We start from the raw sequence: 218,676 nt of genomic DNA on the forward strand, positions 1-218,676 counted from the left end.
CCCGCCGAAATCGAGGCCGGTGAACTGGCGGAACATCTCGTCGTGATTGCCCGGGATATAGACCACCCGCGTCCCCCGCCGCGCGCGCTTCATGATGCGCCAGACGATATCGTTGTGCGCCGAGGGCCAGTAGAACTTCTTCTTGAGCCGCCAGCCATCGATGATGTCGCCGACGAGGTACATCGTCTCGCTGTCGACATTGTCGAGGAAGTCTATCAGCAGCTCGGCATTGCAGCCGCGGGTGCCCAAGTGGACGTCGCTGATCCAGACGGTGCGGTAGCGGCGGCGGGCGTTGCCTTCCGGCTCGGGTACCCGAGGGGCATGGAGCGGGAAGCTTGCGACATTGTCGCCGAGAAGGTCGGTGAGGTCGGCACTGGTCATGCGGGAGGCCCTTCGCGTGTCGTGTCTCGCTGGGCCTCCCTTGACAGGGAAATGTTACACGCGACTCACAGAGCCGTGACGGTTCCAAGTCATTGCATAGGGACGAATCCGGGGAGCGCGTGCACCCGCGCGATCCATGCGGTGACGTGGGGATAGTCGCCGAGCGTGAAGCCGCCCTCGTCGGCCACGTGGGTGTAGGCGAACAGCGCAATGTCGGCGAGGGTCACGGCATCGCCGCAGAAGAAGGCGCGGTGCGCGAGGTGATCGTCCATCAGCGCGAGAGCCGCATCGCCGCCTGCGCGCTTGGCGGGGAGCGCCCGGCGCTGGTCGTCCGAAAGGTTCGTCTCGCCCACGATACTCACCCAGAAGCGCAGCGTCGCTATGTTGGGCTCGTGGTTATACTGCTCGAAGAACATCCAGCGCAGCATATCGGCCTGCGCGAAGCGGTCTGCCGGGATCAGCGCCGAGCCGTGGGCGAGATACCAGCAGGCGGCGTTGCTTTCGGGAAGGAAAAGCGCGCCCTCGCCCTTGCCGATCTGGAGCACCGGAATACGCCCGTTGGCGTTGACCTTCGCGAGGAACTCCGGCGTCCGCGTCTCGCCCTTGGTGATGTCATACCCCCGCACCTCGAGTGGCAGGCCGAGCAAAGCGGCGGTGAGCTTGATCTTGTAGCAGTTCCCGCTGCGGGGGTCTTCGTGGAGGGTCAGGGGGGCCATGGGGTGCTCCGGTGGTTGTGCGTGGCGATCACCTGTTGCTTCGGCCTCGCGCGCGTGACAATTGGCCGGATTGCCATTCACAACAAGGATTCTGCCAATGTGCGCAGATGCACCGGCCGGGCCGATGGTCGTCGCCCTCGCCTTCGAGGGCGCGCCGATGTTCGAGCTCAGCTTGCCGGCCGAGATTTTCGGGCTGCGGCGGCCCGAGTTCGGGGCGGAGTGGTACCGCTTTGCCCTCGCCTCGATCGACGGCGCGCCGATCCGCACCTCGCAGGGGTGGAGCCTGTCGGTCGATGGCGGGCTATCGCTGTTCGAAGCGGCGGACCTGATTGTCATCCCCGGCTGGAAACCGTCCGAGCCCGCCGTCCCCGAGCCCCTGCGCGCCGCCCTGCTTGCCGCCCATGCGCGCGGGGTGCGGTTCGCCTCGATCTGCTCGGGCGCCTTCATGCTGGCCGAGCTCGGCCTGCTCGACGGGCGGCGCGCGACCACGCACTGGCTCCACGCCCCGCGGCTGGCGCAGCGCTATCCGCGGGTCACCGTCGCCTCGGATATTCTCTATGCCGATAGCGGCGATGTGCTGACCTCGGCCGGCTCGGCGGCAGGGATCGACCTCCTGCTCCACATCGTGCGGCAGGACTACGGCGTCGCGCGCGCCAATGCCGTGGCCAAGCGGCTGGTGCTCCCCGCCCAGCGCGAGGGTGACCAGCGCCAGTTCGACGATTCGCTGCGGCCGCCGCAGCAGACCGACCCGCTGGCGGCGCTGATGGCGCAGATCATGGCGCGCCCGGCGGAGGATTGGACGGTCAGCCGCCTCGCCGGGGAAGCGGGGATGAGCCTGCGGACGCTGGCGCGTGCTTTTGCCGGCCGCGCGGGCTGTGCGCCGGGCACCTATGTGCTGCGCGCCAGAATCGCCCGTGCGCGCGAGCTGCTCGAGACGACGGTGCTGCCGGTCGAGCGGATCGCGGAGCTTTCGGGCTTCGGTTCGGCGACGAGCCTCCAGCAGAACTTCCGCCGCCAGCTCGGGTGTTCGCCCACCGCCTACCGGCGTAATTTCGCGCCCGTCAGCGCCACCGCGGCCTAGCCGCCCGCGACTTCGAGCACGATCTTGCCGACGTGCTCGCCCTTTTCCATCCGCGCGTGGGCAGCGGCAGCCTCGGCGAGGGGGAAGGTCGTGTCCATCACCGGCGCAAGCTCCCCGTCGGCAAACATCGGCCAGGCATTGTCGGCGATCTCGTCGGCAAGCGCGGCCTTGAAGGCGTCCGAGCGCGGGCGCAGCGTCGATCCGGTCAGCGTCAGGCGCTTCATCATCACCAGCGCCATGTTGATCTCGGCACGGGTGCCGCCCAGCACCGCGATGGTGACGTGGCGGCCATCCTCGGCAAGGCACTTGAGGTTGCGCGCGACATAATCGCCCGAAACCATGTCGAGCACGATGTTGACGCCCTTGCCCTCAGTATGGGCCATGACCGCCTCGACATAGTCGGTGTCGCGGTAGTTGATCGCCACATCCGCGCCGATGCGGGTCGCCGCGGCGCACTTGGCGGTATCGCCGCAGGTGACGATCACCTTCATTCCGAAGGCCTTAGCGAGCAGGATCGCGGTGGTGCCGATGCCGCTCGTACCGCCGTGGACCAGCACGGTCTCGCCATCGCGGGCAAGGCCGCGCTCGAACAGATTGTGCCACACGGTGAAGAGTGTCTCGGGGAGCGCAGCGGCTTCGGACAGCATCATGCCCTCGGGCACGGGCAGGCAGTGCTGCCAGTGCGCGGCGCAATATTCGGCATAGCCCCCGCCCGGGGTGAGCGCCGCGACATATTGCCCGATCATCTCGCGCGGGACTTCATTGCCGACCGCGACGATCTCGCCCGAAACCTCGAGCCCCAGTAGCGGCGAGGCCCCCGGCGGCGGCGGATAGAGCCCGGCACGCTGGAGGCAATCGGGGCGGTTGACCCCGGCATAGGCGACCTTGATCAGCACATCGTCCGGACGCAGCCGCGGCAGGGGCGACGTCTGGATCCGCAGAACCTCGGGACCGCCGGGCGCATCGAAGCCAATGCATTGCATCACCTCGGGGAGGTCCGAGCCGTTGCCTGCCACCATTGTAAGAGCCCCCGAATGCCGCCGATTAACCAACTTCCTCTGGCGAATAACCGTCTCGCCGATTGACAGCAAGCCGCTTGGGGCGGATGCTGCAAGGCAATGGAAGAACCCGACCGCCCCCGGCCGAGCGGAGACGCAGCGAGTCGCCTCGCACTCGAGGATCTCGGCCCCTATTCGCAGGCAGAACTGGGGGAGCGGATCGCGCTGCTGGAAGCGGAGATCGCGCGGGTGAAATCCCACCGCGACAAGGCCGCCGCCCACCGCGCCGCAGCCGATGCCCTGTTCGGCGGGAAAGGCGGGGGATGATCCGCCCGCACACCTTCTCCGTAGTTGTCGCAGGGGATTCGCAATTCCTGTGCGTCCACCCATATAGTCCGCAAATGGCTCTCTCCGTCCGCTCGCCACGGGCATCCACCCGCTGAAAAGGCCTCTCCCATGCCCAGCTTCGCCCAGAACCTCGAACGCACGCTGCACAATGCGCTCGGCAACGCGTCGGAACGCAGGCATGAATATGCCACGCTCGAACACCTGCTGCTGGCGCTGATCGACGATGAAGATGCCGCCGCCGTGATGGCCGCCTGCGGGGTTGACCTGGCCGAACTCGGCGAGGTGGTGAAGCAGTATCTCGATCAGGAATACCAGAGCCTCAAGACCGAGGATGGCGCCGATCCGCAGCCCACGGCAGGCTTCCAGCGGGTGATCCAGCGCGCGATCCTCCACGTCCAGTCCTCGGGCAAGGACACCGTCACCGGCGCCAACGTGCTGGTCGCGCTGTTCTCCGAGCGCGATTCCTACGCGGTCTACTTCCTCCAGCAGCAGGACATGAGCCGTCTGGATGCGGTGAGCTACATCAGCCACGGCATCGGCAAGGGCGGCCGCCAGATCGAGCCCAAGACCCCGCAGGGCACCGACAAGGCCGAGGAATCGGCGCAGACCAAGGATCAGGGCGGCAACAAGAAGGAAACCGCGCTCGACCAGTTCACCGTCAACCTCAACGCCAAGGCGGAGAACGGCAAGATCGACCCGCTGATCGGCCGCGGGCCGGAGGTCGACCGGACGATCCAGATCCTGTGCCGCCGCTCGAAGAACAACCCGCTCTACGTGGGCGATCCCGGCGTCGGCAAGACCGCGATTGCCGAGGGCCTCGCGCGCAAGATCGTCGAGGGCGACGTGCCCGAAGTGCTCGCCGAAGCGGTGATCTATTCGCTCGACATGGGCGCGCTGCTCGCCGGCACCCGCTATCGCGGCGATTTCGAGGAACGCCTCAAGCAGGTCGTCTCCGAACTCGAGGGCATGCCCCACGCGGTGCTGTTCATCGACGAGATCCACACCGTGATCGGCGCGGGCGCGACCAGCGGCGGGGCGATGGACGCCTCGAACCTGCTGAAGCCGGCACTGTCGTCGGGCGCGATCCGCTGCATCGGCTCGACCACCTACAAGGAGTTCCGCAACCACTTCGAAAAGGACCGCGCCCTGCTGCGCCGGTTCCAGAAGATCGACGTGAACGAGCCGACCATCGAGGACACGGTCAAGATCCTCAAGGGTCTGCGCACCGCCTTCGAGGATCACCACAAGGTCAAGTACACCCCCGACGCGATCAAGACCGCAGTCGAGCTGTCGGCGCGTTACATCAATGACCGCAAGCTGCCGGACAAGGCGATCGACGTGATCGACGAGGTCGGCGCGATGCAGATGCTGGTGCCGCCGAGCCGTCGCAAGAAGACGATCACCGCGAAGGAAATCGAGCAGGTGATCGCGACGATGGCGCGCATCCCCCCCAAGTCGGTCAGCAAGGACGACAAGAAGGCGCTCGAGAACCTCGAACGCGATCTCAAGCACGTGGTGTTCGGGCAGGACGAGGCGATCACCCGCCTCGCCACCGCCATGAAGCTGAGCCGCGCGGGGCTTCGCGATCCGGACAAGCCGATCGGCTCGTTCCTGTTCAGCGGCCCGACTGGCGTCGGCAAGACCGAAGTCGCGCGCCAGCTCGCCAACATCATGGGGATCGAGCTCAAGCGCTTCGACATGTCGGAATATATGGAGCGCCACTCGGTCAGCCGCCTCATCGGCGCGCCTCCGGGCTATGTCGGCTACGATCAGGGCGGCCTGCTCACCGATGCCGTCGACCAGAACCCGCATTGCGTGCTGCTGCTGGACGAAATCGAGAAGGCCCACCCCGATCTCTACAATATTCTGTTGCAGGTGATGGATAACGGCCGCCTGACCGACCACCACGGCAAGACGGTCGATTTCCGCAATGTGGTCCTGATCATGACCACCAACGCGGGCGCGGCCGACATGGCGCGGCAGGGCATCGGCTTCGGCGACGTGTCGAAGGAGGACGCGGGCGACGAGGCGGTGAAGAAGATGTTCACCCCCGAATTCCGCAACCGCCTCGATGCAATCGTGCCCTTCGCCTATCTCGGCAAGAGCATCGTCGCGCGCGTGGTCGACAAGTTCATCCTCCAGCTCGAACTGCAGCTGGCCGAACAGAACGTCCACATCCAGTTCGACAGCGACGCCCGCGCGTGGCTGGCGGACAAGGGCTACGACAAGCTCTACGGCGCCCGCCCGATGGCCCGCCTGATCCAGGAAAAGATCAAGCAGCCGCTCGCGGAAGAACTGCTGTTCGGCAAGCTGGCCGAGGGCGGCGAGGTGCATGTCACGGTGAAGGACGGCAAACCCGCCTTCGAAATGACCCCGGCCCCGCCCAAGGTGAAGCCCGCCAAGAAGGCAGGCGCCAAGAAAAAGGGCGCGGCGGCGAAGAAGCCCGAGACCGAAACCGACGAGGGCTGATGCGCTTGCGCGTCGGATTGACGACACTGGCAGCGGCGGGGGTGCTGCTCGGCACCTCCGCCGCTCCCGCATTGGCGCAACCCGCCGACCTCACGCCCGAAGCCATGGCCAGGCATCTCGCCGAGGTCGGAACTTGGCGTTTCTGGACGCGCGACATGGGGGAAAACGGACCGGTCTGCACAGAAGTCTGGCGGTTCGATGCAGACGGAGCCGCAACATTCGAAAGCGGCGAGGAACGCGTGACCAAGCGCTGGCGCACCGCCGAGAGCGACGGCGACCGCTGGCTCTACACCACCGCCATCACCACCAACGGCAAGCCCGATTGCATGGGCAGCACCAGCGACCCGGCCGAATTCCCGCGCGAGGAGACGGGGTTCGTCGTCCTGTTCTTCAACAATGGCAATGCCGTCCTCTGCGACCCTCCCGGCACCATCGAAGGCCCGGATGGCAAGCCGGCGCGGGTGTGGACCGACGAGGGGTGCTGGGGACGGCTCGCACCGCTGAAACAGGGCTGATCTTGCAGTCCCACCCCCAGCCCCTCCCGCAAGCGAGAGGGGGGTTAGAGGCACGACCCGGTTCCCCTCCCGCTTGCGGGAGGGGTTAGGGGTGGGCACGAAGCGGAACCTAATCCGGCCAAGCACCGTATCTCTCCCATGACCGCCCCGCCCTTCTCCTGGATCCGGCCCGAGCCCTGGGGCATCCACATCGTCCCCGCCGATGCCTGGGTCGATCCCTCGCGGCCCGTGGCGCGGGCGCTGGTGACGCATGGCCACGCCGACCACGCGCGCGGGGGGCACGGGGTGACGGTCGCCACCCCCGCAACCCTCGCGATCATGGAATTGCGCTACCAGACCCGCGACGGCGCCTCCCCGGCCGAATATGGCGAGACGCTCGACATCGGCGGCGGCGTGACGGCGACCTACCTGCCTGCGGGCCACGTGCTCGGGAGCGCGCAAATCCTGCTCGAACACGCGGGCGAGCGGGTGATCATCACCGGCGACTACAAGCGCGCCCCCGATCCGACTTGCGCGCCTTTCGCGGTCACCCCTTGCGACATCTTCATCACCGAGGCGACCTTCGGCCTGCCGGTCTTCACTCATCCGCCCATCGCCGAGGAGATCGCCAAGCTGCTCGAGGCGCGCCGCGAAAATCCCGATTCCAGCATCCTCGTGGGCGCCTATGCGCTCGGCAAGGCGCAGCGGGTGATCGCGGAATTGCGCGCGGCGGGGCACACGGAGACGATCTGGCTCCACGGCGCGATGGAGGCGATGTGCCGGCTGTATGAGGAACACGGGGTGGCGCTCGGCGACCTGCGCCTCGTCAGCGATGCGAAGAAAGAGGATATGCGCGGCGGCATCATCCTAGCCCCGCCCTCGGCGCTCAATGATCGCTGGAGCCGCCGTCTGCCCGATCCCGTCACCGCGATGGCGAGCGGATGGATGCGGGTGCGCCAGCGTGCCCGCCAGCGCGGGGTCGAGCTGCCGCTGGTCATCTCCGACCATGCCGACTGGAACGAGCTCACCCGCACCATCGCCGAGGTGAACCCGCAGGAGACCTGGATCACCCACGGCCGCGAGGAAGCGCTGCTGCGCTGGTGTGAGCTATCCCAACGCCGCGCCCGCGCGCTGGCGCTGGTGGGATACGAGGACGAGGATGACTAGCATCCCCGCCCCCGCACCGGATTTACTTGATCGCGGTCAGATCGGCGTCGATCTTGGCGAGCAGCTCGTCGGTGATCATGCCCTGCGAGAAGGGCGCGACGGTGCGCAGGCTCAGTTCCTTGAACTGCTCGTAGGCCGGGTGCTGGTCGATGCCCGGCAGATACTTGTCGAGCACGGCCTTGGCACGCGCGTCGGCGACCAGCGCCTGGATCGGGGTGTCGATCGAGAAGGCGGCGGCGGGCGCGGGGGCGTCCTGCGCGACGACGACGGCAGGCGCGGTCACGCCGGCAAGGGCAAGACCGAGAGCAGCAAGCGGAGCAAACTTCATAGGGCGGTTTCCTTGTTGGCGACGGGGCGGGCGTCACCACTGACACCCGTGTCAGCAACGCCATCTAGCGTATCCGTATGGCTGCGCAATGAATGTGTGGGGTGCGGGTGATGGAGGAATTCGCCGCCCTGCTCGATGCGCTGGTGTATACGACGAGCCGCAACCGCAAGCTTGCGCTGATCGTCGCCTATCTGCGCGCAAGCCCCGATACCGACCGCGGCTGGGCGCTCGCCGCGCTGACCGACGGGCTGGATTTTCCGGCGGTGAAGTCCTCGACCATTCGCAACCTGATGATGGAGCGGGTCGATCCGGTGCTGTGGGCGCTGAGCCGCGATTTCGTGGGCGACACGGCCGAGACCGCGAGCCTCTTGTGGCCGGAGCCCGAGGACGCCGAGCGGCACCCCGATCTTCCGCTGGTCGAAGTGGTCGAGCGCCTCTCCGCCCTCACCCGCGCGAGCGCCCCGAAGGAGCTCCCCGCGCTGTTCGACCGGCTCGATGCCAAGGGCCGCTATGCCCTGATCAAACTCGCGACGGGCGGGATGCGCGTCGGGGTCTCGGCGCGGCTCGCCAAGACTGCTTTCGCGATGGCCTTCGATGTGGCGGTCGAGGAGGTCGAGGAATACTGGCACGCCCTCACCCCCCCCTATGCCGAACTCTTCGCCTGGGCCGCGGACGGTGGCGCGCCGCCCGACCTCGCCCATACCCCGCGCTTCCGGCCCTTCATGCTCGCCCACCCGCTCGAGGACGGCGTGGTCGACCTTGCCGACTACGCCGCCGAGTGGAAGTGGGACGGGATCCGTGTGCAGCTTGTCAGGGCGGGCGGCGAAACGCGGGTCTATTCGCGCTCGGGCGACGATATTTCCGCGACCTTCCCCGAACTGCTCGATGTGCTGCCGATCGACGCGGTGCTCGATGGCGAATTGCTGGTGCGCGGCTCGGCCCAAGGGGGCGAAGCGGGAGGCGCGGCGAGTTTCAATGCGCTCCAGCAACGGCTCGGGAGGAAGACCGTCTCCAAGGCGATGCTGCGCGATTACCCCGCCTTCGTGCGGCTTTATGACGTGCTGCTGCTCGAAGGGCAGGACTGGCGCGAGGCCCCGTGGAAGTCGCGCCGCGCGACTTTGGAAGCGCTGATGCCGCGCCTGCCGGAGAGCCATTTCGATCTCTCGCAACTGGTCGAGGCGGCAGACTTCGCCGCCCTCGCCGCGATCCGCGACACAGCGCGCGACGAGGCGATCGAGGGCCTGATGCTCAAGCACCGCGAGAGCCCCTATGTCGCGGGCCGCAAGGTCGCCCTCTGGTACAAATGGAAGCGCGATCCGCTGCTGGTCGACTGCGTGCTGATGTATGCCCAGCGCGGCAGCGGCAAGCGCTCGAGCTTCTACAGCGACTACACCTTCGGCTGCTGGGACGGCGATCCCGATGCGGGCGCCGAGCTGCTCCCCGTCGGCAAGGCCTATTCGGGCTTCACCGACGAGGAGCTGAAGAAGCTCGACCGTTTCGTGCGGCAGAACACGCTGAACAAGTTCGGCCCCGTGCGCGAGGTGAAGCGCGAGCTAGTGTTCGAGGTCGCCTTCGATTCGGTCCACACCAGCAAGCGCCACAAGAGCGGCCTCGCCATGCGCTTCCCCCGCATCCACCGCATCCGCTGGGACAAGCCCGCGCACGAGGCCGACCGGATCGAGGGGTTGCGGGCGCTGGTGAAGGACTGATCCTGCCTTCGTCATTGCGAGCCGCAGGCGAAGCAATCCATGGCCTGCCCCTTCCACGTGATGCGAGGGCAGACCATGGATTGCTTCGCCTGCGGCTCCTCGCAATGACGAGTGGGGAGGCGAGGGGGATTGACGTGGAGCTTCGCCAGGCGCAAATGAGTTTCAAATAGCAACTGGAGAGATGCCATGTCCTACGCCACCGCCGCGCTTGCCACCTATGCCAATATGCTCGGCACGCTCGATCACCTCGTCACCAAGGCCGAGGCCCACGAGAAGGGCGAGACGCTGCTGCAATCGCGGCTCGCGGAGGACATGTTCCCGCTGGCGACGCAGATCCGGTTCACCATCGATCAGGTGCGGGTCGCGCTCGACCGGCTCGGAAATCTCGGGCTGGCCGCCGACGACAGCGACATCACCACCTTTGCCGAGGCCCATGCCCGCATCGCCGCCGTGCGCGAGCTGGTCGCGAACACCGATCCTGCGACCTGGCCGGCGAGCGGCGACACGGTCGAGTTCACCCTCCCCAACGGCATGGCCTTCGTCATGCAAGCGCACGAATATTGCCGCGACTGGGCGACCCCGCAGTTCTATTTCCACCTGATGGCCGCCTATGCGATCCTGCGCGCCGAGGGGCTGGCTATCGGCAAGATCGATTATGTCGGCTACATGATGCGCTACATGAAGCAGCCCACACCCGCCGCCTGATGCACCGATACGACCCCGCGCGCCAACGCCTAGCGCTCGGGCTGGCCGCGCTCGCGGGGCTGGTGGATGCGACGGGGTTCGTGGTGGCGGGGGGCTATTTCACCTCCTTCATGTCGGGCAACACCACCCGGCTAGGGGTGGAGCTGGCGCAGACCCCCGCCCTCGCCCTGGCCCCGCTGGGGCTGATCGCGGCGTTTCTGGCAGGCGTGATCGGCGGCGCGCTGATCGGGCGGCGCGCCGAGGGACGGCGCAAGCGGGTCTTGCTGGGCATCGTGGCGCTGCTGCTGGCTTGCGGCGCGGGGCTGCTCGCGGCCGGGCTCTCCATTCCCTTCCTCGCCGCCTCGGCATTGGCGATGGGCCTCGCCAACAATGTCTTCGCGAAAGCCGGCGAGGTGACGGTCGGCGTCACCTACATGACCGGGGCGCTGGTGCGTTACGGGCAGGGGATCGCCGCAAGGCTGGCGGGCGAGCCACTCGAATCGACGCGGGGCTACGGCCTGTTGTGGAGCGCTCTAGCGCTGGGCGCGGTGGCGGGCGGCGTGCTGTCCGGCATCGCCCCGGTGCTGTCGGCGGGGAGTGCCTGTGTCGTCGCGCTGGCCCTGTGGATCGCAGCCCTGCGCGTCGAGCGCTAAAGTTCGACGTGTAAAACCTTCGTCCGCGAAGTTGCGCCGCGCAACAACCTGACCCGCGAGGGCGCCAGCCCGAGCGCCCGCGCCACCACCTCCTGCACTGCCTGATTGGCCGCGCCCTTGTCGGCAGGGGCGCGGACCTTCACCAGCACGGCATCGGGAGCGAGCGTCACGCTCTCCTCGCGCGCGCCGGGGGTGACCTTCACCGTCAGACGCCTGTCTGCGCCGATCCTCTCCCGCAGCACCTCTGCATCCGGCAGCTGCGCCGGCGGGCGAGCCATTACCTGAGCGCGGCCGCGACCGCCTCGGCGTGGTGCTTCGCGTTCTCGGCATAGTGCGCGGTGCCGATCCGCATGCCCATGATCGCGGCGTCATCGAGATCGCGCATCTTGCGCGCCGGGCGCCCGCCCCACAGCTCGCGCGGCTCCATCACCTTGCCCTCGGTCAGCATCGCGCCCGCCGCCAGCATCGCGTCCGACCCGATCACCGCCTTGTTCATCACGATCGCCCCGAGGCCGACGAAGCCGCGGTCGTGGATGATGCAGCCGTGGACCATCGCCATGTGGCCGATCAGCACGTCATCGCCGATGATCAGCGGCGAGCCGTCGGGGTCGCCCGGGCGCGGCGGGTCGCAGTGGAGCACGGAGCCGTCCTGCACATTGCTGCGCTTGCCGATCACGATCCGCGACACATCCGCGCGCAGCACGCAATTGTACCAGACCGAGCTGCCCTCGCCGATCTCGACATCGCCGATGATCGTGCAGCCGGGCGCGATGAAGGCGCTGTCGTGAATGCGCGGCGTCTTGCCGTGGATGGGGACGATGTTCACGCCCGGTCGGTGTGTCATGGGGCTCTCGCTTACAGGTTCTTCCAGAGAAGATAGGGCAGGATCGAGGCGTAGTCATCGCGCCACACGGTGTCGGCGGGCTTGCCGAGCGGGCGCCACTTGCCGTCCTGTGTGAGCGCCGCGATCCGCGCCGGATCGCGCGACAGCGCCACCCAGTTCGACGGGGTGAGCCCGTCCGTCTGCGAATCGTCCGCCCTCAGCACAGCGGTAAGCTTGTCCTCGCGGGCGAGCGCGGAGAGCACCGGCTCGAGGGTGATGAAGCGGTTGCTGATATGGATCAGCAGCACCCCATCGGGCGCGAGCGAGCGGAAATAGACCTTCTGCGCCTCGGCGGTCATCAGGTGCAGCGGGATCGCGTCGGACGAGAAAGCATCGACCACCAGCATGTCGAAACTGTCGGCGGGGAGCTTCTCCAGCTTCAGGCGCGCATCGCCGATGATCGTCGGCGCGTCCGGGGTGCAGCGCTTCATGAAGGTGAACTGGCCGCGCGTCGAATATTCGAGCACCGCCGGATCGATCTCGAAGAAGGTCCAGGCCTGTCCCGGCTTGGCATAGCAGGCGAGCGTGCCGACCCCGAGGCCGACCACGCCGATGCGCGCCTTGCCGCCATAGAGCCGCTCGGCCGAAGACAGGGCCAGGCCGACCCCCGATTGCGCGCCGTAATAGGTGGTGGCCTTGGTCTCCTGCGCGGGATCGAGATGCTGGACGCCGTGCAGCGTCGTGCCGTGGATCAGGCGGCGCAGCCCGTCGGAGGTGTTGCGCACGGTGTAGATGCCGAAATAGCTGCGGCTGCGCGCGCCTTCCCAGCTGGTCTGCGCCTGGGCGAGCGCGCCGAGCGCCGCGATCAGCGCCGCGCAGGCGGTCACGAAGGCCCAGCGCCGCGCGGCGAGCAGCACCGCCGCCACGATCAGCCCGGCGAATATCGCCATGCTGACGAGGCTCCACTCGGGACTTACCAGCGTCGCCTCGCGGATGCGGAGCGCGCCGACGAAGACCGCAAAGAGCAGCACCGCGATGCCCATGCGCACGGTGTCGGGCCGGGTGAAGATGCGCCCCAGCCACCCGCTCCACGCCGAAAGCGGCAGCAGCGCAGCGGCGGCGAGGATCAGCAGCGGGTGCTCCCACGTCCAGTCGAACACCAGCGGCGCGATCAGGGCGGTGAACAGCCCGCCGAGCACGCCGCCCGCCGACATCACAAGGTAGAACTGGGTCAGCCGCGCAGGCTCGGGCCGCGCTTCATAAAGCCGCGCGTGGAGCGTCACCGCGGCGACGAACAGCAGCAGCAGGCTCGCCGCGACCGCCAGCAGGCTCGGGCGCGAGGAGCCGAGCATCGCCAGCGCCCCCGCTCCCGCCAGCACCACGGGCGAGGCTGCACTCAGCCATCCGGCGATGCGGCGCTTCTCGGCAAAGGCGATCGAGAAGGACAGGAGGTACAGCCCGAGCGGGATCACCCACAGGAGCGGCATCGCGAAGATATCGGTGGTAAGGTGCGTGGTGGTCGAAAGCATCAGCCCCGAGGGCACGGCCGACAGCGCGAGCCACAGCAGGATGCGCTTTGCATCGGGCGCGGGTTCGGCCGGGGCGGCTTCCGGAGCAGCAGCCATGACGGCAGGCGCGGGCGCCTTGCGGCGGGCGAAGGCGGCAAGGGCCACCAGCACCACCAGCACCGCATATCCCGCCGCCCAGCCGCGGCTCTGCGCGCCGATCGGCAGCAGCGGCTCGACCAGCAACGGATAGGCGAGCAGCCCCGCAAAGCTCCCGAGGTTGGAGGCGGCGTAGAGCGGATAGGGATCGCCCGCCTTGGGGTGCGAGGCGAACCATTGCTGCATCAGCGGGGCCTGCGCCGAGACGACGAAGAACAGCGGGCCGATGGTCAGCAGAAACAGGTAAGGCACCCACAGCGCCTCGCTCCCCGCAGCCGGCGGCTCGATATTGGGGAGCGCGATCGGCAGGGTGAAGGCCGCGGCGACCAGCAGCGTCAGGTGGATCAGCGCCGCCCGCCCCACGGCGAGGCGCGAAAGAGCATGGGCATAGGCATAGCCGCCCAGCAGCAGCGCCTGATAGACCAGCATCGCGCTGTTCCAGACGTTGGGCGCCCCGCCCAGCCGCGGCAGCGCCATGCGCGCGACCAGCGGCTGCACCAGAAACAGCAGGAAACTTCCCGTGAGGATCGTCAGCGCGAACAGCCAGCGCTGCGGCGATCCTCCCGCACCGCCCGACGTGTCGTCACTCATGCCCCGGCCCCCGTTGCCTGTTCCCATTGCGCGCGTGTGATCGCGTACTGGATTTCGCGATTGTGCTCGGGTGGCATTGCCGGGTCTGTGAAATCAAGGTCGGGCCGCCGCACCATGCCCAGTTTCTCCATCAGCAGCCACGAGCCGCGGTTGGCGGGCGTGGTGATGGCGACGATCTGCGGCACATCGAAGGTGCCGAAACCCCAGTCGACCACCGCGCGCATCGCCTCGTACGCGTAGCCCATCCGCCAGCGATCCTCGCGCACCAGCCAGCCGATCTCGTGATCCTGCGGATTGGGCGCGAGCGAGTGAGCGACATGGCGCAGCCCGCAATGGCCGACGATCTCTCCGCTCGCACGCTCGACCATCAGCATGAAGCCGAAGCCATGCGCGGCGAAGCTGGCGCGCGAGGCTTGGTGCTTGGCGGCGATCACCGCGCGCGGCTGCACCCCGCCGAGAAATTCCATCACCGCCGGAGTGTTGAGCAGGGTCATGTGCGGATCGAGATCGTCCACGCCGATTTGGCGCAGGATCAACCGCTCGGTGGTAATGACGGTCGCCGTCATGACGCCCGCCAGTTCGCGCGGGTGATCGCATGGACGATGATGCGCGGATTGGCGGGGTCGAAATCGGCGCTGTCGAAATCGAGATCCTCGCGCCGCTCCATGCCCAGCCGCAGCATCAGGCCCCAGCTGGCGGTGTTGTTCTGCACGGTGAGCGCGATCACCTCCTCCGCGCCGAAACGGTCAAAGGCGAGATCGAGCGCGGCGGTGGCGGCCTCTTTGGCATAGCCCTGCCCCCAGGCATCCTCGCGCAGCCGCCAGCCGACCTCCATCATCCCTTGCGGCCCGCCCGCCTGGTTGGAGCGCTTGAGCCCGCAGAAGCCGAGCAGCGCGCCATCTTCGCGGCGTTCGACCACCCAGAAGGTGTGGCCGTGCTCGGCCTGATAGCTCTCGACCCGCGCACGGGCGGCGGTGCGGGTGGCCTCGTCCGCCACGCCGCCGAGCCAGCGCATCACGGGCTGCGTGTTGGTGACCTCCCAGAAGATGTCCCAATCCGCATCGCGCCAGTCACGCAGGGTCAGACGGGGGGTATCGTGGCGGAATTCGGACATGCGGGGGCTTCCATCGACCACACGGTGGTGGGGTTGTCTTCGGGGGGATAGTCGGGATCGACATAGCCGAGCTCGGGCCGCGCGGTGAAGCCGAGACGCTGCATCATGCGGGTGGAAGCCGCGTTGGAATCGCTGGTCTGCGAATAGAGCACCGGCAGCGCGAGCACTTCGAAGGCATGGGCGATCACCGCCCGCGCCGCCTCGCTGGCATAGCCCTGCCCCCAATGGGCCTCGGCGAAGGTCCAGCCGATCTCGCGCTGGCCTTGCAGCACCGCAGGCGCCGCGGGGGAGCGCAGGTGGAACAGGCCGACGCGGCCAACGCGGGTGTCGCTGTCGCGCAGCCACACCGTCCAGCGCTGGTGCCCGCCCTTGTGGAACGCCTCGATATCGTCGGCGAGGCTCTCCGCCACCGCCTCGGGCGCGCGCACTCCGGCGAGATGGCGCATCACGGCTTCGGTGTTCATCTGTGCGAGCACCCACGGCAGATCCTCCGCCACCGGCGGGCGCAGGATCAGGCGGTCGGTTGCAAGCGTGCTCTCGTCAGCCATTCAGCAGGCGGGCGACATGGGCAGCATGGTAGGTAAGGACACCGCTGCACCCGGCGCGCTTGAAGGCGATCAGCTTCTCCAGCACCAGCGCATCGCGGTCGCCGATCCCGGCAGCCTGCGCGGCCTCGATCATCGCGTACTCGCCGGACACCTGATAGGCGAAGACCGGCACGTCGAAGCGCTGCTTCACGCGGTAAATGATGTCGAGATAGGCGAGGCCCGGCTTCACCATCACCGAATCCGCGCCCTCCGCGATGTCGAGCGCGACTTCGCGCATCGCCTCGTCGGCGTTGGCGGGGTCCATTTGGTAGGCCTTCTTGTCACCCTTGAGCAGCCCGCCCGAGCCAACCGCATCGCGGAACGGGCCGTAGAAGGCGCTCGCATATTTGGCGGCATAGGACATGATCTGGACGTTGGGGTGCCCGTTCATCTCGAGCGCCATGCGGATCGCCTTGATCCGGCCGTCCATCATGTCGGAGGGCGCGATGATGTCCGCCCCCGCATTCGCCTGGTTCACCGCCTGGTCGACCAGCACGGCGACGGTCTCGTCGTTCACGACATAGCCGGTTTCATCGATCAGCCCGTCCTGCCCGTGGCTGGTGTAGGGATCGAGCGCCACGTCGGTGAGCACGCCGATATCGTGGCCGCAGGCGTCCTTGATGGCGCGGATCGCCTGGCACATCAGGTTGTCAGGGTTGTGCGCCTCGGCCCCGTCATCGCTGCGCAGGTCATGCGGCGTGTTGGGGAACAGCGCGACCACCGGAATGCCAAGGTCCACCGCCTCCTTCGCGCGCGCCACGATGCCATCGACCGACCAGCGCGAGACGCCCGGCAGCGTCTTGATCGGCTCCTCCACGCCCTTGCCCGCCGTCACGAACAGCGGCCAGATCAGGTCCGCCGGGGTGACGAGGTTCTCGCGGTGCAGCGCGCGGCTCCAGCCGTGGGCACGTGTGCGGCGCAGGCGGGTGTTGGGATAGCTTCCGGTCATGGCTGCGAGACTTACGCCCAATCGCCGCTTTACGACAAGTGATCGTTACAGCTTGCGCTTCGGCGCGGCAGCGGCGGGCGCGGGCTTGCGGGCGGTATCGACCTTCTGGATCTCGCGCACCGGAGCCTTGGTCTCGTTCGGCAGCGGGGCGAGATCCTGCAGCGCCGCGCCCACCTCGACCTCCTTCAGCTTGATCAGCTGGCGCTGGAAGTCGATCAGCTCGGTGCCCGAAAGCAGCGCGCGGCTGACGAACTGGACGGTGGCCGGATTGATCACCTGCCCGCCGCGATACATCTCGTAATGGAGATGCGGCCCGGTCGAGAGGCCGGTCGATCCGACATAGCCGATCACCTGCCCGCGCCGCACCTGCATTCCGGCGCGCACCGCCATCTGGCTCATGTGGCAATAGCGGGTCGAGAGGCCGCCGCCGTGCTCCAGCCGCACCGCGATGCCGCAACCGGCAGCGCGGCCCGCGCTGGTCACGCGGCCATCGCTGACCGCGACGATCGGCGTGCCGTAGCTCGCCTTGAAGTCCATCCCCGCGTGCATCCGCATGTAGCCGAGGATCGGGTGGCGGCGCATCCCGAAGTTCGAGGTGATCGGCCCCGGCACCGGCGCCAGCAGCCCGCGGCGCTGTTCGCCCACACCCGAAGCCTCGTAGAACCGCCCGTCCGAGCCCCAGCGCATCAGCTGCGTGCGCGCCCGGCCGTTGCGGTCGACCCCGGCGTAGAGCAGCTGCCCCGCCTGCCGCTCGCCCGTCGCCGCGCGGCGATAGGCGAGTATGATGTCGAACTCGTCCGAGGGGCGCAGCTCGCGCTCCATGTCGATCTGCGCGTCGAGCGCTTTCAGATATTCCTGCACCGCGCTCGCCGGGACGCCCGCCTGCCGCATCGAGCGGTAGAGGCTGGTGCCGACCACGCCGCGCACCCGCAGCGGGGTCTCGTCGACGCGGATGACATTGCGTTGCAGCGCCAGCGGGCCGGAGGGGATCACCGGCGTGCCATCGGGATTGACCTCGCCCACGCCCGGGCGGGCCAGCGCCAGTTCGAGATCGAAACGCGCGCGGAAGGAAAGGCTGTCGAGCGGGCGCGGCTGGCCCGGCGCGGTGCGGCGGCCGAGGACGAGGTCCATCTGCGTGCCCGACTGGATATCGCCCACCGCGACCGCCTGCCCGACCAGCGCCGCGGCGCGGTCGATATCGTCGCCCGCCACGCCCGCACGCCGCAGCATCGAGGCGAAGCTGTCACCCGGTGCGAGGGTGACGACCATCTGGATCTGCGGCCGCTCGGGCGCGCTCTTGAGCGGGATCACCGCCGCCGTCGGCCCCATGCGCCGGCCGCTGTCGGCCCCGAGCGCGAGCGGCAGGATCATCTGGCTGCGCATCTCGCTCGTCACATCCTCGCTCTGCGGCATCGCGGGGCGGGCTTCGAGGGGGGTGAGATCGGGCCAGAAGGCCAGCGCCACCGCGCCCAGCCCCACCATCGTCCCCAACCCGCGCAGCCAGCGGCGGCTGCCGATGTCCTCGGCAAGGTCAGGGGCGATATCGAGCCTGTCGAACCAGCGCGAGGCGTCAAGACGCCAGGCCTCGTAGCGCTCTCCATAGCCCGCCAGCCGCGCCATCAGGCGGCGCTTCAGGCGCTGGGAGGCGGTCGGCCCGGCGAGCTTCTTCGAATTGCGCAGATAGGGCAGCAGCTCGCGCGCGGTCTCGTGATCGATCGGGGCCTGCACGACGACCAGCGCACGGCTCTCGCCGGCGGACGCGCTGTCGCCGGGCGAGCCTTCCGGCTCCTCGCCGGGATCGCCTGCGTCATTCACTTTGCGCGCGTGATCCAACATCCCTGCCCCGTGGCGATGCCCTGTCGGGGCAATCATGGCGCAGCCCGCAGGCACGCCCCAAGGCCCTGTCTTGTCGCATTTTGATGCCAGAACAAAGTAAATCCGGCGTTAACCAGCGACGAGTTGCTGCCCCTGTGCGATAAGGTGTTGTGCGTAGATGCCCCGGAGCCTGCCGCATGGCCTTGCCCCCCACCGGCAAGCCTGACAGAACCGCCCGGTCGTGACCTTCCCCCCACCTTCCAAGCCCGGCGACGACAGCCGCGTCCGCGCCGTGCTCGGCCCGACCAACACGGGCAAGACGCATCTCGCGATCGAGCGGATGTGCGGGCACTCCTCGGGCATGATGGGCTTCCCGCTGCGCCTGCTGGCGCGCGAGGTCTATGACCGGGTGCGGGCGTTGAAGGGCGACAAGCAGGTCGCCCTCATCACCGGCGAGGAACGGATCGAGCCGCCCGACGCCCGCTATTTCCTCTGCACCGCCGAGGCCATGCCGCGAAGCACCGGCGAAGTCGCCTTCGTCGCGCTGGACGAGGCGCAATTGGGTGCGGACCCCGAACGCGGGCACATCTTCACCGACCGGCTGCTCCATGCGCGCGGCCGCGAGGAGACGATGATCCTCGGCAGCGCCACTCTGGAGCCGATGGTCAAGGCGCTGATCCCCAAGGCCGAGATCACCAGCCGCCCGCGCTTTTCCACCCTCAGCCATGCGGGCGTGTGCAAGCTGTCGCGCCTGCCCAAGCGCTCGGCGGTGGTCGCCTTCAGCGTCGAGCAGGTCTACGCGATGGCGGAAGCGCTGCGGCGCTTCCGCGGCGGGGCGGCGGTGGTGATGGGCGCGCTCTCGCCCGAGACCCGCAACAAGCAGGTCGCAATGTTCCAGGCGGGCGAGGTCGATTACATCGTCGCCACCGACGCGATCGGCATGGGGCTCAACCTCGACCTCGATCATGTCGCCTTCGCCAGCCTCTCCAAATATGACGGCCGCCGGAAGCGCCGCCTCACCCCGTCCGAGATGGCGCAGATCGCGGGCCGCGCGGGGCGGCACCAGCGCGACGGCACCTTCGGCACGCTCTCTGGCACCGGCAAGGGGGACGGCGAGCCGCTCCAGTTCACCGACGAGGAAGTCTACGCGATCGAGGAGCACAAGTTCGCGCCCCTCACCCACCTGTTCTGGCGCGAGGCCGATCCGCGCTTCGATTCGCTGCCGGCCCTGATCGCCGATCTCGAAGCGCGCCCGCAAAACGCGGTGCTGAAGGCCGCGCCCGAGGCGATCGACATGGCGGTGCTGCGGCGGCTCGCAGGGGATTCCATCGCCGACTCTGTGCGCGGCGCAGGCTCGGTGCGACGCTTCTGGGAGGCCTGTTCGCTCCCCGACTTCCGCAATCTCGGGGTCGAACAGCACGCCCGCTTCGTCGCGCGCTTGTGGGACGACCTGCGCGGAGGGTATCTCGGCGCGGATTTCGTCGCCGCGCGCATCGCCGAGCTTGACCGGATGCAGGGCGACATCGACACGCTCCAGGGCCGGATTGCGGCGATTCGCAGCTGGGCCTACATCTGCCAGCGCCCCGACTGGGTGCTGGCGCGCGACGAAATGGCCGCGCGGGCGCGCGCGGTCGAGGCGAAGCTCTCGGATGCGCTGCACGCGCGGCTGACCGAGCGTTTCGTGAACCGAAGGACGACTCTCTTGATGAAATCGCTGGGGCAGGATGCGAGTGCGCTGCCCGTCACCCTTGAACCCGATGGCCACCTGACGGTGGAGGGCGAGAGCATCGGGAGGCTCGAAGGCTTCCGCTTCCATGTCGACCCCTCGGCCGGCGTCGCCGACCGGCGTATGCTGCTGGCGGCGGGCGAGAAGGCTCTGCCCGCGCTGCTCGCCGAACGCGCCGAGTGGCTGCTGTCGCAGGGCGTCGCCGAGCTGGAGATCAGCGGCGGCGCGATCCGCTGGCAGGGGCGCGCTCTCGCCGAGATCAGCTTCCCCGGCCATCCGGGCGCGGGCAATTTCGGCACCCCGCGCCTGACGCTGACCCGCGATGTCGCGCTGCTGCCCGATGCGGCGAAGGCGAAGCTCGAGGCGGGGTTGGCGACATGGCTCGAAAAGCAGCTCGAACCGCTCGAACCGCTGCGCAAGCTTGCCGAGGCCGCGCGCGATCCCAATGCCGGGTCGCAGGCGCGCGCGCTGGTCATCACCCTGATAGAGGCGCGCGGCGTGATCAGCCGCGAGGAAGCGGGGCTCGAAAACCTGCCCAAGGAGATGCGCCCCTATCTGAGGAAGCTCGGCGTGACCTTCGGTGCGCTCGACATCTTCGATGCCCCGCTCCTGAAGCCCGCCCCACGGCGGCTGCTCCACGCGCTGGGGCTCGACACCCGCGCGGTGCAGGAAACGATGCAGCCGGTGCTCGCCGAGGGCAGCTGGGCCAAGGGGCGGCTGCCCGCGGGCTACCGCTATGCCGGGTCGCAGGCGATCCGCGTCGACCTCGCGGAGAAGATCTTCCGCGCCGCCTTCGAATCGCGCGGCGCGGTGGTCGCGGCGCACCCGAAGGAGCGCAACCGCCCGTTCCGCGTCGATCTGGCGCTGGCGGTGTCGGTCGGGCTCGAACCCGACAATGCCCGCCGCCTGCTCGGCAGCGCGGGCTTCCGGGTCGAGCGCGCACGTCCGCTGCCCGAAGGCGCGCAGGGTGCTCCCGCTCCCGACCGCTGGTACTGGCGCCCGCGCCGTCCCGAGGAGCGCGAGGCGCGCCGCGAAGCCAAGCGCGGCGGCGAGCGTCGTCCGGACCGCAAGGGCAAGCCCGAGCGCGGGAATGCCCCGCGCGGCGAGAAGCGCGAGGATCGGCCTCAGGGCGAATCCCGGAACGAACGGCGTGACGAGCGGCGGAGCAAGCCCGGTGGCAAGCCCCCGCGTGACGGCTCCCAGCGCGGCTCAGGCCGGCCGCAGACCCCCTCCAGACCCCCGGTCGACACCGGTCCGGCCCGTGCCGGCGGGGCCTTCGACAAGCTGGCGGACCTGCTCAAGGGATGAGTGCAAGGGGTGCGACGATCCGGATCGACCGTCTGCTGGTCTATCTCCGCTTCGCCCGCACCCGCTCCGCCGCCGACGCGCTGATTGCCAACCACGCGGTGCGCTGCAACCGCCAGCACGTGCTGCGCGGCTCGCACGGCGTGCGGGTGGGCGATGTGCTGACGCTTGCCCTCGGCAGCAATGTCAGGGTGATCGAGATCCTCGCCCTCCCCGACCGCCGCGGCCCGGCCCCGCAGGCGCTTTCCCATTATCGCGAGGTTGACGGCACAGGACTTGACCCTAAAGGGCAAAACACCATAGGCGCGTCGCGCGTGTCGGGCGCTACGCCCGGTGATCCCGAAGACTCCTCGTGAAAGAGCCGCAATGACTTACGTCGTCACCGAAGACTGCATCAAGTGCAAGTACACCGACTGTGTGGAAGTGTGCCCGGTCGACTGTTTCTACGAAGGCGAGAACATGCTGGTGATCAATCCCAGCGAGTGCATCGATTGCGGCGTGTGCGAACCGGAATGCCCGGCCGAGGCGATTCTTCCCGATACCGAGGACGGTCTGGAAAAGTGGCTCGAGCTCAACACGCAGTATTCCGCCGTGTGGCCCAACATCACCAGCCAGAAGGCGCCGCCCGAGGATGCCGACGCGCACAAGGGCGAAAAGGGCAAGTTCGAGAAGTACTTCAGCGAAGCACCCGGCGACGGCGACTGATTTTTGCAGCAATCCTTTGCAGGAGCTGGCGTCCGTCAGCCCTTGTAAATCGGCGACTCGCAATTTTGTTGCAGGCGTGCTATATAATGCATCGACCGCGCCGGGCCCCTGGCCCGCGCAGGCGTTGAAACCAGAAAGGCCCGACACCAGCAACCCCCTAACCGGACGTGTCCACCCGGCGCTCGCCCCGTGAGGGGTAGGGTCGCGCCGCCGGGTCTCTCGTCCGCCCTCCCCGTTGCCAGGTCGGCCGATTGAAAGGAACGTGCATGGCGAGCACCGCGAACGCATTCACCGTCGGCGATTATGTTGTCTACCCCAAGCACGGCGTGGGCCGGGTGGTTGAACTCCAGAAGGAGGAAATCGCCGGGATGCAGCTGGAACTCTATGTCCTGCGTTTCGAGAAAGAGCGCATGACTCTCCGCGTGCCGGTCAACAAGGTCGAAGCCATCGGGATGCGCAAGCTTTCGTCGGACAAGACGCTCAAGCAGGCGATGGAAACCCTCAAGGGCAAGCCCAAGGTGAAGCGCACCATGTGGTCGCGCCGCGCGCAGGAATACGAAGCCAAGATCAACTCGGGCGACCTCGTCTCGATCGCCGAAGTGACCCGCGACCTGTTCCGCCCCGAAGACCAGCCCGAGCAGTCCTATTCGGAACGCCAGATCTTCGAAGCGGCCTCGAGCCGCCTCGCCCGCGAACTGGCGGCGATGGAAGAGACCGACGAGCCCACCGCGCTCGGCAAGATCCTCGACGTGCTGCGCGAACACGCCCCGCAGTACTACGAAAGCGCCGAGGAAGCGTAAGCGCCTCCTCGCTGCAAGCGTACATCAAGGGCTGCCCCGCGGGGCGGCCCTTTTTGTTTGCGGGGCGGCGCAGGCCCTCCCCTAACCCCTCCCGCAAGCGGGAGGGGGACTGAGAAGCACTGATCCACCCCTCCCGCCTGCGGGAGGGGAGCGAGACTTGGTCGCGCAGCGGCCTAGTCGCAGCTGGGTGGGCCCGCGCAACGCCAGCTGCCACCCCCCTTGCACCCCAACCAATGGTGTATTACATCGGCAATACGCTATCGGGAGAGATACGAAGATGACCCACGCCCTCCGCCGCTACCTCACACCCGGTACGCTGGCCGCCATCGCCATGACGCTTGGCGCCTGCGACGGCGGCGATATCGAGATCAACGGCCAGAAAGGCGTGCCGCTCTCCGAGATCGAGATCGCCGGCCCTCCGCCCGCCAACGTGATGCTCGCCTCGGGCGACACCGTGATCCTCACCGAGGGCGATACCTTCGCGATCAAGGTTGAGGGGCAGGACACCGATTCCCTGCGCTTCGTGCGCGACAAGGACGTGATCGGCATCAGCCGCGAGAACGGCTGGAACGGCAACTCCACCGCCACGATCCGCATCACCATGCCCCCGCCCAAGGACATCGTGATCGGCGGCAGCGGCACCATCAAGGCCCAGGGCCTCGCCAGCACCGCCAACATCAATATCGGCGGAAGCGGCACGGTCGAGTTCGGCAAGGCCGCGAGCGAGAAGCTCGGCATCAACATCGGCGGCAGCGGAACGGTGCTGGGCGGCTCGGGCACGACCAAGGAGCTCGAGATCCTGATCGGCGGGAGCGGCAAGATCGATCTGCCCGCGCTCAAGGCCGACAAGGCCGAAGTCACGGTCGGCGGCAGCGGCGATGTTGCCTTCGCCTCGGACGGCACGGTCGAAGCCAATATCGGCGGCGCGGGCGACATCAACGTGACCGGCACCGCCAAGTGCACCGTCAACGCCTTCGGTTCGGGCACGCTCAACTGCGCGCCGGCCGCCGGCGGCGCGGGCGGGGCGATCCCCGCACCTGCGGCGAAACCCGCCGAATAGCGTTTGCCTTATCGCACAATGCGGGTGAGACTGTGCGGGTGATGAACCCGCTCCGTCTCCTCGCGCTTGTCTCCGCCGCGCTCGCCTTGCAGGGTTGCCTCGCCAAGGCGGCGGTCAATGTCGTGACGCTGCCGGTCCGCGCGGTGAGCGCCGGGGTGGATGCGGCGACCACCAGCCAGTCCGAAGCCGACGAGAAGCGCGGGCGGGAAATCCGCAAGCGCGAAGAGCGGATCGGCAAGCTCGAGCGCGAATACAACCGGCAACTGGAGCGTTGCCGGATTGGCGATGACGAGGCGTGCGACGAAGCCCAGGCGCTCAAGGCCGAATGGGAAGCGCTGATCGGCGAGGAACCCGAAGCCTAGGCCGCCGCCCGCCGCAGCCGGTCATTGATCGCGCGGCCCACGCCCTCCTCTGGCACCGGAGCGACCGCGATGCGCGGCTGCGGCGCGCGGGCGGCTTCGTGCAGGCAGGCGTAGAGGTTCGCAGCGGCCTCGGTGAGGTCACCGCTGGCTGACAGCGTGCAATCACCCGCGATACTGCCGAAGCCGATCAGGAACTCGCCCGCCTCCGCACCCTCCGCATTCAGCCGCACCGGCTTTCCGGGGGCATAGTGGCTGGCGAGCTGGCCCGGAGCCTCGATGCTCCCGCCCTCTGCCCTCACCCCGATCTGGAGCGGCCCGGGGCGCAGCTCCTCCACGCTCCCGTCGGCGCGTACTGCGACGATGGTCGACTCCACCCCCGCGCTCGTCGGCCCGCCATCGAGCACCATGTCGATCCGCCCGTCGAGCGAGGCCAGGACATGGGCAGGCGTGGTGGGGCTGATGAAGCCCGAACGGTTGGCGGAAGGCGCGGCGAGGGGGAAGTCGCAGCGCTCCAGCAGCGCACGCATGGCGGGGTGGGCGGGCGCGCGCAGGGCCACGGTCGACAGACCGGCGGTCACAGCCGGAGCCAGCCCGCTATCGGCCCGGCGCGGCAGCACCAGCGTCAGCGGGCCGGGCCAATGCGCCTCGGCCAGCGCGCGGGCCACGGGCGAGAACTCGGCATAAAGCTCAGCCTGCTCCACCCCGCTCACGTGGACGATCAGCGGATTGAAGTCCGGCCGGCCCTTCGCGGCATAGATCTTCGCCACCGCATCGGCAGAGTCGGCCCGCGCCGCAAGCCCGTAGACCGTCTCGGTCGGCACCGCGACAAGCCCGCCCGATTCGAGGATTCGCGCCGCCTCGGCGATCCCCGCGGCATTCGCCAGCCGCACTTCCGTAACGTTCTTGCCGCTCATGCCCGGGCGCTATATTCGATTCGCCGCCCTGCCAAGTGCAGGCGCAATTTCCATTCGCAAGGACGCCCCTGAAGTGACCCCCTTTACCCCGCCGACCGCCGACCAGCTGCTCGCCATCCGCGTCAACGCCGGCATCGATGAACTGGCCCAGACCGAGCGCTTCGCCCATGCCGAACCCGATCTGGTCGAGGCTATCGTCGAGGGTGTCGGCCAGTTCGCGGCAGGCGAATTCGCGCCGCTGAACCGCAAGGGCGATCTCGAGGGCGCCAAGCTCGAAAACGGCGTGGTGCGCCTGCCCGAAGGCTTCGAGGATGCCTACCGCGCCTATGTCGAGCAGGGCTGGAACGCGATCGCTTCCCCGCAGGCGCATGGCGGTCAGGGCCTGCCCTTCACCCTCGCCTGCAATGTGCTCGAAAACCTCGGCGCGGCGAACATGGCCTTCACCCTGCTGCCGATGCTGAGCGTCGGCGCGATCGAGGCGCTGGAGCACCACGGATCGCCCGCCCAGCAGGCGAAATATCTCCCCAAGCTGGTGAGCGGCGAGTGGTCGGGCACCATGAACCTCACCGAACCCGCAGCCGGCAGCGATGTCGGCGCGCTGCGCGCCACCGCCGAGCCGATCGAATTCGGCGAGCATGCGCGCAAGTTCCGCATCACCGGCCAGAAGATCTACATCACCTGGGGCGAGCACGAACTCGCGTCGAACATCATCCATCTGGTACTGGCCCGCCTGCCCGATGCGCCCGAGCGGTCGCGCGGCATCTCGCTGTTCGTGGTGCCCAAGTATCACGTCAACGCCGACGGCAGCCTCGGCCCGAAGAACGATCTCCGCTGCGTCAGCCTCGAACACAAGCTCGGCATCAATGCCTCGCCGACCTGCGTGATGAGCTATGGCGACAATGGCGAATGCATCGGCGAGCTGGTGGGTGAGCCCAACCGCGGTCTCGCGGCGATGTTCACGATGATGAACAACGCGCGCATCAATGTCGGCAACCAGGGTGCGCAGATCGCCGAGCGGGCGACGCAGCAGGCGCTCGCCTATGCGCGTGACCGGGTGCAGTCCGCCCGCGCGGGTTCGCCCGACAAGACCCCGGTGGCGATCATCGAGCACCCCGACGTGCGCCGCATGATCCTGCGCATGAAGGCCCTGACCGAAGGCGTGCGCGCGCTGCTCTACTACTGCGCCGGGCAGGTCGATCGCGGCAATCTGGGTGACGAAGCGGCCAAGACCCGCTCGGAGATCCTCGTCCCGCTGCTCAAGGCATGGGGCACGGACGTCGGCGTCGAGGTCGCGGGTCTGGGCATCCAGGTGCACGGCGGCATGGGCTTCGTCGAGGAGACCGGCGCGGCTCAGCACTGGCGCGATTCGCGCATCGCCCCGATCTATGAAGGCACCAACGGCATCCAGGCCGCCGATCTCGTCACCCGCAAGCTCGGGCTCGACGGGGGCGATGCGCTTGTGGACCTGTTCGAGACCATCGCGCGCGAGGCGGCGGACGAATACACTCTCGCCGCGCTTGCGATGGACTGCGCCAATGTCGCACGGTGGATGCGTGACGACGCCAGCCTCGACGATCGCCTCGCCGGCAGCGTCCCCTTCTGCACCATGTGCGCGGTTGCGGTTGCAGGATGGCAGCTGGTTAAGCAAGCCAAGGCGGTGGCAGCGGGTGCAGCGCCCGAACTGGCCAGGACCAAGCCGGTGACGGTGCGCTTCTTCCTCGAACGCATCGTGCCCGAGGCCAACGGCCTCAAGGGCGCGGCGCTTTCGGGTGCGGACCTGCTCTATTCGATCTCCACCGAAGCGCTGGTCGCCTGAGATGGACGGCGAGGCGCTGGAGCGGATCGCCGCCGCGCTCGAGCGGCTCGCCCCTCCGCCCCCGGCCCCGACCGACTGGATCTCTGCCCCCGCCTATGTGTGGGAGGGCGAACGCGCGCGGGCTGTCCCGGTGCTTGATGCGCTGCCGCTCGGAAATCTGCATGGAATCGAGGCCCAGAAAGTTGCGCTGCGCAACAATTGCGCCCGTCTGGCAAGCGGCGCGGCGGCGCATGACGCGCTGCTGTGGGGTGCGCGCGGCATGGGCAAATCGGCGCTGGTGCGTGCGAGCGTCGCCGATGTGCAGAGGGAGACGGGTGGCATCGCCCTCGTCCAGCTTGCGCCGGGCACCTTGCCGACCTTCCCCGCACTCATCGCCGAACTGGCGGGGCAGAACCGCGCGTTTCTGCTCTTCATCGACGATCTCGGCTTCGGCGCCGACGGGCGAGCGGAGATGCTCGCGCTGCGCAGCCTGCTCGACGGCGGGGTCGCCCCGCGTCCGGCGCATATCCGCCTCGTGGTCACCGCCAACCGCCGCGCTATCGTCGAGCGGGAGGATACCTCCACCGCGATCCACGAACGCGACGAGCGCGACGATGCTTTGGCGCTCGCCGACCGTTTCGGGCTGACGCTGGGCTTCCACCCGGCGGACAAGGAGACCTACCTTGCGATCCTCGCAGGGATCCTCGCCCCGCTCGGCCTTGCCTTCAACGCCGAGGAGGCGATGGCCTTCGCGATCCAGCGCGGCAACCGCTCGGGCCGCACCGCGCTGCAATTCGCGACGGAACTGGCCGGGCGCGCGGGAATCGCGCTTTAGTTGATCACCTCGCCCGCCTGCCGGCGCAGGTAATCCGCCTCGAACTTCGCGCGCGGATCGGTCAGCTCGCGTGGCTGGAGCGAAGCGCCGGTCAGCCGCGCAATCGCCGCCGCGGGCGCGGCCGAGGGCGAGCGGACGCGCCAGATAATCCCGGCGGTATCGTCCGACACCAGCAGCGAGCCGTCTCCGGCCCATTCCACCCAGGTCGGGCGGCCGCGGGTCGTCCCGTCGCTCTTGAGAAAGCCGGTCAGCACCGGCTTGGGCTTGCCGACCGGATTGCCGCGATCGTCGAAGTCGACGAAGATCACGTCATAGCCCGAGGGCGGCTTGCGGTTCCACGAGCCGTGACGGGCGATGAAGGCGCCGCCGCTGAAGCCCGGGCCCATGCGGTCGCCGCCCTTGCTGAACACCATGCCGAGCGCCGCCACGTGCGGCCCGAGCGCGTATTCGGGGTTGCGGACATATTCCATCAGGAAGCGCGGCATCGGCGCATCCACGCGGCGGTCGCGGTTGGTGCGGTAATAGACCCAGGGCCAGCCATATTGCGCGCCGACGGGCACGTTGGTGAGGTAATCAGGCACCAGATCGCTGCCGAGCATGTCGCGCTCGTTCACGGTGGTCCACAGCTCGCCGCTCCAGGGCGAGAAATCGAGCCCGTTGGGATTGCGCAGGCCCGCGCCAAACTGCCGCGCGCGGCCCTTGGCGAGGTCGTATTCCCAGATCAGCGCGCGGCCTTCCTCGGCCTTCATCCCGTTCTCGCCGATATTGCTGACCGAGCCGACCGCGACATAGAGCTGCGCGCCATCGGGCGAGAGCTCGAGGTTGCGCATCCAGTGCCCGCCGCCGGGCGCGAGGTCCATCAGCTTGCGCGGCGCGCCGGTCACCTTGTCGCTGCCCAGCGCATAGGGATAGGCGTTCACGGCATTGTGGTTGGCGACGAACAGCGTGCCGTCCTTCCACGCCATGCCCGAGGGCGAATCGAGCCCTTCGAGGATCACCTGCTTCACTTCGGCCGTGCCGTCGCCATCGGCATCGCGCAGCAGGACGATCTGGTTCGGAGACTGGCCGGTCGCGCCCGCCTTGCTCAGCAGCTTTTCTGCGACCCAGCCCTTGATCGCGTCCATGATCCCGCCACCTTCGTTCTCGACCTTGGGCGCGCGGGTGAGGGCGACGAGAATGTCGCCATTGGGCAGTGCGAACAGCGTGCGCGGATGCTCCAGCCCCTCGGCGAAGCGGACGACTTCGAGACCCTCGGCAGGCGTCGGCGCCTCGCCCGGCTTCCAGCCCACGGGCTCGGCGACCTGCACCGTCGGGAAGGTCTGCGCGTCGCCCTTCTGGAGCACGGGATCGGTGCCCGCGACCTCCTCGACCGAGAGATCGGCGACATCGCCGCGGCTCAGATACCAGAAGGCACCCCCGGCGATCACGACAAAGACGACGAGAGCGATTGCGATTTTTCTGAGAATGGCCATGTGGCACGGGATAAAGCCGCAGCCTGCCCGCGGCAACCGTCAAGCGATGAAAGGCCCTTTGCGCCGTGTACGATTTCAAGCCCGAAACCCCGCTCGCCCCGGAAGAGCTTTACCGCGAGCTGCTGGCTGCGGCCGGTGCCCTGACCGATGGCGAGCCCGATGCGGTCGCCAACATGGCCAATGTCGCGGCGCTGCTGTGGGAGTTCCTGCCCGATCTCAACTGGGCGGGGTTCTACCGGGTTGCACCGGCCAAGAGCGGAGGAGCGGACGAGCTGGTGCTCGGGCCCTTCGTGGGGCGCCCGGCCTGCATCCGCATCCCCTTCGGCAAGGGCGTGTGCGGTGCGGCCGCCGAAAGTCGCGCCACGCAACTTGTGACCGATGTCCACGCCTTCCCCGGCCACATCGCCTGCGACGCCGCCAGCGCGAGCGAGCTGGTGGTGCCGGTGCTGCGCGATGGCGCGGTGATCGCGGTGATCGATCTCGACAGCCCCACCCCCGCCCGCTTCACCGAGGCCGACGCCAAGGGGATCGAGGCGCTCGCCGCGCTGCTCTCCGAGCGCATCTGATCTTTCCCGAAACGGGACAGGGAGCACACCCCGCTTGGGCGCTCGGGGCCAGCGATGGTAAGCTTTTGCTAACCATCAGCTGACTTCGGCTGATTCAGGGGGATTTGCCCATGTCCAAGCGCTTTCAGACCCTTCCTCTCGTCGCCCTCGCGCTTGCCTTGCCGGCGGCCGCACAGGCGCAGAACTATGCCGACCTGCCGCCGCTCACTCCGATGAGCGAGACTCAGGTGCAGCAACTGCCCGCCGATATGCGCAGCGCGCCCGCGCCTGCCCCGGTGACCGCGATCCGCCCGACCGAGACCGTGACCGTGGTCGACGGGGTCGAGACCATCACTCGCACCCGCTACATCAACGCTCCGGGCGCCATGCCCCCGCCGGCGCCGAACCACGCCCAGCCCCCCTATTACCCCGCGCAGGCCTATGGGCCGGGCTATGGCTATAGCTACGGCTACGCCGCCCCCGCGGTGTTCGAGCGCGAACAGTGGATCGATGAATGCCGCCGCCGCACCCACGGGCAGAACCGCGACAACACCGGCCTGATCATCGGCGGCCTCCTCGGCGCGATCGCCGGGGGCGTGGCGGGCTACGAGATCGCCGGCGCAGATGACCGCGTGCTCGGCTCGGTCCTCGGAGTCGGGGGTGGCGGGCTGATCGGCGGCATGCTCGGCAGCCTGTTCGATGGCGACAAGAAGAAGAACCTCTACGACTGCCAGGCAGCGCTCGACAGCTACCTGTCGACCTACGGCGCCCCCGGCCAGCGCGTCGCCAGCCGCGAAATTCCCGCGCCCGCCTATGGCTATGGCTACGGCTATCCGGCCGCCTATTCCTACGGCTACGCCTATGCGCCGCCGCAGCAGGTGGTGCTGGTGCCGGTGCGCACCGAGGTGCAGCAGCAGGTCGTGGTGCGCGAGACCGTGCGTGAGGAAACCTACACCGTCCCCGGCGCCACCCGCGTGATCACCGAACCGGTGCCGCGCCCCTCGCCCAAGATGATCAAGCAGCGCTAAGTCGAAAAAGTACCCTGGGGGGCAAACGTGAAAGCCCCGCAAGCTCAGGCGAACTTGCGGGGCTTTTTTTGGTCTGTCAGAGAGTTATGTTAGCGGCATGGCGCTGATCCGGTCGCCGAAGGTGAACGCAAGCGCGAACGCGCGCCCGCAGCGACGCGCCCGCAGGGCGTGTGAGCGAGGATCTCGCACGCCGGATGGCGTGCGGCAAAAAAGGGTCAGATCTCTCCGCCCGTCAGCCGCTGGCACACCAGATCGAGCTGGTCGAGAGTCGTGTAGCGGATCGTGATCGTCCCCTTACGCGGATCGACTTCGGGCTTGATCCGCACGCTCAGCCCGAGAAACTCCTCAAGGTGCTGCTGCACGGCGAGAATGTCGGCGTTCTCCGCGCTCAGGTAGGGCGGCTGGGCAGGCTCTTCGGGGCGCTTCGAGGCCTTGCGGGTCAGCGTCTCGATATCCCGCACCGAAAGCCCCTCGGCCACGGCGATCTCGGCGAGTTCGCGGGCATCCGTCCGCCCGATCAGCGCACGGGCGTGACCGATGGAAAGCTTGCCCTCCTGGATCAGATCGAGCACCGGATCGGGCAGCGTCACCAGCCGCATCATGTTGGCGACGTGGCTGCGCGACTTCTCGACCATCTTGGCGATGTCGACCTGGATCATCCCCTCCTCTTCCGAGAGACGGTGATATGCGCGCGCTTCCTCGACCGGATTGAGGTCCTCGCGCTGGAGGTTCTCGATCAGCGCGAGCGCCATGACTTCGCGGTCGGTGAGGTTGCGCACGAGCGCGGGGATCTCGTGCAGCCGCGCCTTCTGCGCCGCGCGCCACCGGCGTTCGCCAGCAACCAGCTGATAACCCTCGCCATTCGGGTGCGGGCGGACGATGATCGGCTGAATCACGCCGCGCGAGGCGATCGACGCGGCCAGCTCGTCGAGCGCGGCCTCGTCGAAATATTTGCGCGGGTTACCCGGCAGCGGCTTGATCGCCGCCAGCGCGACATTGCGCAGCGGCGAGGCGCCGGCGGCGGGAGCTTCGGCCGGTGCATCCTCGCGCCGCACCAGCGGCTCCTCGCGCCGGGTCTCGCCAAGCAGCGCGCCCAGCCCCCGACCAAGTCGCCGCGGCTTGTCATCCCCGCGCGAAGTTCCTGCAATATCAGCGGTTTGGGCAGGATTATCGTTCATGCGGCCTGTCTTTCTGCGGGAAATCGACCGATCAGCTCGCGCGCCAGCGACATGTAGGCGCGGCTGCCGGTGCAGTGCTGGTCATAGATCAGCGCGGGGAGCCCGTGGCTCGGCGCCTCGGAAAGGCGGACGTTGCGCGGGATCACGGTTTCGAACACCAGATTGCCGAGGCAATCCCGCACGTCGTCTGACACCTGATCGGTCAGGCGGTTACGGCGGTCATACATGGTCAGCGCGACGCCGATGATCCCCAGATCGGGGTTGAAGCGCTGCTGCACCTGGTCGACGGTCTGGAGCAGCTGGCTCAGCCCTTCCAGCGCAAAGAATTCGCACTGGAGCGGCACCAGCAGCGTATCGGCGGCGCACAGGGCATTCAGCGTCAACAGCCCGAGCGAGGGCGGGCAGTCGATGAAGCAGATGTCGTGCCCCGTGTGGTCCTTCAGCGCCTTGTCGAGGCGGTGCGTGCGGCCCTCGACCGCCACCAGCTCGACCTCGGCCCCCGACAGGTCGACCGTCGCCGGTACCAGATCGAGGCGCGGAATGCTCGAGGGAACGATCGCCTGATCGAGCGCGATCTCGTCCACCAGCAGGTCATAACTCGACACTTCGCGCGCCGAGGAATGGACGCCCAGCCCGGTCGAGGCATTGCCCTGCGGATCGAGGTCGATCAGCAGCGTGCGCCAGCCGGTCGCCGCCATCGCGGTGGCGATGTTGATCGCGGTGGTGGTCTTGCCCACGCCGCCCTTCTGGTTGGCAATCGCGATGGTCAGCATAGGTGTTCCCGTCCTTCCCGGGCGCGGATTGCGCTGAATCCGCACCAGTTCGCGTGTCAGGCCTTCACGATGATCCCCGCCTCGGGATCGGTCAAGGAATGTTTCACGTGAAACATTGCCCGAATCGAAGGCTTCAATGTCTCCAATTCCTGCGCCGCCGAGCGTCCCTTGGGCAAGACATAGGCCGTGGCCCTTGTGGAGAAGGGTGCGGATAGCTCGAGAAGTTTGGGGAGCGGTGCGAAGGCCCGTGCCGAAATGGCGCGGGCGGGGAACGGCGTGACCCGTTCAAGGCGCTGCCCCTCGACCCGGCACTTGTGCAAGCCGAGCGCCGCGATGGCGCGCTTGAGGAACTCGACGCGGCGCGCGCGCGATTCGACCAGCACCATGGGCATGTTCGGACACAGCGCCGCGATCACCAGCCCCGGGAACCCCGGCCCGCTGCCCAGATCGAGCCAAGGCCCTCCCGCATTCGGCCCCAATGTTTCACGTGAAACATTTTCGAGGAGCTGCGCGGAGTCTGCAATGTGCCGCTGCCACAGGTGCGGCTCGGTGGCTTTGGCGATCAGGTTCTGCTGCTGGTTCTCCTCCAGCACGAGCGCCGCGAAGGCGTCGAGCCGTGCCATCCCCGCATCGTCGGTCAGCCCGGCGACATAGGCGCGTGCTTCCTCTTCGGTGACAATCATGCCGCAATCCTGCGCCGCGCGTGGACGAGCAGCGCCGAGAGCGCCGCGGGGGTCACGCCCGGCACCCGTCCCGCCGCCGCAAGCGTCCCCGGCGCGGCCTTGGTCAGGCGCTCGACCATCTCGTTCGAGAGACCCGGCACCTCGCCATAAGGGAAGTCCGCAGGCAGCGGCAGCGCCTCGCTCGCGCGCAGATCGCGCAGCTCGGCGTCCTGCCGCGCGAGATAGGGCGCATAGGCTGCATCCTCGGCCATCTCCTCGGCGAGGAGCGAATCGAGCGCGGTCACCTCACCCAGCCACGGCGCAAGCGCTCCGGGGGTCACCCCGTCATAGCGCAGCCACTCGGCGAGCGACTTCTCCCCGTGGTCGCGGCGAACGGGCAGGCCGAGATCGGCGAGTTCCCGCGCGTGGACCTTCTCCGAATGTTTCACGTGAAACATTTCGCGCACTTTCTCGCGGCGCTCCCACCAGCGGCGGCGTTCCTCACCGATGCAGCCCGCTTCGATCCCGAGGCCCGTCAACCGCGTCGCTGCGTTGTTAGCGCGCAGCCGCAGGCGATACTCGGCGCGGGCAGTGAGCATCCGGTAGGGCTCGGACACGCCCTGGAGCGTAAGGTCATCGACCATCACCGCGATATAGGAGTTCGCCCGGTCGAGCGCGGGCGCCTGCTTGCCCAAGGCCGCCGCAGCCGCTTCCAGCCCTGCAACCAGCCCCTGCGCCGCCGCTTCCTCGTAACCGGTCGTCCCGTTGATCTGCCCCGCGCAATAGAGCCCGGGGATCGCGCGCACCTGCAAGTCCGGCGTCAGTGCGCGCGGGTCGATGTGGTCGTACTCCACCGCATAGCCCGGCTGCACGATGACCGCGCGCTCGCAGCCCGGCATGGTGCGCACCACCAGCTCCTGCACGTCCACGGGCAGCGAGGTGCTGATGCCGTTGGGATAGACAAGGTGCGTATCCAGCCCCTCGGGCTCGAGAAACACCTGATGCCCCTCGCGGTCACCGAAGCGGTGGATCTTGTCCTCGATCGAGGGGCAATAGCGCGGCCCCGCCGCCGCAATCGCCCCGGAGAACAGCGGCGAGCGGTGAAGGTTGGCGCGGATCGCATCATGCCCCGCCTGGGTCGTGCGGGTGATCGCGCAGAACACCTGCGGGTTGATGCGGCGTTCGGTGAGCGGGGACATGGTCCAGCTCTCGCCATCCGAGGGCTGCTCCTCGAGCACCGCCCAGTCGATGGTGCGACCGTCGATCCGTGGCGGCGTCCCGGTCTTGAGCCGCGCCATCGGCAGATCGGCCCCACGCAGCTGTTCGGCCAGGCGGCGCGCAGCGTTCTCGCCGATGCGGCCGCCTTCGAAGCGCTCCTCACCGCGGAACAGGATGCCGCCGAGGAAGGTGCCGGTGCACAGGACGACGCGGGGGGCACCGAGAACGGTGCCGTCAGCCAGCTCCAGACCCGCGACCCGTCCGCTGTCCAGCTTCAGCGCAGCAGCCTCGCCCTGTACCAGCGTGAGGTTCGCCTGTGCGCGCACCATCGCCTGCACCGCCGCCTTGAAGCGCACCCGGTCGGCCTGCACGCGCGGCCCCCAGACGGCACTGCCCTTGGAGCGGTTGAGCATCCGGTAATGGATCGCCCCGGCATCCGCCGCGCGGCCGATCACGCCGTCGAGCGCGTCGACCTCGCGCACCAGGTGCCCCTTGCCCAAGCCCCCGATCGCCGGATTGCAGCTCATGGCGCCGATGGCGTCGAGGTCGAACGAGACCAGCGCCGTGCGCGCACCCATGCGGGCCGCCGCGCAGGCAGCCTCCACCCCGGCGTGACCGCCGCCGATGACGAGGACATCGAAGCTTTGCATGATGGGGCGCAGATAGGGCGCGGGGGGCGAATCGTCAAAGCGGATTCGCTTGAGGCGCGTTCGGAGCAGAATGTTTCACGTGAAACATTGGCGGCGATTTTGGGGCTCAATGTTTCACGTGAAACATTTTCCGCCAAATCGGCGCTTCACTTCCCGATGCAGAAGCGTCCGAACAGGGTGTCGAGCATATCCTCGGTCGTCGCGCGGCCGATCAGCCGGTCGAAGGCGAGGCGGGCTCGGCGCAGTTCCTCGGCGACCAGCAGCGGATCGGAAAGCGACTTCGCCGCCTCCAGCGCCCCGGCCGCCTCGGAGAGCCGCGCGTGCTGGCGGGCGTTGAGTGCCGCTTCGCCGGGTTTCGGGAGAGCGGCACGGGCAGCCTCGACCAAGGCCGACTTGAGCGGCGCCACACCCTCGCCCGTCTCCGCCGACAGCGTCACGCCGGACGCCTTGGGCGCAAACCCGGCGCGGTCGGCCTGAGCGGCAATCTCCCACGCGCCCACTGGCCCCTCGCCCTCCGGCCCCAGCCACAGGACGAGATCAGCGCGCGCCAGCTCGGCCTCGGCGCGGGCGATGCCGATGGCTTCTATGGCATCCGCCTCGGCCTGGGCCCGCAGGCCCGCGGTGTCGACAAAGGTGAACGGCACCCCTCCGATGGCTACGGAGCGCTCGATCACGTCGCGGGTCGTGCCGGCGATGGGCGAGGTGATCGCCGCCTCGCTCTCGACCAGCGCATTGAACAAGGTGGACTTGCCCGCGTTGGGCGGCCCGGCCAGCACCACGCGAAAGCCCTCCCCCAAGCGCTCGGAGCGCGGGCGGGCGAGCCATTCGGCAAGCTCTGCGGCAAGCGCGGCAATGTTCCACGTGAAACATTCGGGCAGATCGGCGGAGTCCTCCTCGTCGGAGAAATCGAGCACGCCCTCCACTTCCGCCGAGAAGCCCAGCACCCGCTCGCGCCAGCCTTCGATCTGCCGAGAGAGCGCCCCGCCCGCATTGGCGATGGCAGCGGCGCGCTGAAGCTCGGTTTCAGCGGCTAGGAGATCGCCCAGCCCCTCGGCCTCGGCGAGGTCGATGCGGCCATTGGCGAAGGCGCGGCGGGTGAATTCGCCCGGCTCGGCGCGCCTTGTACCGCGAAGCGAAGCGAGCGCGCCCTCGACCGCCGCGATCACCGCGCGGCCTCCGTGGCAGTGGAACTCGGCGAGGTCTTCTCCGGTCGCCGTGTTCGGCCCCGGGAACCACAGCACCAGCGCCTCGTCGAGCACCTGATCGTCAGCCCCGCGCAGTCGCGCCAGCGAGGCACGGCGCGGCTCGGGCACCCTCCCTGTCAGCGCCAGCATGGCCTCCCGCGCCGCCGGGCCGGAGACGCGGATGACCCCCACGCCCGCCGGCGGCGCGCCGCTGGAGAGCGCAAAGATCGTGTCGGCCGCGCTCACCGGATCAGTCGGACTTCTTCGACCCCGTCGCGGCCTTCATCGAGCCTTCCACGAAGTTCTGGAACAGCTTCAGCCCCATCTGCCCCATCGGCGCGAGCGCGCTGGCATATTCGGCCATCTGCGCGGGATTGGAGACGCCCTTCATCGCCTTGGTGATGTTCTCGACATAAACCGTGTTGGCCGCCGACACATCAGGCAGGCCCAGGAAGCTGCGGGCCTCCTCCGGGGTGCAATCGACTTCGATGGTGATCTTCATGAGCGGTTCTCCTCCCTCCCCCTCATTTGGGCTTGGCACGCGGCCAAGGCAAGAGATAGACCTGCGGGCAACCCCCTAGCGAGAGAGAGAGACCCTGCATGAGCCTCAATGCCACCATCCCCACGCTCGAAGGTGACGCGAGCTTCGGCGCCTATGTCGCGAGCCCCGAGAGCACCCCGCGCGGAGCGATCATCGTCATTCAGGAGATCTTCGGGGTAAACCCCGGCATCCGCCAGAAGTGCGACAAGCTGGCGGCGGAAGGCTATCTCGCGGTGGCGCCCGACCTGTTCTGGCGGATCGAGAGCGGGATCGAGCTCGACCCCGATGTGGAGCCCGAATTCCAGCGCGCGCTCGGCCTGTTCGGCGAGTTCGACCAGGACGCGGGCATCCGCGATATCGAGGCGACCATCCACCACATCCGCCGGACGCTGGGCGTGGCGAAGGTCGGCTGCGTCGGATACTGCCTCGGCGGGCGGCTCGCCTATATGACGGCAGCGCGCACGGATATCGACGCCAGCGTCGGATACTACGGCGTCGGCATCGACGGGCTGCTCGGCGAAAAGCACGCGATCGCCCATCCGCTGATGCTCCACATCCCGACCAATGACGGCTTTGTTCCACGTGAAACACAGGAAGCGATGCACGCGGGGCTGGACGATCACCCCAAGGTGACGCTGCACGATTACGAAGGCCTCGACCACGGCTTCGCGACCGAGCACGGCAAGCGCCGGCACGAAGAGGCCGCGACGCTGGCTGACGGGCGCACGGCGGCCTTCTTCGCGGAGCATCTGGGGTGAGGCGCGCCGCCGTCTCGCTGGCCTTCGCACTGGTCTCGGCCCCGCTCAGCGCGCAGGCAGACCCGCCGCAGCCCTTCCTTGCCGAGGGCGAAACGGTCGAAGTGCAGCTGACGGCGGACCTCAATGCCGATGGGAACCCCGATCTCGCCTATGTTGCGGCCAGGGAGGACCACCGCGAGCTGCGGGTCGTGCTGAGCTATGTGAACGAGACCGATTTCGGGGAACAGGCCCCGGAGGTGCTCGTGCTCGATCCCTACCCGCTCGGCGATGCTCAGCTGTCGGTCACCGGCGGCACCAGGGGTAAGGTGCTGGTGTTCGAGGAGCTCACCGGCGGCACCACCGCAGTCGCCTCCACCCACCGCTTCCGCTGGGACGACAAGCTCGGCGGGATGCGGCTGATCGGGCTCGATGCGACACTCTACAGCCGCACCTATGCCCATGATGGCAAGGAGGTGAGCTGGAACCTGATGACGGGCGACTTCGTCACCCGCAGGCTAAAGCTCGGCAGCCCGAGCGGGGATGCGGCCTACACCAAGCTGCCCGAAACCCGCACGAAGAAGCCGAGTCCGCCCGTGAAACTGGAGGATTCGCCCAGCGGGGATGATCTGCTCGAATGGCCGGGCGCGAAATAGGAGAGGGATTGATGGGACAGGGACACGCGGGGCTCGCGAAGTGGCACGAGTACATGACAGGCGGCGCCGATCCGGCGGTGCTTTCGGATCTGCTGGCCGATGACGCAGTATTCCACTCGCCCGTTGTCCACACGCCGCAGGCGGGCAAGGCGAGCGTCATGGCCTACCTCGTCGCCGCCAGTCACACGTTGGGGAATGACAGCTTCCACTATGTCCGCGAGCTGGTCGACGGGGACGAGGTGATGCTCGAATTCGTCACCGTGATGGAGGGGATCACCGTCAACGGGGTCGACATCATCCGCTTCAACGAGGCCGGAAAGATCAGCGATTTCAAGGTGATGGTGAGACCCCTGAAGGCCATTAACAAGGTCTGGGAGATGATGGCAGCGCAGCTTCAGGCCGCAAAGGCACAGCCGGCGGCGTAGTCTTCGCGGCCGGCTCCATGATCGGCAGGATCAGCTCCGGCCCGAGGAATTCGAGGATCGCGTGCTGCACCAGCGGCGGCACGTTCCCGCCCGCCGCGTCGGTGATCTGCGCCAGCATGCGCGGGATATTCCGCCCGTCGAAATAGCGCATCCGCCAGCTCGCGAAGGCGGCATCGTCCACGCAGCGCTCGTCGAGCACCTCGACGCCGAAATGGCGCGGATCGCGGCGGATGTTCTCGAACGTGGCGACGAGCTTCCACGTCTTGCCCTCGAGCACCTGGAAAATGCGGTCCTCGATCTGGATCAGGAAGCCGCAAAGCCCCCGCGCCTCGTTGCTGACGCGGGCCTGGTAGACGAGACGGAACATCTCGACCCGGTCGAGACCGGGTGAAGCGGTGCTGCGATAGATGAGTCTGCGCATGGTCGTTTCCCCTTGTGGTCAAGGGAAAGACATAGCGCAGGCGGCCCTGAAGCGGCCTAGCGCGGGCCTAGGGGTTTGCCCCTAGGCGCTGAAGGGGGTCTGGCGGGGGTCTGGCGGCAGGCAGGGTGCCCTGCCCGCCTGGATAGCCTAGTTCAGCACCGCGAAGTTCACGATCATCTTGCGAACCTCGGGGTCGAGCCCCTCGGGCAGATCGCGCTCGAGCATGTCGCGGCGGTTGGCGATGCTCTCGGCGATCAGCACGCGCTTCATCGCCCAGTCGGGACAAGTGCGCGCGCCGATTGCGCGGCGGTCGAGCACCGAGACGCCCGAATGGCGCGGGTCGGCGGTGATGGTTTCCATCAGCGCCGAAACCTCGCCCTCCTCGCCCTCGAGCAGCTGGAGGAAGTTGCGGCCGTTGAACAGCAGCAGTCCCGTGATGCCGCGGGCCGGATTGTTGCGCGCGCTCGCGGCGAGGATGGCGTCCACCTCCTCGCGCGGCAGGGTCGGCGCGGTGCTGATGTAAAGGTACTGGCTGAGCACTGTTTCCCGTCCTTCAGACCTGTTCCCCGGGCCGACCCCATGACCCGATTTGCAGGGTAACCTATTGATTCATCGTAGCGAAGAAGTCTTCGTTGGTCTTGGAATCCTTCATCTTGTCGAGCAGGAATTCCATCGCGTCTACGGTGCCCATCTGCATCAGGATGCGGCGCAGCACCCACATCTTCGACAGATTGTCCTTCTGGACGAGCAGCTCTTCCTTGCGAGTGCCGGACTTGCCGACATCGAGCGCGGGGAAGATGCGCTTGTCGGAAACCTTGCGGTCGAGCACGATTTCCGAGTTGCCGGTGCCCTTGAACTCTTCGAAGATGACTTCGTCCATGCGGCTGCCGGTGTCGATCAGCGCGGTGGCGATGATCGAAAGGCTGCCGCCTTCCTCGATGTTGCGCGCGGCGCCGAAAAAGCGCTTGGGGCGCTGGAGCGCGTTGGCATCGACACCGCCGGTCAGCACCTTGCCCGAGCTGGGCACCACGGTGTTGTAGGCACGGCCGAGGCGCGTGATCGAGTCGAGCAGGATCACCACGTCATGCTTGTGCTCGACGAGGCGCTTGGCTTTTTCGATCACCATTTCAGCGACTTGCACGTGGCGGTTGGCCGGCTCGTCGAAGGTCGAGGAGATCACCTCGCCCTTCACGCTGCGCTGCATGTCGGTGACTTCCTCGGGGCGTTCGTCGACCAGCAGGACGATCAGGAACACTTCCGGGTGGTTGTCGGTGATCGCCTTGGCGATGTTCTGCAGCAGCACGGTCTTACCCGTGCGCGGCGGGGCGACGATCAGCGCGCGCTGGCCCTTGCCCTGCGGCGCGATGATGTCGATCACCCGTGCGCTCTTGTCCTTCACCGTCGGATCAAGCGTGTCGAGCGTCAGCTTCTGGTCGGGATAGAGCGGGGTCAGGTTGTCGAAATTGGTGCGCAGGCGAACCGCGTCGGGATCGTCGAAGTTCACCTTGGCGAGGCTGGTCAGCGCAAAGTAGCGCTCGCCATCGCGCGGCGCGCGGATCTCGCCTTCGACGGTGTCGCCGGTGCGCAGGCCCCAGCGGCGGACCTGGTTGGGCGAGACGTAAATATCGTCCGGACCGGCGAGGTAGTTCGCCTCGGGGCTGCGCAGGAAGCCGAAGCCGTCCTGCAGCACCTCGATGGTGCCGATCCCCATGATCTTCTCTTCGTATTCCTCGTCCTCGGCGAGCTCGCGCAGGATCGAGAAGAGCAGGTCCTGACGGCGCATGGTCGAGGCGCCCTCGACGCCGAGCTCTTCCGCCATCGCGACCAGTTCGGCCGGGGTCTTTCTTTTCAAGTCTTTGAGATGCATTGGATATTTCCGAAAGTCAGGAGTGGCCGGACGGTCAGTACCGTGGATCACGGCGCCCCGGTGAAATCAGGGGCTGGGCTTGGAGAAAGCAGACCTTGTGCGAAGCGTATCGCCGCTGCGCGTACCGGATGGGTGCGCCCGAGATAAGAGCGCTGCGGGCCGAGGTCAATCGGCGATTGAAACAGAGGCAAGCGGGGGTCAAACAGGGGTCTGGCCCCCGTCTGGCACCCCTCTAGAACGGCTTGAGATAGACCAGGAACACGATCAGCACCAGCAGCAGCCCCGGCACCTCGCCGATCATGCGCAGCTGCTTCTCGGTCAGCGGACGCTCCCCGCGCGCCATCTTCTTGGTCTGGCCGACGAGCCAGCCGTGATAGCCGGTCATCGCCAGCACCAGCGTCAGCTTGGCGTGGAGCCAGCCCGAGGTGAACCACCCGCCGCCATAGGCAAGGCTCAGCCCCAGCACCCAGACGATGATCAGCGAGGGCGTGAGGATGATGTTGCGCAGCTTGCCCATCCGGTTCGCCCACTTGGCCTCGCCCTCCGAGCCCGGCGCGTGGTCGAGCATGTAGATGCACTGGCGCGGCAGCATGAACAGCCCCGCCATCCAGAACACCATGAAGATCACGTGTCCCGATTTGAGGAACAGGTAGATCGACGAAAGCAGCTCCTGCATTCCCTTAGCCTCTCAACGCGGCAAGAAGTTCCTCGACATGGGCAATCGGCGTGAACTGGCCGATCCCGTGGCCGAGGTTGAACACGTGCGGACGATCCTCGAAGGCGGCGATGATCGTCTTGACCCGCGCCGGCAGCGCCGGGCCGCCCGCCTCGACCAGCAGCGGATCGAGATTGCCCTGCACCGGCATGCCTTCGGGCAGGCTGGCGTGCGCCCACGCCGGATCGAGCGTCTCGTCGAGCCCGACCGCATCCACCCCCGTCTCGCGGGCATAGGCAGGCAGCTTCGCCCCCGCGCCCTTGGGGAAGCCGATCACCGGCGTATCGGGGTGCGACTCTTTCAGCTTCGCGGTGATCGCGGCGTTGGGGGCGATCACCCACTTCTCGAACTGGTCGGGGGCAAGGCTGCCCGCCCAGCTGTCGAACAGCTGCACCGCTTCCGCGCCCGCATCGATCTGGCCGCGCAGATAGGTGACCGAGACCTCGACGATGGCATCGATGATCGCCTGGAGATGCGCCGGATCGCGATAGGCCAGCAGCCGCGCCGGGCCCTGATCCTTGGAGCCTTCGCCCGCGATCATGTAGGTCGCGACCGTCCAGGGGCTCCCCGCAAAGCCGAGCATGGTCACTTCGGGGCCAATCATAGCGCGGGTGCGGCGCACTGTTTCATACACCGGCTCGAACCGTTCAAAGGCCGGGGTGAAGGAGTCCAGCTCCACCTCCAGCAGCGTCGGCGCAAGGTGCGGGCCTTCGCCAGCGGCAAAGGTCAGCCCCTGCCCCATCGCGTGCGGCACGATCAGGATGTCGGAGAACAGGATTGCGCCATCAAAGCCGAAGCGCCGGATCGGCTGCACGGTGATTTCCGCGGCTGCCTCGCTGTCGTAAACCAGCTCGAGGAAGCCGCCCTTCTCGGCGCGAAGTTCACGATATTCAGGGAGATAGCGCCCGGCTTGGCGCATGAGCCACACGGGAGCACGGTCCTGACGGACACCTTTGAGCGTATCGAGAAGCGGACCGGGCATAGGGTTCCTTAGAGCAAATCAATTCAATTTATAAAAGGAATGATGGAGTCTGTTGGCCCTGTGGAAAGCGGGAATTACCGGCCTCTGCCGGACCGTTCCCACATTGTGCACCTGACTCATCCCCCCAGCGAATCCGCACGGATTGGACGTCAAGCCAGCTTTATCCTCGTTCTTCACAGCCTGTCGACAAAACTTGTCCCGTGTGGGCAAATAGCCCGAGGAAAAGGCCGGAAGCGGGCATGAAAAATGCTCCCCAGCTTGTCCGGCAGCCCCTCCCGTGGTTTATGCGGCGATCTGTCCACAGGGCCCGCGCGACCACCCGCATGAACCGACTCAACCTCCATCTTGTATCGGATTCGACCGGCGAGACGCTGGAGATGATCGCCAAGGCCGCGCTCGCGCAGTTCGACAACCCATCGGTGAACCGCCATTTCTGGCCGATGGTGCGCTCGCTCCAGCATCTCGACCGGATCGTGCCCGATCTCGCCGCGCATCCGGGTCTCGTGTTCTACACGCTGGTGAACCCCGAGACGAGGAAGCGGCTGGAAGAGCATTGCCGCATTCTCGGCCTGCCTGCGGTGCCGGTGCTCGACCAGGTGACCGCCGCGCTCGAAGCGCAGCTCGGGCAGGCAGCGCAGGGGCGTCCGGGTCGCCAGCACATGATGGACGAGACCTATTTCAAGCGGGTCGAGGCGATCCAGTACACCATCGCGCATGATGACGGCATCGGGCACGAGGAGTGGGAGCAGGCCGATATCGTGCTGGTCGGCGTCTCGCGCTCGTCGAAGACCCCGACCAGCATCTACCTCGCCAATCGCGGCTACAAGGTCGCCAATATTCCGCTGGTGGTGGAAAGCCCGCCGCCGCAGACGCTTTACCGCTTGCGGCATCCGCTGGTGGTCGGCCTGACGACCTCGCCGGAGCGGTTGATCCAGATTCGCCGCAACCGTCTGCTCTCTCTGAACGAGGCGACCGAGACGGCTTACGTGGATAATGACCGCGTGAAGGCCGAGCTGCAATTCGCGCGGCGGATGTTCGGCGACAATGGCTGGCCGGTGATCGACGTCACCCGCCGCTCGATCGAGGAAACCGCGGCGGCGATCATCCGGCTGGCGCAGGAACGCGACCGCAAGCCGGCGAGCGAGGGCGGGACGGGGAAGCCGATATGACGCTGATTCTGGCGAGCAAGAGCGCCTCGCGCCGGGCGATGCTCGATGCGGCGGGTGTGGCTTATCTCTCGGTCCCCGCCGATATCGACGAGCGGGCGGTCGAGGCTGGGCTCGAAGGGGCCGCGCCGTCGGAGGTGGCCGAGGCGCTGGCGGTCGCCAAGGCGGCAGCGGTGGCGGCGTTGCACACCGGCGCGCTGGTGCTCGGGAGCGACTCGCTGGTGGTGTGCAAGGGCCGCCGCTTCGACAAGCCGAAGAGTCGCGAGGAGGCAGGGGAGCATCTGCGGTTCTTTTCGGGCGCGGTGATGGAGCTCCATTCCGCCGCCGCGCTGGTCCGCGATGGCGGGTGCGAGTGGAGCCACACAAGCCTCGCCCGGCTCCATGTGCGCGATCTTTCGGACGAATTTATCGAGCATTATCTGGGGCTTGAATGGCCCGCCATCGGCCACACCGTCGGTGCCTTCCGGATCGAGGGACCAGGGGTGCAGCTCTTCGAGGCGATCGAGGGCGACCAGTTCACCGTGCTCGGGATGCCGCTGCTGCCCCTGCTCGGCGCGCTGCGCGACGAGGGGGTCTTGCTGGCATGACCCGTCCTTATGCCGAGGTGATCGGCGATCCCATCGCGCAGTCGAAGTCCCCGAGAATCCACGGTTTCTGGCTCGAAAAGCTGGGGATTGCAGCGGACTATCGCGCCTTTCATGTCACCCCCGAGCAGCTCCCCGACTACATCGCCGCGCGCCGCGCCGATCCGCTGTGGCGCGGGTGCAATGTCACCATGCCGCACAAGCAGGCGGTGATGCCGCTTATCGATGGAATCGGCTCGCCAGCGACCGAAATCGGTGCGGTGAACACGGTCTACCCGGGGTCTGGCGGGGGTCTGAGCGGTACCAACACCGATGCGAGCGGGTTTCTGGAGCCATTGAAGCGCGATCTGGAAAAGACCCACTATTTCCGCATGGCCCGCATCCTCGGCACCGGCGGCGCGGCGCGGGCGATCATCGCCGCGCTGGCGGGGCACGGCTTCACGCTGGTCGTTGCCGGCCGCGATCCAGCCAAGGCGCGCGCGCTGCTCGATGAACTCGCGCCAAAGGGCGAGCACCATGCCATCGATCTTGCCCACTTCGCCGACCCCACCGATTTTCCTTTCGACGACCGCGAGGGGTGCCTCGATCTCGTGGTGAATGCCTCCAGCCTCGGCATGGCGGGCCAGCCCCCCCTGCCCTTCGATTGGAGCCACGCGCCCCCCGGCGCCATCGCCTACGACATCGTCACCGCCCCGCTCGATACGCCCTTCCTGCAAGCCGCGCGGGCCAGGGGCCATCGCACAATCGACGGGCTTTCAATGCTGATCGGGCAGGCCGCGGTCGCTTTCGAGAAGTTCTTCGGTGAGGCCCCCCCGCGCGAGCACGATGCCGAACTGCGAGCTATCCTGACCCAATGACCACACCCACAATCATCGGCCTCACCGGCAGCATCGGCATGGGCAAATCGACCGTCGCGGCGATGTTCGCCGAGGCCGGGATTCCCGTATTCGATGCCGATGCCGAGGTGCGCGCGATGCAGGGGCCTGGCGGCGCGCTCGTCCCCGCCATCGAAGCCGCTTTCCCCGGATCGACCGGCCCGCAGGGTGTCGACCGCGAACGGCTCGGCGCGCAGGTCTTCGCCGACAAGGAGGCGCTGGCGCGACTCGAAGCGATCGTCCACCCCGCCGTTGCCGCCAAGCGCGCCGCCTTCCTCGACGCCAACCGCGACAAGCGGGCAGTGGTGTTCGACATCCCGCTCCTGTTCGAGCGCGGCGGGCACGAGTCGGTCGACCTCATCGTCGTCGTCTCCGCGCCCGAGCACGTCCAGCGAGAACGCGTGCTCGCCCGTCCCGGCATGACGCCCGAGAAATTCGCGCATATTTTCAATCTGCAACTGCACGACACCCACAAGCGTGACCGCGCGCACCACGTGATCGACACCGGCACCAGCCTCGCCGAGACCCGCGCGCAGGTCGAAGCGCTGATTGCTTCGATCTGAACAAAAGCACCCCTTGCAAGTCCCCCAACTTGGGCAGATAGTCCGGCAAATGCGTGAGGTCATCTTCGACACCGAGACCACCGGGCTCGACCCCAAGACCGGGGACCGCATGGTGGAAATCGGCTGCGTCGAAATGGTCGGCCGGGTTGAGACGGGCCGCACCTTCCACGCCTATTTCAACCCGGACCGCGACATGCCGATCGAGGCCGAGCGCGTTCACGGCCTCAGCGCCGCCTTCCTCGCCACCAAGCCGCGGTTTGCCGAAAGCGTCGACGAGCTGCTCGACTTCTTGGGCGATTCCAACCTCGTCGCGCACAATGCCGGGTTCGACTTCGGCTTCCTCAACAACGAGCTGGAACTCGCGGGCCGCGAACCGATCAGCCTCGACCGCATGGTCGATACTGTCGCCATCGCGCGCAAGAAGCACCCCGGCGCCAAGCTCAGCCTCGATGCGCTGTGCACCCGCTACGGGATCGACCGCAGCCACCGCGTCAAGCACGGCGCGCTGCTCGATGCCGAACTGCTGGCGCAGGTCTATGTCGAGCTGACCGGCGGCCGCCAGATCGGGCTCGGCCTTGCCGATGATGCCGCGGCCGGCACCCCGGCCCTCACCGAACTCACCCCCAACGCGCCCTGGCACCGTCCCGCAGCGGACAAGCCCCGGCGCGAACCCCGCCCCCATGTTGCCAGCCCGGAGGAGCTGGAACGCCACGCCGCGTTCATCGCGGACATCAAGGGCGCGATCTGGACGAGTTGAAGCCCGGCGCGCCGATACCACATCTTTGGGATCCTCATCAGCGACGGGAGGACTACGCTTCATGGATATTCGGATTTCCGGCCACCAGATGGACACCGGCAGCGCGCTTCAGACGCACGCCGCCGACCGGCTCGGCGCGATCGTCGACAAGTATTTCGACCGCGCGCTCTCCAGCCACGTGACCTTCGGCAAGGCCCCCGCGGGCGCCTTTACCTGCGATATCATCACCCATGTGATGCAGGGCTTGATCCTCAAGGCGCAAGGCACCGCGCATGACGTGCATGTCGCCTTCGACAATGCGGTCGACAAGATCGAGAAGCAGCTGCGCCGCTACAAGCGCCGCCTGACCGACCGCCACGAACAGGCCGATCACGCCCGCGGCGAGGAAGAGGCCGCCTACACCATCTTCGCGGTCGAGGAGGACGAGGAGGAAGAAGTCGTCGCCGATGCCCCGCTGGTGATCGCCGAAACCCGCGTCGACATCCCCACCGCCAGCGTTGCCGACGCGGTGATGATGCTCGACCTCAGGAACACCGGCGCGCTGTTCTTCAAAAACGCTGGCACCGGACGGCATAATATGGTCTACAGGCGCGCCGATGGCTCGATCGGATGGGTCGAGCCGAAATAGGATCGGGAACGGCCTTGCCGTAAGGGCAAAGGCCGGTTCTCCCAAGGTCCAGGCGGCGGTAGCAGGAGGGGCTCCGCCCCGGACCGGCGGGCCCACACGGGGCATCACCGGGCCGGTCTTCGCCACAAGAGGCGCTACTTTCGGGATCAGTTTTGCAATGGACGTCAACCTCGCACTTTCTCCGCAAGCCATCGCCTTCGCCCGGCTCGACACCAAGCCCAAGGTGCTGGCGCGCATCGCCCAGCTGCTGAGCACGGCCTACGGGATCGACGAGAGCGAGGTGCTGGAAAACCTCGAGGCGCGCGAGGCGCTCGGCAGCACCGGCTTCGGGCGCGGCGTGGCGATTCCGCATTGCCGCAGCAAGGACATCCGCCGCCCCTCGCTGGCGCTGATCCGGCTGGAGACCCCGATCGATTTCGCCGCCGCCGATGCGCGGCCCGTGTCGCTGGTGTGCGGCCTGGTCTCGCCCGAGAATGCCGGGGCGACCCACCTCCACGCGCTCGCCGCGATCTCGCGCCTGACGCGCGAGGAGACGACGCTGCAGATGCTCGCCGATGCGCCGGACACCGAAGCGGTCTATGCGCTGCTGACCAACCAGTTCCTGCGCGACGCGGCCTGATCCCGAACCCGTCCCATGCCCGCCAGTGACGATGTCTTCGCCGCCAGCGGTGCCGAACAGCATTACCGGGCACTGGAGCGGCTCTATGCCTCGGCCCCCGTCAACGCCAAGTTCGCGTCGAAGCTGCACATCGTCGGCGAGGGCCGCGCGCAGCTGACCTTCACGGTCACGCCCGAGGATTACCACGCGGCCGGCGCGGCGCACGGGACGATCTATTTCAAGATGCTCGACGATGCGGCCTTCTATGCCTGCAATTCGCTGGTGACCGACCGCTTCCTGCTGACCACCAGCTTCAACCTGTTCTTCTCCAAGCCGGTGCGCGCCGGGCGGGTCACCGCCGAGGGCCGCTGGGTGAGCGGCCGTCGCCGCGTCTTCGTCGCCGAGGCGCGGCTGGTCGACGCGGAGGGCGATGAGATCGGCCGCGGCACCGGCACCTTCATGAAGAGCCGGATCCCGCTTTCCAGCCTGCCCGGCTACGGCGCGGACGGCCCCTCGGGGCTCTGACGATGGACGGACGGCTGCCTGCGCATCTCGAAGCGGGCGCGATCATGCGGCTCGCCGAGACCGAGGGTGGCTTTGCCACGGTGCTCGCAAAGGGCGAGCGCGATGCCGGGACGATCCTGCTTGTAACCCTGTGTCGAGGTAAAGGCGCTGTCCTGTACGAAAGGATGCCCCAGCTCGACGGATCGCGTAAGTTTCTTGCGGCAAAGCGGGAAAATACTGAGAATCCAACGGAATTTTCCGAGTATCTGGCCCGCAGACGCGCCCAGGACAGCGATATATGGTTAATCGAGGTGGATATCGTGGATGCGGAACGGTTCGTCGCACGGCTCGACGAATTGATTTGACGTAAGCGTCAAGCATAGCCAGAGGCCCGCTCCAATTCCTCGCGCAGGCTGGCAGGGCGGCAATTCGGCCGATCGTCCAGCACGCAGACGGGGAGCGGCCGGCAGGCTTTCAGGACCCCCACATCGTCATTGATTGGATCAAGGTTCCCGCCTGCGCCTGTGCGCGCTCACCGCCGAATTTGTAGAGTTCATGAGTCGCAAGACTGCCACGATTGCTGCGATCGCCTCCCTTGCGGTCGCAACCACGATGTTCCCGAGCGGCCGGAATGCCGCAGCGCTGGCCCAGGCCGCGCAAGAACAGCTCACCGCTCCCGCCCCGGTCGCAGCGCCCGAGCTGGTTCCCGAAACCATCGAATATGTCGCGCGCGAAGTGGTCCAGCCGCTCCCCGCGCCCGCGCGCGCTGACGCGCCGGTGCTGACCGAAGCGGGATCGCTCCACGAGCTGGTCCGCATGATCGATACCGACGCGCCGATGAGCGCCGAGCTGCGCTGCCTTGCCGGTGCGGTCTATTTCGAGGCCCGCGGCGAAGAGCTGGCCGGCCAGCTCGCGGTTGCGCAGGTGATCGTCAACCGCACCGAAGACGGACGTTTCCCGCGCTCGTACTGCGGCGTCGTCGCCCAGCCCGGACAGTTCTCCTTCATGCGCGGCAGCCGCATGCCGCGCGTGCCCGAAGGCACCGCCGCATGGGACCGCGCGGTCGCCGTCGCCCAGATCGCCGACAAGGGCCTGTGGGAATCGGAAGCCGAAGGCGCGGTGTTCTTCCACGCCAGCCGCGTCCGCCCCGGCTGGAGCCGCACCAAGACGCGCCTCGCCCAGATCGACACGCATATTTTTTATCGGTGATCCTCGCTCACACGCCCTACGGGCGAGTGACCCGCCTACGGCGCTTCAGCTTCGGTTCCGCTGCGGGCGGGCGTTCGCCCTTGCGGCCCTGCGGGCCGATGCCCTTCATACCATCAAGGTCTCGCTGGGTTCGGCGCGAAGCGCCGCAAGCCCGAACGGGCGCCCGCAGCCGCTCGCGCGTAGCGCGAAATAGCGGCGAGGATTAAGACTTAAGCCGCACCCAGACCGGAGTGTGGTCGCTCGCCTTCTCGCGCCCACGATAGGCCTTGTCGACGCCGCAGGCTTCCATCCGGTCGGCGCATTCGGGCGAGAGCAGGATGTGATCGATCCGGAAGCCGTGATCGCGCTGCCACGCGCCGGCCTGATAGTCCCAATAGGTCCACACCCCCCCGCGCGGATTGTGGGTGCGGATCGCGTCGGTCCAGCCATCGGCGAGCAGGCGCGCATAGGCCGCGCGGCTCTCGGGCTGCATCAGCGCGTCGTCCTGCATCGCCTTGACCGACCAGACGTCGTCGTCATGCGGGATGACGTTGAAATCGCCCAGCACCACCGCCGGGATCTCCTGCGCCCACAGCTGCGCCATGCGTGCGCGCAGCCGTGCCATCCATGCGAGCTTGTAGGTGAACTTCGGACCCGGGTGCGGATTGCCGTTGGGGAGGTAGAGGCAGGCGATGCGGATGCCGTTGACGTCGGCTTCGAGGTAACGCGCCTGCTCCTCGTCACCCTCGTTGGGGCCGGGAATGCCCAGCCCGCGCTGCACTTCGGCGAGGTGATAGCCCGCCCGCGCATCGGCGAGGATCGCGACTCCGTTGAAGCTCTTCTGCCCGTGCCAGATCGCCGAATAGCCGATCGCCTCGAAATCGGCGGCGGGGAAGCCGTCGTCCTGCGTCTTGATCTCCTGCAGGCAGGCGACCGCGGGGCGGGTTTCCTCGAGCCATTCGATGAGCCGCGGCCCGCGCGCCTTGATGCCGTTGATGTTGAAGGTGGCGATTTTCATGTGGTCTCCTCGCAATGACGAAGCGGGAGATCAACCTAAATCCCGAAGCTCGCCCCGCAGCCGCAGCCGGCGGCAGCCTGCGGATTCTCGACCTTGAAGGCCGCGCCGCCGAGCGATTCGACGAAATCCACCGTGCTCCCCGCGATCAGATCGAGGCTGACCGGATCGACCACCAGCTTCACGCCGTCGGTCTCCGACACCGAATCGTCCGCATCCGGCGCATCGGCGAGGTCGAACTTGTACTGGAAGCCCGAACAGCCCCCGCCCTCGACTGCCAGCCGCAGGATCGCAGGCCGCGACTGCTTGCTCGCGATGAAGGCGACCCGCTTGGCGGCGGAGGGGGTGAGGATCAGGGGCTCGGCGCTCATGGCTTTAATCTAGGGTGCCGCGCCGCGATCCTCAAGCGTCAGGCAACCGTGATGTAGTGACGCAGCGCCTCGGCCTCGTGCTGCACTTCGTCCATCTTGTGCTTTACGAGGTCGCCGATCGAGATGAAGCCGATCAGCGCGCCGTTCTCGACCACCGGGAAGTGGCGGAAGCGGCGGCGGGTCATCATCGACAGCGCGTCGTCCACCGTGGTCGCCGGTTCGACCGTGATCGCAGGCGAGGTCATGATCTCTTCGACCGCTACGTCGAGGCAGTCCTTCCCCCGGTCGGCGAGGCGGTAGATCACGTCGCGCTCCGAAACGATGCCGACCACCCGCCCGTCACGCAGCACCGGCAGCGCGCCGATGCGCTTCGTCGCGAGTGTCTGGACGACCTCGGACACGGGGGTGGTGCAGTCGCAGGCGATGATTTCCGCGGATTCGCGCTGGGCGATGATGCGGGCAATGGTCATGGCGAGTCTCCCTCTCTCTGCCGGACGAGGAAAGTGCCATGCATCGGACGAAAAAGCGAATCTCGCGATTGCACCCGACGCGCAGGGCCTTGCAGCTTTCGCGCGTTGCATTGGCTGCGCCCGCGCGCCATGTCGGAGGGCATGACCCGCAAGTCCCCGCTCGACGATCCCGCCAACGCCGCCCACGCCTGGGCGCGCTACCGCCAGATCATGAAATGGCTGCTCGCCGCGACCACGCTGACGGTCGCCATCGCGATGGGGCTGCTGTTTGCCTATAACGGCATGATCTCGGTCCACTTCTACATCGCGGTGGCGCTGGGCATCAGCCTGACGATGCTGCTGGGCGGCGCGCTGATGGGGCTGGTGTTTCTCTCCAACGGCACGGGCCACGACGAATCGGTCGACAACCAGATGCCCGAACGCGACGAGCTATGGAGCCCGAAGGAGGACTGAGGTCGCTCGTTTGGAGAAGGTTACGCAGCTTCGCTACGGGTGTTTCACGCAGAGATCGCAGAGAAGAAAAGGGAGACGCGGAGGGGTTGCTCTGTGCCGAAGGCACCTTCTTCCCCATCGACTTTGCCGCTGGCCGCAACGTCCGATGATCAGCGCGGCTTCGCCGCAGGCGCGACATCTCCGCGCCTCTGCTTCCTCTGCGCCTCTGCGTGAAACCCGCGGCAACGCCGCGTAATCTTCAATCCCGCGCCGTAAGCCGGAATTCCTCGACCGGCACCCCGCCGATCAGGTGTTCCTGGATGATCCGCTCCAGCGCCTTGGGTCCGCAGGAGTGGTACCACACCCCGTCTGGCCACACGACCGCGATGGGTCCTGCGGCGCAGATCTGGAGGCAATCGGCCTTGGTGCGCTGCACCCCGCCGCCGGCCCCGCGCTTGCTGTCTTCGGTCCGCTGCGGGCCGACCAGCCCCAGCTCCTTCATCCGCGACTTGAGGTAGCCCCATGCCTCCTCGCCTTCCGCGCGCGAGCAGCACTTCTGCTTGTCCGACACAGCGCACAGCATGATGTGGCGGGTGATCGCGGTGCCCTCGCCCGGATTGCCGTAATGCTTGGCGAGCGAGTGGCGCGCGGATTCGAGTTCCTTGCGGCTCACTTTGCGCCGTCCTGCTTGAGCCAGCGGTCGAGCCACGCGAAGACCGTGTTGTGCCATTGTAGCGAGTTCTTCGCGCCGAGCACCCAGTGGTTCTCGTCGGGGAAAACGAGGAGCTGCGAGGGGATGCCGCGTTCCTGCAAGGCGGTGAAGCTCATCAGGCCCTGCGAGTAAGGCACGCGGAAATCCTGCTGGCCGGTGATGACCAGCATCGGCGTCTTCCACTTGTCGACGTGGTTGGCGGGGTTCCACTTCTCGTAGATGTCCTTCGCCGCTTCGTAGGTGCCGCCGTTGTCCCACCGCGGGAACCACAGTTCCTCGGTCGAATAGTACATCGAACGGTTGTCGAAGATGCCGTCGTGCTGGACGATGCACTTGAAGCGGTCGGGCCAGTTGCCCGCGATCCAGTTGACCATGTAGCCGCCGTAGCTTGCCCCCATCGCGCAGGCGCGGGTGCCGTCGATCTGGGTGTCGAGCTTCAGCGCGGCCTCGAAGCCCTTCTGGAGGTCTTCGAGCGGCCATCCGCCCCAGTTCCGGTTGATCGCATCGGTGAAGGCCTGCCCGTATCCGGTCGACCCGTGGAAATCGACCGAGATCACGGCGTAGCCCTGCGAGGCGGTGACGCGCGGGTTCCAGCGGTTCGACCAGCTGTCGTTGAAGCTGCCCTGCGGCCCGCCGTGGATGTAGAGCAGCGCGGGGATTGGGCCGGTCTGGTCGGCAAGCCGCGTGATCTGGCCCCCCACCGTATCGCCATTCGCGCCGGTGAAACTGAAGCGGCGGGTGACGATGTTGGCCATCTGGCCCATGCGGGTGGTGGCGATATCGGTCAGCGGCCGCGCCTGACCCATCCCGTCCGAGAGGAACAGCTCCGCCGGAGCCCCGAGCGAATCGCGGGTGAACAGCGCCCCGCCCTTGGGCAGCGGCACGAGATTGGCGATATGCGCCTCGTTCCCCGCCATCAGATTGAGCTCGGTGACCTTGCCGGTGGCGATGTCGATCCGGAAGGCGGGGACATCGAGCACCTTTTCGGCCGTCGCGATCAGGTGCTTGCCGTCCGCCGCCCAGGTGAGGCTGCCGAAGGAGAGGTCGACCCCCTCGGTCAGGTTGCGCACCTGCCCGGTCTTGAGGTCCATCAGCCGCACCGAAAGCCGGTCAGCCTCGTAGGTCGGCCGCTCCATGGCGAGCCAGGCGAGATACTTGCCGTCGGGCGAGATGGTCGGGGTGTTGTCGGTCGCCTTGTTGGCGGCGGTCAGCAGTTCGGGCGCCGCGCCGTCGAGCTTTGCGCGGTAGATGTCGAGGTTGGTCGAGCCGGGCTCGTTCCCGTCAGACAGACGCGCGGTGAAGTAGAGCGCGGCGCCATCGGGCGCGAAGGCGATTTCCTCACCGCCGCCGAAGGGCATGGTGGGCGTGTCGGCGGTGATGCCGGTGGCGGGGTCCTTCCCGTCTGCCGGAACACCCTCGCCCGTGGCGATGCCGCCTGCCAGCGGGTAGACGAAGATGCGGTTGTGGAGGCCCGGGGTCGCCCAGCGGTCCCAGTGGCGCACGAAGCCGCGGTCGCCTTCATACAGGCGGCCGGTGCCGGGGCCGGGGAGGTAGGAGGCCTTGGCGTCGGCGCAGCCGAAGCTCGGGCACTCGCGCGGTACTTCGCCCCACACCGCGATCGCCGCGCCGTTGGGAGCAAGCTTGAAGCCCGCAATGTCGCGCGTCGTGGCGGCGGTGACGAGCGTGAGGCCGCTGGCGGTGCCATCCGCCGCAAGGCTGACGCGCCACACGCGGCTGAGCGCGGGGGCGGCGCTGTCGGTGTTCTCGGAGCTGAGGAAATAGAGCGCGCCATCGGAGCCGAAAGCGAGGTCCGAGGCCTTGAGCGGCAGCTTGAGCGCCACCGGAGTCGCGCCGGGCTTTGCCAGATCGATCAGGTAGTGCTGCGGCGAGCGCTTCAATGTCGCCGGATCGGTGACGGTCACGCTGTAGACCGCCAGCGTGCCCTCGCGGTTGACCGCAGGCGCGCCGAGGCGGGGGAGCGTGACAAGATCGGTCGCGCTCATCGGCGGGGCGGTGACGCCGGGAATTGTGGTCGTGTCCTGCGCCGCGAGCGGGGCGGCAAGGAAGGCGAAGGCGGCGGCGCTCAGCGCGCCGAAAGCTGTGGGATGACGCATGGGCGCGGGATTACTCCCCCCGCCCCGCCATTGCCAGAACTTAGCGGCGCTTGCCGACGATCCGTGCGATTTCCGCCTGTACGAGGCTTTCCACCATCGCCGGGAGGTTCGCTTCGAGCCATTCGGCCAGCATCGGGCGCAGCAGCTCGCGGGTCAGGCCTTCGAGCGAGGTTTCCCCCGAACGCACGATCTGCGGACGCGCGGGCGGCTCGGCCAGCATCGCGAGCGCGGCGAGGTTTTCCTGCATCGCGCCCATCACGGTATCGGCAATAAGCGGGGTTTCATCCGCACGCGCCATCGGCATTGCGGGGTTTTGGGTCGGATTCTCGGTCGCGGCCTCGACCGGCATTTCCATCTCGGACAGGTCGAGCACTTCCTCGGCATCGCGGACCTTGTGGGTGCGCACCAGCGGGGCAGGCTCGGCGGCGTCATCCTCGGACACCAGCATCCGCCGCCGCCGCGCCTCGAGCGCTCCGGCCCGGTTGTCGCGCGCGATCACTTTCTTGATCGATTCAAGGATTTCCTCGACCGAGGCTTCGTTTTCCTGCGCCATTCCCGTGCCCTGTTGTCCGTACCCGACCCGACCTGTCCCGAATCGGGAACGGAATCACTCGCCGGGCAGCAATTGCGGGCCGATTGTCGCGGTGGCGGGGGGGATGTCAACGGTTCTGGTCGATTTCGAAGCAGGTTCGGGATCGCGGTCCCAGTCGTTGATCTTCTTGCGCACCCGCTCGGCATTGATCGTGGGATCGTAGAGCGGCCCGCCGACATCGAGGTTGAGATCGCGCGCCTCGGCCTTGCCCATCAGCGCGAGCAGGTTGAAGCCCGCGACATAGGCGTTGCGCCGCGCGGTCACGAGCTGCGCGCGGGCCTGCACCAGTTCCTGCTCGGCGTTCAGAACGTCGAGGATCTGGCGGTTGCCGATCGAGTTCTCGGCGCGCACGCCTTCAAGGCTGAGTTCGGCGGCTTCGACCGCGGCCTGCGCGCTCTTGATCACGGCGTTGGCGGCCTGCCAGTTGGCATAGGTCGAGCGGGTTTCGGCGATCACCTGGCGCTCCGCCGCGATCACATCTTCCAGCGCGGCGCTCTCGCGCGCCCCGGCCTGGCGCTGGCGCGCGGCGGGAAGCCCGCCCTGAAACAGCGGAATGGTGATGCGCACACCGGCGTTGGCTGTCTTCTCGCTCTGCGCGAACTGCGCGGCGACCGGGCCGCCAAGGGTGCCGAAGAAGTCGCTGTATTCGCCGTTCACGAACAGGCCGACCGTCGGCAGGCGGCCTGCTCCGGCCACCTTGGTGTCGTATCCCGCAGCCTCGGCGCGCTGCTTGGCGGCATCGAGGTTGGGGTTGTTCTCGAGCGCGCTGACGATCGCCTCGCCCACGGTGTCCGGCAGGCCGGGGAGCGGCGGCGGGGCCTGAAGCTCGCCCGGCGCCTGTCCGACAAGGCGGATATAGGTCTCGCGCGCGGTGATGAGGTTGGCCTGCGCGGCCTGAAGATCACCCTCGGCCACCGCCAGACGCGAGCGCGACTGGGCGACGTCGGTGATGGTCAGATCGCCGATCTGGAAGCGATCGCTGGTCGCCTCGAGGTTGGTGCGCAGCACGTCGACGTTGTTGGTCGCCAGCGCCACCAGCGCTTCGGTCCGCAGCACGTCCATATAGGCGGCGACGACCTGGCTGAAGATTGCGCTCTCGGTGTTGCGCAGGTCCGCCTGCCCGGCCTCGACCCGCTCGCGCGCGGCGCGGATCCCGTTGCGGATCGATCCGCCCGAGTAGACCGGCACCAGCAGCTGCGGCGAAATGCTGAGATTGCGCTCGGGCGCGGTGAAGGCGTTGGCCGATTGCTGGATGAACTCGATATGGGTCGCGGTGACGTTGACCGAGGGGCGGCCCTGCGCACGGCTGATCGCCACGCCTTCATCCGTGGCGCGCTGGTTGTCGCGCGCCGCCTCAAGCGTCGGGTTGGTGTTGTAGGCAGCCGCCAGCGCCTCGCGCAGGGTATCGGCATGGGCGGGCGCAGCCAGCGCGGTCAGCGCCAGCAGGCTCGCCGATGCGGCCAGCTTGAGCGAGGTGGGGCGAGCTGTCACGCGAAGGTCCAGCGCTTGGGCGCGGCGAAGGCGGCGAGCACGGGGATGCCGAGATCCTCGACCGGCTGGAGGTTGACCTGCCCGGCGATCTTGCGGCCCGCGGCAAGGCGCGTGACCTGGCGCAGCACGAGGCCGGTGACGATCCGCCCGTCATCGGCGAGCGCCGCTGCAAGGCCATCGGGCAGCAGCTCGATCGCGCCGTCGATCACGACGAGGTCATATTCCCCTGCGCCGTTAAGCGCGGCCGCATCGGCGGCGGAGACTTCGGTCACGCTCGCCACCAGCGGGGCAAGCAGCGCGGCGAGGTAGCCCGTGCCGCCGCTCACCACCAGCACGCGGTCGGCAGGGGCAGGCGCGGCTTCGAGCAGCAGCTTGCCGTAGAACAGCGGTGCGGCGAGGTGGCCCTCGGCCCCGAGCGAAACCGCGCGGTCGATATAGGCCTGCGCGACCTTTTCGGCGGGCAGGAAGTCCTCGCGCGGCACGGCGAGCATGCGGGCGAGGACATATTCCTCGTTCACGCCGCTGGTGCGCAGCTGGCTGTCGATCATCGCGCGGCGGGCGATCCGGGTGTCAGGCAGGGTCGTGGTCATGGTGCTCATCGTCTCTTGGGTAACTGTATTGGATGCATAATACAGTCCGTCAACCCTCTCCTTAAACGCAGCGCTGCGTGCTTCCAAGGCTTTTGCCCATGATCCGCGCCGGCAAGGCCTGACGATTTTACGCCTTTGACCACGCCCGAGCTGGGGCTTAGGGGAGCGCCAAACCCTGTGGGGTTCAATTCGACTTAGTGAGGGATGGCTTCGATGAGTGACATGACGACGGGCAGCGGTGAGGTGCGGATCGAGACCGATTCGCTCGGCGAGGTGGCGGTTCCGGCCAACATGCACTGGGGCGCGCAGACCCAGCGCTCGATCGTCAACTTCCCCATCGGCGGCGAGAAGATGCCCCCCGCCCTCGTCCGCGCGCTGGGCGTGCAGAAGCTCTCGGCGGCCAAGGCGAACATGAAGCTCGGCGTGCTCGATGCCGGAATCGGCGAGGCGATTGTCCAGGCCGCGCGCGAGGTGATCGACGGGACGCTGGCCGACCAGTTCCCGCTGGTGGTGTGGCAGACCGGCTCGGGCACCCAGTCGAACATGAACGCCAACGAGGTGATCGCGAGCCGCGCGAACGAGATCCTTACCGGCAAGAAGGGCGGCAAGACCCCCGTCCATCCCAACGACCACTGCAACATGGGCCAGTCATCGAACGACACCTTCCCCACCGCGATGCACATCGCCGCGGCGAGCGAGGCGCTCGATCACCTGCTGCCCGCGCTCAAGAAGCTCCACGGCGCGCTCGATGCCAAGGCGAAGGAATTCGCCGATATCGTCAAGATCGGCCGCACCCACTTGCAGGATGCGACCCCGATGACGCTGGGGCAGGAGTTCTCGGGCTACGCGCAGCAGGTCGCCTATGGCATCGCCCGCGTCGAGGCGGCGCTCCCCCGCGTGCTCGAACTGGCGCAGGGCGGCACCGCCGTGGGCACCGGGATCAACGCCAAAGTCGGCTTCGACACCGCCTTTGCCGCCGAAGTCGCCGCCGAGACCGGCCATGCGTTCGTCACCGCGCCCAACAAGTTCGAAGCGCTCGCCGCGCATGACGCGATGGTGGAGATCTCGGGCGCGCTTAACGTGCTCGCGGTCAGCCTGATGAAGATCGCCAACGACATCCGCCTGCTGGGCTCCGGCCCGCGCTCGGGCCTCGGCGAGCTGTCGCTCCCCGCCAACGAGCCTGGTTCCTCGATCATGCCGGGCAAGGTCAACCCGACCCAGTGCGAGGCGATGACGATGGTCTGCGCGCAGGTGATGGGCAACAATGTCGCGGTGACGGTGGCTGGATCGCACGGGCATCTCGAGCTCAACGTCTTCAAGCCCGTCATTATCTACAACGTGCTCCAGTCGATGAAGCTGATCGGAGACGCGAGCCATGCCTTCACCGACAATTGCGTCGTCGGGATCGAGGCGAACACCACCCGCATCACTCAGCTCCTCAACGAAAGCCTGATGCTGGTGACCGCGCTCAACCCCCACATCGGCTACGACAACGCGGCGAAGATCGCCAAGAAGGCCCATGCCGAAGGGACCACTCTGAAGGCCGCCGCGCTTGAGCTGGGCCTCCTGACGGAGGAGCAGTTCGCACAGTGGGTTGTGCCCTCGGACATGATCAAACCCCGCGATTGAGGTTTTGCGGCCACCTTCGGTGGCGCATACCCCCCGCCCCGCCTCCCCACCCGGCCACCATAACATAGTGGTACTATTGGTGGCCGGGTGGGGAGGCGGGGCGGGGGGTATGCATCGCGCGCTAGCGCGATCGCGAACAACCCTCGTCGATCCTGAACGGCTGTTCATCGTTCGACCAAGAGGAGTCACCGCCCGACAACACGCGCCCCGCCCGGTAGCCATTGCCGGGCGGCGGCGGTATTGCTGATCGCCGAAATGACGATCAATCCCCATAGCGAGGCTGCCCCGGGCGAGCCCACCGCGACCGTGTCGTTCCGCACGGTGCTGTTCTCGATGGTGGTGCTGTGGGCGACCTATTTCGTCCTCACCACCTTCCGATCCCTCGTGATGGACTTCGGCCTCCAGTTCGAGCTCGGCTGGCGGCGGCTGGTCGTCACCGGCGCGGGCGTGCTGCTGACGCTGGTGCTGTGGTTGCTGCTGCGGCTATTCGATGCCCGTGCGCTGTGGATCAAGATCTCCGCTGCGATCGCGCTCGCGCTGCCGGTCGCGCTCGCCATCGGGCAGGTCAACTACCTCGTCTTCAAGGACATGTCCTCGGCGATGGAGCAGGCCTATGCCCAGAAGAACAACATCAACCTGCGCCGCGACGAGAGCGGCAACCTGCTGGTCGATGTGCCGGTGCAGCCGGGCGAGAGCGCCGCACCCGGTGCGCCGGGGGGCACGCGCTCGGTGATCATCGAGCCGGCCGAGACCTACACCGATTTCTGGCGCAAGCTGCTCGACGTGGCGCTGGGCCGCTACTTCCTGCTGCTCGCCTGGGCCTCGACCTATTTCGCCCTGCTCGCAGGCGTGCAGGCGCGCGCGTCGCAGCGGCGCGAGGAGCAGTTCCGCTCGGCCGCCAAGGCCGCCGAGCTGCGCTCGCTGCGCTATCAGGTGAACCCGCATTTCCTGTTCAACACCCTGAATTCGCTCTCCGCGCTGGTGATGACCGGCAAGACCGACAGCGCCGAAATGATGATCCAGACGATCAGCCGCTTCTACCGCCACTCGCTCGCCACCGAGCCGACTGCGGATGTCAGCTTGCGTGACGAGTTCGATCTCCAGAAGCTCTATCTCGATATCGAGGCGGTGCGCTTCCCCACGCGGCTGGTGACGGTGTTCGACCTGCCGGGCGATCTGGAAGAATGCCGCGTGCCGGGGATGATCCTGCAGCCGCTGGTCGAGAATTCGGTCAAATACGCCGTCTCCCCCGTGTCTCGCCCTGTCACCATCACCCTCGCCGCGCGCGAGGAGTTCGACCGGCTGGTGATCACCGTCGGCGACGATGGCCCGGGCGTGCCGCAGGGCACCACCCACGGCTTCGGCATCGGCCTCGCCAATGTCCGCGACCGGCTGGAGGCCCGTTTCGGCCCCGACATCGGCTTCTCCTCCGCCCCCGTGCCGGGCGGATACTGCACCGAAATCCGTATCCCCCTGTCGAGACCCCGCCATGCCTGAGACCGACATCGAAACCACCGCGCTGCGCACCCTGATCGTCGATGACGAGCCGCTCGCCGTCGAACGCGTGCAGGTGATCTGCGCCGAAATCCCCGCCGTCCGCGTGGTCGGCACCGCCAGCGACGGCGCCGCCGCGCTGCGCCTTGCCGAGAAGCTCGAGCCCGATCTGGTGCTGCTCGACATGACCATGCCCGAACTTGACGGCCTCGGCGTCGCGCGCCACTTCGCCGCGCAGCCGCAGGCGCCGGTTGTGATCTTCGTCACCGCGCATGATCATTTCGCAGTCGAGGCCTTCGATCTCGAAGCGGTCGACTATGTGCTGAAGCCCGTCTCGGCCGACCGGCTGGAGCGCGCGATCGAACGCGCGGTCGCCCGCCGCGGCCAGCGCCGGCAGAAGGCGGGCCGCTATCTCGACGAGCTGTGGGTGCCGCACCGCTCCGAGCTGCTGCGCATCGCGGTGAGCGAGGTCCACCAGATCGACGCCGAGCGCGATTACGTGCGCCTGCACGTGGGCGGCGGTGCGGAGGGTGGGCGGTCGTATCTGCTGCTCCAGACCATCGCGGGCCTCGAAGAGCGGCTCGATCCCGAACAGTTCATCCGCATCCACCGCTCGACCATCCTGCGCCGCGACCACATTCGCGGCCTGCGCCACGATGGCCTCGGCGTCTGGTCGGCAGAGCTGGTGAACGGCGAGGCGCTCCGCATCGGCCGAACCTATCTCGCCCGCGTCAAGGCGATGGCCGGTAGGTGATTTGCGCTAACCGCTGACCTTCTGCACCGCCTCCCCACCTGGCCACCATACCGCAATGGTATTCTTGGTGGCCGGGTGGGGAGGCGGGGCGGGAGGTCTGCGTTTCGCGCCAGCGAAACCGCTAAACAAGGACTCGCGGGAGGTCTGCGCCACCGAAGGAGGCCGCCAGAAAAAACGGCCCGAACCCCAGGGACTGGAGGGGTTCGGGCCGTCGGCCCCGCGCGTTGAGGTAGGCGCGGGGCAAGCGTGCGCGCGATTCAGCCGCCGCGCGCTTCGCCATTCGTGAGGGCCGCGATCTGCTGCTTCGCATCGGCGCGGGCCTGGGCGAGGCAGTTGCGGGCTTCCTGATCCATGATGCGGGTGCCGGTCTGGAAGTTGGTCTTGCGGCAGACCGAGCGCACGGCCTTCTCGACGCGCTTGTCGAGCGTGCGCTGGCCGGCGGCGGTGCCGAGGTCGAGATCGGCGACGGGGACCGAAATGATCATCCGGTCGATCGGGCCGCGGGCCTCGGTGCCGGCGAAAGCGGGGGTGATGGCCGCACCGGCCAGACCGGTGGCAGCAAGAGCATGGACGAGAGTCTTCGCAAGGGGGTTCATGGCAATTCCTCCAATATTGCAGGAGCTTGCGATCGGGCGGGGGCCGATCCGGGGGATACCGTGTGTCCTGCTGAAACCCGGGATACGCCCCTCTCCCGGGGCCTGCATCACAAGGTCGATCAACCCTCGTCCGGCCGTCGACCGGCGAAGCGGCTGCATGACCAATGGCGCGAAACGCGGGACAAATGGCGGTTTCCAATCGACGGGCGCAGCGCCATATTGCGGCGATGGGTCTGGCCACCGCGATCATCTTCCTGCTGGGAATCGCCAATTTCGCGATCAACGGCGCGGTGTTCGCGGGCGGCCACCCGCTGTTTGCCCGGCTGCCCGCCGCCAGCCAGACCCTCGGCCGCCGCGCCGCGCTGGTGAGCGAGTTCGCGGTGCTGTTCTTCGCGCTGCTGCTCTCGGTGAAGGGCTGGCCGGGCTATGCCTGGGCCTACGCAGTCTACACCGGGGTCAATGCGGCTGCGGCATGGCTTATTCTGAACGGCAAGGTATAGGCGCAGTCCATGCCCACCCGCCTGTTCCACATCAGCGATGTCCACTTCGGCGTCGAGGATCGCACCGCGCTGGCTGCCCTGGCGGATGCCGTCGCGCTCGAGAAGCCTGCCGCCGTGGTGTGCACCGGCGATCTCACCCAGCGCGCCAAGCATTCCGAATATGCCGCCGCGCGTGACTGGTTTGCCTCGCTAGGCGTGCCGGTGGTGCTCGAGCCGGGCAATCACGATATGCCCTATTACAACCCGTGGGAGCGCTTCACCGATCCCTTCCGCCGTTACAACGCGCTGCGCGCCGCGGTGGCGGACGGGTTCGAGAGCCCCGATGTGGTGCTCGTGCCGCTGCGGACGACGGTGCGCGCGCAGACCCGCTTCCCGTGGAGCGACGGGGTGGTGAAGCCTGCCGCGCTGCGTCCGGCGGTCGAAGCGATTGCCGCGCTCAAGGACGCAGGCGATCCGCGCACGATCATCGTGCTCGCGCATCACCCGCTGCTGGGGGATGAGGGCAAGGGCGCAAACCCCACCATCGGCGGCGACGCCGCCTTCGCGCAGCTGGCCGCGGCTGGGGCCGATGCGGTGATCTCGGGCCATGTCCATGTGCCCTTCGACCAGCACCGCACCAGCGGCGGGCACGCGATGCGGATGATCGGCACCGGCACGCTCTCGACCAGGCTGCGGCATGATTCGCCCGCGTGCTGGCGGGTGATCGACTGCGAGCCGGGCGGCGTGATCGACACGCATCTGCGGCTGATCGGGGTGACGGCCACGCCTGCGTCGTGATGCCCCGGTAACCCTACGGGGGTCCGGTTTAACCTTTTCTCTATTGTCGGCGTTAGGGGTTTGTTCGGGATACTGGCCCGGCAGGCACGGAAAGAGCGTGCGCTAGCGGGCCCTCTCCTGCCCTGCCCTGTTCAACCGGTGCGCGCCCTGGGCGCGTGCCCGCCTTGTGGGGGAATGGCGATGGATCTGATCAAGTCCGTGACCTTCGGCGCGATCCTCTCGGCGGCGATCGCCCTGGTGATCGGCTCGCAAGGGACAAGTGCCGGCCCGCTCGCGATCCACCTCGTGGATGTCGCCGATGCGCGGTTCTTCTGGTCGTGGCCGGTGTTCTTCTCCGGCACCGGCCTGTGCTTCGGAATGCTGTTGCTGCAACGCTGAGGCTCCATCTGGTCGGGGCGCGTTGCCAAAGCAAAAGGGCGGCCCCCGCAAGGGAGCCGCCCTTTTCTGTATCCCTTTCGGGAAGCGCTTAGCGCTTCGAGAACTGGAAGCTGCGGCGGGCCTTGGCCTTGCCGTACTTCTTGCGCTCGACCACGCGGCTGTCGCGGGTGAGGAAGCCGGCCGCCTTGACGGTGCTGCGCAGCTCGGGCTCGTACTTGCTGAGAGCCTGGGCGATGCCGTGCTTCACGGCGCCCGCCTGGCCCGACAGACCGCCGCCGCGCACGGTGGCGATGACGTCGTACTGGCCGGTGCGGTCGGTGATGGTGAAGGGCTGGTTGATCACGAGACGCAGGGTCGGACGTGCGAAGTACACTTCCTGATCGCGGCCGTTGACGATGATCTTGCCGGTGCCGGGCTTGACCCACACGCGGGCCACGGCGTCCTTGCGGCGGCCGGTCGCGTAGGAACGGCCCTGCGCATCGACTTCGCGGTCACGCAGCGGAGCGGTGACGCGGGCGATTTCGGCAGCGTCGCCCTGCGGGGCGTTGCCGGCGATGTCCTTCAGATCGGCGAGATCCGAGACGGTGGTGGTTTCATCAGCCATTATGCGGCCACCTTGTTCTTGCGGTTCATGGAAGCGACGTCGAGCACCTGCGGCTTCTGGCCGTCATGCGGGTGTTCGGTGCCGGCATAGAGGTGCAGCGCCTTCATCTGCTTGCGGCCGAGGGGACCGCGCGGAATCATGCGTTCCACGGCCTTTTCGAGCACGCGCTCGGGGAAACGGCCGCCCAGCACCTTGGCGGGGGTGGTTTCCTTGATGCCGCCGGGGTGGCCGGTGTGCTTGTAATAGACCTTGTCGCCCATCTTGTTGCCGGTGAACTTCACCTTGTCGACGTTGATGACGATCACGTGATCGCCGCAATCGACGTGCGGGGTGTAGCTCGGCTTGGTCTTGCCGCGCAGGATGTTGGCGATGATCGAGGCAAGACGACCCACGACGAGACCGTCGGCGTCGATGATGTGCCAGTTCTTTTCGACCTCGGCCGGTTTGATCGACCGGGTCTGCTTGGTGAGCGCCTTCATGGCATGTGTCCTTGGTTCGAAACTGTCTTGCCGAAGAGTGTCCGGGAAGAATCACCCCCCTTGGCCGCAGCCCGGGAGGAGAAGTGGCGCGCAGATGTCCTCGGGGCCTCGCGAAGTCAAGCAAAAGCGCCGTTTTCGGATGCGGTAAAATAATACCGCTAGCCTGGAACGCTCCCCGCAAGCCATGCAAAAGTCGCCGGATGGGCGGCGTCGGCGTACCAGCCGAGGATCGCGGGCGTATCGTAGGGGTGGAGCTCGCCGAGGCGCTCGACCACGTCATCGAGCCGTTCGGATGTGGTCTTGAACAGCACCGCGACTTCGGAACCGGTGGCGCGCGCGCCTTCCCAGACGAAGCGGCTCTCGATCGGCCCAAGGATGTTGGCGCAGGCGATCAGGCGGTCATCGAGCAGCGCATCGGCTGCGGCGCGGGCGCTCTCGGCGTCGGGAAAGGGGCACCAGACCAGCGCCGCGCCCGACATCAGGCGGGCTTCCGCGCGGAGCCGAGGCTATGCCCAAGAGAATGCATCGCCCAGACCGTCGCCACCACGGTCAGCGCGCCGACCAGCTGGTGCGAGGCCGCGATCCACAGCGAGACGCCGCTCATCACCGTCGCGATGCCGAGCAGCACCATTGTCCCGAAGGCGGAATGCACGGCGATGCTCGCCATCCGGTCGCTCTTGCGCACCTGCCGCGCCAGCCACACCAGCGCCGCCACCGCGACCCAGGCCCACCAGCGATGCATGAAGTGGATCAGGAAGGGATCGTGGCTCATGGTCCACAGCGTGCCGCGCGACCAATCGATCTCGGGCACCAGACGCCCGTTCATCAGCGGCCAGTCATTCGCGGCGAGCCCCGCATCGAGCCCCGCCACCCACGCGCCGAGCATCAGCTGGACGAACAGCACCCCGCCGACGACCGCCGCGCCTGCCGTCAGCCGCGCCGGGCGGGCATCGGGATCGGCGGCGAGCTTGAGAAGGTCGCGCGCGGTCCACACCAGCCCCGCGAGCAGGAACAGCGCGGTCAGCAGGTGCGCCGAGAGGCGGAAGTGGCTCACGCTCGTCAGGTCCGTGCCGACGCCCGAGGCCACCATGTACCACCCGAGCGCGCCCTGCCCGCAGATCAGCGCGAACATCGCCGCCAGCCGCCAGCCATAGCCCGCCGGGATCATGCGGCGCGCGGCGAAGACCAGCAGCGGCAGCAGGTACGCCATGCCGATCAGCCGGCCGAGGATGCGGTGGAACCATTCCCAGAAGAAGATGAACTTGAACGCCGCCAGATCCATCCCCGCCGGACCGCTTTCGACGCGGAACTGGCTGGTTGTCTGGTACTTGGCGAACTCCGCCTGCCACTGCGCTTCGGTCAGCGGCGGGAGGATGCCGCTGACGACATTCCATTCGGTGATCGAAAGCCCGCTCTCCGTCAGCCGCGTGATCCCGCCGACGACGACGATCATCACAACGAGCACGGCGACGGCCTGGAGCCAGCGGGCAATCGCCAGCGGGCGGGCGCGGGAATCGGGAGCGGACCGGAACAGGTTCGACGTTTCGTCCGGCAAGGGGGCAGAGGTGGCCATGACGCCCGCTCTTTGTGCCCGCCCGGTCGGGAGCGCAAGCCTGTTTGCCGCAAAGCCCTGTGCGACAAGCGCAAGTCGGGCTTGAAAGATGTAACAACATTACATATGTGCCGTCCCAGCATGACCCCCGATGCCCTTCCTTCCGCGAGTCGCCGCTCGCTTCGCCGGCGACTCGACCAGCTCGGCATCGCGCTGGCGGGCCTGTGCGCGGTGCATTGCCTGCTGACGCTGGTGGTGATTTCGGCGCTGGGCCTCGGCGGGCACTTCCTGCTGAACGAGAACATCCACCGCATCGGCCTGATCGTCGCGCTCGGCGTGGCGACCTTCGCAATCGGCTGGGGCGCGCTGCGCCACGGGCGGATCCTGCCCTTCGCGATCGCCGCCGGGGGCCTCGCGCTGATGGGTGTCGCGCTGCTGGTGCCGCACGGGACCAACGAATTTCTGCTGACGCTGGCCGGCGTCGCCATCGTTTCGGTCGCCCATTGGCTGAACCTGCGCGCCGCGCACTGATCAAAACGCGCGGGTTGCCTGACGGGCGCGAGGGACTATGTCACCGCGCATGACCAAGAGCATCACCTTGAACGGCGCTCCCCACCGCTCGTCCGCTGCGACCATTGCCGATCTGGTGCGCGAGCTGGAACTCGCCCCCGAGAAGGTCGCCGTGGAGCGCAATGGCGAAATCGTCCCCCGCTCGACCCTCGCAGAGGCGGCGCTGAACGAGGGTGATACGCTGGAAATCGTGCACTTCGTCGGCGGGGGCTGAGACATGGGGGCGCTGCTGGGCGCGGTTCTGCTGTGGCTCGGCGCCGGTCTGGGCGCGCTCGCCTTCATGGCCGAGACCTGCACGGGCAACTCACCGGATTCGCTCGCCGTCGCGCCCCTTGTGCTGGTGCTGAACCTGCTGGGTTTCGCGGCGCTCGGCTGGTCGTCCCGCCTGTGGGTGGTAGGCCTTGTAGCGGCGGTTCCGGCGCTGGCGGCGCTGCACTATTCTTTCCAGACCGTCATGCTCGCCGGCGGCGTGCCGGCCTGCGACCTGATCACGGGCGAATCCGGCTGGGAACAGACCCCCGATCACGCCGGCCTCGCCATGCTGTGGGTTGCCACGGCGCTTTCATTCTGGCTTGGCCTTGCCGGAGCATTGTGGCGCGGCACTCGTCGCCGGGCCGATAAGGACATTCTGACGTGACCATGACCTCTACGCCCGACACCTGGACCGTCGCGGGCCGCACCTTCACCTCGCGGCTGATCGTCGGCACGGGCAAGTACAAGAGCTTCGAGCAGAACGCCGCCGCGGTGGAAGCCAGCGGGGCGGAGATCGTCACGGTCGCTGTGCGGCGCGTCAATGTCAGCGATCCCAAGGCGCCGATGCTGACCGACTTCATCGACCCCAAGACAATCACCTACCTCCCCAACACCGCCGGCTGCTTCACCGGCGAGGAGGCCGTGCGGACTCTCCGCCTGGCGCGCGAGGCGGGGGGCTGGGACCTCGTAAAGCTCGAAGTGCTGGGCGAGGCGCGCACGCTCTACCCCGACATGCGCGAGACCCTGAAGGCGACCGAGGTGCTGGCCAAGGAAGGCTTCCTCCCCATGGTCTACTGCGCCGACGATCCGATTGCGGCCAAGCAGTTGGAAGACGCGGGCGCGGTGGCGATCATGCCTTTGGGCGCGCCAATCGGCTCGGGCCTCGGTATCCAGAACCGCGTGACCATCCGCCTGATTGTCGAGGGTGCCAAGGTGCCGGTGCTGGTCGACGCGGGCGTGGGAACGGCCTCGGATGCGGCGGTCGGCATGGAGCTCGGCTGCGACGGCATCCTCATGAACACCGCCATCGCCGAGGCGAAAGACCCGATCCGCATGGCCCGCGCGATGAAGCTGGCGGTCGAAGCCGGACGCGAGGCCTATCTCGCCGGCCGCATGGCGCGGCGGATGTATGCTGACCCGAGCTCGCCTTTGGCGGGGTTGATCTAACCCACCGAGCGTAGGGCGCTGTAACGGCTGCGCAGCAGCCGCAAGGCCGAACGGCCGCCCGCAGCGACGCGCCCGCAGGGCGTGTGAGCGAGGATTTCGCATCGCGGATGCGATGCGGAACACAAGAACTCCGTAAAAACCACCTAACACTAAATTAACCATGCCGTGCGACGTTCTCCTCGTCCGAAGGAGACGCATGCCATGATGATGCCGATTGCCGAGATGCGGGAATTCGCCGGGTTCGCCCCTTGTGAGCAGCGCTACATCAAGCGCAGCCTCGACATCGGCCTCGCCCGCACCGACGCCTTCCGTCGCTGGGGCCGCTCCGAGGCGGAGAACGTCGCGATCCGCCGGCAATATGTCGCCTATCAGGATCTGAAAGCCCTGCGCGCGCTGATCCCGCAGGACGACACGCCGGGCGAGGTCGAGCGCTTTATCGGCAAGCTCGTGCGCCTTGCCGCCTTCGATCTCGAGCAGGAGCGCATCGCCAGCTTCTCGGCTTTCCGCTTCCTCTACAAACGCCTGCTCGGCGCAAGCGCACGGCCCTATCTGCCCGCCGCCTTCTGCGCCGCGAGCGCCCTGCCCTCGATCCGCCCCGAGCGCCGCAAGCTGCTGCTGCAATCGCTCTCCGAAGCCGCCGCCACCGCGCCCGGCTGGTCGGAGCGCGAGCCGGTGTTCCTGCCCGAATATGTGGACGACTTCGAAGCGGCCTAATACTTGAGGGGGATGGAGACTCCCTCCCCCTATCACCCCCCGGTCAAGCGCTCGCTGAGCATAGCGGGCCACCAGACCTCGATCAGCCTCGAACCGCTGTTCTGGGAGATGCTCAAGGCCGCCGCCGCGCGCGAGGGGCTGGCCATCGCCGCCCTCGTCGCCCGCATCGATGCCGAGCGGATCAAATCGCCCACCCCGCCGGGCCTCGCCAGCGCGATCCGGGTGTGGCTGGTGGTGAACGACGCGCCGCAGAATGTTTCACGTGAAACATCGAAATGACCCCGGGCTAGCGGGGGTCTGGAGGGGGTCTGGCGGGGGTTTAGCAGGGGTCTGGTGCCCGTCAGGACCGCGCGATGTCCCCGCTAGAGGCCCCCAGTCCCGGCCTTCGTCATTGCGAGGCCGAAGGCCGCGGCAGTCCATCGACCGATCACTTGCGGCAAGCTCACGCCATGGATTGCTTCGTCGCTAGGCTTCTCGCAACGACGAGGCATTGTGCATCAGTCGTCCACCCGCTCGATATCTGCGCCCACCAGCTGGAGCTTTTCCTCGAGCCGCTCGTAGCCGCGGTCGAGGTGATACAACCGCCGCACGGTGGTCTCGCCCTCGGCGGCGAGGGCGGCGATCACGAGGCTCATCGAGGCGCGCAGGTCGGTCGCCATCATTTCGGCGCCGGTCAGGCGGTCGACGCCCTTGACGATCGCGGTGCGGCCTTCGGTGGTGATGTCCGCCCCCATGCGCGCCAGTTCCGGCACGTGCATGAAGCGGTTCTCGAAGATCGTTTCCTTGAGCACGCTCGCCCCTTCCGCCTTGCACAGCAGCGCCATCAGCTGCGCCTGCATGTCGGTGGCAAGGCCCGGATAGGGCGCGGTGGTGAGGTTGGTCGCCTTCAGCGGCCCGCTCGCGCCGACGGTGACGCTCTTGGCGTCCCACGAGACGTCGCAGCCGATCGCTTGCAGCGCATGGATGGTCGCCATCATCTCGTCCGCGCGCGCGCCTTCCAGACGCACTTCGCCGCCGGTGATCGCCGCGGCGCAGGCATAGGAGCCCGCCTCGATGCGATCGGGCATGACGCGGTAGGTCGCGCCGTGCAGGCGCTTGACGCCGTGGATCGTGAGGTTCGAGGTGCCGATCCCCTCGATCTCCGCGCCCATCGCCACCAGCATGTTGCACAGATCGACGATTTCCGGCTCGCGCGCGGCGTTGAACAGCCGGCTGGTGCCGTTCGCCAGCACGGCGGCCATCAGCGCATTCTCGGTCGCGCCGACGGAGACGACGGGGAAATCGAAGTCCCCGCCCGGCATCCCGCCATCGGGCTGCGTCGCGCGGACATAGCCCGCGGCGAGCTCGATCTTCGCGCCGAAGGCTTCCAATGCCTTGAGGTGCAGGTCGATCGGGCGGTTGCCGATGGCGCAGCCGCCGGGCATCGAGACGGTCGCCTCGCCCGCACGCGCCAGCATCGGCCCGAGCACGAGGATCGACGCGCGCATTTTGCGGACGAGATCATAGGGCGCGACGGTGGAGGTGATGCGGGTCGCCTCCATGCTCATCACCCGCCCGAAATCCTCGGGGCGCGTGCCCTGGATCACGGTGGTGACGCCGAACTGGTTCATCAGGTGCTGGAAACCGTCGATATCCGCGAGGCGCGGCAGGTTGCGCAGCGTCAGCGGCTCCTCGGTCAGCAGCGCGCACGGGATCAGCGTGAGCGCGGCGTTCTTCGCGCCGGAAATGGGGATGGTTCCCTGGAGGCGGTTGCCGCCCTTGATGATCAGCTTGTCCATGCCCCCTGCCTTAGCGAAAAGTGACTTTGGCGCAACTCGCAGGCGACAGCGCCGATCAAAGATTGACCTTCCCCGCGCGGCGCGGCACGGGAAAAGAAAAGACCAGCAGGGCGCGCGACTTTCCGATCCTTTCCAGCGAGAGCACCGAATGTCTCCCAAGCCGATCCGTAAGGCCGTTTTTCCCGTTGCCGGTCTTGGCACCCGTTTCCTCCCCGCGACCAAGGTGGTCCCCAAGGAACTGCTGCCGGTGGTGGACCGCCCGCTGATCCAGTACGCGGTGGACGAGGCGCGCGAGGCGGGGATCGAGCAGATGATCTTCGTCACCGGACGCGGGAAGACCGGGATCGTCGAGCATTTCGACATCGCCTTCGAACTCGAACAGACCATGACCGAGCGCGGCAAGGATCTGAGCGTGCTCGATCCCACCCGCGCGACGCCGGGCGATGTGATCGCGGTGCGCCAGCAGGTGCCCTTGGGCCTCGGCCATGCGATCTGGTGCGCGCGCGCGATCGTGGGTGACGAGCCCTTCGCGATCTTCCTGCCTGACGAGCTGATGGTGGCGAAGCCCGGGGGCACGGGCTGCATGAAGCAGATGGTCGATGCCTATAACCAGGTCGGCGGGAACCTCATTTCGGTGCTCGAAGTGCCGATGGCGCAGGTTTCAAGCTACGGCGTGATCGATCCGGGCGCGGAGATTGGCGCGCTGACCGAGGTGAAGGGACTGGTCGAGAAGCCGCCCGTCGCCGAGGCGCCCTCGAACAAGATCGTCTCGGGCCGCTACATCCTCCAGCCCGAGGTGATGCGGGTGCTGGAAAACCAGGGCAAGGGCGCGGGCGGGGAGATCCAGCTGACCGACGCGATGGCGAAGATGATCGGCACCCAGCCGTTCCACGCCGTGACCTTCGACGGCCACCGCTACGATTGCGGCAGCAAGGTCGGCTTTGTCGAGGCGACGCTGGCAATCGCGCTGCAACGCCCCGACATGGCCGAGGAAGTGCGCGCGATTGCGCTGGATTTGCTGAAGTAACAGGGAAATCCGTTCGCCCTGAGCCTGTCGAAGGGCGGTGCTTCGACAAGCTCATGACGAACGGGTTTGAGGGTTACTCCGCCGCTTCCCCCGTCGGCGCGTCGTCCGCGTCATTGTCGCGCGGCTTGGCGAGTTTCGCGGGCTTGGGCGCAGCGGGTGCCGGCGCGGGCTTTTCGGCTTCCGCCTCGGCCGCGCCCTTGACCAGACCGCCGAGCGAGGAGCCGTCGAGCCCCAGCTCCTTCATCAGCCCGTCGAGCACCGGCGCCTGCGCGCGGTAGGCGAGCGCGGCGGCGACCGCATCGCTCGCAAGGTTGCCCGAACCCGAGCCGCCGCCCGAGCCACCGTCCGCGCCGCCATCGTTGGCCGCGCGGCCGCCATTGGTGAGCCCGTCGACCTGCACGATCTTGATCGAATCGATCGCTTCCATCGGCTTGGCGCTCTCGCGGATGACCTCGGGCAGCACCTTGAGCAGCGCCATCTTGGTCTGGAGGCTGATCTGGTCGCTCGAGAGGATGTTGGCCGCCTCGTTGATCGCGCGCTGGCCCGCCGCTTCGACCTCGAAGCGCACCGCGGCGGCTTCCGCGCGCAGCTTTTCGGCCTCGGCCTCGCCCTGCGCTTCGAGCTTCAGCGCCTCGGCACGGTTGGCGGCGGCGTCCTTTTCCGCCTCGGCCTGCACCTTCACGCCGATCGCGTCGCGCTCGGCCTGCTTGGCGGCCTCGATCAGTTCGATGGTCTTCTGCCGCTCGGCAATCTCGCGTTCGCGCGCGGTGGCGACGCGTTCCTCGGCTTCGACCGCCTTGGCGCGGGCCTCATCGGCCTGCGCCTTGGCCTGGCTTTCCTCGCGGCTCTTGTTCTGCACCGCGATCTGCTGTTCCTGCCGCGCGATCTCGAGCGCGCGCTGCTGGACGATGCGCGCTTCCTCGACGAGGCGGTCGGCCTCGATCTGCTGGGCATCGACCTGCTTCTTGGCCTCGATCCGCGCCGCTTCCGCCTCGCGGTTGCGCTCGGCCTGCTCGCGGGCGATTTCGGCTGCCTGCGCCGCGCGCCGCACCTCGACCTCGCGCTCCTGTTCGAGGCGGGCATATTCCTGGTCGCGGCTGATCTCGAAGCTCTTCTTGCTGGCTTCGAGGTTCTTGCTCTCGATCTGGACGCGGGTTTCCTGCTCGATGTCGTTACGCAGCTTCTTGCGCGCCTCGATCTGCTCGGTGAGCTTGGTCAGACCCTCGGCGTCAAAGGCGTTGTTGGCATTGAAGTGCTCGATGCTGGTCTGGTCGAGGCCGGTCAGCGAGACCGACTCCAGCTCGAGACCGTTCATCGCGAGGTCGTTGGAGGAGACCTGCTGCACCTTCTGCACGAAGTCCGCGCGCTGTTCGTGCAGCTCGTTCATCGTCATCCCCGCCGCGACCGAACGCAGCGCGTCGACGAACTTGCCCTCGACGAGGTCCTTCAGCAGGTCGGGCTGCATCGTGCGCTGGCCGAGCGTCTGGGCCGCCATCGCGATCGCCGCGGCATCGGGGCGGACGCGGACGTAGAATTCGGCCTTCACGTCGATCCGCAGCCGGTCGAGCGTGATCAGCGCCTCGGTGTCACGCCGCACGACGCTGAGGACGAGGGTGTTCATGTTCACCGGCATCGCCTCGTGGAACACCGGGAAGACCAGCGCGCCGCCGTTCATCACCACCTTCTCGCCGCCCATGCCGGTGCGCACGAATGCGGTTTCCTTCGAGGCGCGGCGGTAGAGCCGGATCAGGAAGGCGAGGAACACGACGACAAACAGCACCGTCCCGACGCCGACGGCGCCGTAGGTGATCAGGCTCGCGGTGCTGTCCGCTGCCCCGGTGGTGGCGAGTTCGCCGCCCGTGGTGGTGGTCGTCAAAGACATGTGCGTTCCCCTTTAAGAATCGAGCCCGAGCAACGGGCTTTCGTAGCGCACGCCGTAGAAGGTTGGCCCTTCGCGGCGCACCAGCAGGACGGTGTCGCCCGTCCGCAATTCGGTTGTGGTGTCATGGGGTTCGACCATGACGAAATGGGCCTGCCCGTGAACGTCGATCACCCGCGCGCGGGCGGGCGAGCCGGGGCGCGCGGTGCCGATCTGGATCTCGGCATCGCGCCGCACGAGATCGTCGAGTTCGATCGCGGTGGTCTCGTCCTTGGGGATCACCGCGCCCAGCGGCCGCATGGCGAGGCTGTTGAGCGGCAGCGCGGCGCCGCCGGCGAACAGCGCGGCCCATCCGGCCGAAAGCGGTGCGCCGAGCATTCCGGCGATCACGCTCTGGCCGATCAGGCCGACCGCGGCGAAGACCAGCATCAGGCTGGCGAGCCAGATCATCAACGGCACCCGCCCGAGCCCGAGCAGCGACAGCAGCGCATCGCCCATTCCGCCCAGTTCGAGGCCGCCATCGGCGTCGAAATCGGCAGCCCCGTCGATCACATCGCCGAGGCCCGTAACCTGGACGAGCGCCATCACCCCCAGCCCCGCCAGCGCGAGGACAAAGGGCAGATTATGGGCGGCAAGCAGGCTCACGCGGCCCCCCGCAGATCATCGAGGCGAAACAGACATCCCATGCCCCGAAATCTAGGACAAAGCGCGGTGGGGTAACAGGAAAATCGGACAGGCGGCTGCCGATTTTCCCCCCGCTTTCTCAGGCAGGCGTCACCCGCAGCGGCAGGGTCTTGAGACCGCCGACAAAGGTGCTGCTGGCGCGCTTGGCCTCGCCTGCCGGCTCCACCGCCGCCACCCGGTCGAGGATAGCCTCGAACAGGATCTTCATCTCCAGCCGCGCCAGATGCAGGCCGAGGCACTGGTGCGCCCCCGCCCCGAAAGCGAGGTGGCGGTTGGGCGAGCGCGCGGCGTCGAACCGGCGCGGATCGGGGAACTGCGCGGGGTCATGATTGGCGGCGACGTAGTTGATCATCAGCCAGTCGCCCGCCTTGATCTGCTGCCCGCCCAGCTCGCAATCCTCGGCCGCGGTGCGCATGAAGTGCTGCACGGGGCTGGTCCAGCGGATCGCCTCCTCGACGATGCCGGGGAGCAGCGAGCGGTCGGCGCGCACGCGGGCATATTGCTCGGGATCGCGGGCGAGCGCCTGCATCGCGCCTGCGGTGCTCGCCGAGGTGGTGTCATGCCCGGCGGTGGCGACGATGATGTAGTATCCCGCCATGTCGCGCGGGGGGAGCGGCTGGCCATCGACCAGCGCATTGGCGATGACGCTGGCGACGTCTTCGGTGGGGTTGCGGCGGCGATCCTCCGCAATCCCTGCGAAGTAATCCTCGAAGGTCTTCACCGCGCCCGCGACGATCTGCACCACCTGTTCGGGGGTCATGTTCTCCATGCCGCTGCCCGAGAGGTCCTTGTCCTGCCCGCCGAACAGCTGCTGGGTGAGCATCTGCATCCGGAACTCGTCCTCCGGCGGCACCCCGAGGATCTGCATCACCACGCGCAAGGGATAGGGGCCGGAGACTTCCTTCACGAAGTCGACCTCGCCCCCTTGCTCAAGCATCCGGTCGACCGTGCGGGCGGCGAGCGCGCGCAGTTCGTCCTCCAGCCTGGCGAGGTTCCTCGGCATGAACCATTCCTGGGTCAGCTTGCGGTACTTGGGATGGATCGGCGCGTCGAACACCACCAGCGAATCGACCAGCATGTTCGAGCCCGTCGCCGCGCGGCTGAACTCGATCGCCTGGTTGAAGCTAAAGACGACGGGGCGCGGGTTGTTGAGGAAGGCGGCGTTGTCCTTCGATATCCGCATCACGTCGTCATAGCGGGTGACGAGCCAGAAGGGATCGAACAGCCCGGGCGTGTCGGGCTGCACCTTCGCCACGGGCGTGGTCGCGCGGATATGGTCGAAGGTGTCGAGCAGCCCGTCCCACTGGGCATAGCCGTGCGGGTCGATCACCGCGCGGGCGAGGTCGCCCGCCAGCACCGCCTCCCCGCTCACTCCGCAGCTTCCTTCGCCTTGGCCGCATACTCATCCCGCAGCTCGCGCTTGTAGAGCTTGCCGTTGGCCTCGCGCGGGAGATCGGGGCGGAAATCGAACAGCTTGGGCATCTTGATCTTGGAGAGGCTGGGGCTGAGGAATTCGCGCAGCTCCGCTTCCAGTGCCTCGCCCGCGTGCGCCATGTCCTTGGGCTGCACCACCGCGACCACCTTTTCGCCGAGGTCGGGGCAGGGCGCGCCGATCACCGCGGCGTCCATCACCTTCTCGTGGGTGACGAGCAGGTTCTCGATCTCTTGCGGGTAGATGTTGACGCCCCCGCTGATGATCATGTGGCTCTTGCGGTCGGTCAGGAACAGGAAGCCGTCGCTATCCAGATGCCCGATGTCGCCCAGCGTCATCCAGCCCTTGGGGTGCATCGCCTCGCGGGTCTTGTCGGGATCGTTGTGATAGGTGGGGAGCAGGGCGTTCTCGAAATAGATCAGCCCGTCCTCGCCGGGGCCGACTTCCTCGCCATCCGGCCCGCAGATGTGGAGCGTGCCGTAGATCGCCTTGCCGACGCTGCCGGGGTGGGTGAGCCAGTCCGCCGAGCGGATCATGGTCATGCCGATGCTCTCGCTGCCGGCGTAGTATTCGTTCACGATGGGGCCCCACCATGCGATCATCTCCTGCTTGATCGGCACGGGGCAGGGCGCGGCGGCGTGGAGCGCGCGCTGGTGGCTGGAGAGGTCGTATTTCGTGCGCACCGCGGGATCGAGCTTGAGGAAGCGCACGAAGTGGGTCGGCACCCACTGGCTGTCGGTCACCTTGTACTTCTCGATCGCGGCGAGCGCCTCTTCGGGATCGAATTTCTCCATCATCACCACCGTCCCGCCGAGCCGGTGGACGACCGAGCACCAGCCGATCGGGGCGGCATGGTAGAGCGGGGCAGGGGAGAGGTAGATCATCGAGCCGTCGGTCGGCATTCCGGCGCCCATTACCGCAAGGCCGACCAGCGGCACGGCGGCCTGCGGATCGGGGTCGGCGGGCGGGGCGGGGCGGATGCCCTTGGGGCGGCCGGTGGTGCCCGAGGAATAGAGCATCACCATCCCGGCGCTCTGGTCGGGAATCGGCGTCGAAGTCTGCGCGGCGAGCGCAGCGGCGAAATCTTCCGCGTCCCCGCTGTCCATCACCAGCACGCTGAGGCCCGGGCATTCCTTGCGGATATCGCCGAGCATCCCGGCGAAATAGACGCTGGTGATCAGCAGGCTCGCCTGCGCGTCGCGGATGATATAGGCCGCCTCGGGCGCGGTCAGGCGCGAAGAGATCGGCACCAGCATCGTGCCCGCGCGCTGGGAGCCCCAGATCAGGGTGAAATACTCGATCCGGTTTTCGAGCAGCACCGCGAAGGCATCGCCCGCGCCGATCCCGTGGGCTCGCAGCAGATGCGCGAAGCGGTTCGATTCCGCCTCCATCTCGCCATAGGTGATCTGCTTGCCCGATCCGGTCATGATGACTGCCGGATGATCAGGGCGGGTCGCGGCGTGCGCGATCGGGTGCATCGACATTATCTCTCTCCCCAACGGCAGCACCACAAAGGGGGGGCGGAGCTGCCAGCGTTCTCTCTCGCGAGAAAATCTAGCGGGCGCGGGAACGCTCGCAAGGGAAAAGAGTATGTGAAGTGCTACTCAATAGGCGCGCCACGCGGTGGCGGGGTGGCCAAGACAAGAAAAAAGGCGGCGGGATAACCCGCCGCCCATGTTCGGACACCCTCTCCAATGTCCGGCCCGTTTACACGGGCAATCTCGAAAGGCCTTCCTGCCTGGGGGCTTACTCGCCGCCCTGACCGTCGAGGCGCGCATCGCGGGCGTAGGCCAGCTGTGCTTCGCTCTCCACCATATACGGAATCGGATTGACTGCAAGACCCTCGACGCGAACTTCGTAATGAAGGTGCGGGCCGGTCGAACGGCCGGTCGAACCGACGTAGCCGATCAGGTCGCCCTTCTTCACGGTGTCGCCCGCGGCAACCGCGAGACGCGAGAGGTGGCCGTAGCGGGTCTGCATCGCGGCGCCATGCTCGAGGCTGATGAACAGGCCGTAGCTCGAGAACCAGTCCGCGCGGCTCACGACACCATCGGCGGTGGCGTAGACCGGGGTGCCGGTCGGCGCGGCGAGATCGATGCCCTGATGCTGGCGGCGGCCGCCGAGCACGGGGTGGGTCCGCATCCCGAAGCCGCTGGTGAGCGATGCGCCTTCGAGCGGCATGCGCGAGGGCACCGAGATGCCGCGGGTCGGGACGGGCGAGGAATAGGCGGTCACGACTTCGCTGCCGGCGGCCGGACCCGAGGTCGGCGAGGTGCGCTCGATGGCGGTCCAGCTGGCAAAGAGCGACTTGAAGCGGGCATCGCCGTTGTCGACGATGTCGGGCTGGCCTTCGCGCAGCGGCGCGGTGACGTCGGCAGCAGCGGTGGTGGTGGTCGTGGTCGAGGCGGCGGAATTGGCGGTGTTGGCGAAGGCCGGCGAAGCGGCGGAAACCAGGACAGCGACGCAGCCCGTTGCAGCGAGCTTGATCACCTGACGCACGTTGAAGTTCATAACTGACCCGGTCCCGATTGCGGCCCTGCCGTTTGGCGCGGTGCCGTAGGAATATTCGAGCACGTCTGATGCGCGCCTTCGTTGGAGTGTGGTTATCCGGGTGAGTCGTTAATACGCAATCGTTGCGTAGAAACCGCGCGACAAACCGGCTGCAAGACGCGCCGAGTCGTTGAACGGTGGCTTAACGTGCCCCCTGAAATGCCGTTTTACGAGGCTCTGCCAAAGGGATTCGGGTTCGGTCTGCGCCGTTTCGGCACAGCGCAAAAAGTGCTTGGTGCCCATCGCGACGTGGCGGATTTCGTCGTCAAGTATCCTTGTGAGGATTTTTGCGCCGTTGGCATCGCCGCTCGCCGCGACGCGTTCCAGCGTCATCGGCGTTACGTCCAGCCCGCGCGCTTCGAGCACCATCGGCACCACGGCGAGCCGCGCGGCGACATCGTGGCGGGTGGCGAAGGCGGCCTCCCACAGCCCGGCGTGGGCGGGCAGGGCGCCGTAATGGCTGCCGAGCGTTTCGAGCTTCCGCGCCAGCAGCGCGAAGTGCATCGCCTCGTCCGCCGCGACCGCCAGAAAGTCGCTGACGAACTCCGGCCCCATCTCCGCCCCGAATCGCCCCGCCATGTCGAGCGCGAGGTCGATCGCGACGAACTCGATATGGGCAAGGCTGTGCCACAGGGCGATTCGCGCCCGCTCGCTCCCGCCACGCCCACGCTTGGGCATCTGATTCGGAGGGAGCAGCTCGGGCCGCTCCGGCCAGGCCGGCTGGTCGGGCATGGCGGCGTCGAATTCCCACGCCAGCCGCCCCGCCCGCCAGTCGCGCGCGAGCTGGCGGGTGGCGAAGCACTTGGCCCGCGGCTCGGGGGTGAGCAGCGCGGCGCGGATGGCGCGGGCGACGGTTGTCATGGGTGCGTCAAAGCGCCTTGGCCGCCGCCAGCACTTCCTCTGCGTGGCCGGCGACCTTCACCTTGTCCCAGATCTGCGCGATCTTGCCGTCCGGGCCAACCAGATAGGTCGCGCGGACCATGCCCATGTAGGTCTTGCCGTACATCTGCTTCTCCGCCCACACGCCGAGCGCGTCCGAGAGGCCGCCCTCTTCGGCGTCGGTCGCCAGCGGCGCGGTGAGGCCGTGCTTGGCGATGAACTTGGCGTGCTTCTTGGCCGGGTCCTTGGAAACGCCGAGCAGCTTCGTGCCCGCCGCCTCGAACTGGTCCTTGAGCGCCGAGAAATCCTTGTTCTCGGTGGTGCAGCCCGGGGTGTCGTCCTTGGGGTAGAAGAAGATCACCAGTTTGGAGCCGGCGAAGTCCGAGGGCTTCACGCTGCCGCCCTCGGGGGTTTCCATGGCGATATCGGGGATGGCGTCGCCGACGCCGGGGAAGTTGCTCATGCGGGGTTCTCCTGTTCGGTTTCGAGAATGTCTGTGCCCAGAATTTGTTTCCACGCCGCGGCGACCGTCCCGCGCGCTGCGGCAAAGGCGGCGAGCAGGTCGGCGTAGGAATCGCAGCCGCAGGCCCGCGCCAGCGCCCGCGCGCCCGAGGGCGGGGGTTCGCGTCCATCGGGGGCGAGCAGGCGTCCGGCGACGAGCATCCGGCTCATCAATGCATGGGGCTGGGCAAGGTCGGCGGGCACCAGCCCTGCCGCTGCCAGCCCTTGGATCGCGATTTCGAGATCGGGCGAGAGCGCGCCCGGCGCGGCCTCGGCCAGCGCGCGACCATCGGCGGTTTCGCCCTTCAGTTGCAGGTAATGGACGAGGAACTCGATATCGACCAGCCCCCCGCGCGCGAGCTTGGCATCGACCGGACCGCCGGGCTGCTTGTGCTTCGCCATCTCGGCGCGCATCGCCAGCACCGCATCGCGCAGCGCCTCGCGGTCGCGGGGGGCGTGAAGCACCTCGGCGAGCACCGCTTCCAGTTCGGCGCGCGCCCGGGGCGAACCATAGAGCACCCGCGCGCGGGCGAGCGCCATGTGCTCCCACGTCCACGCCGCCTCGCGCTGGTATTTGCCAAAAGCCTCGCAGGAGACCGCCAGCGGCCCCTGATTGCCCTGCGGGCGAAGCCTTGTGTCGACCTCGTAGAGCGCCCCCTGCGCGGTCGGCACCGAGAGCGCGGCGCTGACCCGGCTGGCGAGGCGGTTGTAGTAGATCGTGCCCCCCAGCGGCCGCGCGCCATCGGACTGAGCGGCGAAATCGCCGGTGAAAAGGTAGACGATGTCGAGGTCGCTCGCATGGGTGAGCGCGCCGCCGCCCAGCCGCCCGAGGCCGAGGATCAGCAGCTCGCTCGCCGCAATGCGCCCGTGCTTGGCGGCAAATTCCTCGACGGTCGCCTCGGTCGCCAGCTGGAGCGCGGCCTCGGCGGTGCGCGAGAGGGCGCGGGCGATGTCGAGCGGGTCTGCCAGCCCCTCGATCAGCTGGATGCCGAGCGCGAAGCGGATCTCGCCGGTGACGATGCGGATCGCATCGAGCAGCGCCTCGTAATCATCGCGGATCGCCGCCCCGTGCATCCTCACCATGATCGCGCTCACATCGCCCGGCAGGTCGAGCGCGTCGCGGTCGACCAGCGTGTCGAGCAGCTCGGGTTTCCGCGCCAGCTCGTCCGACAGCACGGGGGCGAGGGTGAGCGCGGCGACAAGGCGCGCGATGAGGTCGGGGCGCGCGGCGAGCAGGCGGAAGGTCGTGATGGCAGACGGCACGCTCTCGACGATCCGCTCCCAGCGGGTGATCGCGCGCATCGGATCGTCGCTCTTGGCGATGGCCTCGAGCAGCAGCGGGGCGAGGCGGTCCCATGCCTCCACCGCCTGCGGGCTGCGGATCGCGGCAAAGCGCCCGTCGCGCCAGGTCTCGACCCGTTCGGCCAGCACTTCGGGCTCGGCAAAGCCCCATGCCGCGAGTTGCCCCGCGAGCGCGCTGGCGGGCATGGCGACCGCGACGGCAGTGGTATCGGTGCGGCCGATCAGTTCCTCGTAGATGCGTCCCGTGCGTTCGGTGAGTTCGGTCAGCTCCGCCACCAGCGCCGCCCCGTCGGCAAGGCCATCGAGCCGCGCGACATTGTCGAGCGCCTCGCCTTCGGGCAGCGCGTGGGTCTGGCGGTCGTGGACCATTTGCAAGCGATGCTCGATCGCGCGCAGGCGGTCATAGCCCTCGCCGAGGATCACGGCGTTCTCCGGGGCGATCCACCCCGCGCTTGCCAGCGCATCGAGCGCCGCGCGGGTGCCGCGCACGCGCAGCGAGGCGTCACGCCCGCCGTGGATCAGCTGGTGGGTCTGGGCGTAGAATTCGATCTCGCGGATGCCCCCGCGCCCGCGCTTCACGTCGAACCCGGGGCCGGGAGCGGCGGGCCCTTCGTGGCTGTCGCGGATGCGGTGGGTGAGCGCGCTGATCTCCTCGATCGCGCCGAAATCGAGCTGCGAGCGCCAGACGAAGGAGAGGATCGCGGCGAGGAAGTCCTCGCCTGCCGCAACGTCCCCCGCCGCCGCGCGGGCGCGGATGAAGGCGGCGCGCTCCCAGGCGAGGGCCTGCCCCTGATAATGGGTCAGCGCTGCGCCGACCGGCACAGCGAGGGGGCTAACCTCGCTCGCGGGCCTGAGGCGCAGATCGACGCGCAGGGCGTAACCTTCCGCCGTGTTGGCCGAGAGCAGCGCCACCACCCGCCGGGCATAGCGCTGCGCCGCCTCGCCCGGATCGTCGGAAGACCGGCGCGGCAGGTGGTCGCGGTCGAACAGCAGGATCGGGTCGATGTCCGAGGAATAGTTGAGCTCGCCAGCCCCCTGCTTGCCGAGGGCGAGGGCGATCATCCCGTCGGCGCTGTCCTCTCCGGTACGTTCGGCAATCGCGGTGCGGATCGCGCGGTCCAATGCGCGGTCGGCGAAGGCGGTGAGTTCGCCCACCACGCGGGCGAGCGGGAAGGCCCCTGCCAGATCGCCCACCGCCAGCGCCGCCGCCAGCGCCAGCCGCTCGCGCCGCAGCGCCAGTTCGGCGTCCGGCTCCTCCCCCCGCGCCCGCGCCCATGCCAGCGCGGCCTCGCCCTCGCCCGCTTCGAGCAGCGCGGCAAGCTCTGGTTGGCGATCGAGCGCGCGCGCCAGAAAGGGCGCATGGGTGCGGGCGCGGTGGAGCGCGCCTTGCCAGTCGGGGGTGAAGCTCTCTCCCATCGCGGGCCTCTCTGGCCCCCCGTGGCTTTGCCCGCAAGGGGTGTGCTTGCGCAGCCATCGCGGCTCTGCGAAGGGGAACGCGCACTTCTGGAGAGCCTGCCATGACCATCCGCCTGTCCGCCTTCGGAGCCCTCGTCGCAGGCGCGCTCGCGCTCGCTGCCTGCGAGGGGATGCCCGCGCCCGGCGATGCGAGCGCGGCGCTCGATATCCCCGAGATCGCCCCTGCGCCGATTTCCGAAGCGACCATGAAGGACGTCACCCGCACGCTTTCGAGCGATGCCTTCGAGGGCCGCGCGCCGGGCTCGGCGGGCGAGGAAAAGACCATCGCCTACCTCTCGGAGCGCTTCAAGGCGGCGGGATTGCAGCCCGGCAACAAGGGCTCGTGGGTGCAGGACGTCCCGCTGGTCGAGATCACCGGCAAGAACTACGCCCCGCTCGCCGTCACCGGAAAGGGCGCGCCGCTGAGCTTCGCCTATGGCAAGGACTGGGTCGGCGCGACCTATCGCGAACAGCTCAAGACCACCCTCAAGGACAGCGAGCTTGTGTTCGTCGGCTACGGCATCAACGCGCCGGAAAAGGGCTGGAACGACTACGCGGGCCTCGACGTGAAGGGCAAGACGGTGGTGATCCTTGTCAATGATCCCGACTGGCAGACCGCCGGGCTGGAAGGCCCCTTCAACGGCAAGGCGATGACCTATTACGGCCGCTGGACCTACAAGTTCGAGGAGGCCGGGCGTCAGGGTGCCGCGGGCGCGCTGATCGTCCACCAGACCGCGCCTGCCGCCTATGGCTGGAACGTGGTGCAATCCTCGTGGAGCGGCCCGCAGGCCTATGCCCAGCGCGGACCCGATGCCGAGCCGCTGACCGAGGTCAACGGGTGGATCAGCGAGAGCGCCGCGCGCCAGATGCTCAAGGCCGCAGGGCAGGATCTGGACGCGCTGACCAAGGCGGCGCAGACCAAGGGCTTTAAGGCGGTGCCGCTCGGCCTCACGCTCGGCACCAGCTTCGACAACGACGTGCGCAGCTTCATGTCGCACAACGTGATCGGGATTCTGCCGGGCACCGAGAAGCCGGACGAATACGTGCTCCACACCGCGCACTGGGATCACCTCGGGCGCTGCACCCCGGCTCCTGACGGCGACGACATCTGCAACGGCGCGATCGACAATGCCACCGGCACGGCCGCTCTGGTTGCTCTCGCGGAGGCCAACGCCAAGACGGGGGCGCCGCGCCGCACGATGGTGTTCCTGGCGGTGACGGCGGAGGAATCGGGGCTTCTGGGGGCGACCTATTACGCCCAGAACCCGGTCTTCCCGCTATCGCAGACCGTCGGCGGCGTGAACATGGACGCGCTGTCGCTGGCAGGCCCGGCGAAGGACGTGACCGTGATCGGCCTCGGCAAGTCGCAGCTCGACATCTTCCTCGAAGCCGCACTGAAGGCCGATGGCCGCGTGGCGACACCGGATGCCAAGCCCGAGGCGGGGTACTACTACCGCTCCGACCACTTCGCCTTTGCCAAGCTGGGCGTGCCGATGGTCTATTTCGAAGGCGGCGAGGATCTGGTGCAAGGCGGGCGCGAGGCCGGGGCTGCGGCGGCGGCAGACTACACCGAAAAGCGCTATCACGGCCCCAAGGACGAGTTCGACGAGAGCTGGGACTGGTCGGGCGTGATGACCGACCTCCAGCTCTACTACCGCCTCGGCCGGATGATGGCGACGAGCACCAGCTGGCCCAACTGGAACGACGGGGACGAGTTCCGCGGCATCCGCGATGAAAGCTGCAAGGCTTCGGAAAAGGGCTGCTGAGCGCATCATGGCGATGATCATGCCGCCCGAATGGGCCCCGCAGGACTGGATCTGGATCGGCTTCCCGCACCTCGCCGAGGAGTGGCCCGGCTGGCTCGAACCCGCGCAGGAGCAGATGGCCGACTTCGCCTCTGCCGTGGCGGAGAGCGGGCAAGCGGTGCGCCTGCTGGTGCGCGATGAAGCCAACGAGGCGCGGGCGCGCTCGCTCGTCAGCAGCAAGGTCACGCTCGAACGGCGGGTCTATGGCGACGTCTGGCTGCGCGACACCGGCCCGCTGGTGGTCCACGAGGCCGACGGCACCCGCAGCGCACGGCGCTTCGGTTTCAACGGCTGGGGCGGCAAGTACCTCATGCCGGGCGATATGGAGATCGGCGCCGAACTGGCGCGCGATGCCGGGCTGGCGATCACCGCGACCCCGATGATCCTCGAAGGCGGGGCGGTCGATGGCGACGGCACCGGGCTGGTCGCGACGACCGAGCAGTGCCTCCTCAACCCCAACCGCAACCCGCATCTGGGCCGCGCGGAGATCGAAGCGGAACTGGCAGCGCAGCTGGGCTTCACCCGCGTGCTGTGGCTCGGCGATGGCCTGATCAACGACCACACCGACGGCCATGTCGACAATCTCGCGCGCTTCGTCGCCCCGAACCGCCTCGTGGTGCCCGAGGCCACCGGCAAGGACGATCCCAACGCCGCGATCTACGCCGATGCCGCCGCACGTGCGGCTGACGCGGGCGTGGAGGTGGTGCGCATCCCCTCCCCCGGGCGGATCGAGCGCGATGGCAGGATCGAGCCCGCGAGTTACGTCAACTTCGCGATCACCTCGCACCTCGTGGTGGTGCCGACCTTCTGCTCGCCCCACGATGCCGAGGGCGTCGCCGCCATCGCCGCGCTGTTCCCGGATCGTGACACCATCGGCCTCCCGGGCGAGGCTGTGCTCGCCGGCGGCGGCGGGTTCCACTGCGCCAGCCAGCAGATGCCCGCCTGAGGGGTGGAGTTAACGCTTCATTAGGGATTTGGAGCGAGAGTGCTGTTCATGGCCCGCGCTCTCGCTCTTCCGCTTGCTGTTGCCGACCGCTTCGATGCGGTGGAATTCGCGCGGCAGATGATCGTGCTCGGCTGTGCGCTCTCGCTGATCCTCGCCGGACGCGCGCTGCCTTTCTGAGTCCCTTCGCGTAACCGGACGCCGGTAAAACGCGAAAGCATCCCCGACACACTTGTGCGAGGATGAACCCATGACCTTCAGCCGCCCCCTGTTTCTCACGCTCGGCGTCGTTGCCGTGCTTGGTGCCGCCACGCTCGGCCTGTCGCAGGGCGCGCCCTCGGCTGCGACCGCCGCCAAGGCGCCCGCCATCGCTGCGACCGGAGAGCCGGTGCTGCTCGAGCTGTTCACCAGCCAGGGCTGCTCCTCCTGCCCGCCCGCCGACGCGCTGGCTGAGAAGCTCGCCGCCAACCCCGATCTCGTCGTGATCTCCCGCAACGTGACCTATTGGGACCGTCTGGGGTGGAAGGACACGCTGGGTCAGGAAAGCAACACCGCGCTCCAGCAGACCTATGCGCGCCGCGGGCTTGCGGGGCAGAACGGGGTCTACACCCCGCAGCTGGTGGTCGATGGCAGCTTCGGCGCGGTCGGCTCGCACGCCGATGATGTCGCTGACGGGATCAAGCAGTACGGCAGCCAGGGCGACGCCGCGATCCGCGTCGCGCCGGGGGCGGCGGGAGGCTTTGCAGTCAATCTTACCGGCACCGGGCAGGGCAAGGCCGAGCTGGTGCTGCTCGCCGTGACCCGCAAGGTCGAAGTCGGCATCGGCAGCGGCGAGAACGGCGGGCGCAAGGTCGCCTACGTCAATGTCCTGCGCTCGGAGCGCAAGGTCGGCGACTGGAGCGGGGGCAAGGCGAGCATCGCCATCGCCCCGCAGACGCTCAAGGTGCCGGGCGCGGACCGCTATGCGGTGGTGCTGCGGCAGCCAGGCGGCGGGCAGGTGCTGGCCGCGCGCTGGGTGAGCTAGGAGCATCGCGCGAAAAAGCGGGAACCGGTTTTTCGCCTAAGGCGGTGCGACCGAAAACTAGACCAGCCGCAGCAGCGCCCCCAGCGCCGCGCCGCCCAGCACCACGGCGACGATCGTGCGCCACAGCCCGTCGCCGATCCGGTGCGAGACCCGCGCGCCCAAGGCATTGCCGAGGATCACCGTCGGCAGCAGCAGCACCGCGAAGAGCAGCAGCTCCGCCTGCAGGATGCCGAGCCATGTCGCGCTCGCCAGCCCGGTGCTCGCGGCGATGGTGAAGACCAGCTGCATCGAGGCCTTGGCGGTGGCGCGCGGCAGCGTCCGCCCGGCATAATAGGGCACGACCGCCGGCCCGGGCATCCCGGCATAGCCCGTCATCAGCCCGGCGAGCATGCCGACGAGACCCGTCACCCCGTGCCCCGGCACCCCGGCGCCGCGCTTGGGCAGCAGGATGATCGCGAAAGCGCCGAGCGCGGTGAGGGCGATGGCGAGCCGGGCGACGTCCTTCGCGGTGACCGACAGCGCCCACAGGCCCAGCGGGGTCGTCAGCACCACCAGCGCACCGATCACCCAGGCGGTCGGCTCGGTATCGCGCACGAGACTGCGGATCTCGCTCGCCCCGATCATCAGCGAGAGCGCATTGGCAAGCAGCACCGCCTCGACCGGCGGAAGCGCGAGGGCGAGCACCGGCACCAGCAGGATCGCCATGCCGAAGCTCGCGATCCCGCGCACGAAGGCGGAGCCGAAGGCCGCCGCCAGCGCGACGCCAATCTGGAGCGCGGTGAAACCCCCCGGCAGTTCCACTAGGGCGCGGTGCGCTGGAAGATCAGCGTCACCGTCACTGCATGGAAGGCGGCGATGGCGAGGTTGCTCAGCACCACCGGATTGGCGAGCGTGCCGACGGTGAAGGGGGTCATCAGCTTGTAGGCGATCTGCACCAGCAGCAGCGCGGCCACCATCGCCGGCACCGGCTTCCACAGCAGCGCTGCCGATCCCGCCAGAATCGCGAGATACACCGCCAGCACGATGCCGCGGGCAGGCGAGGGCGGGCCATAGGCCGCCTCCACCCACCCCGCGTTGCCGATGATGCTCCCCGTCACCGGCACCAGCACGGCGATGTTAAGCAGCAGCGAGAGGGTGATCATCATCGGCATGGCAAGCGCTGCATTACGCGAGGTCGGGCGGGGTGCCTTCGCTCTTGAGCATCGCGATCGCCTCGGCGAGCGGCATTACCTTCTGGTGCTCGGCGCCCAGCGTGCGCACCGCGACGGTGCCTTCCTCGGCCTCGCGCTTGCCGACCACCAGCAGGTGCGGAACCTTGGCGAGCGAGTGTTCGCGCACCTTGTAGTTGATCTTCTCGTTGCGGGTGTCGGTCTCGACCCGGATGCCCGCCGCGCGCAGCTGGGCGGCGACGTCTTCGGCATAGGGATCGGCGTCCGAGACGATGGTCGCCACCACCGCCTGCACCGGCGCGAGCCATGCGGGGAGCTTGCCGGCGAAGTGCTCGATCAGGATGCCGATGAAGCGTTCGTAGCTCCCGAAGATCGCGCGGTGGAGCATCACCGGGCGGTGCTTTTCGCCATCCTCGCCGATGTAATGCGCATCGAGCCGCTCGGGCAGCACGCGGTCGGACTGGATCGTGCCGACCTGCCAGGTGCGCCCGATCGCGTCGGTGAGGTGCCATTCGAGCTTGGGGGCATAGAACGCGCCCTCGCCGGGGAGTTCTTCCCATTCGAGGCCGTTGGCCGCGACCGCATCGCGCAGTTCCTGCTCGGCCTTGTCCCAATCGGCGTCGCTGCCGAAGCGCTTTTCGGGGCGCAGCGCGAGCTTGATGTCATAGGTGAACCCGAAGTCGCGGTAGACCGAATCGGCCAGCGCGATGAAGGCCTGCACTTCGGAGACCACCTGGCCCTCGGTGCAGAAGATATGCGCGTCGTCCTGCGTGAACTGGCGCACGCGCATCAGCCCGTGGAGCGCGCCGTGCGGCTCGTTGCGGTGGCAGCAGCCCATTTCGCCGAGGCGGATGGGGAGGTCGCGGTAGGAGGTGATCCCCTGCTTGAAGACCATCACGTGCGCCGGGCAGTTCATCGGCTTGATTGCCATCCACGCGGCATCATCGGCGACCTTGGGCGAGGCGACACCGCTCTCCTCGTCGACATCGGGGACGATGTCGGGGACCGCGAACATGTTCTGCGCATACTTCCCCCAGTGGCCCGACTGCGTCCACTGGCGCACGTCCATCAGCTGCGGGGTCTTGATCTCGCGGTAGCCCGCGCCGTCCATCTTGCGGCGCATATAGCTCTCGAGCTCGCGCCAGATGCGGTAGCCCTTGGGGTGCCAAAAGACGCTCCCGTGGGCCTCTTCCTGCAAGTGGAACAGGTCCATCTCGCGCCCCAGCTTGCGGTGGTCGCGCTTGGCGGCTTCCTCCAGCCGCGTGAGGTGCGCCTGCAGCTGCTTCTTGTTGAGCCAGCCAGTGCCGTAGATGCGGGTGAGCTGCGCATTGTTCTGGTCACCGCGCCAATAGGCCCCGGCGACGCGCATCAGCTTGAAGGCATCGGGATCGAGCTTGCCGGTCGAGGGCAGGTGCGGGCCGCGGCACATGTCGAGCCAGTCGTTGCCGCTCCAGTAGACGGTGAGTTCCTCGCCCTCGGGCAGTTCCTTGGCCCATTCGGCCTTGAAGGTCTCTCCCTCGCCCGCCCACTTGGCAATCAGGTCCTCGCGGCTCCACACCTCGCGGCGCAGCGGCTTGTCGGCGCGGATGATGCGGCGCATCTCCTCCTCGATGAGGGGAAGATCGTCCATGCCGAAGGGTTCGCGGCTCTCGGGGGCCTTCACGTCATAGTAGAAGCCGTCGTCGGTCGCCGGGCCGAAGGTGATCTGCGTGCCGGGGAAGAGCGACTGCACCGCCTCGGCGAGCACGTGGGCGTAATCGTGGCGGGCGAGTTCGAGCGCATCGGCCTCGTCGCGGCTGGTGACCAGCGCGAGCTGGGCGTCGCCATCGAAGGGGCGGGTCAGGTCGCGCAGCTCGCCATCGACGCGCGCGGCAATTGCAGCCTTGGCGAGGCCTGGGCCGATCGCCGCGGCAATATCCGCCGGGGTCGAACCCTGCGGCACTTCTCGCACCGAGCCATCGGGCAGGCTGATCTTGAGCAGTTCGGTCATCGTCGCACATCCGTCTCGTTTGGGCGCGCCTTAGGGCAAAGGGGAACGCACCGGAAGAGCGGTGTTGCGTCAGTTACCGGAAGGGGGAGAACACCGCGCCGCCCCGATCCGGGCGGCGGATGCTCGGGCCTAACCCGCGCGCCGCCGCCCCCGGATGGTAGTCCGGGTGGTCGTGGTCGCGGTGGTGGTCAGCAGCTTGGCCATGCGAGGGATATAGGCGAGCGGGGGTTAAAAGTCACCTGCCGGAGTGATGGAAAGCCTCCTTGACATCTGCGGCGACTCTAATGTAAAGCGACCTTGTCATTATGAAAAAGGAGCTTTCCATGTCCCGCATCCAAGAAGCGCTCTGCCTTGCTGCCGCGCTGATCGCGATCGCCGTGCTGGCGATTTTCGACGTGATCCCCGCGCAGGTCGCGCAATATGCCCCCTTGGCGATGGTGCCGTGGCTGATCCGCCGTCCCGCCTGCGCCCCGCGGAAGGCGTGAGCCATGCGCGCGCGCATGTCCCCCGCGATGCGGCGCTACCTCAAGCGCCTGACGATCTGCATGGCGATCTATGTCGTGCTGATCTTCACCGCGGGTTGGCTGTTCCGCCACGCCCCGCCTGCGGGCGTGCTCGCCTATCCGGTCGCGGTGCTACCCGCGCTGCCGATTCTTGCCACGTTCTGGACGATCTTCCGCCTGCTGGCCGAGGAGACCGACGAATACCTGCGCATGATGCTGGTGCGTCAGTCACTCTTCGCGACCGCTTTCTGCCTCAGCATCATGACAGTGTGGGAGTTTCTGCAGAATTACGACGTCGTTCCGCCGGGCAATGGCGGATTCGGCGCGGCGTTCTTCTGGTTCGTGGGCCTCGGTCTGGGCGGGATGTGGAACGCCTTCGTCAACCGGGCGGATTGTGCCGAGGATGACGATGAGGCGGAGGCGGCGGAATGAACAACCGCCTTCGCGTTCTGCGCGCCGAACACGGGTGGAGCCAGCAGGACCTCGCCGACCGGCTGGGCGTCTCGCGTCAGAGCGTCAACGCGATCGAGAAGGGCCGCTACGACCCTTCCCTCCCCCTCGCCTTCAGCATCGCCGACGTGTTCGGCCTGCCGATCGAGGCGATCTTCCTGAGGGACTAGACCGCCAGCTTGCCCGAGCCCTTGTCGGTGCTGATCCGCTTCGTGCCCGCCAGCTGGGTCGAGCGCTGCTTCACGCCCGCGATGAAGCGGTACTCGGTCGTCACGCGGGCGGGGGTGAGTTCGACCGCCATGTAGCCGCGCTGCGCGGTGTTGGCCCATTTGAGCTGCGGGTTCTCCGCCACCAGCGCCGCCGCGAGGGTATCGGGCTGGACGAAGGTGAGGTAGCTTTCGTAGCCCGGCGAGCTCACCGAATGGCCGCCGAACTCGACGCCGACCGCCGCACCGTCCTGCGACAGCTCGAAGGCCCAGGCGTTGTGGGTGTCGCCCGCCAGCACGACGAGGTTCGCGTCGGCGTTCAGCGCCGCCTTGAACACCCGCTCGCGCGCGGCGGGGTAGCCGTCCCACGCGTCCATGTTGGAGGGCAGGCCCGCCTCGCTCGCGGCAGCGGCGGCTTCGAGCCGTCCGCGGATGAAATCGGGCAGGCCGCTGCCTGCCTGGCGCATCAGGTCCTTCGGCGTCTTGAGATTGCCGATCAGCACTTGCTGCGCGAGCACCTGCCAATGGGTGCCGGCACGGGTCGAGGCTGCGAGTGCTTCGGCCAGCCACGTTTCCTGCGCCGCGCCGAGCAGCTGGCGGTCCTTGTCGGCCCAAGCGCCGTCGCGGAACTTCGCCAGAGTCTCGGCAAGCGCCTGCGGGTCCTTGATCCCCGCCATCACCTTTTCGAGGCTGAACTGCTCGTCGCGGCCTTCCAGCCGGGTGTCGATCCGGAACAGCGTGGCAAGGTCGCCCACCTGATAGGTCGAATAGGGCGTGTCGGGCACCGGCATCCATTCGCGGTAGGCCTGCTTGGCGGCGGCCTTGCGCACCTGCCAGTCACCCTCGGTATCGCTCTGGTGGTTCTGCGCGCCGTTCTTCCACGAATCATTGGCGCTCTCGTGATCATCCCACACCGCGATCATCGGCAGCACCTGGTGGAGCCGCTGGAGATCGGGATCGGCGCGGTAGGTGGCGTAGCGCAGGCGGTAATCGGTCAGCGCGACGATCTCGGTCGAAGGCTCGAGCACGCGGTCGGGGTGGGCCTGCCCGGCGGTGGGATAGGTGCCGAGGCCGTATTCGTAGATGTAGTCGCCCAGATGCACCGCGAGGTCGACGTCGTTCGCCTCGACCGCATGGCCATAGGCGTTGAACCAGCCGAAGCCGAAATTGGCGCAGGAGAACACCGCCATCCGGAACTTGGCCGAGGGGCCCTGCGGCAGAGTGCGGGTGCGGCCCGTGGGCGAGGCGGTGCCGTCGGGCGCGAGGAAGCGGAAGAAGTACCAGCGATCGGGCGAAAGGCCGGTGGCGAGGCCCTTGGCGCACCAGTCGCGGCTCGCCGAGGCGGTGACGCTGCCTTCGGCGACCGGCCTGGCGAAGCTCTCGCTCTCGCTCACCTGCCAGGTCAGCGCGGTTTCCTTGTCGGCGACATAGCGCGTCCACAGCAGCACCGAATTGGCCGCCGGCTCGCCGCTCGCGACATTATGGGTGAAGCCCGTCCCGAAGCTGCGCGCGGCGGCCGGTGCGGCGGCGAGCGCGGCGCCGGCTCCGGCGAGGGTGAACAGGCTGCGGCGGGTGAGGGCAGCAGGCGAGGCGGCCGGCTGGGCGGCGTCGGTATCGGTCTTGAACATGGGGCGCGCTTATTCCTCTCCCGTTGCGCTGCTGTGACAGTCGCTGATGCGACCGCCGTATGACAATCGCGGCGGCGACAATGGTTGCGTTTCGCCCCTCGCGCAAGGCATGGTTGGGAGCATGAGCACGATCCTGCATCACAAGCTTTACGACGGCCGCCGCGTCGCCTTCCGCTATACCCACGGAGAGGGGCCGTGCCTCGTCTTCCTGCCCGGCTACATGTCCGACATGAGCGGCGGGAAGGCGACTGCGCTCTTCGCCGAGGCGCAGGCGAAGGGTCGCGCCTGCCTGCTGCTCGATTACTCCGGCTGCGGGCAGAGCGAGGGTGACTTTGCCGAGGGGATGCTGTCCAGCTGGCGCGACGAGGTGCTGGCGCTGGTCGAAAGCTATGTCTCCGGGCCGGTGCTGATCGCGGGCTCGTCCATGGGCGGGTGGTTGATGCTGCTCGTCGCCGAGCACATGAAGCACCGCCTCGCCGGGCTGGTCGGGATCGCCCCCGCGCCCGATTTCACCCGCTGGGGCTACACCGATAGCCAGCGCGCGGCGCTGCTCGCGGGGGAGACGATCTACGAGCCCAATCCCTATGGCCCCGAGCCCACACCGACCCACGCGAAGTTCTTCGCCGATGCCGAATGCCACCTCAGGCTCGAGAGCATGATCGACCTCGCCTGCCCCGTGCGCCTCATTCACGGCAAGCAGGACGCCGATGTGCCGTGGGAGATTTCACTGCGCCTGAAGGCCGCGCTCCGGTCGGCTGACGTTCAGGTGACGCTGGTAGAGGACGGCGACCACCGCCTGTCGCGCGAGAGCGACATCGCCACCCTCAAGGCCATCGTGGCCGAATTCTACGGATAGCGCCCTCTTGTCGATCCTCCTCGCCCTCGCCCTGCAAGTCGGCCCCAACCCCACCGGAGGCGCGCTACAGGGCGACGATCTGGTGCGCGACCGTCCGGCGCGCACCGCTCCGTCCGAGAGCCCGCAGGCCGAGGAGGCCCCGCTCAATCCCACCAGCGCATGGCTCGCCGGGTGCCTCGCCCAGATCGAGGAAGACCCGGCCCGCGCCAACAGCATGGCGCAGATCCGCCGGACCGAGACGACGGGGGCCGACCGCGTGCTCGCCAACCATTGCCTCGGCACGGCAGCCTCGGAGCTGGGGCTGTGGAGCGATGCTCGCGCAGCCTTCGTCGCGGCGCGTGACGAGACGCCCGAGGCCGAGCCCCGCGCCCGTGCGCGCTTTGCCGCGCTGGCCGGAAATGCCGCGCTGGCGGGCGGGGATGCGGCAGGCGCGCTGGAACTGCTGACGCTTGCCGAGGCAGACGCCCGCACCGCCAAGGCCGCGCTGCTCGAAGCCATCGCCGCGAGCGACCGCGCCCGCGCGCTGGTGGCACTGGGGCGGGGTGACGAGGCGCTCGCCGCGCTGGAGAATTCCACTGCCCTCGCCCCCGAACGCGCTGAGGGCTGGCTGCTCAAGGCGACCCTGCTGCGGCGGATGGAGAAGCTCGCCGAGGCCCAGACCGCGATCGAACGCGCCGCCGGCCTCGCCCCCGCCAACCCCGCCGTCGGCCTCGAAGCCGGGGTCATCGCAGTGCTCGGCGGGCGCGACGACGCGGCGCGGGCGAGCTGGCAATCGGTGATCGACCTTGCGCCGGGCACGCCTGAAGCGGCGACCGCCACGGACTATCTTGCGCAGCTCGGGCAAGCGGGCGACAACGCCGCCGCGCCCCCGCCGCCGCAGGAGACCCCGCAGTCATGACCCGTTTCTCCGTCCTCGATCTTGTGCCGGTGCGCGAGGGCGGGACGCTGTCCGAAGCCTTCGCCGCCACCGCCGACCTCGCCCGCGCGGCCGAGCGCTTCGGCTGCGACCGGTTCTGGGTGGCCGAGCATCACGCGATGGACGGGATCGCGGGCGGGGCCACGTCGGTCGTGCTCGCCCATATCGGCAACGCCACCAGCTCCATCCGCATCGGATCGGGCGGGATCATGCTGCCCAACCACACCCCGTTCCAGATCGCCGAGCAGTTCGGCACGCTCGACGCGCTGTTCCCGGGGCGAATCGACTTGGGACTCGGCCGTGCGCCGGGGGCGGGGCCGGAACTGCAGCGGGCGCTGAGGAAGAACCTCCACCAGGCCGCGGAATACTTCCCGCAGGACGTGGTCGAACTGCGCGCGCTGCTGACGGGGGACTTCGACCTGCCGATCACCGCCACCCCGGGCCGCGGCGCGCAGGTGGAGCTGTGGATGCTGGGGTCGAGCCTGTTCGGCGCGCAGCTCGCCGCCAAGCTGGGCCTGCCCTATGCCTTCGCCGCGCATTTCGCGCCCGACCACCTTGATGCCGCGCTGGCGGTCTATCGCCGCGACTTCCAGCCCTCCGAGGCGCTGGACAAGCCCCACGTGATGGTCGCGATGAACGTCTTTGCAGCCGAGACCGAGGCCGAGGCACGGCTGCTCGCCTCGAGCCAGCAGCAGAGCTTCGTGCGGCTGCGCACCGGCCAGCCGGGCAAGCTCCCCCCGCCGGTCGAGCGCTACACCGACACGCTCCCCGCTTCGGCGCAGGCGATGCTCGCGCATATCGGTCAGGCCGCCGCTGTCGGCACGCCGGCGCAGGTGCGCGAGGGGATCGCCGCCTTCGTGGCGCGCACCGGCGCTGACGAGATCATGCTGTGCGGAGCGACCTATGACCCCGAGGCGCGCATCCGCAGCCTCGAGCTGACCATGGACGCCTGCCAGACCGTCGCAGCGGCGTAGCATTAGGCGATCATCGTGCTTGCACCGCGAGGCGAAAAGCCTGTATCGCGCAAGACACGATAACAACAATCCGGAACAATAATGTTGCGCGCCATAGCGCAGTCCGGAACGCAGGATGAGCAGGAGCCGACTATGGGGTCCAAGACCGTCGCCGCCGACGCGCCGCGGGGCAATGCCCGCGCGCTGACCAAAGCCCTTCGCCTCCAGCTCGAAGCCTCACTGCTCCCCGGAGAGGCCCCGGCCGACAAGGCCGTGCTCGGGGAAGCGGCCGAATGGCTGATCGCCGCCGCCGCCACCCGCGCGCCGGGCGAGGCCATCGTCCAGCTCGAATCCGCCACCCGCGAAAAGCGTCACCTGCGCATCGCCATCGTCAATGACGACCAGCCCTTCCTCGTCGATTCGGTCGCGGCGACCATTGCGGCGCAGGGCCTCGGCATCGACCGTCTGCTGCACCCGGTGGTGCCGGTCGAGCGCGATGCTGGCGGCGCGATGACCGGCCTCGGCAAGGGCGGCGCGCACGAATCGCTGATCTATATCGAGACCCCGCGCGTCGATGCCCGCCAGCGGCGCGAGCTGCTCGAAGCGCTTCAGACCACGCTCGGCGATGTCCATGCTGCCGTGGCAGACTGGCCCGCGATGCAGGCCGCGATCCATGCCGATGCCGGCACGGTCGCCGCGATCGACGGCGAGGCGGGCGCATTGCTCGGCTGGCTCGGCGGCGGGATGCTGACCCAGCTCGGCCACCTGACCCGCCGCCGCGACGGCACCAGCGAAGCCCGGCTCGGCATCTGCCGCGCCTCGGCGCAGGACCTGCTCGCCGAGATTTCCTATGAACGCGCCTTCGAATGGTTCGACCGGCACGAGGCCGCGGGAACCCCGCGCGCGATGCTGGCGATCAAGTCCAACGTCCAGTCGCGCGTCCACCGCGCCAGCCCGCTCGACCTGTTCATCGTGCCGGTGCGCGAGGGTGGCCGGATCACCGCGCTCTCGATTCACGCGGGCCTTTGGACCAGCGCGGCGATGAATGCGCGGCCCGCCGAGGTGCCGGTGCTGCGCGCGATGGTGAGCGACCTGACTGCCCGCCTCCACTTCGACCCCGCCGGGCACAACGGCAAGGCGCTGGTGCATGCTTTCACCTCGCTGCCCAACGATCTCCTCACCGCCTTCGAGCCCGAGCGTGTGGCCCAGCTCGTCACCGCCAAGATGGCGCTGATCGACCGCCCGCGCCCGCGCGTCATCACCGTGCCCGCGACGCTCGAACGCCACGTCTTCGCCTTCGTGTGGCTGCCGCGCGACCACATGAGCACGGATGTGCGCCTCCAGATTCAGGCGATGCTGCTGGCGAACCCCGGCGCGGCGCTGCTCGACTGGAGCCTCGAGGTCGAAAGCTCGACCCTCGCGCTGCTGCGCTTCCTGATCGACGTGCGCGCTTGTGCGAGCCTGCCCGATGACGCCGCGATCGAGGCGCAGCTAGCCGACCTGCTGCGCGGCTGGAACGAGGCGGTCGCGACCCATCTCGCCGACACCGAGGAGGAAGGCCGCGCAGCGACGCTGGCGAGCCGCTATGCCGCCGCCTTCCCGACCGGCTACCGCCTCGCCTATGGCCCGCAGGAAGCCGCGCGCGACATCGCCAAGCTGCGCGCGCTGGTGATGAACGAGGGCGACGGTACGATCGCCAAGGCGCCCGAGCGCGCGGTGCGGCTCTATCGCCTGCCCGCCGACGGGCGCGATACGCTGCGGCTCAAGGTCTATCTCCACCGCGGCGCGCTGGCGCTGTCGGATGCGGTGCCCGCCTTCGAGAATTTCGGCTTCCGCGTGGTCGCCGAGGTGCCGACCTATCTGACCGATCCCACGCTCGGCTCGATCCACGACTTCATCCTCACCCTGCCCGCCGGGCGCGAGGCCGGCGCGCTTCTGGAACGCGCGGGGCTGATCGAGGATGCGCTCGCCGACGTGCTCAACGGCGCGGCGGAGGATGATCCTTTCAACCGCCTGATCCCTGCCGCGGGCCTGCTCCCGCGCGAGGCCAACTGGCTGCGCGCGATCTACCGCTATCTGCGCCAGACGGGGGTGAGCTACACGATCTACACCGTCGTCGACGCGCTCGCCGCCGCGCCGCAGGTGACCGCGGCGATGATCGCGCTGTTCGAGGCGCGTCACAATCCCGCTTTCGAAGGTGACCGCGACGAAGCCGTCGCCACCGCGCAGGGGGCCTTCACCCGCGGGCTCGCCAAGGTCACCGCGATCAACGACGACCGCCTGCTGCGGCTCTACCGCGCGGTGGTCGATGCGGTGCTGCGCACCAACGCCTTCGCCCCGGCGCAGGCCGAGGCGCTGGCCTTCAAGCTCGATTCGCACCGTGTGTCCGGCCTGCCCAAGCCGCTGCCGTGGCGCGAGATCTTCGTCTATTCGCGCCGGGTCGAGGGCATCCACCTGCGCTCGGGCGCGGTGGCGCGCGGGGGCCTGCGCTGGTCCGACCGTCGCGACGACTTCCGCACCGAAATCCTCGGGCTGATGAAGGCGCAGCGCGTCAAGAACGCGGTGATCGTGCCGTCGGGGGCCAAGGGCGGGTTCTATCCCAAGCAGCTTCCCTCGCCCGCAATCGACCGCGAGGGCTGGGCCGCCGAGGGCCGCGCCGCCTATGAGATCTTCATCCGCACGCTGCTTTCGGTCACCGACAATATCGTCGAGGGCCAGGTGGTGCACCCCGGCTGCGTCACCGTGCTCGACGGCGAGGACCCCTATTTCGTGGTCGCCGCCGACAAGGGCACCGCGACCTTCTCCGACATCGCCAACGGCATCGCGCAGAGCCGCGACTTCTGGCTCGACGACGCCTTCGCCAGCGGCGGCTCGAACGGGTACGACCACAAGGCGATGGGCATCACCGCGCGCGGCGCATGGCTCTCCGTCCAGCGCCACTTCCGCGAGATGGGCATCGACGTGCAGGGCGATCCCGTCACCGTCGTGGGCTGCGGCGACATGTCGGGCGACGTGTTCGGCAACGGGATGCTGCTCTCCAAGGCGCTCAAGCTGGTCGCCGCCTTCGATCACCGCCACATCTTCATCGACCCCACCCCCGATCCGGCCGCGAGCTGGAAGGAGCGCGCGCGGATGTTCGCCCTGCCGCGTTCGAGCTGGGACGATTACGACAAGAGCCTGATTTCCAAGGGCGGCGGGGTGTTCCCGCGCTCGGCCAAGTCGATCAAGCTGTCGAAGCAGGCACGCGCCGCGCTCGGCATCGATGTGAAGGAGATCGAGCCCGAGGCGCTGATCACCGCGATCCTGCGCGCACCTGTCGACCTGCTGTGGTTCGGCGGCATCGGCACCTATGTGAAGGCTCCGCAGGAAAACAACGTCGCGGTCGGCGATGCGGCCAATGACGGGCTGCGGGTCGACGCCACCGAAGTCCGCGCGCGGGTGATCGGCGAGGGTGCGAACCTCGGCGTCACGCAGGCCGGGCGCATCGCCTTCGCCATGAACGGCGGGCGCATCAACACCGACTTCATCGACAACTCGGCCGGGGTCGACTGCTCGGACAACGAGGTCAACATCAAGATCGCGCTGGCCGCCGCGACCAAGAGCGGCAAGCTCTCCGAGAAGAAGCGCAACGCCCTGCTTGCCAGCATGACCGACGAGGTCGTCGAACTGGTGCTCGAGGACAACCGCCTGCAGGCGCTCGCCCTGTCGATCGCCGAAAGCGGCGGGCCGGGCGCGACGGCGGCCTATGTGCGCCTGATCGAGCGGCTCGAGGAGATCGGCGATTTCGACCGCCGCACCGAGGGCGTCGCCGATGGCGAGACCCTGATCCGCCGCGCCGCCGACGGGCGCGGGCTGATGCGGCCCGAACTGGCGGTGCTGCTGTCCTCGGCCAAGCTCGCGATCCAGGCGGCGCTCGAAGCGAGCGCGCTGCCCGATGATCCGGTGCTCGAACCGCTGCTGATCGCGCGTTTCCCGGCACCGATGCGCAAGACCTTTGCCGAAGAGATCCGCACCCACCGTCTGCGGCGCGAGATGATCGCGACCAGCCTGTCGAACCGCATCGTCAACCGGCTCGGCATGGTCCATCCCTTTGAACTTGCCGAGGAAGAGGGCGTGGGCCTCGCCGAGGTTGCCGCCGCCTTCGTGGTAGCCGAGCGTCTGTTCGGCCTCGAACCGCTGTGGCGCGAGCTCGAAGCGGCCGCGATGCCCGAAACCGCGCGCCTCGCGCTGTTCGACCGACTCGCGGCGGCGGTCGGCAACCTCATGTCCGACGTGCTGCGCACGGCATCGGGCAAGGTCGCGGCCGGCCAGATGATCGGCGAGCTGGGCGAGGGGGTTACCGCGCTGGTCGCAGGCCGCGAGGAGCTGCTGACCGACGAGCCGCGTGCCCGCTCCAAGGCGCTGCGTGACAGCTTCGTCGCTCTCGGCGCGCCCGAGGGGCTGGCGGCCAAGGTCGCCAACCTGTTCGATTTCGACGGGGCGGTGGGCCTCGCGCAGGCCGCGCTCGCCGGCGGGATCGAGCCGCGCTTGCTGACCCATGCCTTCACCGACATCGGCACCGCGCTCGGCCTCGACTGGGCGCAGGGCACGGCGGCGCATATGAGCCCGTCTGACGTGTGGGAGCGCCTGCTGGTCTCGGGCCTCGCGCGCGATTTCCAGCAGATGCGGATCGAGTTCCTGCGGCGCCAGATCGCCTCCAAGGCAGGCAAGGCCGACCCGCGCGGCGCGGTGGCCGAGTGGGCGGCGCGCAATGCCTCGGGCGTGGCGCAGTTCCGCGCCATGATCGCTCGTGCCCAGGCCCGCCCGCCCGTCGGCGCGGCGATGCTGGCCCAGATCGCGAGTCAGGCGCGGAATCTGCTCGAGCGGTAGCACTCTCGCTTCAGCCAGCTTGACCCTCCGGCATTTTGCGCCACATCAAGGCCCGCATAACGCCGGAGGGGCACAGGCAGACAATGGCATCCACCAATCAGCACGCAGACGTCGTCATCGTCGGCACCGGCCACGGCGGCGCGCAGGCGGCGATCGCTCTGCGCCAGCACGGGCACGAAGGCTCGATCCTGATGATCGGGCGCGACGATGCGCCGCCCTACGAACGCCCGCCGCTCTCGAAGGAGTATCTCGCGGGAGATAAAGGCTTCGAGCGGATCATGATCCGCCCCGAGAAGTTCTGGGCCGAGAAGGAGATCGCCCTCCGTCTCGGCGCGGCGGTAACCGCGATCGACCCGCACGCCCACCGCCTGACGCTGTCGGACGGGGGGCAGGTCACCTATCGCAAGCTGATCTGGTCGGGCGGCGGCGATCCGCGCCGCCTGCCGGTGCCCGGCGCGGTGTTGCCGGGCGTGTTCTACGTCCGCGACAAATCCGATGCCGACGCGATGATGCGCGCGCTCGAAGCAGGCGCGAAGCGCGCGGTGGTGATCGGCGGCGGCTATATCGGTCTGGAAGCGGCGGCCGTACTGAGGAAGCTCGGCTGCGAGGTCGTGCTGGTCGAGATGCTCGATCGCCTGCTCGCGCGGGTGGCGGGCGAGGAATTGTCGACCTTCTACGCCGAGGAGCACCGCCGGCAGGGCGTCGACGTGCGGCTTTCGACCGGCGTCCATTCGGTGCTGGGAGAGGGCAAGGTCACCGGCGTCCGGCTCGACACCGGCGAGGAGGTGCCCTGCGACATGGTGGTGGTGGGCATCGGGATCGTCCCCGCGGTCGCGCCGCTGATCGCGGCAGGGGCGGCAGGCTCCAACGGGGTCGATGTCGACTTCTGCTGTCGCACCACGCTCGACGATGTCTACGCGATCGGCGACTGCGCGGCCCACGCCAACGCCTTTGCCGACAACGCCGTGATCCGCCTGGAATCGGTCCAGAACGCGCATGACATGGCGAACACGGTCGCGAAGGCGATCATGGGCGAGAAGGAGCCCTATCACGCGCTGCCGTGGTTCTGGTCGAACCAGTATGACCTGAAGCTCCAGACGGCGGGGCTGAGCCTCGGCTTCGACCAGACGGTGCTGCGCGGCGATCCGGCAAGCCGCAAGTTCACCGTCGTCTATCTCAAGGGCGGGGTGCCGATCGCCTTCGACTGCGTGGGGACGATGAAGGACTACGTGCAGGCGCGCAAGCTGCTCGAGAACGGCTGCGGCCGGATCGACCCGGCGCAACTCGCCGACCCCGAGGTGGCGCTCAAGGACTTGCTGTAAGCCGCGCGAGCGCCCACTGCGCCGCATCGGCGATCACCGGGTCGGGGTCGCCGGTTAACGCCGCAACCCGCGGGATCAGGCGCGCGTTACCGCTGTTGCCGGCCGCATAGAGGCAGTTCCGCACGAAGCGGTCGCGACCGATGCGCTTGATCGGGGAGCCCGAGAACAGCGCGCGGAAGCCCGCATCGTTCAGAGCAAGCAGCTCCTCCAGCCGCGGGGCGACCAGTTCGGCGCGGGGGAGGAACTCGGCGATGGCCTGCGCGGCGCTGGCGAACTTGTTCCACGGGCACACCGCGAGGCAATCGTCGCAGCCGTAGATGCGGTTGCCCAGCAGGGGGCGCAGATCTTCGGGAACTTCGCCCTTGTGCTCTATGGTCAAGTAGGAAATGCAGCGCCGCGCATCGAGCCGGTAAGGCGCGGGGAAGGCGTCGGTCGGGCAGGCTTCCATACAGGCGCGGCAGCTCCCGCACTGGTCGCGGTGAGGTTCCGCCGCCGCCAGATCGAGCGTCGTGTAGATCGCGCCGAGGAACAGCCAGCTGCCGTGGGTCGGGCTGACGAGGTTGGTGTGCTTGCCCTGCCACCCGATCCCCGCCGCCTCGCCCAAGGGCTTTTCCATCACCGGCGCGGTGTCGACAAAGACCTTTACGCCCGCCTCCGGCACCTCGGCCACCAGCCAGCGGGCGAGCGCCTTGAGGCGCTTCTTCACCACGTCGTGATAGTCCTTGCCTTGCGCATAGACCGAGATCCGCGCGTGGGCATCCGAGCCCTCCAGCGCCAGCGGATCATGCGCGGGGGCATAGCTCATGCCGAGCGCGATGACGCTCTTCGCCTCGGGCCACAGACCCTGGGGCGAGCGGCGGTGATCGAGCCGCGTCTCCATCCACGCCATCGACCCGTGATGCCCCTCGCCGAGCCACTGCTCGAGACGCTCCGCCCGCAGCGGATTCTCGCCCGCGCCGGTAAACCCGCAGACGGCAAAGCCCAGCGCCCGCGCCTCGGCGGCGATCCGCGCTTCGAGGCCAGTTGTCACCGGGGCATTTACCATATCTGGAGAGGCTCCCGTTTAATCCTGCCCGCTAACCGCGTATGCCATGGATATGGCGGTAAGCGATCAGATGCGGGCGGGCAATCAGGGGGAAGGCTTCAGCGCCATTCCTTCCGATGCGCGGCCCCTGGCAATCGAGGCGCGCGGGCTGGTCAAGAGCTTCGACGGCACGCGCGCGGTGGACGGGGTGGACATTTCGGTCCCCGAGGGCGCGATCTACGGGATCCTCGGGCCCAACGGCGCAGGGAAAACCACGACGCTCAGGATGCTGCTCGGCATCATCGATCCGGACGAGGGCGTGCGCCGCGTGTTCGGGCATGACCGGCCGCACGATATCGGCCGGCTGATCGGATACCTGCCCGAAGAGCGCGGCCTTTACCCCGCGATGAAATGCATCGAGGCGATCGCCTTCATGGGCGCGCTGCGGGGCCTGCCGCTCAAGGAAGGCCGCGCCCGCGCGGTCGAGCTGCTCGAACGCCACGGCCTCACCCATGCCGCCGACCGCCAGATCCGCCAGCTTTCCAAGGGCATGGCGCAGACCGTCCAGCTGCTCGGCACGCTGGTCCACAAGCCGCGGCTGGTGGTGCTCGACGAGCCCTTCTCGGGGCTAGACGCGATCAACCAGGGCAAGCTCGAACAGATGATCCGCGCGCTCGCCGATGACGGCGTCACCGTGATCTTCTCGACCCACGTGATCCACCATGCCGAGCGGCTTTGCGAAGGCGTCGCGATCATCGCCGGGGGCAAGGTGCCCTATGCCGGCAGTGTCGAAGCCGCGCGTGACCGCATCCCGGCGCAGGTGCGCCTCGAAACCCGCGCGCGCGAGGGCGGGTGGCTGTCGTTCCTGCCGCCCGAGACCCGCCGCAACGGCGACTTCTTCCACTTCCCGCTGCCCGAAAGCGGGATCGAACCGCTGCTCAAGGGCCTGATCGAAGGCGAGGCGGGCATCCTCTCGCTCTCGATCGAGCGCGCAGGCCTGCACGATGCCTTCGTCGCTATCGCGGGCGAGGCGGCCGCGCGCCAGCTGCAGGCCGACAACGAGGGAGACCGGGCATGAGCGAGTTCCTGCGTCCGCGCCTCTCGGCGATGGAGGCCGCCTGGGTGATCGCCCGGCGCGATTTCGTGGCGGTGCTGTTCAGCCGTGCCTTCCTGTTTTTCCTGCTCGGGCCGCTCTTCCCCGTGATCGTCGGCGGGCTCGCCGGCAGCATCGGCGGCGAGGTGCAGCGCGATGCGGTGAGCGTCGAGGTGGGTCTCGCCATGAGCCCTGCCGACAACGCCGCGATGACCGCCGCCGCCGGCCGCCTGACGGACCAGCTCGGCCCGGCGCTGCCGCTGCTGCGTCCCGTTCCCGAGGCCGAAGGCGATAGCGCCTTCGACGCGCGCGAATTCATGGAAGCGCGCCGCGGCAACTACGCCGCGATCGTCACCGGCACGCTCGCTGCGCCGAAGCTGGTCGGCACCGAGGGCCAGATCGCGCGCTGGCAGGGCCCGGTCGGCCTTGTCGCGGGCCACGCGATGGAGGCCGAGCCGACCGCCTTCCCGGGCGTTGCCACCGAAGCCGTCGCCACCTCGGCCGCATCGGAGCGTTCGACCCGCGTCCAGACCGCGCAGATCGCGCAGATGCTGCTGTTCCTGCTGACGATGCTGCTGGCGGGCATGGTGCTCTCCAACCTCGTCGAGGAGAAGGCCAACAAGATCATCGAGATCCTCGCCGCGGCGATCCCGATGGACGCGGTGTTCATGGGCAAGCTGTTTGCGATGCTCGCCGTCTCCTTCGTCGGTATCGCGGTGTGGGGTCTTGCCGCCTTCGGGCTGTGGAGCCTCGGCGGGGACGCGATCACGCAGGTGACCGGGTTCGATCCCGCGCGCCTGCCTGCCCCTGCGGTGGGCTGGCCGCTGTTCGTGGCGCTGGGCATCATCTACTTCGCGATGGCCTATCTGCTGCTCGGCGCGCTGTTCCTCACCATCGGTTCGATGGCGACCTCGGTGCGCGAGGTGCAGACCCTGTCGATGCCCGTCACCATGCTCCAGCTGATGGTGTTCTTCCTTGCTGCCTACACCATCAAGCAGCCCGGATCGGCGCTGGAGATGGCTGCAATCGCCTTCCCGCTGTCCTCGCCCTTCGCGATGCTGGCGCGTGCGGCGATGGAGCCGGAGCTGTGGACCCATGCGCTCGCCATCGCATGGCAGGCGGGGGCCGTGCTGCTGCTGGTCAAGGGCGGCTCGCTGCTGTTCCGCAAGCGGGTGATGAAGTCGGGCGGGGCCGGGCGCGAAAAGGTGAAGAAGGGCCTTCGCGCGAACGCGTAATCAGTCTCGATTCGCAACCCGCTATTGACATGGCTGTCAGTTGAGGCAGATTGCGACTCGGATCGGAGCGGCCGGATGATGATGTCGCCCGACGGGAGAGACATCATGGCCACGATCGCCCCCACCCAGCCCGCAATCCAGCGCCCGCAGGTGCGGCGCGAGCCTTCCTCCTACGAAGCGCTCCAGGCCCACTTCGCGGAGCACCCCGAAGCGCGGCTCCAGCACACCCATCCGTGGGACGTCAGCCGCTCGGACATCTATTTCGAGGACAAGTGGCAGCCGATCTTTGCCGAGATGCGCAAGGCCGGCCAGCTGCACTGGATCCCGGAAAGCCCCTTCGGCCCCTATTGGGCGGTGGTCGGCCACAAGGCGATCCAGCACATCGAGGCCCTGCCGGAAATCTTCTCGTCGAGCTGGGAACACGGCGGGATCACCATCCTCAACCGCCTCTCCGACGAGGAGCTGGCCGATGCCAATATCGAGCGGCGCGAGCTGCCGATGTTCATCGCGATGGATCGCCCGCAGCACACCGGCCAGCGCCGCACCGTCGCCCCCAAGTTCACGCCGTCTGCCGTCACCGACATGGAGGCGGAGATCCGCCAGCGTACCGGCGAGCTTCTGGACTCGCTGCCGCGCGGAAAGGTGTTCGACTGGGTCGATACGGTCTCGATCGAGCTCACCACCGGCATGCTCGCGATCCTTTTCGGCTTCCCCTGGGAAGACCGCCGCTTGCTGACCTTCTGGTCGGACTGGTCGGGTGATACCGAACTGGGCGCGGTGCGCGAGCTTGACGAGCTGCGCTGGGGCATCCTCCAGGAGATGGCGGCCTATTTCCAGTCGCTGTGGATCGAGCGCACGATGGACAAGGAGCCGGGCAACGATCTGATCTCGATGATGATCCACTCGCCCGCGATGAACCAGATGCGGCCCGAGGAATTCATGGGCAATCTGGTGCTGCTGATCGTCGGCGGCAACGATACCACCCGCAACACCATGAGCGGGATCATCCACGCGCTCGACAAGTTCCCCGACCAGCGCAAGCTCTATGAGGAAAACCCCGAGCTGATCCCCAATGCGGTGCAGGAAATCCTGCGCATGCAGGTGCCGCTCGCGCACATGCGCCGCACCTGCACCGAGGATACCGAGGTGTTCGGCCAGACCATCAAGGCGGGCGACAAGGTGGTGCTGTGGTACATCAGCGCCAATCGCGATGACGAGGTGTTCGAGAACCCCGACAAGCTCGACATCACCCGCGAGAACGCGCGGCGCCATCTCTCCTTCGGCTACGGCATCCACCGCTGCGTCGGCGCGCGGCTGGCGGAATTGCAGCTGCGGGTGCTGCTCGAGGAAATGCACAAGCGCCGGATGCGGGTGCATGTCGCGGGCGATGTCGAGCGGGTGCGCGCGAACTTCGTCCACGGCTTCCGCAAGCTCGAGGTCGAAGTCACGACTTTCTGAAGGGGGTGAAACCTGCGGGGCGTTTTCGACGTAAAAGGGGAGCGGGCAGCGTGCCCGCACCCACGGAGAACCCCATGCGCCTGCCCTTCCTCAACCGCCGCCGCCTGCTCGCCGCGAGTGCAGCGATAGGCGGAATGCTGCCCTTCGTGAGCGCCTGCGGCGCCTCGCCCGCCGAGGCGAAGTCCTATCCCAAAGGCCGCCCCGACGCCGAGTGGAAGAAGCTGCTCACCCGCGACCAGTATTACGTGCTGCGCGAGGCCGGGACCGAGCGCGCCTTCACTTCGCCGCTCAACAAGGAGCACCGCAAGGGCACCTTCGTGTGCGCCGCGTGCAGCAACCAGCTCTATTCCTCGGCCACCAAGTTCGACAGCGGCACCGGCTGGCCGAGCTTCTGGCAGGCGATCGACAAGGGCGCGGTCGGCACGTCGACCGACTACCTGATCGGCTATCCCCGCACCGAGGTCCACTGCGCCGATTGCGGCGGCCATCTCGGGCATATCTTCGGGGACGGCCCCCAGCCCACCGGCAAGCGCCACTGCATCAACGGCGTCGCGCTGAAGTTCGTGCCCGCCTAGGCGCCCGCGGGCGGAACGGCCTCTTCTAGCAGCGCCGGGGCCTGGAGCAGCGCCGCCAGCCGCGCGAAATCGCCGAGGGTGAAGGTGTCGTCGAACACCACGCCATAGTGCTGGTCGCGCCGCCAGCGCACCTTCGCCCGCACCTCGCGCGGCTTGCCCCCCAGATCGGGCATGGCGATCCGCACCGTCTGGTCGATCGCCAGCATCCGGTCGCAGGTGAGGCGTGCGCCCTGCTGCGAGAGGTTCTCGACCACCGCCTCGAAGCTGCCGCTGAGGGTGTTCACGGCGACCGGGAAGCACAGCCCCAGCCGCAGCCCGCGCTTGGGATACTCGCTCGATTCGTTGACGAGCCTCTCGACCTCGACCGCCTGGCCGAAGGTGAAGCCCGCCTCGTTGCCGCGCTGCCAGATCTTGACGATCTCGTAGATGGCCCCCGCCGGCATGTGCAGCGCGAAATCCTCGCAGCCGGGCAGGGCGTGGAAGGTGCGCACGCTCACGCCGGTTTCGGACACATCACGGATAACGCAGACGAATTCGCCCTGCGCCGACACCAGCTTGGCCGCCCTGATAAGCAGGGTGAAACGGGGTGCGGCGCGCTGGTCCGCGCCGGGCGGTTCGGGCGTCGGCTCGAGACGAGCCGGATTCGAGGCAACATCCATGGTCTGTGTCCCAACCCGACAGCCCCTGGTCCTGGCACTGGCGAGACGCATGGAGACGGTCCTGCCCCACGCTTCACCTCGGGCGTAACCCGCAAGGCGTTAAGGGGTGGATAACAAAGGGGCCCGCTGGGCCTAAGTTAATTGACGAAGGTCGCACCTTTCGCGGGGCGGGGCGCAGGTGATGTACGGGCGGCGGGACTCGAACCCGCACGAGCAAAGCTCAGGGGATTTTAAGTCCCCGGCGTCTACCATTCCGCCACGCCCGCATGGTGCGGCCCTTGCCACAAATCGCTGCCACAAGGCCAGAGCCAGCGCGTGCGCGTGCCGGGGCGCTTGCCAGACCCCCTGCAAAGCCCCATCTGCCCAAGGTTGGCAATTCAAGCGGGGCACTCCGGTCGATGGCGGGCGAAGCATCAGACGCGCATTCGGTGGTCGCGACCATCCAGCCGGCGATCACGCTGCTCGGCCTCGGCATCGGCGCGGCCCTCGCCAGCCGCGCGCTGCGGCTGAACCCGATCGTCGGCTATCTCGGGCTCGGGCTGGGGCTTGCGAGCCTCGGCATGGCCAAGGACTTCAGCGGGCCGCTGGTCGCCGCGATGGCCGAAGCGGGGGTGATGTTCCTGCTGTTCAACCTCGGCCTGCACTTCTCGCTCGGGCGGATCAGGGCCGAGGCGGGCAACATCTTCGGCTTCGGCAGCTTGCAGATGATCGTCGCGGGCGGAGGCTTTGCCGCGCTGTTCTGGGCGCTGGGCCTGCCGCCGGCCTTCGCGGTGATCGCGGGCTTCGGCATGGGCCTGTCCTCCACCGCGGTCGTCATCGGCCTGATCCGCGAGCGCGGGCAGGAGGACTGCCCCGTGGGCCGCGCGGCGCAATCGATCCTGATCTTCCAGGACATCGCCGCGATCCTCCTCCTCGTCACTGCCGGCGCGCTGGCGAGCGGGGGTGCGCTCGCCCCCGCGCTCGGCCTTGCCGGCGCCAAGGCGCTTGCCGCCTTCGGCATCGCGGTGCTGTTCGCGCGGTTCCTGACCGAGCCGCTGTTCGGCCTTATCGCCCGCGCCGGCACGACCGAGGTCTATACCGGCACCGCCCTGTTCATCGCACTCGCCGCCGGGTGGGCGACGGGGATGGCGGGCCTCTCGCTGACGCTGGGCGCCTTCCTCGGCGGAATGGCGGTGGCGGATTCGCGCTACCGCATCCTTGTTCAGACCGAGATCGACGCCTTCCGCGGGCTGTTCATGAGCTTCTTCTTCATCTCGGTCGGCCTCAGCATCGACCCGGCCGGACTGGTGGCGGACTGGCAGCTGGTGGTCGCGCTGACCGCGGGGGTGATTGCGCTCAAATGCGCCTTCAACGTCGTCGCCGCGATGCTCAACCGCTGGTCGGTGCCGGGATCGATCCAGCTCGGCTTCCTGCTCGGGCAGGGGAGCGAGTTCACGCTGGTGCTGCTGGCGCTGCCCGCGGTGGCCGGGCTGGCCGACAGCCGGCTGGTCTCGGCGATGGTCACCGCCATCGCGATCAGCCTCGCGGTGACGCCTTTTGTATCCAATTTGGGCCGCAAGCTCGCCGGACGCCTGCGCCAGGGCCCGCCCGATGCCAAGATGGCGGGCGACGATGCACCCGTGGCGATCATCGGCATGACCCCCGCCGGCCGCGCGCTCGCCGATGCGCTGGCCTTCAACGATATCGACTATCTCGCGCTCGAGTCCGATCACGACCGCTTCCAGATGGCGCTCGCCGATGGCTACCACGTCCACCGCGCCAACCCCGCCGATCCGCGCAGCTGGGAAGCGATCGGGATCGAGCGGCGGCAGGTTCTGGTGATCGCGACCGGCGTGACCGACGTCTCGCGCGAGGTCACCCCGCTGGTGCAGGAGCGGATGCCGGGCCTCACCCGCATCATCACCGTGCCCGGGTCCGAGGAGATCGACGACATGGCGGCGCTGGGCATGGTGCCGGTCGACATGAGCCTCAGCGGCGGAACGGAGCGCCTGACCGATCTGGTCTTCGCGGCGTTGGGTGTCGAGCGCGCGCTGCCGGTGCCAAGCCTCGCCCACGATGAGCCCATGCCGCGCGCGGCGTAATTTGTTTTTCGCTCGCCCCTCCGGGCGAGCGTCCTCGGTGCGTTTCGATCCCTGCGGGATCGAGCACCTGCGGGCGGCCGTTCGGCCTTGCGGCCCGTCCGTTGGCGGGCCGGACCAGCGCGAGGCTCACGGTACAGCTCTGATTTCGGTCGCGCTAGCGACCGCGAGCGCACGCGCGCGAGCCGCAGGCGCCCCGCAGCGTAGCGGAGGGAACAGCGCCGAGGACGCACCGGCGGAGGCCGGTGCGGAACGCAAGAACGCGCGCCCGTAGCGACGCGCCCGAAGGGCGTGTGAGCGCGGACGTCGCGCGCCGGAGGGCGCGCGGAACGCAAAGGCGCCGTGAGAGCGGGGTTGATGGGATGCGCCGAACACCCGTAACCGGCGCAACCCGCCCTCTCTCTACTTGTTCAGACGCTCGCGGATTTCCTTGCCGGCCTTGAAATAGGGCACGCGCTTTTCGGGCACGTCCACCGTTTCGCCGGTACGCGGGTTGCGACCGCTCCGCGCCTCGCGCTCGCGGGTCGAAAACGCGCCGAAGCCGCGCAATTCGACCCGGCCACCCTCGGCCAGCCGCTGGGCAATCTCGTCGAAGAAGATGTCGACCACCTGCTCGATCTCGTCGGCCCGGAGGTCTGGGTTATCCTTGTGCAGTTCCTGCAACAGCTCGGATCTGATCATACCGATCTCCCGACGCACACGCCCGACCCGAAAGCCGCCATGCTACGCCGTTTTGCGGGTTACCCCGTCGTTTATATTACTCGCCTCCGACCCGTGAGGCGGCCCCTTTAATCGCAGGGACGGTGCAGATGCAATCCCGTCACCGGCAATTGCATACAAAGTGTCACAAAGCGGGAAATTGCGCAACCTGCACTAATATAAGTCGTATCCCTGTCAGGACACGAGGGCGAGGTCCGCCGGATCGAGGCCGAGCCGCGCCATGCGGCTGCGGATTTCGGGCCATTCCTCGCGCAGGAAGGCTTCGCGTTCGGCCGCGCGCAGGCGTTCGGCGGCGCCGCGCACGACATACATGCCCACGCCGCGCTGCACCTCGACGAGCCCGTCGTTCTGGAACTGCTGATAGGCCTTGGCGACGGTGAGCGGGTTCGCCCCCTGCTCGGCGGCGAGCGCGCGCACCGAGGGGAGCATTGCGCCCTCCGGATAGACCCCGTCGATGATCGCCGCCGCGATCTGGTCGCGCAGCTTGAGATAGACGGGACGGTTGGGGTGCGCGGTCATAGGTGCGTCAGTGCCATAATACAGCCATGCGGTCAATTTTATTTGCGTGCCCGCCTCCGCGGGCACGTCCTCGGCGAGTCTCCGTCACTTCGCGCCGGATCGCCTGCGGCTCGCGCGCGTGCGCTCGCGGCCCGTCCGGTGGCGGGCCGGTGTCCTGCGTGACAAGCCTCTTGGTGTTTGGTCACGCCCGGGGCGGGGACCCGGGTGAGGCATTCCATTGCCCGTTCACGCAACAAAAGCTTCACATGCGCGCCAGAGGCTCTAGGGTGCGCCCCCATTGCGGCGGAGTGGTGAGGCCCGCCTTTAACCATTCGATGGGGATCGAATAGATGAAAGACATTTCGCTGTGGGCGGAGGCCGACTGGATTGCGGCCATCGCCGTGGTGGTGCTGATCGTGTTTCTGGCGATCGGCAGCAAGATCGCGGTCCAGAAGGACCCTGAATTCGCGGGCCACCCCAAGGGCCTCTACATGCTCTTCTTCGCCGAGATGTGGGAGCGTTTCTCCTACTACGGCATGCGCGCCATTCTGGTGTTCTACCTCGCCCAGCACTGGGATTTCACCGAGGGCAAATCGAACCTCATCCTCGGGGCCTATGCCTCGCTGGTCTACATCACTCCCGTGCTCGGCGGATGGCTGGCGGACCGCTATCTCGGCCAGCGCAAGGCAGTGCTGTTCGGCGGCCTGCTGCTCGCGATCGGCCATTCGCTGATGGCGGTCGAGGGCACCGGCGGGCAGAACGATCCGACGATCAACGTGTTCTGGGCCGCGCTCGCCTTCATCATCGTCGGCTCGGGCTTCCTCAAGGCGAACATCTCGGTGATGGTCGGCCAGCTCTACGGTCTGACCGACACCCGCCGCGACGGGGCCTATACGATCTTTTACATGGGCATCAACGTGGGCGCGGCGATCGGGACGATCCTCGTCGCCTATCTCGGCCAGACGGTCGGCTGGGGCTTCGGCTTCGGTCTGGCCGGCATCGGGATGCTCGCGGGCCTGATCGTCTTCGTGCTCGGCAAGGCGACGCTGAACGGCGCGGGCGAAGCACCCCGCCCGATCGGCAAGGGGCTGGAATTCGGCCTCTACGGCATCGGGATCGCCTCGGTCGCGGTGATCTGGGGCCTGATCCAGTACCAGGACGTGATCCAGACCCTGCTGATCATCTCGGGCCTGGCGCTGCTCGGCTACGTACTGTTCGAGAGCTTCAAGCTGCCCAAGGAACCGCGCGAGCGCATGTTCGCGATCCTTTTCCTGATCAGCCTCAACCCGCTGTTCTGGGGCCTGTTCGAACAGGCGGGCGGTTCGATGAACCAGTTCACCGACAAGTTCGTCGACCGCAGCGGCGTGCCGGCGGGCATCTTCCAGTCGATCAACCCGATCTACATCATCCTGCTCGCCCCGCTGTTCGCCGGGCTGTGGCAGTGGCTCGGCGCGCGGGGCAAGGAGCCCTCGGCACCGGCCAAGTTTGGTCTGGCGCTGGCGCAGATGGGCCTGGCCAACCTCGTGCTGGTGTGGGGCGCGGAGGCCTATGGCATTGCCGCGATGACCCCGGTCTTCCTCGTCTTCGCCTATTACTTCTTCGCCACCACCGCCGAGCTGTGCCTCTCGCCGGTCGGCCTGTCGGCGATGAACCGGCTGGCGCCAAAGCACCTCGCCTCGCTCATCATGGGCGCGTGGTTCTACATGACCGCGGTCGGCAACTTCGTGGCCGGCAAGATCGGCGAGGCGACCGGCGGCCATGACGGGGTGATGAGCAAGCAGGGTCTGCTCGACATCTACGAGCTGTTCGGCTGGATCTCGATCGGTGCAGCGGTGGTCGTGCTGGTGGTCAGCCCGGTGGTGAAGAAGTGGATGCACCTCGACACGCTCGGCAACGACACGCCCGAAACCGAAGGCGCGGACGAGGCCTACCCCGTCACCGCCCGTCCCGCCGAGTAAGCCCCGGCGGACACATTATTCGTCCAAGACGATTTACAAGCCTCGCGTTTTCCGTTCCAACACGCGGATCGGAATAACGCGAGGTTTGAATGTTTGCAGATAAACGCGCGCGCGGGCGATTTGCCGTAGCTGCCACCCTCGCCAGCGCATTGGCGCTGTCGGCCTGCACCACCACCGGCGACTCGGAGAAACCGGCGAGCGCTTCGTCGAAGTCCGACAAGGAATTTGCCGCCACCCCGGCGGGCGAGCCGGTCTTCGCTTCGACCTACAAGCCCTTCCCCAACGTCGCGACCGCGATCAAGGGCGCGACCATCTATGACGGGCGCGGCGGCAAGATCGAGAACGGCGTCGTCTTCATGTCCGGCGGCAAGATCGTCTCGGTCGGCGGCCCCGACACGCCAATCCCGGCCGACATCGCGGTGTTCGACGGGACGGGCAAGTTCGTCACCCCCGGCATCATCGACATCCACTCGCACCTCGGCGACTATCCCTCGCCCGGTGTCGAGGCCCATTCGGATGGCAACGAGGCAACCAGCCCGACGACGCCCGAGGTGTGGGCCGAACACTCGGTCTGGCCGCAGGACCCGGGCTTCAGCCGCGCGCTCGCCAATGGCGGGATCACCGCGCTCCAGATCCTCCCCGGTTCGGCCAACCTGATGGGCGGACGCTCGGTCACGCTGAAGAACGTGCCCTCGCGCACGGTGCAGGGCATGAAGTTCCCCGGCGCGCCCTATTCGATGAAGATGGCCTGCGGGGAGAACCCCAAGCGCGTCTACGGCAACCGCGGGCGGATGCCCTCGACCCGGATGGGCAACTTCGCGGTCAACCGCGAGACCTGGCTCGAGGCGATCGACTACGCCAACAACCCCGACGCGAAGCGCGATCTCGCCAAGGAGACGCTGGTCGGCGTGCTCAAGGGCGAGATCCTGATCCAGAACCACTGCTACCGCGCCGACGAAATGGCGCTGGTGCTCGATATGGCCAAGGAGATGGGCTACAAGGTCAGCGCTTTCCACCACGCGGTCGAGGCCTACAAGATCGGCGATCTCCTGCGCGAGAACGACGTGTGCAGCGCGATCTGGGCCGACTGGTACGGCTTCAAGATGGAAAGCTACGACGGGATCCTCGAGAATGCGGCCTTCCTCCAGAAGGAAGGCGCCTGTGTGGTGATCCACTCGGACGACCAGAACGATATCCAGCGCCTCAATCAGGAAGCCGCCAAGGCGCAGGCCGCTGGCGCGCGGGTGGGGATCGACATTCCCGATGCGACAGTGATCGGCTGGCTCACCTACAACCCCGCCAAGGCAATGGGCATCGCCGACAAGACCGGCAGCCTCGAGACCGGCAAGATGGCCGATGTGGTGCTGTGGAACGGCGACCCGCTGAGCGTCTATTCGCGGCCCGAGAAGGTGTGGATCGACGGCGCGCTGATGTTCGATGCGATGAACCCCAAGACAAGGCCCGTCAGCGACTTCGAGCTCGGCCAGCCCGGTGAAGGAGATGTGAAATGAAGCGGCTCCTCACGCTTGCGGCCAGCGCTCTGGCCCTGACCGCCGCCGCGCCCGCGCTGGCGCAGGATATGGTCGTCACCAACGCCAAGCTCGTCATCGGGGACGGCAGCGAGCCGATCGAGGGCGGGGTGGTGATCGTCGACGATGGCAAGGTGGTCTTCGCTGGCAAGCCGACCGCGGGCCAGACCTTCACGACCGGCACGGTGGTCGATGCGGGCGGGGCCTATGTCACCCCCGGCATCTTTGCCACGCTGACGACGCTCGGCCTCGCCGATGTTTCGGCGGTGGACGAGACCAACGATATCACCGCCAGCAAGACGCCCTTCAGCGCGGCGCTCGATGCCTCGACCGCGATCAACCCGACCTCGCAGCACATCCTCGTCCACAAGGCCGCCGGGATCACCCGCGCGGCGACGACGATGCTGCCCTCGGGCTCGATCTTTGCAGGGCAGGGAGCGATCATCGATCTCGATGGCAGTCCCAATCCGGTGATGCAGGCACGCGCCTTCCAGATGATCAATCTGGGCGAGAACGGCTCGGCGCAGGCAGGCGGCAGCCGTGCCGCCGCGCACGCCCTGCTGCGCGCGGCGCTGCGCGAGGCGCAGGCGCTCAGCACCGGCAAGGGCGGCATTCCCCAGACCACCGCTATCGACAAGGCCGACGAGGTGCTCCTCAGCCGCTTCGATGCCGAGGCGCTGGTGCCGGTGGTGACGGGCAAGCAGAAGCTCTACGTCGATGTCGAGCGGATGGCCGATATCCGCGCCGTGCTGGCGCTCAAGAGCGAGTTTCCCAAGCTCGATCTGGTGCTGGTCGGCGCGACCGAGGGCTGGCTGGTGGCGAATGAAATCGCCGCGGCGGGCGTGCCGGTAATCGCCAACGGGTTGATCGATCTGCCCGAGACCTTCGAGCAATTGGGTGCGACCCAGTCGAATGTCGGGCGGCTCTCCAAGGCGGGGGTGAAGGTCGCGATCAACGCGCTCACCATGCAGGACCCGCGCCGCTTGCAGCAGGTGGCGGGCAACCTCGTCGCGCTGACGAAGATGCCCGGCGCGACCGGGTTGAGCTGGGGGCAGGCCTTCGCCGCGATCAGCTCGGTGCCCGCCGACATCGTCGGGATGGGCGGCAAGGCGGGTGTCCTCAAGCCCGGCGCGCTCGGCGATGTGGTGATCTGGACCGAAGACCCGCTCGAGGTCGGTGCGGTGCCGGCCAAGGTGTTCATCGGCGGGGTCGAACAGGACCTCACCAACCACCAGACGCGCCTGCGCGATCGCTACAAGGACCTTGACGAGAGCAACCGTCCCGAGGCTTACGACTGGTAATGACACCGAAGCCCGTCACCCCCCTCGCGGCCCTCGCCGCAGCCCTGCTGCTCACCCTGCAACCCGCGCAGGCGCAGAGCGGCGAAGCTCTGTCCCCTGTCGGCAACGCGCAGAACCCCGCGTGGCACGCGCAGCAGCAGCTCTACCTGCTCAACCTGAAGGCCGAGGACGGGTGGTACACCGCCGCAGGCGGCGTGCGCTGGCGCTGGGTGAAGTATCTCGCCTCCGAGAAGAAGCCCACGGTCGACGACCGTGTCACCGTGCATTACGAGGGCAAGCTGCTCGACGGGACGGTGTTCGACAGCTCCTACGCGCGCGGGGAGCCCGCCACCTTTCCGCTCGGGCGGCTGGTGAAGGGCTGGCAGATCGCCATTCCGAACATGGGCGTGGGCGAGATCATCGAAATCGCGATCCCCGCCGACCTCGCCTATGGTCCCCTCGGACGCGGGCCGATCCCGCCCAACGCGACGCTGGTCTTCAAGGTGGAACTGCTCGGCATCGGCGGCTAGCCGCCCGCCTTACCCGGGGTTCGGCGGCCAGGCGGGTGTCGTCTCGCCCTCGCCATAGAGATGCGCCGCGCTCCACCCCGCCATTTCGGCATAGAGCGGCGCGAGCGCATGGGCCTTCTCGGTCAGCAGATAGCGCGCGCGCTTGCCCTCGGGTGGGTCGCGGCGGATCAGCCCTGCCTCCTGCATGATCGCGAGCCGCGAGGTCAGCGCGGCGCGGTTGATGCCGAGCCGCTCGACGAATTCCTCGAAGCGCTCGGCCCCCAGAAAGGCATCGCGCAGGATCAGCAGCACCCAGCGATCGCCGAGCACGCGGGCGGCGCGGGCAATGGGGCAGGGCGCGCGCGAGGGGCGGTAGCTCTTCATCGTCTGATTATCAGACTTGCGCCCCTCGATGGCAAGCGGCATAAAGTCTGTAAAACAGACCTAAGGAGCCCTCCCATGCCCTTCACCCGTTTCGACAGCCCCGAAGCCTCGATCGCCTACATGAAGCAGGTCGCGGTCGCGCGTTCGGGCTTCTCGAGCTGGCTCGATGTCGAGCCGGTGAAGGTGTGGCAGGGAGAAAGCGAACTGACCCTGACCCTGCGCCCCGAAATGACCCAGCATCACGGCTTCGCCCACGGCGCCATCGTCGGGCTGATGGCCGACAATGCCTGCGCCTGGGCGGGCGCCTCAATGGTCGGCGACGTGGTGACGGGCGGCTACACCATCGACTTCCTGCGTCCCGCCAAGGGCGAGCGGCTGCGCGCGCGCGGCACCGTCATCAAGGCGGGCAAGCGGCAGGCGGTGGTGCGCGCCGATGTCTGGGCCGAGAGCGAGGGCGAGGCCCCGATCCACGTCGCCGCCGCGCAGGCGACGATCGTGCCGACCGGCCTCCCCAGCGCACCGGTGGAAGGCCTGTGAGCCGCGGCTAGGCGGCCATGCCAACCCATGTTAGCTCTGCGCGCATGGATGGGGATCTGATCACGCTCGCCGCGGCCAATGCCGCCTTTGTCGGTTCGCACTTTGCCATGTCGCACCCCTTGCGGGCGCCGATGGTGGGGGCGCTCGGCGAGAAGGGCTTCAGCCTCGCCTACACCGCCGTCAGCTTCGCGGCGCTCGCGTGGGTCTATTTCGCATTCACCGCGGCCCCGCCCGCCGACCTACCCGGATCGGGCGAGGCCGGTTGGCTCATCGCCACCGCGCTGACATGGTTGGCGATGGTGCTGCTGGCGGGCTCGTTCATGGGCAACCCGGCGCTCCCCACCCCGCTCGCGGAACAGCAGGCGCGCGCCGAGCCCCGGGGCGTGTTCCGCGTTACCCGCCACCCGATGATGTGGGCCATCGGGCTGTGGGCGATCTCGCACATGGTGCTGTTCTGGAGCACCCGCACGATGATCACCGCCTTCGCGATGGGCACGCTCGCGCTGGTCGGATCGCGCTTGCAGGATGGCAAGAAGGCCAAGCTGATGGGCGAGGCGTGGGGCGAGTGGGAGAGCCGCACGTCATACTGGCCGCGCCTCGGGCGGATCTTCAGCGTCGGCGCAGTGCCGCTGGTGGCGGGGACGGTGCTGTGGCTCGCGGGTCAATGGATCCACCTGTGGCGCGCAGGCATCCCTGCGGGCCTGTGGCGGTGGATCGGCTGACTATTCGCCCTTGAACACCGCCGCGCGCTTTTCGATCAGCGCCGCGACGCCCTCCGCATGGTCGGCGGTGGTGTGCATCATAGCCTGGGTGTTGGCCGCAAGTTCCAGAGCGGTGTCGTAGGAGGTCTGCTGGCCCTGCCGCAGCAGGTTCTTGGTGTGGCGCAGCGAATGCGGGGGGAGCAGCGCGATCCGGCCCGCCAGCGCGCGGGCCTCGTCCATCAGGGCCTCGGGCGCGACCACGCGGCTGACGAGGCCCCAGTCCTTCGCCGTCGCGGCGTCGATCACGTCGCCGGTGTAGAACAACTCGGCCGCGCGGCTCATGCCGATCACGCGCGGCAGGATCCAGGTGCCGCCATCGCCGGGGATGATCCCGAGCTTGAGGAAGGTCACCCCGAACTTGGCGCTCTCGCTGGCGATGCGGATGTCGGCAAGGCAGGCGACATCGCAGCCGAGGCCGATCGCCGGGCCATTGACCGCCGCGATCACGGGGACGCGCAGGCCATAGAGCGCGCGCAGCATCTGGTGGATGTTGTCGCGATAGCCGTCCGAAATCGCCGGGGTCGCGCCGCCGAAGGTGCCGGTCCGGTCGCGCATCGCCTTCACGTCGCCGCCCGCGCTGAAGGCCCGTCCGGCACCGGTCAGGATCACCACACGGCATTCCATGTCTCGGTTTATCGCATTGGCGACACGGACAAACTCGTCCCCGTCGCCCGGCGCGCCGAGCGGGTTCATGCTCTCCGCGCGGTCAAGCGTGAGGATGGTGACGGGGCCTTCGCGGGTGATCTGGATCAGGGACATGAAAAAACTACCTTCGCGCCATTTTCGACGGACAATTCAGTTTGCGTATAGGGCGAGGGGGTAAAGGGCAAGAATCGCGGAAGACCGGGGGGTGCTTTCGTGAGACAGGCGCCTTGAAAGGAATCCGATGCCCGGTTTTGTGCTGCTGACCACCTCCTCCCCGCTGCTGGGCGCTGCCCTTGCGGTGGCCGCGCCCGCGCCCCTCGTGGCCGCCGAGGCGGAGCGGGGTCCGCGCATCGTGCCGGTCGTCCCGATCGTGTGGAGCCTTGCCGCGGCGCAGGAGGCCCAGCCTGTCGAGGCCGGCCCCCCCGCTCCGCAAGGCGAGGCCCCCCCGCCCGAGGGCGAGATCGTGGTCGAAGGCCAGGTCGGCCCCCCCAAGAACGACCCTGCCGAAGCGGTCAACGAGGAAAGCTACCGCGCCGTGCAGGCGGTTGACGCGGCGGTGATCGAGCCGGTCGCCAACGCCTATCGCGACGGCCTGCCCGAGCCGATCCGCGACGGGCTCGGCAATGTCGTGCGCAATCTCGGCGAGCCGAGCGTGGCGCTCAACTTCCTGTTGCAGGGCAAGGTCGGCAAGGCCTTCGAGACGCTCGGGCGGATGGCGATCAACACCACCATCGGCGTGGGCGGGCTGTTCGACGTCGCGGAAAAGCGGGTCGGCCTGCCCTATCGCCGCAACGGCTTTGCCGACACGATGGGCTATTACGGCGTCGGCCCGGGGCCCTACCTCTACCTGCCGGTGAGCGGGGCGACCACGGTGCGCGATCTGGCCGGGCGCACGCTCGACCAGCTGCTGCTGCCGATCGCGGTGGGCGAGCCCTTCAACAAGCCCGCCTATGCGGCGACCTATTTCGTGGTCAACGGCCTCGACCAGCGGCTCGAGTTCGACGAGGAACTGGGCGCGATCGCGGCCTCCGAAGACCCCTACCGCCTGCGCCGCGAGACCTACCTCGCCCAGCGCCGCGCGGAGATCGCCGCGCTCAAGGGCGAGCCTGTGTCGGAACGCGACCGCATGCTGCTGGAGGAGCTGGAGGAGCGCAAGGCCGAAACCCGCGCCGCGCTTGCAGCGGATCCGGCTCCGACCGCAGAGGGGGATGCGGCAACGCCGGTCGAGCCCCCAGCCAACCCGGAAGCCCTGCTGATCACCCACCCGCGCTGAGGCCCTGGCCTAGCGGCTGGCGGCGATCCGTTCCTCGAGCTGCTTTTCGAACTCGGTCATGGGGCGATGTGCTGCCATTGCGCCTAGCAGCGCATCTTGCGAGCAATCGAGCACGCTGGTGCGGACCCACACGTCGCCGAAGAAGCCGCGCGCGGCGCTGCCGTTGATCCGATAGATGAAGCGGCGGTGGCGGGTCTCGATCGGGTACTTCGCGGGCTTGTGCAGCGTCATGCTGATCTGGCCGATGCTGTCCGAATGCACGCTCTTGATCGAGCGCAGCGGAATCCGCGTCTCCCCGTGCGAGCGCACATAGAGCCCCTGTCCGTCGATCACCATCTGCGGGCGGCGGTCGAACAGGCGCAGCGCGTGCATCGCCGCGATCCCGCCGAAGAACAGCACACCCAGCGCGCAGGCGGCGGCGACGACCAGGTTGCCGCCGCGCAGGGCCGGGGCCGCAAAGACCCAGCCGAGCAGCGCCATGCCGCCCGGGCCGATGATCCAGACCAGCAGCTTGGGAACGGAATAGCGCGCCACGAAAGGCTCGGGCGCGCTCTCCGCCGCGACCTCAGGCACGTGCCTCTTCGGCGGAAATCCCCGCGGAGTTGTGCTTCAATGCCTTCAGCACGGTGTCGACGATCTGCGGCGCGTTCAGCCCCGCCTCGTCATACTGCTTCATCGGATCGTCGTGATCGATGAAGATATCGGGCAGGCGCAGGGTGCGGACCTTGAGGCCATTGTCGGTGAGGCCAGAATCGCTCGCGAAGGTCAGCACATGCGCGCCGAGGCCGCCGATGGCGCCTTCCTCGACTGTCACGATCACCTCGTGGCTGCGCATCAGCTTGGCGATCAGCTCCTCGTCGAGCGGCTTTGCGAAGCGCAGGTCGGCGACCGTGGTGGAAAGCCCCTTGGCCTCCAGCGTATCGGCGGCTTTCAATGCCTCGGTCAGGCGCGCGCCTAGCGAGAGGATCGCGACCTTGCTGCCTTCGCGCACCAGGCGGCCCTTGCCGATCTCGAGCTTCACCGGAACCTCGGGCAGGGGAACGCCGGTGCCGTTGCCGCGCGGGTAGCGGAAGGCGATCGGGCCTTCATCATATTCGGCGGCGGTGTAGGTCATGTGGACCAGCTCCGCCTCGTCGGCGGCGGCCATGACGACCATGTTGGGCAGGGTGGCGAGATAGGTGATGTCGAAGGAGCCGGCGTGGGTGGCCCCGTCGGCGCCGACCAGCCCCGCGCGGTCAATGGCGAAGCGCACGGGCAGGTTCTGGATGCACACGTCGTGCACCACCTGGTCATAGGCGCGCTGGAGGAAGGTCGAATAGATCGCCGCGAAGGGCCGCATCCCCTCTGCCGCAAGCCCCGCGGCAAAGGTCACCGCGTGCTGTTCGGCAATGCCGACATCGAAGGTGCGGGTCGGGTGCGCTTTGGCGAACTTGTCGACGCCCGTGCCGCTCGGCATGGCGGCGGTGATCGCGCAGATGCGGTCATCGGTCTCGGCGAGCTTCGCCAGCGTCAGGCCAAACACGTCCTGATAGGCCGGGGCGGTCGGGTTGCTCTTGGCCTTCTCGCCGGTGACGACGTTGAACTTGGGCACCCCGTGATACTTGTCCGCTGAGTTTTCAGCCGGGGCATAGCCCTTGCCCTTCTCGGTCACGACATGGATCAGCACCGGGCCTTCGGAAGTGTCGCGCACGTTCTCCAGCACGGGGAGCAGGTGGTCCAGATTGTGCCCGTCGATCGGGCCGACGTAGTAGAAGCCCAGCTCCTCGAACAGCGTTCCCCCGGTCACCATGCCGCGGGTGAATTCCTCCGCCTTGCCGATGGTGTCGTGGAGGCGGCGGCTCATCTTCTTCACGGCGCGCGAAGCGAGGCTGCGGATGCCGAGGTATTCGCTCGAAGACACCATGCGCGCGAGGTAGGCCGACAGGCCCCCCACCGGCGGGGCGATCGACATGTCGTTGTCGTTGAGGATCACGATCAGGCGGTTGCCCGCCTGCGCGGCGTTGTTCATCGCCTCGTAGGCCATGCCGGCGCTCATCGAACCGTCACCGATGACGGCGATGCCGCGGCCGGGCAGCCCGCGCAGCTTGTTCGCCACGGCAAAGCCCAGCGCCGCCGAGATCGAGGTCGAGGAGTGCGCCGCGCCGAAGGGGTCGTATTCGCTCTCCGAGCGCTTGGTGAAGCCCGAAAGGCCCCCGCCCTGGCGCAGGGTGCGGATGCGGTCACGCCGGCCGGTGATGATCTTGTGCGGATAGCACTGGTGGCCCACGTCCCACACCAGCTTGTCGGTCGGCGTGTTGAACACATAGTGGATTGCGACCGTCAGCTCGACCACGCCCAGACCCGACCCGAGGTGCCCGCCGGAGACGCTCACGGCGTCGATCATCTCGGCCCGCAGTTCGTCGGCAAGCTGGCGGAGCTGTTCGGGCTTGAGGCGGCGCAGATCGTCGGGAGTGTCAACCTGATCGAGCAGAGGAGTGTAAGGCGGTTGTGTCATAACGTCCGGCCTTACACCCGGAATGCGGGTGTGTCGATGTAGGGTTGCGGTAGATCAAATCGGGGAGAGAGCCCTCAGGCGCAACCCTTGCACAGCCCGCGGATCTCCAGCACCGGGCGTTCGGCCTTGAACTGGCGGGTCGCGGCGATGGCGCGGACGGCGCGGCTCACCTCCTCGTCGTCGACATGGGCGGCCTCGCCGCATTCGTCGCACACGAGGAAGATACAGTCATGCGCGCACCCGGGGTGGGTGTTGGCGAGATAGGCATTGGCGCTCTCGACCCGCATGGCGAGGTTGTTCGCCACGAACACGTCGAGGATGCGGTAGACCGAGTTGGGCGCCACCCGCTTGCCGCGCGCGGCGGAAAGGTTGTCGGCGATGTCATAGGCCGAGACCGGGCGCTCGTGCTTCGCCAGCTCGGTGAACACCGCCTCGCGCATCGAGGTCCACTGCTCTCCGCTGGCCGTCAACGCCCGTGCGGCCTCGGCGACAAGGCTCTCGCCGGCAAGTTCTTGATGGCTGTGTGCGTGCTGTCCCATGCCTGCCGATATAATAAGATAAGCGGGCAAGCGCCAGTGGGGGTAGCCTATGGTGCCCTCCCATTGCCTGTCACCCCAGCGAAAGCCGGGGCCCAGAGCCGCACAGGACGGTGCTCGCCGCCCTGGGTCCCGGCTTTCGCCGGGATGACGTCAATGGAACAAGAGGTGCCCCTTACCCCGCGTCCTTGAGGAAGCTGGCGCGGTACATCGTCGGGAACATTTTCTTGAACGCCGCCACCTTGGGCGCGTCCCAGCGGACGATGTAGCCGTGCTTCGGGTTGTTGAGCATGAAGTCCTGATGGTAGCTCTCGGCCGCGTAGAAGGCCTTGTAGGGCTCGATCTTCGTCGCGATCGGCTTCGACCACAGACCCGATTTGCCGAGCTGGGCGAGATAGGCCTTGGCGACCGCGGTCTGCTCGGCGTTCACCGGCACCAGCGCGCTGCGGTACTGGGTGCCGACGTCGGGGCCCTGGCGGTTCTTGAGCGTCGGGTCGGCGACCACCGAGAAGAAGATCCGCAGCAGCTGGTCATAGCGCACCACCGACGGGTCGTAGGTGACCTTCACCGCCTCGGCATGATCGGTCGCGCCGCTCGAGACCACGTCATAGCTGGCGCTCGCCTTGGTGCCGCCATGGTAGCCCGAGACGACGCCGGTGACGCCCTTGACGTGGCTGAACACGCCTTCGACCCCCCAGAAACACCCGCCTGCGAAGACGGCGGTCTTGAGGCCCTTCTCCTCCTTGGCGACGCGGGTGGCGGCCGGAGCATTCACCGCTTCCTCGGCGGCGATGGCGGGGCCTGCGCAAGCGCTCAGCCCCAGCGAGGCGGCGGCAAGCAGGACAGCGATTTTGTGCATGGGATCAGCCTTTGGAAGGCGCGATCACGAACTCGTCCGTATGGGCCGGGGCGGTGTTTGCGGGGGAGCGCAGCTCGGCGGCCTGTGCGGGCGAGGCCACCGCGCCGTTCCAGTCTTCCGCGTTCGCGCCGACGATCAGGATCGCCCCGAGGACGAAACCGATGCCGAAATTGCGGAACAGGTCGGGAGAGAAGAGACGCATCGGGGACTCGTGAATCGCGTTGGTTTCCGCCGGTCCTTTGCCCGCTGCCGGATTGCGGCGGGATGAACTGGCGACAGGCCGTATTAGGGTCGCGGCCCTAAACTGGTTACGGAACGGCTGAAAAATAGTTGCGCTTAAGGGTGATGCAGGCCGAGCCGTGCGCGGGGTGCGACGAATGCGGGGGAATGCTTAGGTTGGCCTCCGGAGCACCGTCGCGTGCCCCTCCACCACCTTCGGTGCCCCCCTCCCCTGAAGGGGAGGATTGCTCCACCCTCGGGCCGCAGGCCCGCGAGCGCACGCGCGCGAGCCGCAGCTGCTCGATCCCGCAGGAATCGAAACGCAGCGAGGACGAAGGGGCGGAGGCCCCTTCGCAAAACAAATCAGTGCCTGAAATGCCGCATCCCGGTGAAGACCATCGCCAGCCCTGCTGCGTCGGCGGCGGCGATGACCTCGTCGTCGCGGATCGAGCCGCCCGGCTGGATCACCGCGGTCGCGCCCGCCTCGGCGGCAGAGATCAGCCCGTCGGCAAAGGGGAAGAAGGCGTCCGAGGCGACCGCGCTGCCCACGGTGCGCGGGGCGTCCCAGCCATAGGTCTCGGCGGCTTCCTTCGCCTTGATCGCGGCGATGCGCGCCGAATCGCGGCGGTTCATCTGGCCTGCGCCGATGCCCGCGGTCGCGCCGTCCTTGGCGTAGACGATGGCGTTGGACTTGACGTGCCGCGCCACGGTCCAGGCGAAGAGGCAGTCCTTAAGTTCTTGCTCCGTGGGCGCGCGCTTGGTGACGACCTTGAGATCGTCGGCGGTAATCGCCCCGTTGTCGCGCGACTGGATCAGCACGCCCCCGGCGATGGTCTTGAGCGCAAGGCCGCCCCGGCGCGGATTGGGAAGAGCGCCGCATTCGAGCAGGCGCAGGTTCTTCTTCTTCGCGAAGATCGCCTTGGCCTCTTCCGAGACCGAGGGTGCGATCACCACTTCGGTGAAGATCGCCGAGATGGCTTCGGCCGTCGCCGCGTCGAGTTCGGTGTTCACCGCGACGATCCCACCGAAGGCCGAGACGCTATCGCAAGCCAGCGCCGCTTCCCATGCCGCGAGCAGCGAGCCGCCCTGCGCCACGCCGCAGGGGTTGGCGTGCTTGACGATGACGACCGCAGGCTCCTGCCCGGCGAATTCCGCCGCCAGCTCAAGCGCGGCATCGGCGTCGTTGAGGTTGTTGTAGCTCAGCTCCTTGCCCTGAAGCTGGCGCGCCTGCGGGACGCCCGCCGTGCCGGCCACCTGCGGGACGTAGATCGCCGCCGACTGGTGCGGGTTTTCGCCATAGCGCAGCGTGTCGGCGCGCTTCAGCGCCATCGGGAGCGTCTCGGGGAACAGCGTCGGCTCGTCCGAGGCGGCGGGGGAGAAGGCGAACCAGCTCGCAATCGCGCTGTCATAGGCCGCGGTGCGCGCATAGGCCTTGCCCGCCATCCGCGTGCGGAAGGCCTGCGTGGTCGCGCCGCCGTTGGCGTCCATTTCCGCGACCAGCGTCGCGTAATCGGCAGGGTCGGTGAGGATGGTGACAAAGCCGTGGTTCTTCGCCGCCGAGCGCACCATCGAAGGCCCGCCGATGTCGATGTTCTCGATCACTTCGGCGCGGTCCGCACCCTTGGCCACGGTCGCCTCGAAGGGGTAGAGGTTGACCACCACCAGATCGATCGCGCCGATCCCGTGGGCCTCCATCGCGGCGACATGCTCGGGGTTGTCGCGCAGGGCGAGCAGCCCGCCGTGGACCGTGGGGTGCAAGGTCTTCACCCGCCCGTCCATCATCTCGGGAAAGCCGGTGAGGTCCGAGACGTCCTTCACCGTCAGGCCCGCATCGCGCAGGGCCTTGGCGGTGCCGCCGGTGCTGACCAGCTCGACGCCCCGCTCGGCCAGCGCGCGGCCGAGGTCGGCCAAACCGCTCTTGTCGGACACTGAGAGCAGTGCCCGCTTGATCACACCATCAGCCATGCCGGAAACCTATCCTGTCTTCCTGAGGCGCCAGGAGAATTGCCCCCCGCTGCGCAATGCCAGTCCCTCGATCACCAGCTGCTCGGTGGCATGGGGCCGGCCGTCGCCGTCGACCCACAGGCTGTCCTCGGCAGTGAGGGTGATCTCGCCGGCGCCCGCCCTATCGCCGCCGAGGCGGAATTGCCAGAGCCGACCGTCGGGGAGCAGCAGGCTCGCGCCGCGCTTGTCCCCGGAGAGCTGCACCTCGACCCCGCGCCCGAGGTGGAAGCGGATCGCAAAGGCGATCTTGCCGCGCTTGCCGTTCTTGGCGGTGGGGATGAGGATGTCCTCGCCCGCAAGCTCGGTGCCGTCGCCCGAGAGGGTGAGGATGCGCTGGTGGGAGAGGCCGAAGCGACCGGCATAGCCGTCATGCGCGGCCTCGATCCGGGTCGCCTCGCGCGCGCGGCCGGGGATCATGCGGCGGTCGAGCTCCACGGTCTCCACGCCCTTGCCGAGCTTGCCGTGGAGCAGCACGGCGGTGGAATTGGCGTTGTCGAGCACCATCGTCGAGAAGGCGGCCGTGGCGCGCAGGCCCTGCCCGATGCGCGCGGGCACCTGACCACCCGCGAGTGCCGCGCCGCCGCAATTGACGATGATCCGCTGCGGGCCGTCGGAAAGCTCGAAGGCGAGCGTGGAGGCGCAACCGGTGCGCGCGTGCTTGCTGCGCGGGGGCGGGGCGGTGTCGAACTGGAGCAGCGTCTCGCCCGCCTTGATGCGCTGGTAGCCCCAGCCCCCCGCCTGCACGAGCGGACGGGTGCGCACGCCCGAGGCCTCGATCACGGCGTTGACGCGGTCGGCGCTGATCGCGCCCTGCCCCTGCCAGCTGCCGAGCGACCCGTCGCCGTGGCGCAGCGCCAGCAGCGGCGGCACCAGCAGCTCGCGCATGACGCCAAGCGCGGGGGGCGGAGCAATCTCAGCCGCCTCGTAGCAGGCGAGAATGTCGGTCAGCAGGCGGATCGCGTCGAGCTGCGCGGCGGGGCAGCGCGACAGCACGCCGCCATCCTCGCCCACCATGTCGCCGAGCGCCTTGACGAGGCCCGCCTCGCCGAACAGCCGCCGGGGCTTGCCGTGGGGGAGCAGCAGGCCCGCCGCGACGACCCCCGCCCATGCGGCGACCTGCCCGAAGCCCGCAGGCTCCTTTGGCGCGTGCTTGTCGAGCCAGCCGGCGGTCTCGGTGATGGCGGCGAGCAGGCGCGACTTCAGCGCCTTGTCGGTGCCGCCGAGGATCAGCGGGGCGCGAACCAGCCATGCGACCAGACGCAGCCCCGCCAGTTCCGGCTCCCACGCGGGGCCCTTGCCCGCGACCGCGTGGGCGTGGAGCCACTGGGCGGCGATCCGCTCGGCCACGGCAGCCCCGTCGGCGCGCGCGGCGCTCGCGGCGAGATCGGCAAGCCAGCCGAAGGAATGGACGACCCGCTCGACGCCAGGCGCATGGTGGGCCGAGGGCGAGAAGTCGAAGCTCGCGATCGGCAGGCGCACGCCGTGGATCAGGAAATGCCCGGCGCGCAGGGCCGTGCCTGCCGCGCGGTCGCCGCGGTTGGGGCTCTCGACCGTCGCGGTGACGCGGGTCGGCTGCGGGCGGCGGAAGGGCGCGGCGATGGCGTGGCCGGGAATGCCCATGCGATAGGCGAGCCGGATCAGCGCTTCGCCCGGGCCGGACTTGACGGTGATGACGTCACTCAGCGCCAGCGCGCGCGAGGGCTCCTCGGGCGGCGGCGGGGCGGCGGGTTCGACCCCCGGTTCGGGCGCGAGCGCGAGAGGGAGCACCGGTGCCTCCGCCACCCGCTCGACCAGCGCATCGGCGCGGGAGGCAGCCGGGGTGCGCAGCAGCGTCGCCATCACCTGCCGCCCTTGAGCGTGGCGATATTGGCGGCATAGGCGTCAGGCCCGCCCTTGAAAGTGGCCGAGCCGGCGACCAGCACATCGGCTCCCGCCTCGACACACATCCGCGCGGTCTCGGCATTCACGCCGCCATCGACCTCGAGATGGATATGGCGGCCCGAGCGGGTGATCATCGAGCGGATACGCGCGACCTTGTCGAGCTGGGAAGGAATGAAGCTCTGCCCGCCGAAGCCGGGATTGACGCTCATCACGAGGATGAGGTCGGCCATGTCCATCAGGTTGTCGAGCACCTCGACCGGCGTGCCCGGGTTGATCACCACGCCCGCCTTCTTGCCCAGCGCCTTGATCGCCTGGAGCGTGCGGTGGATGTGCGGCCCCGCCTCGGGGTGGACGGTGATGATGTCCGCCCCCGCATCGGCGAAGGCCTGAAGGTAGGGATCGACCGGCGCGATCATCAGGTGGACGTCGAAGGGCTTGGTGGTGTGCGGGCGCAGCGCCTTCACCACGTCGGGCCCGATGGTGATGTTCGGCACGAAATGCCCGTCCATCACGTCGATATGGATCCAGTCGGCCCCGGCGGCGTCGACAGCGCGCACTTCCTCGCCCAGCCGGGCAAAGTCGGCGGACAGGATCGAGGGCGAGATCAGGGGCGTGGGCATGGCGCGGGCGGAAAGCCTTTCTTGGACGCTTTACCGGACATAGGGGCGCGGCGATTCGCGCGACAAGGCGCGGGGCGGCGCTTTTCCACCGTGAACGGCGGTTGCTGTAGCAATTAAGCCGCAATTCAGCCGCATGGCGCCATTGGGGGCATCGACCGAGAACCCTCCCGACCTGTCGGCGCGGCTTGCGCGCCTCACCCTCTCTCCTTACCTCTGGAACCGAAATGACTGTCTTGCTGCCTTCTTCCCGTCTTGCACACCGCTCCGCCGTGGCGGCGCTGGCGCTCGCCGGTGCGGTGGCCATGCCGGCTGCCGCGCAGGGCTATGTCTACGGGCGCAGCATGAACAACGACCTCGCGCAGTGCGCCGCTGACAAGGGCCCGGCGGTGCGGATCACCGTGACGGGGCTCAAGTCCTCCGCGGGCAATCTCTTCGTGCGCGCCTATCCCGCCAACAGCCGCGACTGGCTGGTGAGCAAGCGCTACGTGATGCGCGTCGACGCCAAGCCGCAGACGGGGAGCATGACGGTGTGCGTGCCGCTGCCCGCCGCGGGCGACTTCGCCATCGCCGTGCAGCATGACGCCAACGGCAACCGCCAGACCGACATCTCGACCGATGGTGCGGGGATGTCGAACAATCCCGGGATCAAGAAGATCCTCGGCCTCGTCCCGCGTCCGCCTTCGGTCGACAAGACGCGCTTCCATGCGGGCGAGGGCATCACCCGCATGACGATATCGATGCAGTATCTCTGAGGCTCAGCGCCGCTGGCGGCGGTGCTGGCTGAGGTCCCACAACACCTGCGGTGCGGCCAGTAGTGGATAGCGCTCGCGGAACGGGGTCAGCTTGACCGGCATCCCGGTGTGCCGCTCGATCTTCCACGCGGCATAGCGCGCGGCGCCCTCGAAGGTGGTGCTCGCTTTCACCAGCCGGAGCAGGTTGAGCGGCTTGCCGAGGCGGCGGCGGCGCTTCCACCATGCGAGGATTTTCGTGCGTTCGGCTGGGGACAAGCGCGGGGTGAGGGTCGTGCCTTCGAGGCCCGGATCGATCCCCGCCGCTTCCAGCGCCAAGGGCAGCAGCCCCGCGAAGTGATCGGCGTTGACGCTGAGAATATCGTTCTCGCGCCCCTGCTTCTCGACCCGGAATTCGGCCTGGTAGGTCGCGCGAAACAGCGCGCGCCAATAGTCTTCCGCGCTCCCGCTCGCCGGGCCGAGCGCGGCGGCGAGCCTTGCTGCGGTGGTGGCGGCAGAGGCGATGGCGGCGATGACGTCGGCGCGCGCGGCGTCATCCTCGGCCCAGATCAGCGCCGAGGGCTGGACGAAACGCGCCCAGATCGTGGTGTCGGTGAGCTCGCCCCCCGCTGCCTTGGCGAAGGTCGCAAGACGCATGGTCGCGACCTTGGCGCGCAGGGTTTCGCCCTCATGCACGCGCTCGTGATAGGAGACCGTCGGCCAGATCGCGCTTTCGCGGTCACCGGGCAGCAGGATGTAGAAATCGAGCACGCCCTCGAGCGAGCCTGTCCGCAGGTTCGAACCGTAGAACAGCACCGCCCGCGCCCCTGCGGCATCGCCGAGCGCGCGGGCGAAGCTGGCGACGGCGGGATCGACCGGAACGGCGAGACGCGCGGCAATCCGTTCGGCCAGCGCCGCAGCGCCGCCGATCATGGCGCGACGAAGGCGAGCTCCGGTCCCTGCTCGATGCGGTAATCGCCCGCCGGGAACGCCTCGCCATCGAGGATGAACTGGTCGTCGATCGACAGGCTGAACTGGGTCGCGGCGAGCTGGTGGATGCCGCGCTGGCGCAGGCCATTGCGGAGCTTGCCGGTCAGCACCAGCGGCACGAGCGCGGTGGTGCGGCGCGAAATCTGGTCGACCGCGACGAGCTTAAGCCCGCTGCGCAGCGCGCCGAAGGGCTTGATGCCGGCAGGCAGCTTCTCGAGCGTCGAGGCGAACAGCAGCTGGCGCATTTCCGGATCGCCATTGCCGCTGTGGGCCATCGGCGCGTCCGAGGTGCCCAGCCCGATCCGCATCCGCGCGCCCTTGCGCCACGGGTTGTTGCGAGTGGCGAACAGCGATTGCAGCAGCGCCCACATGCCGGTGACGGCGACGACCATGCTATCGAAGGCGCCCAGCTTGTGCGCGCTCTGCCCGGCCTGCGTCGCCTTGGTGAAGGCGCCCGCGCCGAGGATGAAGCCGGCGACGCGCTTGCCCGGTTCGTCCACCGCCGAGACCGCCATCGGGCGGCGGTAGACGCGGCTGCCGTGATCCAGCGCGTCGATCGCGTCCTGGAGACCCCAGTCCTCGGGCACGCCGAGATCGACGGTGAGCGCGTTGGTCTTGCCCTTGGGGAGCACCGCGACCGCGGGCCAATCGTCGCCGAAGATCGCCTGTCCGCAGGTCAGCACGTCGCGCACCGTGCCGTCCCCGCCGTTGATGACGAGCAGGTCAATGCCCTTCGCAGCGAATTCCGCCAGCGCTTCGGGCAGCTGCGCGCGGGCGCGCGGCTGGGCGATGTGGACATGGGGGCACAGCCCGCAGTCGAAGTCCGCGCCGAGGTTGCGGTGGCTGCGCGGATTGTAGATCACGCCGACCGTCGGCGCCTGTCCGGCATCGCGCACACGCCGGGCGCGACCGCGGGGCTTCACGCCCGGATCGACCCGCGGGATCTGGCCAAATTCGTAGATCGGCGTTGCCATAAACGTCCTATACGTGTCGGAAACCTAACTTTCCACTGCAATCAAGTCCCGGACCTGTAACAGACCGGCAGCCGCAAATCGGCAATCGCGCGCGGAAAACAAGGGGTCTGCGCCCAAACCTAGTAATGCTGCGACGAGAGTCTTGCGGAAGATTGCGGCTTCCGCCCGGCCCGTCTCGCGCGGACTACTCGCCGCCTTCCAGTGTACGGATCGTGAACTGGCTCACCAGCCGTTGCACCCCGGGCAGGGCCGAGAGGATCTCGCGGTGGATGCGTTCGTAGCTGTCGTCGTCGCGCACCAGCACCTTGACGAGATAGTCCGACTGGCCGCTCATCAGATAGGCCTCCACCGCCTGCGGGGTAAGCGCGAGGGCTTCCTCGAAGGCGAGCATGGTCGCCTGCCGCTGGTCGGTGAGGGTGACCTGCACGAAGACGGTCGAGGGGTTGCCCCGCGCCGCCTTGGACAGCCGCGCGCGGTAGCCGAGGATCGCGCCGCTCTCTTCCAGCGCTTTGACCCGCCGGTGCGCCGCCGAGGGCGAGAGGCCCACGCGCTCGCCCAGCTGCTCTCCGGTGAGGCGCGAGTCCGCGGCTAGAAGATCAAGAATTTTCCGGTCGATGCGGTCCATGCGCAAAGCCTGTGCGCGTATGAGGCTCCCGGCGCAAGAATTTCCTGCTCTGCCTGCGTGCCATGCCGATCATTGCGAAGAACGCGCGCGGGGATGCTGCTAAATCGCGCGGCAGAGAGATTTGAGGAGAGTTCCCCATGCGCGTCGGCGTCCCTACCGAGATCAAGAACAACGAATACCGCGTCGGCCTGACCCCGGCCGCGGTTGCCGAGCTGACCCGCGCGGGCCACGATGTGGTGGTGCAGGCGGGCGCGGGCCTCGGCGTCGACTTCGCCGATGCGGCCTATGAGGTGGCGGGCGCGACGATCCTCCCCGATGCGGCTGCCGTGTTCGAAGCGGCGGAGATGATCGTGAAGGTCAAGGAGCCGCAGGCTTCCGAGATTGCGCTGCTGCGCCCGCACCATCTGCTCTTCACCTACCTCCACCTCGCCGCCGACAAGCCGCAGGCCGAAGGGCTGATGGCGTCAGGTGCGACCTGCATCGCCTACGAGACCGTGACCGCCCCCGATGGCTCGCTCCCGCTGCTCAAGCCCATGTCCGAAGTCGCCGGGCGCATGAGCGTCCAGTGCGGCGCACATTACCTCGAGAAGCACCAGGGCGGGCGCGGGGTGCTGCTGGGCGGCGTGCCGGGCGTGGAGCCAGGCAAGGTCGTGATCCTCGGCGGCGGGGTCGCGGGGGTGAACGCGGCGCAGATGGCCGTGGGCCTGCGCGCCGACGTGACGATCTTCGATATCTCCAACCGCCGCCTTGCCGAACTCGACGCGCAGTTCGGCAACCAGATTCGCACCGCCTTCTCCTCGTCCTCCGCGATTGCCGAGGCGGTGGCGGGCGCAGACCTCGTGATCGGCGCGGTGCTGGTGCCGGGCGCGGCGGCGCCCAAGCTGGTGACACGCGCGATGATCGCATCGATGCGCCCCGGCGCGGTGGTGGTCGATATCGCGATCGACCAGGGCGGCTGCTTCGAGACCTCGCACCCGACCACCCATGAAGACCCCGTGTTCGAGGTCGACGGCGTGATCCACTACTGCGTCGCCAACATGCCCGGCGCAGTGGCGCGCACTTCGACCATGGCGCTCGGCAATGCGACGCTGCCCTTCGTGCTGAAGCTCGCCAACATGGGGGCCGAGGCAGCGATGGCGGCCGACCCGCATCTCGCCGCAGGCCTCAACGTCGCGGGCGGCAGGATCACCCACGCCGCCGTGGCCGAAGCGCTCGATCTGCCCCTAGCCTAGGTTAGGGCCTCTGCGCTTCGGGCCATGGATGGGTTGTGATAAGCAACTCGCCATGCGGGGCGCAGAAACACAGAAACACCGGAGGCGCACTCTTTTATGAGAGCGCCCAGCCAGGACTATGAGAGCTTCGATGCTTTCGTGGCCCGTGGCCTCGACCCTTCCGTATCCGCTGAAGCCCGTGCGCTGCCCTCGCGGCAGGGCGCGCGGATGTTCCGCTTCCGCTCGGACGCGCCGATCCCCGATCCCGCCGTGCCCGAGCTGGTGCTCCACAAGCTGGTCGCGGGCGAGGTGCGCTACAGCGCCGACTTCGGCTTCGGCCGGTTCGAAGGCACCAAGCGCCCGGGCGAGTTCGATGTGGCCCCGCCGGGCATGCAGGGTCATTTCGAGGGCGAGGGCGCGTTCGAGATGCTCTCGCTCAGCGTACCGTGGGAGGCGGTCCGGCAGATCGCCGAGCGCGCCGGGTGCGCGCCGGGCGCCGATCTCGGCGCGCTTCATGCGCGGATGAGCGCCTGCGCTTCGGTCGCGCATCTGCTCGGCGAGCTGTGGGGCGAGGGTGCGGCCGGTGACGGGGTCGCCGCCGAGTTCGCCGAAGCTGCCCTCTCGGCGGTGGTGCTGCGGCTGCTGCGCCTTTCGGGCGCACCCTTCGCCGAGCCGCCGCGCGCGCTCGCCAAGGGCGGGCTGGCGCCGTGGCAGGTGCGGCGGGTCAAGGAATGGATCGAGGCCGATCTGGCCGCAGACCATCCGGTCGAGGGACTCGCGCGGCTGGTGGGCCTGTCGCCCTTCCACTTCGTGCGCGCCTTTGCGGCCAGCGTCGGCAAGCCGCCCCACGCCTATCTGATCGAGCGCCGCATGGCCGAGGCGCGGCGGCTGCTGCACGAGACCGGGACCGACATGACCGAGATCGGCCTGTCGGTCGGCTATTCGGGCGGCGGGGCCTTCGCCCGCGCCTTCCGCCAGCACACCGGCATCAGCCCGAGCGCCTTCCGCCGTCTGCGCTGAAGCGCCGATACGGCTCGACGAAAGGGGGTTCATCGCCTGTCCCTTGGCCGCTAACCCTGCGGGCACACGCGCGACCCTGCGCGCTAAGGGACCATCGATGACCAACAAGCTCGCTTTCAGCCTGGCGATGGCGCTTGCCGCTGCCGCCGCTCTGCCCGCCACCGCCGCAGAGGCCCAGACGCCCCCCGCCGCCACCGCGCAGAGCGAGGATCTGCGCCTCACCGCCTTCCTCGATGCGGAGTTCGCGGCCTATGTGAAGACCCAGCCCCAGCTCGCCACCCGCCTCGGCATCAAGGAGGGCGGCGACAAGTGGAACGACAATTCGGACGAGGCCGCCCGCGCCGAGCTCGCATGGCGCAAGGCCAGCGTCGCGCGGATGAAGGCGCAGTTCGACCGCGCGAAGCTCTCGCCCGAGGGCCAGGTCAATTACGACATCTGGGCGCTCGAGGCGGATCGTGCGGAGATGTCTTTCGCCAACCGCATCTACCGCCCGCCGTTCTATTCGCGGCTCTATTCGGCGCACAGCCAGCTGCCCGATTTCCTGATCAACACCCACACGGTCGCCGATGTGACCGATCTGAAGAACTACATCGGACGCCTCAAGGGCCTGCCCGCCGTGCTCGACCGCGCGCTGGAGCGGACGCAGGCGAGCCAGAAGGCCGGGATCAACCCGCCGCGCTTCCAGATCGAGACGATCATCGCGGGCAGCAAGCAGCTGACCTCGGGCGCGCCTTTCGGCGAGGGGCCTGACGCCGCGTTGTGGGCCGACGTAAAGGCCAAGACCGCCGGGCTCGTCACCGCCGGCAAGCTGACGCAGGCCGAGGCCGACACGCTGCTCGAAGAGGCGCGGCAGGCGGTGCTCGGCATCCAGCCCGCCTATGCCCGCGTGATCGCCTGGGCCGAGGCGAGCCTGCCCACCGCCCCCAGCGGCAAGGTCGGCGCGCTGACCCTGCCCGATGGCCTTGCCTATTACGAGAACGAGCTGAAGCTCGTCACCACCACCGATTACACCGCCGCCCAGATCCACGAGATCGGCCGCAAGGAAGTCGCGCGGATCGAGGCCGAGCAGGATGCCCTCGCGCGGCAGGCAGGCCTTGCCGATCGCCACGCCTTCTATGCCGAGCGCGCGCGGCTCAACCCGCCGCGCCAGTATGACGATGCGGCGCGCAAGGAGTACCTCGACACCGCCAACGCCTTCGTCGCGCATACGCGTTCGCTGCTGGCGCCCTATTTCGGCACCCTGCCCGCCTACGGCATCGAAGTGGTGCGCGAGCCGGCCTTCTCCGAAGTCGCGGGCGGCGCGGCCCATGCCTCGGCGCCGAGCCCCGACGGCAAGCGCCCGGCGCGCACTTATGTGCACCTCGTCGGCACCGTCCCCGATCCGGCGGCGATGTACACGCTGATGTGCCACGAGGCGGTGCCCGGGCATAACATGCAGGGCGATATCCAGGTGCGCCAGCAGGGCGGGCCCAAGTTCCGCTCGGTCACCGGCTATGTCGCTTTCGGCGAGGGCTGGGCGCTCTATGCCGAGAACCTGTGCAAGGAAATGAACGCCTTCCCCGACGTGGCAGCGGACTTCATGCGCCTCGATGCCGAGCTGTTCCGCGCGGCGCGGCTGGTGGTCGACACCGGCATCCACGCGATGGGCTGGACCGAGGACGAGGCGGTCACCTACATGAACACCACCGGCCGCCAGCCGATCGAGCGCTCGCGCTCGGAAGTGCGGCGCTACATCACGCTCCCTGGGCAGGCGACCGGCTACAAGATCGGGATGCTCAAGATCATGGAGCTGCGCCAGCGGGCGGAGAGCAAGCTGGGGCCGAAGTTCGACATCAAGGGCTTCCACGACCTCCTGATCGCCAGCGGATCGCAGCCGCTTTCGATCCTCGAGCGCCGGGTGGACGAATGGATCGCCGCGCGCGCTGCGGCGTGATGTGAGGGCGGCGGGAGCGGCAAACGCTCCCGCCGCACCTCTCAGGATCATCCGGAGGCCCTCGCACGGCGGCGGTTTGCGAGGGCGGAGAACATCGCCTTCGCCTGTAGCCACAGGATCAGCAGCCCCATGCCGGCGGTGAGGGCGGGGGGCAGCAGGCGCGCGGCCCAGCTGTCGATCACCGCCCCCTCGGGCGCGGCCGGATCGTAGCGCACCGCGACCTCATCGCCCTCGGCATAGTCGGGCGGATTGCTGCCGATGGTGCTCACGAACCGCCGCACGGTGCCGCCCGCGTCGCGGAACACCACCACCGGGCGGTAGGTGGCCGAGCGGTTGGCCGAGCTCGACCGCTCGAGCGCGACCACCGTCCCTGTCGCCTCCACCGAGGGCCCCGAGAAGCCGGGGTCGCGGCTGACCATCCACCCGGCAATCGCCAGCAGGGCAATCGCGGCCGCGAAGAACGCCGCCGAGACGCAGCCGACCGCGGCGCGTGCCACCGCCATCCGCCCGGCCCTACTTGATCTCGGGGCCGTTCTTGCGGAGCAGCCCGTCGGCCACCGCCTTCTTGAACTTCGGCGCGTAGCGCGTGGTCACCTCGGCGATCACGCCGCTCGGCTTCAGTCCGGGGCTTAGCTGGAACAGCACGGTCGCCTTGCCGCCCATCTCGTCGGCGAGCCGCGCCACCTCGTAGCGGCACTGCACGTCGTAGCACTGCTGGTCGTAGGGCGCCTTGGTGCTCCCGATCCACTTGTCCTTCGCTGCGGCAATCTTGGTGTTGAGGCTGTCGAGCACCGCCTGCATCGCTTCCTTGTCGGCGGCCGCCTCGCGGGACTGCCAGTCGAAGTCCTCGAGGATCACGCCGTTGGTCGGCGGCGGGACGGGGACGCCGGGGGGCATCAGTTTCTTGAACTCCATCTCCGCGCCGGTCCGGATGATCTTGATCGCGCCCTTGCACTTGGTATCGGCGCACTGACCCGTCCACTTGGGCTCGAACTCGGCGCTGAAGCGGCGCAGATCGCCCTCGCGCTTCACCTTCTTGGCGAGCGCGCTGGCTTCGGCGAACTTGGTGGTGAAGAACGGGTCCTGGCTGAGCTTGCCGGCGTTCGGCCCCAACTGCTCGATCTTCTGCTTCATCACCCCTTCGTAGCCGACCCGGATGAAGCGAATCGCCTCCTCGCACTGGCCATCGCGGCACTGGGGCAGCCACACGCTCTCGAACTGGTTGGACCAGCGCGCCAGATCCTGCATCGCCAGCTTGCCGGGGTCGGGCGCGAAGGTGAAGTCACGCGAACACACGGTGCCCTCATGGCAGGCGAAGGTCACGCCGCCCGAGGGCAGCGAGATCGCGAGGCTCGGGAAGAAGATCGGCAGATCCCAGCTCTTCCCCCACAGCCCGATGTCGACGAACAGCCGTGCGGTGATCCCCGGCTCGACCGTCAGCTCGAGGTTGTAGACCGGGTCCTTGATGTCGAATTCGAGCGCACCTGTCTTCGCATCGGGGACCAGGTTGACCTTCTGCCCGCTGGTGGTGAGCTTCACGGGCTTCCCGCCATTGCGGTCGACAAGAGTGAACGACAGCTCGTTCGAGGTGAGGATGATGTTCGCCGCAGGGAACACCTGCGCCCCCGCGAAGCCGAAGTTGCCCTGCCCGCCGAGCAGGTCGACATCGTAGATGGTGATGTTTTCGACCACCTTCTCTTTCGGGTTGGGCGGCATGAAGTTTCCACCCGCGAACTTGCCCTTGAGATACTTCGTGAAATCGAAATCGAGCGAGTAATTGACCGCCGCTGACGGGATCAGCGGCAGATCATGACCAAAGCCCGCATGCGCGCCGAGCTGCGCGACGAATTCCTGCGCGTTGAACAGCTTGGACTCGGGTAGCCCCGACGCAAGGTATTGCGCGGCATTGCCGTCGAACACCTTGAACTTGGGCGTGACCGAGGCGCTGGAGCTGCCGTTGCCGGCGCTCACGTAATTGGCAGTGCCGGTCAGCTCGATCGGGAAGCGCAGGCCGAGGCCGTAATTGAAGCCCGCGAAGGCCTCGACGTAATAGGTCTTGGCGCAGCCGATCAGGCAGCGGTTGATGCGCTGTTCGACCCGCATCCGCCATTCGTATTCCCGCCCCAGCGTGAAGCCGGCGAGGAAATAGTTGGTGCCCAGATCATACTGGTTGCTGATTGCGGCAGGCGCGGGCGGCGGGGTGAGGCCGAGTTTGACCGCGGGCTTGGCGGTCTGCGCGACATCGTTGACGGGGATGTAGCTGACATCCTCCATCTTGGTCTCGCCCGAGTTGACGATTTCCGCCGACAGCCCGCCATCGTCGAGCCCGGAGAGGCGGGTGACCTCGGCCTCGCCCAGCGCGGCGACCAGCTCGGCGCGGCGGGCAGGGTCCTTGAGATCGGCGCGTAGCGTGGCGACGTCCTTCGCCAGCGTCGCGGCTTCCTCGGCCGCGCGGGTCTTGGCCTCGGCGATCGCGGCGGCGCGCATCGCCGGGTCGGCGATGTAATGCGCATCACCGGGGGTGGAGAAGGCCTTGTCGCGCGCGGCGTCCGTCATCGGGCTGGCGCAGCGCACACCGACCGCTTCGACCTTGGCGCGGCGGGCGGGGATCGTGCAGGTGCCCGGCAGCAGCGTGTAGTTCACGAAGCTGCGCACCAGGAGGCCGTTCGCGACCTTGGTCACCACCAGCGAGGTGGCGTTGACCTTGACCGCATCGGGCAGCTTCTGGAGCGCGATGCCCTGGTTGGCGACCGACTTGGGGTTGGCGAGCACGCGGCTCATGTCGACCTTGGTGGTGCCGAGCGTGATCTGCGGCTTGGTCTGGATGTCATTCAGCATCAAGGTCTGGGTCGGCCCCATCGTCTTGAGCTGGTCGGCCCAGCGCACCGGCGCCGCGAGCGCACGCTGCGGGCGGTAGGAGCCGGTCTGGAGCGCGATCTGTTCCGGCGCGCGCGGCGCGGCGACGCGGGTGGAGGGCAGGATCTCGTCCACCCCGCCGCGCACCGGATCACCCGGGCGCGAGGCGATCGAGGCGGTGTTGGCGTTCTGGCCGACAGTGTTGGCATTGACCCCGGGCGCGACCTTCGGCGGGCCGGAACTGACCGGTGTGGTCTTGGCGGCGGGCGAGGCGGTGGGCGTGGGCGTAGCGGTCGGCGTCGGGGTGGCCTTGGGCGCGCCGATGCGGATCGGGGCAGGGGTCGGGGTCGGCGTTGCCGTCGGGGCGGGGGCCGGGGTGCCCAGCCGGATCGGCGCAGGCCGCCCTGTCGCAGTCGGCGCCGGTGCCGGAGCGGGCGTCGGTGTCGCGGCGGGGGCAGGCGCGGGCGTGCCGAGGCGGATCGGCGCCGGCCTGCCGGTCGCGGTGGGGGTCGGCGTCGCGGTCGGCGAGGGCGACGGCGTCGGAGACGGGGTCGGCGTCCCCAGCCTGATCGGCGCGGGGCGTCCGGCGGGCGCGGTCTGCGCCCATGCGGCGGTGAGGCTGGTGGATGACGCCAAGGCAATCACGGCAAGGCGCAGGCCGGTCGAAGTCTTCATGATGATGTCCCCCAATCAAAGGTCGTCATTGCCCTAGACGACACCTTTGCGCCGATCCGGACAGGGCGACTCCACATTTTTGCGCGACCCCACTGCGCGCTTGCTTACACGACCGGCGCAAGGCACACTCCTGTTGTTTTCCAGCGATGCGGGGGGCGATGACCTGGCGGGATGGGGCCGAGCGGGACGGGATGATGCGCGCGCCTTCCTCGGAAGCGCTGATCAGGCTGCTCTACGACGAATTGCACGAGATCGCCCGGCGCGAGCATCGCTGGGCGGGCAGCCCCGGCACGTTCCAGCCGACCGAGCTGATCGGGGAGGCCTATCTCAAGATCAAGGGCCGCGCCGACTGGCAGAGCAAGTCGCATTTCCTCGGCTGCGCGGCGACCGCGATGCGGCACGTTCTGGTCGATGCGGCGCGCGCGCGGCTGGCGGGCAAGCGCAAGGGCGAGCGGGCGAGTCTGACCGCCGCGATGGCGCATCTCGCCGCCGAGGATCACGCCGACGAACAGCTGGTGGCGCTCGGCGATGCGCTCGCCGATCTCGCCCGCCGCGATCCCGATCTCGCGCGGTTGGTCGATTGCCGCTTCTTCGTCGGCCTGTCCGAGGCCGAGACCGCTGAGGTGCTCGGCATCACCGACCGCACGGTGCGGCGCTGGTGGGTGCGGGCGCGGGCGTGGATCCACGCGCAGATGGCCGAGGCGGCGGGAGACCTGCCGCCCCCGTCCGCCACCTAGGGCAGCTTCGCCACCCGGGCGCGGGTCCTGGCGACGCCCTGCATGCCGAAGGTCCCCGCCGGCCCCATCGCCTTGAACCCGGCTTCCGCCTTGTCGAGCGCCGCGCTGGCGGCCGCCTTGTCGCCCCCCGCAAGCTCGATCACGGCGCGGGTCAGTTCCAGCTGCGGGGCGAGCGGCGGGATCGCGGCGGCCAGCGCCTCGACCTTGGCGATCTGCGCGCGCGCCGGGGCGACCTTGCCCTGCTCGGCAAGGATCTGGGCGATCACCAGATCCTGCAACACCACCGGCACCGCCTGTTCGCCGAGGAACTTTGCCAGCATCGGCCGCGCCTCACCCGCCGCTGCGGCGGCTGCATCGAACCGCATTTCGGCCAGCTGCTGGCGGGCATAGAGCGAGAGGTCGGAGGCGAGCGCCGGGCTTTCGCCATAGAGCCGCCGCCGCCGCTCGATCAGGCGGCGCAGGACCTCTCCGGCCTGCGCATTGCGATCGGTGCGCATCAGCACGGCCGCCCGGAACTGGTCGAGCCCCAAGCCCTGTATCGTATCGCCCAGCCCCGACTTTGCCATCAGCTGGTCCGCCCGCGCCAGCACCTTGTCGGCCTCGGGCAGGCGGTTGGCCTCGACCAGATATACGAGGAGGTTGTTGTAGCGCACCAGCAGCTGGCTCTGGTTGCCTGCAAAGGCGCGCTCGGCGCGGTCGAGATCGCCAACCAGCGCCAGCGCCTTGTCGAGATCGCCCTGCCGCCGGGCAAGGCTGGCGCGGGTGCTGATGATCGATTCGGCGACCTCCGCGCTGACCGGGGTGCCGGGGGGCAGCATCGCCTGCGCCTCGTCGAGCAGCGCGGCGACGCGGTCCTGCTTGCCGGTGAAGAGCTCGACATCGGCGAGGCTGGCCTTGAGCCGCGCGGTCTCCACCGCACTGTCCTTGCCGATCCCTTTCGAGAGCGCCGCATCGAGAAAGGCCTGCGCCGAGGCCGCATCCTGGATGAAGATGTAGAGATCGCCGATGGCATTGGCCGTCGCGCCCGAACGCTCGCTGGCGTCGAGCGTTTCGAGCAGGCGCTTGGCGGTCTGGTCGAGCGTCTGGCGGAAGGTGAGGTTTTCCGAGGAGCCACCCTGCGCCAGCGTGAGGGTGAGCGTCTGGACGATCGAATCCGCCCGCCGCGCCTCGGCCAGCGCTCGGTCGCGCTCGGCCTCGGCAATGTTTGCCTGTCGCGTGGTGGCGATGATCCCGCCGGTCAGCGTCAGCACCAGCGCCGCAGCGGCGGCGACCTGCCAGCGGTAGCGCCTCAGGAAGCGCTTGATCCGGTAGCCCTGCGTCGCCGCACGGGCCGCGACGGGGCGGAATTCCGCCCAGGCATCGAGATCGGCGAGCAGTGCCGCGACCCCGGGATAGCGCTCGGCCGGGTCCTTGCGCAGCGCCTTGAGCACGATCGCGTCGAGATCGCCCGCCACCCGCGCCGCCGGGATCGCTGCGGCCCCGCGGTTCTCGGCCCGGCTCGGCCCGCGCATCTCGTCCTCGACGATCCGCCGCACCAGCGTCGAGAGCGGGCTGCCGCTGTCGCCCCACGGCTGGGTGTCGGCGAGGAGGACATAGAGGATCAGCCCCAGCGCATGGATATCGGTCGCGACCGTCACTGGCCCGGCGGTCAGCTGTTCGGGCGAGGCGTAGTGCAGCGTCAGCACGCCTCCTGTCACGCCCGAGCGATCGGGATCCTCGGCGAGCGAGGCGACCCCGAAATCGAGCAGGCGCGCGCGGCCCTGCCGGTCGATCAGGATGTTCGATGGCTTGATGTCGCGGTGGACGATCAGGTTGGCGTGGGCGTGCGCGGCGGCCTCGCACACCTGCCGGAACACCGCGATCCGCGCTTCGAGCGAGGGGTTGGCGCGGCGCACCCAGGCGCTGATCGTCTCGCCCTCGACATAGGCCATCGCCATCCACAGCCGCCCCTCGGGCGTCACCCCGCCATCGATGAAGTGGGCGATATGCGGGTGATCGAGCCGCGCCAGCATCCGCCGCTCGCGCGCGAACAGCTTCTCGTCGACCGCCATGTCGACCCGCAGCAGCTTCAATGCGACCTGCTGGCGGAAGGAGGGATCGTCGCGCGTGGCAAGGTAGACCTCGCCCATCCCCCCGCGCCCGAGCAGGCGTTCGACCACGAAGCCGCCGATACGCGCGCCCTCGGCGAGGGTGGCAGGTTGCGGCGCGGCCGTGCCGACGAGGCCGAGCGGCCCGCCATCGAGCACGCCGGTCAGCTCGGCCGCCGCGAGCATCCGTTCGACCTCGCGCGCGATGTCGGGCGCCAGCTTGCCGAGCGCCTCGGCCCGCGCCTCTGCGCCCAGCGACGCAGTCGCATCGAAGGCCGCCATGATCGCATCCCAGCGACCGGAATCATTGCTCGCCATGTGTATCCCCCCTGCTCCGCACCATGCTTCGGCGCGGGCCTGTGCGTCAATCGTCAGCGCCCCGTGCCCCCGGGGGCGAGCTGCCAGCGGCCATCCTCGCTGCGATGCGTCGCCGCGCCATCGGGCGAGAAGGCGATCTGCGCGTCGTCCGGCCCGGTCAGCATCAGGTCCATCCCTTCGAGATACCACCCGTCCATCCGCCCCAGCGCCGCGCTGCGGCAGCGGACGGGTGTGACGCTGCCACCGAGGTGCTGGCCGTCGACCCTGGCAGGCGGGCCGAAGCGCAGCACGCATGCGCTGCGACTTGCCTTGCCCGCGATCCGCCACACCCCCGCCCACTCGCCCGGCTGGCGCAGGCGCGCAAAGCCGGGGATCGCGGGCACGAGGTAGAAGGCGGGCGCGGCCACCGAGGGGCTGGAGAGCACCGCGCCCTCGTCCTCCTCGAACGCCATCAGCACCGCGCCCCCCGCATCGCGCAGCTGCAACCCGTCGGCGAAGCTCCATGCGGCGGTGGCGGCGGCAGGCGAGCCTTCGCATCGCGCTGCCGCCGGCCACCCGCCGGAGACTTCGCCGCTCCCCAGCCTTACCGCGCAGGCTGGCGCGCCGTCCGCCGGCACGATCTGCCATTCCCCCGCGAAGTCCTCCGCGATCGAGGCATCCGTGCCGTCGTCCTGCGCCCCCGCCGCGCTGCCGAGCGCCAGCAGGCCCGCCAGCAGCGCCGCGCGCAGGGTCGTCACGGCGCGACCGCGCGCGCCACTGCCGTCGCCTGCTCGAGGCTCGCGTCCTTGCCGACCAGCGTCACCACCACCGAACGGCGCTCGTCGAAGAACACCTGGAGCGTTTTCGCCATCGGTGCCGCGCGCCACAGTGCCGCCTTGCCGAGGCCGGGGACATCCTCGGCCGGGTCCATCATGCCGTCGGCGGTGCGCGCCTTCTCGATCGCCTCGGGCGTCGCATCGTCGAACGGCGCCTCGCGGGTGAGCAGCACCGCCGTCGCCCCGCCCGCGCCGCTGTATTCGCACAGCGAGGTGGCGGCGGTCGCTTCGGTCATCGGGGTGGTGTTGGCGATCTTCGCGGTCTCGAAGCTCTGGCCGGTGATGCCGGAGAGCTTGCCGACATCGAGCATGTCGCAGGCCCTGGTCGCATCCCAGCCGCTGGCGGCAGGCGCGGCGGCGCTGCCACCGCCCCCGCTCCCGCTCGCCGCACCGTCACCACCCCCGCCGCATCCGGCGAGGCCCGTCGCCAGCATCGCGGCGATCATCCATCGTGTCATTATCGTTCCCCCATCGAAACGGCTCATCTGTCCGTCACAGGGCAAGACGCGAAGGCGCGGCAAACCCGGACAGGGTGACGCGGGCGGGCGCACAAAAAAGGCCCGCCATCCCGAAGGAAAGCGGGCCGCGGCGGGACGGGCCGCAGACGCGTGCGCCTGCGGCCGCTCCCCCTCGTGTCAGAACCCGAGCTTGTCGGTGGTCACGCGGATGCCGGCATAGAAGTACCGGCCCAGCCAGCCCACGCCCGACTGGCTCGCGAGGCCGCGCGCCGGCAGCTCGTTGGTGAAGTTGTTCACCCCGAGATAGAAGCTCGCGGTCCGGTCGTCCGTCGCGATTTCGGCGCGCAGGTCGTGGATGAAGCGGTCGTTGATGGTGATGACATCGGGCGCCGCGATGTCCGGATCGCCCGCGATCTCGTCCTTCTCGTAGCGCAGCTGGTCGCCGACATACTGCACGCCGTAGTTGAGCGTGAAGTTGCCCAGCGTCCAGGTCACGTCACCCGTGCCGACCCACTCGGGCGCGCCGTTCTCGCCCTGGTTGTCGTCGACGATCCCGCCATTGGCCGGCAGCACCAGCAGCTTGTCGAGATAGCCGATCGTCCCGCGCAGGTTGATGCGGCCGAGGTTGCCCGGCTCGAAGCCGTAGTTCACCGTCACGTCCGCGCCCGCCGTCTCGATGAAGGCGACGTTCTCGGGCGAGAGCAGGTAGTTGGTGACGAAGCCGGTCGTCGTCGAACGCGTGATCGCATCGCAGAACACGTTGTCGAGCGAGGCGGAATCGACGCAGAACTGCGCGGTCTCGTCGAGCGAGGCGGTGCGCACGGCGTTGGTCAGACGGATGTCGTACCAGTCACCGGTGATCGTCAGGCCGGGCGCGAAGCGCGGCTGGAGGATCACGCCCGCGGTCCAGGTGGTCGCCTTTTCCTCGGTCAGGTCACGGTTGCCCGAGAACACGCCTTCGCGGCTGGCGCTCGAGTTAATGTCGCTGGCCGGATCGAAGGTGTCGAAATCGACCCCCAGACCCTCGATCAGCGCCCGGCAATTGGCCGCGCGGAACGAAGTGCCCTGGTTGATGTTCTCCGGCCCGCACGGATCGTCGATGAAGGCGAAGGTGCCGCTGCGGGGCGCGAACAGCTCGGTGATGTTGGGCGCGCGCACCGACTTCGAATAGCCGCCGCGGAAGCGGACATCGCGGATCGGGGCCCACTGGCCGTTGACCGACCATGCCTCGGTGCTGCCGACGGTCGAATAGTCCGAATAGCGGCCCGCCACGGTGAATTCGAGCAGGTCGAAGAACGGACGGTCCGACAGCAGCGGCACGTTGATTTCGCCGAAGGCTTCCCACACGTCGAAGCTGCCGACTTCGGGCGCAAGCAGCGCGAGATCGGCCAGCACGCCGGTGTTCTCGTCGAAATCGGCCACTTGGGTCGAGATCGCGTCGGGCTGGAAGTTGCTCTTCTCCTTGCGGTACTCGGCCCCGAACGCGAAGTTCACCGCGCCGCCCGGCAGCTCGAAGAACTTGCCGAAATCGCCCGAGATGTAGGCGTTGGCGACGTGCTGTTCGATCCGGTAGTTGTTGCGCGTGTCGGTCAGGATGAAGTCGAGCGCGGCCTGGCTCGGCGCGCCCTCGCCGAAGATGTTGAGCGGCACGCACTGGCCGGGGGTGAAGGTCTGCGGGGCCTGCCCGTAGTTGCCGTTGCCCGCATCCGCCAGCGCCCCGCCGTCGAGATTGACGCGGCAGTCGAACACGCCGTTGGGCGTGCCGGTGCGGAACTGGCCGACATCGACCACGTCGAGCGCGGCGAAGTAACGGTCCTCGATCCGCTGGGCGGTGGAGATGTAGGTCGTGTCGTTGCGGCCGTAGACGTAGCTCGCCTCGAACTTCACGTTATCGGAGATGTCGCCATCCAGCCCGATCACGCCGCGATAGAGATCGCGCTCGAAATTCTCGTTGCGGGTGCCGAAATCGAAGTTGTCGCGGTTGAACAGCAGCCCGCCGAATTCGTCGAGCCCCGCCGCCCGGACATTCGCCGGGATGAAGGGGTTGTCCTCCGAGATGAAGGTGAAGAAGTCGAACGAGGGCTGGGCGACGGTGAAGTTCTTCGACTTCACATACTTGCCCTCGGCAAACAGGCGCACACTCGGGGTGAGCTCGTAGGAGAACAGCGCGTTGAAGCTGTGGTGCTCGGTCCCGGCCTGAAGGTCGCCCTGGTAGTCGTTGACCGGGGTGTTGTCGCCGCCCTGCGCGAGGAAGCCCGACTGCGGCAGGAAGGTGCCCGGATCATAGGGCCGGCCATCGCCGTTGAAGACCGGGCTGAAGCTGCCGTCGATCACCAGCGCGCCGCCCGGCGAGCTGTCGGCATAGCCGATGCGGTTGAGGAAGATGTTGTCCGGCACGTTCGGATCGTCGGGAATGTCGTTCGGGTTGCGCACCAGCGTGTCCGCCTCGTAGCGGCCATTGGGACGATCGCCGAAGCCGACGCGGCCATCCTTGCGGAACTCGTAGTTCACCGCGATGTTGCCGCGGTTGTCGGCGAAGTTGGTGCCGACCGTCGCCGAGACAAACTTGCTGTCGGCATCGCCGAAGTCCGAGATCCCGTTCTGCGCGCGAATGTCGATGCCCTCGAAGTCGCGCTTCATGATGAAGTTGACCACGCCCGAGACGCCGTCGGCACCATAGACCGACGAGACGCCGCCGGTCAGGATGTCGACCCGCTCGATCAGGCTGACGGGGATGGTGTTGGTATCCACCCCTGCCTCGCCCGAAACGCCCGCGACATGGCGGCGGCCGTTGACCAGCGTCAGCGTGCGGTTCGCGCCGAGGTTGCGCAGGTTGAGCAGGTTCACACCCGCCGCGCCCGTACGCGCCTGCGAGCCGGCGGCGTCGAAGTTGGTCTCGGAATTGAACAGCGCCGGGCTCTGCGCGAGCAGTTCGGTGACGTTGTTGATGCCCGACTGGACGATGGTCTCCGCGGTGATCGCGACCACCGGGGTCGCGGTCGCGGCCTCGGGGCGCTGGATGCGCGTACCGGTGACGACGATCGCCTCGCCGGGTTCTTCGGCCAGCTCCTCTTCGGAGACGACGGCATCCTGCGCCGCGGCGATCGAGGGCATGAGGGCCGTAAGGCCGATGGCACCGGCAGTCAGCAGCAGATGGGCGCGGCGAGACCGCGCGTCCTTATAGTTCATCGCGTTGTTTCCCTGTTCGAGTTCGGGGTCGAAAGTGTCCGAGCGGCGTTGGCGGAAAGGGATCGGGCAGGGGGTGCCCGTGACCTTTCAACCGCTCAAAGGACAGACGGACTCGTGGTGCGCCCGGCTTCGCCTGCGCAACCAACTGGAGCCGCGGTTTCGACGAACCGTCATATTTGTGTGATAAATGACATGAGGGCTTGCGGTGTGCGTCGGCGGGAAGGGCCCGGCACCCGACAAGATTGCTTCGCGCCTGCGGCGCTTCGCCATCTCCGCGCCTGCGGCGCTCCGATTCCGAACTGGATTCGTAGCTGCCTGGGTAGAACCGACAAGGCCCGCCTCCTCTGGCGAGGGAGCGGGCCTTGTTGGCGCACCCGACAGGATTCGAACCTGTGACCTCTGCCTTCGGAGGGCAGCGCTCTATCCAGCTGAGCTACGGGTGCATGGGTCGCCATGCGTGCGCGGCGATAGTGCTGCGCGGCGGGGCGCTTAGCAAGAGGCGCGGGGGTGCGCCACAAGAATTGTGTCGCATGGCGGGACGGCCCCTGCATCGGCACCGCGTCCGGGTGCGGGGTGCTAGGCGGCACTTAACCAATCGGAAAGGATGGCGGCATAGCCTCCCCGGCATGGCAACGCTCCCGCCCGAGACGATTCTCCCGCCCGCCGCTCCGGCACCGGCCGCCGACGCCGCGCCCGAGGTGCTGGCCGAGGCGCTGGTCGCGCTCCACGGGCAGGCGGCGGCGCTGGCGATGCTGGCGCGGCTCGCGCCCGAGCCGGTCGAGATCGGCGGCGAGCTTGGCGCGGTGATCGCCCGCGCGCAGCCGTGGCAGCGCGCGCTGGTGGCGCAGACCGTCAGCGATTGCGCGGCGATGCTCGACAGCGGGCTGGCCGCATTGGGCACCCTCACCCGCCGCGGGCAGGACACCTCCGCCCCCGCGCTGGTGCTGTGGCGCGAGTTCCACGCTGCCCGCGCGGCGATGGCGAGCGTGCTCGGCCACGCCTGAAAGCGCTTCCGCAGGCTTGACTGCGTTCCACTTTCGTTCCAACGCTCGGGCCATGTCCGGCGCACCTTCCCTTGCCCCCGATTCGCCCGCGCTCGCCGCCAGCGATGTCGCGCGCGGGATCGGGCGGCTGTTCGCCCGCAACGACATCTGGTGCCTGCCCGAGGTGCCGCTGAAGAACGGTCGCCGCGCCGATCTGATGGGGATCGATGCCAAGGGGTTGATCGTGATCGTCGAGATCAAGGTCGCGCGCGCCGATCTGCTCGGCGATGCCAAGTGGCCCGACTATCTCGATTTCTGCGACCGCTTCTACTGGGGACTGTCCCCCGCACTCGACCGCGCGCCGCTGGAGAGCGCGGCCTATCGCCCGGAGACCTGCGGGGTGATCGTGGCCGATGGCTATGATGCCGAGATCTTGCGCCCCGCCGCTCTCGAGCCGCTCGCCGCCGCGCGCCGCAAGACGCAGGTCGAGCATCTCGCGCGGGTCGCGATGCGGCGGCACATGGCGCTGCTCGACCCGCTGTGCACCGCGCTCGACGCGCATGGCTGACTTAGGCCTGTTTCGCCGCGCATAATTGCGGCATAGCTGGCCGCGCGATGCTTCCTGCCGACACCCCCGTCCCGCTCGCGCTGCTGATCGTCAGCCTCGCCGTCACGATGATCGTGGCGCTGCGCTATGTGCTGACGAGCGGGCTGTTCGCCTTCGCCACCGCGAGGATGCGCCCCGGGCTCTACGCGGGCAAGCGCGCGCAGATCGGCCGCGAGATCCGCTGGTCGCTGCTTTCGGCGGCAATCTACGGCGCGCCGGCGGGGATTGTGCTGTGGGGCTGGAAGCACCACGGCTGGACGATGCTCACCGCTGACTGGGCCAGCCTGCCGCTGTGGTGGCACCCGCTGAGCCTCTTCATCTATCTCTTCGTGCAGGACACCTGCTTTTACTGGAGCCACCGCTGGATGCACCGGCCCAAGTGGTTCCGGATCGCCCACGCGGTCCATCACGAGAGCCGGCCGCCCACGGCGTGGACCGCGATGAGCTTCCATCCGGTCGAGGCGGTGACCGGCGCCATCGTCGTGCCGGTGCTGGTGTTCCTCGTCCCGATCCACATCGCCGTGCTCGGCCTGGTGCTGACGGTGGCGACGGTGATGGGGGTCACCAATCACATGGGGTGGGAGATGTTCCCGCGCTGGCTCGTTCACTCGGCGTTGGGAGACTGGCTGATAACCGCCAGCCATCACGAGCGCCATCACGAGGAATACCGATGCAACTACGGGCTCTACTTCCGGTTCTGGGATCGCGTCTGCGGGACGGACAAGGGTTTGTCGAAGCGGATCGTGGCCGAGGCCGGGCACGCGCCGCAGGGGGCCGTGCGATGAAGACTGGCGGGGCGGTTCTGGCGGCGGCGGCGCTCGCGACGGGCGCGGTCGCGGCGGCGCAGGCGCGGACCGGCGAGGTGGTGATCACCGTCACCGACTTGCGCTCGAAGAAGGGCGTGGTGCGCGCCTGCATGACCACGCGCGCAGACATCTTCCCCAAGTGCATCAAGGACCCCAACGCCTTCCGCACCGTGGTATCGGCCAACGGCAAGGTCGAGATCCGCTTCACCGGCGTGAAGCCCGGCAACTATGCCATCGCGCTGCTCCATGACGAGAACGACAACGGCAAGGCCGACCGCGCGATGGGGATGATGCCCAAGGAAGGCTACGGCTTCTCGCGCGATGCCCCCGTGCGCATGGCGCCGCCCAAATTCTCCGACGCGGTGATGGCGATCGGCGAGGGCACCAGCCGGGTCACGATCAAGATGAGGTACTTTTTGTAGCAGCCACATTCGGTGGCGCAGACCGCCCGCCCCGCACACAAAACCTCCCTGCGCGTTTAACGTGATGTTTACCACGCCGCGCCAGAACGTCCCGACACAGGTTCACCAAGGGGCGGATTAAAGCCATGGACACTCTTCGCGGCACCTTCGGTTCCGACTCGGCTGCAAGTGGCGGCTGGGACGAGACCGAGGATGACGGCCACGAGCCGGCCCGCACCCGCGATCTTCCTCCGCACGCCATCGGCCAGGACGAGCGGCGCATGCAGGTGCGCGCCTACAACCACTGGGCGGGCCTGCTGGGCGACCGCATGTTCCCGCATATCGACGATCTCGATCCGGCCAATCTCCCCGATTTCGGCCCGCATTCGGTGCTGCTCGATTTCTCCTACGGGATCGACAACCCGGGCGTGCGCTTCCTCGGCGAGAAGCTGGCGCAGGAATGCAGCGCGCATGGCGTGATCACCCGCCTGTCGGACGTGCCGCCGCGCTCGCTGCTGAGCCGCATCACCGACCACTACATGCAGATCCTCGCCAACCAGGCGCCGATCGGGTTCGAGGCGGAATTCGTCAATCACGCCGGCGTGGCGATCCTCTATCGCGGGATCCTGCTGCCGCTGTCGAGCGACGACCAGACGATCGACTTCATCTACGGCGTGATCAACTGGAAGGAGATGGCCGACCAGCTGACCGCGGACGAGCTGCTGCTGGAAATCGACCAGGCGCTGGAGCTGGGAAGCGAGCTCGAGATCGAGCCCGAACCCGCCCCGCGCGCCGCCGAACCCGTGACCGACTGGGCCGATTCGCCCGCGCACGAGGACGAGGACGACGTGGTCGAGCTCGAGGCTGCCTTTGACGCCGATCCCTACGACAACCCTTTCGACCGGCTCGAAGCCGCGATCGACGCCGAATCGGGCCTGCCCGATTTCAGCCAGTACGCGCTCGACAATGACGACGAGGAATATGACGAGGACGAAGGCGAGCCCGAAAACGCGGGCTACAACTTCGCCAGCCTCGCCGATTACATCGAGGCTCCGGCCAAGAAGGCGATCGACCTCACCGGCATCGAACCCCTGCCGATCGAGGACGAGGTCGACGCGGAATATGCCTTCACCCCGGTCTACGAACCCGCGCCCGAGCCCGAGCCCGAGGTTGCGCCGGTCGCCGCGCGGGTATTCGAGCCGGTGGACGAGGCCGAGACCGAAGATGAGGACGACGACGCGGATGCCGCCGCTTTCGCCGCCGATCTGCCCGAGGATGCCGGCCTCTACGATTGCCTCGCCGCCGCGCGCGAGCTTGCGCGCGCTGCCGACAGCACCGAGGACCGCAGCCGCTCGGCGCTCTATGCCGCGGTCAGCCGCGCCTACGACTTCAGCCTCGCCGCGCAGGAATCGCCCGAGGACTATGCCGAACTGATCGCGGACGCGGGCCTCACCGTGCAGGAACGCGCGCCGATGACCCCGGTGGTCAAGCTCGTGTTCGGCCATGATTACGACAAGACGCGCCTCACCGAATATGCCGCCGTCCTGACCCACGCCCACCGCCTCAAGCTGGGCCGCGGGAGCCTCGCGGGCTTCCTCGCCGAGACCGAGGGCGGGGTGAAGGCAGTGGTCAAGGCCGAACGCCGTCTGCGCCGCGAGGAGCAGGGCAAGCCGGTCGAGGATGCCCACGCGGTGCGCGAGGCGCTCGCCCAGGCGCTGCGTTCGCTGGAGGCGATCACGCTCGAGCATCTCGACGGCGCCGGCCCCGAATTCGCGCTTGTTCTGGTGCGCCGCGACGAGATCGGCTGCGCGGAAATCCTCGCCGAAGTGCCCGAGGACGTCGCCCTGATCGAACGGGCGGCGCGCAAGATAGTCGGATAACGCGTTATCCTCGCTCCGGATTGATCCGGGGCCCCAGCTGCGATCCTTCATCGCGACAATCTCAGGGAGCGGGGCCCCGGGTCAGGCCCGGGCGGGAAAGCGATTGCACCCGGCCCGCCCACCTTCAGATTGCGTTCAGCCGCGAGTCCGGTAGATTGCCGCCGATGCGCGGTCGCCCTCAACTTCTTGCCTTCTGCCTTGCCCTCGTCGCGAGCATGGCCTTCGCGTTCCAGCCGGTCGCGGCGCAGTCGATCCTGCGCGATGCCGAGACCGAGGAGCTGCTGAAGGACCTGCTCGCCCCGATCGTCGAGGCGAGCGAGCTCGAGCCCGGCAATGTCGAGGTCGTGCTGATCAACGACGAATCGATCAACGCCTTCGTGGCAGGCGGCCAGGCGATCTACGTCCATTCGGGCCTGATCAACGCCGCGGGCACCGCCAACGAGGTGCAGGGCGTGCTCGCGCACGAGCTCGGCCACATCACCGCGGGCCACGCGGTGCGCTTCAACGAGCGGACCAAGGCCGCCAACGGCATCTCGATCCTCTCGCTGCTGCTCGGTGTCGGCGCGGCGCTGGCGGGGGCGGGCGATGCGGGAATGGGCATCATTGCCGCCGGCCAGCAGGCCGCGCTCGGCACCTTCCTGTCGTTCAACCGCGATCAGGAAGCCGCGACCGACCTTGCCGGCGCGCGCTATCTTTCGGGCGCGGGGATTTCGGGCCGGGGGATGATCAAGTTCTTCGAGCGGCTGCGCGGCAACGAGATCCGCGCGGGCTACAGCCAGGCCGACGAGGCCGCCTATGCCCGCACCCACCCGCTCTCGGGCGACCGCATCCAGACCCTGCGCGGGCTGCTCGAACAGGATGCGGCGTGGAACACGCCCGAAGACCCGGTGCTGCAGGAGCGCTTCCTGCGCGCCAAGGCCAAGCTCTACGGCTATCTCAACGAGCCCAAGCGCACCCTCGTCGCCTTCCCGCCGAGCGACACCAGCGTCCCCGCCCGCTATGCCCGCGCCTATGCCTATCACAAGGACGCGCGCATCGACATGGCGATCGCCGAGACCGACGCGCTGATCGCCGCCGAACCCGACAATCCGTGGTTCCTCGAGCTGAAGGGGCAGGTGCTGCTCGAATCCGGGCGTCCGCGCGATGCGCTGGTGCCGCTGCGCCGCGCGACCGAGCTGACCCGCGCGCATCCGCTGATCGCGGGCCTGCTCGGCCATGCGCTGATCGCGACCGAGGACCAGTCGAACTTCGCCGAGGCCGAGACTGTGCTGCGCGCCTCGGTGCAGAAGGACCGCTACAATCCCTTCGCCTGGTATCAGCTCGGCGTGGTCTACGAGGCGCGCGGCGACATTCCGCGCGCGCGGCTCGCCAGCGCCGAGGTGCAGGTGATGAACCGCCAGTATCCGCAGGCAATCGCCAGCGCGCAGGCGGCCGAGGCCTACCTGCCCTATGGCTCGGCCGACTGGATCCGCGCGCAGGATGTCGCGCTCGAAGCGCGCGCCGAACTGGAACAGATCAAGAAGCGGCGCTAGGCTGCGGCTCCGTCCCGCCGCTCGCCCAACCTCACGAAAGCACCCATGTCGACCCCATCCGAACCTTCGCCCCTGCGCCACACCCTGCTGACCGCGCTGCTGGGGCTGGTGTTCGGCTTCCTCGGCGCGGCGGCGTGGTCCTATTCCGGCCTTGCCGACAACCGCACCCGCAGCTTCCTGCTCGGCAACCCCGATCTCCTGCCGCAGATGGCGCAGGCCTATGAGGAGCAGGAGGCGGCCAAGCGGCTCGCGCAGATGGGGGGCGAGGTGCTCCAGCCCTTCCCCGGCGTCGTGCTCGGCAACCCCAACGGCAAGCGCGTGCTGGTCGAATTCAGCGACTACAACTGCACCTTCTGCCGCCAGAGCCTCGGCGACGTGAGCCGCCTGATCGCCGAGGACCCCGATCTCAAGGTCGTGATCCGCGAATGGCCGATCTTCGAAGGCAGCGACGTCGCCTCGCGCATGGCGTTGGCGGCGGGGATGCAGGGCAAATACGCCGCCTTCCATGATGCGATGTTCCGCACGAGGGATGTCGAGGCCGCCGCGCGCGCCGCCGGGCTCGATATGGCCAAGGCCCAGCAGGACATGGCCTCCGAGGTCGTCTCGACCGAGATCGCCCGCAACCTCGATCACGCCCGCGCCCTGGGCTTCACCGGCACCCCGGCATGGATCGCGGGCAACAAGCCCTTCGGCGGGGCGGTCGGCTACGAGAAGCTCAAGGCGGCACTGACCGCCGCCGGCACCGCTTCTTGAGGCCAGCGATGCGCAGGGGGGTGCTGCTCGCGTGGCTCGCCGCCGCCGCGGCGCCGCTCGCCGCGCAGGACGAGGCCCTGCCCTATATCGATATCGATTACGCTGCCGAGCGTGCCGCCATCGGCCGCTATCAGGATGCCGACCAGCGCTTGCAGGATGTGGGCTGGCAGCTCGCCCGCGCCAATGCGCCCTATTGTTCGCGGATCGTGCCGGGCATCGGCCTGCAATTGCAGGACATGGCGAGCTATGGCGCGGCCGGGATTGCCCGCCGCGCGCTCGGCCTCAAGGGCAACTTCGCGGTGCAGACCGCCGCGCGCGGATCGCCCGCCGCGCTCGCCGGGATATTCACCCGCAACCGCGAGGTGGCGCGGATCGAGACGCTCGATCCCAACACGCTCCCCGCCGCCGAGCGCTTCGAATGGCAGCGGCTGGCGAAGGTGCACGACCACATCGAGGCGATGCTGACCGAGCATGGCGGCATCGCGATCACCTTTGCCGATGGCGGGGCGGCGCGGGTCCAGCCGGTCGAGGTCTGCGCCAGCCGCTTCGAGCTGATGGGCGATGGCGACAAGGCCGTGGCCGACGGCGCCCGGGTGGTGATCGGCATCGGCTTTCCCGCCTTCGCCTACCCCGAGGAAGAGGTCTTCGCCGCGCTCGTTGCGCATGAGCTGGCGCACAATGTGCTCGGCCATGACGCATGGCTCGACGAGCACGGGCGCAGCGACCGCAACGTCCGCCGGATCGAGCGCGAGGCCGACCGGCTGGTGCCGTGGCTGCTCGCCAATGCGGGCTATGATCCCTCCGCCGGCCCGCGCTTCATGCGCCGCTGGGGCGCGAAGCACGATTCGGGCCTGAGGATGCGCCGCAACCACGAAGGCTGGGACGAACGCGCAGAGCACATGGAGCGCGAACTGCCCCTGGTGCAGGACCTGATGGCGCGCGAGGGCAGGGCGGATTGGAGCCAGCATTTCCGGCGGGAGATAACGCCCGAGCGCTGAACCGTTGCACTGTCACGGCGGCGCGACCGATTACCCGTGTCGTTTGCGACGAAATGAGTTAGACCATCGCGGACTATGGCAGTGCTCCAGATCCAGGCGGCGCCGTTCTTCGCCAGCAAGAACCGGGCGTTCTGGAACCTCCAGCTGGCGGGCTGGGGTGCCGCGTTCCTGTTGCGCGCAGTGATCGCCTTCGCGAACGACCAACCCTTCGCACTTCTTGCGTTGATCCTCATCTCGACCGTCACCGGCTTTTCGATCAGCCTGCTGCTGTCGGTCGCCTACCGCGTCCTGATCCAGCAGCGCCCGCTCATCACATGGGGGATGACAGCCGTGGTTCTGGCTGCGGCGGTGATCATCAACACCTCGATCGACGCGTGGGTGCAGGGAGTCTATTACGGCGCCAGCCGGGAGACGACCTTCCTGCAGCTGGTGATCAGCCTGTCGTTCATCCCGCTCGCGCTGCTGGTCGGGTGGAGCGCGCTCTACTACGCGATCAACTTCTTCCTGACGGTGGAACAGCAGGCCGACCGGCTCGAGCGGCTCGAAGCGCAGGCCACCGCCGCGCAGCTCGCCATGCTGCGCTACCAGCTCAACCCGCACTTCCTGTTCAACACGCTGAATTCCATCTCGACGCTGGTGCTCCTGAAGCAGACCGAGCCTGCCAACGCGATGCTGACGCGCCTCTCGGGCTTCCTGCGCCACACCCTGATCGCCGAGCCCGGCAGCCAGGTCAGCCTCGCCCAGGAGATCGAGACGCTCCAGCTCTATCTCGATATCGAGCGGATGCGCTTCGAGGAGCGGCTGCGCACCCATTTCGAGATCGACGAGGCGGCCAAGACCGCGCAGCTCCCCGCGATGCTGCTGCAACCGCTGGTCGAGAACGCGATCAAATACGCCGTCAGCACGCAGGAGGAAGGCGCGCAGATCGCGCTCACCGCGCGCGTGATCGGTGACCGGCTGCGGCTGACGGTGGAGGACACCGGGCCGGGCATGGATGATACCCCGCGTGATCCGGCCGCACCGGTCGCGCCCGGCCGCCCGGTCTCCACCGGCGTCGGCCTTGCCAATATCCGCAATCGTCTGGCGCAGGCCTATGGCGATGCGCATCTGTTCGAAACCCGTTCGGAAGCTGGGGGCGGCTTCACCGTGCTGATCGAGATTCCCTTCACTCCGGCCACCAGAGCCGAGGACAGGACAGCACCCGCCGCGGCAGTCGGGACTGCCCCAAGTGGCGGGGGCGACAATATCATCCCCCTAAATCCCCCCAAAATCATCGGAACGACCGCATGACCATCAGAACCATCCTCGTCGACGACGAGAAGCTCGCCATCCAGGGCCTCCAGCTGCGGCTCCAGCCGTTCGAGGACGTGGAAATCATCGACACCTGCGCCAACGGCCGCGAGGCGATCCGCAAGATCAAGACCGAGAAGCCCGACCTCGTCTTCCTCGACATCCAGATGCCCGGATTCGACGGCTTTTCCGTCGTCAAGGGCGTGATGGAGATCGAACCCCCGCTGTTCGTCTTCGTCACCGCCTATGAAGAACACGCGATCCGCGCCTTCGAGGCCAATGCCGTCAACTATCTGATGAAGCCGGTCGACGAGCAGAAGCTCGCCGACACCATCGAGCGCGTGCGCCAGCGCCTCGCCGAGAAGAAGTCGTCCGAGGATGCCGGGCAGCTACTCGAAGTCCTTAGCGAGATCGCGCCCGAGCGGGCGGCGGATTTTGTGGAAACCACCACGCCCGCGACCGAGAGCGCCGACCGCTTCGAGAAGCTCATCAACGTCAAGGACCGCGGCCAGATCTTCCGCGTCGAGGTCGACACGATCGAGCATATCGAGGCCGCGGGCGACTACATGATCATCTCTACCGGCGACAATTCGCTGGTGCTGCGCGAGACGATGAAGGACCTCGAACGCCGCCTCGACCCGAGGAAGTTCCAGCGCGTCCATCGCTCGACGATCGTCAACCTCGACCTCGTCCGGCAGGTTAAGCCCCACACCAACGGCGAATGCTTCCTGGTGCTGGACAGCGGCGCCGAGGTGAAGGTGAGCCGCTCCTATCGGGACGTGGTGGCCAGATTCGTGCATTGATGTGTGCGGGGGCGCCTCCGCGCCCCCGTCCTCGCTAGACGCGCAGCAAAGCTGCGCCCGCTGCGGGCGGCCGTTCGGCCTTGCGGAGCCTGCGGCTCCGGACAGGCGCTATTCTTCATCCATTGACCTTCCTCCTCGTCATTGCGAGGAGCGTAGCGACGAAGCAATCCATGGACTGACGCGCAATTCCAAGCGCTCGGGCCATGGATCGCCGCGGGCCTTCGGCCCTCGCGATGACGAAGGATTGATCGGTGCCCGACTTCACCCTCCCCGGCTTCGACCTCGCCACCTTCATCCGCGAGACCCTCGCCGAAGACCTCGGCGAAGGTCTCCCCGGCGGCGGGCGGGATGTCACGAGCGAAAGCGTCATTCCCGCCGATGCGCGCTTTTCCGGGGTCATGGACAGCCGCGATGCGATCACCGTCGCGGGGCTGCCGCTGGCCGAGGCCTTCTTCCGGCACCTCGATCCCGAGTGCCTGATCGAACCGCTGGTCGCGGACGGTGATGCCGTGCCTGCAGGCACCGACCTGATGAGCATCGAGGGCCGCGCGCGGGCGCTGCTGACGGCGGAGCGCAGCGCGCTCAACATCGTCCAGCATCTCTCCGGCATCGCCACCCTGACCCGCGCTTACGTGGACGCGATGCGCGCGGGCAGCGCCACCTGCACGCTGCTCGACACCCGCAAGACCATCCCGGGCCTCAGGTTCCTCGAGAAATACGCCACCCGCCAGGGCGGCGCGCAGAACCACCGCATGGGGCTGTGGGATGCGGCGATGATCAAGGACAATCACGTCGCGGTCGCCGGAACCGTCGGCGAGGCGGTGCGCCGGGCGCGCGAGGCGGGGGTGGAGAAAATCATCTGCGAGGTCGACCGCCTCGACCAGATCGAGCCCGCGCTGGCCGCAGGCGCGCACCACCTGCTGCTCGACAACATGGACCCCGCCACCCTTGCCGAGGCCGTAAGGATCGTCGCAGGCCGCGTCCCGACCGAGGCAAGCGGGGGCGTCAACCTCCAGACCATCGCCGCCAAGGCCGCATCGGGCGTGGACTTCATCTCCGTCGGCCGCCTCACCCAGAGCGCGCCCGCCGCCGACATCGGTCTGGATTTCAAGCCGCTGTGAAGCTCGCCCGGGGGCCACGACCGCTGGCGATCCGCGTCTTCGCCGCCGCTTTCCTCGCCGCCGCCCTGCTGCGGCTGCTGCGGGGCCTCTACGACCTCCCGCTGGCCGAGACGGTCTATGCGCTCCACCTGCCGTGGTTCGCGTGGAACCGCGACTGGACGATTGTGGCGCTCTCGGCCGAGTTCACCATCGCGCTCATCCCGCTCGCGTGGATCACGCTTTTCGCCGCGCCCTTCGCCCGCTGGCTGGTGCTCGGCTTCGGCGCGCTGCGGCTCGCTTTCCTCGATCCGTCCGCGCTGACCGGAGCCGTGCTGGTCGCGATCGCGATGGCGAGCCTGCTCACCCCGCAGGCCGCCCGCTGGTTCAGGCATAGGGAAGGGGTCGATCCTGCGGTCTTCGACTAGCCTCGCGCTCCTCGCTGCCGCCTTCGCGCTCGGCTCGCCCGCCGCCGCGCCGGAGCCCGCGCAGGCGCAGGCCTACCAGTGCCGCGCGCCGCAGGTCACCCGCGTGCCGCGCATCACGCCCGACGGCCCGCGCCGCAAATCCGCGATCACCGGCTACACCCTCGCATTGAGCTGGAGCCCCGAGTTCTGCCGCACCCGCACCGACGATCCCGCCCACGCGGTCCAGTGCTCGGGCGAGAACGGCAGCTTCGGCCTCGTCGTCCACGGGCTGTGGCCCGAGAGCGCCCAGGGCTGGCCGCAGTGGTGCGAGGCGAGGCGCGCAATCACCCCTGCCGAGATCCGCAGCGCGATGTGCCTCATGCCCGACGAGCGCCTCGTCGCGCGCGCCTGGGCCAAGCACGGCAGCTGCATGGTCGGTCGCCCGGCGGCCTATCTCGAGATCATCGGCATTTTGCGCAGCGGCCTGCGCTTGCCCGAATATGACCGCATCAGCCGCGAGGAGGGCCTCACCGCCGGTCGCATCCGCGCCGCCTTCGCCGATGCCAACCCCGACTGGCCCGAGAGCGCCGTCGGCGTCGAGCTCACCCCGCGCGGCTGGCTCGAGGAAATCCGCCTGTGCTACTCCAAACGCTTCCGCCCCGCCCCCTGCCCTGCTGCCCGCCGCGGCGCGAAAGACAGCGCGGCGGCGAAGATCTGGCGGGGGTTGTGAGGGGGCGGGGCGCCAAACCCTCTTCCCTCATTTCAGCAAGATAGGCATGATCTCCCGCGGTCGCCCCTGCATGCCCGCGCGGGTGGCGGCGACCCTTTCATCTACGAGGAGCCGCCTGCCCCATGAATGCCGCCCGCAACATCTGGTCCGTCGCGCTGGGTCTCCTGTTCTTGCTGCTGGTGCTGGTCGGCGGAGGGCTGGGGTCGTGCGCGGCCTATAACTCGGTGCGCGTCTGGAACGCCGAGACGGCGGGCGAGGCCGAGCTCGCGCAGGCGCGGCAGAACCGCCAGATCGCCACGCTCGAGGCCGAGGCCAAGCTCGAGAGCGCCAAGCTGCTCGCGCAGGCCGAGGTCGAGCGCGCCAAGGGCGTCGCCGAGGCCAACCGGATCGTCGCCGACGGGCTCGGAGGGCCGGAGGGCTATCTGCGCTATCTCTATATCGAGCACCTCGCGCAGTCGGAGGGGCAGATCATCTATGTGCCGACCGAGGGCGGTCTGCCGATTCTCGAGGCCGGACGGCTGCGGCCCAAGCCCGCCCCGGCGCAGGAGTGACGGGTCGGGGGTTCCACCGGCTCGCGGCGGCCTGCGTCGCCGCGCTGGTGCTGTCCGCGCAGCCGGGTGCGATGGCGCAGGAGGCGGCTCCGCCCACGGCGGCGCCCCTCGCTCCCGCCCCGCCCCCGTCCAAGGCGCGCGGGCCGACCCCGCAGGGCCTCTCCATCTGGGCTGGCCTGATCCAGCAGAACTACCCGCCCGAAGCCGCGCGGCTGATGCAGCAAGGCAGCGTCAGGGTCCGTGCGATCGTCGATCCGCAAGGCTGGGTGACCGAATGCCTCGTCATTCAATCGAGCGGGCATGACCTGCTCGACACGGCGGCGTGCGACGGGATGCGGCGGTTTGCGGTGTTCAATCCCGCGATCGATGCCGATGGAAGGCCGACGGTCGGCACCTATGCGACGATCATCACCTACAGGGCGAAAATCCCGTCCCCGTCCGCTACGCCGCAGACATCCGCTGCCGCGTCGAAGGCGCGCGCGCTGTCTCCCAGAAGCGCCGACATCTGGGCCGCCCGGATCAAGGAGAACTACCCGCGCGAAGCGGCCCTCCAGTCGCTCGAGGGGAGCGTCGGCGTCAGGGTCTGGGTCAACGCCCTGGGGCTGGTGGACGAGTGCGAGGTGATCGCATCGAGCACCCACGACATCCTCGATCAGGCGGCCTGCGAATCGATGCGCCGATACGCCCGGTTCAATCCCGCGCTGGATGCCGAGGGCCAGCCGACGTGGGGCGCATTCACTACGCTGATCACGTATCGCATCGATCAGCCCGTGCCCCCGCCCGAAGCCTCGCCCCCGCCCGCGGCGGAGGGCGGCGCGGCGGGCTTGTAATAACCGCTACATGCCCCATCTGGCCGGTCGACATCCCCCAGCCACCAAGGAGCAGCGCATGGCTTTCGCGCTCGATCACCTCACCATCCTCTCGCGCTCGCCCGAACAGGCCGCCGCGTTCTACGGCTTCCTGCTGCCGCGCATCGGCTTCGCGCAGAAGAAGCCCGGCATCTGGGCGAATGCTGCGGGGCTGCACATCCAGTTCCTCAAGGCGAAGGAGGGGACGGGCGAGTATGGCCGCTATGCCCCCGGCCTCAACCATTTCGGCTTTTCCGCTCCGAGCGCTGCGGTGGTCGAGGCCCTTGCCGCGGAGCTGGCGGAGGCGGGGATCGCAGCGCGGCTCCAGCATTTCGATCCGGGGATCACCGCGCTGTTCGTGCCCGATCCCGATGGCCTGCGGGTCGAAATCTCGTACTATCCGCCCGGTGTGCCGCCGGTCGATTGAGGGAGGGGAAAGCGCGTGTCGTTCGTGGAGGCAAACACTCCGTCTGCGCCGGGCATCGGCACGCGCATCGGGCAGGGCTGTCTGGCGCTGTTGGTGCTGCTGGTCGGCAGCTGCACCGCGGTTGATTATGGTTCGCGCTATGCCTCGTGGGCGGGACTGTCGAAGGCGGAGGTGGTCGCTGCCGCGGACGCCTATGTCCGCGAATATGCGCCCGGGCAGAAGGCGTGTCTCTACCGCGTCTCGTGCGACGGAGGCCGGGCGCGTCTGGTGCTGGTGAAGGATGTCGCGGCTCTCGATGTCGAGGCCTTGCGGCAGATCGCGTGGGACCGGCGGTTCTACGACGTCTGCCCGGGCTATACCGCCAATCTGGGCCTCGCGGTGGTGGAGGGCGCGCTTCCCGAGGACGCCGCCGCTCGCGAGGCGGTGTGGTCATTCTATCGCGACCGCTTCGTGCGGACCATGCAGAGCAATGGGCCCCCGCTGGCCTTCAGCGAGCAGCCGGCCGAGCCCTGCACGGCGGAGTTTGCGGTGGCGGGCTAGCTTGCGGCTCGCCCGGTGTTCGCGCGGGCTTGAACCGGGTCAGACCCCCTCCAGACCCCCTCCAGCGCCGTCTTGCGCCGTTCTGGCGCTGGGATTCGGGCTATGTTCCACGTGAAACATCGCCCGCGGCGGTCAGCGCGGAATTTCGCGCCGTTCGTAGACCGGCACCCCGCCGCTGCGCATATGGGCGTCGATGAAGGCCGCGGTCCTGTCGGCGATCGACTGGCCGTCGACCGTCAGCACGAAGAACCCGCTGCCATTGAAATCGTGCTCCCCGCCGATGATGCTGTAGAGCGTGTAGGGCACGCCGACGCGCTGGGCCTGATTGGTGAGCTCGGTCGCCCGCGCATAGGGGACGGTGCTGTCGAGCGTGCCGTGCATCACGAACAGCGGCGGCTCGCCCGCCTCCATGTCGGCGACACGGAAATGCCCGCCCCAGTAATCGACCGCGACCCGCACCGGGGGCCGGGCAATCGCGTATTCGTCGAGGCTGTAGGCGACATGCATCACGGTGAAGGCCCCCGCCGATCCGCCCCACACGCCGAAGCGCTGCGGGTCGATGCACCAGCTTGCCGCATTGGTCTCGGCCCAGCGCAGGGCGCGGGTGGCGTCCTCCACCGCGGCGGTGAAGGCGGTGACGCGGGCGGGCGGCTCGGTGGTGTTGAGCGCCTGGAAATCGCGCTCGAAGGCGGCGAACTCGGTGCCGATCACGGGATTGTCGCCCTGCAGGCGGTAGGAGATCGAGACGAGGTTGATCCCCCTGTTGGCCAGCGCCTGCGCGATCGCATCGACATTCCCCCCGCGGCGGCTCCCGCCGACGAACCCGCCGCCGTGGACATAGAGCACCGTCGGGCGCGCGGCGGTGCAGGGCGCGTCGGGGCGGTAGATGTCGAGCTGGAGGACCTTGGCCCCGCCGACGACCGCGCCGCTGCCATAGGTGATGTCACGCGTCTGGACGACGCCCACGGGGGTCGGCGTGGGGCTCGGGCTGGGTGAGGGCGAGGGCGAGGGCGTCGGGGTGCCGCCGGTGGGCGGGGGCGAGGAATCCTCCCCGCCGCAGGCGCCAAGGGTGAGCAACATCGCCGCGCTGGCGGCCAGAATCGGTCTGCGGATCACGGCGCTATGTCCCCTGCGGCGACCGGCCCCGGCACCGCTTCTCCCGCCTCAACGCCGCTCGCGGAAGAACCCTTTGAGCAATTCCGCCGCCTCGGCCTCGCCGATTCCGGAATAGACCTCGGGGCGGTGGAGGCACTGGGGCTGGTCGAACACCCGCGCCCCGTGCTCGACCGCGCCGCCCTTGGGATCGCTCGCGGCGTAGTAGAGCCGGGCGATGCGGGCATGGGCAATCGCGCCCGCGCACATTGCGCAGGGCTCCAGTGTGACCCACAGCTCGCAGCCGGTAAGCCTTTCATCCTGCAACGCTTTTGCCGCCGCACGGATCGCGAGGATCTCGGCATGGGCGGTGGGATCGTGGTTCTCGCGCGGGGTGTTGTGGGCGGCGGCGATCACCGTTCCGTCCTTGACGATCACCGCGCCGATCGGCACTTCCCCGGCATCGCCCGCCGCCCGCGCCTGGGCGAGCGCCTGTTGCATCGGCAGGGGGAGGCTCCAACGGGTCACGCCCGCCGGGCTAGCCGGGCCGCCGCCGCCGCGCAACTTGCTTGACGATTCGGCCCTGCCCCGTTATGCGCGCCGCTTTCCTTGTCCGGACCCGAACCCGGACCCGTTTTTACGAGAAGAGACACACCATGTCGCGCATCTGCGAACTGACCGGCAAGGGCCGCCAGGTCGGCCACAATGTGAGCCACGCCAACAACAAGACCAAGCGCGTGTTCCTGCCCAACCTGCAGAACGTCACGCTGATGAGCGAAAAGCTGGAGCGCAGCTTCAAGTTCCGCGTGTCGACCCACGGTCTGCGTTCGGTCGAGCACAATGGCGGTCTCGACAACTGGCTGCTCAAGACCAGCGACGAGAAGCTGTCGGCCAACGCGCAGAAGGTGAAGCGCGAGCTGATCAAGGCGCAGGCCGCGGCCTGATTCGCCGGGCGCGACGGGCCGGTCAACCGGCCGGACCGCCACCAGCACCGAGTTTCTGACAGATATCCAGAGGGCTCCCGGCAACGCTGCCGGGGGCCCTCTCGCTATTCCCCGCGCGCTCTGCGGCGGCGCGCTGCTGAAGCGCCGCGCCGCTGCCCTGCCACGCGAAACGCAGGAGCAGGGTCCGCTGGAACACCGAGAAATTGTCGTCCGAGACGACCCACACCGTGCCCTTCGCCGGATCGGCGCGGTCGGGGACATAGGCGATGCCTTCGAAATTCTCGCCGAAGCCGGGGCCGCCGAGATACTGGATGATTTCCCCGCGCCACGGCTTGCCGGCGCGGATCGTGGCTGGATCGGCGATCATGATCGCGCCGTCGAACACCGGCGGCAGGCGGTAGGCCACCCGTCGCAGCAGGATCAGCACCCGCCCGCCGGGCACCTCGGTGATGTCGACCGGCGAGAAGGCCGGGTTGCAATCGAAGCGGAACTCCAGCGCCTTGGCGCTGCTCGCCACGGGATCGCCCTTGAACAGCAGGGCCGGACGGTCGCGGCTGCCGCGCGCCTCGTATCCTTCGGCGAGCATCAGGAAGCGGCCGTCCGACAGGCGCTCCATCGCCTCGGGCCCGCTGTTGTCGCTCCACCCGGCGATCTGTGCCGGGGTGCTGACGCTGCGGGTACCGTCGGGTGCGAAGCGCTCGATCCGGTTGAAGAGCTCGTAGGCCGCCCACAGCGTCCCGTCCCGTGGATCGCGCGCCAGCGCCTCGAGATCGACCATCTCGCGGCGCAGCCCGATCCGGCGGCCGATGAAGCGGAAGCTCTCAGCCCGCGGGCGCGGCGCGCCCTTGTCGAGCGCGATGTCGAGCAGAAAGCCGCGGTCGCTGCCTGCGACCAGCCCGTCAGGGCCGCGCGCGACGAGGGCGGACAGCCCGCCGAAGAAGGCATGGTCGCTGGTAAGGTGCCACGATCCCGTCAGCGTGAGCAGCCCCGGCGGCGGCGGGCCGAGATCGACGGGAGCGGCGGTTATCGCCCTCGCCGGCGTGGTGCGCAGGCCGACATCGGTGCGCACGAAGGTGCCCGGCGCAAGGCCGATCGCGACCATCGCCAGCAGCACGGGACGCAGCCAGCGCGCGCGCCAGAAGGGCCTCGCACGGGGGCCTTGGCGCGCCATCGGTGCAGAAGGTCAGGCGAGGCCGAGCAGGCGGCGGGTCGCGATCTCGCACGAGGCATAGGCCTCCTGCCGCTCCGCGCTCCAGTAGCGCAGCTCGGCGAGCGGGATCGCCTCCCCCGTCACCGCGCACAGCACATGGCTTCCCGGGCGCAGCACGCGGAAGCTGGAGGGGCCGTAGTAAAGCTTGGCGGCCTTGTCGGAGGGAGTCATCAGCATGAGGGCCTTGATAGCACCGAGCGGCTAACCGAACAAATCATCTTGCGCAGGCAGCGATGACGGCTTGGGCGCGGGTTTGCGCGGGGCGGGCGGCGGCGGAGGGGCACTGCCAGCTGGGACAGCGCCCAGCGTCCCGTCGCGGAATTGCAGCTGGAGGTGCGCCTCGCCCGCGGCCTCGGCACGGGTGGTCAGCGCCTTGCCCGATGCGTCGCGGACGATGGCATAGCCGCGCTCCAGCGGCTTTTCGGGGTGGAGCTGGCTCATCACCCGGGTCAGCGCGGCGAGGCGGTCGGCGCCGTGGCGCAAGGGCCGCTCGACCAGCGCGGGGTGGAGCCGGGCACGCTCGAGCCGACGGGCACCCTCGGCCGCCGTGCGCGACAGCAGCGAAGGGGAGAGCCGCGCCGCAACCCCCGCGAGGCGTTCGCGCCCCCTCGCGGAGCGGTCGCCGAGCGCGCGGCGCAGGCGGTCGGACAGCTCGTCGAGGCGCTGGTTTTGCGGCGCGAGCAGGTTCTCGGGCCGGGGCAACAGGCGCGCGCGGGCGGCGAGGCGCTCGCGCCCCAGTTCGACCGGACGATAGACCGCACGGCGCTTGCGGTTGCCGAGATCGGCGAGGGTCGCCTGGAGGTCGATCCGCACCGGCACCGCCATCTCGGCGGCGGCGGTGGGTGTGGGCGCACGGCGGTCGGCGGCGTAGTCGGCGAGCGTCGTGTCGGTCTCGTGCCCGACGGCGCTGATCACGGGGATCGAACATTCGGCGATGGCGCGGACGACGACTTCCTCGTTGAAGCTCCACAGGTCCTCGATGGAGCCGCCCCCGCGCGCGACGATCACCACGTCGGGGCGCGGGATCGGGCCTGCGGGCTGGAGTGCGGAGAACCCGCGTACGGCGGCGGCGACCTGCTCGGCTGCGCCATTGCCCTGCACCAGCACCGGCCAGACGATCACGTGGCTCGGGAAGCGGTCGGCGAGGCGGTGGAGGATGTCGCGGATCACCGCCCCCGTCGGCGAGGTGACCACGCCGATCACCTGCGGCAGGAAGGGCAGGCGGCGCTTGCGCTCGGCATTGAAGAGCCCCTCCGCCGCGAGCCGCGCGCGGGTTTTCTCGAGCAGCGCCAGCAGCGCGCCCTCGCCCGCCAGCTCGAGGCTGTCGATCACGATCTGGTATTTCGAGCGCCCCGGGTAGGTGGTGAGCTTGCCCGTGGCGATCACCTCGAGGCCATCCTCGGCGCGGAAGTTGAGGCGGGCGGCGTTGCCCTTCCACATCACCCCGTCGATCACCGCGCCCTCGTCTTTCAGGGCGCAGTAGAAATGCCCCGATGCGGCGCGCTTCACCCCCGAAAGCTCGCCGCGCAGTCGCACGAAGCCGAAGCGGTCCTCGACCGTGCGCTTCAGCAGCGCGGATATCTCGCTGATGGTGAGGGGTTGGGCGTTGTCGCCCTGCGCCACGCGCGCTACGAGCCCCGCATCATCATCACTGGTCGGCGGAGGCGCCATGAATATCCTGCTTCTGGGTTCGGGAGGCCGCGAACATGCGCTGGCGTGGAAGCTCGCGCAATCCCCCAGCCTGACAAAGCTCTACGCCGCCCCCGGAAATCCCGGCATCGCCGAGGAGGCGGAATGCGTGGCGCTGGATGTGACCGACCATGCGGCGGTGATCGCCTTCTGCGGCGAGAAGCGGATCGGCCTCGTGGTGATCGGCCCCGAGGCGCCGCTGGTGGATGGCCTCTCGGATTCGCTGCGCGCGGCGGGCGTGCCGGTGTTCGGCCCCTCGCAGGCCGCCGCGCAGCTCGAAGGCTCCAAGGGCTTCACCAAGGACCTGTGCCAGCGCGCCGGGATCCCCACCGCCGGCTATGTGCGCACCCACAGCCTCGAAGAGGCCCGCGCCGCTCTCGGCAAGTTTCAGGCGCCCTATGTCCTCAAGGCCGATGGCCTCGCGGCGGGCAAGGGCGTGGTCATCGCCGCCACCCTCGCCGAGGCCGAAGAGACGCTCGCCGACATGTTCGGAGGCGGCTTCGGCGGTGCAGGCGCGCAGGTGGTGATCGAGGAGTTCATGGAGGGCGAGGAAGCGAGCTTCTTCGCGCTCACCGATGGCACCGCGATTTTCCCCTTCGGCTCGGCGCAGGACCACAAGCGCGTGGGCGACGGCGACACGGGGCCGAACACGGGCGGCATGGGCGCCTATTCCCCCGCCCCGGTGCTCACCCCGGAATTGCAGGCCCGCGTCATGGCCGAGATCATCGCGCCCACGGTCGCGACGATGCGCGCGGAGGGCCATCCCTATCAGGGCGTGCTCTTCGCGGGCCTCATGCTGACGGCGCAAGGCCCCAAGCTTATCGAATACAACGCCCGCTTCGGCGATCCGGAATGCCAGGTGCTGATGATGCGCCTCAAGAGCGATCTGGTACCGATCCTGCTCGCCTGTGCGACGGGCAGCCTTGAGGGGGTCGCAATCGACCTCGCCGGGGAAACCGCGCTCACCGTGGTGATGGCGGCCAAGGGCTACCCCGGCACGCCCGAAAAGGGCGGCACAATCGCGCTGAACGATGCCGGGGCGGACGGTGCCAAGGTCTTCCACGCCGGCACCGCATTGAAGGACGGGGCGCTGGTGGCGAACGGGGGCCGGGTGCTCAATGTCACCGCGACTGGCGCGAATGTCACCGAGGCGCAGGCCAAGGCCTACAAGGCGGTCGATGCGATCACCTTCCCCACCGGCTTCTGCCGCCGCGACATCGGCTGGCGCGAGGTGGCGCGCGAGCGCGGCTAGAACCGCGCCGCGACCGTCACGCCAAGGCTGCGGGTGTCGCCCCAGGGCACCACCACCGCCATCCGCCCGTCCTTGTCGGGCTTGCCGTGGGTGATCAGCAGCCCCGCGCCTGCGCCGAGTGCCGCGCCCGCGACGACATCGTACCAGTAGTGCTTGTCCGCCTCGACCCGCGCGAGGCCGACGAAGCTGGCGAGTGCGAGCGCCGGGATGCCCTCCTCCGGCCCGCGCCGTTCGAGGATGCTGGTCGCGGCGGCAAAGGCGGTCGCGGTGTGGCCCGAGGGGAAGCTGTCGTTCCCGCTCCCGTCGGGGCGCTGTTCGGGGAAGACCTGCTTCAGCCCCTGCGCCGCGCCGAAGCCCGCTACCGCCGAGCCGCCCGCCTGAAGCGCGCCCTGCGTGTCGCCCTTCACTGCGGGCACGCCAATCGACCACAGCAGCAGGCCCCCGACCGCGACATCGCTCGCGGTGTCCCAATCGTCCTGCGAGGCGGCGGCGGCAGGCTGGGCGAGGAGAAGTGCGGGGGCGGCGGCGATGAGGCCGAGGCGGCGCAGGCTGGCGAATGCTACGATCACGGGAGATACCTTCGCAAAGAGTGACACTATGCCCCGCCGAGCAAACGCAGCCAGCCCCGATTGGTTGCGCGAAGCGGGAGGGCTATCATTGCCCGCCGCAAATTTGATCCCGATCAAGGACGCTGGCCGAGGCGAGCCTACAAGGGCACCATGACCCAGCGCCTCCTCCTGCTCGCCGCCATCGCCTCGCTCGCCGCCTGTGCCACCGCGCCGGGAACGGAAAATCCGCCGCCGATGCTCGGCAAGGCGACCTCGCCGTCGCGCGATACGCGGGCGCCGGCCTTCGTCGAGGGGGCGTGCGGGGGGTGCCATGCGGTCGAGCCGCCGTTTCTCTCGCCCAATCCGCGCTCGCCCAGCTTTGCCGCGATTGCCAACCGGCCGGGGCTGTCCGAGGCATCGCTCGCCGCCTGGCTGGCGGAGGCGCACAACTACCCCGAGGACATGGACTTCACCCTCACCCCCGCCCAGACCCGCCAGATCGCGGCCTACATGGTGACGCTGCGCGAAGCGGGCTACGTGCCCGACCGCTGACGCCGCACGCCGGGGGGGGCTTTGTCCCGCTGCCGGAACGTGTTACTCCGCCTGCGGTCGCATTCGGGAAGGGGGAGTCTCGATGCCGTATCGTCACGCGCACTGGTTCGTCGGTTTCGTTCTGCTGGTCATCATGACCGGTTTCTGGGCGAGCTATTTCAGCACGGTCGGCGATGTGCCGGTGGCGTTCCATGTCCATGCCGTCTCGGCGATGACCTGGCTGGCGCTGCTGATCGCGCAGCATATGACCATCCACCGCCGCGCCAACGGGCTGCACCGCCGGATGGGGCTGGCGAGCTTTGCCCTGTTCCCGTTCCTGATCCTCGGCTTCATGATGATCATCAACGTCTCGGCCGCGCGCTATGCCGCGCCCGATGCTGGCGAGGGGATCCGGGTGCTCGGCCCCGCCTTCGGGATCGGCATGGCGATTGCCATCGCGGCCTATCTCACGCTGTTCTTCCTCGCCCTTAAGCACCGCCGCAACGTGAAGCTGCATGCGGGCTACATGCTCGCGACCCCGCTGATCCTGTTCGAGAGCCCGTTCAGCCGGGTGCTGAGCGAATACATGCCGTGGATGAACGTCATCAACAGCGACGGGCCGCGTTGGGTGCTGGACACGATCCTGATCTCCGACGGGCTGGGCGTGATCTTCGCGCTGGTGCTGTGGGCGAGGAACCGCAAGCACGGCGCGCCGTGGCTGGTCGCGGCCGGGTTCATGGCGGCGCAGGCGGTCGCGATGTGGTTCGCGCCCGATATTCCGGCAATCGCGCTGGCCTTTGCCGCCTATGCGGCCGTGCCGCCGGGCATGGGGCTGGCGCTCGGCCTGCTCGCGGGCGGGGCGGCGGCATGGTTCGGGTGGGAGGCGGGCAAGGCGCCTGCGCGGCCGCGCGCGGCTGCCGGGGCCTGATCGGGGAGCGCTTTCCTACAGCGGCAAGGCGGGGCTAGACTGCGCCCCGCTCTTTGCAATTGTCAGAATCCGCGCTTCAGCCATACAGAGGCATGGCTTTTCGCGCGACGCCCTGTGTCCGTCCGCTCTGCTTACCCTAAAGTAAATTGCTGAAAAACAGCAATATTATAAAGAGATGCAAAGCGGACAGGGTGTCCGCTTTGTCCGCTTACAACCGTTCTTCCATCAGCTTCATCATGTCCGCTTCCGGCCGGGGGCCATAGTGCGAGATCACTTCCGAAGCGCAGATCGCGCCGCGCTTGAGGCAGCGGGTCAGCGGCTCGCCCTTGACGTAGCCCGAGAGGAAGCCCGCCGCGAACTGGTCGCCCGCGCCGGTGGTGTCGACCACCTTGATGACCGGCACCGCGGCGACTTCGGCGCGCTCGCCGTGGGCGATGGCGACCGCGCCCTTCTCGGAGCGGGTCGCGACCAGCACGGGCACCTTGCCAGCCACGGCGGCGAGGCCCGCCTCGAAATCGTCCTCGCCGGTCAGCGTGGCGAGCTCGGTCTCGTTGACGAAGAGGATGTCGATGATGCCTTCCTCGATCATCGCGCGGAAATCGTCACCGTGACGGTCGATCACGAAGCTTTCCGAGGCGGTGAAGGCGATCTTGCGGCCGGCATCGCGCGCGACCTCGATCGCGCGGCGCATCGCGCGGCGGGGCTCTTCGGGGTCCCACAGATAGCCTTCGAGATAGAGGATCGCGCCGCTGGCGATCAGCTCCTCGTCGAGCGCGGCGGCGGGGAGGAACTGGCCCGCGCCGAGGAAGGTGTTCATGGTGCGCTCGCCATCGGGCGTCACGAAGATGAGCACGCGGCCGGTGGCGGGCTCGCCTTCGCGGCCGGGGGTGTCGAAGTCGATGCCGGTGGCGCGCATGTCGTGGCGGAAGACCTTGCCGAGCTGGTCGTCGGCGACCTGGCCGATGAAGGCGCATTGCAGGCCGAGCGTTGCCAGCCCTGCGAGCGTGTTGGCCGCCGATCCGCCCGAGACTTCGCGCGCAGGCGGCATCGCCTCGTAAAGCTCGTCGGCGCGCGCCTCGTCGATCAGGGTCATGCCGCCGCGGTTGAGCTGGAGCTCCGCGATCAGCTCTTCCTCGCAGGAGGCAATCACGTCGACCACGGCGTTGCCGATGGCGATCACGTCATAACGGGGGGCGGTATCGGACACGGAGAGGCTTCCTTCGATGCTGTTCGCCCGCGCGCCTAGCCGCCTTCGGCCCCTTCGCCAAGCGATCTGTGTGCGGTGCAGCGTGAGCGCGTTGACTTCCCCGCCCCGCGCTTACATCGGAATATGCATGTCCGCCGTCCCTGCCGCTCTCGTGAAGGCCCTTGGCCAGCTCGGCGACCGTGCCGTGGTGCGGGTGGCGGTGAAGAGCATCGCTATCACGCTGGTGCTATTCGCGGGTGCGGGAGCGGGGCTCTATGTCGGCTTCGACCGGCTGCTGCGGAGCGGGTGGTTCGCGGGGGTGGTGCCCGAGAGCTTTGCGGGGACGGCTGCGGTGCTGGCGTGGCTGCTCGTCAGTTTCATCGCCTTCTGGCTGCTGTTCCGCGTGGTCGCGCTGGCGGTGCTTCAGTTCTTCGCCGACGAGGTGGTCGCCGCGGTCGAGGCGAAGCACTACCCCGCGCTGGCGGCCAGCGCGCGGCCCCTGCCGCTGGTGCGCGAGGTGGCGGTGGCGAGCCGCAGCCTGCTGCGCGCGCTCGGCTACAACCTGCTGGCGCTGCCGCTGGCGGCGCTGCTGGTGTTCACCGCGATCGGCCCGGCGGTGGTGTTCCTTGGCGTGAACGCGGTGCTGCTGGGGCGCGAGGTCACCGACATGGCGTGGCTGCGGCACCACACGGCTTGGGGCGCCGGGGACGAGCAGGGCAATCCCGTGCCGCGTTCCGAGCGCATCCTGCTGGGCGCGGCGATTGCCGGGCTGATGCTGGTGCCGGTGGTGAACCTCGTTGCTCCGCTGATCGGCGCGGCGGCGGGCACGCATCTGGTGCTGCGCCGGCTTGCCGGGAGCGTGCGCGGATGATCCGGCGGGCTGCAATCGTAGCGGTGCTGGCGGCCGCGATCGGAGCCTGTGCGGGCGGCGGCGGCAAGCCCTCGGCTGCGCCCCGCCACTCGATCACCCACGGCGCGCCGCGCAGCTCCATCGTCGTGGTGCCCGAAGTGATGGCGCCGCAGGGTTTGGGCGGTGTGATCGGCTCGCCCGCTGCCGCGCTCACCCGCCGTTTCGGCACCCCGCGCATCGACCTCGCCGAGGGGGATGCGAGGAAGCTCCAGTTCACCGGCCCGGTCTGCGTGCTCGACATCTTCCTCTACCCCGTCTCCGCCGCGTCCGAGCCGACCGCCACCCATGTCGAGGCCCGGCTGCGGCAGGGCGGTGCGCCCGCCGATCCGGGCGCCTGCATCCGCGAGGTCGAGGCGCAGCGGGCACGCTCCTGATCACCGCGCGGTAACCCGGCTTTAAGCCTGTTCGTGCCATCACCCCTCGCGAGATCTCAGGGGACCACCGGCATGACCACCCAATTCATCGACGTTGCGCAGCGCGCTGCGGCAGACGGCCACATCACTGCGGACGAGCTTCTGGCGCTGCGCCGCGAGGGCTGGGGCGACGGGATCATCACCCGCGCCGAGGCCGAAGCCCTGTTCGCGGTCAACGACGCGCTGAGGGATCGCACCCCCGAATGGTGCGACTTCTTTGTCGAGGCGATCGGCGAGTTCGTGCTCAACGGCACCCCGCCGCGCCTGCAATGCAGCCTCGAGGAAGCCGAATGGCTGATCGGCCAGATCGACAAGGACGGCCGGGTCGAGAGCTTCGTCGAGCTGGAGGCGATGGTCCGCATCATCGAGCGTGCCGAGAACGTGCCCGAGCGGCTCAAGGACTATGTGCTCGCCCAGATCGAACGCGAGGTGCTGACCGGCACCGGCCCGACCCGCAGCGGCGGCGATCTTTCCGCCACCCACATCAGCGCCGCCGAATGCCGCATCATCCGCCGCGTGATCTTCGCCAGCGGCGGCAGCGCCCCGGCAGCGGTCTCGCGCTTCGAGGCCGAGATGCTGTTCCGCCTCAAGGACGCGACCCTCGCCGACGAGAACGCGGCGGAGTGGGACGACCTGTTCCTCGATGGCGTCGCCAATTTCATGAAGGGCTTCGTCCTGCCCAACGCGCAGCTCAGCCACGAACGCAAGCGCGAGCTCGAAGCCTTCGTCGCCGACAACGACGTCAACATCGCCCGCTTTATGAGCGAGGTGATCCGCGAGCTCCCCAATGTCGGCAACCACTTCGGCAAGGTGTTCGGCAAGAAGCCGCCCAAGCCGGAGCACACCTACATCGAAACCCTCGCGATCGAGGGCGAGAAGGTCACCGATTTCGAGAGCGAATGGCTCGACAAACTGGTCGCCGCCGATGGCGAGACCGACGATCTCGAACGCCGCCTGATCGCGCGGTTGGCCTCCGAAACTCAGGGCTAGGTATCGAACTCAAGCGGGGCCGCAGCGCCGCCCTGCCGGGGTTGCGGGCCCTCTGGCGGAACGGCCGGGACGGCGAGGCCTGACTCGGGCGGCTTGCGTCGCTGCTGGCCGGCGCCACCATCGATCTGCTTCAGCGCCAAGGTGAAGTGAACGATCTCGGCCTTGAGCATGATGCGCTCGTTCTGGTCGGTGGTAGCCGCGAGCTTGGTCTCCAACTGCTCCAGCTCGCCCGTCAGTCGGTCAATGATCGCCTGCAACTCGCGCGCGCGCTGCGCTTTTGCTTCCTCGATCCGCTCGGGCGGAAGATCCTTGCCGCGATTTGCCATCGTTGTGTTTTAGCATGGCAACACACCAAAGGCGAGGGGGAGCTTACACCATGAAGCTCTCGCCGCAGCCGCAGGCGCCCTTGGCGTTGGGGTTTTCGAACACGAAGCCGGCGGTGAAATCGTCCTCGCGCCAGTCCATCACCGAGCCGACGAGGTAGAGCACGCTCGCGCCGTCGATGTAGAACACGCCGCCGGGGGTGACGATCTTCTCGTCGAACTTCGCTTCGGTGGTGACGTAGTCGACCGAATAGGCGAGGCCCGAACAGCCGCGGCGCGGGGTCGAGAGCTTGACGCCGATCGCGTCCGCGGGCGCCTTGCTCATCAGCTCGGCGATGCGCGCCTCGGCAGAGGGCGTCAGGGTGACGGCGGCCTTGGGGGCGGGGCGAGCGGTGGTGGTCGTCTCGGTCATTTGAGCCTCTTCTGCCAGAACAGCGCGTGCCCGGTGGCGGGATCGAGCTGGTAGTCGCCATAGCCTTCGCGGGCGTAGAGATGCCGCGCCGGATTGCCGCTCAGTACTTCCAATGTGATCTTGCAAGCCCCGCGCTTCAAGGCCTCGGCCTCGATCGCCTGCATCAGCGCCTGGCCGATCCCGCGCCCGCGCGCCTCGGGCAGCACCGCAAGGTCATGGATATTGACCAGCGGCGCGGCGGCGAAGGTCGAATAGCTCATGAAGCAATTGGCGAGGCCAACGGCGCGGTCGTCGATACGGGCGATCAGCGAGAAGGCCTGCGGGTTCGCGGCCAGATCGCCCGTCAGGCGCGCCTTGACGTCCTCGCGCAAGGGTGCGCCCCCGCCCATCGGATCGCGGGCATAGGCATCGAGCAGCGCCACGACATCCGCCGCATCGCGCGCATCGCGGTAGTCCGCGAGAGTAATTGCAAGGGTCGCGGTGTCGCTCACAGCATCCCCAGTTCGAGCCGCGCTTCGTCGCTCATCTTGTGCGGACCCCATGGCGGGTCCCAGACGAGATTGACCTCGGCATCGCGGATCCCCGGCACGCTGGAGACGCGCAGCTCGACCTCGCCCGGCATCGATTCCGCAACGGGGCAATGCGGGGTCGTCAGCGTCATGGTGACGGTGGCGTCACGGTTCTCGTCCACCTCAACCCCGTAGATCAGGCCGAGGTCGTAGATATTGACCGGGATTTCCGGGTCGAAGATCTCGCGCAGGGCCTCGATCACGTCGGCCTGAAGGTCGCTGCCTTCTCCGCCCACCGGGCCCTCGGGCGGCTTGGCGGCGAGGAAGCCGTCGAGATAGTCGCGGGTACGGGGTGCCTGTGCCTCGGTGTCGATCGCGTCCTGCACGCGGGCGCGCGGGGGCTTTTCGGCTGAGCTGTCCATCGCTCTCATCCTCTTCCAAAAATCTTGCGGGTGCGGGCGATCCCGGCGAGCAGCGCGTCGACATCGGCCTCGGTCGAATAGAGGCCGAAGCTGGCACGCGCGGTGGCGGGAACGCCGAGGTAGTCCATCAGCGGCTGTGCGCAGTGGTGCCCGGCACGGATCGCGACATTGCTCTCGTCGAGGATCGTGCCGAGGTCGTGGGGGTGGATGTCGTCGAGCGCAAAGCTGACGATCCCGGCGCTGTCAGCGGGGCCGAAGAGGCGCACGTCATTCATTGCGCCCAGGTCGCGGCGGAGTTTCGCCACCAGTGCCTGCTCGTGCGCGTGGATGCGCGCGGGGCCGATTGCGCTGACGTAGTCGACAGCGGCGGCGAAGGCGATGGCCTCGGTGATCGCGGGCGTGCCCGCCTCGAACCTTTGCGGCCCGCTGGCGTAGGTGGTCTTGGCGAAGGTCACCCGGTCGATCATCGCCCCGCCGCCCTGATAGGGGGGCATATCGGCGAGGATCTCCGCCTTCGCCCACAGCGCCCCGATCCCGGTCGGGCCGTAGAGCTTGTGCGCGGAGAAGACGTAGAAATCGCAAGCCAATGCCGCGACATCGACCCCCATGTGCGGCGCGCTCTGGCACCCGTCGAGCAGCAGTTTCGCCCCGACCTTGTGCGCAAGCGCCGCCGCGCGCGGGGCATCGAGCAGCGCGCCGGTGACGTTGGAGACATGGCCCAAGGCAACCAGCTTGTGACGCTCGGTCAGCATCGCTTCGGCGGCATCGAGGTCGATCCGGTGATCATCCGTCAGCGGGCAGACGTCGATCTCGGCGCCCACTTCCTCCGCCACCATCTGCCAGGGCACGATGTTCGAATGGTGCTCGGCCTGCGAGAGCAGGATGCGGTCGCCCGCCTTGAGGTTCGCGCGGCCCCAGGTCTGCGCGACAAGGTTGATCGCCTCGGTCGCGCCGCGGGTGAAGACCAGCTCGTCCTCGTGCCCGCCGATGAAGCGCGCGACGGTGCGCCGTGCCGCCTCGTAGGCCAGCGTCATCTCCGCCGACCGGGTGTAGACCCCGCGGTGGACGGTCGCGTAATCCTCGCCCAGCGCGCGTGCCATGGCGTCAATCACCGCGCGCGGCTTCTGCGCGGTGGCGGCGGTGTCGAGGTAGTGCCAGGGTTTGCCGTCATGGGTGACCATGCCGGGGAAGTCGGCGCGCAGACCGGCGAGGGCGGTGATGGTGGCGGGCGCGTTCATGCCTTGGCCTCGTAATGCTCGCGGATCAGGCGATCGACGAAGTAGTTGGCTTCGGCGCGAAGCATATCCCGCTTGGAGATGTTGGTGTGCGCATACTGTCCCAAGACCACCACAGAGCCCTTGGCGCTGGCCGCCGCTTCGATCTGGGCCTCGCAACCTGCCGCGACCGCAACCGCCCAGTCCCAGCGCGCCTGTTCGTCAGGGGCGGGACGGCTCTCGGCAAGCAGGCTCTCGGTACCCTTCTTCAGGCAGGCGTGGGCTGCATCGAGTTCGGCATTGGGCACAGGCACGGTGCCGACGACAGCCGGTGCCTGAGCCAGCGCGAGGGCGAGGATCAGGCTCACAGCTTCGCCCCCTCCAGCGCCGCCAGCGCGGCGTCGAGCAGGGTCTCGCGCTCGGCTTCGTCCTCCAGCGCCACGAAGGCATCGCCGATGAAAGCCTGCACCAGCAGCCGCTGCGCCGTCGCCGGATCGAGTCCGCGCGCCATCATGTAGAAGCGCGCAGCTTCGTCGAGCGCGCCAACCGTGGCGCCGTGGGCGCATTTGACGTCATCGGCGAAGATCTCGAGCTGCGGGACGGCATTGGCGCTCGCGCCTGCCTCGAGCAGCAGGCCCTTGAAGTCCTGCGCCGCGTCGGTCTTCTGCGCATGGCGCGCGACCTTGATCTCGCCGAGGAAATTGCCCGTCGCACCGGCCCAGTGGACCGCGCGGACGGTTTGGTTGGAGGTCGCCTCGGGCTCGGCATGGACGACCTGCGTCACGAATTCGCGGGTGACGCCGGCCCCGCCGATGGTGACGCCGCCGAATTCGAAATGCGCACCCTTCGCGAGCCGCACCTCGACCTCGACCCGGGTGTAGTCACCGCCTGCGTTGGTCACGAACAGCTCCGCCCGCGCGCCTTCGCCGATGGTCAGGCGGATGCGGTGCAACTCGGGCGCGGCCGAGCCGACCACCATCGCGTGCCGCCGGGTCTCACCGGGGGCGAGGGTGATATCCTTCCACTGGTCGAGCGCCGCGACGCCAAGCCGCGCCAGGCCGTCCATGTCGGCATAGCGCCACGCCTCGTCACGGCGGGTGGGGAGAGTGGCTGTCGTCACGCCATCACCGCGTCATAGCCCTCGGCCTCGAGCCTGAGGGCGAGTTCCGGCCCGCCGGTCTCGACGATGCGGCCACCGGCGAGGATGCTGACCTTGTCGGGCGCCACGACGTCGAGCAGGCGCTGGTAGTGGGTGATCAGCAGCACCGCCTTGTCGGGGCTGCGCATGATGGCGTTGATCCCCGCGCCCACGATCCGGAGCGCGTCGATATCGAGGCCCGAATCGGTCTCGTCCAGCACCGCGAAGGCCGGGTCGAGGATGCCCATCTGCACCATCTCGGCGCGCTTCTTCTCGCCGCCCGAGAAGCCGACATTGACCTGCCGCTTGAGCATTTCCATGTCCATCTTGAGCAGTGCGGCCTTGTCCTTGGCGAGCTTCAGGAACTCGCCCCCGCTCAGAGGCTCCTCCCCGCGCGCCTTGCGCTGGGCGTTCAGTGCCTCGCGCAGGAACTGGACGTTGGAGACGCCGGGGATCTCGACCGGATACTGGAAGCCCAGGAACAGCCCCGCCGCCGCGCGCTCGTGCGGTTCGAGCGCGAGCAGATCCTGCCCGCGGAAGGTCACGCTGCCCGCGGTCACCTCGTAGCCGGGCTTGCCGCCGAGCACGTTGGTGAGCGTCGACTTGCCCGCGCCGTTGGGGCCCATGATCGCGTGGACCTCGCCCGCGGGGACGGTCAGCGAGAGGCCCTTCAGGATAGGCTTGTCGCCGACGCTGGCATGAAGGTTGTCGATGATCAGCATTATTCGCCGTCCTTGTCCTTGTTGGCGGCCGCTTCCGCTGCCGCATCGGTGCGCGCCTTGACGACGCTGGCATCGCGCAGTTCGAGCACGAGGCCCTTGGGGCGCCCGGCCTCATAGGCATCGCTCGCCGCCTGCGCGCCGTTGACGCGGGCCATGAACTGCTGGTCGAGATCGCGCCCGCGCGCGACGTGGATCTTGCCGATGTTGTCGAACAGCGTGTCGACCTCGGCAGGGGTGAGTTTCGTCTTGGCGTTGACGAGGATTTCGTTCGCCTCGGTGATCGACTTGGCCTTCTGCGCGGCGCAGCGGGTGAGATCGGCGGCGTGCTGGCTCTCGAAATCGGCCTTGCCCGCGATGCGGCGGTCGGTGACCTGCAGGCAGCGACGGTAATCGGCGACCTGGCCCTGAATGGCGCGCGGATATTCGACGCTCCAGGTTTCCGGATTGTCGTTCTTGACCGCGACGGCGGCCTCACCGCCAAGCTGGAGCAGGGCGATGGGGGCAAGGAGAGTGGCGAGGATCACGGCTTGCGGCTCCGGGGTTTGGGGGTGGAATTGCGGTCGGCACGGTCGTCGCCGCGCGGCTTGGGGCGCGAATAGGTTTGCTTGGGATTGGCCGCCTTGTGCGCGCGGGCAGCTTCCTTCCGCTCGGCGATGCGATCGCGCATCACCTGCGTGAGCTGCTTCAGCACCTCGTCGAGGTTCTCGAGGATGTCCTTCGCAGCGATGCGCATCACCTTGATGCCGACGCTCTCGAGGCTCTTGTCACGGCGCTTGGCGAGGGTGTCGTTCTGCCCCTCCTCGTCGATCGCCAGCGCGAGGCCGAGGTTGTGGCAGTTGAAATCGACGATCGCGGAGCCGACCACCGCGTGGCGCTTGAAGGTGTAGCGGCCCATGTCGGCGGCCGCGAACTTCGCCGCGAGCGCCTTGTGTGCCTCGGACGAATGGCGCCGCAACTCGCGCGCCTGTTCGTGCAGCGCATCGAGCCGCTTCTCCGAAATCTCCCACCCGCGGCCCTTCTTCTTGAGCGCGGGGGCGTCGGCGGAGGAGGCAGCCTCAGGGTTGAGGGCGAGGGTTTTGCGTTCAGTCATCGGCCATTTCATCTTCTGTCACGAAACCTTCAGGCCAGTGATCCTGATTGAGCGAGTATTCATCGACACAGAAACCGTCGGGGAAATCCTTGAAGCCCGGTTGTTTGATTAACCTTTCAATCGCGGCATCAGCCTCAGCTTGCGAAGAGTAAACCCCGATGAATTTCACCTCGGAGGCGTCGTCATCAAGTTCGCGCTCATGTTGGACAACGTAGACCGAGTTCACCTCACGCCCCCCTCAAGCGAAATCGCCCCTTCGTCATCCCGGCGAAGGCCGGGACCCAGTGAGGCCGAGCGCTGCACTTTGCCGCTCTGGGCCCCGGCCTGCGCCGGGGTGACGGTTCTGGGGTGGGCGAGGCTAATCATCCAACCGAACCTTCCAGCGAAATCGCCAACAGCTTTTGCGCCTCGACCGCAAACTCCATCGGCAGCTCTTTCAGCACGTCCTTGGCGAAGCCGTTGACGATCAGCGCGACGGCTTCCTCTTCACCGAGGCCGCGCTGCATCGCGTAGAACAGCTGTTCGTCGCTGATCTTGCTGGTGGTCGCCTCGTGCTCGATCTGGGCGCTGGGGTTCTTCACTTCGATATAGGGCACGGTGTGCGCGCCGCATTGATCGCCCAGCAGAAGGCTGTCGCACTGGGTGAAGTTGCGCACGCCGCTGGCGGTCGGGCCGACACGGACGAGGCCGCGATAGGTGTTGTTCGACTTGCCCGCGCTGATGCCCTTCGAGATGATCGTCGAGCGGCTGTTCTTGCCGTTGTGGATCATCTTGGTGCCGGTGTCGGCCTGCTGGTAATTGTTGGTGACCGCGACCGAGTAGAACTCGCCCACGCTATCCTCGCCGTTGAGCACGCAGGAGGGATACTTCCACGTCACCGCGGAGCCGGTTTCGACCTGCGTCCACGAGACCTTCGAGCGGTCCCCCTGGCACAGCGCGCGCTTGGTGACGAAGTTGTAGATCCCGCCCTTGCCCTCGGCGTTGCCCGGGTACCAGTTCTGCACGGTCGAGTATTTGATCTCGGCATCGTCGAGCGCGACCAGTTCCACCACCGCGGCGTGGAGCTGGTTCTCGTCGCGCATCGGCGCGGTGCAGCCTTCGAGGTAGCTGACGTAGGCGCCCTTGTCGGCGATGATCAGGGTGCGCTCGAACTGGCCGGTGTTCTCGGCGTTGATGCGGAAATAGGTCGATAGCTCCATCGGGCAGCGCACGCCTTCGGGCACATAGACGAAGGTGCCATCGGAGAAGACCGCGCAGTTCAATGCCGCGAAGTAGTTGTCGCGGACCGGCACGACGCGGCCGAGCCACTGCTTCACCAGATCGGGATATTCGCGGATCGCTTCGGAGATCGAGAGGAAGATCACGCCCGCGCGCTTCAATTCCTCGCGGAAGGTGGTGGCGACGCTGACAGAGTCGAACACCGCATCGACCGCGACCTTGCGCGCGCCCTCGACCCCGGCGAGCACTTCCTGCTCCGCCACGGGAATGCCGAGCTTGTCGTAGACCGCCTTGATCTCGGGATCGAGCTCGTCGAGCGAAGCGATGGTCGCCTTCTTCTTGGGCGCGGCGTAGTAATAGGCGTCCTGATAGTCGATCGGCGGGTAGCCGATCTTGGCCCAGTCGGGCTCCTCCATCGTCTGCCACAGGCGGAAGGCCTTGAGCCGCCATTCGAGCATCCATTCGGGCTCGTTCTTCTTGGCGCTGATGAAGCGGACGGTGTCTTCGCTCAAACCCTTGGGCGCGAATTCGGTGTCGATATCGGCCGACCAGCCATGCTCGTAATCGGCGACCTTGGCCGCCGCTTCGCGCGCCTCACGGTCTTGAATGTCGATCTCTTCGCTCATGCCGGAAGGTCCTCGGAAATGGTGGTCGTCGCGGGGGCGACGGGGCCGCGCAGCTGGGCGAGGGTGATGCCCGCCAGCGCGCCGCGCAGCGCGTTGTTGATGATCGGCCAGTGCGGCTTCATGTTGCACCCGCTCTCGAAATCGCAGGGGGTGTGATCGATGCAGGCGGTGAGCGCGATGCGGCCCTCGATCGCCTCGACGATATCCGCGACCGTGATAGCGGCCGCCGGACGCCCGAGTTGCAAGCCCCCATGCGCGCCGCGCACGCTGCGAAGGAGCCCCGCGGCGGTCAGCTTGGAGACCAGCTTCTGAACCGTCGGCACCGGAAGGCCTGTCTCGGTCGCAAGCTCGGCTGCGCTCACCCGGCCGTTGCCGCAATGCAGGGCAGCCTGGCACATCGTGATGACGGCATAATCGGCAAGGTTGGACAGGCGCATTTGCGAGCGGTTCTCAATTCGGACGGAATCAGTCCGAATTGGCAATTAGGAGTACTTCGCTCGCATTACAAGCCGCCAATGCGCCCTACTCGGCGGCGGACTTGAGCGGTGTGCCCGCATCGCCATGCGCGGCCGGATCGAGCAGTTCTTCGGCCAGCGACTGCCGCCGGAACTGCGAGGGTGTGCGTCCGGTGTAGCGGCGGATGTCGCGGATCAGGTGAGCCTGGTCGAAATAGGTCGCCATCAGCTGGTCGTGCAGCTCCCGGCTGATCCCCGGCTGCGACAGCAGCATCGCCGCCCGCAGCGCACGGAAGCGCTTGAGCACCTGTGCCGGGGCGACCCCGAAGAAGCGGCGGCAGATGCGCTGCACCTGCCGCGGTGAGACGCTGACGGCGGCATAGAGATCGGCGAGCGCGGGATCGAACCCGCTCGCCAGCCAGCGCAGGATCGCATCGACCACCGCGACATGATCGGCATTGGGCGTGTGAGGCGCCTCGGCGATGACCGCGGCGAGCGCCGTGCAGACATCCTCGGGTGTGATCCGGCCATCCCGGCAGGCGGTGGCAGCGGCTTCGAGCGCAGCGATCTGGTCGGCGCTCAGCACGGCCTCGGCCGGGAGCAGCCGGTCGTGCACTTCATCTGCGGGCAGGTTGGCGAGCCGCTGCCACGCGGTGTGGGTGAGCGATGCCCCCACTTGCAGCACCGGCCCTTCCAGCACCGCGCGGGCGCTGCGCATCTGCGGGGCGTTGATGAAGACCGCGGAGGAGGTCCCCGTCGACCCGTCTGCGAAAGTGAAGTGCACCTGCCCGCGCACCATCACGATCAGCTGCGCGGAATAGGCCGGAATCGCCTCCTCGATCGGCCCGGCATCAGTCTCGATGGTGTAGAAGGTATGGACCAGCGCCGCCGCATCCTCGGCAGGCGCGATCATCTTTGTGCGAAACGGCAACCAACACCACCCCCGTCAACCGGAGGGCCCCCTGTTCTGGTTTGCGCGACCCGGGGAGCCGTTAGCCCCCACCCGGTCTTTTTGCGCAACCTGTTGCCGCTTGTCGAGAGGGATCAGCCGTTCAGTTCGCGCAGGTTACGCGCATCGATCATCTCGGCGAGGTAGGGCGTCGAGGCATCGCCGAGCCGCGCGGGCGTGCGGCCGACGAAGTGGGTGATCTCGCGGATCATGTGGGGCTGATCGAAGAAGGCCTCGGCGATCTCGGCCTCGTCCTCCAGCGACAGGTGCGGGGCGGTGAGCAGGGCTGCGGCCCTGAGCGCGCGGTACTTGCGGGCAAGCGCGCGGGGCGGGAGGCCGAAATAGCGCTCCACCAGACGCTGCACCTGCCGCGGCGAATAGCCTGCCACGCCGGCAAGGTTGCCGACCTCGGGATTGAAGGCCGCGCCCAGCCAGCGCCCGGTCGCCGCGATCAGTTCCAGATGGCGCGGGTTGAGCGGCTTGAGGTTGGCCGCGATGAACCCGCCCACCGCCAGCGCGCAGTCGCGCCCGCTCATCCGGCCTGCGCGATAGGCGGCGAGCCATGCCTGCCCCTCGGCCTCGATCTGCGGCCCGAGCACGCTGGCCGCCGGCAGCAGCCGGTCGCGGTGCTGGCCAGCATGGAGCCCCGTCAGCGCCGCCCACCCCACCGGCGTCAGCGCCGCGCCGAAGGCATGGAACGGCCCTTCGACCTCGATCGGGGTCGCGCGCGAGAGCGGGGTGAGCAGGCCGACCTCGTGGTTGGGATCGCGGTGCCCGGCAGCGAACAGCATCTCGCCCTTGCCGTGCGGGAAGAAGCACAGATTGCCGATCGAAGCGGGCTGGATGTCACGGATTGACCGCTCGTCGCAGCGGAAGTGGTAGAGCGTGGTGACGAAGGGCGCGAGCGGCGCGGGCGGGGCGATGTAATCGACCGCGATCAGCGCCGCGGGGGTCAGCGCGGGACTATCGCCGGGCTTCGATATGTCGGGGGACAGGGGGGCATCCATGGCAATCCTCTGCCCTCATGCCACAATTCCCGCACCCGTCAAAAACGCATCAAAAAAGGGCGGCACTCCCGAACAGGAACGCCGCCCATTGAGTTGAGGAACTCATTGCATTGCTGCTCCGAGCCCTTCGGGTCGCGGGGATCTGATAGCCTGCCAATCTTCAGGAGGATTGTATGCAAGCGACACGGGTCTTTGCGGGGGAGCAGATCAGGCTTTCGGCGACCTTGCCGAAAGGGGGGAGAACACCTCGCCTTCGTCGACCCGCTCGACACGGCGGCCGCGCTGGCATAGGCGACGGGCCATGCTGTTCCGCCTGATCCGCCCCGCCATTTTCGCGCTCGATTCCGAGACCGGTCACCGCCTCGCGCTGCGCGGGCTGGCGGCGCTTCCCTCGCGCGCACCGGCGGCGCCCGGGCCGCTGGCGGTGGAGGTGGCGGGCCTTACCTTCCCCAATCCGGTCGGCGTCGCGGCGGGGTTCGACAAGGACGCCGAGGTGCCCGACGCGCTGCTCGGCCTCGGCTTCGGCTTTACCGAGGTCGGCTCGATCACCCCGCTCCCGCAGGCGGGCAATCCCAAGCCGCGCCTGTTCCGGCTGGTCGAGGATCAGGCGGTGATCAACCGCATGGGCTTCAACAATGGCGGGGCCGAGGCGGCGCTGGCGCGGCTGCGCGCGCGCTCGGGCCGCCCCGGGATCGTCGCGGTGAACATCGGCGCGAACAAGGATTCGGCCGACCGCATCGCCGACTACGCGGTGATGGCGCGGATGATGGCGCCAGTTGCCAGCTACCTGTGCGTCAACATCTCCAGCCCCAACACGCCGGGCCTGCGCGCGCTGCAGGACGAGAGCGCGCTGACCGGCCTGCTCGACGCGGTGATCGCGGCGCGGGACGAGGCGATAGGGGATGCAGCCAAGCCGCCGGTGTTCCTCAAGGTCGCCCCCGATCTCGAGCCAGCGGACATTGACGCGATCGCCCGCATCGCCATCGACAAGAAGCTCGGCGCGCTGGTGGTCTCGAACACCACGATCTCGCGGCCCGATCTGCGCTCGGACCATGCGGGCGAGACGGGTGGCCTCTCGGGCGCACCCCTGCGGAGCCTCGCCACGCAGCGCCTGCGCGATTTCCGCAAGGCGACGGGCGGTGCGATCCCGCTGGTCGGCGTGGGCGGGATCGCCACGGCCGAGCACGCATGGGAGCGCATCCGTGCGGGCGCATCGCTGGTGCAGCTCTATTCCGCGATGGTCTACGAAGGCCCGGGCCTGGGCGCGCGGATCGTGCGGGGGCTCGAGACCCTGATGCGGCGCGACGGGTTCGCGAGCATTGCCGAGGCCGTCGGAAGCGAATAGCACCCCCACATGCGCATTTTCCTCGCCCTTGCCGCTCCCTTTGCCCTTGTCCTGAGCGGTTGCGCCACCAACGGAGCCGACGCGCTATCCGGGCCGCCCTTCCCGCCTGAGCATTATGCCGGACCGGTCTCGCGCGGCGCCGTCAGCAGCGCGGATCCGCGCGCGACCGCGGCGGGCGAGGCGATCCTTGCGGCGGGTGGCTCGTCGACCGATGCGGCGATCGCGGTGATGCTGGCGCTGACCGTGGTCGAGCCGCAAAGCTCCGGCATCGGCGGGGGCGGCTTTATGGTGCGCAGCGATGCCAAGAGCGGCTCGCTCGTCACCTATGACGGGCGGGAGACCGCACCTGCCGCCGCCACGCCGACGCGCTTCCTCGATGCCTCGGGCAAGGTTCTCCCGCGCGAGAGCCGCGTCTTCTCGGGCCTCAGCGTCGGGGTGCCGGGCAATCTCGCGCTCGCTGCCAAGGCCCACGCGGCGCACGGCAAGTTGCCCTGGGCCAAGCTGTTCGAACCCGCCATCGCGCTCGCCGAAAACGGCTTCGTGATGAACAAGCGCCTCTACGAATCGCTGGCGGGCAACAAGGGCCGCGCCGACAAGTCCGATTCCGCTCGCACGGTGTTCTTCGGTGCAGACGGCCAGCCGCTGCCGGTCGGCTCCACGGTGCGCGTGCCGGAGCTCGCCGCGACCTTGCGCACGCTGGCCGCGAAGGGCCCAGCGGCGTTCTACGGCCCCGAGCCGGCCGCCGCGCTTGCCGGGTATGTCGCAGGCGCAACCCCGCAGGACGGCAAGATGACCGCCGCCGACGTCACCGGCTACACCGCCAAGGAGCGCGCGGCGCTGTGCACCACCTACCGCGTCTACAAGATCTGCGGCATGGGGCCGCCGTCCTCGGGCGGGATCGCGGTGGCGCAGATGCTCGGCCAGCTCGAGCGCTTCGATCTGGCCGCATTGGGCCCCGACAGCCCGGTGTTCTGGCACCTGTTCATCGAAAGCCAGCGCCTCGCCTATGCCGACCGCGAGCTCTATTCGGGCGACAGCGATTTCGTCGCGGTGCCCACCGAAGGGCTGGTCGACCGCGCTTATCTCGCCAAGCGTTCCGCGCTGATCGACCCCGCCACCACCATCGCCAAGCCCGAACCCGGCGTACCCCCGGGCGCGCCGCTCGCGCGCGGGGACGGGCCGGAGGAGCCCGAGCATGGCACCACCCACTTCGCGGTGGTCGATAGCGGGGGGAATGCGGTCAGCTACACCTCGACTGTCGAGGGCGCCTTCGGATCGGGGCTGCATTTCCGCGGCTTCTATCTCAACAACGAACTCACCGATTTCACCCTGACCCCCGAAGCGGACGGCAAGCCGGTCGCCAACCGGGTCGAGGGCGGCAAGCGCCCGCGTTCCTCGATGGCGCCGACCATCGTCTATGATGCGAGCGGCAAGGTGGTGCTGGTGATCGGCGCGGCGGGCGGGCCGACCATCCCCGTCACCGTCGCGCGCGGGATCATCGGCGTGCTCGATTTCAAGCTCGGCGCGCAGGACGCGCTGGCGCTGCCCTTCGCGATGTCCGTCGGCGACATGCTGCTAATCGAGGAGGGCACGCCGCTGGTGGCGATGCAGGCGGAACTGGAGCGGCTCGGCCACAAGGGCATCCGTGCCGGGGCTGCGCCGATCAAGGCCAACGCGCTGGGCCGCCGCGCCGACGGCAGCTGGGAAGTGGCGACCGAGCCGCGCCTCGTCAGCGTCGTCACCCCCTGACAAGCCCGCCTCACGGCTTGCCGCTACGGCTCACACCTTCTAACTAAAGGACGCACGGGGTCGCACCTCAACCCCGAACGAGATATTCCGAAGGGATCAGGAGCCTTTGCCAGTGCATTCCCCCACGCTGCCCCATTCTGCCCGCGCGGTTGCCAACCCTGCGGACCCGCAGGTCTTGCAGGACATCGACAACGCGCAGAACCTCGTCGAGCTGTTCCTGAAACGCGCCGATGAAAAGGGCGATGCGCCCTTCCTGGGGCACAAGGACAGCGGGCAGTGGGTGACGCAGTCGTGGCGGTCGGCAGCCGAGCAGGTCTGCCTGCTGGCCGAGGCGCTGCGCGGCATGGGGCTGGAGGATGGCGACCGCGTTGCGCTGGTCTCCGAGAACCGTCCCGAGTGGTGCATCGCCGACCTCGCGATCATGGCCGCGGGCTGCATCACCGTGCCGACCTACACCACCAACACCCGCCGCGATCACGCGCATATCCTCGACAATTCGGGGGCGCGCGCGGTGTTCGTCTCGAACGAGAAGCTGCTCGCCCCGCTGGTCGGCGCGATCGGGCAGACGGGCCTTGTCGAGCACGTGGTCGGGATCGAGAACCTGAAGCGCCAGCAATCCGGCAGCTTCGAGTATCACGATTGGTCGAGCCTCATCACCGGCGATGCCGCCGCCGCGCGCGCTGTGGTGGATGACCGGATCAGCCGCATCGAGCGCAACGAGACCGCCTGCCTCATCTACACCAGCGGCACCGGCGGCGCCCCGCGCGGGGTGATGCAGCACCACGGATCGATCCTGTGCAACGTCGCGGGGGCGGCGGAAATCCTGCTCACCGATTTCGGGATCAAGGACGAGCGCTTTCTCTCCTTCCTCCCCCTCTCCCACGCCTACGAGCACACCGGCGGGCAATATCTCCCCATCGGGGTGGGCGCGGAGATCTTCTATTCCGAAGGCCTCGAAAAGCTCGCCAGCAACATCGAGGAAACGCGCCCGACGATCATGGTCGTCGTCCCCCGCCTGTTCGAGGTGCTGCGCACCCGGATCATGAAGCAGGTCGAGAAACAGGGGAAGGTCGCCAACTTCATGATGGACGCCGCGCTCAAGATCGCGGGCAACACCAAGGATGGCAAGAAGCGCCTGCGCGACCGGCCGATGGACTTCCTCGTCGAGAAGACCCTGCGGCCCAAGATCCGCGCCAAGTTCGGCGGGCGGATCAAGGCGATGGTTTCGGGCGGCGCGCCGCTCAACCCCGAAGTCGGCAACTTCTTCGACGCGATGGGCCTCACCATGCTCCAGGGCTACGGCCAGACCGAGGCCGGGCCGGTGATCAGCTGCAACCGCCCCAAGGTGGGCCTGCGCATGGACACCGTCGGCCCGGCGATGCGCGGGGTCGAGGTGCGGATCGCCGAGGACGGCGAGATCCTCGTGCGCGGCGAGCTCGTCATGCACGGCTACTGGCGCAACGACGCCGAGACCGCGCGCACGCTTCAGGACGGATGGCTCCACACCGGCGACATCGGGCACCTCGATCACAAGGGCCGGATCAAGATCACCGACCGTAAGAAGGACATGATCGTCAACGACAAGGGCGACAACATCGCGCCCCAGAAGGTCGAGGGGATGCTGACGCTCCAGCCCGAGATCGCACAGGCGATGGTGAGCGGCGACAAGCGGCCCTACGTCGTCGGCCTGATCGTGCCCGATGCCGAATGGGCGTTGGAATGGGCGCGCGCCAACGGCGAGAAGTTCGACATGAAGGCCTTGCAGGAGCTGCCCGCCTTCAAGAACGCGGTGCGCGCGGCGGTCGACCGGACCAATGCCGACCTCTCGGTGATCGAGAAGGTCCGCCAGTTCGCCTTCGCCGACGAGGCCTTCACCATCGAGAACGAGGAAATGACCCCCTCGATGAAGATCCGCCGCCACAAGATCCGCGACCGGTATCAGGAGCGGATCGACGGGCTGTACCGCAGCTAGGCGGGCCGCGGGGGGCGATGCTCGGCGCTGTCCTTGGCGCGGCCCTGCTGGCGCAGGCGGCGGCGCCTTGCCCGGTGACCCTGCCCAACGGCACGGCGGTGCGCGGCGGCTTCGCGCCTTCGCGTCTGCTGCCCGATTTCACCATCCTCAACCGCGAAAAGAGCCATGTGCTGGTGAAGCTCGAACCGGCCGAGGGCGGCGGGGAGGATCACGTCTATTTCATCGGTGCCGGCGCGGAGGTGATGATCCGCGGCGTTCCGCTCGGCAGCTACCGCGTGAGCGTGGCGGTGGGCGGGCGGTTCGCCGGCGATTGCCGCTCGATCGCCACGGCAACGGCGCTCTACCGCTTCGAGGAGCCCTTCGTTTTCACCCGTGTCGAGACGGTCGCCCCCGACGGCACGCGCGATTTCCAGATGGACGGCCACTGGATCGAACTCGGCAATGGCGATCGCGACGAAGCCACGGCGGACGCGATCACGGTGGCGGCGTTCAACGGGTGACGATGCTGGCCGGATGACGCATGGCGACGGAGCGGCGGGGCAGATAGGACGGCGGCATGACAGTCTGGACGAAAACACTCGCAGCCGCGCTGGCGCTGGGCGGAACGCTCGCCGCGCCCGTTCATGCCGAAACGCCTGCTGCCTCTGCGCCCGCCCCGTGGATCGCGTCCGATTTCGCTGTGCCGACGCTGGTCGAGGGCCCCGGGTTCAAGCTCGTGCCCCTCGGGCCAGCGCTGGTTGAGATCGACTACCGCGCCTACATGTCCTCGATCGCGCATTTGCAGGCGACCTTCACCCGCTCGACCGGCTGGCCCAATGAAGGGATCACCCTCAAGGACGCAATGGTCGACATGGAGACCGAAGCCGCGCGCTTCGCCGCCCGCTCGTCCTTCGCCTATGCCGTCCTCACCCCCGACGGGACGCGCGAACGCGGCTGCGTCTACATCTACCCGAGCAAGGTCGCGGGGCACGATGCGCAGGTGGTGATGTGGGTGACGGCGGCCGAATACGAGGCCGGATTCGACGCGGAACTCTACGCGTGGACGCAAGGCTGGATCGCCCGCGACTGGCCCTTTCGGAGCGTCGCCTATCCGGGGCGCAGCATCGCGTGGGAGGAGTGGGACGCAGCTGTGGCGAAGAGCAAGGGTGGCTGAGGCGCTCGCGCCACCCCTTGATCGTCACCCCGGACTTGATCCGGGGTCGGGCTTGCTCGCTGCTTTTGCCGGCTTCACCTTGTCGGCCCACGCTTTGATCTGACCAAGTTGGTGATGCAGCAGTGTTTGCGCCTGCTCGATGTCCGCCAGCAGTTCCAGCATCCCGACCCGCGTGATCTGACGCGGCGGCAAGCGGTTCTCCGTCTTTCCATCGAAGGTCATGTGCTGGATCACGACTCCATTGCCAGTGGCCTTGACCGTTCCGTGAGCCAGATAGGCGCGCAGTTCATAGGCGCGCTCCCACGCAGCGATCCGCGATTTGGCCACCTTGCCATGGCCGCCGAAATCATGGCGGTCGATGCAGGCCTGCAAGGCTCTGAGGCGTAAAGCGGCCGCGGGATTGCGGGCTTCCTTACCCGTCACCAGCCCCTTGGCTTCAAGGGTCCGCAGACAATCCGCCACAGAATGCTCCGCCCGCGCGAAGACCTCGAGGCAGCACCCGCGCCAGGCACAGACAGCCACGGACCAGTCGTCGAGGCCGAAGAAGCTGATCTTGCTGACATCGAAATGTACCGACATCGCAATACCATACCGCTCAAGCCCTTAAACCTTCGTCACTTTGCAGACATGGCCTCAATAAGGCGGCGCCACCTTCTCCCGCTGCGCCTTCGCCGCGGCGGTCCACCATGCCAGATCATCGGCGAACCTCGGAAACTGCCGCTCCAGCGCCTTGCCGCCATCGCCGACAGGCTCTCCCGCTTCGTCCAGCGCATCCTTCACCGGCCCGACCGCGATGGTGCTCGAGACCACCACCATCCCCATTTCGCCGAGGATGTCGCGCCATGCCAGCGCCGAGCGCACCCCGCCGAGCCGCCCGGCCGAATAGCTGGCGATAGCGGCGGGCCGCCAGAACCACTCCTCGAGGAAATGGTCGGTGAGGTTCTTGAGCCCCGGCTGCACGCTCCAGTTGTATTCGCCGACCACGAACAGGAAGGCGTCCGCCTTGCGGATCTTCTCCGCCAGCGCCGCCATCGCCTCCGGGGCCTCGCCCTCGGGGTATTCCTTGTACATCCGGTCGAGCATCGGCAGGCCCACCGCCCTGGCGTCGATCAGCTCCACATCGGCCCCGCGTGCTGCCAGCTCGCGAACGCAGTAATCGGCGAGACGGATGCCCTGCCGGTCGCGGCGGTAGGAGCCGTAGAAGACGAGGATGCGGTCGGCCATGGCAATCTCCTTCGCGCACGAGGCTAGCGCCTCTCAAAGGGCAGGGCTTGCCGAAAAGTGGCGAGCCGTGCCTGCGGCGGGATACGAGAAATTCGGGGTGGCCGCTGCGGGGTGCGGATTCTAGACCCGCTCCATGACCACCGGCACCGACACACTGACTGAAAAGGAGCGGCACACCCTGCGCCTGATCCTGCGCGGGCACGATGCCAAGTCCGCCGCGCGCGAGCTCGGCCTGTCGGTCCATACCGTCAACGAGCGGCTGCGCGATGCGCGGCGCAAGCTCGGCGTCACCAGCAGCCGCGAGGCAGCGCGGCGCTTGCTGGCAGAGGAGGGGGATGCCCCCGAGACTCCCCCCGAAACGCTGGGGGACAAGCCTTTGGGGGCTGCGACGGACGCGGCCCAGGAGGCAGAGATCACGGCGTCCGCCACCCGGCGGCGGGCAGGACCGCGTCCTGCTCTTGTCCTGATGGGAGTGACCGTGATGTCGCTTGTTCTTGCCGCCCTGTTCCTGCCCGCCTCGCCCCTGTCGGTGCTGGGCTCCGCCGCCGTGACCGAGACCGTTGCCGGGGCCGAACCCGAAGCGGGCACCCGCTCCGAGGCCGCCGCAGCCGCCACCGCCGCCGAGGCCTTCCTCGTGATGATCGACGAAAGCCGCTGGGCCGACAGCTACGCCACCACGGGGGCGGAGTTCCGCCGGCTCAACACCCTGAAGGTCTGGAGCGATGTCTCGGCCCGCCTCCGCCTGCCGCTCGGCAAGGTGTTGACCCGCGACATCGTCAGCAACGAATACGTCCCCGCCCCGCCCGCAGGCTACCGGCTGGTCAAGTTCCGCTCGGCCTATGCCAACGGCACGAGCCAGACCGAAAGCATCAGCCTCGCGTGGGAAGACGGCGCGTGGAAGGTCGCGGGGATCGTGATCGACTGAGCGCCGATGGCGGCTTATAGTGGGGCGGTAGCGAAACGGGGGTGCTTTTCGCCTACGGCGATTTCGGCGCGGATGCGCTGATGGCGCCCACCCAGAAGAAACCGTCGAAAGCTGATCGCTCGTTCGACGCATCAGTTTGTTCAAGCCTGATGAACGGTTCTGACCCCAGATCCGCCTCCCCCTTTGTGGAGTGCGGACCACATTCGATGTCCTCGGATTTTACCGGACCTTTGGTTCGATCAACGCCGGGCTTCAACAGGCAATTCCAGCTCGTTCCATCTGCATAGCGCATGTTCAACGAGATCGTCTTGCCATATTGCGAAAGACGCAGCGCCATGGGATCGAAGTCGTATCCGCCTCGACTGACTGGGGTCTTCATCGCGTGAAAATTGCCAACAAGGACAAGCACATGATCATAGGTTGGCGACGTTGATGCGGTGGCAATATTGTCAGCTTGCGCCGCTTCCCAAGGTCCTTGCCCAGTCAGGTTGGAAAATCGATCCGCTTGTTGTTCGTCTCTGAACCCGCTGAATGCGACGATGCTTAAAGGCGCGCCACTCTCCTTAACCCGGTGTAGCCGAACCAGCAGGTCAAACATCGCCGAGCTGCTGCGCCCGTCCGAGCCTTCGGCAAATAGCAAGGTGCGCAGTCGGTCCTCGAAATCATCCGAGTTCCATGCCGACTGAAGAGCCTCGTTTTCGGCTGCATCGTGCTCGATCGCCACAAGCACACGGTTGTTATCGCGTCCCAACGCACAGGCTAGCGAGCCAACGAAATTCGGCCCTTCATTGGTCCCGTGCAATTCTCCGAACACAACGAAGCGCGCATTGAGTTCAGCCACATCCGACCATCCGCGAGGTAAATCACAGTGGACGGCAGCCGGCTCCGGTTCTTCTGCCCATGCCGCGGCACCGTCTACCAAGGCAAGGGCGGATGCAAGGACAAAGAATAGCTGCTTCATGCTTTGGTCTCCCGGGCATGACGATAATGTCAGCTTTTTCAGGACATTCAACCAAGCCAATGACCGCAACGGGGTTGAGAGCTGAAGGGCAGGTCTTGGACGGAACCGGGGGCGAAGCCGTCATCCCCTCGACAGGCGCCGTGCTTTCCTGCTCCGGCGCAAGCCGGACCGCATGTTGCCTGCGGCGAAGCCGCAGGCTGACGTCGGACGGGTTCGGCTTCGCCGCCCCGCCGGCCGCCCGGCGGGCTGGCGCTGCGCGCCATCGCCTCGCAGCAGGGCTGCTCGCCTGCCCTCGCTAGTACATATGCTGCCCGCCGTTGATGCTCATCGTGGAACCAGTCATGAACCCGCCGTTCTCGCTCGTCAGGAACGCCACCCCGCGGGCGATTTCCTCGGCCATGCCGAGGCGCCCGACCGGGATCTTGGCGACGATCTTCTCGAGCACCGGAGCGGGCACCGCGGCGACCATGTCGGTGTCGATATAGCCCGGCGCGATCGCGTTCACCGTCACCCCGAACTTCGCGCCTTCCTGCGCCAAAGCCTTTGTAAAACCGTGGATTCCGCTCTTCGCGGCGGCATAGTTGACCTGCCCGTATTGCCCCGCCTGGCCGTTGATCGAGCCGATGTTGACGATCCGGCCCCAGCCCCGCTCGCGCATCCCGGGGAAGGTCGCCTTGGCCATGTTGAAGCACCCGCCGAGGTTGATCCGCAGCACCTCGTTCCAGTCGTCGTAGCTCATCTTGTGGAGCGTGCCGTCGCGGGTCACGCCGGCGTTGTTGACGACGATGTCGACCGGGCCGTGCTCCGCCTCGACCTGCGCCACCCCGGCGAGCGTCGCTTCGTGGTCGCCCACGTCCCACCTGTAGGCCGGGATGCCCGTTTCCGCCGTGAAGGCCCGGGCCTTTTCCTCATTGCCGGCGTAGTTGGCGATGACCGTGTGGCCCTGGCGCTGGAGCCGCTTGCAGATCGCCTCCCCGATTCCGCGCGTCCCTCCGGTGACGATGGCTACCCGGCCCATGATATTCTCCCCTTATGCAAACCGCTTGTCCCCGGCCAACCTAACGGTGACGTAGGGGAAGGGGAAGAACCGAATAGCTATGCTGCCGCCCCGCCCGAAAAGGCCGCGCGAAGCGCCGCTGGCGGGGGTCGAGTGCCGGGCAAGAGGGGGTCAAGACGGGTCTGGAGGGGGTCTGAAGGGGGTCTAGAGCATAGCAAAAAGGGCCTGGTTTTTGGCCAAGCCCTTCAAAACCCTGCCATTTCCCTGAAAATCAGAACTTGATCTGCGTTCCGACGTAGACCGCCTGGCTATCCTTGACCGAATTGGTCAGCGGATCGAGCCGCTCGCGCTCCTGCGAATAGCGGACGCCCGCCATCACGTTGAGGTTCTGCGAAAGGCGGAAGCTGCCGCCCACGCCGACGGTCTGCTGACCGACCGAGTCCAGCGTATTGGGCGAACGGCCCGCGATCTGGCGATCCTCGAGCTCGATCCGCGGCTGGAGGCGGCTCGGCTTGTCCGCGGCGGCGGGCGCCTGCGGCTTGAACTGGGCGAGATCGGGAACCGAAAGGTTGCGGACATTGGCCGACAGGTCGACCGTGCGCGCGAAGCTCTGGTAGCCGCGCGCCGCGCCGAGCTGGAACTTGCTGGTGTCGAGACCGGCGAGGCCGAGACCGCGGCCCGGGACCGCATCGAGGGCCTTGCGCACGCTGATCGCGCGGGCAGTGTCGTCATCCACCCGCACCGCAACGGTGACGGTGCGCTTGCCGGTCACCGGCGGAGCGCTGGCGGGGGTGAAGCGGATGCCGCGTTCGCGCGCCTTGTCGGCCACCCGCGCGGCGAGCGCCGGATCGACCGCGGCCGGCGTGAACACGCCGAGGCCGAGCGCATCGAGCGAGGCGGCGGTGCGCGCCGGGGCGACCTGCCCCGCCAGCGCGAGCCCCGCACTCGGCACAGCCAGCGCGAGGACGCCGGACATGGCGAGCAGCGGCAGCAGCTGCCCCTTCGCCTTTCTGTCCGTCTTGCGTGCCATTGCGCTTTCGTGTCCCATCCCGTTTCGGGCTATCTGCCCAAGCACCCGCCACATGAACGTTTCATGAGTCGCGTGCCTTTCCACATCTATTTGTAGATATCCCGAAATCGCTTGCAATGACCTTGCGCGGGAATCGCGGGATTCCCCTGAACCTGTGGCCCCTTGCACACAGAATGGGTGCGACTCGGGGCAATTCAGGCAAGGTAAAGCCCCGAAGGCCTCATGCATTCCTATTCCGCCCCGGCGGGCACCCCAGAGGGGGCACGCGCGCCTTCGTGCTTGCCGCCGGGGGGCTTGGAGCTATAGAGCGGGCCCGAGACATATTTTGAGGATGATCCGGCAGTGACACGCGCCAATTCCGCCACCTTCCCCCGCGTTCTGGGCCGCACCGTTTTGGGGCGCACTATGGCCTGCGCGCTGCTCGGTGCCTCGCTGATCGGCCTTTCGGCCTGTGGCGGCGGCGGGCGTCCGCGCACCGAACTGGCTGCCGCGCAGCTCAACACCATCGGGGTCAACGCCTATCTGTGGCGCGCGGCGCTCGAGACGGTCAGCTTTGCCCCGCTGCTCCAGGCGGACAGCAATGGCGGCGTGATCGTGACCGACTGGTACGCCAACCCCTCGAACCCGAACGAGCGCGTGAAGCTGACCGTGACGATCCTCGACCAGGATCTGCGCGCCGATGCCCTGCGCGTCGCGGCGAGCCGTCAGGTCAACGACAACGGTGCCTGGGTTGAAGCCCCGGTGCAGGCGGCGACGGTGCAGAAGCTCGAGGACATCATCCTCACCAAGGCCCGCGATCTGCGTCGTCAGGCGCTGGCCTCCTGAGTTTCTCCGCTTTTCACTGAAAGCCGTTCATGACTGACACTCGTGTTGATCCGTCCGCCGGAGGCGAACGGGGGCGTTTCGACCCGTCGGGCGCCCCGGCGGATCGCTTCGATCCGCAAACCGCCGACTTGCGCTGGCAGCGTGCCTGGACGGACGCGGGCACCTTCACGGCGGATTCGGACAGCCCCAAGCCCAAGAGCTACATCCTCGAGATGTTCCCCTATCCCTCGGGGCGCATCCACATGGGCCACGTGCGCAACTACACGATGGGCGACGTGCTGGCGCGCTACCAGAAGATGCGCGGGTTCGAGGTGCTCCACCCGATGGGCTGGGACGCCTTCGGGATGCCGGCGGAAAACGCCGCGATGGAAAAGGGCGTGCACCCCGGCGGCTGGACGCGCCAGAACATCGCGCAGATGAAGGCGCAGCTGCAGCGCATCGGCTTCGCACTCGACTGGACCCGCGAATTCGCCACCTGCGATCCCGAATATTACGGCCACGAACAGGCGCTGTTCCTCGATCTCTACGAGGCGGGGCTGGTCTACCGCAAGGAATCGACCGTCAACTGGGACCCGGTCGACATGACCGTGCTCGCCAACGAGCAGGTGATCGACGGCAAGGGCTGGCGGAGCGGCGCGGAGGTCGAGAAGCGCAAGCTCAACCAGTGGTTCCTCAAGATCACCGACTTTGCGGACGATCTGCTGGAGGGGCTGGGCAGCCTCGACGACTGGCCCGAGAAGGTCCGCCTGATGCAGGAGAACTGGATCGGGAAGTCGCAGGGTCTGGAATTCAGCTTCGACCTCTCCGACGGCGGCAAGCTGCCGGTCTATTCGACGCGCCCCGACACGATCTTCGGCGCGAGCTTCTGTGCTGTCGCTGCCGATCATCCGATCGCGCAGGGCTTGGCGGGTGACCCGGAGGTCGCCGCCTTCATCGACCAGTGCAAGAAGGGCGCGACCACGGCGGCAGCGCTCGAGACGGCGGAAAAGCTGGGCTACCGCACCCCGATCACCGCCAAGCACCCGTTCACCGGCGAGCCGCTGCCGGTGTTCATCGCCAATTTCGTGCTGATGGAATACGGCACCGGCGCCGTCATGGGCGTGCCGGGGCATGACCAGCGCGACTTCGAATTCGCCACCAAATACGGCCTGCCGATCGCGCGCGTCGTCGCCAGCGATCCGGCCAAGGCCGACGAGCCCTTCAAGGGCGAGGCCGAGGCGGGTGACGGGGTGATCGTCAACTCCGGTTTCCTAGACGGCATGACCGTCGAGGCTGCCAAGGCCGCCGTGATCGCGCGCGCCGAGGCCGAAGGCTGGGGCGAGGGGCGCACCGTGTGGCGCCTGCGCGACTGGGGCGTCAGCCGCCAGCGCTATTGGGGGACGCCGATCCCCTTCATCCACTGCGATGCCTGCGGCGTGGTGCCCGTCCCCAAGGACCAGCTCCCCGTGACCCTGCCCGAGGATGTCAGCTTCGACATCCCCGGCAACCCCTTGGAGCGCCACCCGACTTGGAAGCACGTCGATTGCCCCAAGTGCGGCGCGGCCGCGCGGCGCGAGACCGATACGCTCGACACCTTCGTCGACAGCTCGTGGTATTTCCTGCGCTTCGCCAGCCAGCCCGCCGACCGGCCCTTCGACCCGGAGGAAGTCGCCAAGTGGATGCCGGTGCAGCACTATATCGGCGGCATCGAGCATGCGATCCTGCACCTGCTCTACGCCCGCTTCTGGACCCGCGCGCTCGCCCACACCGGCAAGATCGCGGTGCAGGAGCCCTTCGCCGCGCTGTTCACGCAAGGCATGGTGACCCACGAGACATACTCAATACCAACCGAATTGACGGTGAATTTGGGAGAACGTGGTGCTGTCCCGGTTCAACTTACTTCTTGGCTGAGCCCCGAAGAGACCGAGGTTCGTGATGGCGTACGAGTGAGCAAACTCACTGGCACTCCCGTCGAAGTCGGCCGCGTCATCAAGATGTCGAAGTCGAAGAAGAACGTCGTCGACCCCGATGCGATCATCGCCCGCCACGGTGCGGATGCGGTGCGCTGGTTCATGCTGTCGGACTCCCCGCCCGAGCGCGACCTGCCGTGGTCCGACGCCGGAATCGAGGGTTGCGCGCGCTTCGTCCAGCGGCTGTGGCGGCTGTTCTCGGCCTACGACGCCTCGGTGACCGGCGAGGACAAGGGCCTTGAGCGCAAGACCCACCAGACCATCGCCGCGGTCGCTTCGGACATCGAGGCACTGGGCTTCAACAAGGCCGTGGCGCGCATCTACGAGCTGACCGGCGCCGTCGAGAAGGCCGCCCCCTCGGCGAGCCGCTCGGCCGCGATCCGCGCGCTGGTGCATCTTGCTGCGCCCATGATGCCGCACCTTGCCGAAGAGGCGTGGGCGAAGATGGGTGAAGGTCTGATCGCCGATGCCGCGTGGCCCACCGTCGATCCCGCGCTGCTGGTCGACGACGAGGTCACCATTGCGATCCAGCACATGGGCAAGCTGCGCGACACCGTCACCGCGCCCAAGGGGGCCTCCAAGGAAGACCTCGAGGCGCTCGCGCTGGCCTCGGCCAATCTGCAACGCTCGGTCGATGGCGCGGCGATCCGCAAGGTCATTGTCGTGCCCGACCGATTGGTGAATATCGTCACCTGATGCGGATTCTTCTCGCCCTTGCAGCCTTGCTGGCCCTCACCGCCTGCGGCCTGTCGCCGATGTATGCGGGCGGGGCCAATTCGGCCTCGGCGCAGGGGCTGGCGGCGGTCGAGATCCCGGCGATCCAGGGGCGCGGCGGTTGGCTGGTGAAGAACGCGCTCGACCAGCGGCTGGGCGTCGGGGGCAAGACTGCGCCGCAATACCGGCTCGACGTGCGCCTCGACGATTCGCTCGAGGCGCTCGGCGTCCTCAACGACGACACCATCAGCCGCGAACGCCGCATCCTGCGCGCGCGCTACCAGCTGATCGAGATCGCCACCGGCGCGGTGCTGCTCGATGCGACCGCGGGTTCGGACGCGGGGATCGACGTGGTCTCCTCCGAATACGCCACCATCGCGGCCGAGCAGAAGGCGCTGGAGAACCTCGCGCTTGAAGTGGCCGACCGGATGGCGACGCAGGTCGCGCTGACTCTCCGGGCACAGCGCCCCGCGCAGCCGTGAAGGCAACCCAGAAGGACTTCCTGCGCGGCGCTCCGGCGGGCGCGCTGCAATGCCGCATCTTCTTCTTCTGCGGCCCCGACGAGGCTGGCGCGAGCGCCGCCGCGCAGCGCATCGCCGAGGCCCTGCCCGATGCGGGTGAGCGGGTGGAGCTGGCGGGCGCCGATCTGCGCCGCGACCCCGCGCTGCTCGGCGACGAGGCGCGCTCGACCTCGCTGTTCGGCGGCAGCCGCCACATCTGGGTGCGCGCCAGCGGCGACGATGCCCATGATGCCCTGCAATTCCTGATCGAAACCGCCGAAGCGGGCGCGGGCGAGGCCGCCCCGGTGCTGGTCGTCGCCACCAGCGCCACCGACAAGTCGCGCACCGCCAAGCTGCTGGAAAAGCGCAAGGATGCGCTGGTCGCCATGTTCCATCCGCCCGATCTGTCGGCGGTTTCGCAGGCGGTGCGCGGAATGGCGGACGCGGCGGGCCTGAGGCTCGGCGGTGACCTCGCCGAACGCATCGCCCGGGCCGCCGGGCTCGACGTGCGGCTGGCGCAGTCGGAAGTCACCAAGCTCGCGCTCTATTGCGATGCCGACCCGCAGGCCCCGCGCCCCGCCACGCCCGAGGATCATGCCGCGATCGGCGCGGCCACCGAGGAGGACGGCTTTGCCCCGCTGGTCAACGCCGTGCTGGGCGGTGAGCTGGGCAAGATCGCGGGCGAGATCCGGCGGATGCGCGAGCTTGGCCTCAATCCCGTGGGCGTCGCCCTTGCGCTTGAAAGGCGCGCGGCGCAGCTGGCGCAGATCGCGGCCAAGATCGGCACCAATGGCCGCATCCCCTCGCTCGGGCAGGGCGAGAAGATGCAGCTCGGCATCTTCTTCCGCGAGGAGCGCGCGATCACCCACCAGTTCGAACGCTGGATGATGCCCGCCGCGCGGGGCAGCCGCGAGACACGGCTCGACCGGCTGATCCCGCGACTCACCGCACTGCACCGCAGCCTGCTCGCCAACAGCCAGTCAGCCGAGCTGCTGCTCGCGCAGGAGCTGGCCGAAATCGGGCGATTTGCTGCGAAGCGGTAGCAAAATGTGACAAGCTGCATTTCGCAGTCGCACAAATACAATTTTTATCTGTAATAAACCCTATGAAGTTCCACGAGGGGTCGCACCTTTGGGGGAAGGTTCACCGTGAATCGTTTGACACCTAAGCTGCTGGACGCCGTCCGGCATGAATCGGTCGAGGGCAAGGTCGCACCGTCTCTGGAGCGACGCCGCCTGCGCGCTTATGCGCTGATGCTGCTGACCGATGCCACGCTGTTCAACGCCTGCTTCGCGCTCGCCGCGCTGTTGTGGGAAGGCCGCTGGGCCGAGCCGCGCGCCATGCTCGCTGCACAGGCGATGCTGCCGGTGTATTTCACCATCGCGCTCTACAACGGCAGCTACGGGCTGAAAGCGCTCGGCAGCTGGGTCTTCGGCTCGCGTCAGGCGCTCACCGCGCTGGTGATCTCGGCGGCGCTGATCAACTTCCTCGGCTTCTACACAAAGTCCAACGGCGATTTCTCGCGCGCGGTGGTGACCCTCGGGATGGTGTTCACCGCGGTGCTGCTGGTGGCCGGACGCCGCCTGATGGCGATGGTCATCGCGCATCGCTGGGGCGGCCGCGTGAGCAACCGGCTGGTGATCGACGACGGCGGTTCGGGCTTCCCGTTCGAGGGGGCAGAGCGCATCTCGGCAGCCGAATACAATCTCGATCCCTCCAGCCACGATCCCTTCATGCTCGACCGGCTCGGCAAGCTGCTGCGCAACCAGGATCAGGTGGTGGTCAGCTGCCCGCGCGAGCGGCGGCAGGACTGGGCCTTCCTGCTCAAGAGCGCGGGCGTCTATGGCGAGATCGTCAGCGAACCCGCGCACGAGCTGGGCGCGGTGGGCGTGCACCGCTACGACGCGCTCGACCGGACGACCCTGGTGGTCTCGACCGGCCCGCTCGGCCTGCGCGCCCGCATCCTGAAGCGCGGCTTCGATGTCGCTGTGGCCGGTTCGGCGCTGATCGCGCTGTCGCCGCTGCTGCTGGTGGTGGCGCTGCTGATCAAGCTCGAGGATGGCGGCCCGGTGCTGTTCGTCCAGCGGCGGCTGGGCCGCGGCAACCAGTTCTTCGACATGTTCAAGTTCCGCTCGATGCGCGAGGAGAAGCTCGATCACAACGGCGAGCGTTCGGCCTCGCGCGATGATGACCGCGTCACCCGCATCGGCGCCTTCATCCGCCGCACCAGCATCGACGAGCTGCCGCAGATCATCAACGTGCTGAAGGGCGACATGTCGATCGTCGGCCCGCGCCCGCATGCGCTCGGCAGCCGGGCGAACAACAAGTATTTCTGGGACATCGACCGCAAGTACTGGCAGCGCCACTGCCTCAAGCCGGGCCTCACCGGCCTTGCGCAGGTACGCGGCCACCGCGGCGCCACCGCGGTCGAGAAGGACCTGACCGACCGCCTGCAGTCCGACCTCGAATATATCGCGGGCTGGTCGCTGCGGCGCGATATCGGGATCGTGTTCCGCACCGCGATGGTGCTGCGCCACGAGAACGCGTTCTAGGACGCCTCGTCCGCTCTAGTTCTGCTTGTCGCGCTGGGGCACGTTGAAGGTGCCCGTCACCCGGCCCCGGCCCGAAGGCGCGCCGGGGGCCGCCGCGCTCCCGCCCGATGCGCTGCCGTCGACCGTGGAGATGCCGCTGTCGAGGTCGATCACCAGACGTCCGCCGTTGAGCGTATCGCTCCCGCGCCGCAGCGCGACATTGCCCGCCATGGTGATGATGCGGCGTTCGAGATCATAGATCGCATTGTCGCCGCTCGCGCGTTCGTCGCCGCGGGTGACGACCACGCTGCCGGTGGCGGTGATGCGCTGGATTTCGAGGCTGCCGACATCGGTGAAGCTCACCAGCATCCGGTCGGACTGGACGCGCAGCCCTGCCTGGGTGACGATCACGCCGCCCGTGGCGATGCCCTGGTTGGCCTTGTCGTTGAGCACGAACTTGCCCGCGTCATAGGTCACCGGCGCGCGGGTATCGTGGCGGGCGAGGCCCTGCGCGGCGAGGTTCATGCCGCCGGCCAGCGCGGCGGTGATCGCGAAGCCGCCGATCCCCCAGACAAGGGCGAGGCGCGCGATAGGCGTGCGGGCTTTGGCGGTGGCTTCGGGCATCACGGTGTCCTCAACTGGCCGGGAATCATGGTGAAGCGGGCATTGCCCTCGAGCGTGATGGTGCGCTCCCCGAGGTCCGCGCGCAAGCTGTTGGCGGAGAAGGTTCCGGCGGGCACCTGCCCCGAGACGCCCTCGTCGCCGCGCATGGTGCGGCTCTTCAAGTCGACCGACACGCCGCTCGCGGTCATCGCGTAGCCGTCGGACGCGGTGAGGCGCACCGGGCCGTCGACTGCGACGGTCTCCTTGTCGATGTCATAGACCCCGCCATCGGCGCTGAGGCGCGCGGGCCCTTCGGCGAGCAGCAGCTGGGCGACCAGCGATTTCATCCGCACCAGCCCCTCCGCGCCCGAACGCTGCACCGCCTCGCCCGCCAGCAGCGAGAAGGGGCGGCCCTGGTTGTCGCGCCCGCGATACATCGCGTTGTCGACCGAAAGGCGCTCGTTGATCAGCGCGACCTTGTTGCGATCGAGCAGGAAGCTGACCTCGCCGCGCGGGCTAAGCGGCGTGATGATCATCAGCGCCGCGATCACCCCCACGCCCATCGGCAGCGCGCGGGCAAGGAAGCGCACCAGCTTGTCATGCGAGCCGCCGGGCGCAGCGAAATGCTGCCGCCGGCTGCGCAGCGCGCGTGCCTCACTGGTTTCGATTGCCTGTTCCGGGGCCATGATGGGGGTGTGCCGCCTGCAACCTTACATGTGGCTGAAGATGTCGCTCTCGGCCCAGCCGGCGATGTCGAGCAGCGCCCGCGTCGGCAGGAAATCGAAGCACGCCTGCGCGATGGCGGTGCGCCCCTCGCGCTCCAGCCGCACGGTCAGCTCGTCCCGCAGCCGGTGGAGGTAGCGCACGTCCGAGGCGGCATAATCGCGCTGCGGATCGCTCAGCACCGGCCCGCCCCAGTCCGAGGACTGCTGCTGCTTGGAGATGCTCTCGCCCAGCAGTTCTTCGACGAGGTTCTTGAGGCCGTGGCGGTCGGTATAGGTGCGGGTCAGCTTGCTCGCGATCTTGGTGCAGAACACCGGCCCGGCCATGACGCCGAGGTAGTAGTGGATCGCGGCGAGATCGAAGCGGGCGAAGTGGTAGATCTTCTGGCGCGAGGGATCGGCGAGGATCGCCTTGAGGTTGGGCGCGTCGTACGAACTGCCCGGATTGAACCGCACCAGATGCTCGTCGCCGCTGCCGTCGGAAATCTGCACCACGCACAGCCGGTCACGATGGGTGACGAGGCCCATCGTCTCGGTGTCGATCGCGAGCGCGCTGGCGCCGGTCAGGACGCCGGCGGGAAGGTCTTCTTCGTGGAAATGAACAGCCATGGGCCGAAGCCCTACGCGCATTGGGGAAAGAGGGGAAGGGGGAGGTGGCCTGATGCGCTGGCCTGCCTTACCCCTCGGCCCATGTCCGAAACCCTCCCCGAAAGCTGGCGGCCCGTTCTGGAGCCCGTGCTCGCGACCCCCGAGGCGAGGAAGCTCGGCGGGTGGCTGAAGGCCGAGGAGGCGGCGGGCAAGCAGGTCTACCCGCCGCGCGGGACGCGGCTCGCGGCGCTTGCCCTAACTCCGCTCGAGGAGGTGCGCTGCGTTATCCTCGGGCAGGACCCTTACCACGGGCCGGGGCAGGCGCATGGCCTCGCCTTCTCGGTGCAAGCCGGGGTGAAGCCGCCGCCGAGCCTCGTGAACATCTACAAGGAGCTGGAGGCCGACCTCGGCCTTCCCCGCCCGCAGACCGGCGATCTGACGCCGTGGGCGCGGCAGGGCGTGCTGCTGCTCAACAACACGCTGACGGTCGAGGCGGGTCAGGCGGGGAGCCATGCCGGGCGCGGGTGGGATGCGATCACCGATGCGGCGGTGGCGGCGGTCGCGGCGCGGAATGAGCCGACGGTGTTCATCCTGTGGGGCAGCCACGCGAAGAAGAAGGCGAGCCGCGTGCCCGCCCTCGCGCGCAATTCCCATCATCTGATAGTCGCCTCGGCCCACCCCAGCCCGCTATCGGCCCACAACGGCTTCTTCGGCTCGCGCCCCTTCAGCCAGACAAATGAATTTTTGGAGCGGCACGGGCGCGGAAGCATCGATTGGGCGCTTTAGTTTTCGGCCACCTTTGGTGGCGCAGACCTCCCGCCCCGCCTCCCCACCCGGCCACCATAACGTAGTGGTACTATTGGTGGCCGGGTGGGGAGGCGGGGCGGGAGGTCTGCGGTTCGCGCCAGCGAACCCGCCAAACAAGGAGAATGGAATGGCTGACGACGTGATCCTGCTCGACGTGGACGGCGCGGTGGCGACCGTCACCTTGAACCGCCCGCAGGCGATGAATGCGCTGAACCGCGCCCTGCGCAAGCGCCTCGCCGAGGTGATGCGCGCGGTTGATGCCGACGATGATGTCCGCGCGGTGATCCTCACCGGCGCGGGCGAGCGGGCCTTCACCGCCGGGCTCGATCTGAAGGAACTCGGCAGCGAGGAAGGCGCCTTGGGCAGCGCCAATGCCACCGACCCCGCCGACAATCCGGTCAAAGCCATCGAGCTTTGCAGGAAGCCCGTGATCGGGGCGATCAACGGTGTCGCGATCACCGGCGGCTTCGAAGTCGCGCTCGCCTGCGACGTGCTCATCGCCAGCACCAACGCCCGCTTCGCCGACACCCATGCGCGGGTCGGGATCGTGCCAGGCTGGGGCCTATCGCAGAAGCTCTCCCGCATGATCGGCATCAGCCGCGCCAAGGAACTCGCCTTCACCGGCAATTTCCTCGACGCCGCGACGGCGCACAGCTGGGGTCTCGTGAACCACGTGACCGCGCCGGAGGACCTGCTCCCCCTCGCCCGCAAGCTTGCCGCCGACATGGCGAGCATCGACCCCGCCTTCCTCGCCAATTACAAGCGCCTGATCGACGATGGCTATGCCGCGAGCTTCGGCGAGGGGCTGGCGCTGGAAGCGACACGTTCCTCTGCCGCCAATTCCGCCGTTGCTCCCGAGGAAGTCGAAGCCCGCCGCGCCGCCGTGCAGGAGCGGGGCCGCGGCCAAGGCTGACAGCGGCGCAGCACTTTCGAAAGATACCCGCGCTAAGGCTGCGGGCGATGACACAGGCCCGTGCCCCCCGACAGGTCGTGCCGCCGCGCTTCTTCGTGACGGTGGCTCTGCCCTTCGCCGTCCCGGCGCTGGTGACGATTGTGCTGATTGTCACCGTGGGCGAAAGCTGGCCGCGCAATCTTCCGCCCGGATCGGGGCTCAAGCTCGCGGGCTTCCTCGCGACCGCACTCACCGCGCTCCATGTGTGGCGCTACGCCACCCGTGACCTTGCCGATGTCCGTGTGCGCAAGGCCGCCGCGCTGTTGTGCGGTGTGACCGCGCTGATGGGCTGGCCGGTGTGGAGCGTCGGCGTCATGCCGAGCGTCAACGGGTCGCGCCTCGGCGAGGCGCAGACCGTGCGGATGGTGCTCGAACGGACCGAGACCACCACGGTCAGCCGCAGCGACAGGCTCAACCACTGGGCATGGCTGCGGCCCGAGACGCCCGCAACGCCGCTTCAGGCCGGACGCTATTTCGTCCCCGAAGGCATCTACCAGTCGTGGTCGAGCACGCAGCCCGCCACGGTCGAGGTGACCCTTTCCAAGGGCGCGCTGGGGGCCGTGGTGGTCACCGGCTTCGCGCCCGGCCAGACCACCGGCCAAACCCCCCGATAGCGCCCTACTCCGCCACGCGGTTCGCGCGCATTTCCTGCCCGGCCTGCTTGAGCACCGCGGCGTTCGCGGGGCCTTCCTCGCCCTCGAACACCAGAATGGCGTCGACCTCCTCGACCCGGAACTCGCCCGCGCCGATGGGGGTGAGCGTCACCGGCGGCTGGCCGGTCAGCTCGGCGATCAGCCCGCCCCCGGGGCCGAAGGCGATGGTGAGCGTCGCAGGCCCGAGCGCATAGCGCCCGGCATAGCGTTCCAGCACTGCGCGCGGCACGTCGATGGCGGCGGCCTCGGGCGGGATCGGGCCGAGGCGCTTGCCGGTCTGCACTTCATTCTCGCCATCGGGCATGAAGTCCATCACCGGCGTGCCGTCCTCCGCACGGCGCAGGCGGAACCACGAGAGCGTGCGCGATCCGTAGAAGAAACGGCCCTCGCCCGCGGGCCAGACCTGCATCGGGCCGCCGCCCTGACGCTGGGCGTAGAAAGCGCCGTCCTTGAAGAAGAACCGCCGCTCCCCGCCCTCGGCAACGGGATAGATCCCGAAGAAGGGCTCGTAGTCGGCCGGATCGGCCTCCTGCGCGGTGAAGGCGGGGTAGGGATCGCCGATGGCCGCCGCCGCGATCCGGCGCATGGCGACGCCGGGGCCGGTCTGCGGGCTGTCGCTGTTGGTGAAGACAGCGACGAACAGATCGGCCGAGGGCACATAGATGCTGTCGGTCGAGAAGCCGTTGATCCCTCCGCCGTGGCCGATGGCGGGCTGCCCGCGCAGCGGATCGAGCGCAAGGCCGAAGCCGTAGGAGTGGGTCTTGCCGTCGGTCGTGGTGCCCGGCGCGATCATCAGCGCGTAGTGGCCTGCGTCGACCACCTTGCCGTGGTGCAGCGCCTGTGCCCACTTGGCGAGGTCGCCGACCGTCCCGATCAGCGCGCCCGCGGCATGGGGGATGCTCATGTGGATCGGCGAGGCGATCTCGGCGGCGGCAGTGGCCTCGCCGCTGTAACCCTCGGCCATCTTCGGCGTATCCTCGCCGCCCACGCCGTAGCGGATCGTGGCGAGGCCGAGCGGGCCGGTGATCCGCTCCTCGAGCGCCTGGTGCCACGGCTTGCCCGTCACCTGCTCGATGATCGCGCCGAGCAGGACGTAGCCCGAATTGTTGTACTCCCACGCCTCGCCCGGCTTGTGGGGCGAGGGCTGGTCGCGGAACCATGCGATCAGCTCGGCGGTGGTGCGGGGCTTCGCGATGTTCTCGGGCGCCATCGCGCCGGGCATGGAGGTGTAGGACTGGATGCCGCTGGTGTGCTGGAGCAGCTGGCGCACGGTCGCCGCGCTGCCGGGCTGCGGGTAATCGGGGAAGAACTTGGCAAGCGGATCGTCGAGCGAGAGCTTGCCCTCCTGCGCGAGCTGCACGATCATCGCCGCTGCGAACTGCTTGGTGATCGAGCCGAGGCGGAACACGGTGTCGGGCGTGATCGCGGTGCCGCCCGCGAGATCGGCCATGCCGCGCGCGCCGGTGTAGATCACCTTGCCGCCGCGCATCACGACCACTGCCGCGCCCGGTCCGTCGGCCGGATAGCTCTCGGCCAGCACCGCCTCGGCGATTGTCGCGATCTCCGCGGCCGAGGGGGCTTGCGAGGACGTGGCCGCCGCATCCGGGCTCTGCGCGGCCGCCGCCCCCGCCGCCGCCCCCGCCATCGTCATCGCCAGCACCGCCAGCGCACTCGCGCCCGTTTTCAGAACCTTGCGCATGATCAACTCTCCCTGAAGTCAGGGGCAGGTGTATTGCTGTATTAAGTCACCATGTCAAGAATGACGCGCGGCCCGGGCGCGGAGGGCCGGGATTGGGTGGAAGCTGCCAACATCCTCCCCGTCGCCCCGTGCCTGACACGGGGCTTGGCTTTTCTTCCTCCGCGTTCGCAGCGATACCCGACACATGATGAAGGGCGGCTGGGTCTACATAATGGCGAACCGCTATCGCGGCGGGATGTATGTCGGCGTGACCGCCGATGCGATCGACCGCGTCTATCAGCACCGCACAGGCACGGGTTCGCGCCATGTCGCCGATTTTGCCAAGACGCGGCTCGTCTATGTCGAACACCACGACACCATCGAAGGCGCTATCGCCCGCGAGAAGCTCATCAAGAAGTGGCGGCGCGAATGGAAGTTCGCGCTGATCGAGGCGGCCAATCCCGACTGGGACGATCTCTGGGAGCAATGGTTCGCACCCGATACTGAGCAGAAGTAGCCAAGCCCCGTGTCGAGCACGGGGCGACGGGGTGACGAGCGGGGAATGTGTGGCGGCGTTTTCCTACACCCTCGCCAGCCGCTACGATGCGCCCGGCTCTTTCCCATTGTCCTGTCCGGCCTGCGAGGCCGTTTGCCACCACAGGCGCATCTTTCGCCCGCGCCCTCGTGTCCGTCCGCTTGACGCAGTCTGATACAGGTCGTTGTAATATCGAAGAAATGCACGAAGTTTCAAAGCGGACACGGTGTCCGCTTTGTCCGCCACCTCAGCCGCTGTGCGCGGCGATCCATTCCTCGACCACGGGGGCGACCTTCGTCCGCCAGCGCGAGCCGTTGAAGATGCCGTAATGCCCGGCGCCCTCGGCCATGTAGTAGCGCTTTTTCTCGTCCGGGAGGTTGGGCGTCAGCTTGAGCGCCGCCTTTGTCTGGCCGAGGCCCGAGATATCGTCGCGCTCGCCCTCGATCGCGAGGAGCGCGGTGTCGGTGATCTGCGTGATGTCGACCAGCTCGCCCTTGTGGCGGAACTCGCCCTTGGGGATCGAGTGCTTCTGGAACACTTCTTCCACCGTCTGGAGGTAGAACTCGGCGGTCATGTCGCACACCGCGCGGTATTCGTCGTAGAAATCCTTGGTCGCGTTGGCGCTCGCCTCGTCGCCGACGGTGAGGTGTTTGAACATCTCGTAGTGGCTCATCATGTGGCTCGAGAGGTTCATGCTCATGAAGGCCGAGAGCTGCATGAAGCCCGGATAGACCCGGCGGCCCGCGCCCGGGTACTTCATCGGGACGGTCGCGATCACGGACTGGCGGAACCACGCGATCGGGCGCTGCATCGCCATGTTGTTGACCACCGTGGGGCATTCGCGCGTGTCGATCGGCCCGCCCATCATGGTGAGGGTGGCCGGCGTCGCGGGCGACTTGTGGAGGTTCATCAGCGCTGTGGCGGCGAAGGCGGGGACCGAGGGCTGGCACACCGCCATCATGTGGATGCGCTGGCCGTTCGCCTCGCCGTGGACGTGCTCGGCGAAGTCCATGAGATAGTCGATGTAATCGTCGAGATCGAAGTCGCCCGCGCTCTGCGGCACCATCTTGGCATCGGCCCAGTCGGTGATGAAGACTTCCGCCGATTCCAGCATCCGCTCCACCGTGCCGCGCAGCAGCGTGGCGTAGTGGCCGCTCATGGGCGCGACGATCAGCAGGCGGGGGCGGTCGGCGGGCGTGCCCTCGACGCGGAAGCGGACGAGATCGCCGAAGGGGCGCTTCATCACGGTGGACTGGACGACCGCATGGTGCTCGCCGTCGATGGTCACGCTGGCGATACCGAATTCGGGCTTGCCGTAATGCGCGGTGGCGTGGGCGAAGACGTCGAGCGCGCTCGCGGCCAGCGGCCCGATGCCGAAAGCGCCGAACTTCGCGAGCGGATTGGCGGGGTTCGTCAGCATCCCGGCGCTGATCGAGGCAAGCGCGCTGGCGCTGTTCATCCAGCTGCGCTGGAGCTCATAGGCATGATAAAGCATCGGTTTCCTTCGGCGACGAACGAAATGGCGCCTTATCCCGTGACGCCTTGCCCCCACAAATGCGCCTTCGCGGGCCATTGTGCAATGCACAATTGAGGCAGGCCGCCCCGCTGGCCCCACGGGGCGCTTCGCTTTTTGCACGTGAAATTCGCCGCCGAGGGGTCTAGAGCGCTGCCACCATGCACGGCGACACCCCCACGCGCGACCATTCCGACAGCCCCGACGACGCGCCCGAGCCCGCTCTCGCCGCGCCTGCGGGAGAAGCGGCCGAGCCCGCGCCCAAGTCGCGCAGTCTCGCCCCCTTGCGCATGGTGTTCGGCACCGCGCTGCAATATCCGCGCGAGATCACCTTCGCGCTGATCGCACTGGTGATCACCTCGGCGGCGACGCTGGCGATCCCCTACCGCTTCAAGGTGATCATCGACAAGGCCTTCACCGGCGGCGCGGATCCGGTGCAGATCGGCCATGCCTTCCAGTATCTGCTGATGATCGTCGCGATCCTCGGCCTCGGCACGGCGATGCGGTTCTACTTCGTGAGCTGGATCGGCGAGCGCGTGGTGGCCGATATCCGCCTGCGGGTGCAGGAAAACCTCCTGCGCCTCTCGCCCGGCTTCTACGAGGTCAACAGCCCCAAGGAAATCTCGAGCCGGATGACCTCGGACACCGCGATCATCGAGAACGTGGTGGGCACCACCGTCTCGGTCGCGCTGCGCAACACGCTGACGGGGATCGGCGGGATCGGCTTCCTCGTCTATCTCGCCCCGCAGCTGACGCTGGGGCTGCTCATCGGCATCCCGCTGATCATCCTGCCCATCGTGTTCTTCGGCCGCAAGATCCGCGCTGTCTCGCGCACCAGCCAGGACCGGATCGCGGACGTCGGCGCCTATGTCACCGAGGTGCTCTCGGCGATGAAGATCGTGCAGAGCTTCGGGCAGGAGCGGCGCGAGAACCAGCGCTTCGCGAGCGTCGTCGAAGGCACCTTCGAGACCGCCAAGCGCCGCATCCTGCTGCGCGCGGCAATGACCACCGTTGTGATCATGCTCGTCTTCGGCGGCGTGGTGCTGGTGATGTGGCGCGGCGCGCTGGCGGTGGCGGCGGGCGAGATCAGCGGCGGCACCATCGCGGCCTTCGTGCTGACCGGCGGTCTGGTGGCGGGCGCGCTGGGCGCGCTCACCGAGGTCTATGGCGACCTGCTGCGCGGCGCGGGCGCGGCGAGCCGGCTGGCGGAGCTGCTCGAAGCGAAGCCCGAGATCGCGCCGCCTGCGCGCCCCGAGCGCCTGCCCGAGCCTGCGCGCGGGAGCCTGTCGTTCCGCAATGTCACCTTCCGCTACCCCGCGCGGCCCGAGGTCGCGGCGCTCAAGGACTTCACGCTCGAGATCGAGCCGGGCGAGACCGTCGCCATCGTCGGGCCTTCGGGGGCGGGCAAATCGACGATCTTCCAGCTCGTCGAGCGCTTCTACGATCCACAGGGCGGCACGATCCGCCTCGATGGCGTGCCGCTCACCAGCGCCGACCCCGCCGACATCCGTTCGCGCATCGCGCTTGTCCCGCAGGTGGGCGTGCTGTTCAGCGCCAATGCGCGCGACAATCTGCGCTACGGCAAGTGGGACGCCTCCGACGAGGATATCTGGCAGGCCGCCCGCGCGGCCAATGCCGAAAGCTTCCTGCGCCGCCTGCCCGACGGGCTCGACACCTATCTCGGCGAGGGCGGCACGCAGCTTTCGGGCGGCCAGCAACAGCGCGTTGCCATCGCCCGTGCGCTGCTGCGCGATGCGCCGATCCTGCTGCTTGATGAAGCCACCAGCGCATTGGATGCCGAGAGCGAGCAGCTCGTCCAGCAGGCGCTCGAGGGCCTGATGAAGGACCGCACCACGCTGGTGATCGCCCACCGCCTCGCCACCGTGCGCGCGGCGGACCGCATCGTGGTGCTCGACGAGGGCCGGATCGTCGAACAGGGCACGCATGACGCGCTGACCAAGGCAGGCGGGCTCTACGCGCGCCTTGCAAGACTGCAATTCGCGGCGGACGCGGCGTAGGCTCACCCCCCCCCGGGCCTGACCCGGGGCCCAGCTTGTTTCCTCCACGCTGCAAGAGAGCGGTGCCCCGGATCACGTCCGGGGAGGGGGCTGCACCACCGAAGGCGGCATCGCGCCATAATCGACGAATGACGCCTCGCGCCGGACGAAGCGCAACCCTTTGCCCGTCTCCGCGTTAGTGTGACCATCAGCCGACACCGCGTCGCACATCTCAGGGACTCGAGAACCACATGATCCACAAGACCGCCGCCCTCATCGGCGCGAGCCTCATCGCGCTGGCGACCCCCGCCTTCGCCGACGATCACACCCACGACGACACGCTCCAGAGCGCCGATGCCGCCGCCGCGCCCGCGTCCGCGCTGCCCACGATCAGCTTCGGCAAGTGGGGCTTCGATCCCGCCTACCTCGCCACCGACATCAAGCCGGGTGACGACTTCAACGCCTATGCCAACAAGCGCTGGATCGATGCCAACCCGCTGCCGCCCGAATTCAGCCGCATCGGCGCCTTCACCCTGCTGGGCGAGAAGAGCACCGCCGACGTCAAGGCGCTGATGGACGAGTTCGCGGCCAAGGACCCCGCAACCCTCTCGGCCGACCAGAAGCGCATCCTCGATACCTACCGCACCTATCTCGACACCGAGGCGATCGAGGCCAAGGGGCTCGCCCCCGCGCAGCCCTATCTCCAGCGCATCTTCGCCGCGAACTCGCTCGATCAGCTCGCCATGCTGTGGGCCGAGCCGGGCTTTGCCAGCCCGGTAAGCGCGGGCGTGACGATCGATCCCAAGCAGCCTGACCGCCAGATCGCCAGCGTCGGCTTCGGCGGGCTCGGCCTGCCCGACCGCGACTACTATCTCGACACCACCGAGAAGGGCCGCGCGATCCAGGACAAGTACAAGGCCTATCTCGCTTTCCTGCTGGGCGAGGCGGGTTACCGCGATCCGGCCGCGGCGGCCGAGGCGGTCTATGCATTCGAGGACAGCATCGCCCGCGGCGTCGCATGGGACCGCGCGGTGCGGCGCAACCGCGACCTCACCTACAACCTGCTCTCGGCCAATGAACTCTCGGCCATCGCCGGCAAGGTGCCGGTCGCGCAGATGCTCGCCAAGATCGGGATCGCAAAGAGCCCGGGCTTCATCGTCAGCCTGATGCCTCTCTCCGATGCAGCGATCGCCAAGAACAAGATCGACGCTGCCACCCTCGCCAAGACCGGCAGCGGCCTGCCCGGGATGTTCGCGCTGCTCGGCCAGACCTCGCCCGCGACCCTGCAGGCGTGGATGGCCAAGGAGTTCCTCTCGGCCAATGCCGCCGTGCTGCCCAAGCGCTTCGACGATGCGCGCTTTGCCTTCTACAACAAGACCCTGCTCGGCACCCCCGAACAGCGCCCGCGCTGGAAGCGCGCCATCGGCGAGACCGAGGGGCTGATCGGCGAGCTGGTCGGCAAGGAATATGTCGCGCGCTACTTCCCGGCCGAGAACAAGGCGGCGATGGACGAGCTGGTGGCGAACCTGCGCCTCGCGCTCGGCCAGTCGATCGACGAAATCAAGTGGATGGGCCCCGAGACCAAGAAGCAGGCCCACGCCAAGCTGGCGAGTTTCGACCCCAAGATCGGCTACCGCCCCAACCTCGAGACCTATGAAGGCCTCGCCATCACCCCCGGCGATGCCATCGCCAACCGCATGGCCGCCGCGAAGTGGGCGCTCGCCGACAACGTCGCCAAGCTCGGCGCGCCGGTCGACCGCACCGAATGGGGCATGCTGCCGCAGACGGTGAACGCCTATTACAACTCGGTGAAGAACGAGATCGTCTTCCCCGCGGGCATCCTCCAGCAGCCGTTCTTCGCGCTCACCAACGACATCGCGGTGAACTACGGCGCGATCGGCGGGGTGATCGGGCACGAGATCGGCCACGGCTTCGACGATCAGGGCTCCAAGTCCGACGCCAGCGGCGCGCTGCGCAACTGGTGGACCGATGCCGACCGCGCCAACTTCGACGCCCTCACGGACCGGCTGGTGGCGCAGTACAACGCCTTCTGCCCGCTCGATGACGGCAAGACCTGCGTCAACGGCCGCCTGACGCTGGGCGAGAATATCGGCGATGTCGGCGGGCTTTCGATGGCCTACCGCGCCTACAAGATCGCGACCAAGGGCAAGGAGGTGCCGGTGATCGACGGCCTTACCGGCGACCAGCGCTTCTTCCTCGCCTGGGCGCAGGTGTGGCGCTCGACCCAGCGCGAGGACAACTACCGCAACCGCCTGCGCACCGATTCCCACAGCCCCGAGGAATACCGCGTCAACGGCGTCGTCCGCCAGCTCGACGAATGGTACGAGGCCTTCGGCGTGAAGCCCGGCGATGCGATGTACCTGCCGCCCGAAAAGCGCGTGCGGATCTGGTAAGGGTTGCTGTTGGCGTGCCCGCCTCCGCGGGCACGTCCTCGGCGCTGTTTCAAGCCCTGCGGGCTTGAGCGCCTGCGGCTCGCGCGCGTGCGCTCGCGGCCCGTCCTTCGGCGGGCCGTTTGGCGGGCGCTCAACAGGTTCGTCCGTGGTCCGCTTCGGCCTTTTGGTTTGACACCCCGCCCGCACTCGGCGAAGCGGTGCGCCCATGACAGACACCATCGCGGCGATCCTGCTCGGCATCCTCGAAGGGTTGACCGAATTCCTCCCCGTGTCCTCGACCGGGCACCTGATCCTGGCGACCGAGCTGCTCGGCTTCGACCAGGCCGACTGGGAGGTGTTCAACATCGCCATCCAGCCCGCCGCGATCCTTGCCATCGTGGTGCTCTACTGGCGCACGTTCTGGGATGTGGCGAAGGGCCTCCTCGGCTTCGAGAAGGGTGCGCTCGCCTTCGTGCGCAACCTGCTGGTGGCGTTCTTCCCGGCGGTGATCCTCGGCCTCCTGTTCGGCGACGCGATCGAGACCATGCTCGGCAACGCGGTGCTGGTGTGCTGGTCGCTGATCATCGGCGGGGTGGCGATCCTCGCGATCGAGCGCTGGGCCAACCCGCCTGCCGAGGGTCCGGGCGTCGCCGGCGTACCCTTGCGCACCGCGATCCTGATCGGCCTCGTCCAGTGCCTCGCGATGATCCCGGGCGTCAGCCGCTCGGGCGCGACGATCCTCGGCGCGATGGCCTTCGGGGTCGACCGCAAGACCGCCGCCGAATTCAGCTTCTTCCTCGCCGTGCCGACGCTTTCGGGGGCGACCGTCTACCAGCTCTACAAGCACGGCGCGGGGCTGACTGCGGGCGATCTCCAGCTGATCGGCATCGGATCGGTGGTCGGTTTCGTCACCGCGCTGGTGGTGGTGAAGATCTTCGTCGCGGTCGTGACGCGGATCGGTTTCGCGCCTTTTGCGTGGTACCGCATCGTGATCGGTGCGGCGGGCCTGGCATGGCTGACCCTCGGGTAATCCACTTTTCTGGAACCGTCCGCGCTGCCGCTGGTTAGGGAGTCGAACCGGCAAGCGATCATCGCGCACCGGACCACCTCTCGGAGACTTGAAACAAAATGGCGTTGCTGGTGCTGATCGTGTTGGGGGCAACTCTGGGCTGGCTGGCCTCGATCCTCGCGCGGACCGAGGCACCCGGCGATATCCTGCGTCAGGTCGCGCTCGGCATGATCGTGTCGGTGGTCGCGGGCGAGATCGCCAACAAGGGCTCGATCATCGGCAGCCTGTCCTTCATCAGCCTCGGCATCGCGCTGGCGGCGACCGGGGTGGCGCTGGTGCTGTACCACGCGGTGATCACACGGCGGAAGGTGCGGGTCTAACCCTTCTCACCCCGTTCGCTCAGCACGAACGGTGCCTGGAACAGGCCCTAGACCGGTTTCGCCCCGCTGCCCCTTCCGCCGCGCAGATGGTACTCCTGCGTGCCCCGGTGCAGCACGTTGTCGACGTCGATCACCGCGCTGTTCGCATAGGTGAACCCCGCGGGCAGGCTGCGGTAGAGCCGGTCGAAATCGCGCTCCACCGTCTGGCGGTAGAGATCGGCGAAGCTCTCGATCACGAAATAGGTCGGTTGCAGGTCGCTGATGACGTAGTCGGTGCGCATCACCCGGTCGACGTTGAGCATGATGCGGTTAGGGCTTTCCGCCTCCACCGCGAACTTCGCCTCGGTCGGGCCGGAGAGGATGCCCGCGCCGTAAGCGCGCACCTCCCCCGCTTCCTCGATCAACCCGAACTCCACAGTGTACCAGTAGAGCGCGCCCAAGGCCTTCAGCCGGTTGTAGCGCATCGCCTTCCACCCGGCGCGGCCATATTCCTGCATGTAGTCGGCATAGACCGGATCGGTGAGCATCGGCACGTGGCCGAACACATCGTGGAAGACGTCCGGCTCCTCGATATAGTCGAAGGTCTCGCGCGTGCGGATGAAGTTGCCCGCCGGGAAGCGGCGGTTGGCGAGGTGCCAGAAGAACACGTGATCGGGGATCAGCATGGGCACCGGAACGACGCTCCATCCGGTGAGCTGCCCCAGTTCCTCGGACAGCTTGCCGAAATCGGGCACGCCCCCGCGCGACAGGTCGAGCTTCTCCAGCCCCGCCATGAAGGCAGAACAGGCGCGGCCCGGCAGCACCTCCATCTGGCGGGCGAAGAGATCGTCCCACACGGCGTGATCCTCGGCGGAATAGATGGTCTGCGCCGGCTCCAGCCAGTCCTCGCCCACGTGCGCAGGCCGCGCGAGCGGGGCGGTAAAGACATCGGCCGCCATGTCTGGCAGGGTGGCAAAGTCGGGCTGCGGGTCTGCGAGAGTCGCCATAGTTTCAGGTGATACTACTTTCGCGCCCGCCGCACAAACATGAGGGGATGCCGATGGGGTTGAAGCGCAAGGAATACGAGGCGGCGATGGAGCCGCTGACGCTCGAACTGGTGAGCATGGCGCGCTGGGTCAAGGCCACAGGCGCGCGCGTGGTGGTGCTGTTCGAAGGGCGCGACACGGCGGGCAAGGGCGGCGCGATCACCGCCGTGCGCCATGCGCTCAACCCGCGCCAGTGCCGCACCGTGGCGCTCTCCAAGCCGACCGATGCGGAGATGGGGCAATGGTATTTCCAGCGCTACGTCGCCCACCTGCCCACCGCGGGCGAGATCGTGCTGTTCGACCGCTCGTGGTACAATCGCGCAGGTGTCGAGAAGGTGATGGGCTATGCGGACGAGGCGCAGGTCGAGGCGTTCCTGAAGGCCGTGCCGCTATTCGAGAAGCTGCTGGTCGACGATGGCATCCTGCTGTTCAAATACTGGCTCACCGCCGATCAGGAGAAGCAGGAGGAGCGCCTGCGCGAACGGCTCGACGATCCACTGAAGCGCTGGAAGCTCTCCCCCATCGACCTCGCCGCGCGGGAAAAGTACGACGAGTACACCAAGGCGCGCGAGGCGATGCTGAAGGCGACCCACACCGAGCACGCGCCGTGGACGCTGGTCGACTTCAACGACCAGCGCCGCGGCCGGCTGACGCTGGTGCGCGACCTGCTCTCGCGGGTGCCCGACACGCACGAGGAGCCCGAGGCGATCGACTTCCCCGACCTGGGCAAGAAGCCCGCGAAGGAGAAGTACAAGGTGTTGAAGCCGATTGCGGATTGGGAGGGGTGAGCCTGCCTTCTCCCCTCCCGCCTGCGGGAGGGGGTCGGGGGTGGGAAACTCAGCGGGCGCGGGTTCGTGCCCACCCCCAGCCCCTCCCGCAAGCGGGAGGGGAGCTAGATTGTGGCTGACGCTGCCGTCACCTGCCGCCCGTCATCGGCGAAAGCCGCGAGCTCGTAGCCCTCATCCTTGGCGCGCATCGCCAGATGCAGTGGCTCGCCCGCGATGGCGGGGGAGAGGCCGCGGAAGCTGAAGCTTCGCAGCCGGTTCGCGCCCAGCTCCTTCGCCGCAAGTTGCAGCAGCAGGCTTGCCGTCAGCGGCCCGTGCACCACCAGCCCGCGATAGCGCTCGACCTCTTGCGCATAGGGCGCATCGTAGTGGATGCGGTGGGTGTTGAAGGTCAGCGCCGAATAGCGGAACAGCAGCCGCGCATCGGGCGTGAGCGTGCGGGTCGCATCCCAGCCCTCGGGCGAAAATCTGCCCTCGCCCAGGGGTGGCGGAGACAGGGCTTGACCCCCGCTAGCCTCCTCCCGGTAGACGATAGACTGGGTCTCGACCACCGCCAGCGTGCCGTTGGCACGTGTTTCATGTGAAACATCGACGAAGGCGAGCGGGCCGGTCGAGCCCTGCTTTTCGCTGATGGCGGCGATCCGGCTGGTGCGCTCGATCACCGCGCCGATGGCGATGGGAGCATGGAAGGCGATCTTCGAGGAAGCCCACATCCGCCGCGGCAGGGGGAAGGGCGGGAGGAAGCTCTGCGGGCTGTCATCGCGCGCCGGATGCCCGTCCTCGCCGAGCTTGGCCGTGGGGGCCTCGGGGGTGCAGAGCGCGAAGTGGATGCCCTGCGGCATGATCGGGGGATGCGGGCGGGGGAGGTCGAAGGTGGCGAGCCAGCGCACGGCCAGCCCCTCGTCGAGCCGGTCCGTCGCGCGCTGCTCGCGCCCGATCCACGCGTCGTAGCTCACGAAGCGCGCTCGAACACCGCGGCGATGCCCTGACCGCCGCCGATGCACATCGTCTCGAGCCCGTAGCGCACCCCGCGCCGGTGCATCTCGTGCGCCATGTCGGCAAGAATGCGCCCTCCCGTGGCGCCGATCGGGTGGCCGAGACTGATGCCCGATCCGTTGACGTTGAGGATCTCGCGGCGGCTGTCGTCCGCGCTCCAGCCCCAGCCCTTGAGGACCGCGAGCACCTGCGGGGCGAAGGCCTCGTTCAACTCGACCAGCCCGATGTCGTCCCACGAATAGCCGCGCCGTTCGAACAGGCGCTCGACCGCCGGGACCGGGCCGATGCCCATGCGCGAGGGATCGCAGCCCGCCGCCGCCCAGCCGCCGAACCACAGCATGGGGGTGAGGCCGAGCTCCTCCAGCTTGTCCTCCGCGACCACCAGACAGGCGGCCGCCGCATCGTTCTGCTGGCTGGCATTTCCCGCGGTGACGATGGCTGCGGGGTCGCGGCGCACATCGATGGGCGCAAGCTTGCCGAGGGTCTCCATCGAGGCATCGGTGCGGTAGCCCTCGTCATGGTCGAACACCACCGGGTCGCCCTTGCGGCTCGGGATGGTGACGGGGACGAGCTGCTCGGCAAACTTGCCCTCGGCCCAGGCGCGGGTCGCGTTCTGGTGTGAGCGGACGGCGAAGGCATCGGCCTCTTCGCGGGTGATGCCGTAATCCTTGGCGAGGTTCTCGGCGGTCTCGATCATCCCGGTGATGACCCCGAAGCGCTCGACCGGCTGGCTCATCACGCGGCCGCGGCTGAGGCGATCATGCAGCACCATGTCGCCCATCCGCACGCCCCCGCGCGCGGCGAGCGTGTAGTGTTCGACGTTCGACATGCTCTCGACGCCGCCTGCGACCACCACGTCGGCCATTCCGGTCTCGACCATCATCGCCGCGGTCGCGACTGCCTGCACGCCGGAGCCGCAGCGGCGATC

Annotated in this window: 227 protein-coding genes and 2 tRNA genes (2 of these 229 cut by a window edge); 118 read left to right on the plus strand and 111 right to left on the minus strand. The window is 68.2% G+C overall.

The window, feature by feature from the left end; genetic code table 11:
* Both BZF57_RS10660 and BZF57_RS10665 read right to left on the minus strand, forming a co-directional pair.
* Window positions 1-381 carry the 5' end (the start) of a UDP-2,3-diacylglucosamine diphosphatase gene (locus BZF57_RS10660; RefSeq protein ID WP_086737578.1) on the minus strand. 522 nt of this gene lie to the left of the window's left edge, so only the first 381 of its 903 coding nucleotides appear in the window; the start codon lies at window positions 379-381; its stop codon lies off the left edge, out of view.
* 89 nt (window positions 382-470) lie between these two features.
* On the minus strand, window positions 471-1,097 hold the full coding sequence (locus BZF57_RS10665) for a glutathione S-transferase family protein (RefSeq protein WP_086737579.1): 627 nt from the start codon (window positions 1,095-1,097) through the stop codon (window positions 471-473).
* Window positions 1,098-1,194: 97 nt separating this feature from the next.
* On the opposite strand from BZF57_RS10665, the gene BZF57_RS10670 reads away from it, so the two are divergent.
* Window positions 1,195-2,178 carry a helix-turn-helix domain-containing protein gene (locus BZF57_RS10670; protein ID WP_086737581.1) on the plus strand — a complete coding sequence of 328 codons (984 nt, stop codon included), beginning with the start codon at window positions 1,195-1,197 and terminating at the stop codon, window positions 2,176-2,178.
* Here BZF57_RS10670 and BZF57_RS10675 read toward each other — a convergent pair.
* Window positions 2,175-3,197, minus strand: coding sequence for an NAD(P)H-quinone oxidoreductase (locus tag BZF57_RS10675; RefSeq protein WP_086737583.1), 1,023 nt, complete (start codon window positions 3,195-3,197; stop codon window positions 2,175-2,177). The genes BZF57_RS10670 and BZF57_RS10675 overlap by 4 nt on opposite strands.
* Window positions 3,198-3,296: 99 nt before the next feature.
* Between BZF57_RS10675 and BZF57_RS10680 the strand changes: the two genes are divergently transcribed.
* From BZF57_RS10680 to BZF57_RS10695, 4 genes are all read left to right on the plus strand, one after another.
* A complete protein-coding gene (locus BZF57_RS10680) occupies window positions 3,297-3,503 on the plus strand; it encodes a DUF1192 domain-containing protein (RefSeq protein WP_086737585.1) in 207 nt (68 codons plus the stop codon).
* A 129-nt stretch (window positions 3,504-3,632) separates the two neighbouring features.
* The gene (clpA, locus tag BZF57_RS10685; protein ID WP_086737587.1) at window positions 3,633-5,993 is read left to right on the plus strand and encodes an ATP-dependent Clp protease ATP-binding subunit ClpA; all 2,361 of its coding nucleotides are present in this window, start codon (window positions 3,633-3,635) and stop codon (window positions 5,991-5,993) included.
* A 17-nt stretch (window positions 5,994-6,010) separates the two neighbouring features.
* Window positions 6,011-6,508, plus strand: coding sequence for a hypothetical protein (locus BZF57_RS10690; protein ID WP_143738463.1), 498 nt, complete (start codon window positions 6,011-6,013; stop codon window positions 6,506-6,508).
* 138 nt (window positions 6,509-6,646) lie between these two features.
* Window positions 6,647-7,654 (plus strand): ligase-associated DNA damage response exonuclease, encoded by a 1,008-nt coding sequence (locus BZF57_RS10695; RefSeq protein ID WP_086737592.1) that lies wholly within the window; start codon window positions 6,647-6,649, stop codon window positions 7,652-7,654.
* A 22-nt stretch (window positions 7,655-7,676) separates the two neighbouring features.
* Here the strand turns inward: BZF57_RS10695 and BZF57_RS10700 are convergent, their stop codons facing one another.
* Window positions 7,677-7,982, minus strand: a complete 306-nt coding sequence (locus BZF57_RS10700; protein WP_086737594.1) for a hypothetical protein — start codon at window positions 7,980-7,982, stop codon at window positions 7,677-7,679.
* Window positions 7,983-8,092: 110 nt separating this feature from the next.
* On the opposite strand from BZF57_RS10700, the gene BZF57_RS10705 reads away from it, so the two are divergent.
* The 3 genes from BZF57_RS10705 (at window position 8,093) to BZF57_RS10715 (ending at window position 11,028) form a co-directional block, all read left to right on the plus strand.
* Entirely contained in the window at window positions 8,093-9,691 is a 1,599-nt protein-coding gene (locus BZF57_RS10705; protein ID WP_086737596.1) for a cisplatin damage response ATP-dependent DNA ligase, read from the plus strand.
* A 186-nt stretch (window positions 9,692-9,877) separates the two neighbouring features.
* Window positions 9,878-10,396 carry a DUF1993 domain-containing protein gene (locus BZF57_RS10710; protein WP_086737598.1) on the plus strand — a complete coding sequence of 173 codons (519 nt, stop codon included), beginning with the start codon at window positions 9,878-9,880 and terminating at the stop codon, window positions 10,394-10,396.
* Window positions 10,396-11,028 (plus strand): YoaK family protein, encoded by a 633-nt coding sequence (locus BZF57_RS10715; RefSeq protein WP_086737601.1) that lies wholly within the window; start codon window positions 10,396-10,398, stop codon window positions 11,026-11,028. The genes BZF57_RS10710 and BZF57_RS10715 overlap by 1 nt, the downstream gene beginning before the upstream one ends.
* Here the strand turns inward: BZF57_RS10715 and BZF57_RS10720 are convergent.
* Genes BZF57_RS10720 through BZF57_RS10755 form a run of 8 tightly spaced genes read right to left on the minus strand, consistent with a single transcriptional unit; the run spans window position 11,025 to window position 18,571 of the window.
* A complete protein-coding gene (locus tag BZF57_RS10720) occupies window positions 11,025-11,306 on the minus strand; it encodes a DUF167 domain-containing protein (RefSeq protein WP_086737603.1) in 282 nt (93 codons plus the stop codon). The two genes, BZF57_RS10715 and BZF57_RS10720, sit on opposite strands and share 4 nt — an antisense overlap.
* The gene (locus tag BZF57_RS10725; RefSeq protein ID WP_086737605.1) at window positions 11,306-11,872 is read right to left on the minus strand and encodes a gamma carbonic anhydrase family protein; all 567 of its coding nucleotides are present in this window, start codon (window positions 11,870-11,872) and stop codon (window positions 11,306-11,308) included. Before BZF57_RS10725 ends, BZF57_RS10720 begins: the two co-directional genes overlap by 1 nt.
* Window positions 11,873-11,883: 11 nt before the next feature.
* The gene (locus BZF57_RS10730; RefSeq protein WP_086737607.1) at window positions 11,884-14,106 is read right to left on the minus strand and encodes a spermidine synthase; all 2,223 of its coding nucleotides are present in this window, start codon (window positions 14,104-14,106) and stop codon (window positions 11,884-11,886) included.
* Window positions 14,103-14,672 (minus strand): GNAT family N-acetyltransferase, encoded by a 570-nt coding sequence (locus BZF57_RS10735; protein WP_086737609.1) that lies wholly within the window; start codon window positions 14,670-14,672, stop codon window positions 14,103-14,105. The genes BZF57_RS10730 and BZF57_RS10735 overlap by 4 nt, the downstream gene beginning before the upstream one ends.
* Window positions 14,669-15,220, minus strand: coding sequence for a GNAT family N-acetyltransferase (locus BZF57_RS10740; protein WP_086737611.1), 552 nt, complete (start codon window positions 15,218-15,220; stop codon window positions 14,669-14,671). Before BZF57_RS10740 ends, BZF57_RS10735 begins: the two co-directional genes overlap by 4 nt.
* The gene (locus BZF57_RS10745) at window positions 15,187-15,768 is read right to left on the minus strand and encodes a GNAT family N-acetyltransferase (protein ID WP_086737613.1); all 582 of its coding nucleotides are present in this window, start codon (window positions 15,766-15,768) and stop codon (window positions 15,187-15,189) included. The genes BZF57_RS10740 and BZF57_RS10745 overlap by 34 nt, the downstream gene beginning before the upstream one ends.
* Complete coding sequence (gene hemB, locus BZF57_RS10750; RefSeq protein ID WP_086737615.1) at window positions 15,761-16,756, minus strand: porphobilinogen synthase; 996 nt, start codon at window positions 16,754-16,756, stop codon at window positions 15,761-15,763. Before hemB ends, BZF57_RS10745 begins: the two co-directional genes overlap by 8 nt.
* Window positions 16,757-16,801: 45 nt before the next feature.
* Complete coding sequence (locus tag BZF57_RS10755; protein WP_338029915.1) at window positions 16,802-18,571, minus strand: peptidoglycan DD-metalloendopeptidase family protein; 1,770 nt, start codon at window positions 18,569-18,571, stop codon at window positions 16,802-16,804.
* 241 nt (window positions 18,572-18,812) lie between these two features.
* On the opposite strand from BZF57_RS10755, the gene BZF57_RS10760 reads away from it, so the two are divergent.
* The 6 genes from BZF57_RS10760 (at window position 18,813) to BZF57_RS10785 (ending at window position 24,529) form a co-directional block, all read left to right on the plus strand.
* On the plus strand, window positions 18,813-21,605 hold the full coding sequence (locus tag BZF57_RS10760; RefSeq protein ID WP_086737619.1) for a helicase-related protein: 2,793 nt from the start codon (window positions 18,813-18,815) through the stop codon (window positions 21,603-21,605).
* Complete coding sequence (locus BZF57_RS10765) at window positions 21,602-21,958, plus strand: S4 domain-containing protein (RefSeq protein WP_240505945.1); 357 nt, start codon at window positions 21,602-21,604, stop codon at window positions 21,956-21,958. The genes BZF57_RS10760 and BZF57_RS10765 overlap by 4 nt, the downstream gene beginning before the upstream one ends.
* Before the next feature lie 10 nt (window positions 21,959-21,968).
* Window positions 21,969-22,307 carry a ferredoxin FdxA gene (fdxA, locus tag BZF57_RS10770; protein ID WP_086737621.1) on the plus strand — a complete coding sequence of 113 codons (339 nt, stop codon included), beginning with the start codon at window positions 21,969-21,971 and terminating at the stop codon, window positions 22,305-22,307.
* A gap of 266 nt (window positions 22,308-22,573) precedes the next feature.
* A complete protein-coding gene (locus BZF57_RS10775) occupies window positions 22,574-23,107 on the plus strand; it encodes a CarD family transcriptional regulator (RefSeq protein ID WP_086737624.1) in 534 nt (177 codons plus the stop codon).
* Between the two features lie 277 nt (window positions 23,108-23,384).
* Window positions 23,385-24,167, plus strand: coding sequence for a GIN domain-containing protein (locus BZF57_RS10780; protein WP_086737627.1), 783 nt, complete (start codon window positions 23,385-23,387; stop codon window positions 24,165-24,167).
* A gap of 41 nt (window positions 24,168-24,208) precedes the next feature.
* The gene (locus BZF57_RS10785; RefSeq protein ID WP_086737630.1) at window positions 24,209-24,529 is read left to right on the plus strand and encodes a hypothetical protein; all 321 of its coding nucleotides are present in this window, start codon (window positions 24,209-24,211) and stop codon (window positions 24,527-24,529) included.
* Here BZF57_RS10785 and BZF57_RS10790 read toward each other — a convergent pair.
* Entirely contained in the window at window positions 24,526-25,443 is a 918-nt protein-coding gene (locus BZF57_RS10790; protein ID WP_086737632.1) for an L-threonylcarbamoyladenylate synthase, read from the minus strand. The two genes, BZF57_RS10785 and BZF57_RS10790, sit on opposite strands and share 4 nt — an antisense overlap.
* 73 nt (window positions 25,444-25,516) lie before the next feature.
* On the opposite strand from BZF57_RS10790, the gene BZF57_RS10795 reads away from it, so the two are divergent.
* Entirely contained in the window at window positions 25,517-27,259 is a 1,743-nt protein-coding gene (locus BZF57_RS10795) for an acyl-CoA dehydrogenase family protein (protein WP_086737634.1), read from the plus strand.
* A 1-nt stretch (window position 27,260) separates the two neighbouring features.
* Complete coding sequence (locus tag BZF57_RS10800; protein ID WP_086737636.1) at window positions 27,261-28,073, plus strand: DUF815 domain-containing protein; 813 nt, start codon at window positions 27,261-27,263, stop codon at window positions 28,071-28,073.
* Here the strand turns inward: BZF57_RS10800 and BZF57_RS10805 are convergent.
* Entirely contained in the window at window positions 28,070-29,545 is a 1,476-nt protein-coding gene (locus BZF57_RS10805) for a PQQ-dependent sugar dehydrogenase (RefSeq protein ID WP_086737638.1), read from the minus strand. The two genes, BZF57_RS10800 and BZF57_RS10805, sit on opposite strands and share 4 nt — an antisense overlap.
* A gap of 65 nt (window positions 29,546-29,610) precedes the next feature.
* Here BZF57_RS10805 and BZF57_RS10810 point away from each other — a divergent pair, with 65 nt between their 5' ends.
* A complete protein-coding gene (locus BZF57_RS10810) occupies window positions 29,611-30,111 on the plus strand; it encodes a GAF domain-containing protein (RefSeq protein ID WP_086737640.1) in 501 nt (166 codons plus the stop codon).
* Window positions 30,112-30,221: 110 nt separating this feature from the next.
* Entirely contained in the window at window positions 30,222-31,118 is an 897-nt protein-coding gene (locus BZF57_RS10815) for a glycine zipper 2TM domain-containing protein (RefSeq protein ID WP_086737642.1), read from the plus strand.
* Window positions 31,119-31,333: 215 nt separating this feature from the next.
* Here the strand turns inward: BZF57_RS10815 and BZF57_RS10820 are convergent, their stop codons facing one another.
* The 6 genes from BZF57_RS10820 to BZF57_RS10845 all read right to left on the minus strand — a co-directional run bounded on the left by BZF57_RS10820 (window position 31,334) and on the right by BZF57_RS10845 (window position 37,285).
* Window positions 31,334-32,296 carry a ParB/RepB/Spo0J family partition protein gene (locus BZF57_RS10820; RefSeq protein ID WP_086737644.1) on the minus strand — a complete coding sequence of 321 codons (963 nt, stop codon included), beginning with the start codon at window positions 32,294-32,296 and terminating at the stop codon, window positions 31,334-31,336.
* The gene (locus tag BZF57_RS10825; RefSeq protein ID WP_086737646.1) at window positions 32,293-33,069 is read right to left on the minus strand and encodes a ParA family protein; all 777 of its coding nucleotides are present in this window, start codon (window positions 33,067-33,069) and stop codon (window positions 32,293-32,295) included. The genes BZF57_RS10820 and BZF57_RS10825 overlap by 4 nt, the downstream gene beginning before the upstream one ends.
* A gap of 56 nt (window positions 33,070-33,125) precedes the next feature.
* Window positions 33,126-33,752: a 16S rRNA (guanine(527)-N(7))-methyltransferase RsmG gene (gene rsmG, locus BZF57_RS10830; RefSeq protein ID WP_086737649.1), complete on the minus strand. Its 627-nt coding sequence runs from the start codon at window positions 33,750-33,752 to the stop codon at window positions 33,126-33,128.
* Complete coding sequence (gene mnmG / locus BZF57_RS10835; RefSeq protein ID WP_086737651.1) at window positions 33,749-35,599, minus strand: tRNA uridine-5-carboxymethylaminomethyl(34) synthesis enzyme MnmG; 1,851 nt, start codon at window positions 35,597-35,599, stop codon at window positions 33,749-33,751. The genes rsmG and mnmG overlap by 4 nt, the downstream gene beginning before the upstream one ends.
* A gap of 146 nt (window positions 35,600-35,745) precedes the next feature.
* Window positions 35,746-37,029 carry a tRNA uridine-5-carboxymethylaminomethyl(34) synthesis GTPase MnmE gene (gene mnmE, locus BZF57_RS10840; protein ID WP_086737653.1) on the minus strand — a complete coding sequence of 428 codons (1,284 nt, stop codon included), beginning with the start codon at window positions 37,027-37,029 and terminating at the stop codon, window positions 35,746-35,748.
* Between the two features lie 4 nt (window positions 37,030-37,033).
* Window positions 37,034-37,285: a DUF6489 family protein gene (locus BZF57_RS10845; protein WP_206073242.1), complete on the minus strand. Its 252-nt coding sequence runs from the start codon at window positions 37,283-37,285 to the stop codon at window positions 37,034-37,036.
* A gap of 98 nt (window positions 37,286-37,383) precedes the next feature.
* On the opposite strand from BZF57_RS10845, the gene BZF57_RS10850 reads away from it, so the two are divergent.
* From BZF57_RS10850 to BZF57_RS10860, 3 genes are read left to right on the plus strand one after another with little or no spacing between them, the layout of a single operon-like run.
* On the plus strand, window positions 37,384-38,082 hold the full coding sequence (locus tag BZF57_RS10850) for a dienelactone hydrolase family protein (RefSeq protein WP_086737655.1): 699 nt from the start codon (window positions 37,384-37,386) through the stop codon (window positions 38,080-38,082).
* Window positions 38,079-38,714, plus strand: a complete 636-nt coding sequence (locus tag BZF57_RS10855) for a hypothetical protein (RefSeq protein ID WP_086737658.1) — start codon at window positions 38,079-38,081, stop codon at window positions 38,712-38,714. The genes BZF57_RS10850 and BZF57_RS10855 overlap by 4 nt, the downstream gene beginning before the upstream one ends.
* 11 nt (window positions 38,715-38,725) lie before the next feature.
* The gene (locus tag BZF57_RS10860) at window positions 38,726-39,139 is read left to right on the plus strand and encodes a nuclear transport factor 2 family protein (protein WP_086737661.1); all 414 of its coding nucleotides are present in this window, start codon (window positions 38,726-38,728) and stop codon (window positions 39,137-39,139) included.
* Here BZF57_RS10860 and BZF57_RS10865 read toward each other — a convergent pair.
* The 5 genes from BZF57_RS10865 to hemE form a co-directional block, all read right to left on the minus strand.
* Complete coding sequence (locus BZF57_RS10865) at window positions 39,075-39,560, minus strand: BLUF domain-containing protein (RefSeq protein ID WP_086737663.1); 486 nt, start codon at window positions 39,558-39,560, stop codon at window positions 39,075-39,077. The genes BZF57_RS10860 and BZF57_RS10865 overlap by 65 nt on opposite strands.
* Before the next feature lie 147 nt (window positions 39,561-39,707).
* Window positions 39,708-40,100, minus strand: a complete 393-nt coding sequence (locus tag BZF57_RS10870; protein ID WP_162290992.1) for a BLUF domain-containing protein — start codon at window positions 40,098-40,100, stop codon at window positions 39,708-39,710.
* A gap of 61 nt (window positions 40,101-40,161) precedes the next feature.
* Window positions 40,162-41,427: a transcription termination factor Rho gene (gene rho / locus BZF57_RS10875; RefSeq protein WP_017663775.1), complete on the minus strand. Its 1,266-nt coding sequence runs from the start codon at window positions 41,425-41,427 to the stop codon at window positions 40,162-40,164.
* A 232-nt stretch (window positions 41,428-41,659) separates the two neighbouring features.
* Window positions 41,660-42,103, minus strand: coding sequence for a CopD family protein (locus BZF57_RS10880; protein ID WP_086737668.1), 444 nt, complete (start codon window positions 42,101-42,103; stop codon window positions 41,660-41,662).
* 4 nt (window positions 42,104-42,107) lie between these two features.
* The gene (gene hemE, locus BZF57_RS10885; protein WP_086737671.1) at window positions 42,108-43,124 is read right to left on the minus strand and encodes a uroporphyrinogen decarboxylase; all 1,017 of its coding nucleotides are present in this window, start codon (window positions 43,122-43,124) and stop codon (window positions 42,108-42,110) included.
* Window positions 43,125-43,447: 323 nt separating this feature from the next.
* Between hemE and BZF57_RS10890 the strand changes: the two genes are divergently transcribed.
* From BZF57_RS10890 to BZF57_RS10935, 10 genes are all read left to right on the plus strand, one after another.
* Window positions 43,448-44,293 carry a pyruvate, water dikinase regulatory protein gene (locus BZF57_RS10890; protein WP_086737674.1) on the plus strand — a complete coding sequence of 282 codons (846 nt, stop codon included), beginning with the start codon at window positions 43,448-43,450 and terminating at the stop codon, window positions 44,291-44,293.
* A complete protein-coding gene (locus tag BZF57_RS10895) occupies window positions 44,290-44,877 on the plus strand; it encodes a Maf family nucleotide pyrophosphatase (protein WP_086737676.1) in 588 nt (195 codons plus the stop codon). Before BZF57_RS10890 ends, BZF57_RS10895 begins: the two co-directional genes overlap by 4 nt.
* Window positions 44,874-45,731: a shikimate dehydrogenase gene (gene aroE, locus BZF57_RS10900; RefSeq protein WP_086737679.1), complete on the plus strand. Its 858-nt coding sequence runs from the start codon at window positions 44,874-44,876 to the stop codon at window positions 45,729-45,731. The genes BZF57_RS10895 and aroE overlap by 4 nt, the downstream gene beginning before the upstream one ends.
* On the plus strand, window positions 45,728-46,312 hold the full coding sequence (gene coaE / locus BZF57_RS10905; protein WP_086737681.1) for a dephospho-CoA kinase: 585 nt from the start codon (window positions 45,728-45,730) through the stop codon (window positions 46,310-46,312). Before aroE ends, coaE begins: the two co-directional genes overlap by 4 nt.
* A 49-nt stretch (window positions 46,313-46,361) precedes the next feature.
* On the plus strand, window positions 46,362-47,069 hold the full coding sequence (dnaQ, locus tag BZF57_RS10910) for a DNA polymerase III subunit epsilon (protein ID WP_086737683.1): 708 nt from the start codon (window positions 46,362-46,364) through the stop codon (window positions 47,067-47,069).
* 61 nt (window positions 47,070-47,130) lie between these two features.
* Window positions 47,131-47,697, plus strand: a complete 567-nt coding sequence (gene hpf, locus BZF57_RS10915; RefSeq protein ID WP_086737685.1) for a ribosome hibernation-promoting factor, HPF/YfiA family — start codon at window positions 47,131-47,133, stop codon at window positions 47,695-47,697.
* Window positions 47,698-47,854: 157 nt separating this feature from the next.
* On the plus strand, window positions 47,855-48,316 hold the full coding sequence (locus BZF57_RS10920) for a PTS sugar transporter subunit IIA (RefSeq protein WP_086737687.1): 462 nt from the start codon (window positions 47,855-47,857) through the stop codon (window positions 48,314-48,316).
* Between the two features lie 15 nt (window positions 48,317-48,331).
* On the plus strand, window positions 48,332-48,820 hold the full coding sequence (locus tag BZF57_RS10925) for a PaaI family thioesterase (RefSeq protein ID WP_086737689.1): 489 nt from the start codon (window positions 48,332-48,334) through the stop codon (window positions 48,818-48,820).
* A 2-nt stretch (window positions 48,821-48,822) separates the two neighbouring features.
* A complete protein-coding gene (locus BZF57_RS10930) occupies window positions 48,823-49,164 on the plus strand; it encodes a DUF1491 family protein (protein ID WP_086737691.1) in 342 nt (113 codons plus the stop codon).
* Window positions 49,165-49,354: 190 nt separating this feature from the next.
* Complete coding sequence (locus tag BZF57_RS10935) at window positions 49,355-50,008, plus strand: cell wall hydrolase (RefSeq protein ID WP_086738046.1); 654 nt, start codon at window positions 49,355-49,357, stop codon at window positions 50,006-50,008.
* Between the two features lie 202 nt (window positions 50,009-50,210).
* Here the strand turns inward: BZF57_RS10935 and xth are convergent, their stop codons facing one another.
* From xth to BZF57_RS10950, 3 genes are read right to left on the minus strand one after another with little or no spacing between them, the layout of a single operon-like run.
* Complete coding sequence (xth, locus tag BZF57_RS10940) at window positions 50,211-51,005, minus strand: exodeoxyribonuclease III (protein ID WP_086737693.1); 795 nt, start codon at window positions 51,003-51,005, stop codon at window positions 50,211-50,213.
* Between the two features lie 35 nt (window positions 51,006-51,040).
* Window positions 51,041-51,373, minus strand: a complete 333-nt coding sequence (locus tag BZF57_RS10945) for a HesB/IscA family protein (protein WP_086737695.1) — start codon at window positions 51,371-51,373, stop codon at window positions 51,041-51,043.
* A 38-nt stretch (window positions 51,374-51,411) separates the two neighbouring features.
* Complete coding sequence (locus BZF57_RS10950; RefSeq protein ID WP_086737697.1) at window positions 51,412-51,843, minus strand: CBS domain-containing protein; 432 nt, start codon at window positions 51,841-51,843, stop codon at window positions 51,412-51,414.
* 141 nt (window positions 51,844-51,984) lie between these two features.
* Between BZF57_RS10950 and BZF57_RS10955 the strand changes: the two genes are divergently transcribed.
* Window positions 51,985-52,296 (plus strand): hypothetical protein, encoded by a 312-nt coding sequence (locus BZF57_RS10955; protein WP_086738048.1) that lies wholly within the window; start codon window positions 51,985-51,987, stop codon window positions 52,294-52,296.
* 238 nt (window positions 52,297-52,534) lie between these two features.
* Here BZF57_RS10955 and BZF57_RS10960 read toward each other — a convergent pair whose 3' ends face one another.
* The 5 genes from BZF57_RS10960 to BZF57_RS10980 are packed head-to-tail and all read right to left on the minus strand — an operon-like array spanning window position 52,535 to window position 57,783.
* Window positions 52,535-52,948, minus strand: coding sequence for a (2Fe-2S) ferredoxin domain-containing protein (locus tag BZF57_RS10960; RefSeq protein WP_086737698.1), 414 nt, complete (start codon window positions 52,946-52,948; stop codon window positions 52,535-52,537).
* A complete protein-coding gene (locus BZF57_RS10965) occupies window positions 52,945-55,101 on the minus strand; it encodes a dipeptidyl-peptidase 5 (RefSeq protein ID WP_086737700.1) in 2,157 nt (718 codons plus the stop codon). Before BZF57_RS10965 ends, BZF57_RS10960 begins: the two co-directional genes overlap by 4 nt.
* 40 nt (window positions 55,102-55,141) lie before the next feature.
* Window positions 55,142-55,654: a DUF2497 domain-containing protein gene (locus tag BZF57_RS10970; protein ID WP_086737702.1), complete on the minus strand. Its 513-nt coding sequence runs from the start codon at window positions 55,652-55,654 to the stop codon at window positions 55,142-55,144.
* 54 nt (window positions 55,655-55,708) lie between these two features.
* Complete coding sequence (locus BZF57_RS10975; protein ID WP_086737704.1) at window positions 55,709-57,184, minus strand: TolC family outer membrane protein; 1,476 nt, start codon at window positions 57,182-57,184, stop codon at window positions 55,709-55,711.
* Complete coding sequence (locus BZF57_RS10980) at window positions 57,181-57,783, minus strand: protein-L-isoaspartate O-methyltransferase family protein (protein ID WP_086737706.1); 603 nt, start codon at window positions 57,781-57,783, stop codon at window positions 57,181-57,183. Before BZF57_RS10980 ends, BZF57_RS10975 begins: the two co-directional genes overlap by 4 nt.
* 204 nt (window positions 57,784-57,987) lie before the next feature.
* Between BZF57_RS10980 and fumC the strand changes: the two genes are divergently transcribed.
* The 3 genes from fumC to BZF57_RS10995 all read left to right on the plus strand — a co-directional run bounded on the left by fumC (window position 57,988) and on the right by BZF57_RS10995 (window position 61,651).
* A complete protein-coding gene (fumC, locus tag BZF57_RS10985) occupies window positions 57,988-59,403 on the plus strand; it encodes a class II fumarate hydratase (protein WP_420810195.1) in 1,416 nt (471 codons plus the stop codon).
* A gap of 255 nt (window positions 59,404-59,658) precedes the next feature.
* On the plus strand, window positions 59,659-60,900 hold the full coding sequence (locus BZF57_RS10990) for a sensor histidine kinase (RefSeq protein WP_086738050.1): 1,242 nt from the start codon (window positions 59,659-59,661) through the stop codon (window positions 60,898-60,900).
* Window positions 60,893-61,651, plus strand: coding sequence for a LytR/AlgR family response regulator transcription factor (locus tag BZF57_RS10995; RefSeq protein WP_086737710.1), 759 nt, complete (start codon window positions 60,893-60,895; stop codon window positions 61,649-61,651). The genes BZF57_RS10990 and BZF57_RS10995 overlap by 8 nt, the downstream gene beginning before the upstream one ends.
* 257 nt (window positions 61,652-61,908) lie before the next feature.
* Here the strand turns inward: BZF57_RS10995 and BZF57_RS11000 are convergent, their stop codons facing one another.
* Entirely contained in the window at window positions 61,909-62,247 is a 339-nt protein-coding gene (locus tag BZF57_RS11000) for a UrcA family protein (RefSeq protein ID WP_086737712.1), read from the minus strand.
* A 227-nt stretch (window positions 62,248-62,474) separates the two neighbouring features.
* On the opposite strand from BZF57_RS11000, the gene BZF57_RS11005 reads away from it, so the two are divergent.
* The 3 genes from BZF57_RS11005 (at window position 62,475) to BZF57_RS11015 (ending at window position 63,902) form a co-directional block, all read left to right on the plus strand.
* Window positions 62,475-62,747 carry a hypothetical protein gene (locus BZF57_RS11005; RefSeq protein ID WP_086738052.1) on the plus strand — a complete coding sequence of 91 codons (273 nt, stop codon included), beginning with the start codon at window positions 62,475-62,477 and terminating at the stop codon, window positions 62,745-62,747.
* Window positions 62,748-62,756: 9 nt separating this feature from the next.
* Window positions 62,757-63,524 carry a metallophosphoesterase family protein gene (locus BZF57_RS11010; RefSeq protein ID WP_086737714.1) on the plus strand — a complete coding sequence of 256 codons (768 nt, stop codon included), beginning with the start codon at window positions 62,757-62,759 and terminating at the stop codon, window positions 63,522-63,524.
* A 180-nt stretch (window positions 63,525-63,704) separates the two neighbouring features.
* Complete coding sequence (locus tag BZF57_RS11015; RefSeq protein ID WP_240505946.1) at window positions 63,705-63,902, plus strand: hypothetical protein; 198 nt, start codon at window positions 63,705-63,707, stop codon at window positions 63,900-63,902.
* 88 nt (window positions 63,903-63,990) lie between these two features.
* Here the strand turns inward: BZF57_RS11015 and rpsI are convergent, their stop codons facing one another.
* From rpsI to BZF57_RS11035, 4 genes are all read right to left on the minus strand, one after another.
* A complete protein-coding gene (gene rpsI, locus BZF57_RS11020) occupies window positions 63,991-64,506 on the minus strand; it encodes a 30S ribosomal protein S9 (RefSeq protein ID WP_086737716.1) in 516 nt (171 codons plus the stop codon).
* Complete coding sequence (rplM, locus tag BZF57_RS11025) at window positions 64,506-64,985, minus strand: 50S ribosomal protein L13 (protein ID WP_066529283.1); 480 nt, start codon at window positions 64,983-64,985, stop codon at window positions 64,506-64,508. Before rplM ends, rpsI begins: the two co-directional genes overlap by 1 nt.
* Window positions 64,986-65,143: 158 nt before the next feature.
* Window positions 65,144-65,464 carry a divalent-cation tolerance protein CutA gene (gene cutA, locus BZF57_RS11030; RefSeq protein WP_086737718.1) on the minus strand — a complete coding sequence of 107 codons (321 nt, stop codon included), beginning with the start codon at window positions 65,462-65,464 and terminating at the stop codon, window positions 65,144-65,146.
* Window positions 65,464-66,558 carry a COX15/CtaA family protein gene (locus BZF57_RS11035; protein WP_086737720.1) on the minus strand — a complete coding sequence of 365 codons (1,095 nt, stop codon included), beginning with the start codon at window positions 66,556-66,558 and terminating at the stop codon, window positions 65,464-65,466. Before BZF57_RS11035 ends, cutA begins: the two co-directional genes overlap by 1 nt.
* Window positions 66,559-66,678: 120 nt before the next feature.
* On the opposite strand from BZF57_RS11035, the gene BZF57_RS11040 reads away from it, so the two are divergent.
* From BZF57_RS11040 to BZF57_RS11065, 6 genes are all read left to right on the plus strand, one after another.
* Window positions 66,679-67,068, plus strand: a complete 390-nt coding sequence (locus BZF57_RS11040) for a MerC domain-containing protein (RefSeq protein WP_086737722.1) — start codon at window positions 66,679-66,681, stop codon at window positions 67,066-67,068.
* Between the two features lie 49 nt (window positions 67,069-67,117).
* Window positions 67,118-67,321 (plus strand): sulfur carrier protein ThiS, encoded by a 204-nt coding sequence (gene thiS / locus BZF57_RS11045; protein WP_420810196.1) that lies wholly within the window; start codon window positions 67,118-67,120, stop codon window positions 67,319-67,321.
* Window positions 67,322-67,324: 3 nt separating this feature from the next.
* The gene (locus BZF57_RS11050) at window positions 67,325-67,744 is read left to right on the plus strand and encodes a hypothetical protein (RefSeq protein WP_086737726.1); all 420 of its coding nucleotides are present in this window, start codon (window positions 67,325-67,327) and stop codon (window positions 67,742-67,744) included.
* A gap of 2 nt (window positions 67,745-67,746) precedes the next feature.
* Window positions 67,747-68,526, plus strand: a complete 780-nt coding sequence (locus BZF57_RS11055) for a bifunctional sulfur carrier protein/thiazole synthase protein (protein ID WP_086737728.1) — start codon at window positions 67,747-67,749, stop codon at window positions 68,524-68,526.
* A gap of 201 nt (window positions 68,527-68,727) precedes the next feature.
* Window positions 68,728-69,240 (plus strand): hypothetical protein, encoded by a 513-nt coding sequence (locus tag BZF57_RS11060; protein ID WP_086737730.1) that lies wholly within the window; start codon window positions 68,728-68,730, stop codon window positions 69,238-69,240.
* Window positions 69,241-69,252: 12 nt separating this feature from the next.
* Window positions 69,253-69,519, plus strand: a complete 267-nt coding sequence (locus tag BZF57_RS11065; RefSeq protein WP_086737732.1) for a ribbon-helix-helix domain-containing protein — start codon at window positions 69,253-69,255, stop codon at window positions 69,517-69,519.
* Between the two features lie 218 nt (window positions 69,520-69,737).
* On the opposite strand, the gene murA is transcribed toward BZF57_RS11065, so the two are convergent.
* Entirely contained in the window at window positions 69,738-71,018 is a 1,281-nt protein-coding gene (murA, locus tag BZF57_RS11070) for a UDP-N-acetylglucosamine 1-carboxyvinyltransferase (protein ID WP_086737734.1), read from the minus strand.
* A gap of 148 nt (window positions 71,019-71,166) precedes the next feature.
* Between murA and BZF57_RS11075 the strand changes: the two genes are divergently transcribed.
* Window positions 71,167-72,045, plus strand: coding sequence for a UTP--glucose-1-phosphate uridylyltransferase (locus BZF57_RS11075; protein ID WP_086737736.1), 879 nt, complete (start codon window positions 71,167-71,169; stop codon window positions 72,043-72,045).
* Between the two features lie 73 nt (window positions 72,046-72,118).
* Here the strand turns inward: BZF57_RS11075 and BZF57_RS11080 are convergent, their stop codons facing one another.
* The 8 genes from BZF57_RS11080 to glnE form a co-directional block, all read right to left on the minus strand.
* Window positions 72,119-73,927 (minus strand): flotillin family protein, encoded by a 1,809-nt coding sequence (locus tag BZF57_RS11080; RefSeq protein WP_086737738.1) that lies wholly within the window; start codon window positions 73,925-73,927, stop codon window positions 72,119-72,121.
* Window positions 73,928-73,939: 12 nt separating this feature from the next.
* Window positions 73,940-74,569, minus strand: coding sequence for an OB-fold-containig protein (locus tag BZF57_RS11085; RefSeq protein WP_086737740.1), 630 nt, complete (start codon window positions 74,567-74,569; stop codon window positions 73,940-73,942).
* A gap of 118 nt (window positions 74,570-74,687) precedes the next feature.
* Complete coding sequence (locus BZF57_RS11090) at window positions 74,688-75,980, minus strand: cytochrome P450 (protein WP_086737742.1); 1,293 nt, start codon at window positions 75,978-75,980, stop codon at window positions 74,688-74,690.
* On the minus strand, window positions 75,977-77,518 hold the full coding sequence (locus BZF57_RS11095; protein ID WP_206073247.1) for an acyl-CoA synthetase: 1,542 nt from the start codon (window positions 77,516-77,518) through the stop codon (window positions 75,977-75,979). Before BZF57_RS11095 ends, BZF57_RS11090 begins: the two co-directional genes overlap by 4 nt.
* A gap of 268 nt (window positions 77,519-77,786) precedes the next feature.
* Window positions 77,787-78,551, minus strand: coding sequence for a M23 family metallopeptidase (locus BZF57_RS11100; RefSeq protein ID WP_086737746.1), 765 nt, complete (start codon window positions 78,549-78,551; stop codon window positions 77,787-77,789).
* Window positions 78,552-78,659: 108 nt separating this feature from the next.
* Entirely contained in the window at window positions 78,660-79,451 is a 792-nt protein-coding gene (locus BZF57_RS11105) for a ferritin-like domain-containing protein (RefSeq protein WP_086737748.1), read from the minus strand.
* A gap of 7 nt (window positions 79,452-79,458) precedes the next feature.
* Complete coding sequence (locus BZF57_RS11110) at window positions 79,459-79,932, minus strand: peroxiredoxin (protein ID WP_086737750.1); 474 nt, start codon at window positions 79,930-79,932, stop codon at window positions 79,459-79,461.
* Complete coding sequence (glnE, locus tag BZF57_RS11115) at window positions 79,929-82,688, minus strand: bifunctional [glutamate--ammonia ligase]-adenylyl-L-tyrosine phosphorylase/[glutamate--ammonia-ligase] adenylyltransferase (protein WP_086737752.1); 2,760 nt, start codon at window positions 82,686-82,688, stop codon at window positions 79,929-79,931. The genes BZF57_RS11110 and glnE overlap by 4 nt, the downstream gene beginning before the upstream one ends.
* Window positions 82,689-82,789: 101 nt before the next feature.
* On the opposite strand from glnE, the gene BZF57_RS11120 reads away from it, so the two are divergent.
* The 4 genes from BZF57_RS11120 to BZF57_RS11130 all read left to right on the plus strand — a co-directional run bounded on the left by BZF57_RS11120 (window position 82,790) and on the right by BZF57_RS11130 (window position 86,499).
* Window positions 82,790-84,493, plus strand: coding sequence for a M28 family metallopeptidase (locus tag BZF57_RS11120; protein ID WP_086737754.1), 1,704 nt, complete (start codon window positions 82,790-82,792; stop codon window positions 84,491-84,493).
* Between the two features lie 7 nt (window positions 84,494-84,500).
* Window positions 84,501-85,478 (plus strand): agmatine deiminase family protein, encoded by a 978-nt coding sequence (locus BZF57_RS11125; protein WP_086737756.1) that lies wholly within the window; start codon window positions 84,501-84,503, stop codon window positions 85,476-85,478.
* A 48-nt stretch (window positions 85,479-85,526) separates the two neighbouring features.
* Window positions 85,527-85,655, plus strand: a complete 129-nt coding sequence (locus tag BZF57_RS21730; protein WP_276206620.1) for a hypothetical protein — start codon at window positions 85,527-85,529, stop codon at window positions 85,653-85,655.
* 70 nt (window positions 85,656-85,725) lie between these two features.
* A complete protein-coding gene (locus tag BZF57_RS11130) occupies window positions 85,726-86,499 on the plus strand; it encodes a DUF1223 domain-containing protein (RefSeq protein WP_086737758.1) in 774 nt (257 codons plus the stop codon).
* A 57-nt stretch (window positions 86,500-86,556) separates the two neighbouring features.
* On the opposite strand, the gene BZF57_RS11135 is transcribed toward BZF57_RS11130, so the two are convergent.
* From BZF57_RS11135 to thrS, 3 genes are read right to left on the minus strand one after another with little or no spacing between them, the layout of a single operon-like run.
* Window positions 86,557-87,300 (minus strand): TSUP family transporter, encoded by a 744-nt coding sequence (locus BZF57_RS11135; RefSeq protein ID WP_086737760.1) that lies wholly within the window; start codon window positions 87,298-87,300, stop codon window positions 86,557-86,559.
* Window positions 87,300-87,644 carry a hypothetical protein gene (locus BZF57_RS11140; RefSeq protein WP_240505947.1) on the minus strand — a complete coding sequence of 115 codons (345 nt, stop codon included), beginning with the start codon at window positions 87,642-87,644 and terminating at the stop codon, window positions 87,300-87,302. Before BZF57_RS11140 ends, BZF57_RS11135 begins: the two co-directional genes overlap by 1 nt.
* A 19-nt stretch (window positions 87,645-87,663) precedes the next feature.
* Window positions 87,664-89,658, minus strand: coding sequence for a threonine--tRNA ligase (thrS, locus tag BZF57_RS11145; protein ID WP_086737764.1), 1,995 nt, complete (start codon window positions 89,656-89,658; stop codon window positions 87,664-87,666).
* 323 nt (window positions 89,659-89,981) lie between these two features.
* On the opposite strand from thrS, the gene BZF57_RS21105 reads away from it, so the two are divergent.
* The 3 genes from BZF57_RS21105 to BZF57_RS11155 are packed head-to-tail and all read left to right on the plus strand — an operon-like array spanning window position 89,982 to window position 90,781.
* Window positions 89,982-90,143 carry a hypothetical protein gene (locus BZF57_RS21105; protein WP_156076249.1) on the plus strand — a complete coding sequence of 54 codons (162 nt, stop codon included), beginning with the start codon at window positions 89,982-89,984 and terminating at the stop codon, window positions 90,141-90,143.
* A gap of 3 nt (window positions 90,144-90,146) precedes the next feature.
* The gene (locus BZF57_RS11150) at window positions 90,147-90,593 is read left to right on the plus strand and encodes a hypothetical protein (protein ID WP_086737766.1); all 447 of its coding nucleotides are present in this window, start codon (window positions 90,147-90,149) and stop codon (window positions 90,591-90,593) included.
* Window positions 90,590-90,781 (plus strand): helix-turn-helix transcriptional regulator, encoded by a 192-nt coding sequence (locus BZF57_RS11155; protein WP_086737768.1) that lies wholly within the window; start codon window positions 90,590-90,592, stop codon window positions 90,779-90,781. The genes BZF57_RS11150 and BZF57_RS11155 overlap by 4 nt, the downstream gene beginning before the upstream one ends.
* Here the strand turns inward: BZF57_RS11155 and BZF57_RS11160 are convergent.
* Window positions 90,778-92,445 carry an alkaline phosphatase D family protein gene (locus BZF57_RS11160; protein WP_086737771.1) on the minus strand — a complete coding sequence of 556 codons (1,668 nt, stop codon included), beginning with the start codon at window positions 92,443-92,445 and terminating at the stop codon, window positions 90,778-90,780. The genes BZF57_RS11155 and BZF57_RS11160 overlap by 4 nt on opposite strands.
* A 121-nt stretch (window positions 92,446-92,566) precedes the next feature.
* Here BZF57_RS11160 and BZF57_RS11165 point away from each other — a divergent pair, with 121 nt between their 5' ends.
* From BZF57_RS11165 to BZF57_RS11185, 5 genes are all read left to right on the plus strand, one after another.
* Complete coding sequence (locus tag BZF57_RS11165) at window positions 92,567-93,301, plus strand: alpha/beta hydrolase family protein (protein ID WP_169712961.1); 735 nt, start codon at window positions 92,567-92,569, stop codon at window positions 93,299-93,301.
* 7 nt (window positions 93,302-93,308) lie between these two features.
* Window positions 93,309-94,199 (plus strand): tetratricopeptide repeat protein, encoded by an 891-nt coding sequence (locus tag BZF57_RS11170; protein WP_240505948.1) that lies wholly within the window; start codon window positions 93,309-93,311, stop codon window positions 94,197-94,199.
* The gene (locus BZF57_RS11175; protein ID WP_086737775.1) at window positions 94,196-95,191 is read left to right on the plus strand and encodes an LLM class flavin-dependent oxidoreductase; all 996 of its coding nucleotides are present in this window, start codon (window positions 94,196-94,198) and stop codon (window positions 95,189-95,191) included. The genes BZF57_RS11170 and BZF57_RS11175 overlap by 4 nt, the downstream gene beginning before the upstream one ends.
* A 132-nt stretch (window positions 95,192-95,323) precedes the next feature.
* Entirely contained in the window at window positions 95,324-100,039 is a 4,716-nt protein-coding gene (locus BZF57_RS11180) for an NAD-glutamate dehydrogenase (protein ID WP_086737776.1), read from the plus strand.
* Window positions 100,040-100,122: 83 nt separating this feature from the next.
* The gene (locus BZF57_RS11185) at window positions 100,123-101,361 is read left to right on the plus strand and encodes an NAD(P)/FAD-dependent oxidoreductase (RefSeq protein WP_086737779.1); all 1,239 of its coding nucleotides are present in this window, start codon (window positions 100,123-100,125) and stop codon (window positions 101,359-101,361) included.
* On the opposite strand, the gene queG is transcribed toward BZF57_RS11185, so the two are convergent.
* The gene (queG, locus tag BZF57_RS11190; RefSeq protein ID WP_086737781.1) at window positions 101,345-102,406 is read right to left on the minus strand and encodes a tRNA epoxyqueuosine(34) reductase QueG; all 1,062 of its coding nucleotides are present in this window, start codon (window positions 102,404-102,406) and stop codon (window positions 101,345-101,347) included. The two genes, BZF57_RS11185 and queG, sit on opposite strands and share 17 nt — an antisense overlap.
* A 70-nt stretch (window positions 102,407-102,476) precedes the next feature.
* On the opposite strand from queG, the gene BZF57_RS11195 reads away from it, so the two are divergent.
* From BZF57_RS11195 to msrB, 4 genes are all read left to right on the plus strand, one after another.
* Window positions 102,477-103,463, plus strand: coding sequence for an ABC transporter ATP-binding protein (locus tag BZF57_RS11195; protein ID WP_086738057.1), 987 nt, complete (start codon window positions 102,477-102,479; stop codon window positions 103,461-103,463).
* Entirely contained in the window at window positions 103,460-104,713 is a 1,254-nt protein-coding gene (locus BZF57_RS11200; protein WP_086737784.1) for an ABC transporter permease, read from the plus strand. Before BZF57_RS11195 ends, BZF57_RS11200 begins: the two co-directional genes overlap by 4 nt.
* Before the next feature lie 105 nt (window positions 104,714-104,818).
* The gene (locus BZF57_RS11205) at window positions 104,819-106,171 is read left to right on the plus strand and encodes a cytochrome P450 (RefSeq protein WP_143738467.1); all 1,353 of its coding nucleotides are present in this window, start codon (window positions 104,819-104,821) and stop codon (window positions 106,169-106,171) included.
* A gap of 74 nt (window positions 106,172-106,245) precedes the next feature.
* On the plus strand, window positions 106,246-106,746 hold the full coding sequence (msrB, locus tag BZF57_RS11210; RefSeq protein ID WP_086737786.1) for a peptide-methionine (R)-S-oxide reductase MsrB: 501 nt from the start codon (window positions 106,246-106,248) through the stop codon (window positions 106,744-106,746).
* Here msrB and BZF57_RS11215 read toward each other — a convergent pair.
* Together BZF57_RS11215 and BZF57_RS11220 are read right to left on the minus strand one after the other, a co-directional pair.
* A complete protein-coding gene (locus tag BZF57_RS11215; RefSeq protein ID WP_086737788.1) occupies window positions 106,743-107,405 on the minus strand; it encodes a PilZ domain-containing protein in 663 nt (220 codons plus the stop codon). The two genes, msrB and BZF57_RS11215, sit on opposite strands and share 4 nt — an antisense overlap.
* 184 nt (window positions 107,406-107,589) lie before the next feature.
* A tRNA-Leu gene (locus BZF57_RS11220) sits at window positions 107,590-107,671 on the minus strand.
* A 132-nt stretch (window positions 107,672-107,803) separates the two neighbouring features.
* On the opposite strand from BZF57_RS11220, the gene BZF57_RS11225 reads away from it, so the two are divergent.
* Window positions 107,804-109,486 (plus strand): cation:proton antiporter domain-containing protein, encoded by a 1,683-nt coding sequence (locus tag BZF57_RS11225; RefSeq protein ID WP_086737790.1) that lies wholly within the window; start codon window positions 107,804-107,806, stop codon window positions 109,484-109,486.
* Window positions 109,487-109,885: 399 nt separating this feature from the next.
* Here the strand turns inward: BZF57_RS11225 and BZF57_RS11230 are convergent, their stop codons facing one another.
* Window positions 109,886-110,164, minus strand: coding sequence for an integration host factor subunit beta (locus BZF57_RS11230; RefSeq protein ID WP_017664490.1), 279 nt, complete (start codon window positions 110,162-110,164; stop codon window positions 109,886-109,888).
* 213 nt (window positions 110,165-110,377) lie between these two features.
* On the minus strand, window positions 110,378-110,722 hold the full coding sequence (locus BZF57_RS11235) for a GntR family transcriptional regulator (RefSeq protein WP_086737792.1): 345 nt from the start codon (window positions 110,720-110,722) through the stop codon (window positions 110,378-110,380).
* Between the two features lie 329 nt (window positions 110,723-111,051).
* Between BZF57_RS11235 and BZF57_RS11240 the strand changes: the two genes are divergently transcribed.
* The 4 genes from BZF57_RS11240 to BZF57_RS11255 all read left to right on the plus strand — a co-directional run bounded on the left by BZF57_RS11240 (window position 111,052) and on the right by BZF57_RS11255 (window position 115,998).
* On the plus strand, window positions 111,052-112,659 hold the full coding sequence (locus tag BZF57_RS11240) for a peptide MFS transporter (protein WP_086737794.1): 1,608 nt from the start codon (window positions 111,052-111,054) through the stop codon (window positions 112,657-112,659).
* A gap of 89 nt (window positions 112,660-112,748) precedes the next feature.
* Window positions 112,749-114,170: an amidohydrolase gene (locus BZF57_RS11245; protein ID WP_086737797.1), complete on the plus strand. Its 1,422-nt coding sequence runs from the start codon at window positions 112,749-112,751 to the stop codon at window positions 114,168-114,170.
* Window positions 114,167-115,489 carry an amidohydrolase family protein gene (locus BZF57_RS11250; RefSeq protein WP_086737799.1) on the plus strand — a complete coding sequence of 441 codons (1,323 nt, stop codon included), beginning with the start codon at window positions 114,167-114,169 and terminating at the stop codon, window positions 115,487-115,489. The genes BZF57_RS11245 and BZF57_RS11250 overlap by 4 nt, the downstream gene beginning before the upstream one ends.
* The gene (locus BZF57_RS11255; RefSeq protein WP_086737801.1) at window positions 115,489-115,998 is read left to right on the plus strand and encodes an FKBP-type peptidyl-prolyl cis-trans isomerase; all 510 of its coding nucleotides are present in this window, start codon (window positions 115,489-115,491) and stop codon (window positions 115,996-115,998) included. Before BZF57_RS11250 ends, BZF57_RS11255 begins: the two co-directional genes overlap by 1 nt.
* A 9-nt stretch (window positions 115,999-116,007) precedes the next feature.
* On the opposite strand, the gene BZF57_RS11260 is transcribed toward BZF57_RS11255, so the two are convergent.
* Window positions 116,008-116,361 carry a winged helix-turn-helix transcriptional regulator gene (locus tag BZF57_RS11260; protein ID WP_086738062.1) on the minus strand — a complete coding sequence of 118 codons (354 nt, stop codon included), beginning with the start codon at window positions 116,359-116,361 and terminating at the stop codon, window positions 116,008-116,010.
* Between the two features lie 75 nt (window positions 116,362-116,436).
* Here BZF57_RS11260 and BZF57_RS11265 point away from each other — a divergent pair, with 75 nt between their 5' ends.
* Both BZF57_RS11265 and BZF57_RS11270 read left to right on the plus strand, forming a co-directional pair.
* Window positions 116,437-116,898 (plus strand): PaaI family thioesterase, encoded by a 462-nt coding sequence (locus tag BZF57_RS11265; RefSeq protein ID WP_086737803.1) that lies wholly within the window; start codon window positions 116,437-116,439, stop codon window positions 116,896-116,898.
* 44 nt (window positions 116,899-116,942) lie between these two features.
* The gene (locus BZF57_RS11270) at window positions 116,943-117,620 is read left to right on the plus strand and encodes an NnrU family protein (RefSeq protein WP_086737805.1); all 678 of its coding nucleotides are present in this window, start codon (window positions 116,943-116,945) and stop codon (window positions 117,618-117,620) included.
* On the opposite strand, the gene BZF57_RS11275 is transcribed toward BZF57_RS11270, so the two are convergent.
* On the minus strand, window positions 117,621-118,418 hold the full coding sequence (locus BZF57_RS11275; RefSeq protein ID WP_086737807.1) for a crotonase/enoyl-CoA hydratase family protein: 798 nt from the start codon (window positions 118,416-118,418) through the stop codon (window positions 117,621-117,623).
* 127 nt (window positions 118,419-118,545) lie between these two features.
* Between BZF57_RS11275 and BZF57_RS11280 the strand changes: the two genes are divergently transcribed.
* Window positions 118,546-119,577 (plus strand): MlaA family lipoprotein, encoded by a 1,032-nt coding sequence (locus BZF57_RS11280; protein ID WP_086737809.1) that lies wholly within the window; start codon window positions 118,546-118,548, stop codon window positions 119,575-119,577.
* Between the two features lie 9 nt (window positions 119,578-119,586).
* Here BZF57_RS11280 and BZF57_RS11285 read toward each other — a convergent pair whose 3' ends face one another.
* From BZF57_RS11285 to rpe, 8 genes are all read right to left on the minus strand, one after another.
* The gene (locus BZF57_RS11285; RefSeq protein ID WP_086737811.1) at window positions 119,587-120,150 is read right to left on the minus strand and encodes an STM3941 family protein; all 564 of its coding nucleotides are present in this window, start codon (window positions 120,148-120,150) and stop codon (window positions 119,587-119,589) included.
* Entirely contained in the window at window positions 120,143-122,071 is a 1,929-nt protein-coding gene (dxs, locus tag BZF57_RS11290; protein ID WP_086737813.1) for a 1-deoxy-D-xylulose-5-phosphate synthase, read from the minus strand. Before dxs ends, BZF57_RS11285 begins: the two co-directional genes overlap by 8 nt.
* Before the next feature lie 74 nt (window positions 122,072-122,145).
* Window positions 122,146-122,610 carry a Fur family transcriptional regulator gene (locus tag BZF57_RS11295; RefSeq protein ID WP_086737815.1) on the minus strand — a complete coding sequence of 155 codons (465 nt, stop codon included), beginning with the start codon at window positions 122,608-122,610 and terminating at the stop codon, window positions 122,146-122,148.
* Between the two features lie 172 nt (window positions 122,611-122,782).
* A complete protein-coding gene (gene msrA, locus BZF57_RS11300; protein WP_086737817.1) occupies window positions 122,783-123,466 on the minus strand; it encodes a peptide-methionine (S)-S-oxide reductase MsrA in 684 nt (227 codons plus the stop codon).
* Window positions 123,467-123,470: 4 nt separating this feature from the next.
* The gene (locus BZF57_RS11305) at window positions 123,471-123,668 is read right to left on the minus strand and encodes a hypothetical protein (protein ID WP_086737819.1); all 198 of its coding nucleotides are present in this window, start codon (window positions 123,666-123,668) and stop codon (window positions 123,471-123,473) included.
* Between the two features lie 380 nt (window positions 123,669-124,048).
* A complete protein-coding gene (purH, locus tag BZF57_RS11310; protein ID WP_086737821.1) occupies window positions 124,049-125,650 on the minus strand; it encodes a bifunctional phosphoribosylaminoimidazolecarboxamide formyltransferase/IMP cyclohydrolase in 1,602 nt (533 codons plus the stop codon).
* A 9-nt stretch (window positions 125,651-125,659) separates the two neighbouring features.
* A complete protein-coding gene (locus BZF57_RS11315; protein WP_086737824.1) occupies window positions 125,660-127,528 on the minus strand; it encodes a heparinase II/III family protein in 1,869 nt (622 codons plus the stop codon).
* Window positions 127,528-128,190: a ribulose-phosphate 3-epimerase gene (gene rpe, locus BZF57_RS11320; RefSeq protein ID WP_086737827.1), complete on the minus strand. Its 663-nt coding sequence runs from the start codon at window positions 128,188-128,190 to the stop codon at window positions 127,528-127,530. The genes BZF57_RS11315 and rpe overlap by 1 nt, the downstream gene beginning before the upstream one ends.
* Before the next feature lie 224 nt (window positions 128,191-128,414).
* Between rpe and BZF57_RS11325 the strand changes: the two genes are divergently transcribed.
* A complete protein-coding gene (locus BZF57_RS11325) occupies window positions 128,415-128,942 on the plus strand; it encodes a DUF2141 domain-containing protein (RefSeq protein ID WP_086737830.1) in 528 nt (175 codons plus the stop codon).
* Window positions 128,943-128,945: 3 nt separating this feature from the next.
* On the opposite strand, the gene BZF57_RS11330 is transcribed toward BZF57_RS11325, so the two are convergent.
* The 3 genes from BZF57_RS11330 to BZF57_RS11340 all read right to left on the minus strand — a co-directional run bounded on the left by BZF57_RS11330 (window position 128,946) and on the right by BZF57_RS11340 (window position 131,507).
* A complete protein-coding gene (locus BZF57_RS11330) occupies window positions 128,946-129,851 on the minus strand; it encodes a hypothetical protein (RefSeq protein WP_086737831.1) in 906 nt (301 codons plus the stop codon).
* Window positions 129,848-130,882: a diacylglycerol/lipid kinase family protein gene (locus BZF57_RS11335; protein ID WP_086737834.1), complete on the minus strand. Its 1,035-nt coding sequence runs from the start codon at window positions 130,880-130,882 to the stop codon at window positions 129,848-129,850. Before BZF57_RS11335 ends, BZF57_RS11330 begins: the two co-directional genes overlap by 4 nt.
* Before the next feature lie 184 nt (window positions 130,883-131,066).
* Window positions 131,067-131,507 carry an Lrp/AsnC family transcriptional regulator gene (locus BZF57_RS11340; protein ID WP_086737836.1) on the minus strand — a complete coding sequence of 147 codons (441 nt, stop codon included), beginning with the start codon at window positions 131,505-131,507 and terminating at the stop codon, window positions 131,067-131,069.
* 137 nt (window positions 131,508-131,644) lie between these two features.
* Here BZF57_RS11340 and ald point away from each other — a divergent pair, with 137 nt between their 5' ends.
* The 3 genes from ald (at window position 131,645) to BZF57_RS11355 (ending at window position 135,671) form a co-directional block, all read left to right on the plus strand.
* Window positions 131,645-132,739 carry an alanine dehydrogenase gene (gene ald, locus BZF57_RS11345; RefSeq protein ID WP_086737838.1) on the plus strand — a complete coding sequence of 365 codons (1,095 nt, stop codon included), beginning with the start codon at window positions 131,645-131,647 and terminating at the stop codon, window positions 132,737-132,739.
* 96 nt (window positions 132,740-132,835) lie between these two features.
* Window positions 132,836-133,738, plus strand: coding sequence for a helix-turn-helix domain-containing protein (locus BZF57_RS11350; protein ID WP_086737839.1), 903 nt, complete (start codon window positions 132,836-132,838; stop codon window positions 133,736-133,738).
* A gap of 97 nt (window positions 133,739-133,835) precedes the next feature.
* Window positions 133,836-135,671 carry a DUF885 domain-containing protein gene (locus tag BZF57_RS11355; RefSeq protein WP_086737841.1) on the plus strand — a complete coding sequence of 612 codons (1,836 nt, stop codon included), beginning with the start codon at window positions 133,836-133,838 and terminating at the stop codon, window positions 135,669-135,671.
* 47 nt (window positions 135,672-135,718) lie between these two features.
* Here BZF57_RS11355 and BZF57_RS11360 read toward each other — a convergent pair whose 3' ends face one another.
* Window positions 135,719-136,174, minus strand: coding sequence for a DUF3592 domain-containing protein (locus BZF57_RS11360; RefSeq protein ID WP_086737843.1), 456 nt, complete (start codon window positions 136,172-136,174; stop codon window positions 135,719-135,721).
* A gap of 10 nt (window positions 136,175-136,184) precedes the next feature.
* Entirely contained in the window at window positions 136,185-139,202 is a 3,018-nt protein-coding gene (locus tag BZF57_RS11365; RefSeq protein WP_143738469.1) for a hypothetical protein, read from the minus strand.
* 158 nt (window positions 139,203-139,360) lie between these two features.
* Here BZF57_RS11365 and BZF57_RS11375 point away from each other — a divergent pair, with 158 nt between their 5' ends.
* On the plus strand, window positions 139,361-139,939 hold the full coding sequence (locus BZF57_RS11375) for an ECF-type sigma factor (RefSeq protein ID WP_162290993.1): 579 nt from the start codon (window positions 139,361-139,363) through the stop codon (window positions 139,937-139,939).
* Here the strand turns inward: BZF57_RS11375 and BZF57_RS11380 are convergent.
* From BZF57_RS11380 to BZF57_RS11395, 5 genes are all read right to left on the minus strand, one after another.
* The gene (locus BZF57_RS11380) at window positions 139,936-142,344 is read right to left on the minus strand and encodes a serine/threonine-protein kinase (protein ID WP_143738471.1); all 2,409 of its coding nucleotides are present in this window, start codon (window positions 142,342-142,344) and stop codon (window positions 139,936-139,938) included. The genes BZF57_RS11375 and BZF57_RS11380 overlap by 4 nt on opposite strands.
* A 53-nt stretch (window positions 142,345-142,397) precedes the next feature.
* Window positions 142,398-143,081 (minus strand): AprI/Inh family metalloprotease inhibitor, encoded by a 684-nt coding sequence (locus BZF57_RS21240; protein WP_162290994.1) that lies wholly within the window; start codon window positions 143,079-143,081, stop codon window positions 142,398-142,400.
* On the minus strand, window positions 143,078-143,644 hold the full coding sequence (locus BZF57_RS21245; protein ID WP_162290995.1) for a hypothetical protein: 567 nt from the start codon (window positions 143,642-143,644) through the stop codon (window positions 143,078-143,080). The genes BZF57_RS21240 and BZF57_RS21245 overlap by 4 nt, the downstream gene beginning before the upstream one ends.
* 150 nt (window positions 143,645-143,794) lie before the next feature.
* Window positions 143,795-146,806, minus strand: a complete 3,012-nt coding sequence (locus tag BZF57_RS11390; protein ID WP_086737854.1) for a TonB-dependent receptor domain-containing protein — start codon at window positions 146,804-146,806, stop codon at window positions 143,795-143,797.
* A gap of 366 nt (window positions 146,807-147,172) precedes the next feature.
* Window positions 147,173-147,249: transfer RNA gene (locus tag BZF57_RS11395), tRNA-Arg, on the minus strand.
* A 183-nt stretch (window positions 147,250-147,432) separates the two neighbouring features.
* On the opposite strand from BZF57_RS11395, the gene BZF57_RS11400 reads away from it, so the two are divergent.
* The 17 genes from BZF57_RS11400 (at window position 147,433) to BZF57_RS11480 (ending at window position 161,459) form a co-directional block, all read left to right on the plus strand.
* A complete protein-coding gene (locus tag BZF57_RS11400; protein ID WP_086737856.1) occupies window positions 147,433-147,810 on the plus strand; it encodes a hypothetical protein in 378 nt (125 codons plus the stop codon).
* Between the two features lie 52 nt (window positions 147,811-147,862).
* The gene (locus BZF57_RS11405) at window positions 147,863-148,357 is read left to right on the plus strand and encodes an MmcB family DNA repair protein (protein WP_086737858.1); all 495 of its coding nucleotides are present in this window, start codon (window positions 147,863-147,865) and stop codon (window positions 148,355-148,357) included.
* Between the two features lie 47 nt (window positions 148,358-148,404).
* Window positions 148,405-149,181 (plus strand): sterol desaturase family protein, encoded by a 777-nt coding sequence (locus BZF57_RS11410; protein ID WP_086737860.1) that lies wholly within the window; start codon window positions 148,405-148,407, stop codon window positions 149,179-149,181.
* Window positions 149,178-149,624 (plus strand): DUF2141 domain-containing protein, encoded by a 447-nt coding sequence (locus BZF57_RS11415; protein WP_086737862.1) that lies wholly within the window; start codon window positions 149,178-149,180, stop codon window positions 149,622-149,624. The genes BZF57_RS11410 and BZF57_RS11415 overlap by 4 nt, the downstream gene beginning before the upstream one ends.
* 125 nt (window positions 149,625-149,749) lie before the next feature.
* Window positions 149,750-151,483: a PAS domain-containing protein gene (locus BZF57_RS11420; protein ID WP_086737864.1), complete on the plus strand. Its 1,734-nt coding sequence runs from the start codon at window positions 149,750-149,752 to the stop codon at window positions 151,481-151,483.
* A 164-nt stretch (window positions 151,484-151,647) separates the two neighbouring features.
* Window positions 151,648-153,015 carry a M48 family metalloprotease gene (locus BZF57_RS11425; RefSeq protein ID WP_086737866.1) on the plus strand — a complete coding sequence of 456 codons (1,368 nt, stop codon included), beginning with the start codon at window positions 151,648-151,650 and terminating at the stop codon, window positions 153,013-153,015.
* A 45-nt stretch (window positions 153,016-153,060) separates the two neighbouring features.
* On the plus strand, window positions 153,061-153,768 hold the full coding sequence (locus BZF57_RS11430) for a DsbA family protein (RefSeq protein ID WP_086737869.1): 708 nt from the start codon (window positions 153,061-153,063) through the stop codon (window positions 153,766-153,768).
* 8 nt (window positions 153,769-153,776) lie between these two features.
* Complete coding sequence (locus BZF57_RS11435; RefSeq protein WP_086737871.1) at window positions 153,777-154,766, plus strand: M48 family metalloprotease; 990 nt, start codon at window positions 153,777-153,779, stop codon at window positions 154,764-154,766.
* Window positions 154,767-154,841: 75 nt separating this feature from the next.
* Window positions 154,842-156,056 (plus strand): sensor histidine kinase, encoded by a 1,215-nt coding sequence (locus tag BZF57_RS11440; RefSeq protein ID WP_086737873.1) that lies wholly within the window; start codon window positions 154,842-154,844, stop codon window positions 156,054-156,056.
* Window positions 156,053-156,859, plus strand: coding sequence for a LytR/AlgR family response regulator transcription factor (locus BZF57_RS11445; protein ID WP_086737875.1), 807 nt, complete (start codon window positions 156,053-156,055; stop codon window positions 156,857-156,859). Before BZF57_RS11440 ends, BZF57_RS11445 begins: the two co-directional genes overlap by 4 nt.
* A gap of 251 nt (window positions 156,860-157,110) precedes the next feature.
* Entirely contained in the window at window positions 157,111-157,980 is an 870-nt protein-coding gene (nadC, locus tag BZF57_RS11450; RefSeq protein ID WP_086737877.1) for a carboxylating nicotinate-nucleotide diphosphorylase, read from the plus strand.
* A complete protein-coding gene (locus BZF57_RS11455) occupies window positions 157,977-158,384 on the plus strand; it encodes a hypothetical protein (protein WP_086737879.1) in 408 nt (135 codons plus the stop codon). Before nadC ends, BZF57_RS11455 begins: the two co-directional genes overlap by 4 nt.
* Before the next feature lie 103 nt (window positions 158,385-158,487).
* Complete coding sequence (locus tag BZF57_RS11460) at window positions 158,488-159,093, plus strand: ribonuclease T2 family protein (protein ID WP_240505949.1); 606 nt, start codon at window positions 158,488-158,490, stop codon at window positions 159,091-159,093.
* A gap of 122 nt (window positions 159,094-159,215) precedes the next feature.
* A complete protein-coding gene (locus BZF57_RS11465) occupies window positions 159,216-159,644 on the plus strand; it encodes an SPFH domain-containing protein (protein ID WP_086737883.1) in 429 nt (142 codons plus the stop codon).
* Window positions 159,641-160,474, plus strand: a complete 834-nt coding sequence (locus BZF57_RS11470) for an energy transducer TonB (protein ID WP_086737885.1) — start codon at window positions 159,641-159,643, stop codon at window positions 160,472-160,474. The genes BZF57_RS11465 and BZF57_RS11470 overlap by 4 nt, the downstream gene beginning before the upstream one ends.
* A gap of 58 nt (window positions 160,475-160,532) precedes the next feature.
* Window positions 160,533-160,919, plus strand: coding sequence for a VOC family protein (locus BZF57_RS11475; protein WP_086737886.1), 387 nt, complete (start codon window positions 160,533-160,535; stop codon window positions 160,917-160,919).
* Between the two features lie 15 nt (window positions 160,920-160,934).
* The gene (locus BZF57_RS11480) at window positions 160,935-161,459 is read left to right on the plus strand and encodes a hypothetical protein (RefSeq protein WP_086737888.1); all 525 of its coding nucleotides are present in this window, start codon (window positions 160,935-160,937) and stop codon (window positions 161,457-161,459) included.
* Between the two features lie 132 nt (window positions 161,460-161,591).
* On the opposite strand, the gene BZF57_RS11485 is transcribed toward BZF57_RS11480, so the two are convergent.
* The gene (locus BZF57_RS11485) at window positions 161,592-162,575 is read right to left on the minus strand and encodes an alpha/beta hydrolase (protein ID WP_086737890.1); all 984 of its coding nucleotides are present in this window, start codon (window positions 162,573-162,575) and stop codon (window positions 161,592-161,594) included.
* Between the two features lie 48 nt (window positions 162,576-162,623).
* Window positions 162,624-163,079, minus strand: a complete 456-nt coding sequence (locus BZF57_RS11490; protein WP_240505950.1) for a nucleoside deaminase — start codon at window positions 163,077-163,079, stop codon at window positions 162,624-162,626.
* Window positions 163,080-163,207: 128 nt separating this feature from the next.
* On the opposite strand from BZF57_RS11490, the gene rpmB reads away from it, so the two are divergent.
* Entirely contained in the window at window positions 163,208-163,495 is a 288-nt protein-coding gene (rpmB, locus tag BZF57_RS11495; RefSeq protein ID WP_069308906.1) for a 50S ribosomal protein L28, read from the plus strand.
* 22 nt (window positions 163,496-163,517) lie between these two features.
* Here the strand turns inward: rpmB and BZF57_RS11500 are convergent, their stop codons facing one another.
* The 3 genes from BZF57_RS11500 to xseA are packed head-to-tail and all read right to left on the minus strand — an operon-like array spanning window position 163,518 to window position 166,376.
* Window positions 163,518-164,666, minus strand: a complete 1,149-nt coding sequence (locus tag BZF57_RS11500; protein ID WP_086737892.1) for an esterase-like activity of phytase family protein — start codon at window positions 164,664-164,666, stop codon at window positions 163,518-163,520.
* A gap of 12 nt (window positions 164,667-164,678) precedes the next feature.
* Window positions 164,679-164,882, minus strand: a complete 204-nt coding sequence (locus tag BZF57_RS11505) for a DUF2093 domain-containing protein (protein ID WP_086737893.1) — start codon at window positions 164,880-164,882, stop codon at window positions 164,679-164,681.
* 24 nt (window positions 164,883-164,906) lie between these two features.
* Window positions 164,907-166,376, minus strand: coding sequence for an exodeoxyribonuclease VII large subunit (gene xseA, locus BZF57_RS11510; RefSeq protein WP_086737894.1), 1,470 nt, complete (start codon window positions 166,374-166,376; stop codon window positions 164,907-164,909).
* Between xseA and purD the strand changes: the two genes are divergently transcribed.
* On the plus strand, window positions 166,375-167,646 hold the full coding sequence (purD, locus tag BZF57_RS11515) for a phosphoribosylamine--glycine ligase (protein ID WP_086737895.1): 1,272 nt from the start codon (window positions 166,375-166,377) through the stop codon (window positions 167,644-167,646). The two genes, xseA and purD, sit on opposite strands and share 2 nt — an antisense overlap.
* Here purD and BZF57_RS21250 read toward each other — a convergent pair.
* Window positions 167,643-168,215, minus strand: a complete 573-nt coding sequence (locus tag BZF57_RS21250) for a phosphatase PAP2 family protein (RefSeq protein WP_162290996.1) — start codon at window positions 168,213-168,215, stop codon at window positions 167,643-167,645. The genes purD and BZF57_RS21250 overlap by 4 nt on opposite strands.
* A gap of 150 nt (window positions 168,216-168,365) precedes the next feature.
* On the opposite strand from BZF57_RS21250, the gene BZF57_RS21255 reads away from it, so the two are divergent.
* The gene (locus BZF57_RS21255; protein ID WP_162290997.1) at window positions 168,366-168,746 is read left to right on the plus strand and encodes a cytochrome c family protein; all 381 of its coding nucleotides are present in this window, start codon (window positions 168,366-168,368) and stop codon (window positions 168,744-168,746) included.
* An 82-nt stretch (window positions 168,747-168,828) separates the two neighbouring features.
* Window positions 168,829-169,653 carry a hypothetical protein gene (locus BZF57_RS11525; protein WP_086737898.1) on the plus strand — a complete coding sequence of 275 codons (825 nt, stop codon included), beginning with the start codon at window positions 168,829-168,831 and terminating at the stop codon, window positions 169,651-169,653.
* A 208-nt stretch (window positions 169,654-169,861) separates the two neighbouring features.
* Here BZF57_RS11525 and BZF57_RS11530 read toward each other — a convergent pair whose 3' ends face one another.
* On the minus strand, window positions 169,862-170,860 hold the full coding sequence (locus tag BZF57_RS11530; RefSeq protein ID WP_206073243.1) for an adenosine kinase: 999 nt from the start codon (window positions 170,858-170,860) through the stop codon (window positions 169,862-169,864).
* Window positions 170,861-170,987: 127 nt separating this feature from the next.
* Here BZF57_RS11530 and BZF57_RS11535 point away from each other — a divergent pair, with 127 nt between their 5' ends.
* The 3 genes from BZF57_RS11535 to BZF57_RS11545 all read left to right on the plus strand — a co-directional run bounded on the left by BZF57_RS11535 (window position 170,988) and on the right by BZF57_RS11545 (window position 173,152).
* On the plus strand, window positions 170,988-171,710 hold the full coding sequence (locus BZF57_RS11535; protein ID WP_086737902.1) for an EI24 domain-containing protein: 723 nt from the start codon (window positions 170,988-170,990) through the stop codon (window positions 171,708-171,710).
* Window positions 171,707-172,123 (plus strand): hypothetical protein, encoded by a 417-nt coding sequence (locus tag BZF57_RS11540; RefSeq protein ID WP_206073244.1) that lies wholly within the window; start codon window positions 171,707-171,709, stop codon window positions 172,121-172,123. The genes BZF57_RS11535 and BZF57_RS11540 overlap by 4 nt, the downstream gene beginning before the upstream one ends.
* Before the next feature lie 72 nt (window positions 172,124-172,195).
* A complete protein-coding gene (locus BZF57_RS11545; RefSeq protein ID WP_086737904.1) occupies window positions 172,196-173,152 on the plus strand; it encodes a hypothetical protein in 957 nt (318 codons plus the stop codon).
* Here the strand turns inward: BZF57_RS11545 and BZF57_RS11550 are convergent.
* The 15 genes from BZF57_RS11550 to BZF57_RS11620 form a co-directional block, all read right to left on the minus strand.
* The gene (locus BZF57_RS11550) at window positions 173,149-173,478 is read right to left on the minus strand and encodes a hypothetical protein (RefSeq protein ID WP_086737906.1); all 330 of its coding nucleotides are present in this window, start codon (window positions 173,476-173,478) and stop codon (window positions 173,149-173,151) included. The genes BZF57_RS11545 and BZF57_RS11550 overlap by 4 nt on opposite strands.
* A gap of 43 nt (window positions 173,479-173,521) precedes the next feature.
* Window positions 173,522-173,887, minus strand: coding sequence for a HesB/IscA family protein (locus BZF57_RS11555; protein WP_086737908.1), 366 nt, complete (start codon window positions 173,885-173,887; stop codon window positions 173,522-173,524).
* On the minus strand, window positions 173,884-174,378 hold the full coding sequence (locus BZF57_RS11560) for a GNAT family N-acetyltransferase (RefSeq protein WP_206073245.1): 495 nt from the start codon (window positions 174,376-174,378) through the stop codon (window positions 173,884-173,886). Before BZF57_RS11560 ends, BZF57_RS11555 begins: the two co-directional genes overlap by 4 nt.
* A complete protein-coding gene (locus BZF57_RS11565; RefSeq protein WP_206073246.1) occupies window positions 174,375-174,818 on the minus strand; it encodes an SUF system Fe-S cluster assembly protein in 444 nt (147 codons plus the stop codon). The genes BZF57_RS11560 and BZF57_RS11565 overlap by 4 nt, the downstream gene beginning before the upstream one ends.
* Window positions 174,819-174,823: 5 nt before the next feature.
* Entirely contained in the window at window positions 174,824-176,056 is a 1,233-nt protein-coding gene (locus tag BZF57_RS11570; protein ID WP_086737915.1) for an aminotransferase class V-fold PLP-dependent enzyme, read from the minus strand.
* On the minus strand, window positions 176,053-176,400 hold the full coding sequence (locus BZF57_RS11575; protein ID WP_086737917.1) for a hypothetical protein: 348 nt from the start codon (window positions 176,398-176,400) through the stop codon (window positions 176,053-176,055). Before BZF57_RS11575 ends, BZF57_RS11570 begins: the two co-directional genes overlap by 4 nt.
* Window positions 176,397-177,152 carry a SufD family Fe-S cluster assembly protein gene (locus BZF57_RS11580; protein ID WP_086737919.1) on the minus strand — a complete coding sequence of 252 codons (756 nt, stop codon included), beginning with the start codon at window positions 177,150-177,152 and terminating at the stop codon, window positions 176,397-176,399. The genes BZF57_RS11575 and BZF57_RS11580 overlap by 4 nt, the downstream gene beginning before the upstream one ends.
* A complete protein-coding gene (gene sufC / locus BZF57_RS11585) occupies window positions 177,149-177,892 on the minus strand; it encodes a Fe-S cluster assembly ATPase SufC (RefSeq protein WP_086737921.1) in 744 nt (247 codons plus the stop codon). Before sufC ends, BZF57_RS11580 begins: the two co-directional genes overlap by 4 nt.
* On the minus strand, window positions 177,892-178,416 hold the full coding sequence (locus BZF57_RS11590) for a hypothetical protein (RefSeq protein WP_086737924.1): 525 nt from the start codon (window positions 178,414-178,416) through the stop codon (window positions 177,892-177,894). Before BZF57_RS11590 ends, sufC begins: the two co-directional genes overlap by 1 nt.
* Window positions 178,413-178,982: a DUF559 domain-containing protein gene (locus BZF57_RS11595; protein WP_240505951.1), complete on the minus strand. Its 570-nt coding sequence runs from the start codon at window positions 178,980-178,982 to the stop codon at window positions 178,413-178,415. The genes BZF57_RS11590 and BZF57_RS11595 overlap by 4 nt, the downstream gene beginning before the upstream one ends.
* Complete coding sequence (locus BZF57_RS11600) at window positions 178,975-179,208, minus strand: DUF7336 domain-containing protein (protein WP_086737926.1); 234 nt, start codon at window positions 179,206-179,208, stop codon at window positions 178,975-178,977. The genes BZF57_RS11595 and BZF57_RS11600 overlap by 8 nt, the downstream gene beginning before the upstream one ends.
* Before the next feature lie 136 nt (window positions 179,209-179,344).
* Entirely contained in the window at window positions 179,345-180,826 is a 1,482-nt protein-coding gene (sufB, locus tag BZF57_RS11605; RefSeq protein ID WP_086737928.1) for a Fe-S cluster assembly protein SufB, read from the minus strand.
* On the minus strand, window positions 180,823-181,263 hold the full coding sequence (locus tag BZF57_RS11610; protein WP_086737931.1) for an SUF system Fe-S cluster assembly regulator: 441 nt from the start codon (window positions 181,261-181,263) through the stop codon (window positions 180,823-180,825). Before BZF57_RS11610 ends, sufB begins: the two co-directional genes overlap by 4 nt.
* Before the next feature lie 85 nt (window positions 181,264-181,348).
* Window positions 181,349-182,194: a helix-turn-helix domain-containing protein gene (locus BZF57_RS11615; protein WP_086737934.1), complete on the minus strand. Its 846-nt coding sequence runs from the start codon at window positions 182,192-182,194 to the stop codon at window positions 181,349-181,351.
* A 131-nt stretch (window positions 182,195-182,325) separates the two neighbouring features.
* Window positions 182,326-183,237, minus strand: coding sequence for a helix-turn-helix domain-containing protein (locus BZF57_RS11620; protein ID WP_086737937.1), 912 nt, complete (start codon window positions 183,235-183,237; stop codon window positions 182,326-182,328).
* A gap of 301 nt (window positions 183,238-183,538) precedes the next feature.
* On the opposite strand from BZF57_RS11620, the gene BZF57_RS11625 reads away from it, so the two are divergent.
* The 5 genes from BZF57_RS11625 (at window position 183,539) to BZF57_RS11645 (ending at window position 189,456) form a co-directional block, all read left to right on the plus strand.
* On the plus strand, window positions 183,539-184,582 hold the full coding sequence (locus tag BZF57_RS11625) for a quinone-dependent dihydroorotate dehydrogenase (RefSeq protein WP_086737941.1): 1,044 nt from the start codon (window positions 183,539-183,541) through the stop codon (window positions 184,580-184,582).
* Between the two features lie 9 nt (window positions 184,583-184,591).
* Window positions 184,592-186,331: a gamma-glutamyltransferase gene (gene ggt / locus BZF57_RS11630; RefSeq protein WP_086737943.1), complete on the plus strand. Its 1,740-nt coding sequence runs from the start codon at window positions 184,592-184,594 to the stop codon at window positions 186,329-186,331.
* 175 nt (window positions 186,332-186,506) lie between these two features.
* Entirely contained in the window at window positions 186,507-188,303 is a 1,797-nt protein-coding gene (locus BZF57_RS11635; RefSeq protein ID WP_086738064.1) for an AMP-dependent synthetase/ligase, read from the plus strand.
* Window positions 188,304-188,320: 17 nt separating this feature from the next.
* A complete protein-coding gene (locus tag BZF57_RS11640; RefSeq protein WP_086737945.1) occupies window positions 188,321-188,803 on the plus strand; it encodes a hypothetical protein in 483 nt (160 codons plus the stop codon).
* Window positions 188,804-188,859: 56 nt separating this feature from the next.
* Entirely contained in the window at window positions 188,860-189,456 is a 597-nt protein-coding gene (locus tag BZF57_RS11645) for a twin-arginine translocation pathway signal protein (RefSeq protein WP_143738475.1), read from the plus strand.
* A gap of 24 nt (window positions 189,457-189,480) precedes the next feature.
* Here the strand turns inward: BZF57_RS11645 and BZF57_RS11650 are convergent, their stop codons facing one another.
* Together BZF57_RS11650 and BZF57_RS11655 are read right to left on the minus strand one after the other, a co-directional pair.
* Complete coding sequence (locus BZF57_RS11650; RefSeq protein ID WP_086737947.1) at window positions 189,481-190,035, minus strand: hypothetical protein; 555 nt, start codon at window positions 190,033-190,035, stop codon at window positions 189,481-189,483.
* 54 nt (window positions 190,036-190,089) lie between these two features.
* Window positions 190,090-190,680, minus strand: a complete 591-nt coding sequence (locus tag BZF57_RS11655) for an NADPH-dependent FMN reductase (RefSeq protein ID WP_086737949.1) — start codon at window positions 190,678-190,680, stop codon at window positions 190,090-190,092.
* A 133-nt stretch (window positions 190,681-190,813) separates the two neighbouring features.
* On the opposite strand from BZF57_RS11655, the gene BZF57_RS11660 reads away from it, so the two are divergent.
* A complete protein-coding gene (locus BZF57_RS11660) occupies window positions 190,814-191,605 on the plus strand; it encodes a helix-turn-helix domain-containing protein (protein WP_086737951.1) in 792 nt (263 codons plus the stop codon).
* Window positions 191,606-191,657: 52 nt separating this feature from the next.
* Here the strand turns inward: BZF57_RS11660 and BZF57_RS11665 are convergent, their stop codons facing one another.
* The 3 genes from BZF57_RS11665 to BZF57_RS11675 form a co-directional block, all read right to left on the minus strand.
* The gene (locus tag BZF57_RS11665) at window positions 191,658-192,566 is read right to left on the minus strand and encodes a hypothetical protein (protein WP_086737952.1); all 909 of its coding nucleotides are present in this window, start codon (window positions 192,564-192,566) and stop codon (window positions 191,658-191,660) included.
* Window positions 192,567-192,861: 295 nt separating this feature from the next.
* Window positions 192,862-193,584 (minus strand): acetoacetyl-CoA reductase, encoded by a 723-nt coding sequence (gene phbB, locus BZF57_RS11670; RefSeq protein WP_086737954.1) that lies wholly within the window; start codon window positions 193,582-193,584, stop codon window positions 192,862-192,864.
* Window positions 193,585-193,834: 250 nt separating this feature from the next.
* Entirely contained in the window at window positions 193,835-194,593 is a 759-nt protein-coding gene (locus tag BZF57_RS11675) for a hypothetical protein (RefSeq protein WP_086737956.1), read from the minus strand.
* 405 nt (window positions 194,594-194,998) lie between these two features.
* On the opposite strand from BZF57_RS11675, the gene BZF57_RS11680 reads away from it, so the two are divergent.
* The 5 genes from BZF57_RS11680 to BZF57_RS21635 all read left to right on the plus strand — a co-directional run bounded on the left by BZF57_RS11680 (window position 194,999) and on the right by BZF57_RS21635 (window position 201,133).
* Window positions 194,999-195,418, plus strand: a complete 420-nt coding sequence (locus BZF57_RS11680; RefSeq protein ID WP_086737959.1) for a DUF3576 domain-containing protein — start codon at window positions 194,999-195,001, stop codon at window positions 195,416-195,418.
* A gap of 29 nt (window positions 195,419-195,447) precedes the next feature.
* Entirely contained in the window at window positions 195,448-198,063 is a 2,616-nt protein-coding gene (gene leuS, locus BZF57_RS11685; RefSeq protein WP_240505952.1) for a leucine--tRNA ligase, read from the plus strand.
* Window positions 198,063-198,563 (plus strand): LPS assembly lipoprotein LptE, encoded by a 501-nt coding sequence (lptE, locus tag BZF57_RS11690; protein ID WP_086737961.1) that lies wholly within the window; start codon window positions 198,063-198,065, stop codon window positions 198,561-198,563. Before leuS ends, lptE begins: the two co-directional genes overlap by 1 nt.
* Window positions 198,560-199,624, plus strand: coding sequence for a DNA polymerase III subunit delta (locus BZF57_RS11695; RefSeq protein WP_169712962.1), 1,065 nt, complete (start codon window positions 198,560-198,562; stop codon window positions 199,622-199,624). Before lptE ends, BZF57_RS11695 begins: the two co-directional genes overlap by 4 nt.
* A 105-nt stretch (window positions 199,625-199,729) precedes the next feature.
* A complete protein-coding gene (locus BZF57_RS21635; RefSeq protein WP_240505953.1) occupies window positions 199,730-201,133 on the plus strand; it encodes a sugar transferase in 1,404 nt (467 codons plus the stop codon).
* Window positions 201,134-201,148: 15 nt separating this feature from the next.
* On the opposite strand, the gene BZF57_RS11705 is transcribed toward BZF57_RS21635, so the two are convergent.
* Genes BZF57_RS11705 through BZF57_RS11715 form a run of 3 tightly spaced genes read right to left on the minus strand, consistent with a single transcriptional unit; the run spans window position 201,149 to window position 203,046 of the window.
* On the minus strand, window positions 201,149-201,736 hold the full coding sequence (locus BZF57_RS11705) for an LptA/OstA family protein (protein ID WP_086737963.1): 588 nt from the start codon (window positions 201,734-201,736) through the stop codon (window positions 201,149-201,151).
* Window positions 201,736-202,401, minus strand: coding sequence for an LPS export ABC transporter periplasmic protein LptC (lptC, locus tag BZF57_RS11710; RefSeq protein WP_086737965.1), 666 nt, complete (start codon window positions 202,399-202,401; stop codon window positions 201,736-201,738). Before lptC ends, BZF57_RS11705 begins: the two co-directional genes overlap by 1 nt.
* Window positions 202,402-202,425: 24 nt before the next feature.
* Entirely contained in the window at window positions 202,426-203,046 is a 621-nt protein-coding gene (locus BZF57_RS11715; RefSeq protein WP_086737967.1) for a ribonuclease D, read from the minus strand.
* Window positions 203,047-203,127: 81 nt separating this feature from the next.
* Here BZF57_RS11715 and ung point away from each other — a divergent pair, with 81 nt between their 5' ends.
* The 3 genes from ung to BZF57_RS11730 all read left to right on the plus strand — a co-directional run bounded on the left by ung (window position 203,128) and on the right by BZF57_RS11730 (window position 205,398).
* The gene (gene ung / locus BZF57_RS11720; protein ID WP_086737969.1) at window positions 203,128-203,811 is read left to right on the plus strand and encodes a uracil-DNA glycosylase; all 684 of its coding nucleotides are present in this window, start codon (window positions 203,128-203,130) and stop codon (window positions 203,809-203,811) included.
* A 148-nt stretch (window positions 203,812-203,959) separates the two neighbouring features.
* Entirely contained in the window at window positions 203,960-204,745 is a 786-nt protein-coding gene (locus BZF57_RS11725; protein ID WP_086737971.1) for an enoyl-CoA hydratase, read from the plus strand.
* A gap of 47 nt (window positions 204,746-204,792) precedes the next feature.
* Window positions 204,793-205,398 (plus strand): hypothetical protein, encoded by a 606-nt coding sequence (locus BZF57_RS11730; RefSeq protein WP_086737973.1) that lies wholly within the window; start codon window positions 204,793-204,795, stop codon window positions 205,396-205,398.
* 4 nt (window positions 205,399-205,402) lie between these two features.
* Here the strand turns inward: BZF57_RS11730 and BZF57_RS11735 are convergent, their stop codons facing one another.
* On the minus strand, window positions 205,403-207,136 hold the full coding sequence (locus tag BZF57_RS11735; RefSeq protein ID WP_086737975.1) for a serine hydrolase domain-containing protein: 1,734 nt from the start codon (window positions 207,134-207,136) through the stop codon (window positions 205,403-205,405).
* 187 nt (window positions 207,137-207,323) lie between these two features.
* Between BZF57_RS11735 and BZF57_RS11740 the strand changes: the two genes are divergently transcribed.
* Entirely contained in the window at window positions 207,324-207,632 is a 309-nt protein-coding gene (locus BZF57_RS11740; RefSeq protein WP_086738074.1) for a GIY-YIG nuclease family protein, read from the plus strand.
* Between the two features lie 265 nt (window positions 207,633-207,897).
* Here BZF57_RS11740 and BZF57_RS11745 read toward each other — a convergent pair whose 3' ends face one another.
* Window positions 207,898-209,145 carry a polyhydroxyalkanoate depolymerase gene (locus tag BZF57_RS11745; RefSeq protein ID WP_086737977.1) on the minus strand — a complete coding sequence of 416 codons (1,248 nt, stop codon included), beginning with the start codon at window positions 209,143-209,145 and terminating at the stop codon, window positions 207,898-207,900.
* Between the two features lie 179 nt (window positions 209,146-209,324).
* Between BZF57_RS11745 and BZF57_RS11750 the strand changes: the two genes are divergently transcribed.
* The 4 genes from BZF57_RS11750 (at window position 209,325) to BZF57_RS11765 (ending at window position 214,942) form a co-directional block, all read left to right on the plus strand.
* Complete coding sequence (locus BZF57_RS11750) at window positions 209,325-211,181, plus strand: ABC transporter transmembrane domain-containing protein (RefSeq protein WP_086737979.1); 1,857 nt, start codon at window positions 209,325-209,327, stop codon at window positions 211,179-211,181.
* A 230-nt stretch (window positions 211,182-211,411) separates the two neighbouring features.
* The gene (locus BZF57_RS11755) at window positions 211,412-213,574 is read left to right on the plus strand and encodes a M13 family metallopeptidase (RefSeq protein WP_086737981.1); all 2,163 of its coding nucleotides are present in this window, start codon (window positions 211,412-211,414) and stop codon (window positions 213,572-213,574) included.
* 205 nt (window positions 213,575-213,779) lie between these two features.
* Window positions 213,780-214,583 carry an undecaprenyl-diphosphate phosphatase gene (locus tag BZF57_RS11760; protein ID WP_086737983.1) on the plus strand — a complete coding sequence of 268 codons (804 nt, stop codon included), beginning with the start codon at window positions 213,780-213,782 and terminating at the stop codon, window positions 214,581-214,583.
* A gap of 98 nt (window positions 214,584-214,681) precedes the next feature.
* Window positions 214,682-214,942 carry a hypothetical protein gene (locus tag BZF57_RS11765; RefSeq protein ID WP_086737985.1) on the plus strand — a complete coding sequence of 87 codons (261 nt, stop codon included), beginning with the start codon at window positions 214,682-214,684 and terminating at the stop codon, window positions 214,940-214,942.
* A 47-nt stretch (window positions 214,943-214,989) separates the two neighbouring features.
* Here the strand turns inward: BZF57_RS11765 and phhA are convergent, their stop codons facing one another.
* Entirely contained in the window at window positions 214,990-215,928 is a 939-nt protein-coding gene (phhA, locus tag BZF57_RS11770) for a phenylalanine 4-monooxygenase (protein WP_240505954.1), read from the minus strand.
* Window positions 215,929-215,981: 53 nt separating this feature from the next.
* On the opposite strand from phhA, the gene ppk2 reads away from it, so the two are divergent.
* Window positions 215,982-216,755, plus strand: coding sequence for a polyphosphate kinase 2 (gene ppk2 / locus BZF57_RS11775; RefSeq protein ID WP_086738076.1), 774 nt, complete (start codon window positions 215,982-215,984; stop codon window positions 216,753-216,755).
* Window positions 216,756-216,859: 104 nt separating this feature from the next.
* On the opposite strand, the gene BZF57_RS11780 is transcribed toward ppk2, so the two are convergent.
* Window positions 216,860-217,708 (minus strand): HTD2 family dehydratase, encoded by an 849-nt coding sequence (locus BZF57_RS11780; RefSeq protein ID WP_086737989.1) that lies wholly within the window; start codon window positions 217,706-217,708, stop codon window positions 216,860-216,862.
* Window positions 217,705-218,676: the 3' portion of an acetyl-CoA C-acetyltransferase gene (locus tag BZF57_RS11785; protein WP_086737991.1), read on the minus strand. The gene runs 255 nt beyond the window's last position; 972 of the gene's 1,227 nt are visible here — the last part of the coding sequence; its start codon lies off the right edge, out of view; the stop codon is at window positions 217,705-217,707. Before BZF57_RS11785 ends, BZF57_RS11780 begins: the two co-directional genes overlap by 4 nt.

Source organism: Erythrobacter colymbi, assembly GCF_002155685.1.
GTDB classification, from domain to species: domain Bacteria; phylum Pseudomonadota; class Alphaproteobacteria; order Sphingomonadales; family Sphingomonadaceae; genus Erythrobacter; species Erythrobacter colymbi.

What these genes read in the sequence shown, in the direction of transcription:
- BZF57_RS10665 (WP_086737579.1), bottom strand. Translation starts at nt 1,097, where the DNA reads ATGGCCCCCCTGACCCTCCACGAAGACCCCCGCAGCGGGAACTGCTAC.
- BZF57_RS10670 (WP_086737581.1), top strand. Translation starts at nt 1,195, where the DNA reads ATGTGCGCAGATGCACCGGCCGGGCCGATGGTCGTCGCCCTCGCCTTC.
- BZF57_RS10675 (WP_086737583.1), bottom strand. Translation starts at nt 3,197, where the DNA reads ATGGTGGCAGGCAACGGCTCGGACCTCCCCGAGGTGATGCAATGCATT.
- BZF57_RS10680 (WP_086737585.1), top strand. Translation starts at nt 3,297, where the DNA reads ATGGAAGAACCCGACCGCCCCCGGCCGAGCGGAGACGCAGCGAGTCGC.
- clpA (WP_086737587.1), top strand. Translation starts at nt 3,633, where the DNA reads ATGCCCAGCTTCGCCCAGAACCTCGAACGCACGCTGCACAATGCGCTC.
- BZF57_RS10695 (WP_086737592.1), top strand. Translation starts at nt 6,647, where the DNA reads ATGACCGCCCCGCCCTTCTCCTGGATCCGGCCCGAGCCCTGGGGCATC.
- BZF57_RS10700 (WP_086737594.1), bottom strand. Translation starts at nt 7,982, where the DNA reads ATGAAGTTTGCTCCGCTTGCTGCTCTCGGTCTTGCCCTTGCCGGCGTG.
- BZF57_RS10705 (WP_086737596.1), top strand. Translation starts at nt 8,093, where the DNA reads ATGGAGGAATTCGCCGCCCTGCTCGATGCGCTGGTGTATACGACGAGC.
- BZF57_RS10710 (WP_086737598.1), top strand. Translation starts at nt 9,878, where the DNA reads ATGTCCTACGCCACCGCCGCGCTTGCCACCTATGCCAATATGCTCGGC.
- BZF57_RS10715 (WP_086737601.1), top strand. Translation starts at nt 10,396, where the DNA reads ATGCACCGATACGACCCCGCGCGCCAACGCCTAGCGCTCGGGCTGGCC.
- BZF57_RS10720 (WP_086737603.1), bottom strand. Translation starts at nt 11,306, where the DNA reads ATGGCTCGCCCGCCGGCGCAGCTGCCGGATGCAGAGGTGCTGCGGGAG.
- BZF57_RS10725 (WP_086737605.1), bottom strand. Translation starts at nt 11,872, where the DNA reads ATGACACACCGACCGGGCGTGAACATCGTCCCCATCCACGGCAAGACG.
- BZF57_RS10730 (WP_086737607.1), bottom strand. Translation starts at nt 14,106, where the DNA reads ATGAGTGACGACACGTCGGGCGGTGCGGGAGGATCGCCGCAGCGCTGG.
- BZF57_RS10735 (WP_086737609.1), bottom strand. Translation starts at nt 14,672, where the DNA reads ATGACGGCGACCGTCATTACCACCGAGCGGTTGATCCTGCGCCAAATC.
- BZF57_RS10740 (WP_086737611.1), bottom strand. Translation starts at nt 15,220, where the DNA reads ATGTCCGAATTCCGCCACGATACCCCCCGTCTGACCCTGCGTGACTGG.
- BZF57_RS10745 (WP_086737613.1), bottom strand. Translation starts at nt 15,768, where the DNA reads ATGGCTGACGAGAGCACGCTTGCAACCGACCGCCTGATCCTGCGCCCG.
- hemB (WP_086737615.1), bottom strand. Translation starts at nt 16,756, where the DNA reads ATGACCGGAAGCTATCCCAACACCCGCCTGCGCCGCACACGTGCCCAC.
- BZF57_RS10765 (WP_240505945.1), top strand. Translation starts at nt 21,602, where the DNA reads ATGAGTGCAAGGGGTGCGACGATCCGGATCGACCGTCTGCTGGTCTAT.
- fdxA (WP_086737621.1), top strand. Translation starts at nt 21,969, where the DNA reads ATGACTTACGTCGTCACCGAAGACTGCATCAAGTGCAAGTACACCGAC.
- BZF57_RS10775 (WP_086737624.1), top strand. Translation starts at nt 22,574, where the DNA reads ATGGCGAGCACCGCGAACGCATTCACCGTCGGCGATTATGTTGTCTAC.
- BZF57_RS10780 (WP_086737627.1), top strand. Translation starts at nt 23,385, where the DNA reads ATGACCCACGCCCTCCGCCGCTACCTCACACCCGGTACGCTGGCCGCC.
- BZF57_RS10785 (WP_086737630.1), top strand. Translation starts at nt 24,209, where the DNA reads ATGAACCCGCTCCGTCTCCTCGCGCTTGTCTCCGCCGCGCTCGCCTTG.
- BZF57_RS10790 (WP_086737632.1), bottom strand. Translation starts at nt 25,443, where the DNA reads ATGAGCGGCAAGAACGTTACGGAAGTGCGGCTGGCGAATGCCGCGGGG.
- BZF57_RS10800 (WP_086737636.1), top strand. Translation starts at nt 27,261, where the DNA reads ATGGACGGCGAGGCGCTGGAGCGGATCGCCGCCGCGCTCGAGCGGCTC.
- BZF57_RS10805 (WP_086737638.1), bottom strand. Translation starts at nt 29,545, where the DNA reads ATGGCCATTCTCAGAAAAATCGCAATCGCTCTCGTCGTCTTTGTCGTG.
- BZF57_RS10815 (WP_086737642.1), top strand. Translation starts at nt 30,222, where the DNA reads ATGTCCAAGCGCTTTCAGACCCTTCCTCTCGTCGCCCTCGCGCTTGCC.
- BZF57_RS10820 (WP_086737644.1), bottom strand. Translation starts at nt 32,296, where the DNA reads ATGAACGATAATCCTGCCCAAACCGCTGATATTGCAGGAACTTCGCGC.
- BZF57_RS10825 (WP_086737646.1), bottom strand. Translation starts at nt 33,069, where the DNA reads ATGCTGACCATCGCGATTGCCAACCAGAAGGGCGGCGTGGGCAAGACC.
- rsmG (WP_086737649.1), bottom strand. Translation starts at nt 33,752, where the DNA reads ATGATTGTCACCGAAGAGGAAGCACGCGCCTATGTCGCCGGGCTGACC.
- mnmG (WP_086737651.1), bottom strand. Translation starts at nt 35,599, where the DNA reads ATGCAAAGCTTCGATGTCCTCGTCATCGGCGGCGGTCACGCCGGGGTG.
- BZF57_RS10845 (WP_206073242.1), bottom strand. Translation starts at nt 37,285, where the DNA reads ATGAAGATCACCATCGAAGTCGATTGCACCCCGGAGGAGGCCCGCAGC.
- BZF57_RS10850 (WP_086737655.1), top strand. Translation starts at nt 37,384, where the DNA reads ATGAGCCTCAATGCCACCATCCCCACGCTCGAAGGTGACGCGAGCTTC.
- BZF57_RS10860 (WP_086737661.1), top strand. Translation starts at nt 38,726, where the DNA reads ATGGGACAGGGACACGCGGGGCTCGCGAAGTGGCACGAGTACATGACA.
- BZF57_RS10865 (WP_086737663.1), bottom strand. Translation starts at nt 39,560, where the DNA reads ATGCGCAGACTCATCTATCGCAGCACCGCTTCACCCGGTCTCGACCGG.
- rho (WP_017663775.1), bottom strand. Translation starts at nt 41,427, where the DNA reads ATGCATCTCAAAGACTTGAAAAGAAAGACCCCGGCCGAACTGGTCGCG.
- BZF57_RS10880 (WP_086737668.1), bottom strand. Translation starts at nt 42,103, where the DNA reads ATGCAGGAGCTGCTTTCGTCGATCTACCTGTTCCTCAAATCGGGACAC.
- hemE (WP_086737671.1), bottom strand. Translation starts at nt 43,124, where the DNA reads ATGCCCGGTCCGCTTCTCGATACGCTCAAAGGTGTCCGTCAGGACCGT.
- BZF57_RS10890 (WP_086737674.1), top strand. Translation starts at nt 43,448, where the DNA reads ATGAACCGACTCAACCTCCATCTTGTATCGGATTCGACCGGCGAGACG.
- BZF57_RS10895 (WP_086737676.1), top strand. Translation starts at nt 44,290, where the DNA reads ATGACGCTGATTCTGGCGAGCAAGAGCGCCTCGCGCCGGGCGATGCTC.
- aroE (WP_086737679.1), top strand. Translation starts at nt 44,874, where the DNA reads ATGACCCGTCCTTATGCCGAGGTGATCGGCGATCCCATCGCGCAGTCG.
- coaE (WP_086737681.1), top strand. Translation starts at nt 45,728, where the DNA reads ATGACCACACCCACAATCATCGGCCTCACCGGCAGCATCGGCATGGGC.
- dnaQ (WP_086737683.1), top strand. Translation starts at nt 46,362, where the DNA reads ATGCGTGAGGTCATCTTCGACACCGAGACCACCGGGCTCGACCCCAAG.
- hpf (WP_086737685.1), top strand. Translation starts at nt 47,131, where the DNA reads ATGGATATTCGGATTTCCGGCCACCAGATGGACACCGGCAGCGCGCTT.
- BZF57_RS10920 (WP_086737687.1), top strand. Translation starts at nt 47,855, where the DNA reads ATGGACGTCAACCTCGCACTTTCTCCGCAAGCCATCGCCTTCGCCCGG.
- BZF57_RS10925 (WP_086737689.1), top strand. Translation starts at nt 48,332, where the DNA reads ATGCCCGCCAGTGACGATGTCTTCGCCGCCAGCGGTGCCGAACAGCAT.
- BZF57_RS10930 (WP_086737691.1), top strand. Translation starts at nt 48,823, where the DNA reads ATGGACGGACGGCTGCCTGCGCATCTCGAAGCGGGCGCGATCATGCGG.
- BZF57_RS10935 (WP_086738046.1), top strand. Translation starts at nt 49,355, where the DNA reads ATGAGTCGCAAGACTGCCACGATTGCTGCGATCGCCTCCCTTGCGGTC.
- xth (WP_086737693.1), bottom strand. Translation starts at nt 51,005, where the DNA reads ATGAAAATCGCCACCTTCAACATCAACGGCATCAAGGCGCGCGGGCCG.
- BZF57_RS10945 (WP_086737695.1), bottom strand. Translation starts at nt 51,373, where the DNA reads ATGAGCGCCGAGCCCCTGATCCTCACCCCCTCCGCCGCCAAGCGGGTC.
- BZF57_RS10950 (WP_086737697.1), bottom strand. Translation starts at nt 51,843, where the DNA reads ATGACCATTGCCCGCATCATCGCCCAGCGCGAATCCGCGGAAATCATC.
- BZF57_RS10955 (WP_086738048.1), top strand. Translation starts at nt 51,985, where the DNA reads ATGACCCGCAAGTCCCCGCTCGACGATCCCGCCAACGCCGCCCACGCC.
- BZF57_RS10965 (WP_086737700.1), bottom strand. Translation starts at nt 55,101, where the DNA reads ATGCGTCATCCCACAGCTTTCGGCGCGCTGAGCGCCGCCGCCTTCGCC.
- BZF57_RS10970 (WP_086737702.1), bottom strand. Translation starts at nt 55,654, where the DNA reads ATGGCGCAGGAAAACGAAGCCTCGGTCGAGGAAATCCTTGAATCGATC.
- BZF57_RS10980 (WP_086737706.1), bottom strand. Translation starts at nt 57,783, where the DNA reads ATGAGCACCATGACCACGACCCTGCCTGACACCCGGATCGCCCGCCGC.
- fumC (WP_420810195.1), top strand. Translation starts at nt 57,988, where the DNA reads ATGAGTGACATGACGACGGGCAGCGGTGAGGTGCGGATCGAGACCGAT.
- BZF57_RS10990 (WP_086738050.1), top strand. Translation starts at nt 59,659, where the DNA reads ATGACGATCAATCCCCATAGCGAGGCTGCCCCGGGCGAGCCCACCGCG.
- BZF57_RS10995 (WP_086737710.1), top strand. Translation starts at nt 60,893, where the DNA reads ATGCCTGAGACCGACATCGAAACCACCGCGCTGCGCACCCTGATCGTC.
- BZF57_RS11000 (WP_086737712.1), bottom strand. Translation starts at nt 62,247, where the DNA reads ATGAACCCCCTTGCGAAGACTCTCGTCCATGCTCTTGCTGCCACCGGT.
- BZF57_RS11005 (WP_086738052.1), top strand. Translation starts at nt 62,475, where the DNA reads ATGGGTCTGGCCACCGCGATCATCTTCCTGCTGGGAATCGCCAATTTC.
- BZF57_RS11010 (WP_086737714.1), top strand. Translation starts at nt 62,757, where the DNA reads ATGCCCACCCGCCTGTTCCACATCAGCGATGTCCACTTCGGCGTCGAG.
- BZF57_RS11015 (WP_240505946.1), top strand. Translation starts at nt 63,705, where the DNA reads ATGGATCTGATCAAGTCCGTGACCTTCGGCGCGATCCTCTCGGCGGCG.
- rpsI (WP_086737716.1), bottom strand. Translation starts at nt 64,506, where the DNA reads ATGGCTGATGAAACCACCACCGTCTCGGATCTCGCCGATCTGAAGGAC.
- rplM (WP_066529283.1), bottom strand. Translation starts at nt 64,985, where the DNA reads ATGAAGGCGCTCACCAAGCAGACCCGGTCGATCAAACCGGCCGAGGTC.
- cutA (WP_086737718.1), bottom strand. Translation starts at nt 65,464, where the DNA reads ATGTCGGGCGCGGCGCTGGTCTGGTGCCCCTTTCCCGACGCCGAGAGC.
- BZF57_RS11035 (WP_086737720.1), bottom strand. Translation starts at nt 66,558, where the DNA reads ATGGCCACCTCTGCCCCCTTGCCGGACGAAACGTCGAACCTGTTCCGG.
- BZF57_RS11040 (WP_086737722.1), top strand. Translation starts at nt 66,679, where the DNA reads ATGACCCCCGATGCCCTTCCTTCCGCGAGTCGCCGCTCGCTTCGCCGG.
- thiS (WP_420810196.1), top strand. Translation starts at nt 67,118, where the DNA reads ATGACCAAGAGCATCACCTTGAACGGCGCTCCCCACCGCTCGTCCGCT.
- BZF57_RS11050 (WP_086737726.1), top strand. Translation starts at nt 67,325, where the DNA reads ATGGGGGCGCTGCTGGGCGCGGTTCTGCTGTGGCTCGGCGCCGGTCTG.
- BZF57_RS11055 (WP_086737728.1), top strand. Translation starts at nt 67,747, where the DNA reads ATGACCTCTACGCCCGACACCTGGACCGTCGCGGGCCGCACCTTCACC.
- BZF57_RS11060 (WP_086737730.1), top strand. Translation starts at nt 68,728, where the DNA reads ATGATGATGCCGATTGCCGAGATGCGGGAATTCGCCGGGTTCGCCCCT.
- BZF57_RS11065 (WP_086737732.1), top strand. Translation starts at nt 69,253, where the DNA reads ATGGAGACTCCCTCCCCCTATCACCCCCCGGTCAAGCGCTCGCTGAGC.
- murA (WP_086737734.1), bottom strand. Translation starts at nt 71,018, where the DNA reads ATGGACAAGCTGATCATCAAGGGCGGCAACCGCCTCCAGGGAACCATC.
- BZF57_RS11075 (WP_086737736.1), top strand. Translation starts at nt 71,167, where the DNA reads ATGTCTCCCAAGCCGATCCGTAAGGCCGTTTTTCCCGTTGCCGGTCTT.
- BZF57_RS11080 (WP_086737738.1), bottom strand. Translation starts at nt 73,927, where the DNA reads ATGTCTTTGACGACCACCACCACGGGCGGCGAACTCGCCACCACCGGG.
- BZF57_RS11095 (WP_206073247.1), bottom strand. Translation starts at nt 77,518, where the DNA reads ATGCACCCGATCGCGCACGCCGCGACCCGCCCTGATCATCCGGCAGTC.
- BZF57_RS11100 (WP_086737746.1), bottom strand. Translation starts at nt 78,551, where the DNA reads ATGAACTTCAACGTGCGTCAGGTGATCAAGCTCGCTGCAACGGGCTGC.
- BZF57_RS11105 (WP_086737748.1), bottom strand. Translation starts at nt 79,451, where the DNA reads ATGACAACCGTCGCCCGCGCCATCCGCGCCGCGCTGCTCACCCCCGAG.
- BZF57_RS11110 (WP_086737750.1), bottom strand. Translation starts at nt 79,932, where the DNA reads ATGAGCAACTTCCCCGGCGTCGGCGACGCCATCCCCGATATCGCCATG.
- glnE (WP_086737752.1), bottom strand. Translation starts at nt 82,688, where the DNA reads ATGGGAGAGAGCTTCACCCCCGACTGGCAAGGCGCGCTCCACCGCGCC.
- BZF57_RS11120 (WP_086737754.1), top strand. Translation starts at nt 82,790, where the DNA reads ATGACCATCCGCCTGTCCGCCTTCGGAGCCCTCGTCGCAGGCGCGCTC.
- BZF57_RS11125 (WP_086737756.1), top strand. Translation starts at nt 84,501, where the DNA reads ATGGCGATGATCATGCCGCCCGAATGGGCCCCGCAGGACTGGATCTGG.
- BZF57_RS21730 (WP_276206620.1), top strand. Translation starts at nt 85,527, where the DNA reads ATGGCCCGCGCTCTCGCTCTTCCGCTTGCTGTTGCCGACCGCTTCGAT.
- BZF57_RS11130 (WP_086737758.1), top strand. Translation starts at nt 85,726, where the DNA reads ATGACCTTCAGCCGCCCCCTGTTTCTCACGCTCGGCGTCGTTGCCGTG.
- BZF57_RS11140 (WP_240505947.1), bottom strand. Translation starts at nt 87,644, where the DNA reads ATGATGATCACCCTCTCGCTGCTGCTTAACATCGCCGTGCTGGTGCCG.
- thrS (WP_086737764.1), bottom strand. Translation starts at nt 89,658, where the DNA reads ATGACCGAACTGCTCAAGATCAGCCTGCCCGATGGCTCGGTGCGAGAA.
- BZF57_RS21105 (WP_156076249.1), top strand. Translation starts at nt 89,982, where the DNA reads ATGTCCCGCATCCAAGAAGCGCTCTGCCTTGCTGCCGCGCTGATCGCG.
- BZF57_RS11150 (WP_086737766.1), top strand. Translation starts at nt 90,147, where the DNA reads ATGCGCGCGCGCATGTCCCCCGCGATGCGGCGCTACCTCAAGCGCCTG.
- BZF57_RS11155 (WP_086737768.1), top strand. Translation starts at nt 90,590, where the DNA reads ATGAACAACCGCCTTCGCGTTCTGCGCGCCGAACACGGGTGGAGCCAG.
- BZF57_RS11160 (WP_086737771.1), bottom strand. Translation starts at nt 92,445, where the DNA reads ATGTTCAAGACCGATACCGACGCCGCCCAGCCGGCCGCCTCGCCTGCT.
- BZF57_RS11165 (WP_169712961.1), top strand. Translation starts at nt 92,567, where the DNA reads ATGAGCACGATCCTGCATCACAAGCTTTACGACGGCCGCCGCGTCGCC.
- BZF57_RS11175 (WP_086737775.1), top strand. Translation starts at nt 94,196, where the DNA reads ATGACCCGTTTCTCCGTCCTCGATCTTGTGCCGGTGCGCGAGGGCGGG.
- BZF57_RS11180 (WP_086737776.1), top strand. Translation starts at nt 95,324, where the DNA reads ATGGGGTCCAAGACCGTCGCCGCCGACGCGCCGCGGGGCAATGCCCGC.
- BZF57_RS11185 (WP_086737779.1), top strand. Translation starts at nt 100,123, where the DNA reads ATGGCATCCACCAATCAGCACGCAGACGTCGTCATCGTCGGCACCGGC.
- queG (WP_086737781.1), bottom strand. Translation starts at nt 102,406, where the DNA reads ATGGTAAATGCCCCGGTGACAACTGGCCTCGAAGCGCGGATCGCCGCC.
- BZF57_RS11195 (WP_086738057.1), top strand. Translation starts at nt 102,477, where the DNA reads ATGCGGGCGGGCAATCAGGGGGAAGGCTTCAGCGCCATTCCTTCCGAT.
- BZF57_RS11200 (WP_086737784.1), top strand. Translation starts at nt 103,460, where the DNA reads ATGAGCGAGTTCCTGCGTCCGCGCCTCTCGGCGATGGAGGCCGCCTGG.
- BZF57_RS11205 (WP_143738467.1), top strand. Translation starts at nt 104,819, where the DNA reads ATGGCCACGATCGCCCCCACCCAGCCCGCAATCCAGCGCCCGCAGGTG.
- msrB (WP_086737786.1), top strand. Translation starts at nt 106,246, where the DNA reads ATGCGCCTGCCCTTCCTCAACCGCCGCCGCCTGCTCGCCGCGAGTGCA.
- BZF57_RS11215 (WP_086737788.1), bottom strand. Translation starts at nt 107,405, where the DNA reads ATGGATGTTGCCTCGAATCCGGCTCGTCTCGAGCCGACGCCCGAACCG.
- BZF57_RS11225 (WP_086737790.1), top strand. Translation starts at nt 107,804, where the DNA reads ATGGCGGGCGAAGCATCAGACGCGCATTCGGTGGTCGCGACCATCCAG.
- BZF57_RS11230 (WP_017664490.1), bottom strand. Translation starts at nt 110,164, where the DNA reads ATGATCAGATCCGAGCTGTTGCAGGAACTGCACAAGGATAACCCAGAC.
- BZF57_RS11235 (WP_086737792.1), bottom strand. Translation starts at nt 110,722, where the DNA reads ATGACCGCGCACCCCAACCGTCCCGTCTATCTCAAGCTGCGCGACCAG.
- BZF57_RS11240 (WP_086737794.1), top strand. Translation starts at nt 111,052, where the DNA reads ATGAAAGACATTTCGCTGTGGGCGGAGGCCGACTGGATTGCGGCCATC.
- BZF57_RS11245 (WP_086737797.1), top strand. Translation starts at nt 112,749, where the DNA reads ATGTTTGCAGATAAACGCGCGCGCGGGCGATTTGCCGTAGCTGCCACC.
- BZF57_RS11250 (WP_086737799.1), top strand. Translation starts at nt 114,167, where the DNA reads ATGAAGCGGCTCCTCACGCTTGCGGCCAGCGCTCTGGCCCTGACCGCC.
- BZF57_RS11255 (WP_086737801.1), top strand. Translation starts at nt 115,489, where the DNA reads ATGACACCGAAGCCCGTCACCCCCCTCGCGGCCCTCGCCGCAGCCCTG.
- BZF57_RS11260 (WP_086738062.1), bottom strand. Translation starts at nt 116,361, where the DNA reads ATGAAGAGCTACCGCCCCTCGCGCGCGCCCTGCCCCATTGCCCGCGCC.
- BZF57_RS11265 (WP_086737803.1), top strand. Translation starts at nt 116,437, where the DNA reads ATGCCCTTCACCCGTTTCGACAGCCCCGAAGCCTCGATCGCCTACATG.
- BZF57_RS11270 (WP_086737805.1), top strand. Translation starts at nt 116,943, where the DNA reads ATGGATGGGGATCTGATCACGCTCGCCGCGGCCAATGCCGCCTTTGTC.
- BZF57_RS11275 (WP_086737807.1), bottom strand. Translation starts at nt 118,418, where the DNA reads ATGTCCCTGATCCAGATCACCCGCGAAGGCCCCGTCACCATCCTCACG.
- BZF57_RS11280 (WP_086737809.1), top strand. Translation starts at nt 118,546, where the DNA reads ATGCCCGGTTTTGTGCTGCTGACCACCTCCTCCCCGCTGCTGGGCGCT.
- dxs (WP_086737813.1), bottom strand. Translation starts at nt 122,071, where the DNA reads ATGACACAACCGCCTTACACTCCTCTGCTCGATCAGGTTGACACTCCC.
- BZF57_RS11295 (WP_086737815.1), bottom strand. Translation starts at nt 122,610, where the DNA reads ATGGGACAGCACGCACACAGCCATCAAGAACTTGCCGGCGAGAGCCTT.
- msrA (WP_086737817.1), bottom strand. Translation starts at nt 123,466, where the DNA reads ATGCACAAAATCGCTGTCCTGCTTGCCGCCGCCTCGCTGGGGCTGAGC.
- BZF57_RS11305 (WP_086737819.1), bottom strand. Translation starts at nt 123,668, where the DNA reads ATGCGTCTCTTCTCTCCCGACCTGTTCCGCAATTTCGGCATCGGTTTC.
- purH (WP_086737821.1), bottom strand. Translation starts at nt 125,650, where the DNA reads ATGGCTGATGGTGTGATCAAGCGGGCACTGCTCTCAGTGTCCGACAAG.
- BZF57_RS11315 (WP_086737824.1), bottom strand. Translation starts at nt 127,528, where the DNA reads ATGGCGACGCTGCTGCGCACCCCGGCTGCCTCCCGCGCCGATGCGCTG.
- rpe (WP_086737827.1), bottom strand. Translation starts at nt 128,190, where the DNA reads ATGCCCACGCCCCTGATCTCGCCCTCGATCCTGTCCGCCGACTTTGCC.
- BZF57_RS11325 (WP_086737830.1), top strand. Translation starts at nt 128,415, where the DNA reads ATGACTGTCTTGCTGCCTTCTTCCCGTCTTGCACACCGCTCCGCCGTG.
- BZF57_RS11330 (WP_086737831.1), bottom strand. Translation starts at nt 129,851, where the DNA reads ATGATCGGCGGCGCTGCGGCGCTGGCCGAACGGATTGCCGCGCGTCTC.
- BZF57_RS11335 (WP_086737834.1), bottom strand. Translation starts at nt 130,882, where the DNA reads ATGGCAACGCCGATCTACGAATTTGGCCAGATCCCGCGGGTCGATCCG.
- BZF57_RS11340 (WP_086737836.1), bottom strand. Translation starts at nt 131,507, where the DNA reads ATGGACCGCATCGACCGGAAAATTCTTGATCTTCTAGCCGCGGACTCG.
- ald (WP_086737838.1), top strand. Translation starts at nt 131,645, where the DNA reads ATGCGCGTCGGCGTCCCTACCGAGATCAAGAACAACGAATACCGCGTC.
- BZF57_RS11350 (WP_086737839.1), top strand. Translation starts at nt 132,836, where the DNA reads ATGAGAGCGCCCAGCCAGGACTATGAGAGCTTCGATGCTTTCGTGGCC.
- BZF57_RS11355 (WP_086737841.1), top strand. Translation starts at nt 133,836, where the DNA reads ATGACCAACAAGCTCGCTTTCAGCCTGGCGATGGCGCTTGCCGCTGCC.
- BZF57_RS11360 (WP_086737843.1), bottom strand. Translation starts at nt 136,174, where the DNA reads ATGGCGGTGGCACGCGCCGCGGTCGGCTGCGTCTCGGCGGCGTTCTTC.
- BZF57_RS11365 (WP_143738469.1), bottom strand. Translation starts at nt 139,202, where the DNA reads ATGAAGACTTCGACCGGCCTGCGCCTTGCCGTGATTGCCTTGGCGTCA.
- BZF57_RS11375 (WP_162290993.1), top strand. Translation starts at nt 139,361, where the DNA reads ATGACCTGGCGGGATGGGGCCGAGCGGGACGGGATGATGCGCGCGCCT.
- BZF57_RS11380 (WP_143738471.1), bottom strand. Translation starts at nt 142,344, where the DNA reads ATGGCGAGCAATGATTCCGGTCGCTGGGATGCGATCATGGCGGCCTTC.
- BZF57_RS21245 (WP_162290995.1), bottom strand. Translation starts at nt 143,644, where the DNA reads ATGAGCCGTTTCGATGGGGGAACGATAATGACACGATGGATGATCGCC.
- BZF57_RS11390 (WP_086737854.1), bottom strand. Translation starts at nt 146,806, where the DNA reads ATGAACTATAAGGACGCGCGGTCTCGCCGCGCCCATCTGCTGCTGACT.
- BZF57_RS11400 (WP_086737856.1), top strand. Translation starts at nt 147,433, where the DNA reads ATGGCAACGCTCCCGCCCGAGACGATTCTCCCGCCCGCCGCTCCGGCA.
- BZF57_RS11405 (WP_086737858.1), top strand. Translation starts at nt 147,863, where the DNA reads ATGTCCGGCGCACCTTCCCTTGCCCCCGATTCGCCCGCGCTCGCCGCC.
- BZF57_RS11410 (WP_086737860.1), top strand. Translation starts at nt 148,405, where the DNA reads ATGCTTCCTGCCGACACCCCCGTCCCGCTCGCGCTGCTGATCGTCAGC.
- BZF57_RS11415 (WP_086737862.1), top strand. Translation starts at nt 149,178, where the DNA reads ATGAAGACTGGCGGGGCGGTTCTGGCGGCGGCGGCGCTCGCGACGGGC.
- BZF57_RS11420 (WP_086737864.1), top strand. Translation starts at nt 149,750, where the DNA reads ATGGACACTCTTCGCGGCACCTTCGGTTCCGACTCGGCTGCAAGTGGC.
- BZF57_RS11425 (WP_086737866.1), top strand. Translation starts at nt 151,648, where the DNA reads ATGCGCGGTCGCCCTCAACTTCTTGCCTTCTGCCTTGCCCTCGTCGCG.
- BZF57_RS11430 (WP_086737869.1), top strand. Translation starts at nt 153,061, where the DNA reads ATGTCGACCCCATCCGAACCTTCGCCCCTGCGCCACACCCTGCTGACC.
- BZF57_RS11435 (WP_086737871.1), top strand. Translation starts at nt 153,777, where the DNA reads ATGCGCAGGGGGGTGCTGCTCGCGTGGCTCGCCGCCGCCGCGGCGCCG.
- BZF57_RS11440 (WP_086737873.1), top strand. Translation starts at nt 154,842, where the DNA reads ATGGCAGTGCTCCAGATCCAGGCGGCGCCGTTCTTCGCCAGCAAGAAC.
- BZF57_RS11445 (WP_086737875.1), top strand. Translation starts at nt 156,053, where the DNA reads ATGACCATCAGAACCATCCTCGTCGACGACGAGAAGCTCGCCATCCAG.
- BZF57_RS11465 (WP_086737883.1), top strand. Translation starts at nt 159,216, where the DNA reads ATGAATGCCGCCCGCAACATCTGGTCCGTCGCGCTGGGTCTCCTGTTC.
- BZF57_RS11475 (WP_086737886.1), top strand. Translation starts at nt 160,533, where the DNA reads ATGGCTTTCGCGCTCGATCACCTCACCATCCTCTCGCGCTCGCCCGAA.
- rpmB (WP_069308906.1), top strand. Translation starts at nt 163,208, where the DNA reads ATGTCGCGCATCTGCGAACTGACCGGCAAGGGCCGCCAGGTCGGCCAC.
- BZF57_RS11500 (WP_086737892.1), bottom strand. Translation starts at nt 164,666, where the DNA reads ATGGCGCGCCAAGGCCCCCGTGCGAGGCCCTTCTGGCGCGCGCGCTGG.
- BZF57_RS11505 (WP_086737893.1), bottom strand. Translation starts at nt 164,882, where the DNA reads ATGCTGATGACTCCCTCCGACAAGGCCGCCAAGCTTTACTACGGCCCC.
- purD (WP_086737895.1), top strand. Translation starts at nt 166,375, where the DNA reads ATGAATATCCTGCTTCTGGGTTCGGGAGGCCGCGAACATGCGCTGGCG.
- xseA (WP_086737894.1), bottom strand. Translation starts at nt 166,376, where the DNA reads ATGGCGCCTCCGCCGACCAGTGATGATGATGCGGGGCTCGTAGCGCGC.
- BZF57_RS21255 (WP_162290997.1), top strand. Translation starts at nt 168,366, where the DNA reads ATGACCCAGCGCCTCCTCCTGCTCGCCGCCATCGCCTCGCTCGCCGCC.
- BZF57_RS11525 (WP_086737898.1), top strand. Translation starts at nt 168,829, where the DNA reads ATGCCGTATCGTCACGCGCACTGGTTCGTCGGTTTCGTTCTGCTGGTC.
- BZF57_RS11535 (WP_086737902.1), top strand. Translation starts at nt 170,988, where the DNA reads ATGTCCGCCGTCCCTGCCGCTCTCGTGAAGGCCCTTGGCCAGCTCGGC.
- BZF57_RS11540 (WP_206073244.1), top strand. Translation starts at nt 171,707, where the DNA reads ATGATCCGGCGGGCTGCAATCGTAGCGGTGCTGGCGGCCGCGATCGGA.
- BZF57_RS11545 (WP_086737904.1), top strand. Translation starts at nt 172,196, where the DNA reads ATGACCACCCAATTCATCGACGTTGCGCAGCGCGCTGCGGCAGACGGC.
- BZF57_RS11550 (WP_086737906.1), bottom strand. Translation starts at nt 173,478, where the DNA reads ATGGCAAATCGCGGCAAGGATCTTCCGCCCGAGCGGATCGAGGAAGCA.
- BZF57_RS11555 (WP_086737908.1), bottom strand. Translation starts at nt 173,887, where the DNA reads ATGACCGAGACGACCACCACCGCTCGCCCCGCCCCCAAGGCCGCCGTC.
- BZF57_RS11565 (WP_206073246.1), bottom strand. Translation starts at nt 174,818, where the DNA reads ATGGACAGCTCAGCCGAAAAGCCCCCGCGCGCCCGCGTGCAGGACGCG.
- BZF57_RS11570 (WP_086737915.1), bottom strand. Translation starts at nt 176,056, where the DNA reads ATGAACGCGCCCGCCACCATCACCGCCCTCGCCGGTCTGCGCGCCGAC.
- sufC (WP_086737921.1), bottom strand. Translation starts at nt 177,892, where the DNA reads ATGCTGATCATCGACAACCTTCATGCCAGCGTCGGCGACAAGCCTATC.
- BZF57_RS11595 (WP_240505951.1), bottom strand. Translation starts at nt 178,982, where the DNA reads ATGACTGAACGCAAAACCCTCGCCCTCAACCCTGAGGCTGCCTCCTCC.
- sufB (WP_086737928.1), bottom strand. Translation starts at nt 180,826, where the DNA reads ATGAGCGAAGAGATCGACATTCAAGACCGTGAGGCGCGCGAAGCGGCG.
- BZF57_RS11610 (WP_086737931.1), bottom strand. Translation starts at nt 181,263, where the DNA reads ATGCGCCTGTCCAACCTTGCCGATTATGCCGTCATCACGATGTGCCAG.
- BZF57_RS11615 (WP_086737934.1), bottom strand. Translation starts at nt 182,194, where the DNA reads ATGATCGCGCCTGCCGAGGATGCGGCGGCGCTGGTCCATACCTTCTAC.
- BZF57_RS11620 (WP_086737937.1), bottom strand. Translation starts at nt 183,237, where the DNA reads ATGGATGCCCCCCTGTCCCCCGACATATCGAAGCCCGGCGATAGTCCC.
- BZF57_RS11625 (WP_086737941.1), top strand. Translation starts at nt 183,539, where the DNA reads ATGCTGTTCCGCCTGATCCGCCCCGCCATTTTCGCGCTCGATTCCGAG.
- ggt (WP_086737943.1), top strand. Translation starts at nt 184,592, where the DNA reads ATGCGCATTTTCCTCGCCCTTGCCGCTCCCTTTGCCCTTGTCCTGAGC.
- BZF57_RS11640 (WP_086737945.1), top strand. Translation starts at nt 188,321, where the DNA reads ATGCTCGGCGCTGTCCTTGGCGCGGCCCTGCTGGCGCAGGCGGCGGCG.
- BZF57_RS11645 (WP_143738475.1), top strand. Translation starts at nt 188,860, where the DNA reads ATGACAGTCTGGACGAAAACACTCGCAGCCGCGCTGGCGCTGGGCGGA.
- BZF57_RS11650 (WP_086737947.1), bottom strand. Translation starts at nt 190,035, where the DNA reads ATGTCGGTACATTTCGATGTCAGCAAGATCAGCTTCTTCGGCCTCGAC.
- BZF57_RS11655 (WP_086737949.1), bottom strand. Translation starts at nt 190,680, where the DNA reads ATGGCCGACCGCATCCTCGTCTTCTACGGCTCCTACCGCCGCGACCGG.
- BZF57_RS11660 (WP_086737951.1), top strand. Translation starts at nt 190,814, where the DNA reads ATGACCACCGGCACCGACACACTGACTGAAAAGGAGCGGCACACCCTG.
- BZF57_RS11665 (WP_086737952.1), bottom strand. Translation starts at nt 192,566, where the DNA reads ATGAAGCAGCTATTCTTTGTCCTTGCATCCGCCCTTGCCTTGGTAGAC.
- phbB (WP_086737954.1), bottom strand. Translation starts at nt 193,584, where the DNA reads ATGGGCCGGGTAGCCATCGTCACCGGAGGGACGCGCGGAATCGGGGAG.
- BZF57_RS11675 (WP_086737956.1), bottom strand. Translation starts at nt 194,593, where the DNA reads ATGGCACGCAAGACGGACAGAAAGGCGAAGGGGCAGCTGCTGCCGCTG.
- BZF57_RS11680 (WP_086737959.1), top strand. Translation starts at nt 194,999, where the DNA reads ATGGCCTGCGCGCTGCTCGGTGCCTCGCTGATCGGCCTTTCGGCCTGT.
- leuS (WP_240505952.1), top strand. Translation starts at nt 195,448, where the DNA reads ATGACTGACACTCGTGTTGATCCGTCCGCCGGAGGCGAACGGGGGCGT.
- lptE (WP_086737961.1), top strand. Translation starts at nt 198,063, where the DNA reads ATGCGGATTCTTCTCGCCCTTGCAGCCTTGCTGGCCCTCACCGCCTGC.
- BZF57_RS11705 (WP_086737963.1), bottom strand. Translation starts at nt 201,736, where the DNA reads ATGCCCGAAGCCACCGCCAAAGCCCGCACGCCTATCGCGCGCCTCGCC.
- lptC (WP_086737965.1), bottom strand. Translation starts at nt 202,401, where the DNA reads ATGGCCCCGGAACAGGCAATCGAAACCAGTGAGGCACGCGCGCTGCGC.
- BZF57_RS11715 (WP_086737967.1), bottom strand. Translation starts at nt 203,046, where the DNA reads ATGGCTGTTCATTTCCACGAAGAAGACCTTCCCGCCGGCGTCCTGACC.
- ung (WP_086737969.1), top strand. Translation starts at nt 203,128, where the DNA reads ATGTCCGAAACCCTCCCCGAAAGCTGGCGGCCCGTTCTGGAGCCCGTG.
- BZF57_RS11725 (WP_086737971.1), top strand. Translation starts at nt 203,960, where the DNA reads ATGGCTGACGACGTGATCCTGCTCGACGTGGACGGCGCGGTGGCGACC.
- BZF57_RS11730 (WP_086737973.1), top strand. Translation starts at nt 204,793, where the DNA reads ATGACACAGGCCCGTGCCCCCCGACAGGTCGTGCCGCCGCGCTTCTTC.
- BZF57_RS11735 (WP_086737975.1), bottom strand. Translation starts at nt 207,136, where the DNA reads ATGCGCAAGGTTCTGAAAACGGGCGCGAGTGCGCTGGCGGTGCTGGCG.
- BZF57_RS11740 (WP_086738074.1), top strand. Translation starts at nt 207,324, where the DNA reads ATGAAGGGCGGCTGGGTCTACATAATGGCGAACCGCTATCGCGGCGGG.
- BZF57_RS11745 (WP_086737977.1), bottom strand. Translation starts at nt 209,145, where the DNA reads ATGCTTTATCATGCCTATGAGCTCCAGCGCAGCTGGATGAACAGCGCC.
- BZF57_RS11750 (WP_086737979.1), top strand. Translation starts at nt 209,325, where the DNA reads ATGCACGGCGACACCCCCACGCGCGACCATTCCGACAGCCCCGACGAC.
- BZF57_RS11755 (WP_086737981.1), top strand. Translation starts at nt 211,412, where the DNA reads ATGATCCACAAGACCGCCGCCCTCATCGGCGCGAGCCTCATCGCGCTG.
- BZF57_RS11760 (WP_086737983.1), top strand. Translation starts at nt 213,780, where the DNA reads ATGACAGACACCATCGCGGCGATCCTGCTCGGCATCCTCGAAGGGTTG.
- BZF57_RS11765 (WP_086737985.1), top strand. Translation starts at nt 214,682, where the DNA reads ATGGCGTTGCTGGTGCTGATCGTGTTGGGGGCAACTCTGGGCTGGCTG.
- phhA (WP_240505954.1), bottom strand. Translation starts at nt 215,928, where the DNA reads ATGGCGACTCTCGCAGACCCGCAGCCCGACTTTGCCACCCTGCCAGAC.
- ppk2 (WP_086738076.1), top strand. Translation starts at nt 215,982, where the DNA reads ATGGGGTTGAAGCGCAAGGAATACGAGGCGGCGATGGAGCCGCTGACG.